This window comes from Granulosicoccus antarcticus IMCC3135 (genome assembly GCF_002215215.1).
Taxonomy (GTDB): domain Bacteria; phylum Pseudomonadota; class Gammaproteobacteria; order Granulosicoccales; family Granulosicoccaceae; genus Granulosicoccus; species Granulosicoccus antarcticus.
On sequence record NZ_CP018632.1, the window covers coordinates 3,209,477 to 3,440,162 of the forward strand.

Sequence of the window (230,686 nt, forward strand, 5' to 3'; positions counted from 1 at the left end):
TCATTGAGTGAAGGCTTGTTGTTTGAGCGCCGGATTTTCCAGTCTCTGTTTGGCACGGATGACCAGAAAGAAGGGATGAGTGCATTCATTGAAAAACGCAAGGCAGACTTCAAACGCTGATAGTCACGGTTGATGGGCTGTTTGTTTGAACAGCCCATTGCAGTTATTCAAGAAAGGAGTTTCAGGTTTGGGGGATACACTTTTTGATTTGACCGGGAAAAGCGTCCTGGTCACTGGCGCATCCAGTGGTCTGGGGGCGCATTTCGCGCAGTTGTTTGCGCAGCGAGGTGCGAACGTGACGCTGGCGGCCAGGAGCTGCGAACGGCTGGCTGAGGTTTGTGAGCCTCTGGCTCGGGAAGGCGCCCAGGTCCAGGCTGTGACGATGGATGTCACCGATCAGGCAAGCATTGAGGCATTGTTTGAGCAACGTTGTTTTGATGTCGTCGTCAACAACGCAGGCATCTCGGTACCTGGACGGGCAATGGACTATGGCATCAGCGATTGGGAGAGAACAATCGCAACCAATTTACAGGGCAGTTTCATGGTTGCCCAAGCGGCTGCACGTGCGCTGGCTCGAGAGAAAAAAGGCGGCTCTATTGTCAATATCGCCTCAATTCTGGGTTTGCGGGTTGCAGGTCAAGTGAGCGCTTATGCAACTTCCAAAGCGGCTGTTGTGCAGATGAGCAAAAGCCTGGCATTAGAGTGGGCGCGATTCGGTATTCGTGTCAATGTGCTGTGTCCCGGTTATTTTGAAACGGCACTGAACAAGGAATTTTTCGCAACCGAGGCCGGATTGGCCTTGATACAGCGTATTCCGCAGCGGCGTTTGGGGCAGCCCGAGGAACTCGATGGCGCCATGTTGCTACTCGCCTCGGATGCCGGACGTTTTATGACAGGAACCGAGATCGTCGTTGATGGCGGGCATCTGGTATCAGGGCTTTGAAGGAGTAGATTATGGATTTTACAATTACCCCCGAACTGGAAGCGCTGCGTCAACGTGTGGCAAGCTTTGTTGATGAGCGACTGATCCCTTTGGAGGCGGACCCGCAGGCCTACGATGCCCATGAAAATATTGCGGATGCCGTATTGCAAGAGCAGCGTGCAGCGGCGAGGGAGCAAGGTTTGTGGTGTCTGCAACTGTCAAAAGAGATCGGCGGTGGTGGGCTCAACAAGGCGGGTATGGCGGTTGTCTATGAGGAAATGAATCGCTCTATATTTGGCCCTGTGGTGTTCAATTCTGCCGCGCCGGATGATGGCAACATGATGGTATTGGAGACGCTGGGCACCGCCGCCCAGAAAGAGCGCTGGTTGATGCCTTTGGTGCGTGGCGAGGTGCGTTCAGCCTTTGCAATGACCGAGCCGCACCCTGGTGGTGGCTCTGATCCGGGCATGATGCAAACGAGGGCTGAGAAGCACGGTGAGCGATATGTCGTGAACGGGCACAAGTGGTTTATCACCGGAGCCGAAGCGGCTGAACATTTCATTTTGCTGGCTCGCACCTCGGATGATGAACGGCGTGGCCATACCGCCTTCCTGTTCCATCGTGACGATCCGGGTTGGGAGATTACACGGCGTATTCCCATCATGGGGCCAGAGGAGCACGGCGGTCATTGTGAGATTGCGTTCAATGGATTGGAAATACCCGCAGAAAACGTTCTGCTGGGAGAAGGTTATGGGATGAGGGTGACGCAAACCCGTCTGGGCACCGCGCGCCTGACCCATTGCATGCGATGGCTTGGTCTGGCGAAACGCTGTGTCGAGATTGCGACCGACTATGCCGAGAAACGCCAGGGTTTTGGTCAGCTCCTGATCGAACGGGAATCTGTGCAGCAAATGCTCGGTGATATTGCCATGCGGATCGAGGTTGGACGGTTGTTGGTGATGAAGGCTGCCTTGGCGATTGATCGTGGGGAGTTTGCCAAGAAAGAGATTTCAATGGCAAAGATTCAGGTGGCCAATGTGCTGCATGACGCCGCAGATGTGGGCATTCAGATCAACGGGGCCAGGGGCTATTCCAAGGACACGGTGCTTGAGTGGGTGTATCGCTATGCACGTCAGGCGCGCCTGGTGGATGGTGCCGACGAAGTTCACCGCATGGTGCTGAGCCGCGAGTTGCGTGCCGCCGGACGGGATTTTTGGTCCTGGAACTCGGAGTAAGGCAAGCATGAGTGCATTTGATTTTGAACCGGATGCCTTGAAGTCCATTCTGGACGAGCATCTTGGCGTCGAAGATATGACTCAGCTTGAGCGGATTTCTGGCGGTCAGTCCAATCCCACTTATTATCTGACTCATGGCAGCAGGCGGCTGGTGCTACGCAAACAGCCGAATGGCCCGATTTTACGGGGGGCACATGCCGTTGATCGAGAGTTTCGCGTAATGACTGCATTGGGCCAACAGGCTGTGCCAGTACCCGATACCGTCTTCTTTCATGAAAACCCTGCGGATCTGGGCACGCCGTTCTATCTGATGGATCGGGTCGAAGGTCGGGTGTTTGAGGATTGCGCCTTGCCGGGAATGAGCCCTGAAGAACGGCGAGCGATCTACTTCGGCATGGCGGATGCGATGGCGCAGATGCACAGCATTGATCCGCAAGTGGCTGGTCTGGCTGACTATGGTAAGCCCGGTGATTATTTTCAGCGTCAGATAAAGCGCTGGACCCGCCAGTTACACGCCAGCACAGGGGATCCGATCGCGGAACTTGATCGCCTGGCCGAATGGCTGCCTTCACAGGTGCCGCCTGAAGATGGAAGAGTGGCGGTTGCGCATGGCGACTTTCGTTTGGGCAATATGATGTTTCATCCGACAGAGCCCAGAGTGGTCGCTATTCTTGACTGGGAGTTATCTACCCTTGGCCATCCTTTGGCCGATTTGGGATTCTGCTGCATGACGTGGCACAGCACGCCTGAGGAATACGGAGGTATTCGAGGCCTTGATTGGCAGGCACTGGGTATTCCGTCAAAGCAGGAGTTTGTCGATCGTTACTATGCCTCGGCAAACCCGACCAAAGCATTGCAGGATTTTCATATCGCGTTTTCGCTATTCCGATTTGCAGTGATCTTTGTTGGTATCGCAGATCGGGCTCGTGCGGGTAATGCATCGGCTGTCAATGCTGCAGAAACAGCTCCCCTGGCGCGCGCTTTTGCCATTCGTGGTTTGGAAATTGTTGATGCCTGACTGACCCATGGTCTGGTTGGTAAGGGCCATGATGGGCGGCCTCTTTGCTGTAAGCAGTTTTTTGTTCAAGGGCCTCGATTAATCAGGCCCTTGAACAAAACAAGGCAAAATTACTTTGCCTTGTAGAAGCGGACATAATCAATCACGAGAGCCGGATTGTTGAATTCAACGAGATCGTTGGGACTTGGAAAACGATTGTTGGACCGACGTCCCAGACCACCGGCGTTGTTGGGGAAGTTAGTCCAGTTTCCACCCATGGCCAGATTGAGAATGACGTACAGCTCTTCGAAATTGGCTTCGTTGTTGGCAACTTCACTAACCTGCTCGCCGTCGATGAACCAGGTTATACGGCCCGGAGCCCACTTCACGGCATAGACATGAAAGTCTTCGCTATAGTCTAAACCCGTGTAGACCTGACCACTTGGCTGGGGCTTGATGAAGTTTGCATCACCGAAGTGAGAGGAGGTCACGTTCTTGAAGTAATGGAAGGAGTTATAGATATACCAGGGAGCGTGACCCAGGTTTTCCATGATATCGATTTCAGTGCGTTGCGTACCTTCAGCGACTCGTTTTTCGTGGAGCAACCAGAAAGCCGGGAAAGTACCGTTTGCACTGGGAATCTTGATTCGTGCTTCAAAATAGCCGAATTTCTGACTGAATTTTTCATGCGTCGAGATGGCGCCAGAGAGGAAAGTCTGCTGGGACGAGATTTGTTTCAGTGAGCCGTAGGTAAGCTTTTTGGTTGATGTTTGCAACGGGTTCTTGACAGCGCGAATGGAGAGTGTGGAGCCATCAAACTGGAACGGGTTGTAAACAGGTACGATCGACTCCTGATGTTCCTGATCCTCGCTGAGGACGTTGACATAGAACTGATCCTCCCCGTTGATGACGCGATACTCGTAGCGCTCACCATTGAATTCACCGTCCCAGCGCAGCTGCGAGCTCCAGCGAAAAGGGTTCAGAGCGGTACCGTTGAACTCATCACTGAAAACCAGTTCATAACCGCTGTGTTGGTAGACTTCAGGATAGTCGTAGGAGGTCGGATCGATCTGACTCTCCACACTGGCTGCATTCTCATCACCTTGAGAAGGTGGTGGCGCTCCAGCGTAGGTGTTTCTGTCAGAGGAGGCTTGGGTGACGTTGACCTTGATCGTTGCAGACTGTACGGATGAGTTGCCATTGGCATCGATAGCATCAACCGTCATCGAGTGCTCGCCAACCCAGAGATTGCCGCTGGTGAAACTCAGATCATTGGTTTCTCCGGCGTAGATTCCATCGACTGTCACCTGGTAACTGGTCGCACCGTCCACAGCACTCCAGCTCCAGGTGATTTCACCATCATTGGCATAAGACTGTGCCACTTCGCTACCACTGGTATTCAGAGGAGTGTCGATGGCGTAAGCCATGGGCGATATCAGCCCTGAAAGGGCAATTAGAAGGCAGGACTTTTTTACAAGGTTCTTACTGATCATCGTGTTTCGTCTAAGCGCTCATATTGCGATGTCGTTTTCAAGGGGTACCCTACCTTGGCCCTTTGAACTCAAACATCGCCTTTTGTGTAGTTAGCAGAAACCGCTCGCGTAAAAAAATCCTCTCGCAACGAGTGGCTTACAACATGTGAAGTGCTGTGATCTGGAAATGCTTCAGAAAGGTGCATTGCAAAATATACAATTGCAAACAACTGTTGCAGCTTCGATCACCGCGGAATAACATCCAAGGATCCAGCCAATCCAGTGGGGTACTTTGTGAGAATTTGGATATGTTTACTAGACGGAAAGGTTTGGGAAATCGACTAAAGACCCTTGCTTCATCATCCGATTGCCGCAGGGTGACTCTCGAAACCAAGGTCGTAGTCGGGCAGTGACTTGATCACCGCAGATTGCCTATCCGTGTGTCACCTTTGTCATATGGCAGGCTGACCTTCTCTGGTCTTATTTGTAGCGGCGAAGTCTTCTTGCATCTGTAATTTCCGCATTTTTTCCACATTTTCAGGCTCATCAGCCATCGGTTCTGATGTCCAATAAGCGTCAATAAAAAAATTGGCATCGACATCAAGTGCACATAGTCAGAAATAGCAACAGGCAGTACGCAGTGAACCGCGCAAGGGCGATGTTCGCTATCAGCCTGTTGCTGAGTGTTTCAGCTTGTGCCGGCGTGGGGCGTGAACAGGATGAGGCGGCAATAAACGCCAAGAGCGACCGACTATGGGTGCCGCAAGGCAACAACGCAGCGATTGAGCAAAGCACTGTTTCTGGTGCTGCGCAGGCCAGTGCTGCAAAGGCGCAAGGGCCGGTATCCAGCTACATCGTGCAGGCAGGCGATGGACTGGCTGACATTGCGCGTCGAGTGACAGGCTCGCAAAACAACTGGCAAGCTATCGCGCAATACAATGATCTTGCAAACCCGAACGCGCTACGTGTTGGTGATACGTTGAACATACCACCCAGATTTCTGGCCGGTAGGCAGACGGCGACAAGCGCTGATGGTGAGCTTGACTCGAGGATAGGTGAGTCAGGTGGTGTGGTTGATTTGCTGGGTGTGTTGAGCAAAGCCCAGGATTATGATGCCGACTTTCAGGCAGCGATAACGAACCGTTCGATTTCACAAAGATCATTGCCCATCGCACGTAGTGTTCAGTTGCCTCAGATCGCTCTCGGCTATGCCGGTGGCTACTATGATTTCGAAAGTGATTCATCAGATGCCTATACCGGTCAGCAGTTGACTCTGACACTTACCCAATCAATCTACGACAAGGCCGATGCGATAGCCGTAAAGCAGGCAAAGCTCACAGGTTCGGTGGCTGACACGCAGCTTCAGGCCGAGCATGAAGATCTGGTCATTCGTGTAGCAACCAGCTACTTCAATGTGCTCAAGGCGATGGCGGAGCTTGAATACCGGCAAGCAGATGTTGATGCAACCCGACAACAATTGCGGCAGACAGAAAATCGCTACGAGGTTGGCAATATTGCCTTCACCGATGTTGCAGAGGCTCGGGCACAGTCTGATCTGGCGGCAGCATCGCAAATTACCGCAAGAGCCGAGCTTGATGGCGCGTTGGAGGCTTTGGCAGTCAGCACCGGTACCTCTGTGACAGGTGATCTTGCACCGTTGATGCAGACCATACCCTTAGTGTCTCCTGACCCTGCTGATGTCGATGCCTGGGTGCAAACGGCGATGGCGAATAACAAGTCATTGCTTGTTGCCAGAAATCAGATTGAGATAGCGCAACAACAGGTAGATCAAACGCGGGCAGGACGTTTGCCTGTGGTGAGCTTGACGGGGTATCTGTCAGGTGTCGACAGTGACTACGATGCCAGTGACGATGTATCAGCCGGAGGCTATACAGGGCAATCGGTGGAGTTGGGAGTCACGTTGCCGGTGTTCTCAGGTGGTTTGGTTTCAGCACAAATTGCTCAGGAACAAGACAGGATGCAGTTGGCCAACGATCAGATGCAAGCAGTAGAACGCCAAACCGTTCAGGCAACGCGCGATACTTATCGGGCGGTTGTGTCTGCAGTGAGTCGGGTGGAAGCTTTGAGTCAGGCACGCCAGTCAACTCGACAGGCCACCCAGGCGACTCGATCCGGGTTTGAGCAAGGTACGCGTACCTCGCTTGATGTTCTGGGGTCTCAACGCGATACGCTCCGGGCACAGACGGAGCTGAGCGCAGCCAGGTATGACTATGTGCTGCAGGTGCTGGAATTGAAGCGTATCAGCGGTACCTTGGAGCTTGCTGACATCAAACGAATCAATGGGTGGTTAGACTAAGTTCAAGCACCGAACACGGACCACAGCATTTTCAAGCTGCTCAGGCCTAGAAATGCTGCAAAAGCGAGCCGCAACCTTTCCGGATTGAGTCGCGCTGCCAGTGATGCTCCATGAGGTGCAGTAAACACGCTTGCAGAAAAAATCAGCACGGCTGCAGGAACATTGACATAGCCAAGTGAGTAGGGCGGGCGTAGATCTGTGGACCATCCTGACCAGATGAAGCCTGCGACTGCCGGTACTGCAATCAATAAACCAAAAGTCGCCGCTGTCCCAACAGCCCGATGGATTGGGAAGCAGTATGCTGTCAGTACTGGAACCGAAAGCGTGCCACCACCAATACCCATGAGGGCGGAAAAGACGCCGATGAATCCGGCTATAGGTTGACTGACTGAGGGTAGTTTTTCCGCCAGGATGATCTTTTTAGGCAGGGCCATGTTGATCGAGACCGCAAAGGCAATGCAACCAAAAATCAGGGTCAGACTTTCGGATGCAAGGTATTTGGATGCAACTCCGCCTATCGCCGAGCCCAGAATAATCCAGGGTGCCCACGATTTAAGAAGGTCCCAATCAATGGTCCCGCGTTTATTGTGTGCTCGTGCTGATGATATAGAGGTGGGGATAATGGTAGCCAGGGACGTTGCCACTGCCAGATGCATAGCTACCTGCGAAGGTACGTCAAGGTAGTCAAACAGTAGAAACAAGACGGGCACAATGACGATGCCACCTCCAACACCCAACAAGCCTGCAAGAACACCTGCGATGGCGCCGGTAAATATCAGACCACCCGCAAGAAGTATGAGAAAAATGGGTGAATACAGGTCTGTCATGTGGTTTTTCCTGATTTGTGTGGGTGGAGCCGGTAATGGCCCCACTCGCAAGCGCCTGTCTCAGGCGTGCTTTCCGATTTTCCAGCCACGATGTCCGAGCTGTTCTTCGGCAGTTTTGGCAGATGCCTCTTCGAGCTGGGTTGCCATTGTATCGTTCCATGTGTTCAGAAACGAGCCGATGGAAAGGACGGCAACCAGTTCTACAATCTGATCTTCACTGTAGTGCAGTTTTAGCGCATCGAAATCTGCATCGGTCGCAGCATTGGGATGTTGGGAAGCTTGCAAGGCAAATTGCAATGCGACACGTTCTGCTTCTGAGAAAACCGGGCTGGTATCAAACAGCCAGAGATCTTTGATCTTTTCTTCAGATACGTTGTTGTCGCGTGCCAGGGCAGATACTGAATGTGCCTGACAGTAGAGGCATCCGTTGCTTTGGCTTTGTAGCAAGAACATCATTGACCTTAGCTCAGCAGGGATAGTCAAAGAGGCGGCAAGTGCCTTCTGAAAGTCTCCATAGGCTTTTGCGATCAAAGGCTTGCGGGCCATTGTCCTGAACGAGTTGGGAACCTTTCCCATCTTTGTCTGATACGTTTGCACAGCGGGTGCAAGTTCTTCGGGAATATCGTCGATATCGAGGGGTGTAATTCTAGCCATTGGAAACCTTTTTGTTCGCTGGTTTTTTGTTCCGACATGCACAATGTATTCGATGACTTGATTGCATGATATCGAACGTATGGCAGGCGGGTTTATCGCGTATGGGAAGTTCAGTATTCACAATTACGATCTCTCTGAACTAGAGCCCCCTTTTCTGGGAACACGCGGATCCCGGCAAGTATAACGCAGTCGGCCGTTGTTCTTCGCTGGTGAGCGCCTTGAAGCGCCCTATTGAATCACAAGCCTTTTAAGCGCTCCCAGATTGGTGCGATGGCATTGTTAGCCTGAACTCTCTTTTCAATAAGCTATTAAACGGATTTACTAGTCGAGTGCTGCCTGTTCGATACAAACGACTAGTCTGTTGGTTGCGGATATTGAAGATGCAGGCTTGCAATAAACAGGATGGTTATCCTAAAGCACTGAATATACATCGAAAAAGTATTTTTATAAGGGAATGAGTAAACGCCTTGTCTCAGTAACTGAGACATACGTTTAGTAGTCGCGCTGTTCCAGCGAGGCGTATGTTTTGAATCAAGTCTGCGATGCTTGCAACCTTTGTTGGTCATGAAGCAATCTGGAAACTGCTCTATTCACTCTGTTGATTGCTTGATCATATAGTTGGTAAGCCCTCGCGATAAATGCCGAAGTCCTGAAGCGCTGAGTTCGCACGGAGGATATACATGACCAATGCCAGACGTCGTTTTTTGAAAGGCGGGGCCACGCTCGCTGCAGGTGCTGCCTTACCGATTGCCAGTGGCGCACAGGCACAACGCTCGGTTGCCGATGAAATGGGCAAACGATTGAAGCACTTGATGGCGCCATCAGGAACACCACCGGACTTGTTGGCGATGCCCAGCCCGCCGTTAACACCGTTTAACGAATACTCACTGGAGGAGCTGAAGCCGCCGGTTGGCAAACCGTTGTTCACACTGAGTGCGCAAGACACTGAAGGTCTTGACGATGAACAATGGTGGGCGCTGTTTCGCAGCCGATTTCTTGATGCTGCCAAGGTGCTGCGCAGTGACGGATTCGTTGTGCCAGGAGATTGGTCTGTTCGGGGCGAGCAGATTGTCGGAGGTGGCAGTAATGAGCGTGTACGTATCGACATTGGTGATCCACCCAGTCCGGATTCACATCAACGCTTCTACGAGTTTCGTCCACAGAAATTCTATATAAATCGTGAAGTTGAATTTCGCTGGAATTATCATGAACAATATAGTGGCGAGTGCCTTAGCTGGGGCTACCACAACATCTATTGGGATGAAGACACCGGTGTGTATAGAACCACCCGTGCGAGTTCTCCGGGTACCACGTTCCATGCGCGCTACGGTGAACCCATACTGATACGCCGTATCAACGATCTACCGGAGATCGGACATGCTGAGGGCCACTCGCAGTTGCGCTTTGCGTTGCCATCCACAACCTCGCATCTGCATAACGCCCACACGGCTTCAGAAAGCGATGGCTATCCCGGTGACTGGATAAACCCGGGTGAGTACTGGGATCATCATTATTGCAATTTCCCATCAGGAAACGATGATAGGGAAAAGCTTTCTACCTTGTGGTATCACGATCACCGAATGGATTTCACGGCTTCCAACGTGTACGCCGGACTGGATGGGTTTTATCTGCTGTTTGACGACGAGGATGCAAACGACGAAACCACTGGATGGCATTTGCCCAGTGGGGACTACGATATACCGTTGATTTTTCATGATCTGCTGTTTGCCCAGCAGGTTGATGGCGAACCTGTAAAGTTCCCTCGTGATGAAACGACACGTTGGACCTTCGAGAGCAGCCAGGATTGGAGCGACTATGCGGGTAGTGACCGTGGCACGGTATTGGCCGATGGAACACGCAAGGCCATTGAATTTCGTGAGTCTACTGCTGTTTACGAGCCATCGCCGCAAATCATATTCGATGGCTTCAATACCGATGGCATCATTGGGGATCGTTGGACCGTCAACAGACGAGTGCAGCCCAAGTTACCGGTAGAGGCGCGCAAGTATCGCTTACGCTTGCTCAATGGCGGACCCTCACGATTCTATGAGTTTTTCCTGCACGCAACTGATGTACAGCCAGCGTTCTATCGCAGCTACTCCGAAGGAGAGAGCGAAGTGGCAGGTCCGACCAGCGAGCTGGATCATCCGTTCATCGTGATCTGCGGAGATGGTAACTTTCAGCCCAATCCTGTCCTTGCGCACAGTATCTACCTGGGTGTTGCGCAACGTGTGGATGTGATCATCGATTTTTCAAAATTCGCAGGCTCTACGGTGTACCTGGTCAATCGGCTTGAGCAAGAGCATGGTCGTGGACCCAGTGAGCGCAAGATTGACCCTGCTGACTATGCCAGTGACGAGGACTTCTACAAGGCTAATGCTTTCATGGCATTCGCTGTGGCAGGCAACGGGGCACGCTCTGTAGAAAAGTCCGACTACGGTTTTACCAGCATGGCGGCACTGGAGAATGACCCCGATCCAAGTGCATTTCCGTTGTTGTTTCGTGAGTTTCCCAAGGTGGATTTCTCCGAGGTCAAGCGCGAACGACTTTGGGAGTTCGACTACGACGGAGGGCTCTGGACCATCAATGGTGATGTATTCGATCCGAATCGAGTGGACGCTGGTATCGAACAGGACTCAGCCGAGATCTGGACTTTTCGCAATGGAGGTAATGGCTGGCATCATCCGATTCACAGTCATTTCACGGAGTTCATTATCCTTGAAAGGGATAGCCAGCCGTTCTTGCATGGCACTATCCAAACCCAGCTCTTCACGCAGGACAGTGAGCTGGTTCAGGCAGCTGCCAGTTTTGTTACACCGCGCAATATGGCGGACCTGTTCCGGCTTGAAGGCTATGAGGGGCAGGAGGCTTATAGTGAAAGCGAACCGGACGCCATGAAGTCGGATTTTCTCGATAACCTCAGTAGGTCTCTGAACGAAGGAGCCGCAGAAAACACCCTGGGTGCGCGCGGTGTGCCAGGTGCCACTACCGTGGAAAGAGTGGATGAACTGATTTCCATGCTGGCGCCGCAGCAGCAGTTGCGTTTGCTGGATGCGCTGCTTCGAGGTGCTTTCGAAGAAACCGAATTCCGCAGCTATGACTACTTCGCACTGTGGGTTGAACTGTTTCCATTATTGGGGCTGGGGAGCCCAAAAGTGGATCGGTTCCTGGGTGGGCCGCGACGCGATGTGGCTCTGTTGCTGCCGAACACCGAAGTCACCGTTTTTGCCCGCTGGAAGGATTTCATGGGCAAGCATGTGATGCACTGTCATAACGTGGTGCATGAGGATCACGCCATGATGATCCGCTGGGACATCGTGCCACAAGGGCACGGTTTTGATATCCCGCAGATGTCTGATGAGGTTGCGCATGCCCTGGGTGATGACATCGAAGTCCTGCGACGCAATCACTACGAGACCCACCCGGAAGGTGGTGCACATCAACCTGACGACAGTTGAGGGAAGACCGACATGCAAACATCCCAAACTTCAAAAGTTCGAGGCGCGACTGTGCGACTCAACCGACGAGCCATCCCCAATGTCTCTGTATTGGCACACGATGGCAGTGTTCACCGTTTCTACGAAGACCTGGTTCGCGATCAGCTTGTGTTGATTGCATTCATGTCCATCGAGCATGACGCCCATTATCCATGCACGCCACGATTACGGCGAATTCGCGATCTGCTGGATCTTGACCCTGACAATCGCGTGCAACTGCTGTCCGTAACAGTGGATCCGGAGCATGACACACCACGCAGATTGTCCGAGTACGCAGCGCTCAATGGTGCGAATGCAGGGCGCACACCCTGGCGTTTCCTTACGGCAGCACCGGAGGACATTGATCTGGTGCGGGCCTCGTTGTACGTACACCGAAGCCTTGCACCTGAAGATGGAACTCGCAAGCTATACGAGCGTGAAAATATTCTGGCGCTACCCCATCACAAGGCTGTCATGGATTGTTCCATGGGGTTGATGCGTTACGGCAACGAGTCTCTGGATATCTGGGGTGGTGCGCCGGTGAAGGCTTCCGCCGAGGATGTTGTGGCAAGGCTAAGCTGGCTACGAGGAGACGTCCGGCAAGCGTCATCGAGCACGAAACGCCGCCGCGGTGGCCCTTTTCGAGTATCCGGATAGGAGATAACCATGAGAACTTTCAGGTCATCGAATACCTTGCGATTGGCAACCTCATTACCGCTGGTGTTCCTTTTGTTCAGCTCAGCAAGTCATGCAGTATGTAATGACGATCAGCCTGATCCACCGCTTTTTCATGCTCAGGACAAGATCCTTGATTTCACCTTGATGAGCGAAATTCAACAGGGGCAGGTGCGTGAATTTGACTCATTCCAGGGCATCGATCTACAGCCACCTGGAGTTGCACCTACCGCTTTGGAGGCTGACGACAACTATCTGAATCCGATACATCCGGGTGCTCAGCCGGGCGTACCTCAGTCGGCGTGGAAGAGAGTCAATTGCGTGGATGGTATCGAACCGTTCAGCTTCAAGCGCCCGATGCAGGAAAGCCAGGGAATTCGTTATACGACGCTGCCGGATATCGAGAAACCAAAGCGGACTCGTACCACTTATGTAAAGACGGCACACTCTCTGTTTCCGTCCGAAGTGGACATGGGCGGAGAGCTTACGGTTGTCGACTCCTTTGCCAATCCCCCGGGTACGAACATGTTGCCGGGAGCTACCCGAAACCTTGAAGACAGTCAGGGTGGGGAGATGGTGAATACCTTGCCCTCGTCAAAGAAGCGTCCGTACAATTTGCATGAATCAGATCCCAGCGCCATACGCATCAACCCTGAATCGCCGATCGATGATCTGCGCTACATCATGGAAACACTCTATGAGGTGATAGCGGATAAGCCGTATCGTGAGTTGCTGACTCGTCCCGATAACGTCACCGTCTCACGGCTTATTGATGATGCTGCGGATGCCACGGATAACATCAAGACAGCACGCAACCTGGTTATGCATGAGTTGCAATGGGCTGTCGATCTGATCGAGGGAAATGACAAACCGGGTTCTCATGTGCCGGGTGATCGTGCCTATCGAGGCTATTCGCTGCTTAACCATTCTGGTTTCAACCGGGTAAAACGAGTGTTACCGGTATTTGATGCAGATGGTCAGGTCGTCGGTGGGGAGGTGACAGTGGGCCAGTTGTGGTATGGCGGAAACATCAAGTCCGACACCATGTTCTTCGATTTTGGCTGGGACAAGATAGGTTCACCAGTAACCAATTATGCCAATTGTGGTGGTCCGGGCCAACCCAGTCAGGCAGCGTGCGAAAACGCGGCACCGATACCGCCCAACAAACCCTGGACTATTCACTATGAAGTGAATGTACTGAACCGGGGAAATGATGATTTCTCACCCATGACCATGCAGTTTGACTGCCCGTCAACACTACTCATCGGAGGGGTGAAGCAGGAATGCACGGGCCCCGAAACAAGTCTGCCAACAGGGCCTGTCGATTGGGTCAATGGCGCCCTCTATGCATCTCTTGACCAGAGCTTTTTTCCGATGAGCGATGGAACAAAGATGTCCGTGAGCGTCAAGATGGCCCCGCCTCAGTATTTCAATCTCACTTACACATGGGGCTGGCGTGTACATCCGCCTCGTGCACAGGCGACAGAGAATGGCCAGAAACTTGTGCCTCCCGGCTTGCCTACTGAGGCTATGTTCTGTCATCCAATGCGTGCTGGAATCATTGATCATGAGCGATTTGCTTTCCTGGGGTTTCCAGGGCCTGCCAGAGTTGATTCAGCACCCGATGCAGAAATGATCCATGCTCTTGGTCTTGCCTCATTGAATCCCACGCAATTTGAAGCCTGTCTGAAAGGCTTTCGCAAGGTCCAGGGGCAAGCTAAAACACCACTGGATATGATCAATGCGCGCCTGGGACTTCTCTCCAGGTTATTCCCCAAGCCGGTGCCAGCCTTGGAGACCGAGCGAGAAAAGATGGACTACGCCATCTCCAGGATCAGTGATCTGGCGCCTGCCAAACGACTGTGGCGTGCATTCAAATTGATGCAGGAAGAAGCTCAGACCGATTACGCGGGTGTGAGCGGGGCAGCTGCACGCGAGCAAAGAGCCGAACGCTGGATCAGTTTGCTACTCGACGCACGGGATGCCTACCTGGATTGGCTCGATCGTACCCAGTTGCCTAGCGGCCTGCTGCCAGACCAGGAAACCGATCTCACCATGCTGTATGTGAACAACACCATATACGGGCAATTGCGCAAGGGTGGAACCGTTGAATTTCCTGAATGGCGACGCCGTGGTGATGTTGGCAAGATCACGTTGCTCAACGGCGACTACTTTCCACATGGCTATCTGAGCGTGGATTTCGGTGGTGCACGCGGCTGGGAGAACCTGTGGCAGTCCACCGTCAAGAATGCGGGTTCCGGTCCCTGGTTCAGCTTTGGCCGTTTCCATGCGCGATTCAATACGGTTCCAGGTTCCATCGCTGTCGATGCAGCCAAGCGTAAGGGGGGCGATGGGTATCTGCAAGCTCCCGATGTCGTGAAGCCTGGGGCGCACCGTTTGATGATTCAGTTCAATTTCGAGCCATCACCTCGATTGCGCTTCTATCAGTTCGATCCCTTGCATCACGATTCTGCAATCTATTCGATGCATTGATTGCATCCATTGACAGAGGATCTCAGCGTGAGTATTTCACTTCAACGACGCAACGTCATAAAAACACTGGGTGCGAGTTTGATCGTGTGCAGCTGTAGCCGGGCTGCTGCACACTCGCAGCATCAGCACAATGATGAACAGATGAGCGACGATGCGGAGTCAATCCTACAGCCCGATACCGGTAATACCGTAGCCGGGCATTCGCAAATTCAAGCCCGGTATTCGATGCCTCCAGTGTACTTGTTGGATCAGAATGGCTCATCAGTGGATCTGGCTCGGCAGTTGAATACACCCGGACCGGTGCTGTTGAACTTCATTTTCACCAGTTGCCCGGGGATCTGTCCTATTCTGAGTGCTGTACTGGCACAAGCCTCACAATTACTGGGCGAGGATCGGCAGCGCGTTAGAATGTGGTCTCTTTCGATAGACCCCGACAACGACCGCCCCGAACAGTTACGACAGTATGCCAACGCGTTCAATGCACATGAGCAATGGAGATTCCTGACTGGCAGTGCTGCGGCTGTTATGCAGATCCGTCAGGCCTTTGGTGCTGAGAGCGACAACAAGATGGCTCACCTGCCGCTTTTTCTGATTCGACAGCAGCACGATGAATGGCTGCGGATGGAAGGTGATGTCACGCCAATGATGCTGGCTACCGAGGTGCAGGGCGTCCTGCTGGCATCGCAACAATGAGTGTCACGATGCACCGCTCACTGCTCGGCTCGTTGTTGCTGGCGTTATGCTCCGTTGCTGCAGCCGCGTCTTTACGTGATGGCGAGCGTCTGTATAACGAAGGTGTTCTGCCAGACAACACAGAAGTGATAGCCAGCGTTATGGGGGGAGCTTCGTTAAGCGGTCAGTTTGCCGCGTGTGTACGCTGTCATCGGCCCAGTGGTTATGGCAGTAGCGAGGGGAATCTGCAGATACCTGCTATTGCCGGCAGCGTACTGTTCAGCCCGCTGGAGCCGCGTCGTGACAGATTGTTTCGCCAGCTCTATCAGGAGCGTCAGGATGACTTGGCGCGAATGCGCGCAAAAATACCACAGATTCGGCAAGCTTACGCAAGTGCGGCTGACTTGGGGCTGGCAGTGAATCATGGTCTGGATTCCGAGGCTGAGCCACTGGCGGCCAGTATGCCGCGCTACTCGCTTTCGCCGGACGCACTGCAGTCTCTGACTTTGTACTTGCAGCAACTGGGTGCTTCGGCGGATCCAGGAGTTGATCAGAATGAGCTACACCTGGCTACTGTGCTAGGCCCGGGTGTACCGCCTGACAAGGCGAAGGCCATGCTTGAGGTCATGGAGGCATTTGTCACATTGCATAATCGCGAGATAGAACGAGAGTTGACGCATCCCGGTTTTTCTCCCAATTACAAAGTGCTTTATGCACCGTCTCGACGATTTTGGCATTTGCATGTCTGGAGACTTGAAGGGACTGCAGAAGAATGGCCACAACAATTGAACACCTATTATCAGCAGCAACCTGTGTTTGCAATGCTCGGGGGACAGGTTGAGGGAGCATGGTTGCCCATTGATCAGTTCTGTGAATCCATGAAATTGCCCTGTTTGTTTCCGTTGACACAAAGGCCAGCAAGTTCTGATGGGCATTTCACCCGGTATCTATCGACAGGACGATCAGGGGAAGTGGAAATGGCCGTTCGTTACCTTGCTGAGGCAGGTGTACAGGAGCTCAGTATCGTTCGCGATAATCAAGCAGACAGCAAGCAGTTGGCTGATCTGTTTCAAGCGCTCGCACCCTCAACCCAGCTGCGGCTACAGACATTTGACTGGGCCGCAGCCTTCGAGCCTGTCCTGTCATCCAGTAACGATCGCAGTGACGGTGACTCTGTCTGCCAACTTTCAGGTGTTGCAAATCGGTTGTCGGCAGAAAATCAGGCTCTGGTCTTGTTGCTGTCACCTGCACACGCAAGACAGGCTTTGCAGTGTCTTGAGGCTAGTAGGTATGCAGGCACGCTCCTGCTGATTGGAAGCCAGCTTGCCGATGGTCGTGGTCATCCTGTGCTGAACACAGCGCGGCCGGTGCTGGTCACTTGGCAAACCGCGGTGCCAGGTCACGAACCGCGTCGGCTCTACCGACTACGCCGCTGGCTGCAGGCAAGGCGTGTCGCAGATATCAATCACGAGCAGCTGCAACTGAATACCTACCTGGCATTAGACGCCACACGTCACGCGCTGACACATCTGCTTGACCGGTATTCACGAGAGTACTATCTGGAAACCATTGAGCACGAGATCGAGAACGGCTTGAATCCGGGTACATTCATCCGGCTAAGTCTCGGTCCGGAGCAACGTTATGCCGCCAAGGGCGGGCAGGTGATGCAGTTGCAAACCGATGGTGCGCTTACAGCAATCGGTGCCAGATCAGATGGACTCCAAGGTCATCGCCGAGAATAGCCTTGGCGATAGTGTTCTTCATGGACAGGGGTTAACTAAAACCCGCTTTCTTCTGCCATTTTTACTACGCCAACAGTCAGGATCAAATTGGCGAAGCGACGTTGTTCACCGGTTTGAATAATCAACGTGGTGGCAGGTTCTCTGATCTTGTCATAGAAGGCCCAGCGTTCCATGCTGTCCCAGGTGACATCGCCTAGCAATTTTTTATACGCGTCGTGTATTTCGGCATTTGCATCCGCAGGCTTTGCCATGACGATTGCGCCTTGAACAGGGCAGACTTCCAGTATGCCTTCCAGCACCGTCAGAGCATCTAACAAGCCCGGACGAAAGTTGAGGTGTACGGTAGTGGAGTTGGGGCCGGTCATGGCACCGACGGGTAGGTTGCCATCTGCAATGACAACTTGTGCAAAATGGCCTGAACGCGCAAGCGCTTCCATAATGGTTGGGTGTATTACCGGAGTCTTTAACACAAATAATTTCCTGAAAATCCAAATGGAGACGTAAAACACCAGGAGCTAACAGCACCTGGTGTTCTATTATCTTGCGATCAATTGCCCAGGGTTGATGTTCAACCACAGGCAACTCAACGACTGACTACATATTGTAAACGCCGCCATTGATGTCGAGCGTTGCGCCAGTAATAAAGCCATCGTATTCGGATGCCAGATATAAAACCGCTCGCGCGACATCAGCTGCGTTGCCTGCCCGTTGGATAGGAATGCCGGCCGTCGTTGCATCCGCTGACTCTTTTGAAGTATGCGTGTTGTGAAACGAGGTGCCCAGGATAAGACCGGGAGCTACGGCGTTCACTCGAGTGCCTTGAGGTCCTAGCTCTGCAGAGAGCGCTCTTGTCAGAGTCAGGATGGCACCTTTACTGGTTGAGTAGGCGAGTGAGCCAGGGTGGCCGCCTTTACGCCCAGCCAGTGATGCCAGGTTGACAATACTGCTGTCCGCATTCTTGGCAAGATAAGGCGAGGCAGCACGCGTCACAAACATCATGGAAGTGAGGTTGATATCCATGACCTTGTGCCAGAATTCAGCTTCCATCTCATTCAGCATTCTACGCGCGACGAGTGAGCCGGCATTGTTGATCAGGATGTCCAGGCCACCGAGTGCTGCGACTGTTTTTTCGACCAGTGCATTGGCATCGTCTTCCTTGGTCAAGTCGCCGCTTATCGCAACCGCTTTTTGACCTTTGCTGTTGGCGTACTCAACCAGTTGGTCGGCGGTATCAGCGCTGGAAAAATAATGGATGGCAACATTGGCACCGCTATCAATGAAATGTCGGGTGATTGATTCACCAATTCCTTGAGCGCCAGCGGTGATGAGAACGTTTTTGCCGTTCAATTTATTGGTGTTCATTTTTTTCCTGAATGAGTAGAGATGGATAATCTTACGATGAAAATGGGAGCTTTCAGCATTTTTCCGCGTATTGCCGTCAGCAATGGCTCAGGTTCAGGTTGAGTGAGCCCTCACCCAGGACGCCAGTGCCTGGATAGGTTGGCCGGACGTATTCCTGAGTCCTGCCAGCACCAAGCCTGCAAACAGCATCAACCAGCCCACTGAGCCGCCACCTTTGCTCGAACTGCCCGAGGTAGCATTGCCGACCTTCCAGTCAAATGAGCTCGTCACCTGATAATGATCGTCTCGCACGTCAACAGTGACGGTGTAGTTGCCGGCTGTTGATGTCTCACCCTGCAGATGCCCGCGAGTATTCATTCTGACACCGGTTGGCAATCCGCTTGCAGTAAAGGTCAAAATGTCGTTGTCAGGATCCTCGGCGCTCAGATGTCCATGCACGGCATCTCCGGGGTTGTTCTGTTTGGCAATCAAATCGAGTAACACCGGTGGGCTGTTGCTGCTTGAGGCAGGTAGTGAGCTGGTTGAAGGCAGCACATTCTGTGGCTGGATCACGAAGCCGTCCCAATGGGTATGCATGTTGCGCTGATCCTCACTGCGCGGTACATGGTGGAAACCGACGCGATGCCAAAGAACGATATCCTGATCTTCAATGGACTGATCATCGACATACTGCAAGACATGATTCAGGCAATCTGGGTTGAAGCGTGCATTCTGACTGGCAAAGCGTTCGCATTCATTAGCCACTGTCACGAACATATCGTAGTCCGAGTAAGGTTCGATATCCGTTCGTTCAAAGCGGTGACCCAGACGTACAGGCTCTATGCGGTAGGCAGGGCTATTCTCGTTGCTGGTGGCACTGATCTGCCAGCTTTGCTGGGTCTCCGGGCTGATCTGCCGTGCTTGCTCGGTAGTGAAAACCTGTGACTCGCGAACGCGTGTGCCATCCGGCTGCAATACATAACGGGTTTCTGAGAACTGATCATCTGTGGCAGATTCGCCAAGATCAAAATCCAGCCGCCAGTAGTAGTTATGCGTGTGTGAGAGCCACAATGAGTCAGAGTCGTTTTGTAAAACACGGCCGTAGGGCTGCGTAATATCGCTTGAGCTTCTTTGCAGGGCTCCCGTGGCACCTATACCCGGTTCAATGGCCCCGTCATCGTAGAACGTCCAGCTGATGATATAGGCGTAGGCGCCTACTTGAGATACCGAAAACAGATTCAGGCTTTCGGCCTTGTTGGTGCGCGACGCGGTGCGATAACCGGCATCGCCCTGGCTACGCCATCGACAGATGGCAGGGCGCGTTTGTACGTCCAGAAGCTCGCCGTTGGGGCAATCGGCATCGGTCAGGCTCAGCAGGTAGCCGCCGCCCAATCCATACTGAGTGACATCATTGTAAGTGACGTTGCTGTCGTCATAAGCCACATGTAGCTGACTAAGCCTGGCAGAGCTCAGTACTCGTAAGGGTTCACCACCGGCGGGGGTGTAGTGCACGTCGCTGAGTACCAGATTTTCGCGAATGCGCGACTCCCAGCAAAGCTCCCAGCTGGCACCGTTGGAGAAGGTCTCTGTGATACGAGAGTCGGCCTCGCAGTTGAGCTCGGCTGCGATGACTGATGAGGCGGGCCAGAATAGCGCAAGGCTGGCGATGGCAAACAGAGCCTGTAATAGCCGCCATACTCGCGTTGAGGCGCGTGCGCTGCCCTTGTCGGTAGTTGATTGATACACGTGGTTGTCAGTGGGTTTGGACACGCGGCTCATCCGTTCGTCTCAAACGGTGAGGCGGCTGTCCAGTCGAAAGGTAGCAGATCAAAACCCAGAATCAGATCGCGGATGACAGGCCAGTCCTCGGCGCGTGGGTCCAGCGTGCGTGACTGGCTGTACCACAGGACAGGTTGGACCCCTTGCAGGCTCTGGGCGTTGACGAAGTTGTCCAGAGAGCTGCCACAGTTAGTGGTAGAAGAGCTTGATGAAGATTCGCCAAGGTTGTTTGATGCATGGCGTTCGCATGCATCGTAGGCTGTGATGGCAGCGTCAGCTGCGGCCCAGGGCATTGTCTTGTTGCTGTAGTTGAAACCGTTGTTGGCGGGGTCCAGATAATAGCCGGCACCCGTTGTATCGACAATTCGCCAGCCACGAAAATTTCCACGATCCACTGTCAGAAACTGCTCGGTATCCAATGCCGTGACTTGCATGGGGCGACGATTCCCCTCAAGACTTCGCAATGGAAAATCGAACTGTTCGATCCGGTCGATGCCAGGGGTGTCCAGGTTGAACAGGAGCCGCCAGGTCGTAAACAGGGTGGCGCGTGTCAGTGCCTGGGTGTCCGCAGGAATGCTCTGCCCGAAGCGCGGGTCAGGTTGTGTGTGCGATGCGCGCCCAGAGAGGCTGATCGCCGGTCGAACCTGACCATCTTCAGCGAATGTAAAGCTGCTGGTCCAGGTGAGGGTGTCGCGTTGAAAGGCACTGCTCAGTTCCAGGCTGTCGCTTTGTATGCTGGGGCGTTGGGCGTATTTGGCGAGGATGCCGTTGTCTTTGATCCGGCTGCAGATGACGGCTATGCGCCCAGGCACATCCAGAACCTGCCCCTCGCAGTTACTGGTGTTCATGCTGAGCAGGTCCGAGGAGTCGTCATCGTTGTTCTGGTAGAGGGATGGATCTATCTGTACCTCGGGTTGAGTACTATCATGATAGTGCAGCAGCAGTTGCCCCAGATGAGCCTCCTGAATCACTGAACGCAAGGTGTCACCGGGAGCCCGGTAGCTGGCTGAACTGATGGTCAGGCCATGGGCCTCTTCTACGTTTGCGCACAGTGACCAGGTGGCACCCGATTGGAAGGCATGTTCAATGCGTCTGCCCGAGTCGCATTCACCTTCCTGGGCTTGCACCGGCGTTGTCAGAAAAGCGCCCGCCAGCGACAATACGCCCAGCAGTAGCCAATGTTCTCGCACTCGTTCTCGCATTCGTCCAGTGCTCATCGTTGTTGCAACAGGCCGATTTGTTGACTGTTCAGAAAGGCGATGGGTTCAATGGAGAAAACCGTACTGCTTGCATCAAATAGCGATAACAAAGCGCAACGTGCAATCGCACAAGGATGGTTTGAATCCAGAGGCTCAAAGATGCTGGCTTTGACATCCAGCTCTGATAGAAAATCGAAGGGATGCACGCCGCGATTGGACTGCTCGGCACGCAATTGTTCGATGATGAGGGCATTGTCCGCCAGCATGGCTATGGCAAAATCGATTTCAGTCTGGTTCAGCGGCAGGTGTACCGAATCAATCGCTGAAGTGCGAGTCACCGTCTGCTTGTCAAGCTCGATGACCAGCAGGCGTGCAGCCTGGCGGTTGTAATCGTACTGGTAGACTCTTGCCTTGCGCTCTTGATCCCTTTTTTTGCTCTCTTGACTTTCGATGAAGAGCGTCTGAGTGCCCAAAGGGTGTGAGACTAGCTTTTGTTCGGATTCTGTCGGCCACAACACCTGGTTTGACAAGGTCTCAGCCAGCTGCTGCTCAGCAGCGTCTAATCCGCCAGCGTAGCTGGCAACAGGCGAGCACAGGGCCATTGCAAAATGGAAAAAAAGTACCACTTTGCAGGGAGAATTTGCGCACCGATGGCGTTCTGGCGGCTCTGTAGAGCGACCGGGGTTACTGCGGCAAGTCTTCAGCACGTAGCCTGCGGTTCCGTGTAAGCGTATTTTCGTCATACTTTCCATCATGATACGGTGCTTGCGAGCTTCGCGCCCGTGATCTCAACCGCAACTTTCAGACTCTTTTGATGAATACTGACTGGATTCTCTATTTTGGCTACGGTTCACTGGTAAACCGGAACACCCGACCCGCAGGGGAGGTGGCTCACTCTGCTCGGCTCAGGGGGTGGCAGCGAGTCTGGGATCATCGTGTGACTGATCCGAATCGTGATAAACAGTGCACCTCTCTGAGTATCGAGCCTGCGCCAGGCATGGCCATCGAGGGTGTCGTGGTCAGACTGGAGGCTGACGGCCTTCCCCAGCTTGACGAGCGGGAGTCTGGTTACGATCGACTCTGTCTGTCAGTCTCGGATTTCGATCTGCCTGTTGAACTGATGGAACAGATGGCGAGTGAAGGTGTGGCCGATTCCATCATGGTTTATCGCAGTCAGCCCCAGAATCGATTCCTGGCCGATACCCATTACTCGATTTTGCAGAGCTATATCGACTGCGTGATGGCAGGCTATCTATACCGTTTTGGCGAAGAGGGCGTTCAGGATCTGGTCAGAAGCACCCGGGGCTGGGAACGTTCTGTTTGCAACGATCGGATCGAGCCGTTCTACCCGCGCTGGGTTCAGGTCAGTCAGGCCGACCAGCATTATTTTGACGATAGCGTCAATGCTCATTTGAAGCAGCAAGGGCAGCAACGTCTGGCTTGATACTGGCGGGTACGCTCAGGCACAAGACTGTTGCAGAGCGGATTGTCATCAAAACCTTGCTAGGTGAAGTCGCGTTTGCGATCATGCCGGGCTGGACTTCGAGGTCATGTATGGATATTGCACAATATTTCTCTGAAAGCGATGGCGCTGTCTCCTTCTCGGAGGAGCAGGCGAGCGCGTTCGCCAAGGGCATTGCGGGCGATTTCAACCCCATACATGACCCACAAAGCAAGCGGTTCTGTGTCCCCGGTGATCTGCTGTTTTCTGTTCTGCTGAACCGCTATGGCGTGGCGCAAAAAACTCGGGTACGGTTTTCCGGCATGCTGGATGGCAGCACACGGATGTTGATGCCGGCCAGTATCGAAAGTGATGCAGATATCACCGATGCCAAGGATCGCGCCTTGCTGAGTCTGTCACTGGAGGGCCCTCGTTTTACTGATCCGACGTTTATTGCGCAATTGAGTAATGAGTACGTGCACTTTTCCGGACAGACCTTTCCTGACATTCTCGTGCGGCTGATGCGCGAGGCGGACGTCATGATCAACCCTGACCGCCCCCTGGTTATCTACAGGGATATGGCGATCGAGCTGAATGACTCGGCCGTGGAGATGTTCCTTCCTGCTGCGGACGGTCAGTCAAGCATCTCGTCCGATACCTCCACTTCCCAGCTGTCGCTCAAGCTTGCAAACACTGATCTGACTGCGAATGGTCGAAAGGGCCTGGTTCGTCTGAATTTCTCCATTGCGGTAGGTGAGACCATCATCGGCACTGGTGAGAAGAATATGGTTCTGAGTGGCTTGCGAGAGTACGAGGAGTCAGCCATGCAGCAAATCGTGGATCAATACAATTTACGGCGTGAGTCGTATACGGAGAACAAAAATGCGTTGTGATTCTGAAACGTCGGTCGTTGTAACGGGTGGAGCCTCTGGTCTGGGACGCGGTACGGTCCAGCATTTAAAAGCCATGGGTTGTCCGGTTGCTGTACTGGATCTGCCTAACGATAAAGCCGCCGAAGAACTGGCTGCTGATGGTGTGCTTTTTATCGCATGTGACATCACCAATGCTGACGCCATTGACAGTGCTATCAAGCAGGTTATTGCAGCTCACGGTATTCCAGGCGTTATCGTCAATTGTGCAGGCATTGCCCCGGCAGCTCGTTCTGTCAATCGAGAGGGTGCCCATGATGCCGCTCTGTTTGCAAAGGTTGTCAGTGTCAATCTGACGGGCTCCTTTCTGGTGGCATCGCGCTTCGCAGCCGAAATGGTCAAGGCTGAGCCGGGTCTGGATAACGAGCGTGGTGTCATCATCAATACAGCCTCGGTTGCCGCTTATGATGGGCAGGTCGGGCAGTGTGCCTATGCCGCCTCCAAGGCCGGTATCGTTGGCTTGACACTCCCTATGGCACGCGATCTGTCCTCTATGGGTATTCGTGTATGTGCCATCGCCCCCGGTATTTTCGAAACACCGATGGTGACCGGAATGCCTGATGATGTGCAGGAAAGTCTGGCCGCTCAGGTGCCTTTCCCCAAGCGATTGGGCAAGCCATCCGATTATGCGACACTGGTGCAGCAGATCATTGAGAATCGGATGTTGAACGGCGAAGTTATCCGACTCGATGGCGCTATTCGTATGGGCGCCAAATAGGTCTCTCTTTTTATCACGCACGATATTTCGCACGGAGGCGAAATGCAGACACATGAAATGACGTCCACAGACGCGCTCGAAATTCTTCAGACAATCTACGGCTTCGATGGTTTTCGAGGCCAGCAACAAGAGATTGTCGATACGATCATTCGGGGCGAAGACGCCCTGGTATTGATGCCCACAGGCGGCGGTAAGTCCCTGTGCTACCAGATACCCTCCCTGGCCCGTCCGGGTACTGGCATCATCGTCTCACCGCTGATTGCCCTGATGCAGGATCAGGTTGATGCGCTGAGGGCGTTGAATCTGAATGCTGCCTTCATCAACTCATCCATGAATGCGCAGGATGTGGCCAGAACGGAGCAGGCATTGCTGGACGGGCAGATCGACATGCTCTATGTGGCCCCTGAACGATTGTTGATGTCTGGCATGCTGAGTCTGCTGGATCGGTGTGAAATCGCGTTGTTTGCGATTGACGAGGCGCACTGTGTATCGCAGTGGGGGCATGATTTCCGCAAGGAATACATGGGCCTGTCCTTGCTTTCCGAGCGCTATCCGACGGTTCCACGTATTGCACTGACAGCGACTGCCGATGAGCGCACCCGTAAAGAGATTGCCAGTAATCTGCAGCTGACCACGGCGGCCAGTTTTGTCAGTAGTTTTGATCGCCCCAATATTCGCTACGCGATTGGCGAGCCGGTCAATCCACGTGATGCCATGCTGCATTTTCTCGATACCCATCATGAGGGTGAGGCCGGTATTGTCTATTGCCTGTCTCGCAAGAAAGTCGAGCAGACGGCGGAATGGCTGAACAAGCAGGGGCGGACAGCGTTGCCCTATCACGCCGGTCTGCCAGCCGAGGAGCGCCAGCATAACCAGACACGTTTTCTGCGTGAAGATGGTCTGATTGTTGTTGCCACCATTGCCTTTGGCATGGGCATAGACAAGCCTGATGTACGCTTTGTCGTCCACCTTAACCTGCCCAAGAGTGTCGAGGCCTACTACCAGGAAACAGGGCGAGCGGGTCGTGATGGACAGCCCTCCAATGCCTGGATGGCGTATGGCCTGCAGGATGTCATTAACCTACGTTCCATGATGGCGCAGTCCGATGCAGACGAGCAGCACAAACGGCTCGAGAATCACAAGCTGGAAACCATGCTGGGACTGGCTGAGCTGACAACCTGCCGACGTCAGTCATTGCTCAGCTACTTTGGCGATACGCTGGTAGAGCCGTGTGGCAACTGCGACAACTGTCTGTACCCACCGCATACCTGGGATGCCACGGAGGCTGCCAGAAAGGCGCTCTCTTGTGTCTACCGGACCGGCCAGCGTTTTGGCGTGACTTACGTGGTCGATGTGCTGATGGGCAAGGTGTCCGAGCGGGTTACCCGATTCGGACACGACCGGCAATCCACCTTTGGCATCGGCAAGGAATACTCAGCGAACGAATGGCGAAACCTGTTCCGACAGCTTATCGCCAGAGGCCTGCTGGCCGTCGATGTCGAAGGCCACGGCTCGGTCCTGCTGACCGAATCTGCTCGACCTGTGCTCAAAGGGGAGCAGACTCTGCACCTGCGTGAGCTGGTGGTGGGCGAGGGTAAGAAATCCCGCAGCGTCACTCGCAAGAAAAAAGCCCTGGAAGATATCGCCGATAACGATCAGCCACTGTGGAACGCGCTAAGAAGCCTGCGCAAGCAGCTCAGTGATGTAGCAGGGGTGCCCGCCTATATCGTGTTCAACGACAGCACACTGGTTGACATGATCTCCATCAAGCCTCGCGACAAGAGTGAAATGGCGAGTGTCTCAGGTGTGGGTCAGCACAAGCTAGAGCAGTATGGTGATGACTTTCTGGATGTGATTCGGGAACATAGTTGAGTTTGATGGGGTGGTTGTGGGTTTCAGTTGCTGCTCTGGGTGAGGGCTCGGCAACCTGCTTTGCGCCGATTCGCATGGCTGCGGGACAGGCAGTCACGTTAACAAGCATCGGGGAAAGGGGAAGGCAAGTACCCTAAGGTAGCATTGACGCCGCTGGCTCAGTACGTTCAAATTCACTGTGGAAGTGTGCAGTGGGCATGGTTCCCATCACGATCCCCAACCGATGGCGAACAAGTACTCATGACCCGTTCTGGACAGTTTGGAAGTGTAAGCAGGCAACTCGGATTCCTTCCTTGCGTCTGAGAGCATTACTTCAATACGCCTTATGTGTCTTGGTCTTGTTTGCCACAGCCTCACTGAGTGCCGCAGAAGAACCTCTGAGCCGAGATGTGCTCGAATCCTATATCGTGGCACCCATGAGCCTTGGCGAGGCTGTCAATGACAAAGGGGTGTGGCAACTGCTCAACAGCGGTGGCGGGGAGGCCGGGTTTGTTTTCGAGACGGAACCTCTGGCCCCTTTACCCGGCTTTTCCGGTGCGGCGATAAATCTGCTTGTCGTACTCGATCTGGATGGTCGCTTTATCGACGTTCAACTGATTTCGCATAACGAACCCATATTCGTCTCGGGATTACCTGAACATCTGTTTTTCGACTTTTTCAAGCAATACCGTGGCCATTCCATTTCGGACTCGTTGGTTGTGGGTACGCCGTATGGGGCTGGCATCGAGGGTTCAGCGCTTGTCTATCTCGATGGGGTCACGAAGGGCACCGCTTCAGTGCGTATCGCACATGAGAGCATTCTGGCTGCGGCGCTTCAGGTTGCGCGCGAAAAAATGAGTGGCATCACCACTGGCTCGCCCGGGCTCCCCAAAGCGGACTATGTCGAAGAATTATCATGGGAGGAGCTGGTCGAGCAAGGCATAGTCGTGCGCAAGACTGTGACCAATGCCGAGATTGATGCAGCCTTTGCTGGCACGCTGTGGGAGGATGATGACCCGGAGGCCAAGGACGATCCAGAGGGGCTTTACCTTGATTTGTGGATCGTGGATGTTGGTGCACCATCGATTGCTAAAGCTGTATTGAGTGATGAGAGCTTTGAAGGTCTGCAGAGTTTCATGGAGATCAGGGATACGAGCGAGCCAGTTCTGTTGGTTGATGCGGCACGGCACGGTTTGGTGACTGAGGAATTCGTACGCAATACCGCTCCCGACTTGATCAGTGCCGAGCAAGGTGGTTTTCCCATTGCCTTTCGTGACAGCGACATATTTGTCGAGCTTGATGATGCGGTGCCAGAAGCACTGCATAGCGGGTCCAAGTTGGTCATTCGCACCGATCGCCGACTTGGCTTTGATCCCATTTCAGAATGGAAACTTCAGATCAAGGCACTGCGTTCTCATGGATCGTTCAAACCAGAGATCGGCTCCCGGACATTCGACATTGATTATGTTGCGCCCGAGCGTTTCTTTACGCGTCCTGAAGTGTTCAAGCCAGCACCACCGTGGGTCGATGCATTGCGCAATCGACAAACCGATCTGATCATTCTGGGCGTGTTTCTCGTCGGTCTTGCAGGCTTGTTGACTTTTTCAATGAATGCCCTGGCAGGCCAGCGCTTCTTTACACCGGTACGCTTGAGTATTCTGGCTTTTGTCGTTGTATTTGTGGGTTGGTGGGGGCAGGGACAGCTATCCATTGCAACCCCGATTGCTATCGCTCGAACCGCAGTCGAAGGCGGTAGCTTTGGATTTCTTCTCTACGATCCTTTTTCGCTTGTAATCTGGTTGGCGAGCCTTGTCGGGTTCGTTTTGTGGGGACGTGGGCTCTTCTGCGGTTGGCTGTGTCCGTTCGGTGCCTTGCAGGAATTTGCGCATCATCTCGGCAGGTTGATTGGCCTGCCACAGATAAAGCCGAACGCTGTCTGGGATGCTCGATTGAAATACCTCAAGTATGTTGTACTGGCGGGTTTGGTGGCACTGATCTTCACGTTCCCATCAGCGCTGGACAAGGCGATTGAAGTGGAGCCATTCAAGACAGCCATCACCACGTTCTTTGTCCGCGAGTGGTACTACGTTGCGTATGCCGTGTCTTTGCTGGTCCTGTCGATGGTCCTGTTCAAGGGTTTTTGCCGTTACTTGTGCCCGCTGGGTGCGGTGATGGCACTAGGGGGGCTTCTGCGTGCACGTGACTGGATCGAACGGCGTGTTGAATGCGGATCACCGTGTCAATTGTGTCGTGTCAAATGCAACTACGGTGCAATCAAGAAGACCGGGGAGATCGAATATTCGGAATGCTTCCAATGTCTCGATTGCGTAACGATCCACGACGATGCCACCCAGTGCGTGCCCCTGATTCTCGAAGCCAAAGGACGTCGATCCAGATTAAGCCAGATCAGAGTAGCGGTAGATTGAACATCAACCGTCGACGATTTCTTGCGATTACCGCCTCATTCACCGCAACGGTCGCTTGCGCGGCAGAGACACACCGTTGGCAAGGGCGTGCTTTTGGCAGCGATGTCAGTCTGATTATTCGTGGGCCTGAAAAAGCTGCGAATGAGGCAATCAGCGAAGCGCGATCGCTGATCACGCAAACCGAAAAACTGTTCAGCCTTTACGATCCTGAGTCGGCGTTGGTGTGTCTGAACCAGAACGGCGTGCTCCGCCCACAGGCGCATTTCCTCAAACTTCTGGAGTCAGTCGATCTGGCCTACCACCTTACTCACGGTTTGTTTGATCCCAGTGTTCAACCCATGTGGCGAAATGCAGTAGAGGGACGTGATCCGGCTGAAGCCTTGCACTTGGTCGGATGGGAAAAGGTTGAATTCAATGATGCCCGTGTCACCTTGGCACCAGGGCAGGCACTAACGTTCAACGGTATCGCTCAAGGTTTCGCGACAGACCTTGTATCAGAACGGCTCAAGGCGCTCGGCTTTAACCAAACGCTTGTCAACATTGGCGAGTACAGAGGAGCAGGCGGTCCGTGGGAATTGGGATTGGCAGATCCGAGATACGGGCTGGTCGACACGCACACCATCCAAAATGCAGCCGTTGCCACCTCGAGCCCGATGGCAACACCGATCGGGCCTGACGGTCATATATTCCTGCCTGCTGTACATGAAAGGAACGTGAGTCGACCTTGGTCTACCGTGTCTGTTGAAGCAGATACAGCGACGCTTGCCGATGCACTTTCCACGGGCCTGGTTTGGGCGAATATGACCTTGATTGAAAAGATCAGAAAATCGCCGGGTGTGCACCGCGTGACGTTGGTTGATGAGCACGGCGACCTGCTCAATCTATAACGTCATCGGAAGGTATTGCATATTGATGGCAAGGAGGGTCTGGACAGAAGAACAGACTGGCATGTGCCATGACAAGGCTGGCAGGAGGATAGTGAAAGTCTGAGAAACACGCCTGCGTTGCATGAAAGTTACCATTGCTTTCAAATCGTTTCTGGCAAAACTCTACGGCTTCAAGTTCTTTGTCGAAAGCATGAACCGTAAAGCCCTTGCCAAGCAAAAACGCGGTGTCTCGTCCAGCACCACAGCCGCAATCAATGGCCACTGCCGGTAGCTTGCCAGCTGCCCATGCCGGTGTCCTCGTTCAGCTCTACGTGGGTATCAAGTCCAATGCGAGTGTGCGGCACACATCAAGCAACTCTTGCGCTAGTGGTTCATCGGTCAAATTGCGAGAGATCGCAATACCTCCGATCAGTAGAACCGCTTGTTGCATTGCTTGTTTACGATCATCCGAATTTGAATCAGTGCTTTGGCAATGGCTGACAAAGCCGGCAAAAAGGCGCGTGTACGTATCGCGAACGCTCTGATCTTGCTGAGCAACATCGCTGACCAGGCAGGCCAGCGGACAATTGATAGTTTCACTGTTCCGATGCGCATCACTCAGATAATCGAATACGCGATCGCTTGGACACGCCCCCTTCAAGCGCGCCACATTTTCCTGAGCAGCCCAGCTTAGCGCTTCTGCGTAGAGCTCGCTCTTGGAGGCGAAGTGCGTATAAAAGGCACCTCGCGTCAGACCCGCATGTTCCATCACCTGGTCGATGCTGGCGCCGTTGAAACCCTGCTGGCTGAACAACACGGCAGCAGACTCCAGGATGCGGTAGCGAGTATGGGATTTGTGGTCTTCATTCCAGGGCATCTTTGGTTCTCCAATGGACAATCAGATCAGGGTGTCACGAATACACTATATGTTCTTGAACATAGGGTGGGATGAATTATCCTGACAGTAGGTCCCATACAACAGGAGATTTCAGATGACCAACCAGGCCGTCCATATCGTTGGAATGCAATTCAGTACTTTCGTGCGTAGTGTGCAGCTGTGCTGTGAGGAGAAGGGCATTCCCTACACAGTAGGAGCTGAGGTAATTGGTCAGTCCATCAAGCCAGGGTCATCTGAGCGTTTTACTTTGCATCCTTTCGGCAAGATTCCGGTGCTGGTGCACGAAGGTCGGCATCTGATCGAGACCCCGAGCATCTGCCGTTATCTGGATGCCGCCTTTGCAGGGCCGGCGCTACAGCCGGAAGAGCCTTGGTTGCGAGCCCAGGTTGATCAGTGGACTGCCATGCTTGCGCTGTATGTTGATCAAGCGATCGTGCGCAGTTATTTGCTGGAATTCGTGTTTCCCAAAGGTCGCGATGGCACAGTACGTCAAGAGCTTGTCGATGCTGCCACGCCTGAGTTGATGCGCATACTGGCGCTTCTGGAAGATCAGCTTGCCGAAGGCACTTATCTTGTGGGAGACAGTTTCACCATCGCCGATGCGATTGCTGCACCGATGCTGGACTATCTATCAGGATTGCCGGCTGCAGAGAATTTCTTTGTCGAACTACCGCGCCTGGTTGCTTATGTAGGCAGACTTCGAAAGCGCCCGTCTGCGGCGAAGGTGCTTGTGGCGCCGACGTTTGGATGAAGTTCATCGGTAAGGGTTTCCGAGTAGGGGGCGATCGGAAAGTCGCCGACCTGCAAGGTCGAGCTGCGGGCTGGCGCTGTGACCTTCCGGAGTGTGCCCAATTGAGTACGGCGATCTGCTCAATCCAAACCGGTACTGATCGCAGTTGGGGCGACCTTACCAATCAACCTTTGCCCAGTAGCTTGTTGTATTTTGAGAGAAACAGGTCTTTGCCCTTTAATAGGCTTGTCAGAAAGTCGCCTGCGACGAAAAGCGAGAGAAAGGAGTTGCCTTTCACAGGCCCAAGCGGGACGAGGATGGGGGCCTTCTGGAAAGGTGTGTAAGGCTTGAGGTCTTCAATTTTCTGACCGTTTACCAAGGCGGTTAACGTCTTTTTCAACCAGGTAAGCTGGCGCGAGGTAGCAACGATTGTCATGGCATCCCCCATCTCGGCGACATCGCCTGCGGCGAATACGTTGTCATAGGTGGATGGCCGCATCCAGACATCTGTTTTGATACGCTGGTTTCTACCAAGCTTAGCCTCCGGCAAAGCTTCCAACAGAGTCGATGTTGCCTTTGAGCCGATGACAGGAAAGATCAGGTCAGCGGCAAGACTTTGTCCCGTGGACAGGATCAGGGTGCCACTATAGGGTTCGGTCAGGCTCTGCAGGTTTTCGGCGCGTGCCCCGAGAACAAGCACAACTCCGGCATGCTCCAGCTTTGCTGCAAGTTTGCGCCCGAGTTTCTCAGGAAAGTTCGCAAAGAGTTGCGGCTCACTTGAGATCAAATGCACTTTCTTGTCGGGGTAGCCATGTGCGATTTCACCGGCAAGTTCGGTACCCACTGCACCAGCACCGACAATAGCAACAGTGCTCGCTGTACTCAGTAGGGCATGAACTCTCGCATTGGCGGCGCGCAATGTTTCAATATCAGCCCCGTTGGATTTGAACGGCACAGCGTTGCTGGATCCTGTGGCAACAACGATGAAATCCGCCTCAAGCTGTTCGCCTGAAGCCAGTGTGACGCCAGTTTCACTGACGCTCTGTGCCCGGTCTTGAATAAGACGACCGTGCTTGAGCAAACCATCGTAGGGAATGAGTGCGCGATCCAGTATGTCAGGATCGACAACGGCTCGAATCATGGCTGGGGCGTGCACGAAATGGCTATTCTGCTCAATCAGCGTCACTTCGGCCGCATCGTCTAGCGACTTGGCTAATTCAGCGCCTATGTAGCCACCACCGATGATGATGATTCGTTTTTTCATGGAATGTCATGCTTCAATTGTAGGACGAGGTCGCTCTGGAATTCTTGATAAGAAGCGAATCTTGAAATTATGGAACATGTGTTCCATAATTTCAAGGGCTATTAGATTATTTACAAGGTAGGGAACGTAGAAATGACCGACGCGCGTCAAATACGAACAAAGCAGGCCATTCTGGATACCTTGGACAGCATGTTGTCTGAAATGCCGTATGGCGATGTCCAGGTGAAAGAGCTTGCAGGCCGTGCCGGAATTGGACGGCAGACGTTTTATCGCCATTTTGACAGTGTTGATGCCGTGATATATGAGCGTCTCAGAGCTGATCTTGCCGATCAGATGGCATTCGCTCTTGAACATGTCCAAGCGCATAATCCCGAAGAGTGGCTACTGGAGGTCACAAGGTTTGCCTTTGAGAAAGTAGCGACCCAACCGCATCTTGCCCGCATCTTGTTGAGCGGTGAAGCCGGTCCTGATGTTCTGCGGCTTTTCCGTGAGCAGATTCTGGAGCTATGGAGAGTAGGAAAGGCTGACAGTCTGATGGCCTCTGTTGAGCTGGAGCTCAGACCTTTTGCAGCAAGCTTCAAAGCGGGTGCGCTCTGCGGCATTCTGCTGCACTGGATAGAAGCCGGATGCTCGCCAGATGCGCGAACGATGAGCCGCTTGTTCCACGATCTGGCCATGCCTGCAACCCAAGGCAGTTGATGCGATAACACATCTCTCGCTATATCGACTGCTCGATAACCAGGTAGCTGTAGTCGTTGACTGATTTCGATTTAATAATGCAACTGTGGCTGACGTGGAAGTTTCTTATGGACATCGTATAGGGGAAATTATGCGATGAGAGCAAAACTCCCGCCTTGAAAAGTAATTAGCAATATTGGTATACATTTGTTTGGCAACTCTCAATCAAACATGTATATTGATTTGAAAATGTATACCAACCCAAGTGACCCTCTAGTGGTTTCAGTGGTTGAGTAGCAATTTCATGGAGAGAGGAGATCATCACTATCATGCTCAACAGAGAAGCACTCGCGTGCGCGGTCGGAATGTTTATTGTCAGTGGAAATACAGTGGCAGGTGGAATTGACTTAAGTGGTATGAGCGTGGTCAGGTTGTTTGATCCAGGAACGTTCATTGAAGCGACATATACCGATATCTCGCTGGATATGACGGGTGAAGATGTTGGTGGATTTGAAACAGGGGATGTCAAGGATGATTTTTCTGATTTATCTCTGGTGTTCAAACACGATATCAATGAGAAGTATTCGCTTGCGGTGCTGAAAGACACGCCGTTCTATGCTCAAACAACGCATAAAACGGGTGTGTTTGCCGGGCTCGCTAATAAGGTGGAAACAGAAGGTATTACGGGGCTGCTGCGATACAAGTTTGACAAGAATGTTGCAGTTCATGGTGGTGTCAGTGCCCATAAGATGGACGCACTGACTGTTGTCCCTGCTGCCTATATTCCACCAGATGGCTATAGGCTTGAATCTGAAGGTGAAGCAAGTTATGGATATGTTATTGGTGTTACCTATGAAGTGCCTGATTTTCATGCACTTGTCGGACTTACCTATTTTTCAGAAGTTGATAACACACTAAAAGCCAATGAAAACGGTGTGGATACAGGTGACCTTGAATTGACTACACCTGAGTCTGTGAACCTGGATTTTCGAGTTCCGGTAAGTCCAGGCAATATTATTTTCGGAGGAATAAGGTGGACTGGCTGGGATGGCTACAAGGTTACTGCACCTTCAGGGTTTGAAGTTGCCAGCGTGACTGAGGATACGGTGACGTATCAGTTGGGTGCAGCCCACGTGTTTTCACCTGAATTCATAGTGTTTGCCAGAGGTAGCTATGAGGCAGGTCCGAAAGCAGATCAAGATCCTGATAATTTTTACGGCGCAATAAAACAAGTTGGTGTTGGCTTTGCTTTTACAAAAAGCAAGACTACGGTGACAGGCTTGATAAATCGGGTTACCACCGATGCTAAAACGGGAGCTATTGGCGAATTTGATGATGGTACCGCCTTGGCGCTGTCACTATCGCTCAAACAAAATTTCTGATGGTCTGTTATTTAGCTGATCAAGGTACGCCACTGGCGTAGAAATATTTTGAACATGTAAGTGCTTGTGCACGGGTTCAGAGCTCAAGCCTCTTATGACATGTATTGGAACTATATTTAGAGAGAGTTGTTAATGAAGTTACTTACTGAAAAAAATCTGGAAGCAGAAATTGCGATAGATAAAAAAATGTTGACCTTGGCTGAGGGTAGAACAACTCCTCCCGAAGATATGACCATTGCGCCTTTTGATGGTAATCCGAATAAGGAACAAGCGGCTTCCATTATCAAGCTTTTGTTCGGTGTTGTTCCCAAGTATGACCCTGAGCTTTCAAAGAGGCTTTGTATGTCGAATTGGACAGGCGATCCATTGTCAGATGTCGCAATCCTCAAGATTCGTCGCAGGGGAGACGAGCCGCACCAGATCATCGAGCAATTTCTGGAGGGCGGAATTGATGCCGTTGAGAACCCACCGCCAGAGCTGGAAGCGATTTGGAAAGATGTGTCAGAAGATCCCGAGTGGTTGGATTGGGACAAGTTAGAGTTGGGAGCAAAAGCCTATCGGGGCTACGGTGTTTATGGATTTCAATTCCAGGGCATCGCTACTTTGGACGGTTATCGTAGTCGTAATATTGCACGCACTCTGATGTCTACGGGGCAGTATTCAGATGAGACTGCTTTCAAACGCTTCTTGTTGACTTGTAACTTCTGGACTGAAGTCTCCGAGACAGGTGGTATGCGCACCTTCGGCGATGGTTGGAAGGTAGCGCTGCGTGTGCGTCTGCTTCATACGTTGATTCGTCGAGCGGTTTTTAGTAGTGAGCGTTGGGAGCCTGACGTCTTTGGCATGCCAATAAATCAGTTAGGGTTGTTAGGTGCGCCCGTCATTAGCTCACTGGTGATGGGCGTCTCTTCTCGTAAGCTCGGTTGGAAGCTAAGCGACGAAGAGATAGAAGGGATAATGCACCTGTGGCGCTATGTTTCACATGTCATGGGCTATGACAATAGTGTCGTGCCATTTCCTGAAACGATTGAAGAAGGCCGCCATCTTTTCTACCAATTATTGCTTCAGACCAAGTTGTCAGATGACCCGGATGGTATTCGTTTGTGTAAATCATTCATGGATTGTTTTGAGCCACCCAAGGAGTTCAAGGGGCTTGAAAAATTCAAGCGTTGGTGGGAGTACAAGGCGAACCTTGCCATGACTCTGCTATTTGTAAGCCCGGAGACGCGCAAGGTTGCCGAGATTCGAGCAGGAAAATTCTGGGGTATTGTTTATTTCATCATAACAGTACCCATGAATATCATTCGTTCCAAGCGAAGGCTGAAAAATCCTGCGTATGCAGAAAAGCTGGATAAGAAGATCAGCAAGGAAAGGCGAGAGTGGGTTGAAAAGCAGCTTGGTGAAGCAGATCTTGTCTACCGTCCAAAGTCGAAATACTAAAAAACAGCGATAAAAATGGTCTAAGGGTTCATGAAATAGTTAATTGTTTCACGAGCTACTAGTAGTCCAACCGGAAAATATCTTCCGGTTGGACTGCTAGGTACAATCATCTATTGATATCGCAGTATCGGCACATTTAGAGAAAGCCCTTCTGGAGGAAGTTCAAGGTCGCGCAGGTTGCGACCTTTTTTGGATAAAATACAAAGGGGTAAAACGAAGCCGTTGATTATTGAATACATCAACAGCTGATGATGCCACTAGTGGGTGAGGGTCGGTCGGCCTGCTAGTGAGGGTTGATTCTCGTTACTACCGATTTTGTTTCCAGATATCCACCCAGGCCTTCTGCTCCAAGGTCCCGACCAATACCCGACTGTCGGAATCCGCCCAGTGTCATCGCTGCAGGTGGAACAGGGCCTGTATTGACAAACACAGTGCCTGTGCGCAAGTCACGAATAGCCGATTGGATTTTACCGTGATCAGAGCCGAACAGGAAAGAGCACAGACCAAAGTCAGCTGCGTTGGTTTCTTCAATCACTTCATTGATATCTTCATAGGTTTCAATGGTTATCACAGGGCCAAATATTTCTTCTTTCAGCAAAGGACTATCTTTGGGAAGGTCTGTGATCACAGTAGGCTGGATGTAATATCCATTGCTTTTCAATGCTTCACCACCGGCGATGACGCGGCCCTGAGCGGCGCCTTTTTGAATGTAGTTCATGACACGGTCGAATTGTGCTTTCGAGCAGACTGGGCCAATTACGCTGCCTTCTACAAGTGCAGGGCCAACCGGTAGTGCTTCTGCAAATGTCTTTAATGATTGAGCAAGACGTTCTGCCACAGAAACATGGGCAACTACCTTCGAACCGGACACGCATATTTGCCCCGCGTTAGGGAACGTCGACATTGCGATCGCTGGAGTGATTGCTTCTATATCGGCATCTTCCATCACGATCATCGGGTTTTTGCCGCCAAGCTCAAGACTTAAGCGAACCAGGCGCTCTGCACCTGCTCTATAGATATGCTTGCCAACTTCGCATGAGCCAGTGAAAGCGAATTTGTCAACATCCTTATTGTTCAGTAAAGACTGGCCAGCGCTTTCTCCACGACCCGTGACAATGTTCAGGACACCGGCTGGGAAGCCCACTTGACGTGCAAGCTCGATGACGCGAAGTGTGGCCAGGCAGGCATCTTCTGCTGGTTTTAGGACCATTGTGCAGCCAGCGGCCAGTGCTGGTGCTATTTTCCAGCTGGTTACCATGACAGGGGCATTCCAGGGTGTGATGGCGCCTACAACGCCAACAGGTTCTTTGCTTGTGTAGGCAAAGAATTCACCGCCAGTTTTATAATCAGGGCTCAGGTCAATGGTTTCGCCTTTTATTTTTGTGGCAAAACCGGCGTAATAGCGGAACGTTTCAATGGCCTTGGGTATTTCGAATCCGCTGGCGATAGCCTTGGTGGTGCCCAGATCTGCAGCAATCAGATCGCTAAGAACATCCGTGTCAGCTTCGATGGCGTCTGCGAGTTTCAAGATCAGATTCTGACGTTTATCCGGACCGCATCGACGCCATTCGCTGCCTGTTGCAAAAGCGGCTTTTGCCGCGGCTACTGCGCGGTCAACATCGCTTTTGGTCGAGTCTATGATTTGCCCGATGATCGTGCCGCTTGATGGGTCTACAACGTCGAGGAAGTCGTTGCCGTCTGATCCTTGCCAGGTTCCATTGATAAACAGACCAGGCTTGCTCTGGATAAAGTCGCGCGCCTCTTTTGAGCACAGCTCGAGTGAAGATGGTGCAGTAAGAATATTCATTATTTTCTCAAAAAATGGATGACTGATTTCTTTGCCGCAGATTTTTCCTAGTGCTTCCTCCTGAAAAACACTTGGAAATCTGTAGTGGTATACAATTAATCAGTTTCTATGTTCCAAGTCAATAGTCAAGACGAAAAATGTATACATTGTTGGTTGCATGTTACAACTAGATTCCGAATATCCAGACTCAGTCATTCAGGCAATACGAATACATCGATACACCAGTATTAATACAAGTAGTAGCAGAAGCGCGTAGAAAACCCGAGACCTGGCAAGTCTCAAAGCAAAGGTAGTTTGCCCCTCGGTACCGTTCGCAGATGTCCTCCCATACTCGTGCCGGGAAGCTCTGCGATGCGATCAGCAACTTCAAGCAACGCTGCCAGGTCGACGGCACACCCTGCATTGGAACCCCGTGCGGCAAACACCAGGTCCTCGGTCGCGGTGTTTCCGGTTGCGCCCGGGGCAAAGGGACACCCGCCCAGACCACCGGCGCTGGTGTCGATCACAGCCACGCCCGCGCGGTTGGCTGCCATGGCATTGGCAATGCCCATTCCATAAGTGTCATGCCCATGAAACGCCCAGGTGTTGTTACTCAGAGCCTCCATGGTCATGACTTTTTGAAAACGCTCGGCGACTTCAAAGGGGTTGGCTCGACCGGTGGTATCGCAAAGTGCAATTTCGGAGGTGGGTGCAAGCTGGGCTATGTGCTCGAGAGCATGCAGCACAGCATCCATCGGAACAGTTCCATCGAAGGGGCAATCAAAAGCTGTCGCAAGATCGACACGCAGAGCGATGTCTGCACCTGAGATGGCTTGGCAGACATCCGCAAGGCCCTGGATCGACTGAGAGATCGGGGCGCCTACATTCGACAGGTTATGCGCTTCTGAGGCTGAAAACACATAGACAATCTCTTGGACACCGTTTTTCAAGGCCAGCTCTGCACCCCTGACATTGGGTACCAGCGCTGCAAGACGCGCTCGAGTGTCAGTACGGAAATGCTGCGCGATTTCGATCATATCGACCATCTGCGGTATGGCTCGCGGACTGACAAACGAGCCGAATTCGATACGTGTGAGGCCTGCTGCAATCAGAGCCTCAATGATCTGAATCTTGATGCCGGTGGCGATAGGTTCGTTGATGGATTGAAAGCCATCTCGCGGTGCGACCTCAACAATCTCGATGGGTGTTGTCTGTATCACTAGATAGTGCCACTTTCACGTAGTAAGTCCACCTGTTGGTCCGATAAGCCAAGTAGGTTGGTCAGGGTCTCGACTGTATGCTCTCCCAGTGTTGGTCCGGTGTGGCGGATTTGTCCTGTGGTGTCGTTCAGGCGAGGGAAAACGTTTTGCATCGCAATCTTGTCGCCCTGTGCGTCGGCGACATGGATGATGCTCTCGCGTTCCTGGTAATGCGGATCGGCCAGCATTTCCACGGCGGTAAATTCCAATCCAACAGGAACGCCGGCATCGCTCAGTATCTTTACGACCTCTTCAGCTGTGTGGGTCTGTGTCCATTGGCCGATGATGTCATCGAGTTCTTCGGCATTGGCACCGCGTGAGCGGTGACTGTCGAATCTTGGATCTGTGGCCAGTTCGGGTTGGTCCATGGCAGTACACATGCGTTTGTATACGGTGTCCTGGTTGGCCCCGATGATCACATCGCGTTCATTACTACAGGGGTAGGCATTGGAAGGGGCGATGCCGGGCAGGGAGGGTCCTGTGCGCGATCGGATATGTCCGCCGCGATCATATTCGGCAACGATGGCTTCGGTCATGGCAAGTGAGGACTCGTAGATCGAACTGTCGACGATTTGTCCCCTGCCGGTCACATGACGGGCCTGAAGGGCCAGAAGCGCCCCCATGGCGCCGAAGACACCAGCTAGTGAGTCGCCGATGGAAATGCCCGAACGTACCGATGGTCTGTCGGGGTAGCCAGCGATGTGCCGCAACCCTCCCATGGCTTCGCAAACCGAGGCAAAGCCGGCTCGTTCTGCATAGGGGCCTGTTTGACCAAAGCCAGAGATGCGCACCATGATCAGTCTGGGGTTGATTCTCGACAGTTCTTCATAGCTCAATCCCCAGCGCTCCATGGTGCCGGGGCGGAAATTTTCGATCAGTACATCGGCGTCTGCGACGAGCTGTTTCAGGATGTCCTGTCCTGCAGCCAGTCTCAGGTTCAGGGTCACAGACTTTTTATTGCGCGCAATGACTGACCACCAGATAGGTTTGCCATTGTCATCTGAGCGGCCCCATTCGCGCATCGCGTCACCGGTTTTCGGAGGCTCGATCTTCAGAACTTCTGCACCATTGTCAGCCAGTAGCTGACCGCAAAAAGGCCCGGCAATCAGTTGGCCGAGTTCGAGAACGCGAATGCCATCAAGAGCTCCGTTCATGTCATGTGACCTTTTGTTGTGTCCAATGGGTGATTAGCGCAACCACCTGGTTTTGTTGTTCGGGCTGTTCTCGGTAGTAATGCGTAGCCTTGTCGATCCGGCAATATTGCTTGTCTGTCGAGCCGGCCGCGTTGAACACTCGTTCCAGGTGTGCCACAGGAACGCAGTCATCAGCGGTATTTTCGATCACCAGGAGCGGGCAGCTGATATTCACGACGCATGCTTCGGCATCGGCGCGCGAGTGATCAAGCGACCACTGCGACATCCAGGCCCGCAGAGTCGAGAATCGTGCCAGGCCAACGGGCCCGGTATTGACGGTTTCAGGTAGGCCCAGGTAGCACCAGTCCGCTTGTCGATCATTCGGCTCTAGTGAGGCGTCCAGAAAGCGCGGATCGGCCATGGTTCGATGAACGATAAAGGGGCGTTCCTGGCCGTTGCCTTTAGAGCTTTTCAACCGTTCCAGATGCGCTTGCACGGTCGCTGTAATCTTATTGCTACGGGCTTGTTGGCGTGCGCGGAACTGTGCGATGAATTCGTCGCTGAACGGAGGTTTGGGCCCATTCACGGCATATAGGTCAAATGCCGTGTCGCGATTCTCTGGCTCATCTTCATCAATGACGGATGGGTCGATCCATTCACTGAGAATGTGTGCGCGGCCAATGTGTGCCGCAACAAACAAAGCGGCATTCGCCACCGGCAAATCAGCGCGGGCAAGATCATAAGGATCGCCCGCGGGCGTATGTGTGATGGTTGGATTTTCCGCCTGGCTCTGGTAGAACATCGCCAGCGAACCACCGCCGCTCCAGCCGCACAGTACAACCTTGGAATAGCCCAGAACATCTCGAGCGTGGCGGATATAGGCCCCAAGGTCCACAGCAACCTTCTCCATGATCAGAGCAGTGTCATTCTTGGCATAGCGAGAGCCGCAGCAAAGCACGTGGTGGCCTGCCTCTGCCAGTGCCACAGGCAGAGGCATGAGGTTCAACGTGGAGGCCGGGTGCATGAATACAAAAACCGTGTCCGATGGTAGATTTTCTGGAAGGATCTGCTGGCCTTCCAGAAATACCCGGCCCTGGCTTCCCGTGAACCCATAGGTCTCGGTGAAGGCGGCGGTTTCAACAAAGGACACGATGACCGGTATGCGTACAATCTGGTGAAGCTCGGGCGTATGGGGGCTCATGTCAGGCATGCCTTCAGGCTTTCTCTGTCTTGAAGGCGGCGACATCTGGCGCACGTTTGGTCTTGTCCCACTCTTCAAGCAGTGGTTGTGCCTGGATGAGAAGTGCTTCAGCCATTTCCGGGATGATGGTATCAACTGTCAATTCCATGCGGTGACCGTTCGGATCGAAGAAGTAGATCGACTGGCAAACCTTGTGATCCGTAGGGCCAACAACATCGACGCCTCCGGCGATCAGACGTTTTTTTGCTGTAACAAGCGATTCCATATCAGGTACTTTCAGCGCAAGATGTTGCACCCAGTCGGGTGTGTTCTGATCGAGCTCCATCTCTGGCGATTCGGGTAGCTCGAAAAAGGCAAGGTAGGAGCCGTCCTGCATTTTAAGAAAGATGTGGACATGCGGTGACCATTCCCCGGTTGAGGGGACCTTGTTCTCAGCAATGGCGATGGTCAGATCGAGATTCAGGTACTGCTTGTAGAACTCGGCGGTGAGTTTGGCATTCCGGCAGCGGTATGCAACGTGATGAAGTCCCTGGACGTTCATGACTTTCTTCCTCTCAACGATGGGTGGGTATGGTTCTTGGTATACATTCTAACCTGTTTTTTTCAATAATTGGTTCGTTGAGGTTCATTTTAGGGGTATATGGTGAGTCCATTATATTAAATGTATACTTTAATTCTCGGACAAGGTGGTACAGCCCGGAATTCGATGCCGGTTGTTTAGTTCGAAACCTTGATTGGTGGTTTACAATATTTGTCATAAGTGCCCCATAAGTGAAATTGATGGACATTCATGGGGTTGAGGTGTTTACGGATATAATATTATGTATACATTCAATATCAGATCATGACGTTAGCAGAGCAAGCAACAGATCGCCTCAAGCATGCCCTTTTGTCCGGGGAGATATCTGGCGGTAAAGCCATGACAGAGCGCAACGTTTGCGAGTATCTGGGCATGTCGCGCACCCCGGTAAGAGCAGCCTTACAGGCCCTTGCTGCGGAAGGCGTGTTGACGTATCAGGCGCAGCGTGGCTACCAGATGCGTGAGTTCGATAAACAAGCTGTGCTGGATGCTTATCAGGTGCGTGCCGTGCTGGAAGGGCAGGCATGTCGGGAGATTGCCATGTGTGGGCTCTCGGAGAGCACTCAGGAGACCTTGTTGGCCTGCGTGGTAAAGGGTAAAAAGCTCCTGGCAGAGGACCGGAAATCGTTTGTGCATGAGCACTGGCGTGAAATGAACAGTTGCTTCCATCATGCATTGCTTGATGCTTTGAGCAACGAGACGTTGAAAGAGATGCTTTTGCATATCGAGAAACGCCCGATGCTCTCTTTTCAGGTGATTGCAAAGCTGGGGGTAAAACCGGATTTCAGCCTACTGAGTGTTGCCCAGACCGACCATGAGCGTGTCCTGAAATATCTGCAAGCGGGTGATGCCGAGCGCGCCTCAAACGCCATGGTCGAGCATGTGAGGGTGGCGGGCGATCTTTTACTCGAAGGTTGGTAATCGATCTACAGATCGCCAATCCATCACGCCGCCTTCTTCACCTCAACACCAGCCACCATCTTCTGCGCATCATCACGCGTCCGCCATAGCGAATACACCACTCCCCCAACAAGAATGAAAGCGGTCACTGAGAGCGACAACGCCGCGGGTACCTTGTCGATACCAAGCAGATGGGCAATGACAACTTTACCGCCGATGAAAACGAGTACCAGTGACAGGGCAGTTTGCAAATAGGCAAATCGGTGCAGCATGGCGGACAAGGCAAAAAAGAGGGCTCGCAAACCGAGGATGGCAAATATATTGGAGGTAAAGATTATGTAGGGATCGGTGGTGAGCGCGAAGATAGCAGGGATGGAGTCCACTGCGAAAATCACATCGGCCAGCTCCACCATGACCAGAGCCAGAAGTAGGGGTGTTATGAACAAAGCCATCTGGCCGGTTACAGGATCCGGCTGGCGTACAAAGAAGTGATCGCTTTCAATGCTATCGGTTACCCGAAACCGGCGGCGCATGAATCGCAGCACAGGATTCGTCGAGACGTCGTATTCACTATCGTCGCTCATCAGCATCTTCACGCCGGTGAATATCAGAAAGGCTGCGAACAGAAGCAGTACCCATTCGAATCGGGCAACCACAGCAGCGCCCGCGCCGATCATGATGCCGCGCAGCAGAATGACGCCAATAATGCCGAACACCAGTACGCGGTGCTGATAAATTCTTGGGACACCAAAGTAGGTGAAGATCAGCGCCATGACGAAGATGTTGTCCAGAGACAGACTCTTCTCGACGACGAAGCCGGTCAGGTACAGCATCGCTGCTGACTGACCCATGAAGTACCAGATCCAGACTGAGAATGACACACCGATCGTGATGTAGAACGCGGAGAGCATAAGGCTTTCGCGTACACCGATCTCATGTGTCTTACGGTTCAAGATACCCAGATCAAAGGCCAACAGGCCAGCGACCAACAATAGAAATCCCAACCAGCTCCATAGCGGTTTGCCGAGAAAGTCCGAGAACAGAATGTCCAACGTTTGTACCATCCAAAAGAAGCGCTCACGGCGCAAAGCCTTCGGTAACACACGCGGTGTTTGCCGAAGGGTCAGACTGTTAGTCGGGGCAATATGCTCCCAATCCAAGCACTTTAATAGTTACTTCTCAGAGAGCTGATTGGCTGATTTTTCTTTGTCTACTATGTAACTTTCGAGGGATTGCGCAGGCGTACAATTCGCGCGTTCGCCTGCGCTCCTGTGGGCGTTGATACCCGCCTCTGCGCGAAGACCAGGACAAAAATGTACAAGGTTCAACCTCCTCGATTGTTGATGACATTTCGCCAGAATTGGAAGTGGAAAAAAGGCTGCGATCCTGATCGTAGTGTCAAAATGCACAGTCTGTTTGAGGGCACGAATTTTGATTTCATGGGCCGGCAGAAACTGGCCACATGGTTTTCTGGCATCACGATGGTGCTGTCGTTTGTCGCCATCTTTGGCATGGGTCTGAACCTGGGTGTCGATTTCACCGGCGGCTATACCATGGAGCTGGCCTATCAGGAATCCCCCGATCTGCCCACCATCCGGACTGCACTTGAAACTGCTGAACTGGGCGATACTCTGGTGCAGAATTTTGGAACTGCAAAATCCGTTCTGGTTCGGATCGCACCCCAGGAGGGGCTTGCCGCCAATACCATTTCCCAGACGGTATTAACGGCCCTGAAAACCACCAGCGATTCATCCATCAGTGTGCGCAGTGTCGATTTTGTAGGGCCTCAGGTTGGCGAGGAGCTGCGGGAGAAGGGCGGACTGTCTATCCTGATCGCGTTGGGCGCTATCGCTGTCTATGTGTGGATGCGTTATGAGAAGAAGTTTGCGGTAGGGGCCATCCTTGCAACCGTGCACGACATCATCGTGACCATTGGCTTTTTCGCCTTGTTCGGCATCGAGTTCAACCTGACGGTTCTGGCAGCCTTGCTGGCGGTCATTGGCTACTCGCTGAACGATACCATCGTGGTGTATGACCGTATTCGCGAGAATTTTCGCAAAATAAGAGATGCCAGCCCCGAGCAAGTCATGAACGATGCGATCAACCAGACGCTGTCTCGTACCCTGATCACGTCAGGCACCACGTTGATGGTGGTAGTGTCCATGTTGCTGCTTGGTGGACCGACCATTCATGGTTTCGCCCTTGCACTGCTGATAGGGATTGGTTATGGAACCTATTCGTCCATCTTTGTTGCCAGTATGACGGTCAAGGCCATGGGCATCTCACGTGAGGATCTGTTGCCGGTAGAAAAAGAAGGTACCGAATTGGATAGTTTGCCTTAGACATCGGCATTTATCCCTGCACGCTGACCCCGTGATTTGCGAGTCGGATGACCTTCCTCTTAATGAAGATAATCCTCTGTCTTGCGCCTCGAATACCGCACTTCACGATCCAGCATTTCACCGGAGAGGGAGAACCTCTCCCAGCCAACTTGCTTGCGATAGGGCGGCTTGAGTAGCTGGTTGGTCCAGGTCCGAAAACGGCCTACCAGCCGATCATTCGGATCGTATTCATCCAGCCAGCGGACCTCGTAACTCGTACCGTTGCGAGTGGTCTTGCGGCTCCCGGATTCTGCCAGACGATTGCCGGCTGCAAGCGCAAACAGCTTGGCGTAGTCGGGCATGGTTTTGCTGGTATTCATATCTGGCAGTGTAGCGCCAGTGGTGAGCTCAGCACGGCGATCACCATCACGCTTTACTGGTAGCAGGCGTCTCTTTGTGCGCCCAGCTGAGCCTTTCGTGTCGCAATAGCCAGTTGTCGACGTATTTGTGAATGACAACGCTGACCAGGGTGCAGACAATCAGTGAGATGAGCACGAAAAGGTAGGCCGCCATTTCTCCGGTTCCCAGGTGCGGTGCTACAAATTTGCGCAATACGCCGAGCGTGAAAATATGACTCAGATACAGAGCGTAGGAGGCATCGCCGAGTAGCACCGCCCAACGGTGCTCACCAATCTTGACGTAAAGACAGGCCATGACCACCAGAAAGGAGGGGATGCCGTATTCGAAAATACGTGGCAGCGGCAGTTTTATCAGCAATACGCAACTGGCGAGCAGTAGCAACCAGGCCGCGGTTGCAGGAGGGAGTCGAAAGCCGCGTTTAAAGGCGACCGCCAGTAGCATGCCCAGTATGAATTCGAATACCAGAGACTTGCTGAAAAACTCCGCTATGGCTGACTGGCCATCATTGAGTACGGTTGCAATCAGAAAGACAGCCGTGATAACCAATGTGATGAAAGCTATACGGAATCGCTGTGCACAGAAAAGCGACACGGCGAAAATCAGATAGAAATACATCTCGAAGTTCAGGGACCAGCCGGGAGCCACGATAGGCCAGGCTTCCGTTGTATGGGCCAGGCTCCAGTGTGGAATGAAAGCCAGGCTCAGGAACATTGCCTTCACATCGAAAACGGTGTTTTTGAAGACGCTGGGCATCGCCAGTAATATGGCTGCCATCAACAGAGTGAAAAACCAGTACATCGGCGCTACGCGACGGATCCGGTGGATAAAGAAATTTACAGGAGTATCGCTCGGCTTTGCAATATAGATCATGATGAAGCCGGAAATGACGAAGAAAATATCAACTCCGAAACTTCCGGCATCAGTCAGATATTGCTGATAGTCCGCTACCTGGATAACCGTATGGCTATACACCACGGCTAACGCCGCTACAGCTCGCAGGTACTGGAGTGCATGCAGTCTCATGAAAGGATTATCGGCAATGTACGGCTATGGTGAAGTTATAGCAGCTGAAAGAAGTCACTCGGGAAAACTTGTGTCACAACTTTCAGGTGCTTGAGCAAGCGCTACGAGCAGAGCTGCTCAGGGAGCGGTTCTGAGTAATGCATCGTAGTAGCGATTGCCCATCTCACGCAAAGCTGCGGCACCAAAGTGTACGCAGGTGGTATTGCCACAAGGATAACCGTTTGCCGGTGTCAGGTCATCATGGTTAGACAGTTCGGTGAAGGGGATGTTGGCAGGCAAGTTCTGCAGAGCCAGGCTGACCAGCTCCTTGTCCGGTGGAAAGACTGACAGATCGCCGCGCTCATCGCTGCCACGTGACATGGTTCCAACGATGAAAGGTATGTTGCTGTCGGCTTGGCGCAAGCTGGCACCACGTCGGTCCGGATCGATACTGACACGAAGTTGTGTGACCAGTTTTTCGAGATTATCTGAGTAGAATTGTGCACAGCGCTCATTGGAATCCGACTCTCCCTGATGCCACAGGATGCCGCGCAGAATGCCGCCGGTTTCAGCCAGTGCCAGGTTGGCGCGAGTAACCGCACGATCAAACAGCCAGGTGTTTCCCAGTTCCGGGTTATCGGTGGGTTCGGCATTCCACTGTCCATTGGGGCCGTCGTCATTGGTGCAAAAGGCCGAGCCGGACCAGGCCGCAGGAACCAGAACGATTTCCTTGGTGGTATCGAGCAGCGCACGTTTGGCAAAACTCAGTCCCAGACCGATGTATTCCAGGTCTTTGCCGGAGTCATTGGATGGATCCAGTGGCACATGTAGCGGATCTTCGGCCGTTGTTATGCTGGGTGGAACCACGTTGAGTGTCGGTGAGGTGAAATCCGCTTCCGACAGGAACAAGGTTTCCCGATCGTTCTTGCTGACATTCAGTTGTCGGATTCGTGGATTGGTCTCATCGAGACCACCAGGCAAAGCTTCGCGAGTTCCATCGCCACTGAAGCCAACCATGTTGCTCTGGCCTACGAGCAAGTAGACATCGGGCGCATCGACAGGTTCGACATTGATCTCTAGCAGCAATTCGTCGCTATTCGTACCATCGCTTGCCGTGATGATAAAGCTGCGTTGCTGGGGCATGAGAGGCTGATCAGCGATGGCAAGGTTCAACACCATTTCGCTGTTGTCTTCGCTGGGCGTCAGTGTCAGGCGTGTGAAGCTGCTGCTGATAAAGGCTGCATCGGCGGTTGAGACGCCCATGATGCTCAGATCGACAGCGTCGTCGTGCTCGTCGTTGCGGTCCAGTTCCAGCGGTATTCGCAGTCCGGCCTCGTCACCTTCAACCAGTGTCAGCTGTGTTGCCAGGGAGCGTAATTCGAAGTTATCGTTGGATAGTAGACCGCTATCGTCTGTATCGACATCGTCGTCGGTGCAGCCAGCCAGCAGAAACAGACTGGCTAGCAGTACGGCTATTCGCGATTTATTGGAAAATTGGGTAAAGGTAGTAATCACACTATTCATCAGATCAGTTAAGCAAGCAGCACGCCGGTTGCTTGCGGGTGAGGACGTAACTGGCGTGCAGGGTGCATTCGTTTGGCACAGTTAGCGGCCAAGCCATCGTGAGCTTTCATTACGCTCTCAATAAGCCTGCGGCGAGCTTTCAGCGGAGCCTATTGCCGACTTGCGCTGACAGTGGTAATCCACGTCAGCTTGTGGGGAAAAGATCAGACTCGCGCTCAGATGATAGAAGTTTTTGTGACGTCTGCCACAAGAACTTACTGCATTAATTCGAATAACTGTTGATAGTAACGGTTACCCATTTCCCGGTAGGCCGCTGCCCCAAAGTGGATGCAAGAGCCTTCGCCGCAAGGATAGGCGTCAGGTATCAGGTCGTCATTATTCACAACATCAGACAGTGGGATCAGGTTGGCGATATTGCGGTGAGTATCGTCGACGAGTTGTTTGAGGTCTGAAAACGGTGTCTGGTCACTGAAGGCATCAGAGCCCATCGACATGGTGCCGACGATGAAGGGCAGTTCAGCATTGGGGCCGCGTGCGACGGCACCGCGTGCATCCTGGTCAATGTTGGTGCGTAATGCTGTGACAAGCTCCATCAGGTTGTCTGCATAGGTCTCTGCACAACCTGCATCATCGGAATCCGCTTCACCCTGGTGCCATAGAATGGCTCGTAAAACACCATCGGTTTCAGCCAGTGCAACATTGGCGCGCAGGACAGCGCGCTCATAGAGTAGTGTGCCGGCAAGTGCTGCATTGTTTTTGGCTGTAGCGTTCCAGCCAACGCCTGGCAGGCGATTGGTATCGCGCTTGCAAAATCCGGTATCTGACCAGGCAGCTGGTACCAGTACGATTTCAGCGGTTGTATCAAGCAGTGCCCGTTTGGCGAATGACAATGCAGGCCCGATGCGCTGGCCGCTCTTGCCTTCGATGTTCGTATCATAGCCATCGTGCAGCGGATCGACAGCAGGCGACACGGGCATACCTTCGTTGAACACGCTGGCAGCCGTGGTGAAGTCTGCAGCGGTGGCGAAATTCTCGCCATCGTTACCAGTTACATTCAACTGTTTGATGCGTGCGTTTGGAGCATCCAGACCGCCAGTACTTGCCAGCTTGGAGGCATCTTCGCTGAAGCCGACCATGTTGCTTTGGCCAACCAGCAAATAGACATCAGGTCGATTAGTCGGAGTCACTGCAATATCGACGTCAGTGCTGAGTACTGGCGAGCCGTCAATGGAGGCTGTTACGGTCAAGCTGCGTGTCTGTGCCTGAATCGGAAGTGCATCGATTGCCAGTTGCAGGGACAGGCTGGTTGAGGATTCGTCAGCGGCCAGTTGGGCCTGCGAAAATGTGGCGGTCATCTGATTCTCATCAGAAGCACTGGCGCCTGTAACACTAAGCTCTACGACCCCTGTGGAGGCGGCGCTGCGGGTAACGCTGACCGGGACGCTGATGGCATCTTCACCCTCTGTCAGTGTTATCTGGCCGTCACCGACCTGCAGGCTCAGGCTACTATTGCTGGTACCACCGCCGGCGCCGGTTGAGGGTACAACAACCGGCGTACCCGTGGTTGGAGTGCTGCTGGTCTGCAGGTCGCTGTCGCAGCTGACCAGGGCCAGGCTGACGCCTGCAAGCAGCAAAAGTTGCTGAGATAGTCGAGTGGGTGTGCGAACAAATTCAGAAATAGGCATTGGCTTTATTTTTAAAACGAATTGAGTGTTGGCCAAAGGACGTTGCCTGTGAACCTGCAAAAGATGGGTCAGGTGAGACTGAATCTCGATAAGAATCGGCTTACGTACTAGACTAGTGGGTGGCGCTTAAGTTCATGAAAAGGCATGGGTTGCCGACAACTAGTTTATCGCCGTCGAGTAACCATTGATGGCGGCGAGTCTAGCAGAGAGCGATGCTTTTTCTGGGGGTCAAACTACCCAACTATCTACACTGCAACAGATTATTACGTTCTTCTGACACTATGGCCGCCGATTTGTGGTGGACACCGACATGCAGCTTTGCCACGGTGTCATGATAGAGTTGGAACCATGCAGTGCTTCACACTATTTTTTATCAACCATTAGCTTAGCTTCATGACACAAACATTAAGGCTGACTGCGACGATGGCGTGCCTCTGGCTATTACTGTCAGGCATGTTCAAGCCGATGCTGTTGATTCTCGGAGTTCTCTCTGTCGCTGTGGTGGTCTGGTTGGCCGTCCGGATGCGAGTGCTGGAACATCGCGGACAACCCATCTATTTCCGTTTCTTGCACATCCTGGAGTATTGGGCCTGGCTGGTCTGGCAGATCTTCCTCAGTAATGTGGATGTCACGCGCCGTGTCTGGTCGCGCAAACTGGATATCAAACCTACCTTGCGTCGCGTAGCGGCCACACCAGATACCGAGCTGGGGCGAGTCATCTACGCAAACTCCATCACTCTGACGCCCGGAACCACCACCATCAACTTTACTCCCAATGACGAAATTCTGGTGCATGCCCTGCACGAGGACAGTCTGGCGGAGCTCGAAAAAGGTGATATGGCTGCGCACATCCGGGACGTGGAACCTCACCTGCATTTCAGGAACCGCTGATATGTTCATTGCTGTAACGATAGCGCTGCTGATTACCATGGCGCTGACACTGACCCGTGCGCTGCTGGGACCTACGTTGTTCGATCGTCTGTTGGCGGTCAACTCGTTCGGAACCAAGACTGTTTTGCTGATATCCGTGCACGGATTCATGACTGGGAGGCCGGAGTTTCTGGATATTGCGCTGGTCTACTCCCTGATCAATTTCGTCGGAACCATCGCCGTGCTCAAGTTTTTCGAGTACGACGACCTGGGAAGTGGCGCTTATCAGGAGGATGATTTCTGATGATTGACTGGATTGTTTGGAGCGTAAGCTGGGTACTTCTACTCATCGGTTGTGTGTTTGTCGTAACCGGTGCGGTTGGCATGATTCGCATGCCGGATCTGTACACCCGACTGCATGCGGGCAGTGTTACTGATACAGGTGGGGCGATCTTCATATCGCTAGCACTAATATTGCAATCAGTTTTCGTGTTTGGCAGTGCCATGGCAGCTATCAAGGTGTTGCTGATCATGTTCTTCACGCTATTCACTGCACCGACAGCGTCGCACGCGTTGGCAAAGACCGCTTTGTTGAGTGGACTGGTACCGGTAGACATAGATGGCAAGCCCATCCTCGATTCACCCGAAGAGGCAACCTTGATGGCCCGTTCGCGAACAGCAGACTACCAATCGGGTCAGGATGCTGAAGTCATACTCGAAGAGACGCGCAAACACAGAAAGACGCGCTCGTCTCATTCAGATGGAGGTAACAGCTGATGGATACCTTCATCATTATTGTCCTGCTGACGTTTCTGGCTATTATCGCCATTGGCATCATCGTTTTGCGTGATCTGCTCGGGGCCGTTATCTTGCTCGGTGCATATAGTCTGACGGCTGCGAGTGCCTTCGTTGTCATGGATGCCGTGGATGTGGCCTTTACCGAGGCGGCGGTCGGTTCGGGGGTCTCCACGATCCTGTTCCTGGGCGCCTTGTCGTTTACCAAACATGAGCAGAAGCCACGCGGTCACGATAGTTGGCTGGCGCTGGTTTTTGTCGTGGTCACTGGTGGACTTTTGATATACGGCACCCTGGATATGCCGCACTTTGGTAGTGCAATCTCGGCGGCGCAGACTCATCCGGATCTGGCTGTGCGTTTTCTTGAGCAATCAGGTGCCGAAGTGGGTCCACCAAACATTGTCACCTCCGTACTGGCCAGCTACCGGGGTTACGACACCCTGGGTGAAACCCTGGTGGTCTTCGCTGCCGGAGTTGCGGTGCTCAGTCTGCTGGGTCTCAAGCGCCGACGCCCTGAAGATGACGCCCCCGAACATGCTCCCGGCGACACGCCAGCCCCTGACTCTGACGATTTTCTCGCAGAAAGGGCTGAGTAACTCTAACAAGGTTAATACAGAGCAACACTCGTGAAACTTTATCCTCGACAGCGCCATCGTGTACTGCAGGTAGTGACCAAACTGGTCATACCGTTCGTGCTCATGTTTGGCCTCTATGTTCAATTCCACGGGGACTATGGTCCTGGTGGTGGTTTTCAGGCAGGCGTGATTTTCGCCAGTGCCTTTATTCTGCATGGGTTGATTTTCGGCCTGCAGAGAACCCGCGCCGTACTTTCGCCGACTGTCCTGCGCTTCATGATGGCATCCGGTGTCCTGTTGTATGCCGGAACGGGGTTGGTCACCATGTTGTTCGGCGGCACCTTGCTCGACTACGACGTGCTGGCTCACGATCCCTTGCACGGACAGCACTGGGGAATTTTTGCTGTTGAGCTGGGTGTGGGTATTACCGTGACGGCTGTCATGGTGACCCTGTTTTACGGATTCGCCAGCAAACGATGAGTAATCTTATCGGACTCTACAGCTACTGGATTGTCATTGTGCTGATGATGGCAGGCCTGTACATCATGATTGCACGCTACAACCTGGTTAAGAAAATCATCGGTCTGGGTTTGTTTCAGACATCCATCTTCTACTTGTACATCACGATGGGCAAGGTTGATGGCGGCACGGCTCCCATACTGATGGACGAGCCAGGAGTCGTGTACAGCAACCCGCTGCCACATGTACTTATTCTGACGGCAATTGTGGTGGGAGTAGCCACCACGGCTGTTGCGTTGGCACTGATCGTACGTATTTACGAAGCGTACGGAACCATTGAGGAAGATGAGATTAAAGTCATCGAAGCCGCGGAGCCAGACGCTTGACTATCGAACAGTTACCCGCGCTGCAGATCATGGTCACCCTGGTCGCAGCCCCGATTTGCGTCATGGTCCGCAATCCCAGGGGAGCCTGGGCTATTGCCATGGTTGCCAATGCGTTTGTCTTCATCAACGCCATTCTGTTATTGAATCAGGTGCTCGACACCGGTGTCATCCGCTATGCGCTGGGTGGCTGGGCAGCCCCTACAGGTATTGAATACTATATAGATGCCATGAACGCGGCCATGCTGGTGCTGATATCCGGCATCAGTGCGCTGGTACTGAGCTATGCCTACCGCAGCGTGGGCAAGGTCGTACCGCTGGGCAAGCAGTACCTGTTTTATTCCGCCTGGATGATGTGTGTCACCGGACTGATGGGTATCGTGATAACCGGTGATGCATTCAATGTGTTTGTCTTCCTGGAAATCAGCTCTCTGGCCATGTATACGCTGATCTCCTTCGGGCAGGACAAGCGGGCGCTGACGGCCAGCTTTCGCTATCTGGTGCTGGGCAGTGTCGGAGCATCCTTCATTCTTATCGGGATCGGCTTTTTGTACGCCGCCACCGGCACGCTGAACATGATTGATCTTGCTGCACGCATTCCCGAGAGCGAATCGCAGCGAGCCGTGCTGGTTGCCTTCAGCTTCATTACTCTGGGTGTGCTCATCAAGTCGGCGGTGTTTCCTCTGCATGCCTGGCTGCCAAACTCCTATACTTACGCACCCATTGCTGCGACAGCTTTTCTGGCGGGTACCGCCACGAAGGTCTCTCTCTATATTTTACTGAGGTTCTTTTTCAGTATCTTTGGCACGCAGTACAGCTTCGGTCAGCATCTGCTCAACGGTGTGTTACTGCCAGCAGCAGTGGCAGGTTTTGTCCTGATGTCGCTGGTCGCGATGTTCCAGACAGATCTGCGACGCATGCTTGCCTATTCAAGTGTCGCCCAGATCGGGTACATGGTGGCAGGCTTCTCTCTGGCAACCCAGGCAGGCCTGACAGCTGGGATCGTGCACGTCATCAATCATGCAATGGTCAAGACGAGCCTGTTCATGGCGGTGGGTTGCATCCTTTATCAAGTCGGACACACGCATACACCGTCGCTGGACAATCTGATGAAGAAAATGCCCTTTACGTGCGTGGCTTTCATCATCTCTGGCCTGGGGTTGATCGGTGTGCCTCTGACCGTCGGCTTCGTCAGCAAGTTCACGCTGATTGAGGCTTCCATGGAGAAGGGCTGGTGGGGCATTGCTGCCCTGATTCTGATCAGTTCTCTGATGGCGGTGATCTATATCGGTCGCGTCATCGAGGTCATGCTGTTTCGCAAGTCACGGGAAGGCGCGCCAGAGTCGACGACCGGCATGAGTGAGGCACCGTTAAGTATGCTGGTGCCCATGTATGTGCTGGTAATAGTCGGTCTCTATTTCGGTATCAACGGCGGTGCCACTCTTGAGGTGGCTGGACAGGCTGCCTCTCAGCTACTCGGTGGTTTTCGATGAATCCGCTCTGGACACTGTTGCCGCCTCTGGCGGTTATCCCTTTCATCATCTATTTCGGTGAAGGGCGCAAGAACCTGCGTGAAGCCTCGATCATCATTGCCGGTCTGGTTTTGCTACTGCTGAATAGTCGTATCTACAGCGATGTGACTGCCGGTATTCCGGTGGAGAGTGGCGAGTTGGCCATGCTGGCCGATTTTTCACTGAAACTGTCGGCCGAACCCATGGGCGTCATTTTCGGTCTGCTGGCCAGCTTCCTGTGGGTGGTCACAACCGTCTACAGCATTGGCTATATGCGCGGGCATCACGAGATCAACCAGACACGCTTCTATGTCTGCTTTGCTCTGGCTCTGGCAGCGGTCATGGGAGCGGCTTATGCCGATAACCTGCTGACTCTTTTCGTCGCCTACGAGGTGATCACCATATCAACCTTCCCACTGGTGACCCATGCCGGTGGGGATGACGCACGCAAGGCCGGACGACTTTATCTGGGCATCCTGATGTCAACTTCGATCGGTTTTCTGCTGCCGGCCATCATCTGGGTCGCAGCGGCGGCAGGCACTCTGGACTTTGTTCCCGGTGGTGTGCTGGCGGACTCAGGGCTGAGTAAAGGCGCATTGGCTGTGATGATGGCGTTGTTCGTCTTTGGTATTGCCAAGGCCGGCATCATGCCTTTTCATCGCTGGCTGCCAGCGGCCATGGTCGCACCGACTCCCGTCAGTGCCTTGTTGCACGCGGTGGCTGTCGTCAAGACCGGTGTATTCAGTGTCCTGAAAATCGTCACTTATACCTTTGGTATCGATACGGTGAGCATCAGTGGTGCCGCTTACTGGTTATTGCCAGTGGCCGGGTTCACCGTGCTGGCAGCGTCCATCGTCGCCTTCACCAAGGACAACCTGAAAGCACGACTGGCCTATTCGACCATCAGTCAGCTGTCCTACATCATCATGGCAGCCTTACTGGCGACCGTCATGTCGGTCAGCGGTGGGGTCCTGCATATAGTCATGCATGCCTTTGGCAAGATCACGCTGTTCTTCTGTGCCGGGGCCATCATGGTCGCTCTGCACAAGACCGAGATATCCAAGATGGATGGTATCGGGCGTCGCATGCCATTGACGATGGGAGCCTTCTTTATCGGTGCTCTCAGCATTATCGGTTTGCCACCTGCAGGCGGGGCCTGGAGTAAATTGATGATTGCCGGAGGCTCTCTGGATAGCGGTACGCTTATCTGGATAGGCGTGCTGATGCTCAGTACCTTGCTTAATATCGCCTATCTGCTGCCCATTCCTCTACGGGCATTCTTCAAGCCTGATCCGGATCTTGCACCCGGTGAAACAGCGACCTGGCAGGAAGCTCCCTATGCCTGTCTCTGGGCAATCGCTCTGACTGCAACCACCTGTGTTGTGCTCTTCCTCTTCCCACGGCCGCTGACCGAACTGATCGGACTGATTCAATGGCGATGACAACAGACAAACACACTGACTCCGGTGCGGATACGCCGGAGTCGGTGGCGCCGCTAGCCCGCTACTTTCTCTGGGCCGATTCAGCCTCCGGTGTAGACCGGTTCATCAAGTACCTGGTGTGGTTGGGCGTGTTCCTGTTCCTGATGGATTTCGTCTGGCACCGGCACGTCAAGGTGCCGGGTGAGGGCTTTTACGGCTTTCATGCCATTGCCGGTTTTCTATCTTTTACTGTCATCGTGATTGGTGCGCGTGCATTGCGACTGCTCATTCGACGGGATGAAAATTTTTACGCACCTGATGGTGTCGATTCGGAAGAATACCCTGAGGCGGGTACCGAACGATTGTCGCATGCCGATAGGACACAGGAATCCCTGATGACTTTGCGTGATGAAATGCTGGGGCGCAAGCCAAAGAGTGAAAGTCAGGATAACGGCCAGGGAGGTGCGTCATCATGAGTACCATAATGGCTCCGCCGTTCATCTATCTGCTGGCGGCTCTGATCTGTCCGTTCTTGCCGTCTCGATTGCGAGCGCTGTTGTTGCTGGGTGTGCCGATTTTTGGCCTGATGGTCATTCTTGCCTACCCGATGGGCGATCACGCTGTGTTGTCAGTCGTCGGCTTCGATCTGACCTTCATGCGAATAGACAAACTATCGCTGATATTCAGCATTATTTTCTCGATAGCCGCTTTTCTGGGCGGTCTGTATGCCTGGCATGTGCGCGACACTATCCAGCAAGTAGCCACACTGGCTTATGCCGGTTCGGCCATCGGTGGTGTGTTTGCCGGTGATCTGATCAGTCTGTTTCTATGGTGGGAGGGCACAGCTGTTGCCTCCGTATTTCTGATCTGGGCTAGACGTACACCTGCGGCCTATTCAACGGGTATGCGCTATCTCATTATCCAGGTGCTTTCTGGCGTCTTGCTACTGGCAGGATTGCTGGTGCATTACAACGACACCGGTTCAATAGCATTTGAGCACTTGGGTCTGGTCAGTACGGGCACCTTCCTTATTTTCCTCTCTTTTGGAATCAAGTGTGCGTTCCCGCTCATGCACAACTGGTTGCAGGATGCGTATCCGGCTGCCACCGTTACCGGCACGGTCATACTGTCCTCGTTTACAACCAAGATGGCGATCTATGCGCTCGCTCGTGGCTATGCCGGCACTGAAATCCTGATCTACATCGGTGCCATCATGACGTTGTTCCCGATATTCTTTGCAGAAATCGAGAACGATCTGCGGCGCGTTCTGGCTTACAGCCTTAACAACCAGCTTGGATTCATGGTGGTGGGTATCGGTATCGGAACCGAGCTTGCCATTAATGGTACGGCGGCGCATGCCTTTGCCCACATACTCTATAAATCACTGTTGTTCATGACTGTGGGGGCTGTCTTGTATCGAACAGGCACCTCCAAGGCCTCGGAACTAGGGGGGCTGTACAAGACGATGCCTGTCACCATGGTGTGTTGTCTGGTCGGAGCCGCATCGATATCGGCGTTCCCACTGTTCAGTGGCTTCGTCTCCAAATCGCTGATTCTTGATGCTTCTGCTTCCAATGGTTATTACGTGGTGTGGCTAGCCTTGCTGGTAGCCTCTGCAGGTGTCATGAGTCACTCGGGTATCAAGATTCCGTACTTCACTTTCTTTGCTCACGACAGTGGCAAGCGACCGGCTGAAGCACCGATTCATATGCGAATTGCCATGATCGTGACAGCCGCGCTGTGCATCATCATCGGTGTCTTTCCAGGGCTGCTGTATGCACTGTTGCCATACGAAATTGAATATCAGCCGTACACGGTTGATCATGTGCTGGTGCAAATGCAATTGCTGATATTTGCGTTACTGGCCTTTGTGTTCCTCATGAAGAAGCGAATTCATCCACCTGAGGTTCGGGCGACGAATATCGATTCGGATGTGGTCTATCGCAAATGGATACCGTCCTTGCTGCCAGCGGTGGTCGAGAGTGTGGTGAGCTTGAACTTGCGAGCTCGTCAGGTACTGCTGTCGATCGTGGGAGCAAGCTGTGGTGCCATCGAGCGCCTGGCTCGGCCGGGTGCACCGTTGGCTCGTGGCTGGAGTGTTGCCAGCATGATGTTTGTTGTCATCATCTTCATGTGTGCGGTGCTGGTGCTCAATCTGTTATAGATTTACATGACCTGAATTGAGTTCAACCGTCATGTTGCACAGAAAGCTGTTTGGTCACCCTGACTCCGGTCATGCGTTCAAAGTGCGTCTATGCCTGTGTGTTGCAGGCATAGAGCACGACTATGAATACGTGGATATTTTCAAACCACGTGATCAGCGCTCTGAGCAATTTCGCAAGCACTCACGCTTTGGTGAAGTACCTGTGCTTGTGGAGCAGGGCAAAGCCTATGTGCAATCAAATGCCATATTGCTGCACCTTGCCCGGCAGACGGGTTTGCTGGGTGGTGAAGACAGCGAGACGCTCAATGCCTGTGCCGAGTGGCTGGTGTGGGAGGCCAATCGGATTGGCATGTGCTTGCCGCAGCTGCGTGTCCTGCAGAAGTTCGACGCTGATGCGTCACTGGAAGGTGCTGCAGCCTGGTTGATGTCACGCTATGAGCAGGACGTCAACATGCTGGAAACGAGCTTGCAGGATGGGCGAGACTGGATGCTGGGCGGGGATGCCCCTACCATTGCTGACTTTTGCCTGTGCGGCTACCTTGTTTTTGCCGATGAGGCCAAGGTTACTGTGCCACCGGCAGTGCAGGCCTGGCTGCAGAGAATTGCTTCTCTGGATGGGTGGCAGCACCCTTATCAGCTACTGGCGGCGCCAGAGTGATCAAGGTATCAGGACTTTTTTCTGAGTTGCCCTCCGTATAGAGGGCAAAGCGCTTGGCGTCTTACATGAAGTCCTGACGCATCGGTGTAAAGGTATCAATCAGAGTGCCGGCTTTCAGGCAGCGGCAACCGTGCATGATATTGGGTTCCTTGTACATGGTGTCGCCGGCCGTGACCACTTGGGTTTCATCACCAATCGTGAACTCGAACTCACCGGACAGTACATACGTTAGCTGTTCGTGCGGGTGGTTGTGCATTGCGCCAACAGCACCTTCTTCAAAATAGACTTCTACAGACATCATGTTGTCTGTATGGGCCAGAACTTTACGGCTGACACCATCGCCCAGGTCATCCAGTGCTACATCTTTATTATGTACAAACATTGTTTCTCTCCGAGTGATTCAGCCATTTACAGCAGATTTTGGATCCCGCGCTTCAGCCCCTGAATGGGAGCGCGGGATCACTAAGTCATTGTATGACTTATTTCTTGAGCTTGAGAAAGTAGTCGAATATTTCCGGTACGTTGCCATTGCCCATGCCAGCTTCAACAGCAGCTTTCAGGTTGGATGAAGTACCTTCAGCGATCTCGGTACGTGTGTCCAGGTCCTTGGCCATCTCGAGGAAATAACCGATATCCTTGTTAGCGTTGGCAATGGAGAAACCCAGATCACTCACGCCGTCTACTGCGTAGTTTTTGCAGAATTGCATGAACGGGGAGTTGGACGGACCCGTAGACATGATTTCGAAGAGTTGTTGACGGTCAACACCGGCGCGATCAGCAACGGCGAATGCCTGTGACATGGTGCAGACGGTGGTCATGCCCATGAAGTTGTTGATCAGCTTGGTTGTGTGACCGGCACCGAGTGCGCCCAGATAGAAGATGTTCTCGCCCTGGACGTCAAGAACCGGCTTCACTTTGTCGAAAGTTGTCTTGTCGCCAGCTGCCATGATGTTGAGCAGTCCATCTTTTGCATGGGCAGGTGTACGACCCAGTGGAGCATCGATCATGCCTGCGCCTTTCTTGGCAAGGTCTGCGCCGATCTTGCGAGTAGAGGCAGGGATGGATGTACCGAAGTCGATCAGCACGCTGCCTTCTTTAATGCCAGCCAGAATGCCATCATCGGCATAGATCAGCTTTTCAACGACTTCAGAGGTAGTGAGGCAAAGCATGACGATGTCACTGGCTGCAGCCAGTTCGGCAGGCGAGGTGACTTCAGTGGCGCCACCGCGGGCGACAACGGCTGCAACGGCATCCTTGTTGAGGTCCATTACATTCAGTTCGAAGCCGTTCTTTTGCAGGCATTCGACCATGTTGCTGCCCATGAGGCCGAGGCCGATAAAACCGATAACTGGTTTGGACATAACTGACTCCTGAAGGTGTGGTGTAAACTAGTATGGTAGATTAGAGTGCAGAGTATACACATGTTTGCGCTCAGGCAATCACTGTGAGCCTTTTGATTGAAGGTTACTATGAGTACAGCATCGATTAGCCAGATTAGATGGTTTCTTCAACCTGGCTCGCGCGGCGTGTTTGAGCTGATAGGGCTTGAATCAAATCGCTTTGGTCGCGAATTTCAAGGTCGATACTCGAAAGCGCCAATATCATACTCCGCGGTCCCATCTCCATTGCCGTCAACCGGCTGAATAACCGCCTCCGGTCCGGGTTGTGGGTAGTCCGTTTCCGAGAATTCAGGTTCGTCGTAAAATCCTGCACAATTGATGGGTCTTGAGCTTATGCAGAATATGGCCTCTTTCAGCCAACGGTATTCACCAGGGAACGTACCTGCATCGAGAGCGGGGGAGAAGGCAGCCAATCGGTAATCGCTATTTGCCGGATCAATGAAATGAGGGTCGGCATGCAAGTCAGGTAACTCGACGAAAACTCGAGGCAGGGTGGCCTGTCTTGCATTGAGCATTGTTTCAGCGCCATTTTTCCACAGCAGGTTATTTGAAGTCAAAAGCCAAGGTCGCTGCTCCTCATCATCAAGCAGTTCATCACTGATATCCAGCAGTACATCAGTGCCGGTCACAATGTTGTTCCGAAACACCAGTGTACGCCATGTTTCGGGGTCGCCAGCCAGGCGGATTAGCTTCGGGTTATCAACGAAGGTGTTGTTGGTGGCGTACAACCACACATTGTCCCTATCATTGGAAAAATCGCCTGGAAGCAACGTGGATTCGATCAATATGTCGCAAACGTTGTTTTCGAACAGGTTGTGTTGCAGGTATAAGGCTGCACGATGCATCGTGACTTCAAGCAGTCGGTGACAGGTGCCTGATTCTGTCGAACCCCAGTGATGTATCGTATTGTTCAACAGTCGCAACGATGTTGGGTTGTGGGGAGCCACCAGTCCATCTGGCAGGGAGTGTATATCGGGCAGCGCCGGTTCTATCACGCTATTGGCCAATGTGAAGTTTGCACCTACCAAACCAATTATCGGTGCGCCGAACGAGCGCATCTCTAGCCCGGACCAGGTGGTCCGCGGACCTGCTCCGACGAGTAGGGGTGCCTCGATGCCTGCCAGCAGAACCGTCGGCTCGTCTCCCGCAGCACCGTTCACATTGAGACGCTTCCCATGTCCATCCAGCGCACCGCCGAAAACACCTGGCGGTAACACGACCGTGCTGCCGGCTTCGGCATTGTCCAGAATAGCCTGGATAACGAGCATCGAGCGAACGTGTTCGACGTGAATATCCCGTCTTGCAACAGGGTCGCCAGCATCAGGATTGACGTTTGCGAAGCTGAGGCGAATCGGATCTGTGCTCTGTGCGCTGGCGAGCAAGTGTAGCTCTACCTGATAGTTGATATCGGGCTTGATGTTGGACACATCGCAGATAACTGCAACGCCAAAGTTGCAGTCAATCGGTGCGTATGTTTCTTCGGAGACATTCGTTTCTCTTGCCACCTGCGCTGATGTCGCTGCCATTTGATCTGGCAAGTCGATGATCAGCTGTGCATCGCGTGGATACGCGTTGGCTGGTTGTGTCAGAAGGATGGATAGCATCACTGACTCGTCGGGATGGCTGAGTATGGCTATGGGTGCGTCGATGCCGAATGCAGCGGTCGGATTCTCAACGTGCGAGATACTGACGCTGGCAAAGTTGTCGGATGGCGTGCGATCGGTCTCGGTGGCACCATAGGCAATATCCACAAGGATCTCGGCATCAATAGGTGTATCGATGAAGAGCGGGTGGAAGAAGATCTGATCAGAGCCTTCAACGGAGAGCCCCGAATACGTGTTGTCGAAGGGGTTCATGCAACGCAGGGTGTTACCTGTGGGGTCATCTTCGAGAATTTCACATCCATTGGGGCGTGCATGTGTCGACCAGCTTGCATTGCCGCTCAGGACAGCGTCATACCAGTCCTGAATCGGCGCTTGGTCATATTGATAACGTCTGCCTCTAACTACAACGGCTGTGGCTACCACGTCGTCACGTGCCTCTATTTCGAGAGACTGATTTATATTTGCGGCACTTTCGGCGTTACCCGGGTTGGATGATTGATTCTGATTTTCGGGGGCATTGTTGTCACTGGTCTGGCCAGTTGTGTGAGTGTTGTCCGGGCCATTCGAACTGCCTGATCCACAGGCTGTCAGTGTCAGGCTGAGCAGTGTGATGATGCTGAGGTGTTTCAATATGTGAATTTGCTCTGATCGCTCGTCACTTTTTCCACGCTTTTTGCGACATGCAAGATCACCCTGAGGGTGTTCTGCTCATGCGGTAGATATCGGCAACCTCAGTAATGGCTTGAGCGCTTGTCTGTTCTGGAGTGGGCAGTGGATGGTCACGCTCCTGCGGAATCAGCACTCAGTGCCGGGCAAGACCGCTAAACATTGAAAGCCGTCATGTCGCTTCTGTGTTCGCCCACTGTTTGCCGACTCGCAACTGTTCACTCACTTTCTGCTGGTTCGCGGGTTCGTTTCCAAAAGCCTCTGGTCAATACATAGATCCAAAGAAACCAGTTTTGTGTATTGCGTCGACAAATTTTTATTTCATCATCTTGACATCGTCCAGAATTGGCCTTATGATTGAATCATGAACAAATCTGAAATTAGCCAAGATCAATACACAGTTGACGTGCCAAAAGCGCTCAAGGCTGTGGGTCTCCAGGTCACGGCACAGCGATTGGCTGTCTATCAGGCCGTTTGTTCATCGCCTCACGCGATTGCAGATGATATTTGCAAGGCGGTCAGGATGGAGTTAGGAGTCATCTCCCGTCAGGCTGTTTACGATGCGCTGAAGGTGATGTCCGAGCATGGAATCATCCGACGAATTCAACCGGCGGGTTCTGCTGCCCGCTACGAACATCGTGTAGATAACCATCACCATCTGGCATGCCGTCAATGCGGAAGTCTGATTGACGTCAACTGTGCGGTGGGGAAGGCTCCCTGTCTGATAGCAGAGCACGATCACGGTTACAAAATAGACGAGGCAGAAGTGACGTACTGGGGATTTTGTCCGGCTTGCCAGAACAAAACGACCAACGACACGTAAATCTCAACAGCATCACAACCATCAAAATCAACACAAAACTCAATACCCGGAGATACTTATGAATAAAGAAGTTACAGGCGGCTGTCCCTTTGCGCACGGCGGTAACACATCAACAGAAAACTCGGTTACCAAATGGTGGCCAAAAGCTCTGAATCTGGACATTCTGAACCAGCACGGCGCACGTACTAATCCGATGGACCTGGACTATGACCATCGGGCCGCGGTAAAAGCTCTGGATCATGAAGCGGTCAAGGCAGACGTCAAGGCGCTGTTGGTTGATAGTCAGGAATGGTGGCCAGCAGATTGGGGTCACTATGGTGGTCTGATGATTCGTCTTGCATGGCACTCTGCAGGTTCATACCGTATGGGTGACGGACGTGGCGGTGCAGGTTCAGGCAATATCCGGTTTGCCCCACTGAACTCCTGGCCTGATAATGCAAGTCTGGACAAAGCGCGCCGTCTGTTGTGGCCTGCCAAGAAGAAATACGGTAATGCACTGTCATGGGCCGATCTGATTGTACTGGCCGGAACCCTGTCTTATGAATCCATGGGTCTCAAGACTTTCGGTTATGGTTTTGGCCGTGCAGACATCTGGGGTCCAGAGACTGACATCAACTGGGGTTTTGAAAACGAGTGGCTAGCCGACAGTGCTAATCGATACGGCGATCTGGATGAGCCATCGACTATGTATAACCCGCTGGCATCGGTTCATATGGGCCTGATCTACGTCAACCCAGAAGGTGTTAACGGGGTTCCTGATCCTGCACGCACAGCTCTGCATGTACGTGAAACCTTTGCCCGTATGGCAATGAACGATGAAGAAACTGCAGCGCTCACTTGCGGTGGTCATACAGTAGGTAAGGCGCATGGTGGTGGCGATCACGCCAACATCGGATCAGAGCCAGAAGCTACTGGTGTTGATGCGCAAGGTTTAGGCTGGGCTAACCCGGGCCAGGATGCGAAGGCGGCTGATGCGTTTACCTCAGGCATTGAAGGTGCGTGGACCTACGATCCTACCAAGTGGGATATGGGTTATTTCGACTACCTGTTCAACTATGAGTGGGAACTGACAAAATCTCCAGCAGGCGCACATCAGTGGAAGCCTGTCGATATGCCAGAAAGTGCAAAGCCGGTAGATGCATCTGATCCGTCGATTCGTCGCGATCCCATGATGACTGATGCCGACATGGCGATGAAAGTTGACCCTGTCTACAATGAAATCTGCCAGAAGTTCATGGCTGATCCTGCCTATTTTGCCGACACGTTTGCTCGCGCCTGGTTCAAGCTCACACACCGTGACATGGGACCAAAATCCAACTATCTCGGGCCTGATGTGCCTGCTGAAGTACTGATCTGGCAGGACCCTATCCCTGCAGGTTCAACGTCATACGATGTTGATGCTGTGAAAGCAAAAATTGCTGCTAGTGATTTGTCAGCTGTAGAGCTGATTGCAACAGCTTGGGACAGTGCTCGAACCTATCGCGGCTCTGACAAGCGTGGTGGTGCAAACGGTGCAAGAATTCGTCTGGCTCCACAGAAAGACTGGATGGGTAACGAGCCACAACGACTTGCTAAAGTGCTGGCAGTACTGGAGCAGATAGCTTCTGATACTGGTGCCTCTGTTGCTGATGTGATTGTGCTTGCTGGTAACGTTGGTCTTGAGCAGTCCATCAAAGCTGCCGGTCAAGGCACTGCTGTGCCATTCGCACCGGGACGTGGGGATGCGACCGATGAGATGACTGATGCTGATAGTTTCTCGGTTCTGGAGCCACTGGCTGATGGTTTTCGTAACTTCCAGAAGGAGCAGTACGCTGTTGGACCTGAGGAATTGATGCTGGATCGGGCGCAGTTGCTGGGTCTGACTGGTGCTGAGATGACCGTGTTGTTGGGTGGTCTGCGAGTACTGGGTGTCAACTACGGTGATTCAAAGCACGGTGTCTTTACTGATCGTGAAGGTCAGTTGACGAATGACTTTTTCGTTAATCTGACTGATATGGGCAATAGCTGGCATCCGGTTGCTGGCGAAAGCACTTTCGAGATTCGTGACCGTAGCAGTGGTGCTGTTAAATGGACGGCTACCAGTGCAGATCTGGTTTTCGGTTCTAACTCAATCCTGCGCGCTTATGCGGAAGTCTATGCTCAGGACGACAATGCCGAGAAGTTTGTACGCGATTTCGTCGCCGCCTGGACCAAGGTGATGAACGCAGATCGATTTGATCTGCAAGCTTAAGTCGTAACGAAAGAGCCGCTCCTACCGGGGCGGCTCTTGTATCGAGTAGTGAGTCAGGAGACGGCGCCCGTGCCGGTTTCAATACGAGCTTTAGTTCGCTGCGGATAGTGCTGAGAGTTCATCTTGAATCAACTGGCTATCTGCCAGTGCCAGCATCACGACAAGATCGCCCGGTTCGGCGCACTGAAGCGCAAAATGCAGGGCATCGAGCTCTTCATCAAAGTGGCTCACCTGCTCCTTTTGTGCGCCACAGCGCAACAGCTCATCCTGAATGATGGCAAACACTTCACCGTGATTTCTGCCGCGATGGTAGTGAGCCAATTCCGACACAATCACCTTGTCAGGTTGCATTTTCCAGGCAGCTCGGGTGAGTTCTCTGATGAGTGAGTCAGGTCGATCACCGGGTTGGCTGAACGCGAGGAGTGTACGCGCCGCTTTTTGAGCCTGGGCAAACTGAGCCATGGCTTGCATGCCTGCAGGGTTATGGGCATAGTCCACCACAACAGTCACGCCTTCCACCGTGTAAAGATTGAGTCTGCCAGGGTTGTTCTTGAGGGACATCGACTGCAGTCCCTGCTTGATGGCTGAATCGGTGATACCCAGTTGTGATGCCATGGCAACCGCTGCAAGTGCATTGGCGACATTGTGCCTGGCCTTGCCGCCGAGAGTCAGTGGGATGGTCTCAACAGCGCAGATGATGTCAGTGCCCGAGCTTTGCATGCGCACAAGGTTTTGCTCGTCTTGTACATAGGCGATGCCACCGTTTTTGATGTGTTGACGCACCTGTAAATTGTCAGCAAAAAGACTGAACCACACAATAGTTCCGTTAAACCCGGATGCCTTGTTGACTAGTAGCGGGTCATCGGCATTGAGTATCAGCACTCCGCTGTCTGCAACTGTCTGGCTGATCATCCATTTTATGGTCAGCAGTTCCTGCAGGTTCTCGGAACCAAAATCGCCAAGATGATCTTCGCTGATATTGGTGATGAGTGCGACGTTGGCGTGATCAACACCGAGTCCACGTCTGAGCAAGCCGCCACGCGCTGCCTCGAGTATGGCGATGTCGAGCTCAGTCTGGCGAAGCAGCAAGCGCGCACCGCCGGGACCAGACCAGTCGCCTGAATCGATTTTATTCTCATTCACCATAATGCCATCGGTAGATGAGAAACCTGCGCTGTGCCCTGCGCCTTTGAGGATGTGGCTGATGAGCCTGACAGTCGTGGTCTTGCCATTGGTTCCCGTCACAATGCCGACAGGAATATCATCATATGTTGACCAAGGCAGCGATTGTGGATCTGGCAAAGCATTGACTGGCCAGACGCTGGCGTTTTTCCCCAGGCCCAACGATACTTCATCGTCGTCCCACAACATTGATACCTGTTCTTCGCTTGCCATCGCTGCTAGCTGGATCAAACGAGGATTGGCTTCCAGTGCCAAGGCCTGATGAATGACTTTGAGTTGTTCTTCAAGATCCAGCACGACAGAGTTGCCTTCAGCGTTGGCATACGGTACGCCAAGCTCGATGGCGCAACGGGCATAGCACCATTCGTTGATTTCAGCGGCGGTGTACAAGGCGTCAAGCGGCGCAGTAAAGGCCAGGCTGATACCACTGAAGCGTTTTGTGCAGGCGACTGTCTCGCCTGTCCAATCCAGACGCGTCAGTATCTGTCTAACCTTTTTCTCCCAGAGAGGGAGAAGGGTGCGAGCTTGTTCGTCGGTGCAGCGCACGTCAAGTACAGTGCCTGCGCCGTTCAAGACAAGGTTGGGGCCCGTCAAACGACGGGTGTCTAGCAGTTCCATATTGTCGCTACCCTGTGTCAGTCGCCTGTCTCTCGTGCTATCCGAACGCCCCGTTCGTCGCTGATGATTTCAAGATCATCATCCAGATCGAATTCCATTGCCGGGATGTCGGCGCGCACAGGTGCCGCTGAGGGTTTGGCTTCCATGGAGGCGTCAGCGTTGAAATAGATGATCTGTTTCCAGGTTCGTTTGACTGAATCGGCGAGTACGAGTAGTAAATCGCCAGGTGTTGCCATATTGAGTGCGGCGCTGGTGGCGAGTTGTTCGTCTGCAATCACCGTGATCTGTTCGGCTGTGATGCCATCTTTCAGCAGCTGATCTTTGAGCATATTCGCAACTTCATCTTCGCCACGACCGCGACGATTATCATCACATCGGCAAATAAAATGATCAAAGTGTGAGGCAGCGATATGTGCAATCTCGAAAATATCCTCATCGCGACGATCACCCGGAGCTGACAGCACAACGAGTTTTCGGTTGTCAGCGCCCAAGCGCTCAACCAGCTCGCACATGGCCTTTACCGCCGCAGGGTTGTGGGCGTAGTCCATAACTACCTTGAACGGATGTTCGTTGTAGATGTTCATACGTCCCGGTGTTTGAAAGAAAGACGTATCGAATGTGCGCAAGCCCTGGCGGATATGATCCAGGCTTGTATTCTGGTTGTAGGCTAGGGCTGCTGCAAACATGGCGTTTTGAACGTTGTGCAATGCACGGCCTTCAAGGGTTGCTGGAATCAGATGGGCCCAGAGTAGTGGTACATGCACTTCATTGTCATAAAGCGTAATCATTTGCCCGTTCATGCCCTGTTCCAGCACCACGGCCTGGCCGCCTGCCTGAATATGGCGTTTGACGAGTGGGTGTGCAGGATTCATCGTGACATAACACAGTGTTTTTGCCTCTGTGTAGTCAGCCATTTGCAAGCACAGAACGTCGTCTGCGTTTAGCACGGCCGCATCGGTGGCAACCTCAATCGGTACTCTTTTCAGTTCGGCCAGTTGTTCCAGGGTATCGATTCCCTTTAGCCCTAAATGATCTGAAGAGATATTGAGGCACACCGCCACATTGCATGTCTGGAAGCCCAATCCGCTGCGCAGCATACCGCCACGCGCGGTCTCCATCACGGCCGCATCAATCGATGGGTCGCGCAGGATTATTTTTGCCGAGATAGGTCCGGTCATATCGCCCGACACACTGAGTTGTCCATCAATGTAGACACCGTCGGTAGAGGTGAGACCTACGGTGTACCCTCGCATTTTGAGAATATGCGCAAGCATGCGTGAGGTCGTGGTCTTTCCATTTGTGCCGGTAATGGCGGCGATGGGAATGCTGCTGGGCGCGCCTTCGGGGAAGAGCATATCCAGCACAGGTCCGGCAACATCGCGTGGTGTGCCTTCGCTTGGGGCTACGTGCATTCGGAACCCGGGGCCGGCATTGACTTCGCAGATGCCGCCGCCGGCTTCCCGATAGGATTGCGTGATGTCCTTGGTCAGAAAGTCCACGCCACCAATATCCAGACCAATAGCCTTGATCGTGCGTTCGGCCATGGCGATATTGTCGGGATGAATACTGTCGGTGACATCGATCGCTATGCCGCCGGTTGACAGATTGGCGGTTGCGCGCAGGAAGACAATTTCGTCGACGGGCGGCACGGTGTGCAGGTCGTAACCGGACAGGCTCAACAATTTCTCGGCCTGTTCGTCCAGCTCGAGTCGAGTCAGTACTTTCTCGTGACCAATGCCACGGCGTGGGTCTTGATTCACGATCGCGACCAATTCTTCGACGGTGTGTTTTCCATCACCGATGACATGGCCTGGCATGCGTTTGGCTGCGGCAACCAGTTTTCCATCCACGACCAGCAAACGATGGTCAAAACCTTCGATAAAACTCTCAACCACGATATTGCGACCGTGTTGTGACGCCTTCTCGAAAGCCGCTTCGATTTCCTCATCCGTTTTCAGGTTGACTGAAACACCGCGACCATGGTTGCCGGACAGTGGCTTCATGACAACCGGTACTCCTATTCGCCGGGCTGCACGTTTTGCATCGCTCGATGAGCGGACGATACGTTGATCAGGAACAGGTAATCCCAGATCGCGCAAGATGGCATTGGTCTCTTCCTTGTCGGAAGCCAGCTCTACCGCAATATTGCTGGTCTTCGATGTCGTGGTTGCCTGTATGCGTTGCTGGTGACGTCCATGTCCGAACTGGACGAGGCTTTGGCTGTTTAACCGAATCCAGGGTATGCCACGCTCTTCGGCGGCTCGCACCAAAGAGGCGGTGCTGGGGCCAAATGCGCGCCGTTGGGCGCGATGCACGAAGGCTTCGAGTTCGTCGGTGAAGTTCCACTGCGAATCGGGCTTGTTGTCGGTTTGCAGCTCCGCTGGTAACAGGCTGTGCAGAAACCTTAGTGAGAGTTGGCTGGCCTCTCGAGCCACATCGACGTCCAGATACTGAAACACCATATTGTAGTGGCCGGGTTTGCCGTCGATTGAACGGGTCCGACCGAAGCTGACATCTGCTCCGGCTACGTTCTGGAGTTCGATAGCGACGTGCTCCATGACATGACCCAGCCAGGTGCCTTCGTCTTCACGCAGGCGACGTTCAAATCCACCCGCTGTCCGGTAGGAGCAACCGTGCTCCTTGAGGCCCGGAAGATGGCTCAGGAGCGCGTCGATATAGGTTGTGCCAAGCCGGGCTGTGGGCCATTGCTCCAGCTCGCCCAGATCCAGCACGTGGCGCATGACGGGAAAATGCGCGTAAATATTCGGTCCGGTGTAAGCATTGGTACTGATGATCTTCATAAGAGAATTCTCAACGGTAATCAGCTGGCGAAGGCTTGGCGGGCAGCGATATCAAATCGGCCCCCGGAAATCAGGATGTGCAATTTAACGCCAATAAGACTCACCGGCTGGCCACGGCGTGCTTTGTCCATTGATGAGTATTCAAGGTCTCGCGGATCCACAATGGTGATGCCGCCACTGCCGACCACTTCCAGGCTATCGCCAGGTTTGATGAAGGCTGCGGTATCTTCATCCAGACCAATACCCACTGCGAAGGGGTTGTAAGCTAGTGCGGTCAGCAATCGACCGAGTCGATCGCGCTGGCGAAAATGCTGATCGATAATGAAATTGTTGGTCAAGCCTAACCCGGGAGCCAAGGTGACCATATCGGGTCTGGGGGTGCTGCCTTCTGAACCGCCAGCAATCATATGTTCTGGCATGAAGGCTGCCCCTGCCGATGTGCCGGCAACATGCATGCCTGCTGCATTGCGTCGTCGAATGAGTTGAGCCACTGGTGTGCCGCCCAGGGTTGTCGACAGACGCAATTGGTTTCCACCGGTCATGAATACGCCATCAGCTGCTTCAATGACGTCGAGGTACTGGTCAGACTGGCAGTCTTCGCGAGTAATGAACGGTAATACCTGCGCATGCGGAATGCCCAATTTGCGAAAGAGTGTTTCGTAGCGGCTACCCGTGTCTTCAAGCTTGGATGCTGTCGGTATGATGGCGATTCGGGCGCTGCCGCCACCACAGACTTCGACAAACCGATCCAGAATGGCGGGATTGTTGAGCTTTTCTTCAGCGCCACCAATCGGAATTATATAACCACGTTCACTATGGTCTGTATCGGCTGAGGGGCTCATGATTTGTTTGTCGCTGTTGTGTTTTCGAAGGTGCCATGGATGCACTGTTTTTGATTGGAGACATGCCAGTTGCCTCCTGCCATGACATCGCTAATGGCGTTTTGATCATTGATAACGATGAGGTCGGCATCGTTGTTAGGCGCAATTCTGCCTTTGTGAGGCAAGCGCAGAATATCGGCGACATTGCTGGTAAAGGCGGGCAGGGCACGCTCAAGCGGTACGCTCTGGGCAAGCAATGCCTGTAATGTCTCAAACAGGCTCGATGGGTGTCCGACATCCATATGCACCATCTCTCCCTGTTCATTCCACGTTGGCAGGCATCCACCACCATCAGAGCTGATAGTGACGTTAGTGTCCGGGTGGCCGGATTCCAGATACTTGATCAATGCTGTGTCAGCCCGCCAGGCATCCTCATCATCGGCCACCGGGAAAGCGGTGATGTCGATTGTGCAGCCACGCCCGGCCAGCTCCAGAGCTTCGTCAAACAAAGCCTTGCGACGATTGACATGTGTCGGGTTGAATACCCGTGCCGGTAGTTCGCTGGTATCCAGTGCCTGACGAACCAGCTCCAGGCCGCGCATACCATCACCCAGGTGCAGGTGAATAATGCCGGCTTTGCCGCTGATCAGTCCTGCCACATGGGCATCACTTGCGAGGCGTAGCAGGTCAGGCAGAGTTGGTTGGCTGGATCGGTGATCACTGAGTGCAATCTCGCCGACACCAATGATCGGATCTATGAAGACTATGTCATCACGAACCTTTCCGGTGATGGTCACGGGTGGTAGGTGATAACCGCCAGTATGGCACCAGGCGCTGAGTCCTTCCTCTCGCAGGGCGTAGGCGTGAGCGACTAGCGATCGAGTGTCGCGAGTGGTGTCATCGGTGCCCAGTACCCCCACCACGCTGGTCACACCAGCTGATGTAAAGTGAGAAAGCGGCACGCTCGGTACCCGGCTTTTAAAACCTGATTCGCCGCCACCGCCTGTCAGATGGGCATGGCCGTCAATGAAGCCGGGCAAGACACGTTGTCCCTGTAAATCAACCTGTTCAACGGGTACGCCGTTGAATGAAGGTAGAGAGGCGCCCATCCAGAGAATTTTACCCGCTGCCACGAGAATATGTTGTATGCCGATGTCATCTGGTGCGTAGACATGGGCGTTTGTGATGAGTTTCAACGGGGCAGGAGGGGTTGGGGCTGGTTTCCATTGTAAGGCCTTAGCATCAGCAATGGTTAACAAAACTACAACCCCTGAAAAACGGCTTGTCTTTATATTCTACGAGTCTTGAAAGCGTCCGTGATCATCCTCGAATTTCCGGGGTGGCAGTCGCATTTTGTACCCAGGCCGCGCCCTTGGATTGTTGCCAAGGGCACGGACTTAATGTATAGCTTCCTGGTCTGTTGGCGAGCCGAGGCCCGCCATCAACTCAGCGCAGTGAGTCGCAGGCCTTGGCAAGCTTGGTAATGCCTTCCCAGTCGCCAGCGTTAACCATGGCCGCAGGGGCGACCCATGAGCCACCGACACACAGAACATTGGGTATGGACAGGTAATCCTTGGCCGTGTCGGCAGTGATGCCTCCGGTAGGGCAGAACTTGACTTCACCGAAAGGTCCGGTCAGAGCTTTTAGAAAAGGCGCTCCTCCGGCATGTGATGCAGGGAAGAATTTCAGCGCATCGAATCCGCCATCAAGCGCACGCATGATGTCAGCTGGCGTCATGATGCCTGGCAGTAAAGGCATGTTCATGGCGTTAGCAGCCGCTCCCAGCTCGATGGTGAAGCCCGGACTGACAGCAAAAGTGGCGCCGTGGTCTTGCGCGCGTTTCAAGTCATCGCCATTCAGCGCCGTTCCCACACCAACGATAGCGCCAGGTACATCGGCCATGGCTTTCATGGCTTCCAGAGCAACGGGTGTGCGCAGCGTTACTTCCAGTACTCGCAATCCACCAGCGACCAGAGCTTCGGCCAGAGGCTTTGCTTTGCTGACGTCGTCGATAACCAAAACCGGAATGACCGGTGCAACCTGCATGAGTTCACGAACTTTCATGATGCCTGGGTGGCTCCTTTTGTTGTTGTAACTGAGTGGACTGCTGTTGATGATGCCACGATTCAATCGTCAAACAAACTGACGGCACCTAGCTCGGCGCTGCAGACATTGTGTCGGAAGCCGGAGAAAAGTTCTCGTCCCATGTTGACGGTCTTGCGACTGAGATCAGGCAGGGTGATCGTACGTGCATCCCATTCAGCTGCATCAACCTGTGCGTTCAAGATGCCTGATTCTGCATCAAGAAGTATCATGTCGCCGGTTTTGACCTTGGCCAGAGGTCCGTCCAGGAAGCATTCGGGTGAAACGTGAATGGCGGCTGGTACCTTGCCTGAAGCGCCTGACATCCGGCCATCAGTCACAAGGCCTACCTTGAAGCCACGATCGAGCAGCACGCCCAGGATGGGGGTCATCTTATGCAGTTCAGGCATGCCATTGGCACGAGGGCCCTGGTAGGCGACTACGGCGATGAAGTCACGTTCCAGTTCGCCATTGTCAAAAGCGATGCGCAGAGCATCCTGAGAGGTGAAGACAATGGCTGGTGCTTCAATGATGCGGTGTTCGAGCTTGACCGCAGAGGTCTTGATTACAGCGCGGCCAAGATTGCCCGCCATCAGGCGCAGTCCGCCATCTGCCGAAAAGGGGGTTTTGACGGTGCCGATAATGGAATCGTCTACCGATTTTTTCAGGCCATCGCGCCATGCCAGGACGCCCTCGTCGAGCCAAGGCTCCTGCGTATACTGATAAAGCCCGGTGTTGCCAGCGATGGTTTGCACATCGTCGTGCAGCAAGCCTGCATCGAGCAATTCGCGGATGACCAGTGCCATGCCGCCAGCGGCGTGGAACTGGTTAACGTCAGCCTGACCGCTAGGGTAGACATGCGTCAGCAGTGGGATGGCGTGGCTGAGCTGGTCGAAATCATCCCAGTTGATGATGATTCCGGCAGTTCTGGCGATGGCAACCAGATGCAGAGTGTGATTGGTTGAGCCGCCAGTAGCCAGCAAGCCGATAATGGCGTTGACGATAGCTTTTTCATCAATCATGCGGCCCAGGGGCGTGTATTCCTTGCCACGAGCCGTGATGGCCAGAGCGCGTTGTGCAGCGGCAACCGTCAGTGAGGATCGCAGTTCAGTGCCGGGGTTGATAAAGGCTGAGCCTGGCATGTGCAGACCCATGATTTCCATCATCATCTGGTTGCTGTTGGCTGTGCCGTAGAAAGTACAGGTACCCGGGCCGTGATAGGAGGCGCTTTCAGAGGCGAGCAGGTCTTCACGAGTGGCCTTGCCTTCTGCAAAAAGCTGACGTGTCCGTGCCTTGTCCTTGTTGGGTATGCCGGTTGTCATGGGGCCGGCCGGGATGAATACGGCGGGCAGATGACCGAACGACAAGGCGCCCATCAGCAGGCCGGGGACAATCTTGTCGCAGATGCCGAGGAATACACCCGCATCGAACACATTGTGAGACAGGGCGATAGCCGTCGACATGGCGATGACATCACGGCTGAACAGGGACAGTTCCATGCCCAGCTGGCCTTGTGTAACACCGTCACACATGGCAGGGGTGCCGCCGGCTACCTGAGCCGTTGCGCCAACAGCACGAGCTGCTTCGCGAATTTTCTCTGGCGCATGCTCATAAGGCTGGTGTGCCGAAAGCATGTCGTTGTAGGAAGTAACGATCGCCAGGTTGGGCGCACGCTCGGCGTGTAAGACGATTTTGTCACGTTCTGGGGCTGCCGCAAAGGCGTGGGCCAGGTTGGTGCAGCCCATCAGGCCGCGGTTGGGCGGGGCATCGCCAAGTGCATTGATACGTGCAAGATAGGCTTTACGCGTATCGCGGCTTCTTTCAATGATGCGTTGAGTGACGTCATCAACGGCTGCGCTGATCGAGGGCATAGGCTCTTTAACCTGAGTTGTAGGTAAGTTACACAATTATGTCACATGAAAGTTGTCACACCATGACAAATTGCCGCTAAGATGATTGAAAATTACTGATTACCCACCATTCACCTGTCTGTAACCGTTTGGTAGTAAAATTACAAAATGAATCTGATATCCAACGAAACACTGCAGCCGTTTGATTTTATTCTGTTCGGCGGCACCGGCGATCTTTCCATTCGAAAGCTCATTCCTTCTCTGTATTTCAGGCATTGCGAAGGTCAGTTGCCTGAAGATAGCCGCATTATTGCCACGGCCCGTTCAGATATGGACACTGCCGGCTTCCGCAGCATGCTCAACACGGATGTTCGAGAGCATATAGACGATAACGACTTCAACGCTGACTCCTGGAAGGAATTCCTGGATCTAGTCTACTATCACCCCTTGGATGTTACCGATCCTGAGAGTTACCGGCCATTGGTCGATACGCTGGCAGGGCGCGAAGAATATGTACGGGTCTTCTATCTTTCCGTAGCTCCCAGCCTGTTCACTCAGATTACCAATGGGGTGCATGCAGCCGGGCTCATCACGGAAAAAAGCCGCGTTGCTCTGGAAAAGCCACTGGGACGTGACCGGGCCTCAGCCGAAGAAATCAACGATCGTTTGTCGGCCGTGTTCAACGAAGATCAGATCTACCGAATTGATCACTACCTGGGCAAAGAGACCGTTCAGAATCTGCTGGCGTTGCGATTTGGTAATGCCTTCTTTGAGCCATTGTGGCGAAGTGAGCGCATCAATGATGTGCAGATCACCATCGCTGAAGATCTGGGAGTAGAGGGTCGTGGTGCGTTCTACGATCAGACCGGTGCATTGCGCGATATGGTGCAGAACCATTTGCTGCAACTGCTGGTTATTCTGGCTATGGAGCCGCCTGTCAGTATTGATCCGGATGCGGTACGTGACGAGAAAATCAAGGTGTTGCGTGCGCTGAAGCCATTGGCTGGAATCGATGCAATAGAAAACTCTGTTCGCGGGCAATACAAGGCGGGTGCTTACGGTACAGGTCCGGTGCCAGGCTATCTGGACAATGACGATATTCCCAATGACAGTTCGACCGAAACCTTCGTTGCAATACGTGCCGAAATCGGTTCCTGGCGCTGGGAAGGCGTGCCATTCTTTTTGCGTACCGGCAAGCGCATGGAAAGCAAAACGACTGAAATCGTCATTAATTTCAAGAAAGTGCCACATTCCATCTTTCCAACGGCAGATGGCTTCAGTACGCCTAACCAGCTCATCATTCGCCTGCAGCCAGAAGAGAGCATCCGTATGCGCATCTACGTCAAGGCGTGGGGGGATGACATCCAGTTGCAGCCGGTCTACTTGAATCTTGATTTCAATGATGTCTTCCAGAAACGCAAGATGATCGCGTATGAGCGCTTGCTGATGGACGTCATTCGCGGCAACCAGACTCTGTTCATGCGTCGTGACGAAGTGGCTGCTGCCTGGGCCTGGATCGATCCGATACGAGCTGCCTGGGAGCAATATCAATATTTGCCCAAAAGCTATACAGCAGGCACCTGGGGCCCGGGTGCCTCCAACGCGCTGATCAGTAAGGATGGTCTGCGCTGGAATGAAGATTGATATGACACAGACCGTGATTGAGAGCTCAGGCCTGCATTGGCATGAAGAGCCGTCGGGAGCCGAGTTGGCCATTAGTCTGGGCAAGGCTGTTGCAGAGCGCTTGCAACGCACTTTGTCGCAAGCAGATTCTGCCTCTCTGGTGGTTTCTGGTGGTAGCACGCCGGCGCCGGTATTCAGCTATCTTGCTGATGCGGACATCGACTGGGCGCGCGTTTGTGTGACCTTGGCTGATGAGCGTTGGGTGCCGCCCGGACACTCGGATAGCAACGAGACACTGGTACGTGACACCTTGCTGCAGAACAAGGCGGCGGCTGCGAGCTTTATCGCCCTGTATCGCGAAGGCGTGTCCGATGAGCAGGCTTTGCAGCAGATCGCAAGCGATGTTCTGGGCATGCAGCAACCATTCAGTGTGGTGATGCTGGGTATGGGAGGGGATGGTCACACAGCCTCTTTGTTCCCGGATGCGCCAGTATTGGAACTCAGTACGGCCATGTCTCTGGATAATGACAAGACGGTGGCTTTCATGAATCCCCCGTCGGTCTCTCAGCGACGAATAACGCTGACGCGAGCTTGCTTGTTGAATTCAGAACATCGCTTCCTGCACATCACCGGTGCGGGTAAGCGCTCTGTTTTGAACGCGGCGCTTGAGACCTGTAAAGGCAAAACCTATCAGTCAGGTTTTGCCCCTGTGACAGGCTTGCTGACGGAGCAACCTGAAAATGCATCAATTTACTGGAGTCCTTGATGCTGGCCAGAATCAAGGCTGCTCGGGATACGCTCAGAAAATCTGAACAGAAGGTTGCTGATGTCGTTCTGGCAGACCCTGATGAAAGTGTTCAGTCATCCATTCAGGCTATTGCTACCCGGGCTGGCGTCAGCGAGCCTACGGTTATCCGTTTCTGCAGGGCTCTGGATTGTGTCGGCTTTCAGCAATTCAAGCTGAAGCTGGCACAGGATCTGGCACGTCGCGGCACCTTCTTCTATCAGGATGTGACGGTCGATGATTCGAGCAAGGAGCTGGCGAACAAGCTGCTTGATGGGGCTATTGCCTCATTGGTGCAGATACGTAACCAGATCAATGAGAAGGCACTCGATCAGGCCATCGCCCTGTACGAAGGCTGTAATCGCGTCGAGTTATACGGTTCAGGTGGTTCTGCTGTTGTGGCAGAAGATGCGCAGCTGAAGTTCTTTCGTCTGGGCAAGCCTGCCATTGCCTATTCGGATCCGCATATACAAGCTGCCGCCGCAGCCTTGCTCGACAAGGACGCCCTGGTCATTGCCATTTCGCACTCCGGGCGCAGCAGTGACATTCTGAAGACGGTCGAAATTGCCAGAGCGGCACAAGCCAAGGTCATCTCCGTGACCGCGACACGGTCGCCGCTGGCGCAATGCAGTGATGTCACGCTGACCGTGGATGTTAATGAGGACAGTGACATTTTCTCGCCAGTCAAGTCACGCCTGGGTCAGATGGTCGTGCTGGATGTACTGGCGGTGGGTGTGGCGGTGCGCGGTGGCACTCACATGCTGGAACAGCTGGCACGTGCAAGAAGGGCAATCGACTTCAAGTTTGTCTAAAGACAAAGAGCTGTCCGAGAATAGGCTGATCTGCTGGAGACGCGCTATTCTCGGAGTCGTCTCCTAGTCGTCGCTGCTGGAGATATCACCAAAAGCTGACACGATCTGTGGGGTGATCAGAATCCGTGCACGGCTGAAAACCCGATCACTGTTCAGGCGAAAGACCGCTGAACCGGTTTCGTTCACGTCGACACTGAGCGGATCTTCGAAGGATTCGTTATCGGCTATCTGGATCTCGAATCCGGTTGCTTCGACAGGTGGATTCTGGACTTGCACAAGAAACTCGCTGCCTTGCCGGGTTATGGCGGTCACAACAGGTGTCAGTGTGCTGTCAATATCGGCGATGGTGATGGGCGTATTGGAGCGGAAGCCTTTCAGGCCGTTCTGGTCTATGCCTCGCATCTGCAGGTAGTAGTCGCCAGCATCCAGCGTATCAAAGGCGATCTGCGTGCTGTCGGTCTGAAAGCTTGCGAGTGTTTCATTACCAGCCTCGTCGGTGGCAACCTGTGCGTTATAGGTTTGTGCATCGGAAAATGGCCACCAGGTGACAATATCTTCCGGGGCGATCCGCACCGGTACACGCTTCAAGACCGGTGCCGGCAGCAGGGCGATAGGTGGGCTGGGAGGCTCTCCTTCGGCCACGACAGAGCCGTATCCGGTCGGCAGGCCAACGCTTACATCCTCGGTTTCGATGTCTACGGAGCCTTCAGTAACGCCGACGAGTAGTTCGTCAGATGCGTCGATATCGAAAACAGTCCCTCTGACTGCCGCTGAAGCGTAGGGGGTGCTGATACGAAAATCGACTGGCTGGTCTTCACGCCTTTCAACATTCGAGGTGACTTTTCCCTTGAATGTCTCGATCTCGATAACACAGCTGTCATCGCCTGGCAGGCAGTTCAGGCGTGAGAGTATCGCCTCGGTGCCCGGTTGCATGTTCACAACAGAGCCGGAGGAGAACTCGATGCTGACATAGCCATCAGTACCCGTGAAAATCCTGTCTCCGGAATGCACTTCAGAGTCTCGGTTCAGTTCGAACGTGGAGTCCTGAGTATTGTTTGCCTGTGTCAGGGCGGCGCCGGAGCGGCTGGCTGTCACATGGCCCTTCGCGAACACGACCTGAGCGAATTCTCCGCGTGGAGGGACGTGAATGGGAATGCGTATGATATTGCCCGGGATCAGCGGAGCGGTCGTTACCAGAGAGTTGAACTCTGCCAGTTGTGGTGCGTAGCCTGCCTTGCCAAGCTCTCTTGCCGCTATGGAGCTCAGGGTGTCACCTGCAATAACAACCGCATCACGAGAGATGATGACTGATGCGGTCGCAGATGCGGTCGCAGATGCGGTCGCAGATGCAGGCGTGCTCACCGAGTTGCCGGAGTCCGGGCCGGATGTCGCCAGGCTGGCCTCGCTGTCTGGCGAATTCTCTACAGTTTGCTGTGAGTAGGCCGCTGAGGAGGCCAGGCACAACGCCAGCGTCAGGCTGGCGGGAATTTCTGAAATCCGGATATTCACAAAATCATACTCGGCTTTTAAGTTCATTCACCGAGTATCGGATATATGTGTTCAATAGTGAAGCTCATGAATCAGCAATTGCGCCCTGCAAGGGCTGAAAGCCTTACAGGGCGCGGCGTTGATGTCTTTTCAGACACTAATGTTTACACTACATCCTTCGGATCAACAAAGTCTGGAAGCTCTTTGAGCCGTGTCAGACGCAGCATATTGGTCGTTCCGGTACGACCGAATGGCATGCCGGCTGTGATGGCAATGATCTCGCCCATCTCACCAAAGCCTTCTTCCAGCGTGATGTTGATGGCGTGCGAGACCATGTCGTCAATGCTGTTCATGACCTGGTGAATGACTGGGTGTACACCCCATACCATGGTCAGTCGACGAGCAGTCTCTACATTAGGAGTGCAGCCGATAACCGGTGCTTCAGGGCGTTCACGTGCCGCACGAAAACTGGAAAATCCTGATTCTGTGTACGTGAAGGTTGCTGCCAGCGGCATCACTGTGGCGATGTGGTGCAAGGAGGAGCTGATAGCGTCGGCAACCGTGTCTCCGGGAGTCGGCATGGAGGCATCAATGGATTTGCGATAGTAGGGGTCGCGCTCTACTTCTATGATGATGCGATTCATGGCAGTGGCGGCTTCGACGGGGAAGCTGCCGGCTGCGGTTTCAGCTGAAAGCATTACCGCGTCGGCTCCGTCATAGACGGCAGTGGCGACATCGGAGGTTTCGGCGCGAGTGGGGACGGGCGAGGTGATCATGGATTCCAGCATCTGGGTTGCCACAACAACGGGCTTGCCTTCCTGCCGGGCCCGGCGCAGAATTTTCTTCTGAACAACCGGTACTGTTTCCTGTGGCATCTCAACGCCCAGATCGCCACGTGCAACCATGACGCCGTCACTGAGTTGTACGATTTCGGACAGAAACTCGATAGCGCTGGGCTTCTCAAGCTTGGCCATGATGGCTGCCTTGTTGCCAACCAGAGAGCGCAATTCAACCATGTCTTCAGGACGCTGAACAAAGGACATGGCGATCCAGTCAACACCCAGAGAAAGTGCGTAGGTCAGATCAGCGCGATCCTTTTCAGTCAGTGGTGAGATAGGGAGTACCAGATCGGGAACATTGACACCCTTGTTGCCACTGATTTCACCACCAACCGTGACTTCGGTAAGAGCGCTGTCTGCTGTGAATTCAAGCACCTTGAGGCAAATCTTGCCGTCATTGACCAGCAGGTTTGCACCGACTGTCAGGGCTGCAAAGATCTCCGGGTGCATGAGGGGGGCGCGCGTGGCGTCACCGGGTGTCGGGTCTTGGTCAAGAGTGAATTGCTGACCAACTACCAGCATTTCCTTGCCGTTGGCAAACTTGCCTACTCGTAGTTTGGGTCCCTGCAGATCGGCCATGATGCCGATAGGGCGACCACGTTGCTTTTCTACATCACGGATGATGGCGTGTGTTCTGGCGTGATCAGCGTGCGTGCCGTGACTGAAATTGAGTCTGAATACGTCAATTCCTGCGTCAAACAATTTCAATATCGTTTCGCGATCATTGCTTGCCGGCCCCAGAGTGCCTATGATCTTAGCGTCGCGTTTGCGTCTCATCGATTTCTGCCTTCAGTTCGATAAATAGTTTGTAGTTTATCTACAAACTTTTTGTTTACGGCAGTTACTGCATTTGCCGCTCCATACTGCGAGTTTAACGCACCCAGTGTCGGTATTCTCATTCGAATGGTAATAGTCTCGTCAATGAGAAGGCGCCGATTCGGTTTCATCATGTAGTCAAACTACTCTGAGTGTCATGTGTTCTGGCTGCTGGTGCCACATGCCGGCGCATGATCTGCCTGGGAGAATATCTGTTCTTCGGAAAGCTCTGGAGTCTGAACAGCGTGCTCTGCGTGATGTATTCTTGTTCATTATCGAAAGCTTCCGGAGTGTCTGAATGTCTGCCAATCCTGCTGCACCGCCAGGCGAACCTGATCCTGCAATTGCACCTGCCGCTTTATCCGAGATGACATCGGGTCAGAGTCCGCAAGATAATGACGCCGACCAGACTCGGTTGCGTGCTGACAGACTGGTCAGACGCAAGCGCTTTGCCCTAGAGTTGCAACAGCTACTGCCTGCTGGTTCGATTCTGTCTGATCAGGAGCAGTTGCGTCCTTACGAATCGGATGGATTGACGGCCCTGAAGGCGACACCCTTGCTGGTCGTGTTACCTGAAACCATCGAGCAGGTGCAGGCAGTTATCTGCTGGGCACGCGATAACAGTGTGCCGGTAGTGGCACGAGGCGCGGGTACCGGACTATCGGGTGGTGCGCTGCCACATGAAGATGGCTTGTTGCTGGGGCTCGCCAAATTCAATCGCATACTGGAAACGAATCAGGAGCTGGGCTTTGCCCGTGTGCAGCCCGGAGTTCGTAATCTGTCCATATCAGACGCTGCCCGGCCACTGGGCCTTTATTACGCCCCCGATCCTTCTTCACAGATTGCCTGCACGATTGGCGGCAATGTGGCTGAAAACTCCGGAGGGGTGCATTGTCTGAAATATGGACTTACGGTCCACAACGTTCTGTCAGTCACCATGGTGACCATTGATGGCGAGCTTGTGGTGCTCGGTAGTGATGGTCATGACAGTGCCGGGTACGATTTGTTAGCGCTGTTCACAGGCTCTGAAGGTATGTTGGGCGTCGTGGTCGAGGTGAGGGTCAAGCTGCTGCCGGTACCCCCTGTGGCCAAGCTGGTCATGGCAGCCTTCGCCAGCGTCGAGTCTGCCGGTGATGCGGTGGGACGCGTCATCGCCGAAGGCATCATTCCTGCCGGACTGGAGCTGATGGATAACCCTGCCATCGTGGCCTCTGAGGCCTTTGCCAAATGTGGCTATCCGACGGATGCGGCGGCTCTGTTGTTGTGTGAGCTGGACGGCATGGCAGAGGAGGTGGAGTCGCAGATTGAGCGTGTGTCCCAGGTTTTCACGGAATGTTCGGCATCCAGCCTGCATATTGCTGCCAGCGAAGCTGAACGCCTGCAGTTATGGAAGGGCCGTAAGGCGGCGTTTCCGGCTGTGGGGCGACTGGCACCGGACTACTACTGTATTGATGGCACCATACCGCGCAAGCAACTGTCCCATGTACTGCAGCGTATGGAGGAGATGTCAGCTGAGTATGGTTTGCCGATTGCCAATGTATTTCATGCGGGCGATGGCAATCTGCATCCGCTCATCATGTTTGATGCCGGCATACCGGGCGAGCTGCACAAGACCGAAGAGCTGGGTAGCAAAATATTGCAGCTGTGTGTCGAGGTCGGAGGCTCGATAACGGGCGAGCACGGTGTTGGTATGGAGAAGATCAACGAGATGTGCGTGCAGTTCGATGCCGATACGTTAACGCAATTTCATTCTGTCAAGGCCGCTTTTGATCCGGAAGGTTTGCTGAATCCGGGCAAGGCGGTACCAACGCTGCAGCGATGCGCAGAATTTGGCGCCATGCACATTCATCATGGCGAACTGCCATTTCCCGAACTTGAGCGATTCTGAAGGTATCATCATCCAGTGACTCCCAATGACGATAGTAGCGCGCTGCTTCAGCGTGTCAAACAGGCGGTGGACACAGCCTCTCATCTTGTTATCAAGGCCGGTAACAGCAAGTCCAGTCTGGGAAATGCCGGATCGGATGCCAATACAGCTGAACCGCTGTCGGTGTTATCACATACCGGTGTCATCAGCTACGAACCCACTGAACTGGTGGTAACTGTACGCAGTGGTACCACCATGCAGGAGCTCAATGCGGTGCTTGATGAGGCGGGCCAGATGCTGCCCTTTGAGCCGCCGTGTCTGCCGGGTAGCACCATCGGTGGGGTGCTGGCATGTGGTCTGTCCGGACCTCGACGCCCTTTCAGTGGTTCAGCTCGTGACTATGTGCTGGGCACCCGGATCATCAATGGACAGGCGCAGGATCTCTCCTTTGGTGGTCAGGTCATGAAGAATGTAGCCGGTTACGATGTGTCGCGGCTGCAGATAGGCACCTGGGGCACGCTGGGTGTACTACTGGATGTATCCATGAAAGTGTTGCCCAAGCCTGAGCTTGAATTAACCCTGGTGCAAGCTGCAACGGAGCACGATACCCGGGGTTTTTCACCACTGATGCGACAACCGCTGCCCTTGTCCGCAGCCATGCTGATTGGTGAGCACCGCTATCTTCGCCTCAGTGGCAGTGAGGCTGCGGTAATGGCTGCCGCCACGGAACTGGGGGGTGATCGTCTGAGTGAGGAGGATGCGCAGATCTGGCAATCGGTACGCGATCATGAGCATGAGTTTTTCACCAGCCTGGCGCAAGATGCAAGCTTGTGGAGAATCTCTGTTGCCGATCATGCCCCTGCCTTGACGCTGCCCGGAGAATACCTCTACGAGTGGGCAGGTGCACAACGCTGGTTGAAGACAACGGCACCAGCGGCCGAGGTGTTCGCCGCTGCCCGTGCTGTGGGTGGTCATGCGAGTCGCTATAGTGCAAGCCTGGATGATTCAGCCGCGTTTCAGCCGCTGGATGGGGTCATGAAAAAATTACAGTCACGGGTGCGCGACAGTTTTGACCCGTTGCGTCTGTTCAATCGCGGCCGATTTCATCCTGAGCTGGATGCCCCTGAAAACAGTCAATTGACCTCGAGCGTCTGAGTCATGCAAACAACCATCTCCGAGTCCCTGGCCAGTGATCCGCGGGCTATTGCTGCTGAAGTCGTGCTTCGCAAGTGTGTTCATTGTGGTTTTTGCCTGGCTACCTGTCCTACCTATAATTTGCTGGGCGATGAGTTGGATAGCCCGAGAGGCCGTATCTACCTGATCAAACAGGTGGTTGAGGGTCATACGCCGACGGCAAGCACCCGTACACATCTGGATCGGTGTCTGACGTGTAGAAGCTGTGAGACAACCTGTCCCTCAGGCGTGGAATACGGTCATCTGGTTGATCTGGGTCGTAGTCTGGTCGAGGAAATGGTACCTCGCAGCGGCAGTGATTACTGGAAGCGCAAGGCCATACTCAGTGTGCTGCCTTACTCGATTCGGGTGAAGCCGCTGGTGAAGCTGGGTCAGGCGCTGCGTCCGGTATTGCCGCAAAGTCTGGCCAGCAGTGTACCTCCCCGACAGCAGATCAAAGCCCTACCCAGTCGCACTCAGGCGCGACAAATGCTGGTACTGGATGGGTGTGTGCAACCCTCTATGGCGCCTGCCACCAACATCAGTGCCGCTCGTGTGCTGGACGCGTTTGGCATCACCTTGAAAAACGCTGAAAAATCCGGTTGCTGCGGTGCGGTGCATTATCATCTGAACGAGCAGGAGAAAGCCAAACAGCTGATACGGCAGAATATCGATGCCTGGTGGCCTTCGGTAACGGCTGGTTGCGAGGCGATCATCACCACCGCCAGCGGCTGTGGTGTGATGGTCAAGGATTATGGTCATATACTGGCCGATGACCCCGATTATGCGCAAAAAGCGCAAACCATCAGCGAGCTGAGCAAGGACATTGTCGAAGTCATGGTAGAGGTGCTGGAGAAGGAGGATCTCTCCGGTTTTCGCGAACGTGCGGCGGCAATGGGCAAAGTCGCCTTCCATTCACCTTGTACCCTGCAACATGGCCAGAAGCTGCCCTTGGTGACCGAAAGCCTGTTAGGCCGATTCGGATTTAATCTGAGCTTTGTCAACGATGCGCATATTTGCTGTGGTTCTGCCGGAACCTATTCCATTTTTCAACCCGAACTCAGCCATCAGCTACGTGATAACAAGCTGAAGTCTCTACTGGCCGATGAGCCAGACATTATTGCAACCGCTAACATCGGTTGTCAGTTGCACTTGCAAGGTGGCAGTGGCCGCTCGGTGGTGCACTGGGTAGAGCTGATCGACCAGCTGGTGAACGAGGAGACTGTGTAAGGTTTTCCAAGCGCGTGCAGGGTGTTTCCTGCCGCGCAAGAAAGGGCTTACTATTCTCCAGCTGCAGACTCGGAACTCGCCAGGCCCATGACTCATCATCAGAACGCACAGTTTTGCCTGTGTCCAGTAAGTCGCGCAAGCCTGATTTTTTGGCGAATAGGTCGTGTGGATTGTGTTGTCGTGGCGGATGAGTACACTGATGGACATTGATTCCGTTGCGGATAACACTCGACTTCTGCGATCGATCAAGCGGATTCTGTTCATCCATCTGATTTTTGCCATCGCCGTCATTTGCTACTTTGGCAAGGATCTGTTGTTGCCGCTGGCGTTAGGTTTGTTGATTACGCTGACCCTGGCGCCAGCCGTACGCTGGTTATCCCGCTACCGGGTGCCGGCGCCGGTGTCAGCTGTCATGCTGGTATTGATCGTTGGCGGGTTTATCACATCCCTTGGCTATATGCTGGCCACACCGATGACAGAGTTGTTTGATTCCATTCCGCATATCGGGGAAACACTGGAAAAGAAGCTGTCACCCTATCAGACCTCGGTTGATGCCATCAGTAAGGCTGGCAAGCAGGTCGAAGACATCGCCTCTGCAGGTGGCGAGCAGCCAGCGCGTGTCGTACTGGAGCAACCGGGCATCATTACTTCGGCCGCATCAACGGTTGCCAATGGCCTGACCACCATCATGCTGGCCTTTGTGCTCTCGTTGTTCATGCTTGCCTCAGGCACGTTGTTTCAGGAGAAGCTGATTTCCGTCATGCCCAGGTTGCAGGACAAGAAGCGTGCTTTAAGTGTGGCCTATTCTGTGGAGAGCAGCGTGTCTCGTTATCTGCTGACGGTGTCGCTGATCAATATTGGGCTGGGTGTTGCAATCACCATTGCATTGTCAGTGCTGGGTGTTACCAATGCTGTTTTGTGGGGCGTGGTCGCCGCAGTTCTTAATTTTCTGCCGTTTGCCGGCGCTCTGATCGGGGCAGGCTTGCTGGCCATTGTCTCGCTGGGCACTTACGATACGCTGGCAGCGGCTCTGATTCCACCTATCGTGTATTTCTCATGCACCACCATCGAGGGTAACTTCATTACGCCTGCGATCGTGGGTCGTCGACTGCAGCTCAATATCGTCGCTGTGTTTCTGGCCGTGGTGATCTGGGGGTGGTTGTGGGGCATCGGTGGTGCGCTGATGGCCGTGCCCATTCTGCTGGTGATCAAGGTGTTGTGTGATCACATCGAAACCTGGAAAGACTTCGGCGAGTTTCTGTCAGGTCGCGAGGCGGCTATTGTCGCTGATGAGCCAATGGCATAGGCGGGGGGGTACTGACTGCGTTGAAAGTGCTGCTGCTCGGCAATCAGGCAGCCTTGTGCTTGAGTGCATCGGGAGTGCAGTAACTTATCAGATAGTCGGTTATGCCAGCCACGGGCAGGGGCTGTGAATAGTAGAAACCCTGCATCTGGTCGCAACCGTTTTCAACCAGCCAGTTGACCTGGGCTTTGGTTTCCACGCCTTCTGCGACTACCTTGAGACCCAGTACCCGGCCCATGTCCAGAATGGTGCCCATCAGCATGGAGCGTGTCTGGTCACCGAGAAAGGCGCGATCGATCTTGAGTATATCCAGTGGGTATTTTTGCAGGTACGCCAGGTTGGAATAGCCCGTACCAAAATCATCCAGTGCCAGTTTGATGCCCATGGCACTGAGCTGATGGAGTGTCTGGTTAACCTTGTCTGCGTTACCTAATAGCATGGATTCGGTGATTTCCAGTTCGATCATGGCAGGGTCGCAACCATGCTTGACCAGCATTTCTGACACATTCATCATCAAATCATCGGCATTGAACTGGTGTGCAGATATGTTGATGGAGACTGGAATTGTCAGTCCCGCCTTATGCCATTCACGTTGCTGGCGCATGGATTCATCCAGCACCCAGTTGCCCAGTTGTAAAATCTGGCCAGTATCCTCGGCAATCGAAATAAAGTCGTCCGGTGGTACCAGACCACGCGTTGGATGATGCCATCGAATCAAGGCTTCCACGCCGGTCACAGCCTGGGTAATGCATGAGATCTTGGGTTGGTAGTAGAGCTCGAATTCGTTGTTTTTCACGGCCGTGACAAGGTCATTCTCGAGACCAAGACGATCCTTGATGTTCTCGCTCATGTTGATCGACATCTGCTTGTCAAAAAAGCAGTATCCGCATTGCCGGGATTTTGCCAGATACATGGCAGCATCCGCATTTTCCATCAGCTCGGTGATATTCGCACCATCCATTGGTAGTCGGCAGATACCGATGCTGGGCTTGATATGCAATTTTTGCTTGTTCAATATGACCGGCTCGGCCATGGACTGGAGAATATTATCTGCCGTCTCGGTCAGCTTTCTTATGTCCGTCATCTTGTTGGTGATGACTACAAACTCATCACCACCGAGTCTGCTCACCAGGCTATTGGTGCCAATGGACTGTTTGAGCCGGTGTGCGGTTTCTATCAGTAGCTGATCTCCAACCGCGTGTCCCAGTGAATCGTTGATGATCTTGAAGCGATCCAGGTCCAGAAAGAAGAGACTGAACTCCGGCGTATAGCCTGCTTCATCGCTTAACAGCTCATCGAGATAAATGTTCAGTGCTGCGCGATTGGGCAAGCCTGTCAAAGAGTCTGTATAGGCAAGCTTGTAGGCGGACTGTTGGGCAATTCTACGCTCGGTGGCATCGCTGGCGCTGACCAGAATTGCCCCCGGCTTGCCGGTCAGGGCATTGTCCGTTATCTGAAAGGTCATCTGATGCCAACGAGGCCCGATCAAGGTGTTGACCTCCAGCTCGACGTTACATGTCTCGCACACTTCCAGCTCTTCCATGATGATCAGCAGATCCATCTCGTTGAGCAGCCGTTGAGGCAGAGTGGTGCAGGTATGGCTGAGTGTGTCGCGAGCGGCAGGGTTGCAGTAGATCAGATCGTATTCGGCATCATAGACGCTGATCATCGCTGGCGTGTGCAGCAGCGCGGTTGCACCGTGCAGGAGTTCGGCTTCAACACCGGCGGGCTTGTCGAGGGCCTGTATCAGTAGAGCCTTGTGCGTATCCTGAGTGGCAAAGGCGGAAAAGCGAAGCTCTACGGGCGCAAGTTGCGTCGCAAAAAACTGTGACGACTGTCCGGTATGGGTATTGCCATCTTCATGACAACTGGAATGTATCTGTCGTATCTGAGTCTTGGCGAGGCCTGCCATGTCCTGCTTGAATTCACGTGTGCGCAGCTCATCCAGTGAGTCTGCCTGCCAGTACTTCAGGCCTTCCTCATTAGCCCAGAGAATGCGCAGACTGTCGACATCGAACAGGCAAAGCGGTGCCTGGACATGGGCAAGCGCATGTATTCGAAGGTCTGTTGAGGGATTGAAATCAGGCAAGGTGTCTAGGCATTGTTTGCTGTTTGACAGGAATTTCTGTCTTCCACGAATTGTGCAAACTATCGGCTCATCCCCGGCTTAGGTAACCATTAGTTGGTGGTCCATGTTTTGAACTGTGCGGGTGTTCACATTCACAGAATCGAATGACTGTGACATTACAAGGCGAGGGATTTTTCCCTGCATTAACTGACAAGCATGGCCCCTTGCATGTCGGCTAATTACCGCATGTAACCTTAAAAAAAAGGGTGTGTGGGGGTTACTTCTGGCGTACAGCTACCGAAGTTCCGGTACTGTCAGGGTAGTGTTAGATGGTAGTTAAACGTTAGCTGGCGCACAGTCAAAACGCGTCAACGATCCGACTTTGGAGTTTGTTTTAGTCGGTAGCTTATTCAATAGTGGCCTTCTGAGAACCAGTAGAAATAGGAGGCTTTGATGAAATGCTAACTTCTGTTGCAAATCCGGGGTTACCCGGTTGTCATCTCAGTCTGGAGTTCTATTCACATGAAGCGTACGTTTGATTTTGTTGGTCTGAACACGGTTATTTCCGAAGCGTTCAAGCCCCTACATCAGGTTACACCTGCCCTGGCGCACAAGGCAGGAACAGATGCCGGTACCAAAGGCACTACACCTTCCAATTGCCATCACTCTTATTTTGCTGAAGAGGCATTGGAAACCGAATGGTATCGAGGATATCGTTCAGCCAAACAGCGTGTAGCCGAAGAGAGCTGAGCGTTAAGGATATTGGAAATATTCTGTTTATCCGTTCAACTTCATGCCAATTCTGAATAATCACGTGTAGTATTCGGACGCATGAGTTGCCTGGAACTGACCGACGCCGAGATAGTCAAGATAGCGGAGCCCATGATGGATGACATCATGCTTGGCGTATCTCGGCGTGACTATAAACATCACAGCACAAATTTTTCAGTTGTTCTGAAAAGCCGGTTGACCCCTGAGGTTTTTCTGGCAGCCTGTGACCAGCGGGAAACTGACTGGGGTTTGCCTGGCGATCGAGAACTAAGGTGTCTCTTTCGCAAGCACAAGTCCTTTACTCTGGTCTGGGTGCAGCACTACACCCGTACTGATGAGCAGGTCGTGGCCATGACGACCATCGCTCTGAAGGGTGGTCGCTATTTTGTAGATGATTTTCTTCTGCACTGATTCTGATCAGCTTCGAGCAAGCAGTCGACTTGCTGTAGATCGAATGTGCAATGCCCCGCAGGGCCGAAATCGAGCCGCGGGAACGATAACTGGAACCATCGAATCATTGAGGCTCTGGGGAATCGAGTTTCTGACACAGGTATTCCAGAACATCCTGGTCTTTACCTGCAACAAGATCGCTCAATCGTGCGCCGCTCAGAGCGCCTGTATTCAGTGATGGCAGGTCGTAGGGGGACTGCTGCATGCCGTAGGACGCTGAAATGGCACCGCAGCCAGCTATGAGCACCCAGAACAGTAATTTGAGGCTGCTGCGAACAATTTGCAGTGCCGCGATGAAGACCAGCAATGCGCCGAGCATTATCAGGACCTCATTGGCATATTCAAATTTTTGGAACTCTTGCCAATATTGCATGTCGTCATCTTCTGTAACGGATTAAGCTTTGAGTGTAACCCTAGGCCCGAAATAAACGAGTAGAGAAATAATACTTGTTGGCTAGCGGCTGACTACGGTTCTGCTTTTGCTACTCTAATGCCAATTTGATGCACGACAGGTTATTCCACGCTTTACGGGACTCCTGTGTGTCTTTTTCCCATGTTTGTCCTGCAGAGATCCAAATGAATCTGTCATCCGTGTATTCGCGCCGCCTGATGTGGCTGGGTTGCCTGTTCTCAGTCATCGGGCTGATGAGCTACGCCATTTACGCAGAGCGTGTGCTGTATCTGGATCCTTGTCCCTTGTGCATCACACAACGCATGTTCTACGTCCTGGTAGGGATTTTCTCGCTGATTGGTCTGATTTTCATCCGTCAGAGTACGGTGCAGCGAATTGCCGCCAGCCTGGTGGCACTGAGTGCGGTGGGCGGCATACTGACCGCCGGGCGTCAGGTATGGCTGCAGCATCTGCCACCAGAGCTGGTGCCTGAGTGTGGTCCTGGTCTGTCCTACTGGATGGAGAACGAACCCTGGTTGCGCACCCTGTCGTTGCTGTTCAAAGGCGATGGCAACTGCGCTGAGGTCCATTGGACCTTCATGAGCTTCAGTATGGGAGAGTGGTCGCTGGCCTGGTTCGTTGGCCTGCTGCTGGTTGCCCTGGTCCTGCTGTTCTCACGACGTGAAGAACAGCAGGTTGTCTGAGCGGGCTTTTTCCTAGTTTTCCGACAGCCTGCGTTGCAGCGCAGCGTAGGCTGGTTTGGTCTGATATCGACGGTCGAATATCAAGGGGTTGAACTCATCACGCCATGAGTACATGTCGGTGAAACCCCAGATCTGATAAGCCTTGCAACGCGCTTGCTCCAGGCACAGCGACAGGACTTCCTCATAGACAACCGCCTGTTGGGCTTCTGTCATGCCGTTGCGGATAGAGACATCCAGTTCGGTAATATAGATGTCCAGATCCAGATCGGCCATCTTCTGGAAGGTGGCAGCCACCTCATCAAACCGGTCAAAATCGGCATCCAGGTGCATCTGAAAACCGACACCGTCCACCGGCGTACCAGCATCCTTGAGCGAGGTCATCAAGGCGATCAGACCATCCGATTTCGGGCCGGCAAAGCTGACATCGTAGTCGTTGTACAGCAATGTCGCATCGGGGGCAGAAAGCCGCGCCTGACGAAAGGCAATATCGATGAAGTCGCCCCCCATGGCCTCATACCAGGTGGAGTGACGCAATGTACCATCGGCTTCCAGTGCCTCGTTGACAACGTCCCAGATAGGCACATCGTCGGCATAGCGAGTCAGGACACGATCGATGAATTCTCGCATATGTGTTTCGCGATCTGCCAGCTCTGAGCGCTTGATCCAGCCTGGCAATTGTGTGTACCAAACCAGGGTATGACCATGAACTGCCTGTCTGCTGACCTTGGCAAGCTGGATCAGGTTGTCCGCCTGTGCCCAGCGATACTTGCCAGGCAGAGGGTTCAGCAGATCCCATTTCAATGAGTTTTCAGTCGTCACGAAATTGAATTCTTCAGCGGCAATGTCCGCGTACAAGGCACCGTCAGGGCGTTCGTAGAACCCTTGCAAGGCGGCGTAGCCGAACAGCAGGTCGCGACTTGCAGCCAGATCGCGCAAGCGGCTGCCAGGGCGGATGAAATCGTCCTCTTCCAGCACTTCCAGTGTCACGGTGCGCGAATAGGTCAGGCTGGCATCGTCAGAATCAATGGCCGTCAGTTCCAGCACCAGGGTTTCGGCGGTTCGCGGAGTGAAGCGCAGGATGGTGAAATCCGGCTCGCTGTAATGCGGCACGATGGTCGCGCCCGCTGGTGGGTTGGCAATCTCCAGGGTGGGGATAGTGCCATTCGGGTCGGTGACCTTGATGTAGAGCGTTACCGGATCGTTGACACGCAGGGTGTGAGGTTTGATTTCGTTGATGGAAGGTGATCGGTTGACGATACTTTGCGGGTCTGACGGCATCTTCACCCTGATACGAACGGTACGCTCGGTGCGATAGTAGGGCTCCACCGGGTCGGTGGCCGTGATGGTGAACTCGCGAATGCCGACATCGGGCTGCAGTGGCTGCCAGATCAGTGAACGCGTACCGTTGAGATTGTCCACATAGCGGGCTCCTGGAGGAATGGCATAAGGAAACAACCCCGGTATGCCTCCGTCAGCATCCAGTGGGCGAAGCACCAGATTGAGCTCTTCGCCGGCAAAGACTTCGACATCATTCAGATTTTCAAAGTAGGGCAAGGAATTGGTGCTGGTGTCGACGTCATCGGGTATATAGGTGACTGCGGGTAATGGACCTGCTTCAAAATCCGCATCGGTCAGAACGCCGAAGTCATCATCCAGATCACGGTCAGGATTCCGAACGACGAAGAACTCACTGACGGTTGTCACAGGACCTGTGGATCTGACCGGTTCGCTGTCAGCTCCGGGGGCAGGCGTCAATGGTTGGCTCGGCAGAGGCTCCAGAACCCGATCAGGGGTGATCTCTGGTGAGACGACGACTGTCGGCGTGTCCGTATTGTCAGTGTCGGGCTCGCCGCCAGTGGTCGTGTCCGGGTTGTCGCCAGTGTCGTTATCGGTATCCGGCGTGGCATCGTCCGGCACGTTTCCTGTGTCCGTGCCGCTTGGCGGCGCGTCATTGGATGGATTCGAGTTACTGGAAGAGCTGCAGCCACTGACAAGCGCCAGTGCGAACAATAGTGCTAGGGGAGGCAGTCGTTTGTATCCTACTGTAATCACAGAGGGTATGTGTTTATCGAACATCAAGGATTAGCTATATCAGTGAGATGATGGAGGTAGGATAGTTCGCCATTGCAGAAGTGTTTGTTACCGCTATTGCAGAAGCAGGCGAGAACGGAGTAATCAGGGGCTATTTTTTCAGAAATGTGATGTTCCTGCAGATCAGGCTTCATTAATCGTTCAGGATTACTGGCAGAACGGTCAAATAATTCCGAAAACGAACGAGACAAGCCATGGGAAGTCTTCATCATCTGCCAACAGCGGCGGATGCTCACGCACGGTTGCTTGAACAGCTGGTCACTCAGGCTATTGCTGCTCACCCGGACCCTGAGGTGGCGCAAGCCTGGGCGGCGATGGCCCGTGAGTCCATTGCTCGCTATCCGAGTCCGCCCATGCCAAGTCAGCCGGTACTCGATCTGGAACAGGTAGGGGGTCTGGATCCAAAACAGAGCCTGCGACTACAAACCATCACTCAGGATTGGCTCGAAGGCTATCTGCATGATGTCCGCAATCAGTTGATGTGCATTCATCGAGATTTTCTGGTCTTGCAGAAACGCGTTGCCGAGCTGGAAGCGGCTCAGGGAGCCGGTAGTCCTCCGGCTTGATAATGAGAGCTGCCTGAACCCGTAACGATAAAGATGGAGGACTACTCGTCAACTTCAAGGCTCACGAATCGGGCAATGTCAGTCTTCTTGCCTCTGGAAATCCCAGTCGGCCGATACCGGGTAGCTTTATTGCAGGTGGGTACAGATCGATACCGGCCGTCAAGCCCAGTAAATTGAATTCAATACCTTCTTCGATACCGGCAAGAATACCGGCGTAACCTTGAAAGGATATTTGCGCACCGGTGCCGCTGGGAGTCAGGGCTAGCAGAGCGCCTCCGGGCAGGTAGTCCTTGCCGATGGCATTACTGGGTAGCTCCAGTCTCAGCTGAGGGACCTGTCGTGCCAGGTAGGCGGTGAAGGTATTGCTGTTGGGACCGGGCCATACCTTGTACGTTTTATCGTAAGGGTAATCCCGGGCGGCCTGATGCAGGCGGGTAATCAACTCATCTACCTGCTCACCACCGCGCATATCGCGCAGCAGCAGCGGATAATTACCAAACCACATGCCGTCAGGTGTGCCCCTGCGCACCTGTACTGCCGATCCTCCCCAATAAACCCGATAGCCGATGACTTCCAGGCGCGTGTAGTGTTTTTCATCACGACGTTTGGTTGCAATCCAGGTGTGGACTCCGAATGCACCGCGCCAGCGAGCTGCCCGGGCAGCATAGACCTGGATGACGGCTTCATCTGATTCAGCTGAGGGGGCCTGCTGGGTGCTGCCATGGCGACTCTGGCTGCGCGATGCGCCTGGATCTTCGGTGTAATGGGCGGCCACCATGCAGCCAACGGGCATGAAGAACAGCAAAATGATGATGGACAGGATTCGCCACATTCTCGTTTTCATTTATCGATCAGCTTGTTTACGGGGCGTTGGAGTCCTTGAAAGACAGTTAGTTCGACTATCTGACTTGGCAAATGGGTACACAATCCGGTAGGCTTCGTCACATGAAAAAACGACTCGAAGGAAAACGCGCACTGGTTACGGCCGCTGCGCAAGGGATTGGTGAAGCAACGGCTCGCGCCTTTGCGGAGGCTGGCGCCACTGTGGTGGCAACAGATATCAATGCGGAAAAACTGGCCGAGCTTGATTCAGTGCCGGGGATCACGACACAAGTGCTGAACGTGATGGATCGCGCTGCGATCGAAGCATTTTTCAAAGACGAAGCGGCGTTCGACATTTTGTTCAACTGCGCCGGTACTGTCCATAATGGCTCAATACTCGATTGCACTGACGATGATTGGGATATGGCGTTTAATTTGAACGTTAAAAGCATGTTTCACATGAGCCAGGCTGTGCTGCCGGGCATGATTGCGGCCGGAACGGGTTCCATCATCAATATTTCATCCATTGCTGCCCATAAAGGGTTGCCGAACCGCTTCGCTTATGGCGCATCAAAGGCCGCTGTACTGGGCTTGACCAAGGCTATCGCGGCTGATTTCGTCACAAATGGCATTCGCTGTAATTCCATCTGTCCTGGAACCGTACAGTCTCCATCATTGAACGATCGTATTGCAGCCTTTGAAGATCCGGTAGCAGCGCGCAAGCAATTCGTAGCCAGACAGCCTATGGGGCGCCTTGGTAGTGTTGATGAAATTGCAGCGGCTGCCATGTATCTGGCCAGTGATGATTCCGTATTCACCACCGGCACTCAAATGAACGTCGACGGTGGTATGTCCATATGATCAGCAAATCTGAAAGAGTAGGTTTTATTGGTCTTGGCGCCATGGGTGTGGGTATGGCTGCCAATGTGATCGCCAAGGGATATCCCTTGACTATCATGGGTCACACTCGCCGTGAGCCGGTTGAGCGCCTGGTCGCTCTGGGTGCGACTGAGGTCAAGACTCCTGCCGAAATGCGCGCACAGTGCGACGTCATTATCTTGTGTGTGACCACATCCGATGCCGTTGAGGCCATCGTTCTGGGTGACGATGGCTTGCTTGCTGGCGGCGATAACCCCTTTATGCTGATCGATTGCGGCACCTCTAAGCCGGATTCGACACTGATGCTGGGTGCCAAACTGGCTGAATCCGGTTGTTCCATGATGGATGTGCCTCTGGGACGTTCTGCCGCTGCCGCCGAAGCGGGTACGCTGAACATGATGGCTGGTGGTAGTGAGGCTGATTTCAATCGCGCCAAGCCGCTGCTGGAAACCATGTCTGAAAACCTGTTCCATGTAGGTGAGCTGAGTGCAGGGCATCGCATCAAGCTGATCAACAATGGTTATTCCATGGCCGTGGCCTGTCTGGCTGCCGAGGCGGTAGCAACGGCACGAGCTGGCAACGTTGATGTGAAAGTACTGCATCAGGTGATGGGAGCAGGTCCGAATCGCAGTGACTTCTTTGACTGGATGATGGAAGCTGCAGTTTCCGGTGATGAGAGCAAGCTGGAGTTTGCGCTGAAGAACGGCTACAAGGACATGGGCTATTTTGGGGCGATGGCGGATGAGGTCGGTGTTGATGCAACGCTGCCTAAAGCGGCTACTGCACGTCTGAAGGCTTTGGTTGAAGCGGGTCATGGTGATGATTTCGTACCAGCCGTGATGCGTCTGATCCAGAAGTAGGCGCGATTTTTCGCCTATTCCAAGAGCACCGCAGTGCAGCCTGAAGGCGATGCTGCGGTGTTTTCACTACAAACTGATGTTGTGACTAAAAATGGTTGAATCCACGCCCGTTGTCTGGCTTGATGGCAAAGAATCTGCCGGTCAGCCATTTCTCAGACTGTCCGCCATCGATAATGTGGCGGTGGCTCTGAGGACTCTGAAACCCGGTGAGGAGCTATCCTTGCCAGCTGCGACGCCAGATCAGGAGGCAACGACGGTGGTGGTGGCCGCCCGCATCATGAAAGGCCACAAGGTTGCGCTGTCTGATCTGAACAAAGGCGCACGGGTGGTGAAATATGCACAGTTGATCGGCGTGGCAGCCGAGGACATCAAGTCGGGGGAGCATGTGCATTCCCATAATCTGTCCTTCATCAATAACGATACAGCCTATGCTCGCAATGCTGAGCTGAAGCCTGAAACCATCGAATCAAGCGATACGTTTCAGGGCTACAAGCGAGCCGATGGTCGCGTCGGCACTCGAAATTACATCGCTGTCATCAGCAGTGTCAATTGCTCTGCCACCGTTGCCAACCGAATTTCCGAAGCATTCAATCATGGCAAGCTGGACGACTACGCCAATGTTGATGGTGTCGTCGCTTTTACGCATGGTACGGGCTGTGGCATGGACTCGGCCGGTGAAGGATTCCAGAACCTGCAACGGGTGCTGGCAGGATATGCGCGTCATCCCAATGTTGGCGGTGTTCTGCTGGTAGGACTTGGCTGTGAGAACAGTCAGATAGCAGGCACCATCGAGTCGCACAAGCTTGCCACTGGTCCCTTGCTGCGTGTCATGAATATCCAGACGACAGGTGGCCATGTCAAAACCATTGCTCGTGGTGTCGAAATCATCGAGAGCATGCTTGACGAGGTAGGTAGCATACAACGTGAAACTTGTCCGGCATCCGCGTTGACAGTGGCATTGCAATGCGGCGGGTCTGATGCGTGGTCAGGCATCACGGCTAACCCGGCGTTGGGTTACGCCTCTGATTTGCTGGTCAGGCAGGGCGGTACTGCGGTACTGGCGGAAACTCCGGAAATCTATGGTGCCGAGCATTTGTTGACGCAGCGCGCCGCCTCTGACGAGGTCGCGGCTGAGCTCATGAACCGGATCTCCTGGTGGCAAGACTACGTGGCTCGCAACAATGGCTCGCTTGATAACAACCCGTCGCCGGGCAACAAACTGGGTGGTCTGACGACCATCCTGGAAAAGTCATTAGGCGCGGTTGCCAAGGGTGGCACGACCATGCTCAATGGCGTCTTTCGCTATGCAGAGCAGGTCGACAAGCCGGGATTTGTTTTCATGGATTCACCCGGTTACGATCCGGCCTCTGTTACAGGTCAGATCGCATCGGGCTGCAACCTTGTCGTGTTCACGACTGGACGGGGTTCCACGTTTGGCAGCAAGCCTGCGCCTTGCATGAAAGTGGCCACCAACACCGATATGTACCGGCAGTTGTCAGATGATATGGACATCAATGCAGGCACCATTGTCAGTGACGGCGACTCGGTGGCAGAGGTGGGTGAACGTATCTATCGTCGTCTGCTCGAAGTCGCCTCTGGTTCTGTCACGCTGAGTGAGGGACATGGACTGGGTGATCACGAATTTGTGCCATGGCAAATCGGTGCGACCATGTGAGCTTGCTGGTGAAAGTCTGGGCACAGGGCTGACTGCCATGCACACTCTTGTATTGGGAGCAGGCTTCAGTGGACAATCTATTGCGATAAAGGCCGCCGAGTTCGGTTCGGTCTGTGGCACGCGCCGAAGCCCGGAAGGTCTGGATGAGCTGGGCGCTATGGGAGTTCCGGGCTGTCTTGTGGATAGCAGTGCCAGTGATATGTTGCTGGAGCAGCTTGCCCGCGTTACGCATTTGGTGGTCTGTGTAGCCCCCGCACGACAGCAACCATTGCAGGATCCCATGCTGGATTTGCTGCGCCCATGGGTAGATGCATTATCCCAAGGCGGCAAGCAGACGCCTCTGCGATCACTGGAATGGATTGGTTATCTGTCGACTATCGGTGTCTACGGGGATCATGGCGGTCACTGGGTCACCGAGGATACGCCCTGTACCTCGATGCAGCCTCGTTCACTGGCAAGGCGTGATGCAGAACAGGCGTGGCAAGCCCTGGGTGGTGAGCTCTCTGTGCCTGTCAGTGTGCTGCGGCTGTCGGGTATTTATGGACCAGGTCGTAATGCGGTAAAAGATGCCATGGCGGGCAGGGCACGCATGTTGATCAAGCCTGATCAGGTGTTCAATCGCATCCATGTACAGGACCTGGCAACGGCGACCATGAAGGCTGCCAGCACAGGCTTTGATGGCATTCTCAACATTACCGATGACGAACCGGCGCCACCGCAGGACGTTATCCGATATGCTCATCGTCTCATTGGCAAGTCTGATTCTGAGCCTGAAGCACAGGATTTTGCGACTGCCGACATTACGCCCATGGCCCGCTCTTTCTACAGCGAAAACAAGCGAGTCAGTAATGAGCGAAGCAAAAAGGTGTTGGACATGGAATACCGTTATCCCACCTACAAACAGGGCCTGGATTCAATTGTGGAACTTTAAAGGCAAGAGGTCTGTGCATTTTGTTTGATTCTCTGATGCAAGCCCTCTCGGCTGAAACGTTGTTGACACCGTTGATGCTCAGTGCTGTCGCTATCTACTTCGTTGCCGGTGTCATCAAGGGCATGCTGGGTATCGGATTTCCGACGGCGGCGGTCAGTCTGCTGGCGCAGGTGACTGATGCCCGCACCGCGATATCTCTGGTCGTCATACCCATGGTGGTCACCAATGCCTGGCAAGTCTGGCGTAGCCGGCGAGTGAGCTGGGTATTGAAGAGCTTCTGGTTGCTCCTGGTCGTTATGCTGGTGCTGACTGCATTATTCTCACAGGTGTCCGTGCTGGTGCCGGTGGCACTGCTGACGGGAGTGCTGGGCCTGATAGTGACCGTGTATTCAGCATCCAGTCTGTATCGGCCGATATTCTTCATTCCCGACAGACTTGATCGGATAGCGCAAGTCACAGCCGGAGTCAGTGCTGGCATCATGGCAGGGCTGGTCGGTGTCTGGGCTCCGCCGATCCTGATCTATCTGAATGCCAGACGCATCAGCAAGGAGGCGTTCGTTGCTACAACCGGAGTCCTGATGTGCCTGGGCAGCATTGTTCTATTCACCGGCTATGTGAAAGCAGGCCTGATTGGCGGTTCAATCATGGTGATGTCCAGCCTCTTGCTGGTGCCATCACTGCTCGGGTTCAGCAGTGGTGAATGGATAAGGCACCGCATGTCAGCCAAGCGTTTCGAACGCGTGTTGCTGTGGTTTTTCCTGATCATGGGGCTTAATCTGATCAGGCGCGCGTTTATCTAGTTGATTGATAGGATGGTGTGGAGTGAGACAAGGCGAATTCCTCGTCAGTCATGCCTTCCGCTATATCCTCGAACAACGGTGTGGAGAGGTAACGCTCTCCGGTGTCGGGCAACATGCACAGAATGATTGAATCCGCTGGTGCGGTCTCGGCTATCTTCATGGCAACGGCAAAGGTCGAGCCCCCCGAAATACCCGTAAAAATGCCTTCTTCACTGGCCAGTCGCTTAGACCAGGCAATGCCTTCGGGACCTGTCACAGGAATCAGTTCGTCATAGTTTTTTGCATCGAGGGCTTCTTGCAGCACCAGTGGAATGAAGTCTGGCGTCCAGCCCTGAATGGGGTGCGGTTCAAAACTCGGATGACTGCTGGCAGGCTCACCGTCACTACTGCGGGCCTGCTCAATGCCGGAGCCCAGCAATGCAGCGTTGGCAGGTTCGGTCAGCACAATTCGGGTATCAGGCCTTTCCCGACGCAGGACTCGAGATACACCGGTCAGCGTCCCACCGGTGCCATACCCTGTGACAAAGTAGTCCAGCGACTGACCTTCAAAGTCAGCGATGATTTCACGGCCGGTAGTCGCCTCATGAATATCGGCATTGGCAGTGGTTTCAAATTGTCGTGCCAGAAACCAGCCATTGGCCTCGGCCAGTTCCTTGGCCTTTCGGTACATGCCAAGGCCTTTTTCTGCCTTCGGTGTCAGCACTACTCTGGCCCCCAGGAATCGCATCAACTTTCGCCGTTCGATGGAAAAGCTGTCTGCCATGGTCACCACCAGCGGATATCCCTTGGCGGCACATACCATGGCCAGGCCAATGCCGGTATTGCCTGAGGTTGCCTCAACGACGGTCTGTCCGGGGCTCAATTCGCCACTGCGCTCGGCAGCCTCGATGATATTGAGTGCCAGGCGGTCCTTGACTGATCCTGCCGGATTGAACGCTTCGAACTTGACGTACACCGTGACACCAGCAGGTGCGATTCGGTTGATTCGGACGACGGGGGTATTGCCTACCGTGTCAAGAATGGATTCGAACAGCTTGCCGTGGCCCTGAGTCGTTCTGATGGATGACATGACAGATTCTCTTTGAGCAGCGGCAGTGTCAAATATCCTAGCACGGAACAAGTTGCACACCCTAGTGTGGCGGTCGGTAAACAAGGTAATACTCAGCGAGTTTGTCAGTTGTGCTGCAGGTTCCAGGCAAGGGATCTGGTCAGCCTGTTTTTGGGCAGGTAATGCTATCGCTGCTTGCCGAAAAATCCATTTGTAAGCCTTTGGTCATCGATGAGCGATGTTTCAGCTCTTCAAAAAGTATCAAGTTGTCAGAATAATTCCTTGCAAATAGCCACATGGCATCCATATACCATCCATGTGGATGTTTAATGGCATATTTGCCATGTGAACCTACTGTAAAGGGCTGTACTGAATCGAACCTGAGTCTTTGCAGGTTTGCGCAAGCATCTAGCCACCACTTTCTGACCGCATCAGTCTCAAGATGCACCATTTTTGAACAAGGATTGAACCCATGTATAACTTCAAAGTTGACTCATTACGTTCGGCAACCGACGGCACGCACAATGCTCGTGTCATGGCCGCCAATGATCTGGTACAGCGTACCCTTGCTCAACATGGGCTCGTCTCCCCCTTGAGCGGCGCGGTTGACGGGCAAGCCGGTGCTGTGCCCTCATCGGTGCCACCTGTGGTGGTTAATCCAATGGCAGGATTCAAGACACCGTTTACCGGTGCGGCTGCTCAGCATGTTGTCATTCCCGAAGGGGCTGAGTTTCGCCAGGAGCAGTTTTCATGCGAAGCAGGAAGTCGTTCCTACCGAACCTACATACCTTCAAGCGCCACGATCGGTGTGACAGGCATTGTCGTTATGCTGCACGGATGCACGCAGAATCCTGAAGACTTTGCACTGGGCACAGGTATGAACCAATTGGCAGAGAAACACCGGTTTGTCGTGATCTATCCGCAGCAATCGCGTGGTGACAATGCGCAGTCGTGCTGGAACTGGTTCAGTCGCGGTGATCAGCACAGAGATCGGGGTGAGCCTGCCATTCTGGCTGGAATGACTCGCAAGGTAATGGCGGAGCAGGGGGTGCCTAAAGAGAAAACCTGTGTGGCCGGACTTTCTGCGGGTGCTGCAATGGCGGTGATACTGGGCGAGACTTATCCTGATGTGTTTTGCGCGGTTGGCGCGCACTCTGGTCTTCCATTGGGTGTTGCCAGAGATGTGCCTTCGGCCTTTGCGGCCATGGCTGGCAATGCCAATATGCCTGAAGCTGCAAACAGGGTTTCAGAAGCGCCTGCCGTTCGTACCATCGTCTTCCATGGGTCTGCAGATGCAACGGTACATCCTTCAAACGGCGATGGTATTGCAAGGCATATACGGGCGCGAGGAGCGCAGTTGACGATCGAGACTGACGAACAAGGTCGTACCTCTGGAAGAAGCTTTAGTCGCAAGATTATAGCCACCGCGCAGGGTACGACTGAGTTGGAACACTGGGTTGTTGATGGCTTGGGTCATGCCTGGTCAGGTGGTCAACCCGAAGGCTCTTATACCGATACGCAAGGCCCTGATGCCAGCGCCGAGATGGTTCGCTTTTTCTTCGAATCCGGCAATCACAAAGGATAAGTCGAGGTTCATGAGATTGAGGTTGCCAGAGTAGGTGGTAGGGCGGCTTGTGTTAATAATGCAAGTCTGCTCTATTGGCATGTCATGCTTTAGTTCTGCCCAGTCGCCAGGTATCAACGACGGCTACAACCCAGATGATGCCCATCCATGCAGTAGCCGTAGTGATGCTATTTGATTGGTCGGGGTTGTTTTGCGCTGTCATCAGGTCCAACACGGCACCAACCTCAAACTGTACTTCACCGCTGACAATCTGCTCGGCAAGCAGGTTCGTCTGCGTCCACATACCCGACATCAACACGTAGAACGCAGCGATGGAGGCTGCGATGAGGAGTATCGCAGGCAGTTTTTTCTCCAGATACCAATGCCCTGCACCCGGGTATGCGAATGCTGAAAGCAGGAGCGCTTTCGTAGATCGTTTCATGCTGTCAGCGCGCCATATTACCGGTGGGACAAAAGGGACCAGGTAGCCATCTTGCTTGACTCAAGGCCGGCAATCATAAGTGCCGTCGGTAGCGCACTCTTTCAAGAGTCACCAGCTCATACCTTGCCATTACTAGCGGCATCGCAGAGTCTGTCTGTGTTAGTTCATCGGATTTCATCCAGTAACCGGCAAACGTACCCATAAGCGCCTAACCTTCAACCTGGATAGGGTTCGTGTAACAATAAGCCAGCGTTCGAGGAATAGCTATGGAAGATCAAGACGACAATGTCACTGAAGATGCGCAACCGGCACAGCCGCCACAACTAACGGTCATCGAGTTGAGAGTGCTGGGTGTGTTGATGGAAAAGCAGCTGACCACACCTGATCAATACCCACTGACCGTCAACAGCATCATCACTGGCTGTAACCAGAAATCCAGTCGTGAGCCGATAACAAATTATCAGCAAGGCGAGCTTGTTCGCACGCTCCAGGGCCTTGAAGATAAACGCTTTGTACGCAAGGAGTTTGGCTCTCGCGCTGACAAATACACTCAATCGTTCATCCAGCAATTGGACTTGGGTAAAAAACATCAAGCCCTGCTTTGTCTGATGATGCTGCGTGGCCCGCAAACACTCAGCGAGCTGAATACACGTACACAGCGCATGGAGCTATTCAGCGACAAGGACGAATTAACCCACTGTCTTGAACGCTTGTGTGAACGCGAATTACCTTACGCCATTCGACTTGGCCATCAGCCGGGTCAGCGTGGTGAGCGTTTTGGGCATTTGTTCAATGGTGTGCCCGAGGTCGGGCAGTTCACATCCAGTGCCGGTGCCAGCAGTAAATCATCTCGAATGAGTGAGGATGATCAGGACATGCTCTCCTTGCTTGAGTCTGAAGTGAGTGAGCTGGGCAAATATGTACAGGAACTCAAAAGCGAGAATGTGCAGCTCAGGCAGCAAATTGAGAGTTTGTATTTGCTGACAGGTCATTCGCTACCGTCGAGCAACGAGTCTGATTGAGGAATAGTTTGCAAGGCCTGAACAACAATCGACAACGGGAGCCACTGGGCTCCCGTTCAGATCAGGCTGCTTGATATCTGACGATATCGATGTTGAAAGCCTTCGTCGTATAGCGCGGTTCTTATCTGCGTGCGCTTATACGCTTGCGTAGAAACAAGCCCAATAGCACTGGCAGCCATAGAGCCGCTCCGCCACCGCCGGTAGTCACAACGCTGTCGGTGCCGTTATCCGTACTGCCAGCATCTTGCGTCCCGGTGTCGCCGCCCGTGTCATCGTCTCCATCTGTACCACCTTCTCCTGATGTTTCCTCGCCGTCGCTTGTGCCGCTATCTGTGGAACCATCCGTAGAGCCATCTGAACCACCTGTCTCATCATCACCGGGTCTTGCAACAGGGGCGGTGTTCAAGGGGTAGGGGGCGGTATAGCCCGGTGTCAGAGGGTCCGTTGGATCGGTCGGTGTGCCGGGTGGCAGTGGGTTCGGACCGGTTGGATCACGTCGTTCATTAAACGCCAGAGGTGCTGCGTCAGTACCAAGGCTCAGCAGCGCCGCTGGGAAACTGGTGGATTCTGATCCCGCCGCAGCACTGGGTGCTGCAGCGAGGCGAACACTGCCGGTATCACGACCATAGAATACATAGGTCTCGCCCTGACCAGAGGCTCCCATCATCACGTCGTCACGACCATCGGCATTGAAATCACCGGCTCCTGCGACCGATACGGCGTAATAGTCCACGGTGCCAGTGCCATTGATTCGAAAGCCATTGCTACCATCAAGATCGGACAGCTGCAGGCGGGCAGGAAACGCACTGGTTGATCCAAAGACGAAATAGGCCTGGCCAACGCCCTTGCGCTGTGGGGTGATGACAGTATGCGGAGCACCGATCATCAAATCATCAATGCCATCGCCATTGATATCCCCGGCAGCATCGAGATCAGCACCGGCCATATCTCCCCAGATTGTCTGTTCTTCTTCAATGGGAATCACGCCACCGCGTATGCCGCGCAACACCAGACCGTTGAGGCCGTTCAGATCATCTTCGACCACCGTCTCAATGCCATCGAAGTTGCCGCCAAACAGTACGTAAACCTCGCCCGGATAGTCACTGGGTACGCCAAAAGGACCCTTGCTCGGTGCGCCAATGCCTATGTCGTCAATGCCATCGTGATTCAGATCACCAATAGCGCCCACCGATGCTCCAGCTACGTCCTGGATATTACTGCCATTGAACACCAGGCCATTGTCACCGTCCAGGTCGGCCAGGCTTAAAGCGGCGGGGAAAGAACTGCCGCCCAGTACCAGATAGGCGGCACCGGCTTCGGCCTTGCCATTGGTTGTCTTGTAGGGGGCGCCAATCAGGATGTCATCAAAACCATCATTATTGAAGTCACCAGCTCCCGCTACGAAGCGGCCTGTGCGATCTTCAGCGCTGATGCCAATCACGGCAAAGCCATTGTTGCCGGTGAGTTCGGCAGGCGACAGGCTGGCTGGAAATGCGGTGCTTCTGCCAAAAATGACGTAGCTCACACCTGCGCCGCTGAGGCCATTGGGCGACGCATTGGCATTGCCAATGATGAAATCGGCAATACCATCGCCGTTTACATCACCGGCGCGTTTCAGGTCTGTGGTGCCGGAGGCGAATTGGAATCCATTGCTGCCATCCAGCTCTGAGACATCCAGCGTGCGCTCAAAGTCAGCATCAGAACCGTAAACGATATGTGTTCCGGTAATCGAACCCGCTGCGATGTCATCCAGCCCATCCCCATTGATGTCACCAATGCCTGCGAACACGGAGTCATTCTCTGTATCGTTGAGAATGACAAACCCGCTGTTGCCGTCGAGCTGTTGGCCATTGAGGACGCCATTGTTGCCCTTTGTCGGGCCAAAAATCACCCGTATACCGCCAACTCCGGCGCCTACCAGTAAATCTTGCAGGTTGTCGCCGTTGATGTCGCCAGCCTGATCAACCGGGCCGCCCCGATCAATAGTGAGCTGGTCGTCCTGACCAAGTCGAAAGTTTTCGATGATCGGGTCGTAGCTCTGGGCGAGAGCAGTACCGCTGGCAGCTAACAGGGTCGTCAGGCCAAGAGCCTTGATGATAGGTTGCAAATGCATTGCTGAGTTTTCCTCGCAGAATCGTAATGCCCGCTTGGGCGCGCAACGATTCGACTCGTTTCCACTAAAACCGAGATTGTAGCGCTCACTGAGTTCCTGTTGTGGAGATCCTGTTTGAAAGGCGCTCTGGTCTACAAGAAACAGGGTGTGCAGACAGGCCGTATCGCAGGCTTCAAGCTGTTGAATACAAGCGTTTTTCAGATCCATTACCAGAGCGATACCATGACCTGTGACACATTGTCGGTGTGGTGATCTGTCAACTCCTGTTTGAGAGGGTGGCCACAGTTGCTAACACCGCATTTTCAAGTGCACAAGCACTGGGCCGATAGCGCCGATAGATACTTTGTTCTTCATGCTCTCTCCTGACTTCGAGTAGATATAGCGCCAATGAAATTCTTGCTCAAGACCTTGCATAGTCAGATCGTCCTGCTAAAGCTGGTTGTCTGCATGCTCCTATGGTCGGTTTCGATGACGTCGGTGTCAGCAGCGGATCTGCCTCAGCCCAAAGGCGATGTGATACTTGTTATCAAGGGTGCCATTAGTCATACCAACGCGCCCGGGGTGGCTAGTTTTGACTACGCCATGCTGGCAGATCTGGGGTTAGTGTCCGAACAGATAGATACGTCGTGGACGCCAGCAGGAGCGGTTTTTGAAGGCATAAGAGCGCGCAGGCTGCTGGAATTTGTAGGGGCCAGGGGGAGCCGGATCACCGCGACTGCGATGAACGACTACTCTGTCAGTATTCCCTTCAAGGATCTGGCCGATTACGATACATTGCTGGCTACCAGCCGCGATGGGCAAAGATTGCGCCTGAGAGATCAGGGGCCTTTGTGGTTGTTGTATGTGCCGGATGACAAGCCCGATGTGATGCCGACGATATTGAATCACCGTATGGTCTGGCAGCTCAAGACGCTGGAGATAGAGTAAGCCCCTTGTTTTCCGGTTGGCGCCTTCGAGGCTTTACACTCAGTTGCCTGGTAGGGCTGGTACTCATTGTTCTGGCTTATCAGAATACTCAGGTGCTGGTGAAGAACTGGTTGACTGTCTTATCCGTGTCTCAGCAGGAATGGAATTGGCAGGCAACAGCTCTGGTGCGCGAGCACTTGCGTTTTGTGGTTCAGCTGGAGAACTACATCAATCAGGAGGCAACATCCCCTGTTGAGCTGGAGCAGGTGGTGGAGCGGTTTGATCTCTACTGGAGTCGGTATTCAGCGATGAATACGTTTTTTACGACATCAGATGCCCAAGCAATGGCATTGCTGTCCGAGATCACCAGTGCCCCGGGTGATATTGAAGATCGTTTGACGCAAATTGTTGGCGTGCTCAACGAGAGTGGCATTGCGACGCTTCGGCGTTTAGAGCCGATACTGATGAAGCTGCAGCCCGGTGATATAGCTGCATTCAAGGAAATGATGCAGGGTCTCAGGTTGTTAAGTGATAATGCAGTGGATCTTGAAACTGCACTCTTCGCTCGAACCCGAACGCTGCAGTTTGCACAAAACCATTTAACCGAGACGCTTAATTCACGTCTGCGTATTGCCTATATTGGCTTGTGCCTGGTTATATTTACCTTGGTTGTGGCTATCTATGCCTATGTGATGATCAAGAATCGCACTGCTCGTTCCCTGGAATCGGTGAACAGTAAGCTGGTATCGAAAATATCCGAATCAGAAGAACTCACCAATGAGCTCAAGAGAGCGGCAAGCCATGATTCCTTGACTGGACTTCTGAACAGGCATGGATTCGAACTGTTGCTGGGCAAATTATTTCAGAACACAGGTCAGATGCATGGTTTGTGTTTTGTGGATCTTGACATGTTCAAGGTCGTGAATGACACCTGCGGCCATGCTGCCGGTGATCGATTGATACAGGAAGTAGCCGACCTGTTTACCAGCGAATTTGAAGGCCGTGGATATGTCGCACGATTTGGGGGCGATGAGTTTGTGCTTGTTCTATCCAGCTGTGAAATTGAAGAATTCAATGATCTGATCATGGAGGTCAGCAAGCAGTTATCCCCTTATCGATTTAATTCTGATCAGCAGATTTTCGAGGTCACCGCAAGCTTTGGCGCCTTGCATTTTGATGCCGGCAAGCACTCGAAGCAATCTGTCATGGCTATTGCTGATGCAGCTTGCTACGAGGCCAAGAACAGTGGTGGTGGGCGAGTATATTTTCATGATGGAGATGACAGTATCATTGCCTCCAGGCAGTCAGATCTTTTCTGGATCAATGCCGTGCAGCAAGCGCTCAAGGAGGACAGATACTTACTGTATTATCAGCCTATCGTCGGTATATGCGAACAGGGCGTATGCCAGCATAGCTGGGAGATTCTGGTAAGAATGTGCGACGAGAAAGGCGGTGTGATTCCTCCGGGGCAGTTCCTCGAGGTGGCGGAACGCTACGGTATGGCGCCGAGGATTGATCGCTGGGTAGTGCAGCATGCGTTTGATTGGCTGGACAGGAATTGCCTGGAAGACTACGAGCTGGATTGTCTTAATATCAATCTCTCCGGATTATCCGTGAGTGATCTGGAATTTCTGAGTTTCATTGAAGAGCTCACACGGCAAGCCAGTTTCGATCCTGGGAAAGTCTGTTTTGAATTGACCGAAACAGCGGTGGCAGGGCACAAGTCGCGAGAGTTTTTGCTTCGCTTGAAAGAAATGGGATACCAGCTGGCGCTTGATGATTTTGGCAGCGGATTTGCCTCGTTCGGATACCTGGAAACACTCCCTGTAGACTACATAAAGATTGACGGGCAGTTCGTCAAGGATGTGGATACCAACTCAATGCATCGGGAGTTTGTCAAAGCGATTGGCGCGATAGGTAAGTCCATGGGCAAGAAGGTGGTGGCTGAATTTGTCGAGAACGAAGCTTCGTTGGATATTTTGAGAGATCTGAAAATTGATTATGCTCAGGGCTATCACATCGCCAGACCTATGCAAATCCCTGATGAGCCAGGCAAGGAAATGAGTTATCAGGCTGTTGCGTGATAGTTGCAGGTGATCGGGTGCGCACGGTCATGTGCTATTGAAAATACTGAGTTGTCAATTAAACAAACGTGTCACAGGGTATCAGTGAGTGACGGCTCACAGAAACAGATTCTGCCATTGATGTAATGCTGACCATGACAATAGGTTGACGATATAGTTCGCGACTCCTGACTGTTATGAGCGCAATGCATGAATCTCACACCAACTCTGGTCCGCCGAACGATACTCGGACTTGTCTTGACGAATTTATGGGCCGGTGCAGCTTCTGCTGAAACTTTCAGACCAGGCGATGAAGCGTCCCTGAGAGATGTACTGGCTACCGCCCTTGATAATGATGAGGCGGATATTATAGATCTGAGTGGGCAGACAATCATGCTCGAGCAGTCTTTGGTGATTGTGCCAGAGAGTCAGACACTGGAAATTACCAACGGAACGCTGGAACGTGCGGCAGGCTCTGAGTCGACGCGCCTGGTTGAAGTGAGACGCTTTGATGGATTAGCGAGTGAAATTATCAGGAGCGAATTCGGCACACGAGTCCATTTCAACGATATGACATTTCGTAATGGACGTGTCGATGTTGGTGATGCTGCGACAAATTCGACGGGTGGCGGGGCTATTCTCGCAAGCTGGTGGGTCGAGGTCACGAACTCCCGTTTTGAAAATAACTCTGTCGTGGGTAACGGATCTGGTGGCGCCATTCTGTCGACCGACTATTTGGCCGTTGAGGACAGCGTCTTCATAAACAATACTGCACTTAGTACTGGCGCTCAGAATACTGCAGCCTTCGGTGGTGCAATCATGATGAAGGACAAAGGCACCAGTTTGCGTGGTAATAGTTATACCGGTAACCAGGCAAACGCCGGTGGTGCACTGTACTTTTCCGTATCGGCTGAAGATTCTACGACCGTCGGAGAAAGTTTTTTCCAGGGTAATACGGCTACCACATTGGGTGGTGCTATTTTCACCGCCCAGGACAGCCTTATTGTAGAGAACAGTACGTTCTACCAGAACACTGCTGATACCGGAGGCGCGGCTATCTATTCACAAGGGAAGGGTGATGCTGATGGCTTCGGGCTGGAGTTGAGATTCAGTGCCTTGATTGGTAATAGTGCGAGTGGTGGCAGCGGTGGTGGTGGTCTATTGGCCTTTTTCTCTGAGGGTAAAGGCGTCGCTATGCGTAGCAATATCCTGGGAGGTAATGCCGGGGGCAACTGTGAAGGTATAGGTAACTCGTCAGTATTTACCGGTTTGTTCAAGAGCAATATCTCGGATGATGCAAGCTGTGGTGGCAATGAGGTCACGCAAGTTGGTGATGTTTATACGGTCGTGGCTGGAGCGCTTGCTCAAAATGGTGGTTTGACCCCTACGTTCGCTCTTATTTCCGACAGTATTGCCATTAATGCGTCCACTGACGATTTATGTCTGACTATTGATCAACGCGGAGCCTCTCGTCCCGGCAATTCCGAGCTTTGCGATATTGGCCCTTATGAGTTGGATCTGCAAGAATTTGACGGCGATGAGGATGGGGTAATCGATTCGGAGGACAATTGCCCGGTCGATGCCAATGAAGGCCAGGAAAATCTGGACGGTGATGCTTTTGGTGATGCCTGTGACGATATTGATAATCGCGATGGTGATTCAGACACGGTTGAAAACTTCGAAGATAACTGCCCCATGGTTGCCAATCCAGATCAGAAAGACTCTGACAGTGATGGTGTGGGTGATGCCTGTGACATTACGCCAACAGGTGATGTCGACGGGGACGGTGTGGATGATGAAATCGACAATTGCCGTAGCATCGAAAACTCTGACCAGCTGGATACAGACAAGGATGGATTCGGTGATCTTTGCGATGAAACGCCAACCGGTGATGACGACAACGACGGCGTGGACAATGCCACTGACAATTGCCCAACTGATGCCAATGCAAATCAAACAGACTCTGATGGTGATGGAATCGGTGATGCTTGCGATTTAATCGACAATGGTGATACGGATGGTGATGGAGTAGAAGATCGTCTTGACAATTGCCCAACTGATGCCAATGCAAATCAAACAGACTCTGATGGTGATGGAGTCGGTGATGCTTGCGATTTAATCGACAATGGTGATACGGATGGTGATGGAGTACAGGACCATGCTGATAACTGCCCTGCAGTCTCTAACGCTGATCAAACAGACACCGACGGTAATGGTATCGGTGATGCCTGTGACGAGCCGGTAGACAATGGTGGTAGCGATGTTAATGATCAGGTAGTACAGGCTGCTGACACACTGGATGGCATTGTTGCCGGTACTAATGGCCAGACACGTCGAATTCTATCCAGTGCCGCGAAGTTGCTGGATCGGGCTCTGCGTAGCAATCAATGGACATCGGAGAATCAATTGTCCAGCAGACGCGGAGACCGTGTATTCAGCTACGTGGCTTCTGCTCTCAATGAGATAGAGAGAATTGCCGATTATCGCCGTACTGATGCAACGTTACGAGCAGAGTTGAATGCAGTCAGTAGTGCGTTGCTGGACAATCTGCGTACTCTGGCTGATAACAAGATCGAAGAGGCGGTTGCTGCCAACGGTGCTCAATGGAAGATATCTCGGGCAAGAATTGCGCTGCGACTGGCAGAGCGTGATCGTGGTCGGGACTGGCTCAAAGGCGCTGCCAACAATTACGGTTATGCCTGGAGATGGGCCAACTCAGCTCTCTAGTTGAAGTGCTGAATGGACGCCGTAGACGGACTTCAGTGTCTGTTTACGGCGATCATTGTTCTGATTGTCAGCAGTTGCTAAAACCAAAGCCAACTGTTGATGTCGGGCTTGCCCTTTGGGACTTGCGCGGCTTAGTAGATGAGGTATGTATAGGGTTCTTGCAATGCGCAGTAGTCAGTGAGCGCATCACGATACCGGGCGTAGATCAGGTCTTCTATCGGATTCGTATACAGCATGCTGGCAAGCGCGGCATCACAGTCCAGCTGTTCAGCAATCACGCCTGCAAGAGTGCTGACCAAGGCGGCAGCTCTGATCGAATTCTCCCCCTGACTGAAGAGTTGAGCCAGGGTCATGCTTGTTGAAACCTGGGCAGCCTCTCCTTGTGCGTCGGTGTATTCGATATCCAGCGTTATATTCTGATCCGAGTTGATATCTTCTGGTCCAGTGAATATTTCCAGAAAAAACTGATCACTATTATAGGAGAAGTTGACTGGCTGGATATCGTCGGCATTGGTCGAAATTTCCTCGGCAGCGGACTGCAATTGATCTAGCTGCTGTGGATAGCTGAGGCGAAACCTGACATCAGTGAATGCAGGTTCGATGAAGCGCATGAAGCCCTCTGTGAACAGGCGTTCAGCATCGTCTGGAGTGATCATGCCGCTATAGCTTCCCTTGCCTGTATCGGTGAGTGTGTCCAGCACGGCGTCGTTGAAGTTGCTGCCTACGCCGATCCCTGAGAAGTAGATTCCCTCAAGTCCGTTGATCACTGTTTGCTGAGCGATGATATCGGCATCAACCTCGCCCGTATTAACGTAGGCATCCGTCACCAACAAGACTCGGTTGGCTTTTTGTGGGTCGTAGGTTCGATTGGCGACCTCGTAGGCAAGCTTCAGACCTTCGTTGATATCCGTAGAGTTTTCGGTTGCCAGGCTGTTTACCGTGTTCGTGTAGGCGCTGCTCTGACCGCTGTCTGCTTCAAGCAGAACCTGAGCTTGAGTGGAGAATTTCACAAGGTTGACGACATCTCCCTCTTTCAGGCTTTCGGGCAAGCCCGACAAGCCATGCCTGGCGACATCGAGCAAGCTTCTTATATCGGTACGCGTCTCTGAGGCATAGGCAGACTCCATGGAGCCGGACACATCTACCAGGACGGTGAGCACGACGTTACGCCGTTGTTCGAGCGTTTGCTCAGGTCCGCTGAGGTTGACACCGAGGGCGTATAGCGATTCAGTTGTGTCGATTCTGGTGGGTAGATCAGAATTAGTCGTGGCGAGCATGCCCATGGAAACGCTGAAGGGGCCCACGGCCTGGGAGCTGAAAGGTTGGAAACTCTCGGCATTGAGAAATTCAAAGGCTCTACCCAGTGAGGGTCCCGGGCGAAAGCCGTTATCGATTGCGAACAGCGATAGATCGCGTGCCGCCGTGCTGGTCGACTCGTCGTAGGAGAAATAGAACGAGGTTTGCTCGCCATCAATGGGTGGCTCTTCCCCCGATTCGGGTGGTAATGCCACATCGTCGGGGAGGGAGACAGGCGAGTAGGGGTCGTTGAGGGGGCTGTCACCGATTACACCTTCCGATGAGCCGTCGGTATTGTAGGAATCGTCCGAGGAGCTACCTGAGCAACCTGCCAGTGCAGCAGCAATTGCAAGTGCAGGCAGGCAGAGTCGAGGAGTGTGGCGAAATATCATGGGATGCTTCCGTTGCAGGTGAGAACGAACTATGCCATGAATATATTGCAATGATTGGGAAAATATACCCAAAATAATTAACAAAAGTAGAGCCTATGTCAATTATTCGACTGATTTGAGCGCGTCGGCTTTGCTGGTCTCACTGCTCTGGTTGGAATCCTCTGACCAGTGGGGCAAGATGCGGCCGCAAACCGCACCTTACCCGTGGGTGTTCAGGCTGACTGCATGAGAAACGACTGGCCGCTCCAGTCGTGATTGTTCACAGCGGTTGCCAATACGGCGGCGACATCACCTCTGGCCGCCTCACCGTTGACATCAACATCATCGCCAAAGCGCAGATCACGTTTACCGTCATCATCGGTGAGTCTGACTGGGCGCACGATGACATAACTCAGACCAGAGGACTTCAGATGCTCGTCGGCATCGTGTTTGGCCTGCAAGTAGTGGGCAAGCTCACTGTTGCTATCGGGTTTGTCTGCACCGACTGTACTAAGCATGACGAAACGACCAACGTTGGCTTTTGCGGCAAGATCAATCAGGCGCATGGCTCCGTCGCGATCTACTTTATCGGTCATTTCGGCACTGGTGTCGCCGCCTGAACCTGCCGCAAATATCACCGCATCGCAGCCACTGCAGGTGCCCTCATGCAAGTCTGTCAGATCGCCCTGACGCAAGCTGACATCTGCTGGCAGAGTGCTGGTGTCAGAGCTGGCACGAACCAGTGCTATAGGTGTATGACCAAGGGCGGAGAGCTCATTGATCAGTCGCAGGCCTGTCTTACCGGTTGCTCCGGCAACGAGGATTTTCACTATAGGCTCCTGTACAGTAGTCGTATGGCGGGTGAGTAGGCGAGACCATGAATAGTATTCATGGCAGGTAGATACTTTTGACGTTGATAAACTCCTTCATGCCGAAGCCACCGTGCTCGCGGCCAAAACCGGAGTCCTTCACACCACCAAAAGGCATGTTCGGATCTGCAGCTCCAAAGGAATTGATACGGATCATGCCGGTGTCGAAGTGATCGCGGGCGAGTCTGAGGGCTTTGTCTTCATCGCGGCTGAAAATCCCGCCTCCCAGTCCATAGCGGCTGTCATTGGCAATCCGCATGGCGTCTTCATTATCACGGGCTTTGATGATCGAGGCGACAGGGCCGAACAGCTCATCGTCATAGGCTGGTGTGCCAGGTTGGCAGTTGGCAAGCACCGTTGCGGGGAAGTATTGACCTACGGATTCTGCAGGATCGCCACCACAAAGCAACTGTGCACCGCCAGCGATGCTCTTCTCCACCTGCTCGACTAAAGTGTCGAACTGCTCCTGGCTGGATACGGGGCCCAGCTGGGTATCCTCACTGGTTGGATCACCCATGGTAATTGCTTTCATTTGATCCACGAAGCCGCTGACAAATTCGTCATAAACGGCCTCTGTCACTACAAAGCGTTTAGCCGACACACAGGTCTCGCCATTGTTATAGATACGGCCCTGCACACAGGTTTTTATGGCAAGTTCGACATCAGCATCATCCAACACCAGATAGGCATCATTTGAGCCTAGCTCGAGCACGGATTTTTTCAGGTTCTGAGTCGCTTTCTGCCCTATATGACGACCCGCTTTATCGCTGCCGGTCATCGTGACGCCGCGTATTCGATCATGTTCTATTATTTCGTCAGAAACATCATGATCTATGAGCAGAACGTCAAACAGTCCCTCAGGCAGTCCTGCCTTGCTACAGATATCGAGCAGCTTCAGGCCACTACCCGTGCACAGGGCTGCGTGTTTGAGAATGACTGCATTGCCGGCCATCAGGTTGGCGGCAAGAACACGCACAGGCTGATAGATCGGAAAATTCCAGGGCTGGATGCTGTAGATGACACCGACTGGAGAGTAGGCGACAATACTTCGTTTTTTACCACCGCTGTGAGTGCGCTCTTCGTCGGCCAGCTCGGTAGGCCCCTTGTCGGCGGTATATTCAAAAATTTGGGCGCAGAGTTCAACTTCAGTCAAGCCATCCCGCAGCAGCTTGCCGGTCTCGGCCGTCATGAGTTGTGCCAGCTCCTCAGCGTTGTCGCGCAAGCCTGACGCAATGTCACGCAGATAAGGCGCTCGCGCTTCATGTGTTTTTTCTCGCCATCCCAGAAAAGCTGTATGGGCTGCATCAATCTTTTCAAAGGCTGCCTCTTTGCTCATCAATTCATAGGAGGCTATGGTTTCCTCTGTAGCAGGGTTAATGGTCGTGATCTTTGTCATAAGCATTGTTCCGGTTGCAAGAGCGAGCTGACGGCTTGGGTAACGATCCAAGGCTAACGATGCAGTTGTTCGCAAAGAGTGAAGTCTATCGATGGTGCTTCTCGATATTCAGGTTTTGCGTTTTCTACACGGTTTTTCCAGCTGCAACCGGTTTTTGTCGTGACAAGCTGTCAGGACGTGTCGGGCTAATTTGTATGCAGGTTCACATTGATGCATTAATGATGACGAGCGAAACAATGCAGGCCATTTCAGTCTTTCGCAATTCTACGATGTAGATCTGTCGTGAGCGATTCGATCTTGATGCTCAGTTCTTTTGTCGCTTCAGTCAGTGCCGTGTTCTGTTTCATCAATTCGATCAATTGCACGCTCTGTTGCTGAATCAACTGAAGTTGTGCAGAATTCTCCTGCGCCAGAGACTCTCGGTGCTGAGCATCTGCGGCAGTCGATGCCGAGTCTCTGTCTGCCTGTCGCGTCTGTGCAAGCAGAATCAACGGTGCGGCGTAGGCTGCCTGAAGACTGAATGCCAGGTTCAGAAGAATAAACGGATAGACATCGAATTTCAGCAAACCGATTGCGTTTGCTGCTATCCACACCATGACGATCAGTGTCTGGCCAATGAGAAAGGTCGGTGTACCAAAAAAGCGGGCAAAGGATTCCGCTTTCAGGGCAAACCAGTCATCGCCAAACACCGAACGAAGGTGCTGGTAGGAGCTCTGGAAACGCAAGTGCTTGAGCGAGTTCGGTATGGAAGCTGTACCTTGCTGATGTCTGGATTCGTCCATTGTGTGGTTTCCGATGGCCTGTTGGTGTTCTGTGGATATTGAACCACGAAAAGCCCCAACCGGACAAAAGAACCGATCACCTTACGCCCTGTGTATTACCACGTGCCAGTTCCAGCTATCGTGCGAATGACGGCATCAACTGCAACAGCACCGTGAGTGCGCAGTATCAACGGGTTGATCTCGATATCGATCAGATCTTCATGTTCCAGTGCAAGCTGCTGCAATTGCATCACGGTCGTGACAGCGGAGGTGACGTCAGCACAGGGGCGTCCACGGAATCCATCAAGTAATGGCCAGAGTTGCAATTTTCGTAGTGAAGTCTGAACTTCAGCTGCAGTGACAGGGGCGATCAGCGTGACGGTGTCAGACAGCAGTTCGGCTGCTGTACCACCGGAGCCTAGTACGATGACCAGGCCATAAGGTTTTACTCGGCGAAGCCCGACAAGCAATTCTGCAACACCGTCAGTCACCATCTCTTCAGCCAGGTAGCCGTTGGCTCCCGCCATTTCTGTCTGTTCGTTCAGGCTGGCAAGGTTGAGTCGGACTGCACCGGCTTCGCTCTTATGCAGGAATCCCAGACCCTTCATGGCAAGCGGAGGGGTCAGAGCGTGAGCGTTTCCTGCCAGGGTCTCGACAGTGGAGCCAACAACAAATTCGGGAACGCTTACCCCGGCATTGCGCAGAAGAGCCTTCGACAGATGGCCGGCTTGAAGAGGCACAGCGTGCTGATGCTCTGATTGTCATCAGCGGTTATGGCTTCCGCAAGCATGCCAATTCGGAGAACAACCGCCACATACGCAAAGCCGCTCGGCTCAGCGATACAGTTATCGGAGTCGACGCTGGTGCCTGGCTGCTCGCATCGGCCGGTCTTTTACGCAATCGAGAGGCAACCATTCACTGGCAGACAGAGGCAATATTTGCAGAGACTTTTCCATCGGTGCAATTGAAGCCGGATCGTTCTGTTCGCGACGGTCGCATCTGGACAGCCGGTGGGGCCTCGACTGTACTGGATCTGATGACGCTGATGATCGAAGAAAGATTCGGTGCTGCCATTGCATTTGACGTGTCGACCTTGTTTGTCCAGGATGGTGCTCGCCAAATCAGTAATGGACGTGGACCGGCGCACCTCAATAGCCCTGAGACTCCGGAATTACACAAGATCATCAATCGCATGGTGGAAACCATCGAGAAACCCGAGACACTGGAGAGTATCGCTAAAATCGCTGGACTGTCGTTGCGCTCGATGCACCGCCAGTTCATGACCAGGCTTGGCATGCCGCCTGGGCGATATTATCAATCACTACGGCTGGCCCGGGCGAAGGACCTTGCAGAAACAACGGACCTATCCGTGCATCAGCTTGCTATCCAGACAGGCTTTTCCATGCCGGCGACCCTGAGCCGGGCCTACAAGGCACATTTCGGTACCTCGATCAGACGCATGCGGTCTGCCCGGCGAGTTTAGATGTGAATGTGGGAAGAGGGGACGGGCAGGAGGAATGGCTTGAGCCAAAAACTCACTGATTCAGCGGTTCATCTGAGGGGATGGTGCCAACCGTTCGCTTGATGATCACCCAGACCATGGCGGCGACTGGAAGTGCCAATAATATGCCTGTGAACCCGAACAGTTGCCCACCCGCAAGTACCACGAATATCACAACGACCGGGTGCAGATCGATCTTGTCTCCGACCAGCTTGGGGGTGAGGATGTTTCCCTCGATGAACTGGCCAACGCCAAACACGAGTCCCACCATCCATAGCGGCTGCCACTCTCCGGTTTGTACAACCATGGCGATGGCCGCCAGAACCAGGCCGGTGAGGGTGCCCAGGTAGGGAACAACACTCAGCAGACCGGCAATGACACCAATGAGTAATCCGAATTCCAGTCCGATCAGCCACAAGCCGGTGGAGTACATGAAAGCCAGGCTTGCCATGACCAGTAACTGTCCGCGCAAGAATCCTTGCAGCACCTCATCGACATCTTTGGCAATGACTCCCGTCTTGCTGCGGTAGTGCTCAGGCACCAGGCGTAGCGTCTGACGACTCAGTTTATCCCAGTCACGCAGGAGATAAAAAGCGAGTACGGGGATCAGGAAAATATTCATGAGTGTTTTTGCAACAGCCATTCCTGATCGAGCAACCGCATCGAATGCAGAGCTGACGGCTCCGCCAGCCTGTGGTGCCGCATCTTTTGCAAGGCTGACAACAGAGCCTGCAGTGCTGCCATCGCCTTTGTCACCGCTACCTTGCACCGAGCCGTTGTAGGAATGCCAGAGATCCACCACGGGTTGCATATAGCCCATGATCGCAGACTTGTAGCTTGGGGCTTTCTTTATCAGCTCTTCGAGTTGTTCCTGCGCCAGTGGGAGTACCAGCAGGACTAGTGAGCCCATGACGATGAGTATCAGCAGGTAGCCGACCAGGATGGCGGCCCAACGTGGCAACTTCCAGTTCTCAAGGGTACGCACTATCGGTTCACCCAGGTAGGCTAGAACAAAAGCCATCAGAAAGGGGGCAAGGATGGGTGAAAGCAAATAGATTATGGCGCCGACAATAACGGCACCGATGAGCCATACCACGGGGTTTTGACGAAAGGGGGTGTCAGGATTCATGTTTTAGAACCAGTCGTTTCGCATGATTTGAGTATCGTAGCGGGCGGTGAGTATTTCCTTGAAGCTCTTCAGAGTCTTCACACTTGCCAGTACGGTCAGCAAGGCGTCCTGTTTGGCACCAATCTTTTCCAGATGTGCGTCGATGCGGCGCGTCACTGTCGCCGGCGTCTTGTGATAGAACTGTGAGAATGCCATTTGGTGCAGAGGTGATTGACTGACGATCTCGTCGATGCGTTCTCTTTGCTGGTTGAGGTATTCGACCAGCACCTCTTCGAGCGCTTGCTCATCATCTGAATTCAGATCCGAGTCTGCATTGACGTACTGCTCATGCAATTTCAGGATGGTGATGAGATCATGCTCTTTGCGTGCCGTGAGCAGCTCAGACATCAGCGCATGCTTCTCCTCTCGACGACTCTGGTCAGTCTCCTTGTCCGGATGCAATGCCGCTGCTGTTTGTTGAAAAAGCCGTCTGAAGACTTTGTCACTGATTGGTTTTTTCTTCGGTGGTGTCGGGGTGTCCATACTTTCCTGAGCACCTTCAAACTCAGCGTGCAATTTGCGCAACAGTTCGGCGAGCTCATCTTCATCGTCCTCGAAGGTGTCGTCCAGATCTTCGTCTTCGCCGAACAGATCGTCCGATCTGTTGCCTTGTTCCTCATCGCCAGGTTCACCGGCCTCTGAGCCGAAATAGTCATCGAGCTGTTCTACGGCTGAGCGTTCACTGTCCGGATCCAGATCGATATCCATTTCTGCCGCTCGAAGTATGGCCAGCTGCTCTTGTAATGGCTCATCCAGCAGCCCCATGGCCAACAGCTCTGACAGATTCTCGTTAATCCAGTCGTTCAATTCATTACGTTGCCATTTGGCCAGGGATTTCTTGTGTGCAAATTCCAGTTGGCGGTAGACAAACAGACGAATAGTTTCGCCAAGCTGACGCTCAGCCGTGAATATATCCTCGTTGATCCGGCTGACCACTGCATCCAGCCCTTTTTCGAGTTCCGCATTGTCTCGGGCCAGCGTTTCAGCTTCCGCCCACAGGCGTTGGAATCGTGATGTGGGCTTCTGCTTGTCGCGCTTGTCGGTCGTGATCTGTTTGGTGGGCATAGCGATCGTATATCTCCGGTTACTGCAGGAAATTCACGGAGTGTGAGCAAGTTGTGCAGTGGAATTTGATGAGCAGCACGTCCAGGGTGGCTCAGGATTGACTCTGCCGGTTCTTGCATGGCTAGAGACTTTGTCAGGTTAGCGCGATGATAACGGATTAACGTTGCCATTTCCTGATTGCGCTTTGTCGATGACTGGCCGGTTGGTGGTAGAGTGAGAGGCACTTGTGCGGCTATTACCCGAATTACGATGCTGAACCCGTCAGGCGGCCCATTTGGGCAAGATGGCAGTTGTTGTCTGATCAAGACCAGATGGAAGTTATATCAAGCAACATCTCGATTGGGACAGTTTGTAGTTTTTTCACGATGTTGCCTGACTGCCTGCGCAACACGGGGTGGGGGTAGGGTGTGCCAGAGGATACCTATTCACGTATTGCGCATATTGCTGCCCGGCATGGGGCGAGACTGATACTGGACTCATCAGATCAGCAAGCCGACTTGTAGTCGAAGATACATCAGCGCATGAAAAATCCTGATCAGCATCCCGTCTGAGGCGGTATGTCGCCTCGCCCAGGTGGGGTGGGCAAGGCTTGACTAAATTACCGTTGAGACGGGAGCCTGTCAGGCCTGTTGCAACATCGTCAGCAACTCATCTTTCATTTTTACCCGCTTCATTTTCATTCCGTCCAGCTCCAGATCTGCAACATGCTCCACGCCTTGCTCAGCTCTGACTATTTCCTTGTCCAGTACTTCGTATTCTTCCATGGTCTTCGAAAAATGAGTGTCATTCATTTTCAGGTTATGAATGGTGTCTTTATGCTCAGGCAAGTCTCGAGCGAGTGGATGGTTGTCAACAAGCTGTGACATGAAGGTAATCCTCGATGTAAGTAGTTGTTTGATGATGGCTGGAAAGTCATCGACATGTCTTGATATAAGTCATTGCAGCGACTGTTTATGCAGTAATGCCAACTTATTTTGTCGAAGTATGGCCTCATGTGCGTCAGTGCAAGCCCGACAGGTGCGATCGCTTGGTTCAGCGCTGTGCCTATAACAAGCAGGTACCGCACTTGGTTTCCACGCAACGCAATATCGTATGATGGCAACAGCCCTTCATCACGATAAATCTCTTCACCAGTTTGACGGTACGCCCGGGAGATTGATCACAAGAAAATCATTGGCATCTGAATGCTGACGATGGATATTTTATGCTCAGTGTTCTGGTCCTGGTAATCGTTGTTATAACGGCCGGCTTGTTGTTTCGGCCCCGGCTTGCCAATGCGCCGCTGTGGCGAGCTACGATTACGCCCCTGGCATCCATCATTGGCAGTGGATTTCTGGTTCTTGGGCCGATACTGCAAGTCTCCTACGGTGGTTATGCACCGTTAATCATGGCGTTACTGTGTGCGGTTGCCTATGGCTTCGGATCTGCCATTCGCTACAACATAGCCACTCTGGACTTGCGCCCTGACGTTGGCATGGAGCAACGTCTGGAAACGATGGCGTCATGGACGCTGGCCGTTGCCTATACCATTTCGGTTGCCTACTACCTGAACCTGTTTGGTGCATTTGGTGTCAGCCTGACGCCCATGGACGATGGCTACCATGCAAAGCTGCTGACAAGTGCTGTTTTCCTGGTGATTCTGTTTGTCGGATGGACACGCGGGTTTAGCGCACTTGAACGAATGGAGCAGGTTGCCGTGGGTATCAAATTGGCGATCATTGCCGGACTTCTGGTGGGTCTGGCTGTGTATTTTTATACCCGTGCCGCTGCTGGTGATCTGGTCTTCGAGCAGGAAACACTCACGGGCTGGCCTGCGCTGACGCTGGCTTTTGGTCTGATTGTCACAGTGCAAGGCTTTGAAACATCGAGATACCTGGGTGTTAGCTACGATAGTGCCACGCGCATCCGCTCCATGCGCCTGGCTCAGTTGCTCGCTGCTGTCATCTATATGATCTATATCTGTCTGCTGGCCTACGTGTTTGTTCCTGACGAACAGCACCTGAATGAAACAGCCATCATAGACATGATGCTGATAGTTGCACCGATTCTGCCTGTGCTGCTCGTGGCAGCCGCACTTAGTGCGCAGTTCAGTGCGGCTGTGGCAGACACCAGTGGTTCTGGCGGTCTGATCGTCGAACTGACTCAGCGACGAATAACACAGAGACAGGCATACGCGGTACTGGTGCTGTCGGGCCTGGTGCTGACATGGACAGCGAACGTATTCGAAATCATCAGTTACGCATCTCGAGCCTTTGCTGTCTATTACGCGATGCAGGCCCTGATCGCCGCTCTGGCATCATGGCGAAGCAAGCGGCAATCGCCGCAATTAGTCGGCTTTTTGGCTCTTGCCGTGCTGGGTATCAGCATTGCTGTTTTGGGTGTGCCTGTTGAATAGAAAATGCGGACAAAGTAATGAGGTAATTTGATTGGACAAGGTAGCCATTCAGCCCTGATAGTGTCGAACGCATATCTGTTCAACTATTGACGCAAGTGCTCGGAGGTCCTGTATCCAGGTCTTCTTTCGTTGTGCCGGGTGTGAGATCAAGATTGCCGCTATTGCTGAATTTGAGTGGTGTGGGTATCGGTACCACGACGCCACATTCACGGCTTGCTGCCGCGGCTGCGAGTTGTAGCAATTGAGAATCGCCCACGAACTGTTCGAAGCTGGAGCGATGCGAGACGACGAGTCGCGGTTTTGAAAATGGTAAGGGCTGCCCGCTGTGTGTGGAGGGCTGAACCTCGTTTTCAATATTGGGTACGACCGTATGAGAAAGGTAGGTGCGATACAAATCCATCAGGTTCACCAGATCCATCAAGGTCAGATCAGGTTCGTGTTCGCAGGCCGTGCCGACAATATCAATCAGGACGCTGGCAACGGTCCGTTCGCAGCGATCGGAGATAGATACTGTATTGGTTCTCTCGAAAACGTTGTCAGGCATTATTACTCAGTGTCCTTCTGGTATGAGTGGGAGTTGCAGAAATTCTGCCCATCTCCTCACATCAGGCGGATCTCTGGGCAACAAGCTAATAGCAACTACAATGCCATTGCGTTGTAACGTTTTGAAACCTTTGCTCCGTAGTTTGCTGGCCAGAGCGCGGTGAGTTGTCAGGCGCCCAGTTCCCGGGATATCTGTTCAGCCGCACGCTGTACCTTCGGTCCAATTTCTGCCACATGGTTCTCTGGGAAGCGCGTGCTTGGCCCAGACACCGATATACCTGCCAGTGACTCGCCTTGCGCATCGGTGATGGCCGCAGCAACACAGCGCATGCCTTCGAAGTGTTCCTCGTTGTCGAATGACCAGCCACGCTGGCGTGTCAGTTCCAGGTTCTCAAACAAGGCCGAAGGTGAGCTCAGGGTGTGGGGCGTGAAAGCCGGTAGGCCGCGTTTTTGAAGAATCTTCTCGACCTCGCTTTTTGAACGGCATGCCAGTAAAGCCTTGCCAATGCCGGATACGTGCAGATGGCTGCGGGAACCGGGTCGGTGATAAGCACGAATGGGGTGGTTGGATTCCACCTGGGAAAGGAAGACAACATAGCCGCCTTCGGTAACTGCCAGATTAGCCGTTTCACCCGTCTCCTCCATGAGGGTGCGCATGACAGGTTTAGCCAGTTCCACCAGGCTGGTACGGGCCAGGTAGCTGGAGCCGACACTGTAGGCCTGTACACCTACTGTCCACATCTGGGTGGATTCGTTGTAAGCCGCAAACTGTTGCCGCATCAAGGTTGTCAGCAGGCGATGAGCTGTGGGTGCCGGCATGCCGGCCTGAAGCGATAGATCAGTGAGGTTGACAGCGCCTTCGCGTGCCAGTATCTGCAGCAGGGTCAAACCACGGTCCAGCGCCTGGACAACGGACACTTCCGTATCGCTGTGCTGAAGCCTGGGACGACCTCGGCCTCGTTTGGGTGGTTCGGCTGCAATGACAGGACGTTTCATGGCGATTGCTTCTACAGATTGTTGGGTGAGTATATTTTATTTAAATAAAATTGTGAAAAAATACCAAAAATAATAAATTAAAACTATTAAAATCAATGAGATAAATATTTATATAATAAAATAAAAAATAATTACAAAAACAGCTTGAAAATACTTTTTGACGTGATGATACTGCAGTGAAGAGCCACCACTGGAGTTCGCAAATGAACGGACAGAACCCTATCTTTATCCCCGGACCGACCAATATTCCGGACCGCCTCCGAGCTGCCATGAATGTGCAGAGCAGCGATCATCGTGCACCGGACTTCAAGGAAATATTCTTGCCGGTACTCGCTGATGTCAAAAAGATATTCAAGATGAGTGGCGGAGAGGTCATCATTTTTCCCGCTAGCGGCACCGGTGGTTGGGAGGCTTCAGTCACCAATACGCTGTCGCCCGGTGACAAGGTGCTGGTGGCACGCTATGGCATGTTTTCTCATCGCTGGATCGACCTGTGTCAACGGCAGGGTCTGGACGTCGAGATCATTGAATGTGCCTGGGGCAGCGCAGCACCCGCCGATCTGTTTGCACAAAGGCTTGCGGCAGACCCTGAGGGGCGCATCAAGGCGGTTCTGGTCACGCACAACGAAACCGCTACCGGGGTGAGAAGTGACATTGCCGGGGTACGCAAGGCCATGAATGCATCGGATCATGCGGCGCTGTTGTTTGTCGATTGCGTCAGTTCACTAGGCTGCATGGATTTTCGCATGGATGAGTGGGGTGTTGATCTGGCTGTTGCAGGCTCTCAGAAAGGCTTCATGCTCAATACCGGTATGGCCATTGTCGGGGTAAGCGACAAGGCGCTGGCCGCGATGGATTCGGCCAGGTGTCCGCGATGCTTCTTCGATTTCCGCGACATGCTGGCTGCGAACCAGAAAGGCGGTTACCCCTATACACCGCCTTTGCAATTGATTCATGGCTTGCGGGCAAGTGTCGACATGTTGCTCGAAGAAGGACTGGACGCGGTCTTTGCCCGGCATTTTCGTCTGGCTGAAGGGGTGCGTCAGGCGGTTGCGGCTTGGGGGCTCACTCTTTGTGCGCAGTCGGCAGACCTGTATTCAGATACTGTCAGTGCTATCTACGTGCCCGAGGGGCTGAATAGCGATGCACTGACTGATCATGCCTATCACACCTACGATGTCTCGTTTGGTGTCGGTCTGGGGGAGATGGCAGGCAAGGCGTTTCGCATTGGGCATCTGGGTTCTTTAAGCGATCTGATGGTGCTCTCGGGTCTTGCCGGTATCGAGATGGCCATGAAGGATCTGGACTATCCGATTGAACTGGGCAGTGGCGTTGCGGCCGCTCAGGCCTATTATCGAAAGACAGCTGCTGGCAATACGCAATGAGCCCGCGTGAGCCAGGTCATCATGAATGTGTAATCCGTTTGCACTGTCATACAAGCCGAGGGAGGCATCATGTCTGAGTCAAATACACTGGAAAAGCTGATTATTCCGACATTCGCCGATGTCGAAGTGGCCCATGAACGCATACGTACACATATTCATCTGACTCCTGTCCTGACATCGGATTACTTGAACAAACTAACGGGAGCACAGTTGTATTTCAAGTGCGAGAACTTCCAGAAGGCGGGCGCCTTCAAGGTTCGCGGTGCCAGCAATGCGGTGTTCGGCCTGGATGAATCAATGGCCAGCAAGGGGGTGGCCACCCATTCGTCTGGCAATCATGCTCTGTCTCTGTCCTACGCTGCTGGTCGGCGTGGCATTCCGGTTACGGTCGTCATGCCACGAACGGCACCCGAGGCCAAGAAGGCCGCAGTGCGAGGCTATGGTGGCACCATTGTCGAGTGTGAGCCATCAACCCGATCACGCGAGAAAACCTTTGCCAGGGTGGTTGCGCAAAGTGGGGCCGATTTTGTACACCCCTATAACGATCCGCGAGTGATTGCGGGTCAGGCTACCTGTTCCCGGGAGTTGCTGGAGCAGGTATCAGGTCTTGACGCCCTGATTGCGCCCATTGGCGGGGGAGGTATGGTGTCGGGTACTTGTCTGACGGTGTCCAGTCAAGCCCCGGATATCAGGGTTTATGCGGCAGAGCCTGTGAATGCTGATGATGCGGCGCGCTCCTTCAAGGCCGGACACATCATTGCTGATGATGCACCTTCAACGGTTGCCGATGGTTTGAAGGTGCCGTTGAAAGATCTGACCTGGCACTTTGTCTCGAACTACGTCACCGATATCCTGACCGCTACTGAGGAGGAAATCATCGACGCCATGCAGCTGATCTGGCAGCGCATGAAAATCGTTATAGAACCCAGTTCAGCCGTGCCGCTGGCCACCATTATCAAGAATCGTGAGCTCTTCGCTGGCAAGAGGGTGGGAGTCATTCTGACCGGAGGCAACGTCGATATGGATCGACTGCCCTGGAATAATTGAACAACAAATAGAGAAAATTATCATGTCAAATACAACTCTGACACAACCATCGTCTCATGATTATGAAGTGGGCTTTGATATCCCCGCCGCTATCGGCATGGATGAGAAGGATATCCAGACACCTGCTCTGGTACTGGACCTGGATGCTCTGGAGCGGAATATCAAGAAAATGGGCGATATCGCCAGAACGGCGAATATGCGCCATCGTGTGCACGGAAAAATGCACAAATCGGTGGATGTCGCCTTGCTGCAAGAAGAGCTGGGCGGTAGCTGTGGTGTTTGCTGTCAGAAAGTCAGTGAGGCCGAAGTATTTGTTCGAGGCGGTATCAAGGATGTGTTGGTGTCGAACCAGGTGCGTGATCCTGCCAAGATAGATCGTCTTGCCCGTTTGCCGTTGCTGGGTGCGCGTACACTGTGTTGTGTCGATGATATCGACAATGTGGCAGAACTGTCCGAGGCGGCCAGTCGTCACGATACGCAGATTGAATGCCTGGTGGAAATCGATTGTGGTGCGGGTCGCTGCGGTGTGACCAGCACCGCAGCGGTGCTTGATATTGCAAAGGCCATTGATGCTGCCAAGGGTCTGAAGTTCGCCGGTATCCAGGCTTATCAGGGAGCCATGCAGCATCTGGATCTGTATGAAGAGCGTAAGGCGAAGACCGCTATTGCCATCGATATGGTGCGCGATGCGGTGGCGGCACTGAAAGCTATCGGTCTGGAGTGCGATATCGTCGGTGGAGGCGGAACAGGGTCCTACTACTTTGAGGGAGAGTCAGGTATCTATAACGAACTGCAGTGCGGCTCCTACGCCTTCATGGATGCTGACTATGGTCGTGTTCTGGATGCACAAGGCCAGCGTCTTGATCGGGGCGAATGGGAAAACGCCTTGTTCATTCTGACCTCCGTCATGAGTCATGCCAAAGCGGACAAGGCCATCTGTGATGCGGGACTGAAGGCTCAGTCTGTTGATAGCGGCTTGCCATTGATTTTTGGCCGCGATGACGTGGAGTATGTGAAATGCACGGATGAGCATGGTGTCATCGCCGATCCGCAGGGTGTTCTGAAGGTCAATGAGAAGCTGCGTCTGGTGCCTGGTCATTGTGACCCGACCTGTAATGTTCATGATTGGTACGTGGGTGTACGCAATGGCAAGGTAGAAACACTTTGGCCAGTGAGTGCCCGTGGCCGATCGTACTGAAACCAAGAGTAATAGATCCATGTTTGTAGTCTCAGAAGAAGTCTGTCGTAAGGTCGTTTCACGTGCCGATGCGTTTGATGCTGTGCAAGCGGTATTTGCGGCCATGGCGCGCGGTGATGCTCGCAACTTCCCGGTGGTCCGGGAGGCCCTTGGTCATGCCGATGCGCTGTATGGATTCAAGTCAGGTTTTGACAGGGCAGGCTTGGCACTGGGTGTAAAGTCGGGTGGCTATTGGCCCGGCAATGCCCAGAAGGGCTTGACCAATCACCAGTCAACGGTATTTCTGTTCGATCCCGATACGGGTCAGCTGCAGGCGCTGGTTGGTGGTAATTATCTGACAGCCATACGCACGGCAGCAGCCAGTGCTGTATCCATCGCGCATCTTGCACGCAAGGATGCCAGGGTTCTGGGTATGATCGGTGCGGGGCATCAGGCGCAATTCCAGTTGCGAGCCGCAGCTGAGCAGCGACAGTTCGAGAAGGTGATCGCCTGGAATCTGCACCCTGAGAAGTTGTCAATACTTGAGGCGGTGGCCACCGAACTCGGATTACCTTTTGAGGCAGTGGGGCGGCAGCAACTGGCGGAACAGGCGGACACCATCATTACCATTACATCCGCACACGAAGCATTGCTGGATAGCGGTTGGATCAGGCCGGGTACCCATATCGCTTGCATGGGAACCGATACCGCCGGTAAGCAGGAGCTGGATCCACAGTTGTTTTCTGACGCATCGGTATTTACCGACGAGCTGGCACAGTCGATCACGATTGGTGAGGCGCAGCATGCCTTCAAGGCGGGGCAGTTGCAGGAGGCGGATATCACGGCGCTGGGGGCAGTGATCAACGGTGATCATCCTGGACGAGTGACTGATGATGAAATTACCGTTTTTGATGGAACGGGTGTCGGACTACAGGATCTGGCGGTGGCGGCTGTCGCTTTGAGGGTGGCTTGTGAAGAAGGTGATGCCAAAGAAATCGCTCTATAAGGGGGATGCATTCTTGAAGCTGTGATCCTGTCGATGTCATGGTGTCAATGAGCTGTATCATTGGCAGCCTCTGCCTTGATGTGATTTGCTCGGAACTCTTTGTGTCAGAACTGAATTCAAGCATCCCCGGATTGCCGGTCATCTTCGAAGACGATTCGGTGATTGTCGTCGACAAGCCCTCAGGCATGTTGTCGCAGCCGGGCAAGACGGTCTCGGATTCTGTAGTGACCAGGGTCATGCAGTTCCGGCCAGAGGCGGACGGGCCCGTATTGGTTCACCGGCTGGACATGGATACGTCCGGTCTTCTGGTTATGGCGAAAAATCGGGTTGCCCATCGCCTGTTACAGCAGCAGTTTGAACATCGACGCATCGGCAAGCGTTACATCGCTCGGCTGTGTATGGCACCGCAGGCATTGGGTGGGCGTGTGCACTTGCCCTTGCGTGGTGATATGGATGATCGCCCTCGTCAGATTGTTTGCCAGGCTCACGGCAAGCAATCCACTACGATATGGCACCGCTTTTCTGCCAGTGACCCTTTGTGTGTCTGGCTCTATCCTCTGACCGGCAGGACGCACCAACTGCGCGTACATATGGCTCACCCCGACGGGCTTGGGGTCGCCATTCAGGGGGATCGCCTGTACCAGGCCCATTACCCGTCGTCAAATAACCACAATGCGAGCGCCCCGAGTGAGTCTGCAGAGCCGCCGCAGGAGCCTGCTTGTGGAAGGCTCATGCTGCATGCTCAATACCTGGCCTTCGATCATCCTGAAACCGGAGTCAGGTTGAATTTTCAAACTCCGGCAAGATTCTTCGAAAATGAGCAAAAATAGGCCATGAAAATTTACCTCATCGCCTATCTGGCGGCTGTATTGGCTTTTGTTGTCATCGATGGAATCTGGCTGGGACTGGTTGCCAAAAATCTGTATGCCACGCAGATGGGCGAGCTGCTTCGCAAGGATATTCTGGTCGCTCCGGCGGTGGGCTTCTACCTTGCCTATACGGCGGGAATCGTGTTTCTGGCGGTGCGTCCCATGCAGCCCGAGCTATCACTGTTCAACGTTGCAGCCTACGGCGCCATTGTCGGCTTTCTGGCTTACGGTACCTACGACATGACCAATCTATCGACGGTGAAGGATTGGCCAATGCTGATCAGTTTCGTGGATCTGGTCTGGGGTACAGCATTGTCAGCCAGTGTCGCTACGATCTCGGCGATCAGTGTCCGGCACTTTGCGTAAGGATTGTGGTGGGGGAAAATGAGTGCGTCATCGTAGCGAGTTGAAATGCGAACACCATGCGCCAGCGAATGCTGGGGATGGCAAGGCATAAATGATCACCCTCCTGCCTCTGTATATCTAAAATATACCACCATTGCATTTCCAGGCCACTAGTCTGCGAACCCGACACCCCACATTATCCCGCGATCAATCAAATCCCGGAAGGGTAGCCATGCGGAAGGAAGTTTGTGCCCGCGCCCACCCAGGCCGAGTACGATAGGGCCGCGCTTGGTCGGTCGGGCCGCGGTCGGTTACGTTAATTTTCTGGTAACGTGAAACATACAGCTGGAGCCGCGCACTGCAACCTTCCTGAAATCGACATCAGCCCCCATTTCTGGCAGCCATTGAGCGCCATCGATTCATGTGCAGCTTGATCTTATGGATACGTTGGGTTGTGGTTACGTGAATACGACAAAAACCAAGAACAAATAATGATAATTGAATATTGCCGTACAAAGAACTACAACTTTGGGGATGACCTGAACCCATGGATATGGCCCAGGTTGTTGGGCGATGAATTACTGTCGAGAGATGACGGTATCTATCTGGTGGGTATCGGTACATTGCTGACCTCTAAAAGGTTAGAAGTGCAATTGAAGGATGCGAAAGAGGTTGTTATCTTCTCGTCGGGAACCTGGGGTGACAATGCGCCTGCTTTGCCTGAAAACTGCAAGGTGTACGGTGTTCGAGGGCCACGAACGGCAAAACGATTAGGTTTGTCTGAAGACAAGGCTATTGGTGATGGGGCCTATTTGTTGAGAAAGGTTGATCTGCCTGCTGTGAAGCAGACGAACGACATCGGCTTCATGCCTCACCATCGAAGTGAGCAATACATTGATTGGCAAACAATATGCGATCAGCTGGGTATAAAGTTCATTACAGCGCAACAGCCTGTTGATGATTGCCTAGCCCAGTTAAGAAGCTGTAAACGAGTCATTACAGAAGCCATGCACGGTGCCATTGTCGCTGATGCCATGCGAATTCCATGGACCCCTGTCAAGTTTTCACCTCTTTTTCGTGAAGATAAATGGTATGACTTTGCTGAAAGTATGCAGTTGAAGTTGTCTTTCTATCCATTGCCTTTTATCAACCATCAATCGATGCCCTTTTTGAAAATGGTCGAAGTAGGGAGCAAGAAATTCATTAGCCAGACTTTCAACATCAAGCCTAAGTGGCAAGAGTTGATTTTTAACGGGTTTGGAAAAAATTCTGAAAGCACGTTGGAATTGATTGAATCATTGAAAGAGGTGATTTCATTGAACAAGACGTGCATGAGTAGTGATGAGGTTGTTGAGTCTGTTACTGACAAGCAGTATGAGCTTGTGTCAAAACTCAAGGAAGACTACAAGGCGAGTTAGGCATACATAGTCTTGAATGCGTAAAGGCGGTTGTTCAATGCAATAAGTTTTAAACTTAAACTATTTATACTTGAAATGTATGTCGTTTGAGGTATAAGCTGAGTACCTACGGGGAAATCCTCAGCCGCATGGACTGCATTGAAATGCGTATTGCTTGTCTGGGAGGCGGTCCGGCGGGACTGTACTTCGCTATTTCTTTGAAACTTCGACAGCCTGACGCTGAGGTTGTCGTTCTTGAGCGCAATAAGGCTGACGACACATTCGGTTGGGGTGTGGTTCTGTCGGATGAAACGCTGGAGAATCTCAAGCGCAATGATTCTGTCAGTGCTGCGGCTATCAAAGAGCATTTTGCATACTGGGATGATATTGCAGTGCATCATCAAGGTCAGAAAATGCTCTCCACCGGGCATGGGTTTTGTGGCATTGGCCGCCGCCAACTTCTCGTGTTACTGCAGGCGCGCGCACTGGAGCTAGGTGTGGAATTGCGTTTCGAAACCGAGGTGCGCAGCGCAAGCAGTTACGCTGATGATTACGATGTGGTGGTTGCCAGTGATGGCTTGAATTCCAGTACCCGCAACGAATTCAACGAGATTTTCAAACCCGATATTGAAAAACTTCAGTGCCAGTTTGTCTGGCTAGGTACAAAGCAGAAATTCGATGATGCCTTTACCTTCATTTTTGAGCAAACTGATAAGGGCTGGGTTTGGGCACATGCTTATCAATTCGATGATGATACCGCGACCTTCATTGTTGAATGCTCTCAGGCCACCTACGATGCTTTCAGGTTTGCCGAACTAGACCAGCAACAGAGCATCGCGATCTGCGAAGGGATATTCAAAGATTACCTTGGCGGCCATCCATTGATGACTAATGCCAATCATATCCGAGGCTCTGCGTGGATTCAGTTTCCGCGAGTGTTGTGTGAGAAATGGAGTCACAAGAACATGGTCCTGTTGGGCGATGCTTCTGCCACTGCACACTTTTCGATTGGTTCGGGGACCAAGCTGGCTTTGGAGAGTGCCGCGGCGCTGGCTCAACACCTGAGCGATGAGCCTGATCTGGCAAAAGCCTTCTCTGCGTATGAAGACGCACGACGATTTGAGGTTCTGAGATTGCAGTCAGCTGCACGAAATTCTGTTGAATGGTTCGAGGACGTTGAGCGGTATTTGCATCTTGATCCCGTGCAGCTTAACTACTCGCTTCTGACTCGCTCTCAACGAATCAGTCATGAAAACTTGCGGTTGCGAGATCCGAAGTGGTTGGAAAGTGCGGAAAAGTGGTTTCAGGAGCAGGCGGGTGTCACACCCGGCAGTCCGGTTAGAGCTCCCATGTTTGCACCCTTCAAGCTACGTGGCATGGAGCTGAAGAATAGAATTGTCGTCTCACCCATGGCGCAGTACAAGGCGATCGATGGTTGTCCGACGGACTGGCACCTGATTCACTATGGCGAGCGTGCCAAGGGCGGCTGCGCGTTGGTTTACACAGAAATGACCTGTGTTTCTCCAACTGGTCGCATAACGCCTGGATGTCCAGGCTTGTATCACCCTGAGCATCAATTGGCCTGGAAGCGACTGTGTGATTTTGTTCACCTGGAAACTCAGGCAAAAATTTGCTGCCAGATAGGGCATTCTGGCCGAAAAGGCTCTACTCGGGTAGGTTGGGAAGGAATGGATCAACCGCTTGTCGATCAGAACTGGGAACTGATTTCTGCATCGGCCATTGCATGGTCAGATGGCAACGCTACACCTCGAGCGATGAGTCGGAATGATATGGATAGCGTGAAACAGCAGTTTGTTGATGCTGTGAATATGGCAGAGCAATCAGGCTTTGACATGATCGAGCTTCATGCTGCACATGGATACCTGATTTCCTCCTTTATTTCACCCTTGTCCAATGCACGTGTCGATGACTATGGCGGGTCACTGGAGAATCGAATGCGTTTCCCGCTTGAAGTATTCAAAGCCATGCGTGAAGCATGGCCTGAGGACAAGCCAATGTCCGTCCGCATATCAGCCAATGATTGGGCAGATAACGGCATCGAGCCTGAGGATGCCGTCGAAATCGCCAAAATGTTTTATGCCGCCGGCAGCGACATCATTGATGTTTCATCGGGGCAGACATCAACAAGTGCAAAGCCTGTTTATGGCCGCATGTTCCAGACACCTTTCTCTGACCGTATTCGCAACGAGGCGGGTATCGCTACCATGGCCGTTGGCAATATTTATGAGGCTGATCATGTGAACTCCATACTCATGGCAGGACGCGCTGACCTGGTCTGCCTGGCTCGTCCACATCTGGCCGACCCTTACTGGACTTTGCATGCTGCAACTCAGCTTGGCGACAGACTGGAGGCATGGCCACAGCCCTATGATGCCGGTAGAGACCAGGCTTGGCGGCTCGCTGATCGTGATGCACAGATGGCTGCAAAAACATGACAGAGTTCGCTGACAAACACGTGGTTATCTCGGGCGGTGGTAGTGGTGTCGGCGCTGTAATCGCCGCACAGTTTTCAGCCGTCGGAGCAAGAGTAACGATTCTTGGGCGCAGGCAGAGCAAGCTGCAAGAGGTGGCGTCTGCAACCGGTGCACTGCCGGTTGTGTGTGATGTCACCGATGCGGAAGAGGTTGAATCGGCCTTGTCTGCAGCACGTAGTCATCATGGTGCTATCACGATAGCCGTGGCTAATGCCGGTAGCGCCATCAGCAAACCATTTGCAGACATGACAGCTCAGGATTTCTCGTCGACCATGGACGTTAACGCATTGGGTGTATTCAACCTGTGGCAATCATCTCTTGCAGACATGATCGAGTCGAAGTGGGGTCGTATGCTGGCGATCGCTTCCAGTGCCGGGCTGAAAGGCTATCCCTACGTATCCGGCTATTGTGCGGCCAAGCATGCGGTTGTCGGGCTAACCCGTGCCCTGGCTCAGGAACTTCCCAGAACCGGGATCACGGTCAACGCCATATGCCCGGGTTTTGTCGACACGCCCATGTTGGCAAGTTCAATACAGAATATCGTTGCCAAAACCGGCATGAGTGCTGAAGAGGCGGCCAAGGTTCTGAAATCCAGTAATCCCATGAGACGTTTCATCACGTCCGAGGAGGTGGCTGCTACCGTCTTGTGGCTGGCTGGCAATAGCAGTGCTTCGATCAGCGGTCAGGCTGTATCCGTCAATGGAGGCGAGGTATGAGCCAGCCGCAGAATAAATCAGCGGTTGAGCCTGCTGCTAAAACTCGATTACGTCTGTGGTTGAAGTTGCTGAAATTATCACGGCAGATTGAAGGCGAGCTGCGTGAGAACTTTCGAGTGGAATTCAAAACGACACTGCCGCGCTTTGACGTGATGGCAGCCTTGTATCGATTTCCGGAGGGGCTGCGCATGAATGAGTTGTCCGAGGCCCTCAGAGTCTCCAATGGCAATGTCACAGGCATTGTTGACAGGCTGGTCAACGATTCTCTGGTCACCAGAGTTGCAGTGCCGGGAGATCGGCGCGTACTGCGGGTAAAGCTTACTGCCTCAGGCAAGAAAGAATTCCTGCAACAAGCACTCCAGCATGAAGGTTGGGTTGACAGCCTGTTGGGCAACGTGTCTGGCGATGATGCGGAGCTGATGATGGAACTTGTCGATAAAGTATTCTCAAATAACTCCACTGAGCAATCAGACACATGAGTAGCTGTCGAACAGATGTTCAACATTTCCACTGTCGTGTGGATAATCGTATCGCTCAGATATCACTCAATCGGCCAGAGCGAAAAAACCCACTGACATTCGACAGCTACGCAGAACTGCGTGACTGGTTCAATGATTTGCCCTATTGCGATGATGTCGATGTTGTGGTGTTTGGATCCAATGGGGGCAACTTCTCGTCGGGTGGTGATGTTCACGAGATCATTGGTCCGCTGACCGAGATGTCAATGAAGGAGCTGCTGCAATTTACCCGCATGACGGGCGATCTTGTCAAGGCCATGGTGAATTGCGGCAAGCCTGTCATAGCCGCAGTTGATGGCATCTGTGTGGGAGCCGGCGCCATCATCGCCATGGCATCAGATTTGCGAATGGCCACTCCCGAGGCAAAAACCGCCTTTCTGTTTGCACGTGTCGGATTGGCAGGTTGCGACATGGGAGCTTGCGCCATTTTGCCGCGCATCATTGGTCAGGGACGGGCTGCCGATTTGTTCTATACGGGTCGTTCGATGAGTGCAGACGAAGGCGAGCGCTGGGGCTTCTACAATCGGATTGTTGAGTCAGCAGATCTTGAAGGTGAATCGATGGCATTGGCAAGCCGTATTGCTCAGGGGCCAAATTTTGCTCACATGATGACAAAAACCATGCTGAAGCAAGAATGGTCCATGTCGATCGATCAGGCCATTGAGGCTGAAGCACAAGCGCAGGCCTTGTGCATGCAAACAGATGACTTCAAGCGTGCGTTTCTAGCGTTTACGCAAAAGGAAAAACCCGTTTTCGAGGGCAATTAGATGTCAGATAAAACCTATCTGCAGTGGCCTTTTTTTGAGGACAGGCATCGGCAGTTGGCAGAGGAGCTGGAAAGCTGGTCTGCAGAGCACCTGATAAACATAGACCATGGCGACACGGATAATGCGTGCAAGTCACTGGTGAAGGCACTTGGCAAGGCAGGCTGGTGCTTGCATAGCGCAGTTGACCCTGCCGGATCGGCGACAACGCTTGATGTCCGTAGCTTGTGTCTGATACGTGAGACGCTGGCAAGGCATGATGGGCTGGCTGATTTTGCTTTCGCCATGCAAGGTCTGGGGACCGGTGCTGTTTCTCTATTCGGTACTAAAGATCAACAGAACGAATGGTTGACGGCCACCCGAGTCGGCGAGGCCATAGCGGCATTTGCCTTGACTGAACCCCAGTCTGGTTCTGATGTTGCCAACTCGACGATGAGCGCAACACGTGATGGCAATGACTACGTCCTGAATGGTGAGAAAACGTGGATATCCAATGGCGGAATTGCCGATCTCTATACGCTATTTGCACGTACTGGAGATGCACCCGGAGCCAAAGGGCTGTCAGCTTTCATCGTGCCTGCAGGTATACCGGGTTTTGAAGTTGTCGAACGACTGCAGACAATCGCCCCTCATCCATTGGCCAGGCTTCAATTCACCGATTGTCGCATTCCAGCATCAGCACTGTTGGGGCAGCAAGGGGAGGGCTTCAAGATTGCGATGTCGGTACTGGATGTTTTCAGGCCCACAGTTGCAGCAGCGGCGCTTGGCTTTGCGCGGCGTGCACTGGATGCCGCGCTGGATAGAGTCAATCTACGAGAAGTGCAAGGCACTCTGCTGGCAGAGTTTCAAATGGTACAAGGGCATATCGCAGATATGTCCATGAATATTGATGCCAGTGCCTTGCTTGTTTATCGGGCAGCCTGGCTCAAGGATAGCGGTGCTTCACGTATCACGCGAGAGGCGGCCATGGCGAAATTGTTTTCAACTGAGCAGGCTCAGAAAGTGATTGACCAGTCGGTTCAGTTGCATGGCGGCGACGGGGTTCGAACGGGCTGTGTCGTGGAGAAGTTATATCGCGAGATCAGAGCGCTGAGGATATACGAAGGGGCCTCGGATGTTCAGAAGATCATTATCGCGCGCCAGACTCTGGCAGCACATCGGGATGGAAAATAATGCTTGGACCAACCGCACACACTGATACTTTTTCAAGGGACAATCTGCCACCTGAAACGCTTTGGCCGGACATCGTGTTGGATGGCTTTGATTACCCGGATTATCTGAACGTGGCTGTTGAGCTCACCGACAGGATGGTTGAAAAGGGTTTCGGTGATCACACGGCACTTATTGGCAATGGCCGGCACCGCACCTACAAGGAGCTGACAGACTGGACGAATCGTCTGGCACATGTCCTGGTTGAGGATATGAATGTGCAGCCGGGAAATCGGGTTTTGATTCGATCAGCGAATACACCTGCCATGGTTGCCTGCTGGCTTGCAGCCACTAAAGCAGGTGCGGTCGTTGTGAACACGATGCCGATGTTGCGAGCGGTTGAGCTGGCTCAGATCGTTGACATTGCCGAGATCACTCATGCCTTGTGCGACAACCGGATGCTGGATGAAATCCAGGCGGTAGCGCAAGACAGTAAAACCTTGCATCAGATCATCAGCTTTGATGGAAGCCAGAATCATGACTCAGACCTGGACCGTCTGGCCCTTGAAAAACCGGTACGTTTTGATGCGGTGCAAACCGGACGTGACGATGTTGCGCTGCTGGGCTTTACCTCCGGTACGACGGGAGTGCCTAAAGCGACAATGCACTTTCATCGTGATCTGTTGATTATCGCCGACGGCTATGCAAAGGAAATACTGGGGGTCACGCCAGATGATGTTTTCGTTGGTTCACCACCACTGGCATTTACATTTGGATTAGGGGGTCTGGCCATCTTTCCATTGAGGTTTGGGGCTACGGCAACGCTGTTGGAAACAGCCAGCCCGCCCAGCATGATCGAGATCATCGAGAAGTACAAGGCAACGGTGTGTTTTACCGCGCCAACAGCCTATCGATATATGCTTTCAGCCATGGACGAGGGAGCCGATTTATCCAGTCTGCGAGCCGCTGTTTCTGCCGGTGAAACCCTGCCGGCACCTGTCTATAAAGACTGGATTGAAAAGACGGGTAAGCCCATACTTGATGGTATCGGGGCAACTGAAATGCTGCATATATTCATCTCTAACCGCTTTGATGATCATTCACCTGCCTGCACGGGCCGGCCGGTTACTGGCTATCAGGTAAAAATCATTGACGATGACAACAATGAGGTACCCCATGGAACTGTGGGCAGGTTGATCGTAAAGGGACCGACTGGATGTCGCTATCTGGCTGACGATCGTCAAGCCAACTATGTGCTTGATGGCTGGAACATCACAGGGGACAGCTTTTCAATGGACGAGAAAGGCTATTTGCATTTCGTTGCAAGAAATGACGATATGATCATTTCTGGTGGCTATAACATTGCCGGTCCTGAGGTGGAAGCTGCATTGTTGTCACACCCCTTAGTGGCTGAATGCGCTGTGGTGGCTGCCAGCGATGAAGAACGAGGTTCCATTGTCCAGGCACACGTAGTGCTCAGAGATGGCGCTGCGGCTGTCGACAGTACCGCTTTGCTGCTCAAGGATTATGTCAAGGCGACCATTGCACCGTACAAATATCCCCGATCGATTGTTTTTTGCGAAAGTCTGCCAAAGACAGCCAGTGGGAAAATTCAGAGATATACATTGAGGACGTAGCCTCGAGAAACGCTCTAATAAATGACTCTGTTCAACCATTGATTCAGTGAAGTAGAAAGAACGCCAACAATCACAATGCAGTAAGGAGAAAACGTTGATTATACGTCGAAAAGCAAGCAGTCTTGGACTGGCCTTGCTGGCTAGCTGTACTTTGTTAACCCCTGCTATTTCTGTGGCCGACAATAAAGTGAAAGTCGGCATGATTACTACGCTGTCCGGGGGCGGGGCTGGACTAGGAATCGATGTTCATGATGGGTTCATGCTGGCAATCGCTCAGTCGGGCAACAAGAACATTGAAGTGGTGGTTGAAGATGATCAACGCAAACCGGATGTGGCTGTACAGTTAGCCGATCAGATGATTCAATCTGAAAAAGTAGATGTGTTGACGGGCATCATCTGGTCGAACCTTGCGATGGCCGTGATACCTTCTGCCACCGCACAAGGGAAAATCTATCTATCACCTAACGCAGGTCCGTCAGTTTTAGCCGGAAAAGGTTGTCATCCTAACTATTTCAATGTTGCCTGGCAAAATGATGAGCTGCATGAGGCCGCTGGTGCTTACGCAACCGACGAGGGTTATGGAAAGTCGTTCATTCTTGCCCCTAACTACCCAGCCGGCAAAGATGCATTGACGGGCTACAAACGCTATTTCAAAGGTGAGATAGCAGGTGAACTCTACACCAAGCTGGGGCAGACAGACTACGCGGCAGAGCTGGCACAGATTCGAGCATCAGATGCAGATAGTGTTTTCTTCTTTCTTCCGGGTGGCATGGGTATTTCTTTTCTGAAGCAGTATTCTGGCAGCGGCATCGAGTTACCCGTCGTGGGTCCTGCTTTCAGTTTTGATCAAGGTATCTTGCAGGCAGTCGGTGATGCGGCTCTGGGAATCAAGAATACCTCTCAATGGAACAAGGACATTGATAACCCGACCAATGCCGCCTTTGTAGAATCGTTTCAAGCTGAGTATGGACGATTGCCTTCGCTATACGCCTCTCAGGGGTTTGACACCGCAAACCTGCTACTTAGTGCAATGGACAAGGCTGAAGTGGATGATACAGAAGCTTTTCGTGCAGCCCTGAAGCTAGCTGATTTCAAGTCAGTACGCGGTGACTTCAAGTTTGGTAACAACCAGCATCCTGTTCAGGATATTTATGTGCGAGAAGTGATCAAGGAAGGTGACGTCTATACCAACAAGATAATTGCAACTGCATTATCAGATCATGCAGACTCCTACGCTGCTGATTGCAGCCTGTAATTTTTCCTGATGAGAGTCTGATGCCGCTGGTGTCAGACTCTAAAATTGCATAAAGCCAACATATGTCGACAATACTTCTCATCGAACAACTCCTGAATGGTATTCAGTTTGGGGTCATGTTGTTTTTAATGGCGGCTGGCCTGACATTGATATTTGGTGTCATGGGGCTGATCAATCTGGCTCATGGCTCGCTCTATATGATAGGTGCATTTGCCGCAGCCTCTGTGGCTACCTTGACTGGCTCGTTCGTACTCGCCATTCTGGCCAGTGTAGTTGCTGCGGCCTTGTTTGGTGCCATTGTCGAGTTCAGCATCATGCGGCGGCTCTACGAGCGTGATCACCTTGACCAGGTTCTGGCCACCTTCGCACTTATTCTGATTTTCTCTGAGGGAACGCGATGGATGTTTGGTTCCTTCCCGCTCTACCTTGATGTCCCCGAGATGCTCAGCGGTACCGTACTGCTGCCCGGCGGCATTCATTACTCGCGCTACCGTCTGGCGATCATTGTCATAGGGTTGCTGGTCGGGGTAGGACTGTATCTGTTGATATCAAAAACCCGTATCGGCATGCGTATTCGAGCGGGTGAGAATGACCGGGAAATGATCGGTGCGCTGGGTATTGATATTTCGAAGCTATATACCTCTGTATTTGCACTGGGTGCGGGCCTGGCCGGTTTGGCGGGAGCTTTGGTTGGTGCGATTCAATCGGTGCAGGTAGGCATGGGGGAGCCTGTGTTGATTCTGGCATTTGTTGTCATTGTCATTGGTGGCATTGGGTCAATCAAAGGTGCGTTTATTGGCGCTCTGCTAGTGGGTGTGACCGATACTCTGGGCAGAGTATTGCTGCCCATTGCATTTGGTAGCTTCATGGAGACCTCGCAGGCTGCATCCGTCGGCTCCTCTTTGTCTTCCATGCTCATCTATTTGTTGATGGCCGTTGTACTTTTATTCAAGCCATCAGGATTATTTGGGCGTACGCAATCATGATCAATGAAAAAACATTGAATGCCCTCATTGCGCTTTTGCTTTTAGCGGTGCCGTTGATTGCCTGGTTTCTGGATGAGCCCTTTATCATCACGCTGGCAACCAAGGTCGCCATTCTTGCACTGGCAGCGGTGGGGCTGAACCTTGCGCTTGGCTATGGTGGGCTCGTCAGTCTGGGTCACGCTACATTCTTCGGCTTGGGCGGATACTCGATGGGTATTCTGGCCAGCCATGCTCAGACTTACACGCCTTTGCTGGAAAGCCCATTTGTGCTTGAAGGTACGAATTCAATGCCGGTCATCTGGTTGACTGCCATAGTGATCAGTGGCTTGGTAGCGTTCATCGTGGGTCTGCTGAGTCTGAGGACCGCTGGCGTCTACTTTATTATGGTGACCTTGGCGTTCGGACAGATGTTCTACTATTTTGCGATCAGCTGGCCAGCCTATGGCGGAGAGGATGGACTGTCCATTTATGTGCGAAATGGATTTCCCGGATTGAACACACTTGATCCGATCCAGTTTTTCGCGATCTGTTATGTCTTGCTGATGCTGGTCATTTTCTTCATGGCCAGGCTGAACTCTGCCTCATTCGGTCTGGCACTGAATGCCGCTCGACAGAACAGCGAGCGTGTTCAAACGGTCGGCATCAGTCCTTTCAAGCTTCAATTGGTCGCGTTTACGATATCGGGTGCGGTAACCGGATTGTCTGGCGCCTTGTATGCAGACTTGAATCGATTTATCAGCCCGACGATGTTCAGTTGGCAAACCAGTGGTGAGATCATGGTGTTTATCATTCTGGGAGGTGTGGCGCGATTGTTTGGCCCAGTGGCAGGGGCTGCCATTTTTATCTCTCTCGAGCATGTACTCGGTGGCCTGTCGGAATACTGGCATATCTATCTGGGTGCGGTTCTGCTGTTGGTGGTGCTGTTTGCAAAAGGCGGCTTGATTGGCTCGGTATTCAGGAAGTCTGTTAGTCATGGTTGATCCTGTTCTCGACATACGCGACATACGCAAGCAATTTGGTGCCTTGAAGGCAAGCGATGGGATTTCTCTGGACCTGAAACAAGGCGAAATACATGCGTTGATCGGCCCGAACGGTGCGGGTAAATCCACCTTGATAGGGCAGATAGCCGGCAGGTTGAAACCCGATAGCGGTAGCGTGCATTTTCTGGGTCAGGACATCAGTACCCAATCGACCGTACAACGAGCCCGATTGGGCCTGGGCCGTACCTTTCAGGTGTCAGCATTGGCAATGGAAAATACGGTATTGGAGAATGTGGTCCTTGGGGCACTGGGCAATCGCGGTAAGGCATTTGGTTTTTTCAAGCCGGTCATGCACGATAAAGAACTGCTTTTACAGGCAAGGGCTGCGCTTGAACGAGTTGAGTTGATCGATGACGAGGCGTGCATTACTGCCGAACTATCGCATGGGCAGCGTCGCCAACTAGAGGTTGCAGTCGCCTTGACCATGCAGCCAAAAGCCTTCTTGATGGATGAGCCGATGGCGGGGATGGGGGCCGATGGGTCAAAGAAGCTGACGAAGTTGCTCAGAGAGTTAAGCAATGATGCGCCCATTCTGTTGGTAGAACACGATATGGATGCGGTGTTTGCACTGGCAGATCGTATCAGTGTGCTGGTTTATGGAAAAATCATTGCAACAGGTTCAGTTGATGAAATACGTGCCAATCCGGATGTACGTACCGCCTATCTAGGTGATGAGGGTGGCGTATGAGCCTTTTGACGCTGGAAAATATCACGGCATCCTACGGTGCATCTCAAGCACTTTTCGGTGTTGATCTGACATTGGATGAAGGTGAAGTTGTGGCGTTGATGGGCCGCAATGGGATGGGTAAAACAACCACCATCAAGGTCATTTGTCGGTTATTGAAAAATCAATCCGGAACGGTCTGTTTTGCGGGACAGGATATTTCCTCTTATCCTTCACACCGTGCCGCTCGCCTCGGGCTGGGGCTTGTGCCTGAAGGTCGGCGTTGCTTTTCAAACCTGACAGTTTGGGAAAACCTCATGGCATCTGCCAGACAAGGTCATTGGGATTTTGACCGGGTTGCAAATCTGTTTCCAAGACTGCAGGAAAGATCATCTCAATATGCGGCTTCACTCTCGGGCGGGGAGCAGCAGATGCTGGCTATTGGTCGGGCCTTGATGACTAACCCGCGAACCCTGATTCTGGATGAAGCAACCGAAGGCCTGGCCCCTGTTATTCGGCAGGAAATATGGAAGGCTATCGCTCAGTTGAAAGGTGAAACCGGTCTTTCGATTCTTGTCGTCGATAAAACCCTCAAGGAACTGGCGCTCGTTGCAGACAGGGCGGTCATCCTGGAGCGAGGCAAGTCTGTCTGGCGGGGGCAGTTTCAAGCCTTGAGTGCCGACGTTGCTGACCAATACCTGGGTGTTTGATTCAGATGTTTCAATACAATCAGAAAGTACTGTTCAAACATTGTGATCCTGCCGGTATTGTTTTCTACCCTCGATACTTTGAGATGCTGAACGATACGGTAGAAGAGTTCTTTGACAGTGAGCTGGGTCAGTCGTTTTCGCAGATCCATCAAACTGCCAGCATTCCTACGGTACAGATGAATGCCACATTCTCAGCGCCGAGCAGGTTGGGGGATAAGTTGGTGATAAATCTTGAAGTTTGCCGAATAGGTCGTTCGAGCGCTGATTTGGATTTCAAGACTTACTGCGAAGAACAGCTGCGATTCTCAGCGAATTCAACATTGGTTTACGTGGATACGAACGGTAAACCAAACTCATGGCCTGATTCATTGCGTCGGGCATTACAAACAAGATTACAAGGAGAAGATTAGTGTCCAGTGAAATTATTCAGCCTGAAGGTTGGACCAAAGCGAGGGGATATGCAAACGGCATACTGAGCGAACAGGGAATGCTTTTTGTCGGCGGTCAAATTGGCTGGAATGCTGAGCAAGTGTTCGAGAGTCACGATTTTATAGGGCAGATGGAGCAAGCACTGAAGAACATAGTGGCCGTTGTTGTTCAGGCCGGTGGTTCGACTACGGATATCGTTCGGCTGACCTGGTTCGTGATAGACAAAAAGGAATACGTTGCTCGCCAAAAAGAAGTAGGTGAAGTTTATCGTCGTGTGTTGGGCAAGCACTTTCCTGCAATGACGATGGTTGTGGTAGCAGGACTTGTTGAAGATGACGCACTGATCGAGATTGAAGCGACTGCAGTAATAAGGGCGCTCACTATTGATGGTTGAGGCGTGGAGCCTGGCAGCAGTGCACTACAATCACTCGTGGATATAGCCAGACTACGAATAGCACTATGGATCTACAACGCACCGTACCCTGGGGTCGTGACTTTGACGAATATTCAGAGATGTTCTCTCTGTCGTCACTCAAAGCCGGTGATACCGTCATTGGTTGCGGTGATGGCCCAGCCTCGTTCAATGCTGAGGCCACTTCCAGAGGTATCTGTGTAACCTCGGTTGACCCCCTGTACACCTTCAGCAGAGCTGAGTTGGAACAGCGGATAGAACAGGCCCGAAACGAGGTCATGCCGCAAGTTCGCGCGAAAGTCGATGACTACATCTGGCAAACGATCGAAAGTCCGGAGGAGCTGGAGCGCCGCCGAATGCAGGCTATGCGGGTGTTCCTCAAGGATTACGAAGAGGGGTGCCGGGCGGGGCGTTATATTGCGGCGAGTCTGCCGAAGCTGCCTTATCAGGACAATGCCTTTGACTACGGACTGTGCTCCCACCTTCTGTTCCTCTATTCGCCCCAGTTAGACGAGGAGCTACACATCCAGAGCGTTCTGGAGCTTTGTCGCGTGGCTCGGGAAGTGCGTATCTACCCACTGGTATCAATTGAGAACAATCAACGATCCGGACATCTTCCTGCGGTGCTTTCAGCGTTGGCTGAGGTTGGCTACCATTCTGAAGAAGTGCCTGTTAGCTATGAGTTTCAGCGGGGAGCCAGAGCGATGCTCAGAATAAGTACCTGAAGATGTTGTTAGTCATATAACCCCTCGAGAGAGCTAAGGGGTCGTGAAACAATAAACTATACTTTTCAGTCGCCCCTGCATCCTGCCCTTCTGCGTTGTTTGTCGGTTGAATAGCCCGCTATTCGCCCTCCTCACGCCTTGCCGGGCAGGCGCAGGACCAACCGAAAAGTATAGTTAATTATTTCACGACCCCTAAGTCACATTGTCTGCACAATGTCTGCACATTACAGGACTACCTTATTCAAACGGCAGAGGGGGCGATTTGAGTTAATCCGGAATCTGTATTCCTCTGTAAACCTGTAACCTGCCGACCAGTTGCTGACTCGATTTGCTGATTGTTTATAGCTAGAGTAGCGATTAGTAGCTAAGGGATCGTGAAACAATTACCTATCATTTTCAGTCGCCCCTGCATCCTGCCCTGCTGCGTTGTTCGGCGGTTGAATAGCCAGCTATTCGCCCTTCTCACGCCTTGCCGGACAGGCGCAGGACCAACTGAAAATTGATAGGTAATTATTTCACGATCCCTAATCGGAATTTGCCAGTTCAAGAGGAGATACCAGACTTTGATTAAATTCCATAAGAAGAGGCGTTTAAGCCTTATCAGCATGACGGCGTTGAGCTTTGCCGCCATCATCGCCAGTGGTTGTTCGTCGGATGACGATAGCGATACCATTGACACAACAGATAGCACTGATACGACCGACACAACAGATACCACTGACACCACCGATACGACAGACAACAGCAGTACATCTGCCACGCTTGATCCGTCACTGTTTGTTGAAGATGCCCTGGCATCAGAACCCACTCTCGTCGATTGCACATTGAGTGATGGTACAGAAACTCAGTGCTATCAGATCGAGATCGCAGGTGTACCGGCAGACTCGGCTGTCGGCCCGTTCTGCCCTCAAAGCATCAGCAGCACCGATGCTGACAGTGGTATCTGGCTCGATGGCTCTGGAACGGTCTATCAGGCGAATGGGGATTTCATACTCGACCTGCCGAACATCTATAATGATAGCAACTGGCAGTTGTATGACGAAGCTACCGGCGACGTGTATATCACGGACACTCAGGAAGGTTGCGAAGCGGCAGCCCGGCCGGATGTGGATCCTGCCTATCAAAACTACTGCGTAGAGTGTTCGCTGGACTACGTTGATGGTGGTGTGACAGAGACTTATCTCATACCGGCCACACCCATACCTGCAGATACGATCGGAGCAATAGGTACGCAAACAGGCCTTAGTCTGAATGGCGTGCAGCTTGCTGCAGCCGCCCCTGTTGCGGATATCCTGAGTAACTACACCATTGCGGCATTCGATGACTGTGGTGGCCATGTCAACCCGTTCGAGGGTTACCATTATCATGCGGCGACTGGCTGTTCTGAGCTGTCCGATACGCAAGTAGATGGTCATGCATCGCTGCTGGGTTATGCAATGGATGGATATGGAATTTACGGAATGCTGGATAGCGAAGGCCTGGAAACGGAAGGATTGGATCAGTGCCGTGGAATCAGTGATGAATCACGCGGTTATCACTATCACGCAGCCAGCGCCGGTGAGAACATGTTCATCGGCTGCTTTACTGGCAAGACCGTTGAATCAGCAGACGCTGGTCCTGGTGGTGGTGGTCCTGGTGGAGAGCCACCTGAGTGAGTCGACGATTAGTTTCAGTAAAAAAGTCACTCCGTTTTATGCTCTTCTGCGGCCTGCCTTTCTGGGTGCCGCAGATGGTTTTCGCACATTCATCCATCATCAATAACAAAGCGTGGGAAGTGTGTGAGAAGCAGGTAAGGTCAGATTCGTGTGAATACACGGATAACCATGAAGATATTTATCGTGGTACGTGCCAGCTGATGTCTGAAAAATTGCTGTGTGTCAGAAACCAGCCTATTGTCAAAGGCAATCCTGACGCTGCGGATCATTGATATTGTTGTAGGCAGTTAGAGCTAACCGATCGGGTGACTCGAATTAACGGGGTCACCTCGATCGGACTGCGCGTCCCGGACTGCGCGTCCCGGACTACGCGTCCCGGACTACGCGTCTCGGAAATGTTCACAGACAATTAGTCGTTCGCTCTGGACGAGGACCCATCCTGTGAAGTCTCTCTAGGTAGGGGAGCAAACAAGCTGCGTTGCCAGCCAGAGTGGTATCCAGCACCGAACTCATCCAGTCTGGCAATTTGTCGTGAAGGCGATAGAAGCTCCAGAGCCCTTGTTTGCGATCCAGCACCAGGCCGCAGCTACGAAGCTGCGCCAGATGACGTGACACCTTCGGTTGGCTTAATCCGAGCGACTCGGTGAGCTCACACACGCAAAGCTCACCCTCTTTCATGATGAGTAACAGGCATAGTAAGCGTGTTTCATCAGACAGGCACTTGAACAGCATCACCGGAGTCATTTCAGGTTCTCATGTTCAAGGTTGGGATCAATGGCATTTGTTTTGAATATAAGTGTATCCAGTTACAGCCCTGATGTTGCACATTTTGATCTGGAATGCAGCTTTGTCACACAATCTTCATATAATCTATATATGATTTGGCGTATGTAGTTTCTGTACGTGCATCCAGGAGAATGCTCATGACAATACGATTAGGCATTAACGGGTTTGGCAGAATCGGTCGACTTGCCTTTAGAGTCGCCAGTGCTTCTCGCGATTTTGAGATCGTGCGTATCAATGATCCGGCTGCTGATGCTCACACGCTAGCGCACTTGCTGAGTTTTGATTCGGTACACGGGCAGTGGGGCCAGCAGGTGGCGGGTGAGGGCGAACAACTGATTCTCAACGGCAAGAGTATTATCTGTACGCGTCATACGGCTCTGTCAGAAACCGACTGGTCGGACTGTGATGTCGTAATAGAGGCGTCGGGCACGCTGCGCACCACAGAAAAATTACAAGGCTTTCTGGATCAGGGCGTCAAACGAGTGGTGGTCACCGCGCCCGTGAAAGAGGAGTCGGTGTTGAATGTTGTCATGGGGGTCAATCATCAGGCCTACAATCCATTAGTGCACCGTATCGTGACGGCAGCTTCTTGCACTACCAACAGTCTGGCCCCTGTGGTCAAAGTCATGCATGAACATATCGGCATCAAGCATGGTTCGATTACAACTATTCATAATCTGACTAATACGCAGACTATTCTGGATGCTCCGCATCAGGACTTAAGGCGTGCACGTGCCTGTGGGATAAGCCTGATACCAACAACAACAGGTTCGGCTACGGCGATTACACAGATATTTCCGGAATTGAAAGGGCGATTGAACGGCCATGCTGTCCGTGTGCCCTTGGCCAATGCCTCATTGACTGACTTCGTGTTCGAGGCCAGTAGCCCGACCAGTGTGGAGGAGGTGAATGGTCTGCTGAAACGGGCCGCGGATAATGAACTAGCGGGCATTCTCGGTTTTGAAGAGCGCCCGTTGGTGTCTGTTGATTATAAAAGTGACCCTCGCTCCAGTATTATCGATGCGCTTTCGACAATGGTTGTTAACCAGACACAGGTGAAAATATATGCCTGGTATGACAACGAATTCGGATACGCCAATCGTACTGTAGAGCTTGCACGACTCGTTGGGCAGATAGATCAGGACTGATTCACTTGAATACCGTTATGCAGCGCTGGTCGCAACTGCCGGAAGCCATCAGGCAATACACGATCATTACCGGCAATTACTGGGCATTTACTCTCACCGACGGTGCGCTGCGCATGTTGGTGGTGCTGCATTTTCATGCACTGGGCTATGCACCACTGCAGATCGCCATGCTGTTCCTGTTTTATGAAATATTCGGGGTTATCACTAATCTGGTAGGCGGCTGGTTAGGCGCCAGGTTCGGCCTCAATCGAACCATGAATATCGGCTTGGCACTGCAGGTTGTGGCGCTGTCGATGCTGCTGGTGCCGTCCGGTTTCTTGAGTGTAGCGTGGGTGATGGCGGCCCAGGCACTATCGGGAGTTGCCAAGGATCTGAACAAGATGAGCGCCAAAAGCTCCATCAAGTTATTGCTGTCCGATGCACAGCAGAGTCGGCTGTACACATGGGTGGCCTTGCTGACAGGTTCGAAAAATACGCTCAAGGGTGTTGGTTTTTTCATGGGAGGTGCGCTGCTTACGCTAGTGGGGTTTCGCGGAGCGATGTTGCTGATGGCTGTGATGCTGTGTCTGGTATGGCTGTTCAGCCTGTTTGCTCTGGGTAAGGATCTGGGCAAAGCCAAACGCAAGGCACCGTTCACGGCCATCTTTTCCAAGAGCCAGGCAATCAATATACTGTCAGCTGCCCGATTGTTTCTGTTCGGGGCAAGGGATGTCTGGTTTGTTGTCGCCTTGCCGGTCTACCTGTCTGTGACACTTGAATGGGATGATTGGAGTGTTGGTGGTTTTCTGGCTCTCTGGGTCATTGGTTACGGGTTTGTGCAGGCGCTGGCGCCACGCTTGACTGGCAACTCTGAAACGAAGCAGCCCGGTGGCAGAACGGCCTTTATCTGGGCTGCTGTGCTGGCAGTGATTCCTGCTGGCATTGCGCTGGCCGTCATGGGTGAATTCCACACAGAGACTTCGCTGGTCGTTGGACTGTTGATGTTTGGTGTGCTGTTTGCCATCAACTCATCGTTGCACAGCTTCTTGATTCTGAGCCATGCCAGCCGTGATGGTGTGTCACTGGATGTCGGGTTCTACTACATGGCCAATGCGCTGGGCCGTTTGCTGGGCACCGTTCTGTCAGGTTGGTTGTTCCAGCGTTATGGCCTTGAGATGTGTCTATGGGTCTCGGCGCTGCTGGTGACACTGTCAGCACTGATCATCATCAGATTACCTGCTGGAATTGGGCAAGAATCTGGTCACACGTTGTAATCAGGCCGCATTAGAGCGCTGCGCCTCCGTCAATTGCTCAATGGCATTGAACGCATCAATCCATGTTTTCATAATATCCGGTGATAGAAACTCTCCCAGATATTGCTCGCACGCCTGTCGTTGTTTCTCGTCAGTGGTATCGGTCAGGTTTGTCTGCAGATAACGAATGCTGTGCAGTACCATCAGAGGTGTAATGACATCCAGATCGCGAGGCGGGCTTTCAAACTGCAGTGCGACAGCCTCGACAACCGCATCTGACATATGCCAGCCGCGCAACACGTTTGCACCGATTATCTCTGGTGACAGCGTGCTACTGCTGCCATTGTCGTTATTAAGTTCTGCGTTGGTTGTCGCCACGAGTTGTCCGACGTTGGCCATCATGCCGGATATCTGGCAATGGTCCACTGCGCCTCTGGGCAGCTTAGCGTAGCGGGCAAACTGGTTGCACAATGCGCCGATACGGATAGCCTCATTATTGAGTTGCATCAGGCGTGTTGTACTCAACTGGCTGCCATCGAAGCGTGAAAAGACTTTGGTGGTAAGTGTGATGTTCTTGATCATATGTGCGCCGAGCAAGGTCACTGCCTGAGCGACAGACTCGACATGCTTGTTGATGCCATAGAAGGCGGAATTGACCACCTTGAGCACGGTCAGAGTCAGACCGGTGTCGCTTTCGACGATTTCGCCGACTCTCATCAATGAACTGTGCTGTGATGCCAGTTCTTGCACCATCTTGTCATAGACAATCGGTAATGCCGGTATTGAGGTGACCGATAACATGAGCCGTTTCAGTGCTTCATTGTTCATCGATTCACGCAAGCGCAGCGAGCGTTCGATGCTGGTGGCCAGCGAGCCTGAGTCAAAGGGTTTGAGCAAGAATCGCTGATTGACTCGCAAATTGCCCAATGCGGATTCAAAACCCGCATCGGCGGTGAGGGTAAACCGGACAGGAGGAACCGTGGCTGAACGTGCCAGATCCAGTAACTGGAATCCTGACATATCTTCCAGCTGGGCTTCAGTGACAATCACATCAACAGGAGCATCCCCTGATTCATTGAAAATGATATCCAGTGCCTGTTTGCCACTACTGGTTGAATTGATTGACCAGTCAGCACGCATCTGTCCAAGAGTACGTGCAAGCTCACGGCAGGCGCTGATGTCACTGTCTACTAGTAAGATCTTGGTCATGCGTCAAATCAGGCCTCCGGTAGAGAAAAACCACGCGTATATTTTTTCCAGAAGCTCGGGCAGCAGCAGGTACCGTGAGTTCTCTCAATGCGCAATGTCTCGGGCTTTGGGTCTGGACGCATACAAATTGCCTGCCAATTTGGTCAGGCAACTAACATCAGATCGTGTAAACCTAGCCTCTGTGTTGCTGTAGTAAGGACTGATACCACAATGCGCTTTGTTTGAATGTTCTTTCCTGTGTCGCGTAATCCACGTGAATCAGTCCAAAGCGCATGTCATAGCCTTCTGCCCATTCGAAGTTGTCCATCAGGCTCCAGGCGAAGTAGCCACGCACGTCAACTCCATCGCGCATCGCGGCCAGTAGCCCTTCCAGGTGCTGGTGCAGATAGTCAATGCGAGGCTGATCTGCGATAACACCTTTGACGATATCGTGATTGTAGGCAGCGCCGTTCTCGGTGATATAGCAAGGCGGCAAGGTGTAGCGAGCGTTGATATCAACCAGCAGATCGTAGAATGTGCTGCCATCGACTTCCCAGCCGATATCGGTGCGCGGCACATCGGGTTTATCGATCTGCACGGTAGCCGGATAGTCGGCCTGCGGGCTGCTTGCATCAGCGATATGGAAGGGGGTGTAATAGTTCAATCCCCAATAGTCCAGCGGCTGGGCAATCGTTGCCAGATCATCGTGCCAGCCATCCGGCATTCTGTCTCCCAGATGGCGCATGGCATCCTCCGGATATTCGCCCTTGAAGAGCGGATCCAGAAACATGCCGTTATGAAAGGTTTCGTGTCGCTGAGTGGCTTCCTGGTCACGGTCGGTGTCTGTCGCCGGGTACAGGGATTGCAGATTGAGCACGATACCCAGTGGTACAGAGCTGCGTGAGGCACGCATGGCCTGGACCGCCAGACCGTGGGCGCGATGCTGGCCGTGCAGGACCGCCAGTGCCGCATCAAGGTTCTTTTCACCGGGTGCGTGAATGCCGAGGAGATGACTCAGGATGGAGGAGCACCAGGGTTCATTGAAGGTGGACACAGCGCTGATTCGATCACCGAATTTGTCCATGATCTTTTCTGCATAGCGGGCAAAGGCATCGGCTGTCGAACGGTTGCTCCAGCCACCTTTGTCGGCAAGCGCCTGGGGCAGATCCCAGTGGTACAAAGTGGGGTAGGCCTGCAAGCCGCGCTCAAGGCAGCCATCGATCAGGCGATCGTAGAATGACAGGCCGCGTTGATTGAGCTGGCCACCTCCCTGAGGGTACAGTCTGGGCCAGGAAATAGAGAAGCGGTAGGCATCGACGCCCAATTCGACCATCAGATCCAGATCTGACTTCCAGCGATGGTAGTGATCGCATGCCACATCACCGGTATCACCGTTAAGCACCCGGCCAGGAGTATGGGAGAACGTGTCCCAGATGGATGTGCCTCGACCATCTTCCAGCACGGCCCCTTCTATCTGGTAGGCCGCCGTGGCCACACCAAAGATGAACTCCTCGGGAAATCGCAGATCTTCAAGGGTTTGTTCGTTTTCGATTGTCATGCGCAAAACAGTGATTGTCTGGTCAGGACCTGACCCTGTTGAATTTTGACACATTCTTGATTTTATGGTGAACCATCAAGCTCTGATATGTACCCGGAGTCCAGTTGCTGTTGGTGCAGATGTCGTTGTTGGCGTGCAGAAGCTAGTAGAATAGGGGGCTCCATGAAGTGTGGCTGACAGGTTTGACAGGATCTTCTAGATGCAAGACATGAAAAACAGCACGGTAGAGGTGCTGGAAGGCGCTGCACAGTGGCTGGAGGCGGGTCATGGTGTTGAACTTGTCACGGTGGTCCGCACCTGGGGCTCTTCGCCACGGCCAGTAGGCTCGATTGCAGCTGTGCGTGATGATGGCGTATTGGTGGGATCGGTGTCCGGAGGCTGCGTCGAGAAGCAGTTATCGGAAAGTTTTCGTGGTCAGGGAGCATCCCGAATTCACACCCATAAAGTGGATGACGAGCAAGCCAAGCGTTTTGGTCTTGCCTGCGGCGGTGAGTTGGAACTGGTCTTTGAAACGTTAGCCGATGCAAAGCCTCTGCGCGAACTGTTACAACGTCTGTCGCGCCGGGAACGGGTACGCCGAAACGTGAGTATTGGTGATAGTGAAGCCACATTGCACAGCGCTGCTCGCGATGACCAGTTCATGTGGGATGGTGAGAATCTTAATCAGGTTTTTGGACCTGCCTGGCGATTGCTGCTGGTGGGTGCCGGTCAATTGTCGCGTTTTACGGCCGAATTTGCCCTGGCCATCGACTTTGATGTGCTGGTGGTGGATCCGCGTGAGCAATTCAGAGAAGCATGGAACAATCCGCTGGTGCCGGTCCTGGCCGACAGCCCGGACGATGCCGTTCTGGCCCACGCAAACGATGCGAACAGTGCAGTTCTGGCACTGACTCACGACCCGAACATCGATGATCTGGCCCTGATGGAGGCGTTGCCGGGAGAGTGCTTCTATGTCGGGGCTCTGGGCTCAGTTCGCAACTATGAAAAGCGGGTGAAACGCCTGGCTGGTCTGGATGTGCCGGCGGCAGCCATTGCTCGTCTGCGTGGTCCTATTGGTTTGTCCATCGGCAGTCGCACATCGGCAGAAATTGCCATTTCAATCATGGCAGAGCTTATTCAGGTCCGGCACTCTCTGGCCTGATAACCATTGGGTCATGGCCAGTTAGGCGTGTACTTATCCATGAGTAGCTATACTTCCCTTCTTTTTGTTCCACCTGCTGGTCGCTCGGCGCGCCAGGCATAACAACAACAGACTCACGAAATACACATGAGCGACATTGCAAGCAAGGCGAGTCATCGCATTACCTCACTGATCGCCGAGGCGATTGAGGCCACCGAGCGACAGGTGGTCGCGGCTATCGAGCTGCTTGATGGCGGGGCAACTGTACCGTTCATCTCCCGTTATCGTAAAGAGGTGACCGGTGGGCTGACCGATAATCAGCTGCGCACACTGGAAGAGCGTCTTGGATATCTGCGTGAGCTGGATGATCGGCGCGAATCGATCATGTCTTCCATCGATGAGCAGGGCAAGCTGGACGACGCTCTACGTACCCGAATTCATAACGCGGCGACCAAGGCGGAGCTGGAAGATCTTTATCTGCCTTTCAAGAAAAAGCGTCGCACCAAAGGTCAGATTGCCATTGAGGCGGGGCTTTTGCCTCTGGCGGAACTGCTTTGGCAAAATCCGGAAAACGACCCGCAGCAAGCGGCTGTACCCTACATTACGGCAACGGCTGCCAGTGGTGATGAAAAGGAAGCTGTTGCCGACGCAAAGGCTGCACTGGACGGTGCTCGCTACATTCTCATGGAACGTTTTGCCGAAGACGCCAGCCTGATAGCCAGGCTGCGGGAGCTGATGCAGAACCAAGCCTACTTCTGTGCAAGCCTGGTCAAGGGGCAGGAGCAGGAAGGTGCCAAGTTCCGGGATTACTTTGACCATCAGGAGCCTCTGGCTCGAGTCCCCGGTCATCGTGCTCTGGCAATGTTTCGAGGACGTACCGAAGGTGCCTTGTCGCTGAACCTGCTGCTTCAAAAAGGGGATGAGTTCTCCGATGAGGGTTGTGTCAATCTGGTGGCCTCGCATGTGGGGTTTCAGCACACGGCACAGCCTGCAGACGACTGGCGTCAGCAGGTTGTCAGCTGGACCTGGAAGATCAAACTCTCCCTGCATCTGGAAACCGAATTGCTGGGTGCCTTGCGATCGCGCGCCGATGCTGAAGCCATCAGTGTGTTTGCCGCCAATTTGCAGGATCTTCTGCTGGCAGCTCCTGCAGGTCCACGTCCGACACTGGGTCTGGATCCCGGCTACCGTTCAGGTGTGAAAGTGACGGTGATTGATGCCACGGGCAAGGTGGTGGGCCACACCGCCATTTTCCCGCATAAGCCGCAACAGCAATGGCAGCAGTCTCTGGGAACATTGGCACAACTGTGCAAGAAGCACGCGGTCGAGCTGGTGGCCATTGGTAATGGTACGGCAAGCCGTGAAACAGAGAAGCTGGCTGATGAGCTTATCGATGGCTTGCGCAAGGCCGGCACAGAGGGGCAGCGCCAGCTCATGACAAAAGTGGTGGTCTCCGAGGCAGGTGCTTCCGTTTACTCGGCCTCACAACAGGCAGAAGACGAATTCCCGGATCTGGACGTCACCATCCGTGGTGCCATCTCCATCGCCAGGCGTTTGCAGGATCCGTTGGCGGAGCTGGTGAAAATTGATCCCAAAGCCATAGGCGTCGGGCAATATCAGCACGATGTATCCCAGACGGCGTTGGCCAAGAGCCTGGATGCCACAGTTGAGGATTGCGTAAACTCTGTGGGTGTTGATCTGGATACAGCCTCGGCGGCTCTGCTTTCCCGGGTTGCCGGACTAACCCCGACACTGGCCAATAACATCGTTGCCTATCGTGACGAGCAGGGTGCCTTCAAGAGCCGCAAGGAACTGAAAAAGGTACCACGCCTGGGACCCAAGGCATTTGAGCAGGCCGCAGGCTTCTTGCGAATTCCCAATGGCAAGGATCCTCTGGATGCTTCTGGTGTGCACCCTGAAGCCTATCCTGTGGTGCAACGGATTATTGAATACTCAGGCAAGTCGCTGGAGCAACTGATCGGTGATGCCAGTGTGCTGCGTGCTCTGGATGCCAGTCAATTCACCGACGAACAGTTCGGTCTGCCCACGGTCATGGATATTCTGAAGGAGCTGGAGAAGCCGGGTCGTGATCCACGCCCGGAATTTCGTGCGGTACAGTTTGCCGATGGTGTCGAGAAAGTCAGTGATCTGGTGCCCAACCAGGTACTGGAGGGCAAGGTGACCAACGTCACCGCATTTGGCGCCTTCGTCGATGTCGGGGTTCACCAGGATGGTCTGGTGCATATCTCGGCCTTGAGCGATACCTACGTCAAGGATCCACGAGATGTGGTCAAGGCGGGCGATATCGTCAAGGTCAAGGTCATGGCTGTGGATATCGAACGCCAGCGTATCGGTCTTTCCATGCGCCTGACTGATGATGCGGAAGATGCGGCCGAAAGAGGGCGTGGTGGCTCCCGTGAGCAGGGCCAGCGTGCGAGTGGCAATGGTGGTGGGCGTGCAGGCTCGAGCCCCGGGCAACGTCCTGGTCAGGGTTCTGGACAGCGCTCCAACTCCAATCAGCGGGATAAACGCACTAATGGCTCTTCAGGCCGGCAGAAGCAGGCGACCTCACATCGGGAGACCAGTGATCAGCCATCCGCATTGGCACTGTCGTTGAAGGCAGCTCTGGAAGGAAAGTAGATCGGTTTACGAAAAAGTCGCACAGCGGTCTGAAGTCATCCCCGGGATGGCTTCAAACCACTGCTTGCCAGAATTGTCGTGTTCGATCACTGACGTGTCAGTTCTGTGACCCAGATTCAGATCTGAGCGTGGAGTCCGGCATGATTTCCGGTTCGCCGCTCAACCTGTTACAAAAACAGCCGCTCATCAGTTTCAGATACTTACTGTGATTGAATAAATCTGATGACGGACTATTTTCGACTCGTAACCCGTAGCGATTTTGATGGATTGGTTTGTGCGGTATTGCTCAAGCATATTGACCTGATCGATGACATAGAGTTTGTGCACCCAAAGGATATGCAGGATGGCAAGATCGATATCGGAGCGCGCGATATCACAACCAACCTGCCTTTCGTGGCAGGTGCTCATCTGGTGTTTGATCATCATGAATCGGAGACCCAGCGCAACGATACGAGCGTAGCCAACTACGTCATTGATGCCGATGCGCCTTCGGCGGCCCGCGTTGTGTGGAAGCACTATGGTGGGCATGACACTTTTCCTGCGCGTTGGGATGAGATGATGGAGGCGGTGGACAAGGCTGATTCTGCTCAGTTCAGCATGCAGGAAGTGCTGGAACCCACGGGTTGGGAGATGCTGAATATGCTGATGGACTCGCGTACCGGTCTTGGCAGGTTCAGGGAGTTCACTATTTCCAACTACGCTCTGATGATGTCTCTGATCGATCACTGCAAGGAATCAACCATCGAACAGATTCTGCAACTGCCTGATGTCCGGGAAAGGGTTGAGCTGTATGAGGAGCATAAGCAAGCCTTCAAGGACCAGGTATATCGTTGCAGTACCGTGCATGAGAACCTGGTTGTACTGGATCTGCGTGATGAGGAAGTGATCTATCCGGGCAGTCGGTTCAGCATCTACGCCTTGTTCCCGCAGTGCAATATCTCGATTCACAGATTGTGGGGGTTTCGTCAGCAAAATACCGTGTTTGCCACAGGTAAGTCCATCTTCGATCGCAGCTGCAAAACGCATGTGGGTGAATTGATGCTCAAATATGGTGGGGGCGGGCACGCAGCTGCCGGAACATGCCAGATTGATAATGACAATGCCGACACGGTTGTTGCTGAACTGATTGCTCAGATCAATGCCAATGAGGTGGTTTTCGCCAAAGCCAGCTGAGCCCGCCTGCGGTTTAGGTTTCAGACTGAAAAACGTCATCAAATCAGGAGGATGGCGTTCTGTCGCAAGCTCCATTGGCGCGCTCGTCGGACCGTGTCAGGTGCATGTTCTGGCCGTGCCCTTCAGGCAGGCATATAACCTGTAAGATACGATGATTTACATTAGAACTGTATATAAGTCTAGGTCGTTGGTTTCGCAGGATAGTGGACAGGGTGTATTGTGAGTACTGACACTCATCAAATACTCTATCCTTCGCATGTCCGAACAAACAGCTTCGCAATCCGCCTTACCGGCTGACACAAACCAGATTCAGGTCGTCCTGCGTAGCCAGCCTGTTGAGCTCTACAAGATCCTCAAGTTCGAGGGCCTGGCCAGTAGCGGTGCGGAAGCCAAACAACTGATTGATGAGGGGTTGGTGCTGGTCAACGGCGAGGCTGAATACCGTCGTCGAAGAAAGATCATGGACAATGACTGGATTCAGTTCGAAGGCCAGCAGTATCGGATGATTGCCGATGGCGATATCTGAGAGTCCCACAGCCCTGCCAGAATCACACGGCGATAAACTCTGGCAAAGGGATCAGGAAATTCAAGTAGCCAAGTTCATGTTGCTGTGCGGCAATCTGGGCTGGGTTATTGTCGGTACTCTCGTAACCGGACTGGCACTCTTCGTCGCTGCAAAGGATCAGATGCCTTTGAGTCAGCGTCTGCCCTGGATCACCATGTTGCTATTGCTGATCGCCGTCAGAGTTGTAATGTTGCGGTATTGGCTGCGTGTTCCGACAACGTCTGGCAATGTGAATGCCCGCATTGTACTGGCCACCTCGCTCTCTACCTGTCTGGCCATCCTGTTTGGCCTGTTTGGTTATCTGGCTGTCTCGGAAAACAGCCCATTGACCAATCTGCTCGTGATCATGGTCTCCACGGGCATGGTGGCATCAGCCTCGGCGGCAATCTCGCATATGCTGCCCATGTTCATGCTTTACATATTTCCTCTGATGCTGCCCGTGGCTTATCGCATGACGCAATTCGAGCAGGCGGGCTATCACTGGATTGCCGGTCTGATTATTTTGTACCTGGTTGTGTGCGTGGGCACCTCGCGCAATATTCGTGCATCGATCATGCAATCTATCAACATCCGCTTCGATAATCAGAATCTGCTCGGCAGCTTGCGTGATGAAAAGCAGCGTGCTGAGGTCGCTTTGAAGAGCGAAGAGCAGGCCAACCTGGCCAAGTCAAAATTTCTGGCAGCAGCCAGTCACGATCTGCGACAACCGCTGCACTCATTGCGATTGTTTACTGCAACGCTGGAATTGCAGACTCGAAATACTCAGCACAAGACCCTGGTCTCTCAGATCGATTCTTCTGTCAAGTCACTGGAAGATCTGTTCAACGCCTTGCTTGATATATCCAAGCTGGATGCCGGTACGCTATCCGTTGAAAAGAATCACGTGTTTCTGGATTCACTGTTGTCACAGATTGAAGGTGAATTCAAGCCACTGGCACATGAGAAGCAATTGCACTTCAATGTGGAGTTGGCAGATCATGTGATTTTTACGGATGCCTTGTTGCTGGAAAGATTGATCCGCAATTTGTGCAGTAATGCTATTCGTTACACCGATGCTGGTGGTGTGGATGTGCAAACTCGTGTTGAGGACGACCGGGTTTTCATTACCATCTCAGATACAGGGGTTGGTATTCCGGAGGCTGATCACGTTCGCGTCTTTGATGAGTTTGTGCAGCTGGGTAATGTAGAGCGAGACCGTAATCAGGGCATTGGTCTGGGCTTGTCCATTGTCAGGCGGTTGTCGAATCTGTTGGGCCTGGACGTCAAGGTGCAATCAGAGCCAGGCAAGGGCTCGACATTTACCGTGGGAGTGTCCCTGGGCGATCGGGCGCAGTGCGAGCATATGGCACGTTTTCCAGCTGACAGTGGTGAGGCGGTAGATTCGCTTTTCGTGCTGGTCATCGATGATGAAGAGGAGGTTTGTCTGGCCATCGAGGGTTTGCTGGAGACCTGGGGTTGCATTGTCATGACAGCAACATCGGGCGATACCGCTTTGCAGCAACTTGATGAGATCGGTGAAGTGCCCGATGTGCTGGTCAGTGACTACCGCCTGCGACAGGGAGAAACCGGTGGTGATGTGATACGTCGCATACGTACTCACCTACAGTGTGAAATACCGGCAGTGATACTGACAGGCGATATTGCACCCGACAGGTTGCAGGATATCAAGTCGCTCGGTTTTCCGATGTTGCACAAGCCCTGTGAGCCTGAAGAGTTGCGACAATTGCTGGCCAGTGCTGCCAAGACAGCGCCGACCAGCGGTTTCATGAAGTCGTTAAAGGACGGCGCAGTGGCAAAAGTGCCTGGCGCCGCCGTACCTACTCTGAGAGTCGTTGAAGGCTAAGGGCCGCTGTTTACAAGTTGCGAATATCAACCGGGACGGTCTCGCCATCGGGTGTAAATCCGAATACACGACCGTAGAAGCTCAGTTCGGAACGAATGGCTGTGGTAATGGTTGCAGCCTGTCGGAACCCGTGTTGCTCGCCAGCAAATTCCAGATACGCTACCGGCAATTTGCGCGCATCCAGAGCATCCACAATCATGCGTGACTGATTGGGAGGCACAATCTTGTCATCAGAGCCCTGCATGACGATCATGGGGGCAGTGAATCCGTCCAGATGATTGATAGGTGAGCGCTGTGCATAGATATCAGCATCCTCTGGCCAGCTTCCGATCAGATTATCGAGGTAGCGTGATTCGAACTTGTGTGTGTCATTGGCCAGGGCTTCCAGGTCGGCTACCCCGTAAAGACTGGTGCCGGCTGTAAACAGATCGTGAAAGGCCAAGGCCGATAGCACGGTAAAGCCACCAGCGCTGCCGCCACGAATGATCAGCCGTTGTACATCCACATCGCCGCGATCCACCAGGAAGCGAGCTACTGCGACGCAATCCTCGACATCAGCTATTCCCCATTCGCCATTGAGTTTTTGCCGGTAACGTCGTCCGAAGCCACTGCTGCCACGGTAGTTGACATCTACCACCGCAAATCCGCGACTGGTCCAGAAACGTTGTGCCAGTGAAATCTGCGAGCGCGCCGCTGATGTGGGGCCACCATGGGCCAGAACAATCAGTGGTGGTTTTTCATTATCGGGGGCCGAGTATTCAGGGTTGGCAGGTGCATAATACAAGGCGTGCGCCTCATCACTACCATCACTGCCGGTCGGAAAGCTGATAACTTCCGGTGCCTGCAGATAGCCATCCGATAGTGGTAGGGGCTTGGGATCACTGACGATTTTACCGTCAAAATGCACCGCCAGTTCCCGGCTCCACGAAGCACTGGCAAAGGCCAGCTTGTTGCCACTAAAGCGTATGGAATAGAACGAAGTATCTTCAGGGAATCCGGGAAGGTGATCGATGCCGCCCTTGAAGCTGGCAGCCAGCACCTGTCCTGTTTCATCAAAGCCGTAACGGGACAAGCCATGTACCCAGGGTGGATAGCCAATCTCGCCGTCTGCCGTAAATACGGGTGTGCTCTGGCCTAGTGCATACAGTTGCCACAGGTCCGAACGATCTGACAAGTAGTGCAGGGTGCCATCAGGCGACCAGGCAGGTTCGACAATGGATTCATCCTGTCCTCCTGCGACGTGTTGTACCTGGCTGATGGCAATAGAACCCTTTGAGCTTTGCAGCGTTGCAAGCTTCAAGGAACTATCATCCCAGGGCATGTTCGGGTGTTCCCACTGCACCCACGCCAGCGCCTTGCCCTCGGGGGACAGGCAGGGCGAGCCGTAGAAGTCACTGCCGCTGGCCAGATCGACGCTGCATCCCGAACCATCGCTGGCGATAGCGATGATGAGGTTCTCAGGTTGGCAGGGTACATCCGAGTCTGCCCCAATAGCATGACGTTCAGCCACACCGATGAGCCAATGACCGTCCGGTGTCGGCCGAAAGTCGGCATAGCGCCAGGCACGTGGTTCGGGTGGCTCGGCACTGAGTATGAGTGGTTCGCAACCAGGGGTAAGTGCACGCAGCCTTTGGTCGCTGTGATCCACGTACCACAAGGTACCGTTCTGTGCCCACCAGGAGCCGCCGCCGTATTCGTGTACGGTTGTGCGCACATTAGCCTCTGGCGGCGTTATCTCTTGAGCGGTGCCGTCAAACCAGCGCATGATGGCAACCCGGCCACCTTCACCCGGACGTGACTCTGCCCACCAGACAGTGTCACCATCGGGCACCACTTCGGTTATGACTGCGCCACCGGTCACCAGCATGTCTGCGGTTATCGGTGACGCCCACGTGCCGTAGGGCGCTTGTTTGACGGCTGTCACTTTAAACGACGGTACCGCGAGTAGGACGGTTGTTGGTGATGTTGAATTTCATTCCATCGAGCAATTCTGCAAGATCAGGGCGCGCTGCAGGTCCGTTGGAAATGGTGACGATCTGAATTTCTGCATCCGGGCGCAGGCAGAAGATACCAGGCTCTGAAAAACGTGCTGGAGCTTCATCAGGGCTTAAAGGTTCTGTGATGTAGACACCCAGACGGCGCATGTCGGCCTCGCTCAGGCCATAACCAACCGGGAAGGTCCAGCCAAATTCACCGACATCCATCGTGGCTCTTTCTTGTGTATCTGCCGAAAGTGCGACAACCTTGATACCCGCTTCCGTAAATTGTGCCTGCATCGTCTCCAGCGTATTGAGGTATCGCTTGCAGCGTGGGCAATGCTTGCCGCGGTAGATAACCAGAAGCATCCAGTCATCAATGGGCTTGCCAACGGTCATGCTGCCACCACCGACAAGATCGAAAGTGAATTCGGGAATGGGCTGGCCGACAACGGGCTTGGGAGTCAATGCTGACATGATGGGTAGTCCGGTGAATTGAAAAAGGAAGGATAGTCTACTGGTGTTACTTGTGCTTTCTACTTGAATCTGGCCACGGTAAAGCTGTGCCTTAGTTACTGCTTGTATTGAAAGGTTCAATGAGCCTGAGTACGTGGTCCGACCAGAGCAAACAGGGCACCTTGAGGGTCAAAGGCCTGGATGATCCAATCACCGGTAGGTACTTGTATGGGCCCTTGCAACGTTGTGCCGCCGTGGGCTTTGACAAGTTCGTTAGCCTCGTCGATGTTCTGGACATTGAAATAATAAAGCCAATAGGCTCGAGGTGCCATCGGATTATTGAACATGCCGCCCATTCTGACATTGCTGCCATCATCGAACAACAGGTAGGTGCCCATCGGCCCCATGTCCATTTCCTCAGCCTTTTGCCAATCAAGCTGCGCACTGTAAAAAGCCCACGCTTCCTGCCAGTTACTGGTATGCAGTTCATGCCAGCCGCCATGACCCGGCTTGCCTGGAGCATAGGAGTTTGACGTTGCAGTGCCAGATCCGGACATCAGATACAGGGCTGCGCCCTGCGGGTCGCCGATCAGGGCGATGCGTCCGACATCCGGGATATCGACCGCTGGCATGAATTCAGTACCGCCTGTCGCCAGAGCACCGGCAACGCACACATCAACGTCTTTGACACCCACGTACCCTAGCCAGCCAGGCGGCATGCCGGCCTCGGCAGCGCCAGCGGGCAGGGCCATCAAGCCTCCGATGGCAACGTCATCCTTGTTGAATATGCGGTAATCTCTGTCCGCTTGTCCGGAGTCCGTCGTTTTCCAGCCCAGCACCTTGCTATAGAAGGCTGTTGCAGCGTCAGGGTCACTTGTCAACAATTCGTACCAGATAATGCTGTTCATGATGTTTGAGTCCCTTTGGATCAGCGTTGGTATGGGTTGTAGAATTGAGCCGCAACATTGTCACCAACTGCTCGCTTGCTTGTCAATGTTACCGAGCGGCAGGCACACCGGTGGAATTGAGCCGCATGTCATACTCTGCCACTCTCAGGTTCAGATCAGCCTGAATCTGCATTGAAGTCGAAGTCATCTATGGTCGCAACGAAAGACACAGAAGCGGCGCTGCAGCGCGCTTTCCGGATACTGGAACTGCAAGTGCAGTCCGGTCGCATTCCTGGTGCCGTGCTGGGGGTCACAGACCGTAGCGGTCAACATGCAATCAAGGCCTGCGGTCTGGCTGAAGTGAAGCCACAGCGGCGCTTGCTGCACGAGGGGACCTGGTTTGACCTGGCCTCGCTGACCAAGGTGATCTACACCGCGCCTCGTATACTGCAACTTCTGGAGCAACAGGGTATCTCCGTGGATGAGCCTCTGATTCGTTTGCTGCCCGATCTTCGACAGTATGATGCCAATGCCTGGGAGCGCGCAGTCACTTTTGGTGAGTGCCTGTCGCATCAAACGCAATTTCCGGCTGTCGAGCCTATCTATACGTATGGGCGTGACGCTGAACTGCTGCGCGCATTCGTGCTGCAGCGACAATGGACACCAACAGCCACACCTGTCTATTCCGATATCAATTACATCTTGCTGGGGCTTGCCCTGGAGCGTTTCCATGATGCCAGGCTGTGGTCCATGCCGGCAGGAGGCGGGTTCGCCTTCAGTGCGCCAGCCGACGAGTGTGCAGCAACCGAGTTCTGTACCTGGCGTAAACGCCTGATCTGTGGCGAGGTGCATGATGATAATTGCAGCGCCCTGCAAGGTGCCGGTCACGCCGGTTTGTTCGGCACCGTAGCTAGCGTGCTGGACCATGCGCAGGCTCTTTTACAAGGAACAGGCGCATCGACCTCCGTTATAAAATCAATGCGAACATCGATATCGGCAACTCGCACCCTGGGTTGGGAGCGGCCGCATCCGGGCTGGTCAGGCGGGGATCAGTGTACTGACCAGACGATCGGACATACCGGTTTTACAGGCACCGGACTGTGGGTGGATTTCGGATCGGATATAGCCTGGACGCTGCTGACCAACCGTATTCATCCAACGCGCCATGCTGACAGTGGCATTGTGCAATTGCGCCGCGATATCTCCAATGCCATCAATGCCGAGGAGCACTAGACCTATGCAAGCTACCTGGGCCGTCGGCCTCATGACCGGCACTGTGCTGGACGGCAATATCGATGTCGCCCTGATCCGTACCGATGGTAGGACTGTCGAGGCTTTTGGTGACTATGCGCTGAAGCCCTATGATGAGCAAACCAACCAGTTATTGCAGCAAGCCACGATGGCTGCCCAGAGCTGGCAGTTTGCCGAGCAGGATCCGGAAGTTTTCGCATTGGCCGAGCGTCAGCTGACGTTGGCACAGGCCCATGCTGTTCAACAAGTGGTAGAGGATGCCGGTCTGTCGATGTGCGATATTGGTGTGGTTGGATTCCATGGTCAAACGGTTTTGCACAGGGCGCCAACACCCACGCAGGTGGGCGCGACCCGTCAGCTTGGGGATGGCGCACTGATGGCTCGCACACTGGATTGCACGGTGGTGCACGATTTTCGCTCGGCGGATGTGGCAGCAGGCGGCCAGGGGGCGCCTCTGTCAGCGATCTATCATCAAGGCTTGCTGGAGAGCCTCAATGCGGGAACCGATACTGCCGTTCTTAATCTGGGAGGTGTCGCCAATCTGAGCTGGACCGATCATGCTGGCAATCTGGTTGCATTTGATACCGGTCCTGCCAATGCGCCGCTGAACGACTTCATTGCCAGTCATGGACTGGGGAGAATGGACAGAGATGGCCAGCTTGCGGCAACCGGCAAGGTTGATGAGGACAAGCTGCAGGTATTGCTGCAACATCCTTATCTGCAGCAGACTTACCCGAAATCACTGGATCGGTTTGACTTCTCGGCCGCTATGGCACAAGGACTTGATGTTGCTGATGGGGCGGCGCTGCTGACAGCCTTTACCGCGGCGGCCGTCGGCAAGGCGCTGGATCTGTTGCCAGTTCGTCCGAGCCGGCTGATCGTTTGTGGCGGCGGGCGTCACAACCCGGTACTGATGAAAGAATTATGCAAAAGGGCGGCACCTCATTGCGAATTGGCAGAGGCGTTTGGTTGGCGAGGAGATGCCATCGAAGCTGAATGTTTCGGTTATCTGGCCATGCGGGTACTGGGGCGTTTGCCATTGAGTTTTCCTTCAACCACCGGCGTGCCTGCTGCCATGACAGGCGGCGTGATATCACAACCCTGATGGTCACTGCAATGCAGGAACGAGTCATTGAGTTTGTCAAAGAGTCACTGAATGCCTCGCAGGTGGCTGTGGATGAACAGTTGCAAGCGCTGTGGGGCGCTCAGGGCTTCTTGCTCCGTCTCAGCACGGATGTGCCGGGGCATGAGACGGTCATCGTCAAGTGCATTGCCCCGCGTTCTGACTCGTCTCATCCACGTGGTTGGAATACCTCACGCTCGTTTCAGCGCAAGACACACTCCTACGAGGTGGAATGCCATTGGTATGAACACTTTGCGCAACGTTGTACTCCAGGCTGCAAAGTACCGCAATTGCTGGGAATACAGCGTGAGGAGCATGGCAGTCTGATCCTGTTGGAAGATCTTGCCACCGAGTATCCCGTGTTGCGCAATCGCCTGATGGTGTCAGAGGTCGCTGTCTGCCTGCGCTGGCTTGCCGAGTTTCATGCCTTGTTTCTGGACGATGCCGGAGAGGGCCTTTGGTCGCAGGGCTGTTACTGGCATCTGGAGACTCGTCCCGATGAATGGCAGGCCATGGCTGAAGGTCCACTCAAGCAGGCGGCCAGCTGGTTGGACGAGCGTTTGCAAAAGGCTCGCTTCAGGACGCTGGTGCATGGTGATGCCAAGGTTGCCAATTTTTGCTTCAGTGATGACATGGCCTCGGTGTCGGCCGTTGACTTTCAGTACGTTGGCAAGGGCTGTGGTATGAGCGATGTCGTTTATCTGCTGGGAAGTTGTTTGTCCGAAGCAGATTGTCGGCAACATGAACAAGCGCTGCTGGATAGCTATTTTCTCCATCTGTCGGTGTGCCTGCCGACCAGTGCAAGCGCGGTGGAGGCCGAGTGGCGCTCTTTGTTTGCTATCGCATGGGCAGACTTTCACCGCTTCCTGATGGGCTGGATGCCCGAGCACGACAAGATCAATCCGTATACGGAAACTCTGGTTGGGCAGGCTCTGGCTCTGAGCTCATCGTCAAGCAATGATTGACTCTGCCATGGTTCAGCAGCTGGAAGCGCCTCTAAGAGATTGATAAAAGGGTGGTTTGACCCGTGAGGCGGGGCATCGGCAATCATGCGTCGCTACTCGGTTTTTGCGGCCTTTTTCACATTTTTTTAAAACTGCCATACAAGTTGCTTGCATCCTGTCCACGGATCGTCATACCATTGCTCCAGATTCACAGAAGCTATGATGTTCGCCTTAGTTCAGTACGCAGTTCTGTTGTTCCAGCCTTAGTGAAACTTACCTTTTATACCTACTTGGGTGGAGCAGGTGTCCCTGCTGCTCGTCGTACTTGTTGGATTTCAAAGCGTCTTTACAGGCGTGTGTTGGAAGCCAATCGGTTGGACAATCAACCACACCAAACGGTCGTGACGTTACGGCCTGATAAACTACTGGAGAAGCTATACCAATGAATTTTACAACGAACCAGACGGTCAAGAAAGTGGCCGGTGCGCTGCCAGTCCTGGCGCTGACAGCCGCAGCTCTTGTTGCCGGAACGGCACAAGCTGCTGACATGCGCGCCTGGAACATCCATCCAGCGGGCTACCCGAACTCAGATGCGATCGATCAGTTCGCCGCTGAAGTCGAAGAAAAAACAGATGGTGAGATCACTGTAAAGGCCTATCACGGTGGTGTACTTGGCTCACAGCCAGATGCGATTGAACAGATCCGCCTGGGCGCGATCGATTTTGGCCAGTTCAGCCTCGGGCCTATGGGTCAGTCAATTCCAGAAACCAACGTGGTATCACTTCCGTTTATCTTCAAAAGCATTCCGCAGATGTATGAGCTGATGGATGGTGAAGTCGGAGAAGCCATTGGTGCCGGTATGGAGAAGAAGGGTATTGTTCCATTGGGTTGGTACGATGCGGGCGCTCGTTCGTTCTACAACTCTCAAAAGCCGATCAATACACCAGCCGATGTTGAAGGTCTGAAAATTCGGGTCATGAACAATGATCTGTTCGTGGGCATGGTTGAATCAATGGGCGGAAACGCAACACCAATGGCGTTTGCTGAGGTTTACCAATCTCTGAAAACTGGCGTTGTAGATGGTGCTGAGAACAATCCTCCTTCGTATGAGTCAGTCAACCACTTTGAAGTTGCTCAGTTCTATTCACTGACAGAGCACCTGATCATTCCTGAGTGCCTGTGCATGAGTAAGGTTTCCTGGGACAAGCTCTCCGAAGAGCAACAGGCAATCCTGAAGACTGCTGGCAAGCACAGCGCTGAAACACAGCGTGAGCTGTGGAAAGCACGTGAGACTTCAAGTCTGGAAAATGTACAGGCAGCTGGTGTTGTCGTTAATACGATTGCTGACAAGGGACCGTTCCAGGAAGCCATGGAACCTGTCTACGAGCAATTTCTGGAAGCGAACCCAGACTTGGTTGAGCTGGTTGACATGATGCGTTCAGCCGACTAAATCGGTTTGTACTAACCGCGCGACTCCTGAGTGCTTTCGCGCCAGGAGTCGCGTTCTCCGATCCACTTTCTAGCAACGCAGGTAGTTCAGTATGGTTGAAAGCAAATCATTAACGGTGAAGGTATTGCAGAAGCTGCGCGATGTGTGCGTGCTCATCAGCAGCATTTCGCTGGTTGTACTTATTCTTACCTTTGCATGGTTAGTGTTTGGTCGGTATGTTTTGAATCAGACCCCAACCTGGGTTGAGCAACTGGCCTTGGTTCTGGTTGTGTGGATCACCTTTCTGGGTGCCGGTGCCGGCGTCCATGACGATACTCACCTGGGCGTGAGTTTTATTCGTGAAGCGATGCCTCCCAAGATTCGTCATGTACTACGAATCACCTGTGAGGTGACCATGGCAGTGTTCGGGCTGGTCATGCTCGTTGCCTGTACTGAACTCGTGCAGTTTGGTTGGTCAACCAAACTACCAATGCTGAATATTCCCGAGGGTATACGTACCCTGCCGGCGGCTATTGCTGGCGGCCTGATTTTTCTTTTTGCCACCGAACGTGCCGTTCGGATGATTGCAGGCGGTGTGTCACCCGATAAGCCTGTCGTACCAATTTCTGACGATAGGAGCGCTTGACTTATGGGACTCGCAATACTGCTTGGCCTTTTCTTTGGTGGTGTGCTGATCGGCATTCCAGTTGCTTTTGCCATGGCCATATCGGCCATAGCCGCCTTCATGTACGAAGGCTTTCCGTTGTTGATTGCGTTTCAACGAATCACATCGGGAGTAGGTGTCTTTTCTCTGCTTGCAATACCATTTTTCATCTTCGCCGGTGAGCTGATGCTGCACGGCGGTATAGCAAAGCGCCTGGTACGCTTTGCATCAACGCTTGTCGGGCATGTCAGAGGCGGTCTGGCTTCTGTCAATATCTTTTCTAGTATGCTGTTTGGCGGTATATCGGGTTCGGCCGTTGCAGACATCTCTGCTCTAGGCTCGCTGATGATCCCTGTCATGAAGGAAAAGGGCTATCGCGGCGACTACGCTGTCAACGTGACAGTGACCTCTTCGATTGCGGGTGTTGTCATTCCGCCCAGTCACAACATGATCATCTACTCGGTCGCAGCAGGTGGTGGCTTGTCCATCTCTTCACTGTTTCTGGCTGGCGTCGTACCGGGCTTTTTGATGTGCCTGTGTCTGGCTATTGCTGCCTACATCATCGCGATCAAGCATGGCTACGCCTCCGAGCCGTTCCCGGGCATAAAGGAAGTTGCGCTTTCGGCTGCAGCAGCACTGCCAGGATTCATCACTGCCGTCATTATTGTGGGTGGTGTGTTATCCGGCGTATTTACAGTTACAGAATCCGGTGCGTTTGGCGCCATCTACGCACTGGTGCTGACCGGTCTGGTCTATCGATCATTAAGCTGGGAGAGCTTCAGAATCGCGGTTGTTACTTCGGTTCGCACAACAGCGATGGTCATGATTCTGATCGGCTGTGCCAACGCGTTTGGCTATCTGCTGGCGCTGTATAACGTGCCTGAATTGCTGGCGACCGCTCTGACATCGATTTCTGACAATCCGTTGGTCATTATCCTGATGATCAATCTCATATTGCTGGCTCTGGGTATGATCATGGATATGGCGGCTCTGATCCTGATCTGTACCCCGATCTTCCTGCCGATTGCCGTTGGACTGGGCATGGATCCCATTCAGTTTGGCATCATGCTTCTGATGAACCTTGGGCTGGGTCTGTGTACTCCACCTGTAGGCGTATGCCTGTTCGTCGGCTGCGCTGTCGGACAGGTACCCATTGAAGAGGCAATACGCACTATCTGGCCTTTCTATCTGGCCATGCTCGCCGCTTTGCTGCTGGTGGCTTATATACCAGCGGTCTCACTCTGGTTGCCAGGTGTCATGGTTGGGTAGTCATCAGGAAAGTTGGCTGCTGTCGAAAGGCTCGTCACTGCTTGTGACGGGCCTTTTTTGTTTGTACTGCGGTTAGTTGAAACCCAACCTTGCTGTGCAGCAGGATAGATACAATTAATGATGGTTCGGTTTGTGCGTGACAGTACAGGGATCCGATAGCTATGAGTATGGAATCGGGTTCATGTTGTAGCTACAATCGAGTCTGGAATACATGTCGGGGCTGTTGTACATGAATATTCAAGAAGAAGATCCAGGTACGGATGATGTTCATGCCTTGTTGCTTGAACATCTGGCTGACATGCGCATACATTCACCACTGGAAAGTATTCATGCCCTTGATATAGCCGCGTTGAGGATGCCAGCGATTACCTTCTGGACCGTCAGGGATGAGGGCGTGTTACAGGGTTGTGGTGCTTTAAAGCAGCTGGATACCGAATTGGCAGAAATCAAATCGATGAGGACGGCGCCAGAGCACCAGCGAAAAGGAGTCGCCAATCTATTGATGCATCACATACTGAGCGTAGCCGCTGAGCGAGAGCTGAAGTACCTGTTGCTGGAAACCGGTACACCCGATGCCTACAAACCTGCAAGATTGCTGTATGCCAGCCACGGCTTTGTTGAATGTCCGCCATTTGCTGACTATAAGCTTGATCCTTACAGCGTTTTCATGCGACGTGCAATGCAGGTTTGATGCTTTTTCCTGCGTTGCAGGTTGCCTCTGACATCCATTCGTGATCCTTAATCTGTTAACGGACGTATCGATCATCACTGTCTTCAGTTCGCACAGCGATGTCTTGTACAGCCTATGGATGAACACGAATCAACACTTGATAAGCCGGCTGGCGCTGCGCTAAAGCGTCAGCGTGCGAAAGCAGCCCTGGCCAACCTGTTCGTCGGTGACGCCTTGTCCATGCCGGTGCACTGGTTCTACAATCCGGGCGATATTCTGCGTCAGTTCCCGCCACATGGTATTCAGGGTATGCAGGCAGCGCCGGCATCGCATCCCAGTTCCATCATGGCCCTGCATTCAACCTCGCGGGGTGGTCGAGGGCGGCAGGGCGCAGAGTCACAGCTGAACATCGTCGGCGACGTCATTCTCAAAGGCAAGCAGCATCTCTGGGGTCGCCCCAACGGTCATTATCACCATGGCATGCAAGCCGGTGAAAACACGCTTAATGCCTGGTGGGCCAGATGGGTAATGCAAAGCATGACTCATCACGGTGACTACGATGCACAGCGCTGGGTGGCCGAGTATATCCAGAAAATGACAGCAGAGCCTGCAGAACACCCGGACACCTATGCAGAGAGTTGTCATCGAGGGTTCTTTGCGAACCTGCAAAATGGTCATGAACCTACACGCTGTGGCGCCGTGACCCACGACACTCCATCGATGGGCGCGCTTGTCAGTGTCGCGCCACTGGCATTGGCATTGCTTGCAACCCATCCATTGAGCAGCGTCCAGCAACAATGCCGTGCCCATGTCTGGCTGACACATCCTGATGACTTGCTGATGCAGGTTATCGATAGCTACGTTGCTCTCATGGCCCATCTGCTTGAGCGACAAGAAGGCACGTCCTGCCGACAGGCCCTGATAGATGCTGCGGCCATCATTCCCGGGACGCGTCTTCAGACACTGATTGATCAACCACGGGGCGACGCCTATGTGGTGGGGCGTACGTATTCTCTGGCCTGCTATATCACTGATTCCTGGCCCAGCGTCTGTTATCTGGCTGCCAAATATCATGATGATCCAAGAAAAGCCTTACTGATCAATACGAATCTGGGCGGTGAGAATGCACATCGCGGATCAGTTCTGGGCACCGTGACAGGGCTTGTAGCTGGCAGTGTTGACAGCGAGCTGTACGAGTCTCTTGCCGAGCACGATGAGCTGGACCGGCAATTGAATCAATGGCTGGATCGTTTCTATGCTTGAGGCTTATAAAGCACTGCGCCGATGGCCGTGTAACCTGAGCACAGAATATTGAGTGAGTGCTGAAGCTGGTGACTATACACGTGTAGGTTGTGGCGAGCCTGTCCCGAATTATTGCCACGGCAGTAACAGGGAGAAGTCTGCGTTCACATGCACCTTCGAGTCATTTGCTTGCTACACAGTGAATGCTCAATGTACAACAAATAGTCTGCTTCACTAACGATTCTGCAGAGTAGAGAGGTTTTCACTACCCTGCAGTTTTGTTATCCGTTGCAAATGCTTTATTGCGGAATCAGCAGAGCCCCATCTTCATAGGTGATCGCCTGGCTGGCGGTGACATTGGCCGCAATGCTCCCCAGGTTCTCTTGCGTGACAACACCATCGACAGGGGCTGACGTTGCCAGAACCTGGCTGGCTGGCAGGTCTGTACCTTCCATCAGATGCGCATACATCAGATCCAGAGATTGCTTGAAGTAGTAGTCAATGGGCAGGAAGTTCATGCCCGATGCGGCATAGGCTCCCAACAGTGAATCCAGATGCTGTGCATGAGGCACCTCATAATATTTGAGGGCGCTGTTTTCTCCTTCGACCTGCTGGTTCAACACATAGTAGGGACGCGAGGAGTGATTGACGGGTATCAGTGCATCCGCACGACCATGCACGATGATAGTGGGTACGCCGTGTAGATCGCCGCTGGCTTTGATTTCATCGATTCCCTGGACCAGTCTTGCATTAAGAGGGTTTTCTGCATTGTCGCGCAGATCTTTCCAGCACAGTGCGCCTTCCAGGTTGTAGTCCAGCTCACCGTTGCTGGAGGGTGCCGCTATCTGGATGGTAGCGCCGGCAGGGGAGTCATCCTTGATCAGGAACATGCCCGCTGTGCGGGGAATGCCGTTGCTGTCGGCGGCAAGGGTTGTGAGCAGTGGGTAGGGGGCAGGTGTCAGCGTCGCTGTGATCACATGAGCCATGCTGACGCTACACAGTGCATCCACGACAGAGCTGCGGGTGTAGGCATTACCATAGGTGGTGATCAGGGACTGGAACAGATCTACGCCTGCGTAGCCTGCGAGCAGTTTCGTGGATTCGCTCAGGTAGCCGGCTTCCAGTAATTTCTGGTTGGCCTGTTCGCCTACTAATTCTATATCGCCTTCATCTAGCAGGCCGGCTGCTACCAGAGAGTTACAGCGAGCAGTGGTGTCACCGCGCAGCTCTGCAAAGGTGGCGCCTGTATTGACTGACGCTTTGCTGGCGCAGGCGGCATACAGTTCGGCAGCCACTATATAGTCATAGAACGGTGCCGAGTGTGCATCGAAGGGGTCGCGCCCGGCCATATTGATCGTGAACGGGCTGGCGGCCGCAACAGGATTGACATTCGGTTCGCCGACCACGATGCCATCAAAGACGCTTCCATCGCTCGCTTCTGCGGCTCTGAGAATGGCTGAGCCACCGTTGGATACACTGGCTCCCATGATCAGGGTATTCGCTGTCGTCAGCGATGTCTCGTATTCTTCGCTGAGTATATTCAGCGCAAACTGTATCGATTCGAGTGTATGCAAACCCCAATCCTTCTCGATGTTCTTTTGCGAATGAGCATGTTTGAAGGCATAGCGGTTCGGATTGGCATCAGCATAAGCCTGTACTTCGTCATTACCGGGAAGCGTGATGCCGGCATAGTCCGCACCCGGTGTTGGCACATTCTCGCTGGTCGGTACCACGAAGCTCGCCTCATCGCTACTGCTGGCCAGTTCAATGCTTTCCAGTGAAAGGTCAAACCCGGTTTTCTGTGTCAGCTCTACCGCTCCTGTACCTTTGTTGGCATCGGTATAGGCCACGGCACAGCCCTTAGACACACCCCAGTCACCACTGGTGCCGACAGCGCCATAGGCATTGCGTGAGCCGGATGAGGGTGCGACTACCAGGCAGGCGGCATCTGGATCAAAACTGTCGGGCAGTTGCAACATCAATGTTGCGCGATTGATACCCTCACCGACGAATGCACGAAATTCACGGCCTGGATAGGATGTGTCATCTGTGGGTCCGTAGAGTGTGCCGAACCCGCCTTCTGCGCGTAGATCAACCAATGCTGCATAGTTGGCATGCAAGGTCGCACGACGTAGTTCGGCGGCAGTCGGCGCTGCGGGGTCGGCGTAGAAAACGGGAGGTGTGCGTAATCCGCTCAAGCCCAGGCCACCCAGTAATCCATCGTTTTCACCATCATGGCGTGTGTCCAGCACAGGTCCGAGGGTGTCGATTGCAGCGACCTGGCCGGATGGCTGCGTAGTGTTCTCGTCATCGTCCGAACAGGACGAGAGCAGGGCCGCTATCGTGACAACGGCGGTAACGGTGTAATACTGTTTGAACGAAGGGCGTTTATTGAGTCCGTGCTTCATGTAGTGCTCCTGTCGTGACGCCATACAGCCAGTCGCTGGCTTTGCGGGAGGTCGGAAAAAGTCGACCCCCACATCATGGTAGCGAATATGTTTGCATGATTAAACCCTTGTAAGCGTCTTAAACGATAAAACCCTATCCAGCTTCTGTGTCGAAATGATGTCACTGTCATGCAAGCTACCGATGCTTGTGCCGATACCTGATGTATGAAAATGCGTCGATCATTGCTGGTACTGTCAATTGTTGCACTATCAAATGGAGGTGTGGCTGCAGCCTGGGTAAACGATGCCGATCAGATCACCATCGAGTCCGCGGAAACTCTGGCTGCTGTTGCCCGGCGTACAGGTGTGCCTCTTGACGGACTTGTCTCAGCCAACGAGCATCTGGATATCCGGGCTACATTGGAGAAAGGGCGCCTGCTGAGAATCCCCAATGCGCCTCTGGAACCTTCAGGTCCGCGTGATGGACTGGTGGTGAATCTTGCTGAGCTGCGCGTTTATTACTTTGTGAATGATGCGCTTGCCAACGTTTTTCCCATTGGTATAGGCAGAACAGGGAACGATACGCCGCTGGCTGACACACGGATTACCCGCGTAGACGCCGAGCCCAGCTGGCGTCCACCGGCATCGATCCATGCCGAGTATCGTGCCCACGGACTCTCATTGCCGGCTGTTGTGCTTCCCGGGCCCGACAATCCGCTTGGCGGGCATGCCTTGCGTCTGAACTTGCCGGGTTATCTTTTACATGGAACCAATGCACCCGAAGGCGTGGGGCTGCGGGTCAGTCATGGTTGTATCCGACTGTATAATGAACATATTGCCATTCTGGCAGAAACGGTTCCTGTGGGCACGCGTGTACGAATCGTAAACGAGCCTGTCAAGTGGCGTCTTGACGAGGCCGGGCTTCTCATTGAAGCCTACCGTCCGTTGACTGGCAAGCGTTACGAGGGGGCCGCAGCAGTGAGCGATGCTCTTGATGGAATACGAGCAGCTATCGCAGCAAAAGGCTTATCGGTTGCACGCTTTGATACCTGGCTGGAAGAGCGTCACGTTGCCCGTGATCTGTTCACCGGACTTGTATTGACGTTATCTGTCGAAGCCCTCTCCTGACTACACTCGGAAAGTGTAGTCAGGATGTCTGGACATCAGATCAGGCAGCCTTTTGATCCGGATTTTCTGACTCTTTGTTCTGTTCGTCCGGTTGTGGCTGGCTATCGTTGGCACCTTGTACATCGTCCATATCCCTCATCCAGTCGACGATTGCAGGTTCCGACGTACCGTGAAGCTGTTGAAATTCGCGTTGCAGGCTTTCATGAAATGCACCATTGGTCGATGATGATTGGTCTGGCACTTTCTGGGCATCAGTACCGGGCACTTCTGGCGGCACGCTGTCGAGCTGCTGCTTGTCATCAAGTCCCAGCTCTTTCAGGTTCGGCTCATAACGTGTCCAGTCAATGCCTGCAGCCTCGCAGGTCACGACATCGTTTCTGAAGATGTCCAGCAGGTCGCCGCCGTTTATCGGATCATCCTCTGCCAATCTGTTTTCAGAATCCTGGAAAAGGTTGTTTTTCTCGTCTCCATCGAGCATTTGCAGCGCAGACATATGCCGATCTTCGTTTTGTGAATCACCAGAGAGCACTTCGGTGAGCATGAGACGAGATATCAGCTGACCCCGTGATCCATCCAATTGCAGTTGGTTATCTCTTATCTCTTGACTGCTGATCGCTGTACCTGCGTCAATGGCCACGGGGGGCAGCAATGGGGATGGATCACCGGGGCTTGCCAGTAGCATTTCCTGCTGCTCATCCTGGTTGTTTTGCGGTGTGGGGTCGCTGCCGTTAAGGCCGTCGTCGTTGACCGATACCGTTCCGGTGAACAGCTGATCTGCAGTACTGAGGGTGGCGGTTGGGAGAAGCTGGGAATTGATGTTGAAAATGACAGTTTCTCCGACGGCCAATTCGTCCAGAATCCACGTTACCGTACCTGCCTGCTCATCAACGGTACCGCCATCAGCATCCACAATCGTAATCAGAGCGGGATCGAATCCATGCACAATCGTGACGCCAGTGCCTGTCTGGGTCCCTTGATTATTCACCGTAACGGTGTAGGGCACAGCCTGTGTCGGGGAGGCCTGTTCAATATCATTGTCAATTGTGGCCACGTAATCAGGCGATGCATCGATCTCACCACTGACCTGGTCGCTGTTGTTGGCAAGTTCCGGGTCTTGTCCACGACTGCCATCATCACTAACAACTGGTATCAGCTCAAAGCGATCATTTCGAGTATCCGGATTGGCATCCGTATCTGCAGCTTGCATCATGGCCACCGTGCCGTTTGCGATAAAGCTGAGTTGCTCTCCCACATCAAGCACGTCGACGATCCAGACAACGGTTTGTGTTTCCGGGTTGTACTGTCCGCCAGCGGATAAGGAGCCTGGCTCGCCAAATGTCTCTACAGGCCATGGTGCGCTGACGGTAACGTTGTTTCCGGCATGCGTACCAATGTTCTCAAGACTCAACGTATAAGTGATCGGATCGCCGACTGACAGAGGTGCATCAGCATCGCTTTTTACAGAGATTGCATAATCAGGGACGACAGGCGTCAGCTCGGTACTGGTGCTGGCAGCATATCCGCCAGTCTGGTCTCGTTCACTCGACTCATCACCGTCATTGACATCGATCTGCTGCAGGCTGGACCAGATGAGTGCCGACTCGGTGTTCAGTGCGATGTTGGCAAGTGAGTTATCACTAGTGACAATCGCATCGAAAGTGATGACATGTTGTTCGCCTAATGCAACTCTGTTAAGTACCAGGTCAAGAGTATTGCCGTTGGTGGAGTCTGTTGCATTCACGTCGTTGGCGCTGGAGATGCCATTGATGCGTACCGAGGTAGGCTCAAGGCTAAGCTCTGATGGCAAGAGATTGACCAAAGCAACATCAAAAGCGTCAGTGCCCAGCCCGGTCCCATCATCGGGATTGTGGAGGGTGACGGTAAACGTGACTCGTTGCCCCAGATGTGGGTCGGTGTCGTTGACATCCGATGCCAGCGTCAGTGATGGTTCCAGGATAGTCAGCGATGCTGAGCTGTCTTCAGACAAGCCGTCCAAGGGCCCAAGATTGTTACCATCGCCATCAATATCCCAGGCAAGTCGGGTTGAGGAATCAAGAATGACACCTGCCGTGTTTGAGGCGGTGTCCAGAACTATAGCCCGATAGACAAGAGTGATGGTTTCTGTACTGTTGCTGCTTGAGTCTTGATTGATCAGGTCTCCAAGTTCAAAGACAAGTTCACCGGTATCACCTTTTGCAGGTAGTGTGGTGCCTGATAGATCTGCGGGGCCGGTGGTGCTGATAAGGTTGGTTGAACTGGCACGAATTTCCAGCAATGCGTCGAAAGCGACACCTGTTGGTAGCGTATCGATCAAGGCCAGTTTGTCCATTTCTCCTTCTGGCAGTGAGGCCGTGATTTCCCAGACTACATACTCCCCTGGGACTGCGTCCGCCAGCGTGTTGGCTGTGGAGTCGATACCGGTACTGAGCAGGTGTTTGTCAACATCTGCGATCGAGAAGGTAGATGTAGCCTGGGCGCTGTCCGTGCGCTCATTGGCAGGACTGAGCACGTCGGCGCCGTCATCAAGGTTGTCAGCATCGAGAGAGGACCAGTTGATGGTAGATACGTTGCTGATGGTGTCGCCCACGGGTGTGCCGGTGGATACGGTGCCCGATACGACTATTGTGACTGATTCGTTAATGGCAAGGTCGAAGCTTGAGTGCGAGAGAGACTGCCCATTGAGAGCAAAGCCCTCAACCGGGTTACCTTCTGCATCCAGTGCCGAGATGATGGTCAGCTCGCTGACGCCAGCAGGAAAGGTATCACTGAATGCAACGTCGTAAGCGCTTGAACTAGAGGTATCGCTGTGAGCAATCTGGAAGGTGTAGTGAATCTGGTCGCCATGATCAGAAGGTATTCGCGTGACTGTGTTTTTGACTTCCAGTACTGGCTCGGCAATAGTCAGTGCCGGTGCAAAAGCGTCGGTTACACCATCCTTGGGGCCATTGTTAATACCATCCCCATCGATATCCCATTGGATGTGGACCACATTGTCCGCCAGCTGCTCTCCATTCGATGATGCGGTTTCGTCGTTGTTGGCAAAGGCTCTGTAAGACAGGGTGAGTGTCTGTACGGATGAAAACATTGCATTGTTGGTGACATCGCCCAAAGCAATTGACAGCTGGTTGCTATCGTCGTGTGTCACTGTGATATCGCTGAAGTCACCAAGCCCCAGTGTTGTCCATACACTGCTGCTTGATGGAGTGACAGTGATTGCCTGACTGGTATCCAGTGTGGTACCCGGATCCAGTTGATCAATGATCTCTACCAGATGGGTCGTGCCCTGAGGAATCTCGATGATGACTTCGTACTCGATCCACTCACCGGCAACAACGTCATCTAGTGTGTTGTCAGCATCCTGGATACCTGTGGCAACGATACGTTTAGAGACATCGCCGATGGAAAATCCGGCTGTAGCATCCTTACTGTAACTGCGTTCGGCAGCATCCAGATTGTCGGCATCACCATCTTGCGCTAGGGCACCCGTGCCGGCCTCGGCATCCAGCGATGACCAGGTGATGTGGGCATCGTGTGTGATGGCGGTGCCTTCGACGATGGCTTCGCCCATGGTGCCTTCTATCACCAGAAAGAGTGTATCGCCCAGTCGAATGTCATGGCTGGGGTGTGTGATTGTCCAGCCATTGGCGTCACTGCCGGTGACATTAAAGCCTGTCACGGTGTCGCCATTGGCATCGAGTGCGCTGATGATTCGGACAGCCTCAATCCCTACGGGCAAGGTATTGCTCAGATTGACATCAAAGGCATCACTGCTGGAAGTCGCTGTGTGTTCGATGGTCACTTCGTAGCCAATGGCGTCACCGGTCTCTGAGGGAACCTGTGAGACAAGGTGTGTGATGGCCAATTGTGGCTCAACGATCGTGAGCGTGTCGCTGCCGGTTAATGCAGTGGTATCGGTATTGTCGCCATCGGCGTTGTCATCCCAGACGAAGGCGGAGTGCGAGCCAATGGTGGCTTGATCGACGATCGTGTCTGCTGGTGCATCGGCTGCCTCAAGAGTGGCACGATAGATAATGGTGATGGTGTCATCGATGCTGTCTGCTGTACTGTCGGTACCGTTCTCGGTATTGTTGTTGGTGATGGTGCCCAGATCAAAGCGCACGGTGTCACCGGAGACGGTCGGTGTGGCAGCGGTGGCGTTGGAGAAGATCACGCCGGCAGAGCTTGTGATGGAGACCGGGAAGTCGGCATCGAAGACAAGGCCAGGATCCAGCGTTTCGGTAATGGCAGCCAGTGCTGTGGTGCCTTCGTGAACGGTAATGACCAGAGTGTGTTCGACGAATTCGCCAGCAGCCAATTCTCCATCGACGCCATCAATGCCGGTATCGGTGATTGATCGCGAGAAAGAGGGGCCGTCAACCAGAAAGCTGGCGGTGTCAGAATCTGCACCGGTGGACTGCACGCTCTGGTTACCCTGGGTATCGTCGCCCAGAGACTCCCAGCTCAGGGAGGCGGTATCGGTAATCGTGATGTTGGCAGAAGCTTGTGTGTTGACGGTGGCATCCAGCAGCAAGGTGACGGTATCACCCAGTGCCAGATCAAAATCGGGCAGAGTGACGGTCTGACCATTCGGGGACACCACTGCATTGATGAGATTGCCGTTGTTATCAATGGTCGAGACAATCACCGCATTCTGTAGTTCTGTCGGCAGAGTGGTGGTGACGGCGGCATCAAACGCACCGACCTCGGAGTTGGTGGTGTGCTCGACGACAATTTCATAGCGCAGAACATCACCGGCATCCACCGCTGTTGTCGGGTTGGCTGGATTGATGAGTGTTTCAGTGAGTACAAGTTCGGTCGAACGCACGGTCACAGGCTCGGCTGTGATGCTTGTAGCGCCGTCCACGGGATCATTGCGATCATTGTTGCCGTCGATATCCCAACGCACGTTGACGGTGCTGGAAAGCATATCTCCTGAGTTGGCAGTGCTGACAACGGTCGCGGAGTCTGCGACAAAGGCGCGATAAGCAATGGTCAGTGTTTCATTGGTGCTACCGCTGGCAGCATTGCTGACGTTGCCCAGATCGACACTCAGCGTGCGGGTGCTGTCATCCCAGGCCGGGGTGACATCTGTAAAGTTGCCCAGATCGGTGGACAGTAGTGAAGCGTTGGAAGCGGTGACACTGAATGGCCCTGTCGGATCGAAGACCAGTCCGGCGTCCAATTGATCAGTCACCAGAGCCAGATCCATATCGCCCTGAGGGATGTCGACCATGATCTGGTAATCGATCCATTCACCGGCAACCACTTCATCGATGGCATTGCTGATGCCGGTGGCGACGATCTGCTTGACGACATCACCCAGAGAGAAACTGGCTTCATTGTCTGCAGTGTAAATTCGTTCGGCGGCGTCCAGATTATCGGCGTCGCCGTCTTGCGCTATGGCGCCCGTGCCGGCCTCGGCATCCAGGGATGACCAGGTGATATGGGCATCATGGGTGATGGCCGTGCCTTCGACGATGGCCTCGCCCATAGTACCTTCAATGAGCAGAGTCAGAGTGTCACCCTGGAGAATATCGTGGCTGGGGTGTGTGACGGTCCAGCCCGTGGTATCACTGCCGGTGATGGTAAAGCCTGTGACGGTGTCGCCATTGGCATCGAGGGCGCTGATGATGTTGACGGCCTCGATTCCCACGGGCAAGGCATCGATCAGGTTGACATCAAAAGCATCGCTGGTGGAGGATGGTGTGTGCGCGACGTTGATGTTATAGCGAATGGTGTCGCCAGTATCCGAAGGAACCTGCGAGACGACATGGGTGATGGCCAGCCGTGGCTCAACGATGGTGAGCGTGTCGTTGCCGGTTAATGCCGTGGTATCGGTATTGTCGCCATCAGCGTTATCATCCCAGACAAAGGTGGAGATCGAGCCAATGGTGGCTTGATCAACGAGCGTGCCTGCTGGTGCATCGTTTGCATCCAGAATGGCACGATAGATAATCGTGACGGTGTCATCGGTGCTGTCAGGTGTGCCGTTGGTGCCGTTCTCGGTATTGCTATTGGTGATGGTGCCCAGATCAAAGCGGATGGTGTCACCGGAGACGATCGGTGTGGCAGCTGTCGCGTTGGAAAAGGTGACGCCGCTAGAGCTTGTGATGGAGACCGGGAAGTCGGCATCGAAGACAAGGCCGGGATCCAGAGTTTCGGTAATGGCGGCTAGCGGTGTAGTGCCTTCGTGAACGGTAATGACCAGAGTGTGTTCAACGAACTCACCAGGGGCGAGTTCGCCATCGGTTCCATCAATGCCGGTATCGGTGATTGAACGTGAGAAGGCAGGGCCATCGACCAGAAAGCTAGCGGTGTCAGAATCTGCACCGGTGGACTGAACGCTCTGCTTGCCCTGGGTATCGTCGCCGAGAGATTCCCAGGTCAAAGAGGCGGTATCAGTAATCGTCAGGTTGGCCGAGGCTTGTGTGTTGACGGTGGCATCCAGCAGCAGGGTCACGGTATCACCTAGTGCCAGATCAAAATCGGGCAGTGTGACGGTCTGACCATCCGGGGACACCACTGCATTTATGGGGTTGCCGTTGTTGTCGGTGGCCGAGACAACCACCGCATTCTGCAGCTCTGTCGGCAGTGTGGTGGTGACGGCGGCATCAAAGGCACCGACCTCGGAGTTGGTGGTGTGTTCAACGACAATCTCATAGCGCAGGATATCGCCGGCATCCACCGCGGTTGTCGGGCTGGTTGGATTGATCAGTGTTTCACTGATTTCAAGCTCAGTTGATCGCACGGCCACGGGTTCGGCTGTGATGCTTGTAGCACCGTCTACCGAGTCATTGCGATCATTATTACCGTCGATATCCCAACGGACATTGACGGTGCTGGAAAGAGCATCACCTGAATTCGCGGTACTGACAACGGTCGCTGAGTCGGCGACAAAGGCGCGATAGGCGATGGTCAGTGTTTCAATGGTGCTACCGGTGGCAGTATTACTGACGTTGCCCAGATCCACACTCAGCGTGCGAGTGCTGTCATCCCAGGTCGGGGTGACATTCGTAAAATCGCCCAGATCGGTTGAGAGCAGTGAGGCGTTGGAGGCGGTGACACTGAATGGCCCTGTCGGATCGAAGACCAGTCCAGCATCCAGTTGATCAGTGACCAGTGCCAGATCCATATCGCCCTGAGGGATATCGATAATGATCTGGTAGTCGATCCATTCACCGGAAACCACGTCATCGAGGGTGTTGCTGGCATCGTTGATGCCGGTGGCGACGATCTGCTTGACGACATCGCCCAGAGAGAATGAGGCTTCATTATCAGCGCTATAGCTGCGTTCGGCGGCGTCCAGATTGTCGGCATCGCCGTCTTCAGCTATCGGACCAATACCGGCCTCAGCATCCAGGGATGACCAGGTGATATTGGCGTCATGTGTGATGGCACTGCCTTCGACGATGGCCTCCCCCATGATGCCTTCGATGACCAGGTCCAGAGTGTCGCCCTGGAGGATATCGTGGCTGGGGTGTGTGACGGTCCAGCCCGTGGTATCACTGCCGGTGATGGTAAAACCTGTCACGGTGTCACCATTGGCATCGAGGGCGCTGATGATGTTGACGGCCTCGATTCCCACGGGCAAGGCATCGATCAGGTTGACATCAAAGGCATCGCTGGTAGAGGAGGGTGTGTGCGCGACGCTGATGTCATAGCGAATGGTATCGCCGGTATCCGAAGGAACCTGCGAGACGGTATGGGTGATGGCCAGTTGTGGCTCAACGATGGTGAGTGTGTCGTTGCCGGTTAATGCCGTGGTATCGGTATTGTCGCCATCGGCGTTGTCATCCCAGACAAAGGCGGAGTTTGAGCCAATGGTGGCTTGATCAACGAGCGTGCCTGTTGGGGCATCAGCTGCATCCAGAATGGCGCGATAGATAATCGTGACAGTATCATTGGTGCTGTCAGCTGTGCCGTCGGTGCCGTTCTCAACATTGCTGTTGGTGATGGTGCCCAGATCAAAGCGCACGGTGTCACCGGAGAGTGTTGGGGTTGTGGCGGTAGCATTGGAGAAGGTGACACCGGCAGAGCCTGTGATGGAGACAGGAAAATCGGTATCGAAGACGAGGCCGGAATCCAGAGTTTCGGTAATGGCGGCTAGTGGTGTGGTGCCTTCGTGCACGGTGATGACCAGGGTGTGTTCCACAAATTCACCGACTGCCAGTTCGCCATCGATCCCATCAATGCCGGTATCGGTGATTGAACGTGAGAAGGCAGGGCCATCGACCAGAAAGCTGGCGGTGTCAGAATCGGTGCCGGTGAACTGCACGCTCTGGTTGCCCTGGGTATCGTCGCCCAGAGACTCCCAGGTGAGGGATGCGGTATCAAGAACGGTCGCATTGGCTGAAGCCTGTGTCGTCACGGTTGCCTCAACAAGCAGCACGATGTGTTCGCCAAGAGCCAGATCGAAATCCGGATTGAGTACTGTCAGTCCGTCAGGCGAAACTGTAAACCCTGTAACGTTTGTACCGCTGCTGTCAAGAGCAGAGAGAATGATCGCATTGTTGAGTTCGTCTGGAAGTGTATTGACAAATGCGACATCAAAAGCGCCCACTTCAGAGTCAGGTGTGTGGTTGATATCGACCTGGAACTGCATGACATCGCCAGCGTCGACAGCCTGGGTTGATATCGGTGAAATCAGCGTGTCGGTGACTGTCAGCTCGCTGGCCTGAAACGTCACAGGTGCAACGACGGTCGTTGTCAGACCATCAACCGTATCAGTACGATCACCATCATCATTGATATCCCACTGTACTGTGACAGTGCTGGCCAGAGTATCTGCTGAGGCGGTAGTACTGACAACGGTCGCGGAGTCTGCGACAAAGGCGCGATAGGCAATGGTCAGTGTTTCATTGGTGCTACCGGTGGCCGTGTTGCTGACGTTGCCCAGATCGACACTCAGCGTGCGAGTGCTGTCATCCCAGTTCGGGGTGACATCTGTAAAGTTGCCCAGATCTGTTGAGAGCAGTGAGGTGTTGGAGGCGGTGACACTGAATGGCCCTGTCGGGTCAAACACCAGTCCGGCATCCAGCTGGTCAGTGATCAGAGCCAGGTCCATATCGCCTTGAGGGATATCGATAATGATCTGATAGTCGATCCATTCACCGGCAACCACTTCATCGATGGCATTGCTGGCATCGTTGATACCAGTGGCAACGATCTGCTTGACGACATCGCCCAGAGAGAAGCTGGCTTCATTGTCTGCAGTGTAAATTCGTTCGGCGGCGTCCAGATTATCGCCATCACCGTCTTCTGTGGTTGCGCCCGGGCCTGTCTGCGCATCCAGGGATGACCAGGTGATGCTGGCATCATGCGTGATGGCGGTGCCTTCGACGATGGCTTCCCCCATGGTGCCTTCGATGAGCAGAGTCAGAGTGTCACCCTGGAGAATATCGTGACTGGGGTGTGTGACGGTCCAGCCGGCGGCGTCACTGCCGGTGAGAGTAAAGCCTGTGACGGTGTCGCCATTGGCATCAAGGGCGCTGATGATATTGACGGCCTCAATGCCGGCCGGTAGGGCATCGATCAGGTTGACATCAAAAGCATCGCTGGTTGAGGATGGTGTGTGCGCGACGTTGATGTTATAGCGAATGGTGTCGCCAGTATCCGAAGGAACCTGCGAGACGACATGGGTGATGGCCAGCCGTGGCTCAACGATGGTGAGTGTGTCGTTGCCGGTCAGGGCTGTAGTATCGGTATTGTCGCCATCAGCGTTGTCATCCCAGACAAAGGCGGAGTTTGAACCAATGGTGGCTTGATCAACGAGCGTACCTGCCGGGGCATCAGCTGCATCCAGAATGGCGCGATAGATAATCGTGACGGTGTCATTGGTGCTGTCAGGTGTACTGTCGGTGCCATTCTCAACATTGCTGTTGGTGATGGTGCCCAGATCAAAGCGCAGGGTGTCACCGGAGACGGTCGGTGTAGTGGCTGTCGCGTTGGAAAAGGTGACGCCGCTAGAGCTTGTGATAGAGACCGGGAAGTCGGCATCGAAGACCAGGCCGGCATCGAGTGTTTCAGTAATGGCGGCTAGCGGTGTAGTGCCTTCGTGAACGGTAATGACCAGAGTGTGTTCAACGAACTCACCAGGGGCCAGTTCGCCATCGGTTCCATCAATGCCGGTATCGGTGATTGAACGTGAGAAGGCAGGGCCATCGACCAGAAAGCTGGCGGTGTCAGAATCTGCACCGGTGGACTGCACGCTCTGGTTACCCTGGGTATCGTCGCCCAGAGACTCCCAGGTCAGGGAGGCGGTATCGGTGATGGTGACATTGGCAGAGGCTTGTGTGTTGACGGTGGCATCCAGCAGCAGGGTCACGGTATCACCTAGTGCCAGATCAAAATCGGGCAGAGTGACGGTCTGGCCATCAGGGGACACCACTGCATTGATGGGGTTGCCGTTGTTGTCGGTGGCCGAGACAACCACCGCATTCTGCAGCTCTGTCGGCAGTGTGGTGGTGACGGCGGCATCAAAGGCACCGACCTCGGAGTTGGTGGTGTGTTCAACGACAATCTCATAGCGCAGGATATCGCCGGCATCCACCGCGGTTGTCGGGCTGGTTGGATTGATCAGTGTTTCACTGATTTCAAGCTCAGTTGATCGCACGGCCACGGGTTCGGCTGTGATGCTTGTAGCACCGTCTACCGAGTCATTGCGATCATTATTACCGTCGATATCCCAACGGACATTGACGGTGCTGGAAAGAGCATCACCTGAATTCGCGGTACTGACAACGGTCGCTGAGTCGGCGACAAAGGCGCGATAGGCGATGGTCAGTGTTTCAATGGTGCTACCGGTGGCAGTATTACTGACGTTGCCCAGATCCACACTCAGCGTGCGAGTGCTGTCATCCCAGGTCGGGGTGACATTCGTAAAATCGCCCAGATCGGTTGAGAGCAGTGAGGCGTTGGAGGCGGTGACACTGAATGGCCCTGTCGGATCGAAGACCAGTCCAGCATCCAGTTGATCAGTGACCAGTGCCAGATCCATATCGCCCTGAGGGATATCGATAATGATCTGGTAGTCGATCCATTCACCGGAAACCACGTCATCGAGGGTGTTGCTGGCATCGTTGATGCCGGTGGCGACGATCTGCTTGACGACATCGCCCAGAGAGAATGAGGCTTCATTATCAGCGCTATAGCTGCGTTCGGCGGCGTCCAGATTGTCGGCATCGCCGTCTTCAGCTATCGGACCAATACCGGCCTCAGCATCCAGGGATGACCAGGTGATATTGGCGTCATGTGTGATGGCACTGCCTTCGACGATGGCCTCCCCCATGATGCCTTCGATGACCAGGTCCAGAGTGTCGCCCTGGAGGATATCGTGGCTGGGGTGTGTGACGGTCCAGCCCGTGGTATCACTGCCGGTGATGGTAAAACCTGTCACGGTGTCACCATTGGCATCGAGGGCGCTGATGATGTTGACGGCCTCGATTCCCACGGGCAAGGCATCGATCAGGTTGACATCAAAGGCATCGCTGGTAGAGGAGGGTGTGTGCGCGACGCTGATGTCATAGCGAATGGTATCGCCGGTATCCGAAGGAACCTGCGAGACGGTATGGGTGATGGCCAGTTGTGGCTCAACGATGGTGAGTGTGTCGTTGCCGGTTAATGCCGTGGTATCGGTATTGTCGCCATCGGCGTTGTCATCCCAGACAAAGGCGGAGTTTGAGCCAATGGTGGCTTGATCAACGAGCGTGCCTGTTGGGGCATCAGCTGCATCCAGAATGGCGCGATAGATAATCGTGACAGTATCATTGGTGCTGTCAGCTGTGCCGTCGGTGCCGTTCTCAACATTGCTGTTGGTGATGGTGCCCAGATCAAAGCGCACGGTGTCACCGGAGAGTGTTGGAGTTGTGGCGGTGGCGTTGGAGAAGGTCACGCCGGCAGAGCTTGTGATGGAGACAGGGAAGTCGGCATCGAAGACCAGACCGGGATCCAGAGTTTCGGTAATGGCGGCTAGTGGTGTGGTGCCTTCGTGAACGGTGATGACCAGGGTGTGTTCAACAAATTCACCGACTGCCAGTTCGCCATCGATTCCATCAATGCCGGTATCAGTGATTGAACGTGAGAAGGCAGGGCCATCGACCAGAAAGCTGGCGGTGTCAGAATCGGTGCCGGTGAACTGCACGCTCTGGTTGCCCTGGGTATCGTCGCCCAGAGACTCCCAGGTGAGGGATGCGGTATCAGTAATCGTCAGATTGGCCGAGGCTTGTGTGTTGACGGTAGCATCCAGCAGCAGAGTGACGCTATCACCCAGTGCCAGATCAAAATCAGGCAGAGTGACGGTCTGACCATTCGGGGACACCACTGCATTGATTGGATTGCCGTTGTTGTCGATGGCCGATACAATCACCGCATTCTGGAGTTCGGTTGGCAGTGTGGTGGTCACGGCAGCATCAAAGGCACCAACCTCGGAGTTGGCCGTGTGTTCAACGACAATCTCATAGTGCAGGACATCACCGGCATCCACTGCGGTTGTCGGGCTGGCTGGATTAACCAGCGTTTCAGTTATATCAAGCTCGGTCGATCGTACGGTCACGGACTCGGCTGTGATGGTTGTAGAGCCGTCCACGGGATCATTGCGATCATTATTGCCGTCGATATCCCAACGTACATTGACGGTGCTGGAAAGAGTATCCCCTGAGTTGGCAGTACTGACAGCGGCTGCCGAGTCAGCGACAAAGGCACGATAGGCAATGGTCAGTGTTTCAACGGTGTTACCCGTGGCAGCGTTGTTGACGTTGCCAAGATCCACACTCAGCGTACGGGTGCTGTCATTCCAGTTCGGGGTGATATCCGCAAAGTTGCCCAGATCAGTGGACAGTAGTGAAGCGTTGGAAGCGGTGACACTGAAAGGCCCGGTCGGGTCAAACACCAGTCCGGCATCCAGCTGATCAGTCACCAGAGCCAGGTCCATATCGCCCTGAGGGATATCGATAATGATCTGATAGTCGATCCATTCACCAGCAACGACTTCATCCAGGGCATTGCTGGCATCGTTGATGCCAGTGGCGACGATCTGCTTGACGACATCACCCAGAGAGAAACTGGCTTCATTGTCAGCGCTATAGCTGCGTTCGACGGCATCCAGGTTGTCGGCATCACCATCTTCTGTGGTTACGCCCGGGCCTGCCTGGGCATCCAGGGATGACCAGCTGATACTGGCATCATGGGTGATAGCGGTGCCTTCGACGATGGAGCCGCCCATGGTGCCTTCGATCACCAGATCCAGGGTATCGCCCTGGAGAATATCGTGACTGGGGTGTGTGATGGTCCAGCCAGCAGCATCACTGCCGGTGACGGTAAAGCCTGTGACGGTGTCGCCATTGGCATCAAGGGCGCTGACAATACTGACAGCCTCTATGCCGACAGGCAGGGCATCGATCAGATTGACATCAAAGGCATCGCTGGTGGAGGACGGTATGTGAGTGACGTTGATGTCATAGCGAATAGTGTCACCGGTCTCCGAGGGAACTTGTGAGACGACATGGGTGATGGCCAGTTGTGGCTCAACGATGGTGAGTGTGTCGCTACCGGTTAATGCCGTGGTATCGGTATTGTCGCCATCAGCGTTGTCATCCCAGACAAAGGCGGAGTTTGAGCCAATAGTGGCTTGATCTACGAGCGTGCCTGTTGGGGCATCGTTTGCATCCAGAATGGCGCGATAGATAATCGTGACGGTGTCATCGGTGCTGTCAGGTGTGCCGTTGGTGCCGTTCTCGGTATTGCTATTGGTGATGGTGCCCAGATCAAAGCGGATGGTGTCACCGGAGACGATCGGTGTGGCAGCTGTCGCGTTGGAAAAGGTGACGCCGCTAGAGCTTGTGATGGAGACCGGAAAGTCGGCGTCGAAGACCAGACCGGGATCCAGAGTTTCGGTAATGGCGGCTAGTGGCGTGGTGCCTTCGTGGACGGTAATGACCAGGGTGTGTTCAACGAACTCCCCAGGAGCCACTTCGCCATCGGTGCCATCAATACCGGTATCGGTGATTGAACGTGAAAAGGCAGGACCATCGACCAGAAAGCTTGCGGTGTCAGAATCTGCGCCGGTGGATTGCACGCTCTGGTTACCCTGGGTATCGTCGCCCAGAGACTCCCAGGTGAGGTTGGCGGTATCGGTGATGGTGATGTTGGCAGAAGCTTGTGTGTTGACGGTGGCATCCAGCAGCAGAGTGACGGTATCACCCAGTGCCAGATCAAAATCGGGCAAAGTGACAGTCTGACCATCCGGGGACACCACTGCATTGATGGGGTTGCCGTTGTTGTCGGTGGCCGAGACAACCACCGCATTCTGCAGCTCTGTCGGCAGTGTGGTGGTGACGGCGGCATCAAAGGCACCAACCTCGGAGTTGGCCGTGTGTTCAACGACAATCTCATAGTGCAGGACATCACCGGCATCCACAGGGGTGGTAGGCGTTGGTGAAATCAGAGTCTCGGAAATGCTCAGCTCAGTTGCCTGGAAAGTCACAGGGGCAACGGTGGTGCCGGTGCTCCCATCAAGGGTATCAGTACGATCACCATCACCATTGATATCCCACTGTACCGTGACGGTGCTGGCCAGGGTATCTGCCGAGGCGGCAGTACTGACAGCGGCTGCCGAGTCGGCGACAAAGGCGCGATAGGCAATGGTCAGTGTTTCATTGGTGGTACCGGTGGCAGAGTTTGTGACGTTGCCCAGATCCACACTCAACGTGCGAGTGCTGTCATCCCAGTTGGGGGTAATATCTGTAAAGTTGCCCAGATCGGTGGACAGCAGTGAGGCGTTGGAAGCGGTAACGCTGAATGGGCCCATCGGATCGAAGACCAGGCCGGCATCCAGTTGGTCGGTCACCAGAGCCAGATCCATATCGCCCTGAGGGATATCGACAATGATCTGATAGTCGACCCACTCGCCAGCGACGACTTCATCGAAGGCATTGCTGGCATCGTTGATACCGGTGGCGACGATCTGCTTGACGACATCACCCAGAGAGAAAGAGGCTTCATTGTCTGCAGTGTAAATTCGTTCGGCGGCGTCCAGGTTGTCGGCATCACCGTCTTCTGTGGTTGCGCCCGGGCCTGCCTCGGCATCCAGGGATGACCAGCTGATACTGGCATCATGGGTAATAGCGGTGCCTTCGGCGATGGCCTCACCCATAGTACCCTCGATCACCAGAGTCAAAGTATCGCCCTGAAGAATATCGTGACTGGGGTGTGTGATCGTCCAGCCAGCGGCGTCACTGCCGGTGAGGGTAAAGCCTGTGACGGTGTCGCCATTGGCATCCAGGGCGCTGACTATACTGACAGCCTCGATGCCAACTGGTAGAGCATCGATCAGGTTGACATCAAAGGCATCGCTAGTGGAGGAAGGGGTGTGAGCGATGTTGATGTTATAGCGAATGGTGTCACCGGTATCCGAAGGAACCTGTGAGACGACATGGGTGATGGCCAGTTGTGGTTCGACGATGGTGAGCGTATCGCTGCCGGTTAATGCGGTGGTGTCGGTATTATCACCATCGGCGTTGTCATCCCAGATAAAGGCGGAGTTCGAATCAATAGTGGCTTGATCAACGAGCGTGCCTGTTGGTGCATCATCTGCCTCTAGAGTGGCACGATAGATAATGGTGATGGTGTCATCGATGCTGTCAGGTGTACCGTCGGTGCCGTTCTCGGTATTGGTATTGGTGATGGTGCCCAGATCAAAGCGCACGGTGTCACCCGAAAGGGTCGGCGTGGCAGCGGTTGTGTTGGAGAAGCTGACACCGGCGGAGCTTGTGATTGAGATCGGGAAATCAGCGTCGAAGACCAGACCTGGGTCCAGTGTTTCGGTAATGGCGGCTAGTGGTGTTATGCCTTCGTGGACGGTAATGACCAAGGTGTGTTCAAGGAACTCACCGAGAGTCAGTTCCCCATCGCTGCCATCAATACCGGTATCGGTGATTGAACGTGAGAAGGCAGGCCCGTCGACCAGGAAGCTGGCGGTGTCAGAATCTGCGCCGGTGGACTGAACACCCTGCTTACCCTGGGCATCGTCGCCCAGAGACTCCCAGCTCAAAGAGGCAGAATCAGTAATCGTCAGATTGGCAGAGACTTGAGTGTTGACGGTGGCATCCAGCAGCAGGGTCACTGTGTCACCCAGTGCCAGATCAAAATCGGGTAGGGTGACAGTCTGACCATCAGGGGACATCACTGCATTGATGAGATTACCGTTGTTGTCGGTGGCCGAGACAATCACGGTATCCTGCAGTTCGGGTGGCAGAGTGGTAGTCACTGATGCATCAAAGGCACTGACATCAGAGCTGGCGGTGTGTTCGACAACTATCTGATAGCGCAGGACATCACCCGCATCTACGGGTGTTGTCGGACTGGCCGGATTAATCAGCGTTTCAGTGATTTCAAGCACAGGCGCACGCACAGTCACGGACTCAGATGTGGCTGTCGCAGAGCCATCTAGCGCATCCGTACGGTCACCATCAGCATTGATATCCCATTGCACCGTGACGGTGCTGGCCAGGGTATCTGCCGGGGTGGCCGTGCTGACAACGGTTGCCGAGTCAGCGACAAAGGCACGATAGGTAATGGTGAGTGTTTCGACGGCGTTGCCGGTAGCAGCGTTGTTGACGTTGCCCAGATCCACACTCAGCGTGCGGGTGCTGTCATCCCAGATCGGTGTGGCATCAGAAAAAAAGCCCAGATCGGTGGATAGCAGTGAACTGTTGGAAGCGGTAACACTGAACGGGCTAGTCGGATCGAAGACCAGGCCGGCATCCAGCTGGTCGGTCACCAGAGCCAGATCCATATCGCCCTGAGGGATATCGATAATGATCTGATAGTCGATCCACTCGCCAGCGACGACTTCATCGAGGGCATTGCTGGCATCGTTGATGCCGGTGGCGACAATCTGTTTGACGACATCAGCCAGCGTAAAGCTGGCTTCATTGTCAGTGCTATAGCTGCGTTCGACGGCATCCAGATTGTCGGCATCACCGTCTTGTGTTACGCCCGGACCTGCCTGAGCATCCAGGGATGACCAGGTAATGCTGGCATCGTGAGTGATGGTTGTGCCTTCGATAAGGGCCTCACCCATGGTGCCTTCGACGATCAGATCCAGGGTGTCTCCCTGGAGAATGTCGTGACCGGGGTGTGTGACCGTCCAGCCAGCGGCATCGCTGCCGGTAATCGTAAAGCCTGTGACGGTGTCACCATTGGTATCAAGGGCGCTGACAATACTGACAGCCTCGATTCCGACAGGTAGAACATCGATCAAATTGACATCAAAAGCATCGCTGGTAGAGGAAGGCGTGTGAGCGACGCTGATGTCATAACGAATGGTGTCACCGGTTTCCGAGGGGATTTGCGAGACCGCATGCGTGATGGCCAGTTGTGGTTCAACGATGGTGAGCGTGTCGTTGCCGGTCAGGGCCGTGGTATCGGCATTGTCGCCATCGGCGTTGTCATCCCAGACAAAGGCGGAGTTCGAGCCAATGGTGGCTTGATCTACGAGCGTACCTGCTGGCGCATCGGCTTCGTCCAGAATGGCGCGATAGATAATGGTGACGGTGTCATTGGTGCTGTCAGGTGTCCCGTCGGTGCCGTTCTCGGTATTGCTATTGGTGATGGTGCCCAGCTCAAAGCGGACGGTATCACCCGAGACGGTTGGTGTGGTCGCCGCTGCATTGGAGAAGCTTACACCGGCAGAGCCTGTGATGGAGACAGGAAAATCGGCATCGAAGACCAGGCCGGCATCGAGTGTTTCAGTAATGGCGGCTAGTGGTGTGGTGCCTTCGTGGACGGTGATGACCAGAGTGTGTTCAACGAATTCGCCAGGAGCCAATTCTCCATCGGTGCCATCAATGCCGGTATCGCTGATCGAGCGTGAGAAGGCGGGGCCATCAACCAGAAAGCTGGCAGTGTCAGAATCTGCCCCAGAGGACTGCACACTCTGCTTGCCCTGCGTATTGTCGCCCAGAGACTCCCAGGTCAAGGAGGCGGTATCGGTGATCGTCAGGTTGGCAGAGGCTTGCGTGCTAACGGCGGCATCCAATAGCAGGGTGACGGTATCGCCCAGTGCCAAGTCAAAATCGGGCAGGGTGACGGTCTGGCCATCCGGAGACACCACGGCGGTTATGAGGTTAGCGTTGTTGTCGGTGGCCGAGATAATCACCGCGTTCTGCAGTTCAGGCGGCAGTGTGGTGGTGACGGAGGCATCGAAGGCACCGAGCTCAGAATTGGCGGTGTGCTCGACGACTATCTCAAAGCGCAGGGCATCACCGGCATCCACAGCAGTGGCAGGCGTTGGTGAAATCAGAGTCTCGGAAATACTCAGCTCAGTCGCCTGGAAAGTCACGGGGGCGACGATGGCGCCGGTACTGCCATCGGCTGGATCAGAACGATCACCATCGCCATTGATATCCCAGACAAATTTGACAGCCGTGGCGAAGGTATCCAGTGAGTTTGCCGTGCTGATAGTCGTGGCATCAACGGCTACAAATACGCGATAACTGAGTGTCAGCGTCTCGATCGAACCAGGCGGCGCGTTATTGACCATATCGCCAAGTTCGAAAGTAACGCGGTTGTTGACAGTGTCATAAGCACCGTTAACGGCTGTGAATCCGCCCGTCAGGTTGGTTGACACATTTGATCCTGCCGTCACCGTGACAGGACCGGATGTATCAAAAACAAGGCCCGCATCCAGCGTGTCCATGATCGCTGCAGCATCAACATCACCGTGTGGCACTTCGATGCTCACTTCATAGTTGACCCACTCACCTGCAACCACTTCATTGCGTGAATTGCTGGTATCTTCGATGCCCGTGGATGTAATCACCTTGGTCATGCTGACCAGGGAAAAATCTGCATTGGCGACATCTGAACCGGATGCCTCCAGAGCATCATTGCCATCGCTGGCAGTGTCTGCATCCAGTGTTGTCCAGTTGATAGTCGCTTCGCTACGCAGTGTGTCTCCAGTGGCAAGCGAGGCACCAGCAGTACCTGACAGAACGAGAGTGTAGGACTCACCGGGTGCAAGATCAAAACCTGTGGGATGTGACAGCGTGTTGGTGCCACCATCAACGACAAATCCAGAAGCACTGACCGGATCACCGTTCTCATCGACAACGCTTGTCAGGACAAGTCCGTCAACACCTGATGGAATCGTATCGGTAAAGCTGACGTCATAGGCAATCGTGTCCGAATCGGTACGTCCGATATCCGAACTGGTGTGGCGAATGACGACCGTATACTCGACCGCATCGCCAGCCTCACCCGGAATGTACGTGACTTCATTGGTGACAATCAGTTCCGGTGCGATAATATCGGTTGATGTGGTTGCAGTGCTTGTGCCGTTGTCGGTACCGGTATCCGATCCGTCGCCATCGACATCCCAGCGTAGTTGTGCACTGGTCTCAAGTGGAGCTGTCGCGACAACATCGGTATCTGCCCAGGCGCGATAGCGAATGGTAATGATTTCAGCATCACCGTTATCCGTTTCGGTATTGCTGATTTCCCCCAACGTGAACGTCAGTGCATTGCTTCCTGTATCAAGACTCGGGCTGGAAGGATCGCCACTGATACTGGTGCCGCTGGCCAGCGTCACCACAGGGGTAAATCCGCTGTCGAGGACCAGGTCTTCGCCAAGGCTGTCGACAATCACGGCATCACGGGTTACGCCTTCAGGCACGGTTACCCTGAGTTCGTATTCGATCCACTCGCCAGCAACAACCTGGCCGGCACTGTTGGTCGTATCATCGATACCGGTAGATACGATGACTTTTTCAAGTTCAGGGGAGGCAATAGTGAGTGTGGCTGATGCATTGGTGCTACCGGTGCCTTCAGCAGACTCATTCCCATCATCGGCGTCACTGTTTGACAGCGTGTCCCAGTCCAGTGTCGCCACATTGGATATGCTGGATCCTGCAACCGTTGATGAATCGAGTGTCCCGCTCACTACCAGAGTGATCGAATCGCCATGGGCGAGTGTGAATTCGCTGTTGCTGACCTCGTTGCCTGTGACGATGAAATCACCGGTAAGATCCCCGGCTGTATCAAGTGTTGCCGAGACGACTGTTACGCCTGACAGATTGTCTGGTAACAGATCAAGGAATGAGGCGTCCCGCGCATCGGCTGTAGAGCTCGCGGTATGCTCGATAACATACGTGTACTCCACGGTGTCACCACTGTCCGCCGGTGTCGTCGTCACATTCTGACTAAGGCTGAGAAGCGGATGGATAACCGTCAGTGATTCGCTTTTCTGTAGCTTGCCATCAATCAAGTCAGTATTAGCCGAATCATCATTGGTATCCCATACCAGTGCTGCATTGGCCGTGAGCGTATCGCCGTCTGCAACGCCATTACTGGCATAGGCACGGTAGATGATCGTTACGGTGTCGCTGCCGCTGTCGGTTGAGTTGCTATTGTCTATTGTACCCAGATCGAAAGCGACGTTCTGACCTGATAATGCAGCTGTGGCTGCAGAGGCATTGCCTACAGACACACCAGAAGAGCCTGTCACAGTGACAGGGAATGTCGAATCAAATACCAGGTTGGCGGGCAGAGTGTCAGTGATAGCTGTGAGTACCGTGTTGCCTTCGGGAACAGTCACGGTCAGGGCAAACGTGACGTATTCTCCGGCTACAAGCTCACTGTCATCATTGATCGTACTGGTGATGCCAGTATCGACAACGGATCGATCAAAAGTGGGAGACGCCAGTATTGTACTTTGGGTGTCTGAGTCACTACCTGACGTCTCTGTGCTCTCCTCGCCTTGTGCTGCACCGTTGTCAAGACTGGACCAGTTGATGTTGGCGGTATTGGTGATGGTCTTGGTTGCCGCCGTATCGCCGCCAACCGTGGCGTCAACGATTAGCGTTATACTCTCACCCAGCGCAAGGTTCAGATCGGAGGCAGACAGAAGATTGCCAGAATTGCTGAAGTCCGCAGAGCGATCAACTGTATTGTTGTCACTGGCTGACACCAGCACGATACTGTCCAGATCTGCCGGAAAGGTGTTGTCAAATCCGACATCCCAGGCATCGGCTGTAGAGCCTGATTCGTGCTTGATGATGAACTGATAGCGCACTGTATCGTTGGCATCGACTGGGGCGCTCACAATGCTTTGCAGCACCTCCAGGCGAGGTTCGGCAAACACAACGGTGGCGCTATCGCTTGTGCTGCCGTCTCCGGTATCTTCCGAACTGCCGTTAGCTGTAAGGTCCCATGACAGAGTTGCGGTGTTGGTCAGAGTGCTGGGAATACTGCCGCTGGTCACATACGCGCGGTAGTCGATAGTCAGCGTCTCAACGACACCGTCATCGCGATTGCTGTTGGTCAGATTGCCCAGATCAAAGCGCACATCCTGAGCACTTGTCGTTGGCAAGGTCGGTGTGCCTGTAAATGTCACGTCGGCACTACTGGCGGTGATCGTGACTGGAGTTGTGTTATCAAAGGTGATGCCAGCGGGCAGACTGTCTACCAACAATGCTGATGGAACACTGCCTTGCGGAACCGTGATCGTGACTCGATAGTCGATCCACTCGCCGTCAACGACAGTATTCGTGCCGTTGGCGGTGGTCATGATTCCGCTTGCCTGAACCGTTTTTACAATATCAGGCTCGTTGACTGTAAAGGTTGCAGTGCTGCTGTCACTGAACACGGCCTCATCGGCATCGCGTCCGTCATCAGCATCATCACTATCCAGCGTGCTCCAGTTCAGATCGGCGGTATTGTCAACCGGTGTCCCCACGATGACGTTGCCCACCGTGCCTGTGACTGTTACAACAATGACCTCACCTTTAGCCAGATCAAAGTCTGTATTTCTCAGCTCATTGCCAACAATGACGAAACCCGCCGTAGCCGCTGCCGGACCGGTAACCGAGTCAATGGTGGGCGATTCTACCTCGGTAGGCAGTATGTCACTGAGACTGGCATTGAACGCGGTGGTATCCGAGCCTGCGGTGTGCGTGATACGTATCTGATACGTTATATCGTCACCCGCGGCACCTGTTGCGCTGCTTACGATCGTCTTTTCAATCTCAAGCTCTGGTGCAATCACCTGTACCGTTACGGCCGAGTCGCTCTCCTGTGCGGTGGTGTTATCGATTCGCGACCAGCGTATATCTGCGCGGTTGGCCAGAGTGCTGCCGACTGTTGCGGTGGCCAGTACGTAGGCATTGTATCGTACCGTGATGGTTTCGACCGTGCCGTCATCGGTATTGGCATTGAGCACGTCACCCAGATTGAAAGTCACTTCCTGACCACTGGTGCTTGTTGTCACGTTGCTTGTCAGAGCGCCAATCGAACTGCTTATATCAGCCGAGGACGGGGTGACAGATTTGATGGAATGAAAACCAAGGCCGGTATCCAGCGTATCAACAATTCTGGCGTTATCGAGTGTGCCTTCAGGCAGAGTCAGAACGATCTGATACTCGACGTATTCGCCTGCAACTGCCTCGTCAAGCGGATTGTCTCCCAGGTTGTCAATGCCAGTTGATACTAGTGTCTTGACTATACCTGTTGTACTCAGAGTGGCTGTTGCCGTATCGCTCCATTTTGCATTCGATGCGCCGGCGGTATAGTCGGTGCCGCCGTCAAAGGCTGCAAAGGCCAGAATAGCGGCATTGTTTTCCAGTTTGGAATCGGCAGAGGCACTGGAGGCGACGACCAGATCGTATGTGACGATAATGATATTCGAACCATCAGTTACCGCTGTTTCGTTGGCATGACCCGGACCAAGTTCCAGCTCGCTGGATGACAGTGTGAACCCAAGACCTGTGGGATCCGCAGCCCCTGCGGCATCAAACAGCTGACCGGTGACACTCAGCACTGTTCCATCTCCAAGCACGGCACGCAGGTTCAGGCCGCCTGCAGGTATCTCAAAACCTGTCGGACGGTCGTCGTTGATGCGTATGTCGGTGGCTTCAAAACCGCCTGTATTGTGAATGACCAGGGCAAAGCGTACTGTATCGTCGGCATCCACGGTGTCGACGTCCGCATCAACAGGGGTGCTCTCAAGGGCGGCGGAATTGATCGTGCCTGTGAAAGCGGCGCCAGTTGTGCCGGCATCACTGAAGCTGGCGGGCAGAGCGGTTTCGGACAAAATGCCGTTGCTATCCGCATCCAGTGCAACCACACCCTTGCTGATAGACAGAGCAGGTGCCAGAGTTTCAATACTGGCAATCTGTATGTCCGGAGCAATAGGGTTGTTGGTATTGACGTAACTGATCTGCGCCTGGTTGGTCAGAGACAGCCCGTCCTCGAACTTCACATCCTGCGTTGCCGTGGTGAATAGCAGATCGATCGTGCCGCCCGAAGAACCTGGTTCATCAAAACTGTCGAAGTGCCAAGTGACGCTGTTTGAATCGGCGTCGGTGGTTGGGTCAACGATGACCAGCTCTCCGGTGCTGCCATTGACATCAAAGAAGGTGGCTGGAAAGTCGGCCGCGTTCGTGCTCGGCCCAAAACCGTAGCTACCGGCCGCAGGCACGTTGTCAATACCGGTAAAGAATCCGGCGTAACTATAGTCTGCCGGTACGGCAAAGATGGGCAGGGGCAGGTAGTCGGTGACAGTCAGGTTCTCGACATCATTGGTGGGAAGATCAATCGTGATGCGGTAGGTAATTTCCTGGCCGGGTGATAACTCCGGGTCGTTGCTATCAAAATCGTTTGTATCCCCGTCAATGGCATAGATACTCTTGCTTGACTCCGGAGTACTGATAAAGACCGTCGCGGTGCTGTTATCACTGACGGCATTGCCACTGGAGACAAGCGTTGCAGTGACGATCTCGGTATTGGTCAGTTCATCGCCGACATCAACCGATGAGTTTCCGCCAAAATTGGTCGGGTACTGAAAGTTATCCTGGACCTCGGTGCGAAACGTGATTACAACAGTCGTTTTGCCTGACTGCACAGTGTCAGTCGACAGGTCACCGTCCAGTTCACCGGCCATATCAAAGCCACGGGAGATGAGTTCTGCGGATATGTCAAAGTCGACCTGCGTCAGACCCGTGCCTGAATCAATCGATCCCAGCGATACGTTACTGTTGTCCATGGCAGCCTCGCTACTGACTGCGTTATTGTCAAATACACTGAATTTTGCGCTATTGGCAACGAACAGATGACCATCCCCGAAGGTATCAGCGATAGCCAGGTTGTCCAGTGACAGGTAGTCCGATACCTGCACCGCCAGTCGCCATTCCAGCAAGTCCCCGGGAACGGTGCTGGTACGCCCGGCAGCGTTGCCGTCCGAGGTGAGTATGCTGACCGATTTTTGCGTGGCTATGGCATGCGGCTCGATATCATGCTCAGCAAAGTCGCTCAGTGCATTGCCATCGTACTGTGCATCGATGTCGACGCGATTGCTCACTACCCCTGAGGCCAGACCAGTGACAGGGTCAAGGATGGGATTGTTGCTGGCATCAAGTTCGGGCAGATAGCCGTCGTAGCGAATAACGATGTCATCACCGGCAGCGGTGCCCGTTACCGATGAGAAACGCACCTCCAGGGGGTTGGAAGTCGATGTGCCTGTGCTGGCATCGGTCGAACTCAATCCGGCCTGAGTGCCTGAGCCGGTGACGACCAGATTGCCCAGATAGTGTACATCCTCGCCAATAATGTCTTCTATGACGATGTCATTGACGGTCTCGCCGTCGGCGATGTCGACAGTGATCTCCCAGGTAATGGGGTTGTTCGGACCTGTTGCCTGTTCATTTTCAGTACCCACGGCATTGGGCCCTGACGAGTAGGCATCTTTTGTGATGTCCAGTACTGATGGGGTGATCGTTGAGCTGGTCAGTGTGCCAACAATCGCCGGGTCATTATCTGGTGCACCGGCATTGTCGAAAGCATCGGTACCATAGGCAAAGCCTGACTGAGCACGAATGTTCAGTGGTGTCCCCGCCGTCGCACCATCACTTTTGACAAGCGTGGCCGCGAAGGAGATGGTCGCGGCGGGTTGATCTGCAACAAAACTGCCGAATGGGTACTCGACACTGATCCAGTTCATACCATCGATTCCAGGATCTGCCGGCAGAGGTATGGAGTCCGTCAGTGGATGTTCGGTAACGGTGCTGCCAGAACTGTCCTGCCACTCAGCATCGGTTGCATTCCAGGTCAGTTGCGCGCCTGTATCGACTGCTGAGCCCAGATAGGAGGCGCTACCGAGTTCAACGCCCGGTTCTGTAAATATATCCAGATAGGGGGCATAGCCCGTCTCGGTTCCTGAGTTGTCCAGTGAGACTGTGAAGGTGAAAGGCTCGTTGATAGCTGCGTCGGCTGGCAAGCTCAGCGTGGCAGAGGGAGTCGCTGCCAGTAAACCATCGAAGCTGGCGTCTGCTTGTTCCTGAGTAATCACCTCGCTGTTGACCTGACCTGCATGAACTTCCAGGTCAAAATCTCCACCAGAACGGCTGCTGCCTGTTGCATCATCGGAGGCGGCAACATCGGCGCCGGTGTGCAGAGCAATGGCATCGACAAAAGCCAGGCCAGCTTCGCTGTCGGCGGTTTCGCAACCATACAGAAGCAGGTCACCATCACTGCTCAGGCTGTTTCCCCAGGCTTGCAATGTGGACGTCCAGCTATCCAGTGACTCGGCATCGATACGTTCGCTGCCGATACGAATGGCCGCCTCTTCACCATGCGTGAGCAAGTGCAAAGCATCGATATCAGTCTCATTCGCCAAGGCACGAGTGACACCATTGATGGCATCGTTTGCACCGTCCAGAGCATAGACAGTCAATGATGTTGAGCCGTTTTGTGTATCCAGGCGCATCAGCCCCGAGTCGGAATCCTGTTGCCAGTTGGAAGAATCTTGCGCCCCGTCAATATCTGCCAGCAAGTCTTGCCAATCCTTGATAGTGGTATCAACGATGACTACTTCACGCCGAGCTGAGGTGTCATTGAAAAGATCGACGACATCCTGATCCTGTCCATCATTGCCACTTGAGTACAATGTTTGATCAACAGCGTCTGGTGCATCGCTGGACAGTGCGTCAGTCGAGTCGTCAACGGCCAGTACTGCAGCCTCCGCTGCACCGTCCAGCATGATACGAGCTTCCAGTCTGTATCTGGCTCGCGCAGCATGCAAGCCATGTTTCCAGCGGTATGAAGATTCTTCTGTGTTGCGCAGAGCAGGATCGTTTACAGCCATGGGTTTGTGTTGATTGATTGGCATAGTCAGAATCCACTTTCTCTGATAAAGGCACCGTAGAGTCGATTGACGCTTCGGGTGGCAAGGCTTTCGGGAGTGGCTGAAAGTCGAACAAAGCCGCTCATGGTGCGTGTGAGTGTGATGGGTTCAGCAGGGATGAACGTCATGCGGTATAAATCCTGCACCGGTGCCAGAGCAGGCTTATCGTCGAAAGTAGTGCTGTTTTGCGTCGATGCTCTTGTTGCAATGGGCCCACCGTCTGATACAGCCAGTGCTTCATCGGTGAGCTGGCTGACGCTGTGGGTATCCACGTCTTGCACCGTCAGATTTACCGTGGTGTCAGTGTTGACTGACATGAAACGGGCAGGTTTGGCATTGTCGATTCGTGACGCTGCATAGCTTGGAATATAGGCCTGAATGCGGGCATCAGCGGGTGTTCCCAGATACGCAAGGGCTGCATTGGCCTGTAGCCATCGACCTGGAATCACACTTCTCTCCAGATGCAGTACTTGCGCATTGATTGGAGATCGCAGCAACAGAGCCTCCCGTCTGGTCTGAATTTCCTGCAACCTGGCATCCACTTCCGCCACCGCTTCATCCGAAGCTGACATGGCCCAGGCAGTGTCGCCGCCTTCGTTCGAGGATCTGCTAGCAGCTGATGTGTTGATCAATCGTCCGCCGGCACGACTGCGTCGACGTTCAAGCAAGGCGGTACGTTCAAGTTCGAGGCGTTGCTTGTCGTGATCCAGTTGCGGGTCGCTCAGACTGATCAGCAGGTCACCGGTACGTACCTGCTGACCTTCTGTCACATGTACTTGAGCAATTCGAGATGCTGCCGGTGCAAATACCTGAGCTTGACTGGCTGGTATCAGCATGGCGGGAACGGTCACAGCTCGCGGCAGTGGCAGGCAGAACAGCAACAAAGCCAGCGTGCAAAGTGTCAGTGTCCAGCGTGAGTGCCTGTTGATGCCGTGCTCACGGTAGTGCACGACAAATACCTTGAGCTCACGATAAACGGGTCTGATCAGCAGTGTCCATACAACGCCTGCAGCCAGCAGTACACCCAATGCCTTGAACCAGAAGGTATAGACCGCCCAGACGATGGCAAGGTACAGAAACAGACGGTAGATCCAGGTGGCTGCCGCGTAGGTGTACAGTCCTCGTTCCGAAATTCTTGCCGGCGGATGACGATCAGTGCCAGTTTCCCTGGCACGGTAGAGCAGGCGACGAAGACGTTTTTGCAAAGCCGAAAAAGCACGCTCTTGCAGATTGTCCACGCCCAGAGCATCAGCCAGCAGGAAATACCCGTCGAACTTCATGAATGGGTTGAGGTTGATCAGGCAGGTGGTGGCCAGCGATGTGGCCGCAACGAAGAAGGCGATGGATCGAGGTAGACCATCAGGCAGAGTCAACCAGACCAGTGTGGCTATCAGTGCCAGTAGCCCTTCAAGAGCAAGTCCACCGGCGTCGATGATCAGTCGTTCTCGTGATGAGCGCAGTCGCCATGCATCACTGGTATCGCACCAGGCAACCGGGATCATGAATATCAGCGCAACGCCCATGGCATGTACACGACAGCCCAGACGGGTCGCGGCGATACCGTGGCCGAATTCATGAGCGATGTTGAGCACCACAAGCGTTATGAAAAACCAGGTAACGCCTGTTGAATTCAGATTTTCAGCCAGGTTGTCACGAAATTCGAAGGCATGGGTGACGAGCCCGAAAATCGATATCAATGCCATCACCATGATCACAGCCAGTGACACTCGAGGGTGATCAAATATAGGGCTGCACAGGCGTGTCAGTTTTTGCAGCGCCGGGTAGGGATCGAACAAGGTAAAGCGGGCGTGCATGGAGAATCGGAACAGACGTGTGAACAATGCAGGTGCAGGGCGTGCTGCGTGTTGGGCCAGACGTTGCCTGGCAGTGGCATTATCGATCTTGAGCAGTTCTTCCTCTTCCAGAAACTGTAGCAGGGTGTCTAGATCATCCGTACTGGCATGCAGAGCCGTGTCGCGGTTGACCGATTCGATGATATGTTGCGAGTTGCCCAGTGAGAGTCTGACCAGTAGCTCGAATTCCAGCCAGCCGATTCGGTAGTAGCGGGCACGGACCGGATCGTGAAGCGTCCATTCGGGAGTGCTCTGGCCGTCAACGGCCGTCAGTTCCAGATCGCACCGTGGGGTCGGTATCGACGGTGGGCTTGTTTGCGGAACCGACTCGCCTTTTAGCTGCACCGGCTTGTGCGTCACAGACCAATAGCCCGGCGTGTGGCGGCAAGTGGTTTTCTGAGAAAAGCATAACCCAGTGGTACGCGCTGGCCATAAAGACGCATGGCACCCTTCATCCCGAGCCGCAGGTTGTTTTGCTGATCGATGGATGCGACAACGCGATAGGCCAGCTGCGCGTCCTGATCACGAGTGGCAAAAAAACTGACGCTTTGCACCGCACCGGCAGTTGCATCCAGTGGAAAGGCATCAGGAAAGAATGTTGTTCTCGAACCATCAGGCAAACGAATGGCATCGTTCACGGCAACCCAGGCTTCAAATTCGCGTTGCGCATCCACGGCAATCTCCATGATGCGATCGCCGGTTCGTACGGCACGGCCCAGCCAGTCAGCCTCACGGGAGTAAACGGCTATGCCGTCAGCCTCGGCGCGAATTGACAGCTCTTCGATACGGGTCTCGACAAAGTCAAGATCAAGGTTTTGTATAGCGATGCGACTGTCAAGCTCGGCCAGGCGTGTACCGCGTGTATCACGTTCCAGCGTGGACTGCGCCGCCTCGCGTCGCTGTTCCTTTGACAGAGCAAGCTCTGCGACAAGGCGAGCTTTGCGCTGTTGCAGATCGCTGTCGTCAAGTTCAACCAGAAGCTGACCCTTGGTTACACGCTCATTGGGCCTGACGGCAAGCGAGCGCACCACACCTTCCATGCTGGCCGCCACCACAGCAGGGCGTGCGGCCACCACTTCGGCGTTCGCCATGACGCTCTGGCGTACAGGGATGGCCGCTATTGCGAGCAAGGCCAGTACCCATGCCGCTCGAACTAACCAGAGCGTGCGGGCCGGACGATTGGCTCGATTGATTTTCTGGTTCTTTGTCGATGGGCACAGCGTACGTTCTGCATGACTGATGGCGGCGGCGGCCTCTGTACCGATATGACGCTCGTGATCGCGAAAGGCGTGGGTACGCAACAGCAATAGCGAACCGAAAGGGGCCAGTGATAAAACGAGCACCTCACCAGGTGCCTGCCCGGACTCTGTTCCTGGCGACTCTGATTCATTTGATGAGTAGGCTTCTGCCCATCGGATCAGCGGGGCATCTGCATCGAAGCTTGAAACCCCTGATACGCTTCGAACCCGCATTGATTGATGAGACAGAAGTTTGCTCTGGTAGGCAGGCACCAGCCGAATCGCTGTGTCACAGGCAATGATTTTGTGCAATTCGTTGCACACAGCCCGATCCAGTTCTTCTATCGTGGATGACTGACGAAGCAGGCGTTCAAAGTTGATGAAATCGCCCAGACGGCGAACCAGTGCAGCCTCACTCATCGAGCCGGACCCAGCCGCTCATGCCAGGCCATAAAGATGATTCTATGTTTGTCGATATCGGGTTTGCTGCTGCCAGTTCAGGTTGGCTCAAGTCATTGAGCTGGCCTACCAGTTTGACCGTGCGGCTTACCGGATCGACATCCGGGACGATGCGTTCTATCTTGCCGGCGTGAGAATGGCCTGTTTCACCGATAGAAAAGCTGAATGTCTGGCCTATACGCAAATGGCTGGCCTGACTGGAAGGCACTAGAAATTCCACCGTGTGCGCATCCGTAGATGCCACCTCCAGCAGCTCCTGTCCGGTTTGTACCCGTTCGTGTTTTCGGATATCAGTCCGCAGGACCACACCATCAAAAGGGGCCAGTACACGGCAGCGATTCTGACGATGTGAGGCTGCTATGACTTCATGCGAGGCCTCGGCCAACCGTGTTGTGCTCTCGGCAAGCTCCAGATCGCTGACAGAATCAAGTGCCTTCAATTGCTGGTTTGAGGCATGATCCTGAGTCGCTACATCGAAACGGGCGCTGGCCTGTCCGAGGGCGGCCTCTGCCAGTGTGCAATCAAGTGCTATCAGCACATCATCCTGTTTGAACTCCTGGCCTTCCCGAAACGGCATGGAGAGTACAACAGCGTCCAGTTCAGCACTCAATACGGCCCGTTCGCCCGCTCGAACCACACCACTGAAAGGCTCATGCTCTATTGCCGGACTGAGGGCTTCCTCAAGCGATCTTTCGTTGGCAACAGTACTGATGGATGTTGAGAGCAGAGTGATGAAAGTGGCTGCAAGCCTGTACCGGTGTTGTCGTCTCTGGCAGGCCTTCATCGAGCATCTCCTGGCGTGGACAGAGCGTCTGTGTCTCCGATATGAGCGTCATAGTCGGAGGCCTGCCGTGAGCGACGACGACTCTCCTCAGGTTCATAGAGGCCGCGAGGACCCTGGTATGTCGAATTTTCCAGATGATCTTCAACAGCCGCAATGATTTGTTCCAGCGGTGCATCGTGGTCGAAAATGACGGCAGGCTCGTAACCGATGCTGGAGTACACGCTGGCGGTTGCGCTTTGCCATTCACCATAGGCGATGGTATATCGCAATCGGGAAACTACATCTCTGGCACGTGCCTGCAGCACGGTCTGTCTGTCGATGCGTGAAGCCGATGCACGGCGCTCGTACTGCTCGATGGTGCTGCGATCCACCTGGGTCATCTGTGAGGCCAGGCGGTAGTCCTCCTTGGACTGCTGCAGGCGCTGCAATGCAACATCTACCTGGGTAAGTACAGCCATGGACAGTGCCAGTCGGCGCAGCTCACCCAGTTCCTGTTTGGACTTTGCCAGACGCGTGGCCGCGGGGGCGGAGAATACACTGAGAAGATTCCAGGTCAGGCGAACACCGGACGCGGCCCAGGCGCTGTGCAGCAGGTAGCTGTTATCGCTGTAATGCGTGCCAGTGAACAGTTCGATGCCAGGGATCCAGCGAATCCTGGCCTTGTTGACCTCGTCCGCAGCAATTCGGCTTTGATAATCCTCTTCGATCAGCTCCGGGCGATGGCGCAGGGCAATCTGCTGCAAGGCATTGCGATCAAGGGCGGCGTCAGCGTTGTAGCTTGTAAACAGTTCGCCCTCCACATCCACGGTAAACCAGCTGCCGGGGGGCAGGCCAATAAGGCTTGCCAGAACACTGCGTGACTCGGCAATGCCGCGTTGTAGTTGCAGCACCTGTCGTTGCAAATCCAGCAGAGTGCGCTGTTCCTCAAGGCACTCTTCCAGCGGCTTCAGTTTGGCTCGTTGTGCGGCGTAGGAATCATTCAGTCCTTGCTGGATGTCTTTTTTCAGCACAGCCAGTTGCGGGGCAAGGCGTTCTGCGCTTACCAGACGCCAGTACGCATCACGTACATCTCTGACGATGTTGGCGGTTATTCGTCGTTGTTGCTCGACCGCAATCAGAGCGGCATTCCCGGCCTGTCTGGATTCGATCCAGGCAATGCCAAAATCCAGCGTATTCCACGACAGCTCCAGATCAGCGTTGACGATGCTTTTGTCCTGCGAAGTCGAGGCACCGAAGTTGGGAACGCCTGTTGCCAGGTTGAAACTGGATGAGGCGTGGACCTTGTCGCGAGCTGTATAGCCGGCGCTGGCAGCCAGGCGGGGCAGTTTGTTGTAGTCGCTCAGATCCAGATGTCGCTGTGCAACAACAGAGTTCATCATGGCCACCCGGTGGTCAAGATTGTATTTGATGGCTCGAGCCACGGCCTCTGCAAGGCTCATGATTTCACCCGGTGCCGGGACATTGGCAAACAGTTGCTCAAAATCAACGCTTGCTCGTGAGTCGATCGTCTCACTGTCCATGATATGCAGCGTCGTATTGCAGCCGCTCAAAGCCAGGGCTGCGGCGATAACGCTCGCCTTGAGTGGTAGCTTTAGACGGGTCGCCCGATGTTCCGGGTTTGAGAGACTCATGGCGTTTCGTCTGCATGCGGCTGAATTCATTATCCTGCTTCAGCAACATCCTCGCCAAACTCTACTAACCGGGTTTCATTCTTGCCGCCTTATCGTGAGGTAGTCGCGGTTTTGGGATAATGAAGCCTGCGGGATATATCATCCGAGGTTAGGGCCCACGATCCTGTTAATGCCCAGCTTCAAGCATTTTGGCCAGGGCGGTAATGTCATATTTTCAATCGGTAAATCTCCCGATCGCAATTGTAGAATATGCATCTTTGCAGTCGGTTGTCTGACGCTTGAAGCAGTGCTTGCACTCAAGTGGCTTACACAGATAGAGTGGCATGTTACGCAATCAGAGGAGACTCTTCATATGCAACTGCTAAGTATTCGAAAATGGGTGTGTCTTTGCCTGCTGGCCTTTGCCACGGGCGCCGCATCTGCCGCTACCATCAATATCCATAATGGTGGTGATCCAACATCCCTGGATCCGCACAAGCTTTCCGGCGACTGGGAAAATCGCATTGCCGGGGATATCTTCGAGGGCTTGCTGACAGAGAATGCCAAGGCCGAAGCGATTCCGGGTCAGGCTTCACAATGGAGTGTCTCCGATGATGCGCTGGTCTATACCTTCAGCCTGCGTGAAGGTATTCAGTGGAGTGATGGAACACCAGTGACAGCCGATGATTTTGTCTTCGCCTTTCAGCGTTTGATGAATCCTGAAACCGCGGCCGTTTATGCCTACCTGCAATACAGTATCAAGAATGCCGAGGCTATCAACACCGGTGCCATCACCGACTTGAATGAGCTGGGCGTCAAGGCGCTCGACGACAAGACTCTGGAGATCACACTGGAGCGGCCTACGCCGTATTTTCTGGGTGCTCTGACGCACTACACCGCCTATCCCTTGCCACAGCATCTGCTTGAAACCGCTGGTGATGATTGGGTCAAGATCGACAACATCGTGACGAACGGTCCTTACACGCCAGTAGACTGGGTGCCAGGCTCACATGTGACAACAGAAAAGCAGGCGAAGTACTACGATGCTGAGAATGTGAAGATCGATGGTGCCAAGTTCTTTGTGCTGGATGACGAATCAGCGGCATTGAAACGCTACCGCGCAGGCGAGTTCGATATCCTCACCGAGTTTCCAACCGATCAGTTCGAGTGGATGCAGGAAAACTTGCCGGGGCAGGCACGGGTCGCACCGTTCGCTGGTCTCTACTATTACGTGATCAACAACAGCAAGCCGCCGTTCGACAACCCTGATGTTCGCAAGGCCTTGTCCATGTCCATTAACCGTGAAGTGATTGGTCCTCAGGTACTGGGTACCGGTGAGCTGCCTGCCTACTCCTGGGTGCCGCCGGGTATGGCCAACTATGATGAGCCTTACAGTGTCGAATGGAAGGATCTGCCGTACGCCGACAAGCTGGCTGAAGCCAGAGCCTTGCTGGATGAGGCAGGCTTCAACAAGGACAATCCACTCACGTTGCAATTGCGCTACAACACCAACGAGAACCACAAGCGTATAGCGGTGGCTATCGCCTCCATGTGGAAGCCTCTGGGTGTACAGGTCGAGCTGTATAACACCGAAACCAAGGTGCACTACGATGAGCTGCAACGTGGCGTGCTGGATGTGGCGCGTGCCGGATGGCTTGCTGATTACAACGATGCTGATAACTTTCTCAACCTGTTGAAGTCAACGGTTGAGCACAACTACGGTCGCTACAATAATCCGGAATACGATGCGTTGGTCGACAAGGCCAATGCCACGGTTGATACCCAGGTTCGCGCAGAGTTGCTGCACCAGGCCGAAAAACTTGCCATGGATGAAACTGCCGCCATCCCTATCTACTATTATCTGGCACGCAACGTTGTATCGCCCCGAGTCACAGGGTTCGAGGACAACGCCTTTGATGTGCATCGTACGCGCTGGCTCGAATTGAGCGAATAGGTTTGCACCACTAGATCCCCGCCATGTTGAACTATGCGTTCAAGCGCCTGTTATCGACTATCCCTGTGCTCTGGGTAGCGATAACGGCGTGCTTCTTCATCTTGCGTCTGGCACCGGGTGGGCCATTTGACGGGGATCGTCCCTTGCCAGAGGCCATCAAGCAGAACCTGGCGGCTCACTACCATCTGGACAAGCCCCTGTTCGAGCAATACCTGATTTACATCGGCAAGCTGCTGCAGGGGGATCTGGGGCCCTCGTTCATCAATCAGGACTTCACGGTTGCCGAGCAGTTGCTGATCGGTCTTCCCTATACTCTGATCGTTGGTGGCGTGGCGTTTTTTCTGTCCATTGTATTGGGTGTGCTGGCCGGTATTCTGGGTACGCTCTACCGCAATCGGTTTCCGGACTACCTGATCGGTATTGTGGTTTTATCGGGGCTGGTACTGCCCAATTTTCTGTTGGCTCCCATCTTCCAGCTGATCTTTGGTCTGAAGCTGGAATGGTTGCCAGTCGGGGGCTGGGGAGGTGGCACCGTGTCGCATCTGGTATTACCGGTTGTGGTGCTCGCCTTGCCGCATATCGCCCGTATTTCCCGCCTGACGCGTGGCGCGATGATTGAGGTGATGCATAGCAACTTCATTCGAACTGCACGTTCCAAGGGCTTGAGCAGCGCCAGTATCGTCTGGCGTCATGCGCTGAAACCGACCATGACGCCGGTGGTCTCCTATCTGGGGCCAGCGGCCAGCTACTTGCTGACAGGTTCGTTGGTTATCGAAACCATATTCGGTCTGCCGGGCATTGGGCGCTACTTCATCAATGCGGCGCTGAATCGAGACTACGGCATGGTACTGGGTACTGTCGTGCTCTATATGTTGCTGATTGTCGTGCTCAACCTGATCGTTGACATACTCTATGCATGGCTTGATCCGAGGGTGCGATAACGATGATCTTTCGCAAGGCCAAACTGGCTATTATCGAATCGAGCCTTGACGAGGCTCTGCCACTGGCACCAGGTCGTAGTCTGTTTCAGGACGCACTGGCGCGTCTGAAGCGCAACAAGGCTGCAGTTGTCTCTCTCATTGTTCTGGCTCTGCTGGTTATTCTTGCCATCGCCGGACCCTGGTTCATCACCTATAACTACGAAGACCCTGACTGGGCAGCTTTTCGTGCCCCCCCGTCGCTGGCCAACGGTCACTGGTTCGGTACTGATCAGAATGGTCGCGACTTGCTGGCAAGAACCTTGTTCGGTTTGCGAGTCTCGCTGTTGGTGGCCTTGATTGCCACGGTGGTATCGGTGGTTATCGGTGTCGGTTATGGCGCCATTGCAGGCTATGTGGGAGGCCGGGTGGATCAAGCCATGATGCGCTTTGTAGATGTCATGTATGCCTTGCCCTATATCCTGTTCGTGATTCTGCTAATGGTGATATTCGGCCGCAACGTTTTCCTGCTGTTTGCCGCAATCGGGGCTCTGGAATGGTTGACCATGGCGCGCATCGTACGAGGCCAGACGCTGTCTATCAGACAGCGTGAATATATAGAAGCGGCCCGTGCCTCGGGTCTTGGAACCGGCGCCATCATCTTCAGGCATATAGTGCCCAACCTTGTCGGCCCGGTTGTCATCTACGCCACACTGACCATTCCTGAAATTGTCGTTGTGGAGAGTTTTCTGTCCTATCTGGGCTTCGGTATCCAGGAGCCGTTGACCTCATTGGGCACCTTGATCGCTGAAGGGGCGGATGTTCTGGAAGTGCTGCCGTGGCTGCTGTGGTTTCCTGCAGGCTTTCTCATCACACTGCTGCTCAGCCTGCTGTTCATCGGCGATGGTCTGCGTGACGCCTTTGATCCGCGAGACCGATAATGAACACGCCAAACAGCGAAGTGCTGACTATCCGCGATCTGCGTGTGAGTTTTACCACCAATGATGGTGTGATCGAGGCGGTAAAAGGCGTCGATGTGTCAATTCGGCCTGGTGAGTGTCTGGGGGTGGTAGGGGAGTCGGGTTCGGGCAAGAGCCAGACCTTTCTGGCAGCCATGGGCTTGCTTGCCAGTAATGCGCGTGTCAGCGGTGAAGTACGCTTTGCCGGTCAGAACCTGCTGCAGCTTTCGGTGCGCGAGCTTAATCGTATTCGCGGTAGCCGCATCTCGATGATCTTTCAGGATCCACTGACCGCACTGACGCCCCATTTGCGTATTGGCGAACAGATGCGCGAGGTGTTGCAGACACATCAGAGTCTGAGTAATCGAGAGGCACATAAAGAGTGCCTGCGCTGGTTGGAGAATGTGCGCATGCCTGAAGCCGCCCAGCGACTCAGGCAATACCCGCATGAGCTTTCCGGGGGCATGCGGCAGCGAGTCATGATTGCCATGGCCATGCTGTGCGAGCCGGACCTGTTGATTGCCGATGAGCCCACCACGGCACTGGATGTGACAATTCAGGCAGAAATTCTGGATCTGATGGATGAGCTGCGCCGAGACCATGATACCGCTGTTGTGCTTATCACGCATGACATGGGGGTGGTGGCTCGCATGTGTGATCAGATTCAGGTTATGCGTGATGGTGAATACGTGGAGCAGGGCAGCTGTGAGGACGTTTTCTACCGCCCGCAGGATGACTATACGAAAATGCTGTTGGAGGCGGTGCCGCGTATCGCGCTACCTGATAACGAGCCAGTGGGTGAGGCGACTCACCAGTTGGCTGACCAACCGGCTAGCCAGCTGACCGAGGAACCAACCGGCAAGTCAGTTGGCGAAGCAGAAACCTCTGCTGTTGCTGATAGTGTTCTGAAGGTGCGAGACCTGCGCGTCAGCTTTGCGGTGGGTACCAGCTGGTTCGGCAAATCGCGCGAACTGCGGGCCGTGGATGGTATCGGCTTCGATCTGGCGCCGGGTGAAACGCTGGGCATCGTCGGCGAGTCAGGCAGTGGCAAGTCGACACTGGCGCGGGCAATTCTGCAATTGATCAAGCCCACGTCCGGTCAGGTTAGCTGGCTGGGTGATGAGTTGACAACCATGAGCCGCGAGCAGGTCAGGGCGTTCCGACAGGATGCCCAGATCGTATTTCAGGATCCTCTGGCAAGTCTCAACCCATCGATGACCATTGGTGACAGCATTATCGAACCTTTGCGTGTCTGCGAACCGGGCCTTGACCGAGCGGCACGTAGCCGGCGTGCGGCGGATATGATGGAGCGTGTCGGGCTTCCCTATACCTTGATCAATCGATATCCACACGAACTCTCGGGTGGTCAGAACCAGCGGGTCGGCATTGCCCGGGCCATGATCTCGAAGCCCAGGCTTCTGATCTGTGATGAGGCTGTCTCAGCGCTGGATGTCTCCATTCAGGCGCAGATCATGGAACTGTTGAAGGACCTGCAGCGTGAATTCGGATTGTCTCTGATATTCATATCGCATGATTTGTCGGTTGTGTGGGAGGTCTCCCAGCGCGTGCTGGTGATGTATCTGGGCTCGGTGGTCGAGCTGGCCCCGCGTGACCAGCTGTTTGCACGTCCGCAACACCCCTATACCCGTCAGCTGGTATCGGCAGTACCGGTACCTGATCCACGCATCGAACGGTCCAGACAACGTATCAAACTGGTGGGCGAGATGGCCTCTCCGATGGATACAGGGGCGCGACTGCGCTTTCTTCCGTCCAGACGTGGGCAATTACCCGCAGACTATGTTCCGGCTCTCCAGGAACTTTCACCGGGTCATTTTGTCGCTGAGCATGATCCTGTCGAAACCTTGCTGCGTTTGTAAAAGTTCCCCGAAAAACAGCCTGTTTCACATTAATTTACCGTTTATATCGTTCGGATTGTTACCAACCGCAAATGATTGTATTTGTTTGCGAATTAGCAACGGACCCAGCATTGACCTTGACACGTTACCCAAGGACAATTCGGGCTTGCGCAATCGAGCCTGAAAAATATAAACTTATGACGATATCTGTCCGAACCGGCATTACCGGTTTATTTTTAACCAGTCTTCTGGTGATATCTGGGTGTAGCAGCTCATCCTCATCCAATGACACACCCATTGATGACGACAGCTCGTCTCAGACTCCTGGTGTGGACATCCCAACAGTTGAAGACCCTGACACAGGTACCAACACTCCCGTAACAGGTGGTGACACAACAGACGGTACTGATACGACTGATGGTACTGACACAACTGACGGTACCGACACAACTGATGGTACTGACACGACTGACGGTTCCAATACAACCGATGGAAACTCAGCACCGGACAACATCCTGCCGGATGCTTCTGCTGATGGCAGCGATGTCTCAGGTGGTGAGGACGACAGTCCAACAGCCGTCGAGACTGCCTCATTGGAAGGTCCTTTCATCAAGGATGCTGCGCGCGGCGCGGGTCCTCCGTCAACTCCATCAGATCTGACTCTGCTGCTTTCTGCTGAAAACTGGTTGGAATTCAGTTGGGCGCCTTCCACTGACGACCAGGCCGTAACGGCTTACGAAGTCTATCGAGATGGTGCGCTGATAGCAGAAGTTCGTGGTGACACAGGCTATGAGCACGATTACCGCAGCTGGCTCAGCACTTCATTCATCGACTGTAACTACACTCGATATACTGATTGTGTCGGTTCACGTACACCTATCCCAGGCACCAGCTACAGCTATTCGGTATTAGCCATTGATAATGAGGGCATGCGATCAGAGTTGTCAGTACCTGCCACATTCACTTTTGAACAACTGACTTCAGATGTACCTGACCTGACAGACTATGTTCGCGTATTTGATGAAGAGTTCGAAGGCGACAGCCTTGATCGTACCAAGTGGAAAGCCGCACTTCCCTGGGGCGCTGATACCACTATCAATCTTGAAACACAGTACTTTGTGAATATCTTCGCTGCTGATCCTATGGATTACACACCGTTTGAATTTACCGGTACAACCATGAAGATCACCGGTAAAAACACTCCGCCAGAATTGCTGGAACAAGCCAACAACCTGCCATACCTGTCTGGTGTCATTACAACGTCTGATTATTTCAAGATGACGTATGGCTATGTGGAAATGAGTGCCAAGCTGGCTGGTGGTGATGGACTGCTGTCTACGTTCTACCTGTTCAACCAGGATTACCACAAGAACAAGCCGGAAATCGACATTGTTGAATACATCGGTTCACGTCCTGACAAGAGCTATCAGACTTACCACTACTACGACAGCATTCGTGCCCGTAACTTCAGTGGTGAGAAGCATTCTTCTCCGACTATGGAGTCTGTTGTAAGCGAAAATCTGAGTGATGATTTTCACAACTACAGCGTTCTGTGGGAGCCTGGTCTGGTTGTCTGGTACATCGACGGTCAGGAAGTGCGTCGTATGACAGGTGTTCGCGTCTCTGATGAGCCGATGAACATCATTGCTCAACTGGTTGTCGGCAGTAGCTGGATTGGTGATCCTTCAGCAGATGTTATCCCTGCTGAAGTAGAGATCGACTTCATTCGCGCCTGGCAGAAGCCGTAAGTTCCGGTAATAGCTTGAAAAGCATTTACCTGACCACCATTTGGGGTCAGCTGAATGCTTGAAGTATTCGCTCCGGGTTCTCCATTGTTTCAATGAGAGGAGCCGGAGCTTTTTTTTGTCCGGGTTTTCCCCTCTACGCAAAAGATCACAGGCTTCAAGGTCCGGGATGGATCAGGCGGACGTGGCAGGTGTGTTTACCTGAAGTTTTCCAAGCTGCCGTAGCGTATAGCCGTGTGCTATCAGTGAGGAAATCACCACCACCGAGATGATGGTGTAGAAGATCGAGATCATGGGAAAGCCTTGATAGACGATCAGCCAGTAGTTGATGCTGGCCGGTATGACCAATTGACGTGCCACCCCCAGAATCAGCGGAAACATGGGTTGCTTGAGCGCCTGAAGAGTTGCCGTGCTCAGAAACAGAACGACATAGGCGTAAAACGCGATGGCATCGATCTTCAGGTAGATCGCACCAGTGTGCTGAATGTCAGGGTCGTCAGAGAAGAACCCCATTAGTACCGGCGACAGAAAGACCATGATGGGAATGAAGACAGCTGCCATCGCCAAACCTAGCTGTAGCCCGATGGTATAGATTTGCCTGACGCGATCCAGATGGCCGGCCCCCAGATTCTGCCCGGCAATAGCCATGACCGCTGAATTCAAACCCAGGGCCGGTAGCAGTAATACCTGTTCCAGGCGCAGCCCAACCGAGTAGCCAGCTACATGTTGACTGCCAAAGCGACCAATCAACGCTACTGTGATGAAGCCGCCCAGGATAATGGTCAGCATGTTGCCACTCGCGGGTATCGTCTGTCGTAACAGGGCAGCCCATTTGTCACTGCTGAATCTGGGTCGGCAGCGTCTGCCCAGCCTGCGGGTCAGAACCCGGTACAGGTAGAGCGCTGATGCACCCTTGATCAATACCGTTGCCAGCGCCAGGCCGGTAACACCCATGTCAAGCCCGAATGTCAGCAAGGGATTGAGACCCAGATTTGCCACAAAACCGATCGCCAGAGCATTTCGATTGGAATGCGTGTCGCCCAGAGCCATGAGGGCTCCGGCGGCGGCAAAGGTGAGAATGAAGGTGAAAGCACCCCACAGGATGGTGCCTATATATTCCAGTGCCAGAGGCGCCACTGTATTCACCTCTGCACCCAGAAAATGAACCAGTGGAGTAGCTACCAACAAGCCAGCAATCAGCACGACAAGGCTCAAGACCAAAGACAGACCCAGTATCTGATCCACCCAATCTGCAATGCTGCCGCGACGCTCATCATCATCACCTGACTGGCCTGCAATGGGTGCAATCAGTGCGGCGGCTCCGATCTGGATGCCCAGGCCCAAAGCCAGTAGCAGAAAGAAGACACTACCTGCGATGGATACTCCGGCCAGAGCGTCGCTTGATAGTTGGCCTGCGAACCAGAAGTCAGTCAGGTTATAAAGAGTGTTGAACACCATGCCGATGGAGGCAGGGATGGCTAGTCTCAACAGATGACCCAGCAGAGGCCCACTGGTCAGTGTCGGAGAAGAGGTATCGATGGTAAGGCGTGTCGCTGTTGTTATTCCGGGCTGGGATGGCTGGCAAAATCGTTAAGGATGCTGACAGCGGTTTCGATGGACTTGCGCACAGCCAGGATGTCCTCTTCTGACACCGGGTCCCCCTGCGCAGCATCCTCCAACATCAGCTCGGTTGTCAATAGCGCTCCCTGCAAGGGAGTTCGTATCTCATGTTGAAGTGTTTTCTTCTTGCCAGTAGTGGGGGCTATCGGCTCAGGCCTTTCTTTCGACGGTTCATTGCAAGTGTCTTGCTCTATCAGGCTGTTGCGTATCAGCTGATCCAGCGTTGTCATGCATCGAGACAGGGCGTCCACGCCGTTGGTCTCTGGCGGTGAGCCTGTTTGTGCTTCAGCCGCTGCCTTGTTCATGAGTATTTGCATCAGGGACAGTTGGCAATTGCGCAGTTCTGCACAGAACGCAGGAGCTGAAAAGTCACTGTCCAGTGCCAGCTCTGCCAGCTCGGTGGACCAGCGGTTAGGCTGGTTTGCAGAATCGGCAACAGAATCATCGGGCGCGATGACTTCCAGAAACACGGACGTGATTCTCTGGCGGGCCGAGTCTGAAAGGTGTGGCTGCGCAGGGCACGATTCTGTGCGAAGTTGCCAGCTATCCAGTAATTCTTTTTGAAGCTTCATTTGATCCATTGTCTGGCCAATGGTGCAGCCTTGGCGGCCAATTGAACAAGCGAGACGCCGACACTGCTAGCCTTGATGAGCTGCGGTGCCACACTTTTGAAACGAATAAGCAGGACTCCAGCTGCAAATGGCCAGAGCAGCGATAAAGGATGGCTGAAATAGTCGCGGCACTGTGCGTTGCACACATGCGTCAGGCCGCGCAAGTCAGCATCCTTTTTGCAGCGATCCAGCCAAGCCTGAGCCACCGCCTGTTTCTGTTTTTTCAGTAACATCGTCGTGACTCTCCGGGGCTAGCGCTTGCGCAGGAGCAGGGTGGTCAGCACGCCAGCGGCGAAGGCTATGCCGGCTGCCTGTAGGGGCTTTTCCTGAACATAGCGTGTCACTGTGCTTGACAGCTCAGAGACAGACTCACTGATTTCGCTTTCCAGCTCTTGGACCTTGTCAACGACTTTCTCGGCCTTTTCACGGGCGAACTCAATGGTTTCGGCGGTTTTTTCTTCGGCTTTGTCTGCCGCATCTCTGGCTGCCTGTTTGATGGCATCGGGTTTTGTTGCAGTACTGGTCATGGTTTTACAAACTCCTGTCGTCAAGGATTGTGATTAAGAGGATTGTGTTGACGAGCGAATGGCTTGTCGTGTGAGGGGAAAAGACAGATTCTTGCTCAGCTTCAACAGCGTGAAAACCAGAAGTGCACAGATAGCCAGCTGAATGAAAAGCAGAGTGAGTAATGCCATCAGGGCACTCAGGCCCAATGCCTGCAGTGCAGCAAATCCGGTTGCCAGAGCGACCAGCCAGGTCACCAGCACCATGATCAGCAGAATGGCACCCAAGCCTACTAACAGCCCGGCGCTATTGACGGCCAGGCGGGTCTCGGCTACCGCCAGTTTCAGGGTCGCGGTTGTCAGATCCACAGTCGCAACCACTCGAGCCAGCAGGGAGCGGATAACGTCTTCCATCTGCGGGTCTGGCAGTACTTCAGGGGGTTGTTCAGTGTCTGGTGTTGTTTTCAATCTGTGCCTCTGAACCACGTGGCAGCGTTGCCTTGTCAGGTTGGATGGCATCATCGCGCATGCACAATCCGGTATGTGCCGATTGTAACGCCTACATGCTATAGAATTCGGCGCTTACCACGCCATGACACAAGTTACACGTCATGACTCAGACCAAGAGAGATACACGAGTTAACCGACCGATGCAGAACATTACATTGCTTGATGGGGGAATGGGCCAGGAACTGGTTCGACGCTCCGGCAAGTCACCCACGCCATTATGGTCAACCACAGTAATGCTGGAACAGCCGGAGCTGGTGAGCGAGCTGCATGCTGATTTCATTCGTGCAGGCGCTGATGTCATTACCGTTAATGCCTACACCAGTACGCCGACGCGTCTTGCTCGAGATGGCATGGGCGATCAGTTTGAGACTCTGCAGATAACTGCCTGTCAGTTGGCGATGCAGGCTCGGGATCGCTGTGCTGTCGAGCATGTGAAGATCACGGGGTGCTTGCCGCCTCTGGTTGCCAGTTACCGACCTGACCTGGCGCTCAGTACAGATGAGACTCTGGCGCAGTATCGACGAATCTGCGAAGTTCAGGCGCGCTACGTCGATGTTATTCTGTGCGAGACCATGGGCTCGATTGCCGAAGCCTGGGGGGCTGCAACGGCGGGATATGAAACCGGCAAGCCTGTCTGGTTGGCACTGAGCCTTGACGACAACAGGCCTGAGTATCTACGCAGTGGTGAGTTGTTGAGTGAGGCTATTGAGACGCTGCAGGAAATACCGCTACAGGCATTGTTATTGAACTGTTCCAGACCGGAGACCATAACAAGTGCGTGGGAGACGTTCAGGTCCGGCAGCCGGGTGCCCGTGGGGGCCTATGGCAACGGCTTTACCTCGATTGATGCATTGCAGCCCGGGGGCACGGTGAGCACACTGGAGGCGCGTAACGATCTGGGTCCCGATGCCTATGCCGACATGGCCATGGCCTGGGTGGAGCAGGGCGCAACCCTGGTTGGTGGCTGCTGTGAGGTAGGGCCTTCGCATATCGCCTGTTTGCGTGATCGCCTGCAGGCGTACAAGGCTGGGTAATGCTTGAAAAGTCACCGGGTAACAAGCGAGGTGATCCGCTTGTTACCCGGTGTGTCGAGGGCGTGATCAGGCGTTACGCTGAGCTCGCATGTCATCCTTGCTGATGCCGGCAACCTTGTTAGGTGCTGTCATGGCATCACGTCGGAAGGGTTCGCCAAGCTCCTGGTTCAGAACTACTTCGATGAAGGTTGTTACACCATCATTCATCTGTTCCTTGACAGCAGTTGTCAGCGCTTCAGTCAGTGCTTCAGTGGTGAATACCTTGACGCCTTTGAGGCCGCAAGCATCGGCAATCTTGGCGTATTCAACGCCTTGATTGAGTTCGGTGCCAACAAAATTGTCGTCATACCACAATGTCGTGTTGCGCTTCTCGGCACCCCATTGGTAGTTACGGAAGATAACCATGGTGATGGGGGGCCAGTCGTTACGACCACAGGCAGTCATCTCGTTCATGGAAATACCGAAAGCACCGTCACCGGCAAAACCGACAACCGGTACATCAGGACAACCGATCTTGGCGCCCAGAATGGCAGGCAGTCCATAACCACAAGGGCCGAAGAGTCCAGGTGCCAGGTATTTGCGACCTTTTTCGAATGTCGGATAAGCATTGCCGATGGCGCAGTTATTACCGATATCACTGGAAATAATCACATCTTCTGGCAGTGAATCACGAATGGCGAGCCAGGCGTTGCGCGGAGACATACGATCTGGCTCACGATCACGGGCACGCTCGTTCCAGGTGATGCCCGGATCGTTGTCTTCTTCGTGTTCCATGGAAACCAGTTCCTGCGCCCAGCGATCCTTGGTCAGTTTGACCAGTGATTTGCGATCAGCGCGTCCTGCATCACCCGCACTCTTGGCAAGTTTGGACAGCAGCTGTTCGGCAACCATCTTGGCGTCGCCTTGAATGGCAACATCGACGCGCTTGGTCAGACCAATACGATCGGCGTTGATATCAACCTGGATCAACTTGGCCTCAGTTGGCCAGTAGTTGATACCGTAGCCAGGTAGTGTTGAAAACGGATTCAGGCGTGTGCCCAGTGCCAGTACCACGTCAGCCTTGGCAATGATTTCCATGGCAGCTTTAGAACCGTTGTAGCCCAATGGGCCCATAGACAGTTCATGTGAGCCAGGAAACGCATCGTTGTGCTGGTAGTTGCAGCAAACAGGTGAATCCAGCTTTTCAGCCAACAGGCGAGAGGCTTCGATGGCACCACCGATGACAACACCGGCACCATTGAGAATGACCGGGAATTTGGCTTCTGACAACAGGGCTGCTGCTCTTTCAATGGCATCGGAACCACCGCGAGGTCGTTCAAGTTGTACAACCTGTGGCAGATCGATATCGATGACTTTAGTCCAGTAATCACGTGGAATGTTGATCTGAGCCGGACCACACAGACGCCAGGCTTGTTCGATAACCCGGTTGAGTACTTCGGCCACACGGCTGGGGTCACGGACCTCTTCCTGATAGGCGACCATATCCTCGAACAGAGCCATCTGTTTGATTTCCTGAAAACCGCCCTGGCCGATACTCTTGTTGGCAGCCTGTGGCGTGACCAGCAACATGGGCGTGTGATTCCAGTAGGCCGTCTTGACAGGTGTTACAAAGTTTGTGATGCCGGGACCATTCTGAGCAATGGCCATGGACATCTTGCCGGTGGCACGGGTGTAACCGTCAGCACTCATGCCTGCATTACATTCGTGGGCACAATCCCAGAACTTGATGCCGGCGTCCGGAAACAGATCTGAAATTGGCATCATGGCGGAGCCGATAATGCCAAATGCATTGTCGATTCCGTGCATCTGAAGAACCTTGATGAAGGCCTCTTCTGTAGTCATTTTCATGGTGGCTTATCCCCTGAGGTAGTGGTTGGTGCTGAACAGGTGGCAAAACTGCTATGGCTGTTGCGCACAGGTTCAATATATCAAATAATGGAACGTATCATTCCATTTTTTGCATAAATTAATTTTATGAAATTTTCCGCAAGTTCATGACATCGGCATAAGCGTGTCTGGACTGCAGGTTCTTGCGGCGGCTACTGTAACTCAGCCTGATGGCTCTCGATTGCGCCACATGCAGGGCTTCGCATTGGTCCACATGGGCCTCTGGGATGAGTGGAACATTAGTACCAGGTGTCCATTAGAGGTCACGCACTGTGGTGGATCAGCTGCACTAAAACAGGTAATCCGGTGTTACGTTTAGTAACAACCTGCAATTAAAATCCGCCGGTAAATTGTCATTTCCAGGGTTAATTAATTAAGCAATTGATATATAAGGAAAATAATGTCCATTATAAACTTGTGTGTTTTTATTTACAATTTTGCAACAGCGCGAATTTGGAATATTATTCACCGCAGTTGTGTCATCTGACTAGTGAAAGAGTCATGATCTCTTTGCCTTATGTCATAAGACATTTTTTCAAAGACGGTGGTTAGCACAAGGAGCAATTTGAATGACTAACGAACTACGACCCATCCCCTCGGACTTTGCCGCTAAAGCACTCATTGATGATGCTGGCTATCTGAAGATGTATGCCCAATCGGTTGATAACCCCGAGACATTCTGGGGGGAGCAGGGCAAGCGTCTGGACTGGATGAAGCCTTACACCCGAGTCAAGAACACCAGCTTTGAATATCCAGACGTTTCGATCAAATGGTATGAAGATGGTGAGCTGAATGTCAGTGCCAACTGCATTGATCGTCATCTGGCTACTCGCGGTGATCAGGTCGCCATTATCTGGGAAGGTGATGATCCATCCTCTGACAAGAAAATTACCTACAAGGAACTGCACGAGCACGTTTGCCGTCTGGCCAATGTCTACAAGGAGCTGGGTGTAGAAAAAGGTGATCGCGTCATTCTGTATATGCCGATGATTCCCGAAGCGGCCTACGCTATGCTGGCTTGTGCGCGCATCGGCGCCGTTCATTCCATTGTCTTTGGTGGTTTCAGTGCTGATGCACTGGCTGATCGAGTAACCGGTTCGCAGGCAAAACTGCTGGTAACGACCGACGAAGGATTGCGGGGCGGTCGCAGTGTGCCGTTGAAGGCCAATTGCGACAAGGCTCTGGCAAAGGTTGCTCATGATGTGAAGATGGTTGTCGTGCAGCATACCGGCGGCGATATCGCCATGCGCGAGGGGCTGGATTTCTGGTACCACGAACAGACTCAGAAAGTGTCTGCCGATTGTCAGCCTGAAGCCATGAACGCTGAAGACCCACTGTTCATTCTGTATACCTCCGGTTCAACCGGTATGCCCAAAGGTGTTGTGCATACAACGGGTGGTTATCTGGTCTACGCTTCAATGACCCACGAATATGTCTTCGATCATCAAGACGGTGACATCTATTGGTGTACCGCTGATGTGGGATGGGTCACGGGGCATAGTTATATCGTCTATGGGCCACTGGCCAACGGCGCAACCACACTCATGTTTGAAGGTGTTCCAACCTATCCGAGCCCATCACGATTCTGGGATGTGTGTGAAAAGCACAAGGTAACGGTTTTCTATACTGCCCCTACTGCAATCCGTGCCCTGATGGGTGCTGGTGAGGAACATGTGAAGGGTGCAGATCTGTCATCGCTGCGTCTGCTTGGTTCGGTGGGTGAGCCCATCAATCCTGAGGCCTGGAAGTGGTATGACGAAGTCGTGGGTGAAGGCCGTTGCCCGATTGTCGACACTTGGTGGCAGACAGAAACCGGCGGTATTCTGATTACACCTATCCCGGGTGCGACGGAGACCAAGCCAGGTTCGGCAACCCGACCATTCTTCGGTGTTCAGCCGGTTATTCTGGATACAGAGGGTGTTGTGCAGACGAGCGTGGAGGCCGAAGGTGTACTGTGTATCAAGGACAGCTGGCCTGGTCAGATGCGCACCGTTTATGGCGATCATGAGCGCTTCGTGTCCACTTATTTTGAAACATTCAAAGGCTATTACTTCACTGGTGACGGATGTCGTCGTGATGCTGATGGTTACTACTGGATTACAGGTCGTGTCGATGACGTCATCAATGTATCGGGACACCGCATGGGTACCGCAGAAGTTGAATCTGCATTGGTGGCACATGAAAAGGTTTCAGAAGCTGCGGTGGTGGGGTTTCCACATGACATCAAAGGTCAGGGCATCTATGCCTATGTCACGTTGATGGAAGGCGAAGAACCTTCCGAAGAGCTGCGTAAAGAACTGGTTACCTGGGTACGCAAGGAGATTGGTCCGATCGCCTCTCCTGATCTTATCCAATGGGCTCCGGGGCTGCCAAAAACCCGCTCCGGAAAAATCATGCGCCGCATTCTGCGTAAGATTGCCGAGAATGACTATGACGCGCTCGGCGATACATCAACTCTGGCAGATCCCAGTGTTGTCGCAGATTTGATCGAACATCGAGCTAACGCCTGATCGGCTGAAAGCTGGATATTAGTGCAATGCCGGCACTCTGACGGTTCAAAGAAAACCACAGAGTGTCGTTTCAACCCTTACTACAACTAGAATAAGAAGTCTACGCTTCAGGAGATTGCCTCACGTGTCTGAAAATCCTTCCAACAACGAGTACTGGGCTTCCAATATCCGCCTGGTCACCTATTGCCTGGTTCTCTGGGCGGTGGTGTCCTTCGGTTTTGGCATTCTGCTCCGACCGCTTTTAAGCGGCATCATGATTGGCGGAACCGATTTGGGTTTCTGGTTTGCACAACAGGGTTCCATCATTGTCTTCATGGTCATTATTTTCTTCTATGCATGGCGCATGAATGCGCTGGACAAGAAGTTCGGCGTAGACGAGGAATAGGGGAACATTCATGGAACAATATTCACTAAATCTGCTGTTTGTAGGCGCAACGTTCTTGCTCTACATCGGTATCGCTATCTGGGCCCGAGCAGGTTCCACATCGGAATTCTATGCGGCCGGTCGTGGTGTGCATCCTGTACTCAACGGTATGGCAACAGCGGCTGACTGGATGTCAGCGGCTTCTTTCATCTCCATGGCAGGTCTCATCGCCTCTACCGGTTATGACAACTCGACCTACCTGATGGGTTGGACGGGTGGTTATGTGCTGTTGGCCTTGTTGCTGGCGCCTTACCTGCGTAAATTTGGCAAGTTCACTGTGCCAGAATTCATTGGTGATCGTTTCTACAGCCCGACTGCAAGAATGGTCGCAGTAGCCTGTCTGATCATCGCCTCCATCACTTACGTTATCGGTCAGATGACAGGTGTTGGCGTAGCGTTCTCGCGCTTCCTGGAAGTTGACAACGATACGGGTCTGTTCATCGGTGCCGCCATCGTATTCTTCTACGCCGTTCTGGGTGGTATGAAAGGTGTTACCTACACGCAGGTTGCTCAGTATTGCGTACTCATCCTGGCCTATACAATTCCGGCTATCTTCATCTCTCTGCAGTTGACGGGCGTTGCTTTGCCACCTATTGGTCTGTTTTCGGATCATGTCGCATCAGGTGTTCCTTTGCTGACAAAACTGAATCAGGTCGTCACAGAGCTGGGTTTTGCTAACTACACCGAACATCACAGCAACACGCTGAACATGGTGTTGTTCACCTTGTCACTGATGATCGGTACTGCTGGTCTGCCTCACGTCATCATTCGCTTCTTCACGGTTCCTAAAGTCTCAGATGCTCGCTGGTCTGCTGGTTGGGCTCTGGTCTTCATCGCCTTGCTGTATCTGACGGCTCCGGCTGTAGGTGCCATGGCACGTATGAACCTGATGGATACTGTCTATCCGGGTGGCGCACAGTCAGAATCTCTGAAGTATGAAGAGCGTCCAGACTGGATGAAGAACTGGGAAGTCACTGGTCTGCTGAAGTTTGAAGATAAGAACGGCGACGGTCAGATCCAGCTCTATAACGACAAGTCAGAAGCCTTTGCAGCTACTGCAGAAGCCAATGGTTGGAAAGGTTCGGAGCTGACAGTCAACCCTGACATCATCGTACTGGCCAATCCGGAAATTGCGGCTCTGCCAGGTTGGGTTATCGCACTGGTCGCAGCGGGTGGACTTGCAGCGGCGCTTTCAACCGCGGCGGGCCTGCTACTGGCTATCTCCTCTGCGGTGAGTCATGACGTTATCAAGGGTACCCTGGCTCCGAACATCTCGGAAAAAGGTGAGTTGTTGTCGGCACGTATTGCCATGGCGGTTGCTATCGCTGTCGCCACTTGGCTGGGATTGAATCCACCGGGATTTGCTGCTCAGACAGTCGCACTGGCGTTCGGATTGGCAGCAGCGTCAATCTTCCCGGCACTAATGATGGGTATCTTCTCTACTCGTGTTAACAACATCGGTGCTGTACTGGGTATGTTGTCTGGTCTGCTCTTCACCCTCGTGTACATCTTCATGTACAAGGGCTGGTTCTTCGTGCCGGGCACCAATCAGTTGATGGATACACCTGAAGGCTGGATCCTGGGTATTTCTCCACTGTCTATCGGTTCGGTGGGTGCGATGCTCAACTTCTTTGTCGCCATCATGGTGTCTCGGGCGACTGCACCACCTCCGGCTCATATCCGCGAGCTGGTCGAAAGTATCCGAGTCCCTCGTGGATCAGGTGCTGCTACCGACCATTAATTGTCAGCCTCGCTGACGGGCCATCTGTTAAAGGCTCGTCAGCAGAACTGATCGGTAGTTGTATTAAAAAAGGGTCCGCTGTATTGCGGGCCCTTTTGTATTGGGCAGTAGCAACTCATGCTTTGCGCATCCCACTTGTAATAAAACCCAGTAGCCGCAGTCAGAGAGAGCCAGAATCCAATGAACCAGCCTGCGAACTCCCAATCAGATGTGGTCGCCGTTGATAACGCGAATGTTGTGTACAAGCCGCAGGCGGTCTCTGTGTCCGTGCCTGATGTGGCAGGTTCAGACCGACTAACGAGCGTGCTTGTACGTGAAGTCATGAGCGTGGATCCGTTGTCAGTCCACCCATCGGAATCCATTCAGAGGGCGGCCTTACGGATGGGCAAGCACCGGATATCCTGTTTGCCGGTAGTGGAGGATGGGCGCCTCGTCGGTATGGTGACCGAGTCTGACTTTGTCAGTAAAGTGGTGGCTAAAAGCCTTATGGTCACCCAGCCTGTCAGCCGGGTGTCAACGCAGCAGCCACATTTCGTGACTCCTGATCAAAGTGTGCTGGATGTGCTCACTTTGATGACGCGTCACCGGATTGCCCATATGCCTGTCTGTATTGATGGCATGCTGGTCGGCATCGTCACGCAGACCGATGTGATCCGGCATCAGGTCGCCACCTCAGTCTTCATGGTCGGCGATATTGCGCGAATGAAGTCCAGCACCGCCATTGCGGCTGTTGTGCAGGAATTACCCAGATTACTGGTATCAAGAGTCGACAGCGGTAGCAGTGCTTTTGAGACCGGGCGGATCATAAGCTCCATTACAGGTGCTGTGACTCGCCGATTGATTGAACTGGCCCAGGAGAAGCTGGGTCCGGCACCGATTGCCTATGCCTGGCTGGCCTGCGGCTCACAGGGTCGGCAAGAACAAACCGGAGCCACCGATCAGGATAATTGCCTGATACTCAGCGATGATTATGAGGCTGAAGTGCACGGCGAGTATTTCGCGAAGATGGCAGAATTTGTGTGTGACGGACTCAACGAGTCTGGTTATGTCTATTGCCCGGGTGACATGATGGCCAGTAATCCGAAGTGGTGTCAGCCTGTTTCTGTCTGGCGCGACTATTTCAATGACTGGATCAAACGACCAGGCCCGACAGCGCAAATGCTGGCAAGTGTCATGTTTGATCTGCGTTCCATACAAGGCGATATGACGCTCTACGAGCCGCTGCGTGAAGAACTATTAGCCAGTGCGAGTAGCAACAGCATCTTTGTTGCACACATGACCAGCAACTGCCTGACGCATAGGCCCCCGATTGGCTGGTTCGGCCGGATTAAAACTGCCTCTTCAGGTCCACACCGTGGCAAGATAGATCTCAAGCACGGGGGTGTTGTTCCGATCGTCGATATTGCAAGGCTGTACGCTCTTTCGGCAGCACAACCTTTCGTCAATACCGTGCAACGACTCAGTGCCAGTGTCGATTCGGGTGTGTTGAGTCAGTCAGGTGCACGTAGTCTGTGCGATGCCTACGAAGTGATCTCCCTGACAAGACTCAGGCATCAGGTGCGCCAGATAAAGCGTGCCGAACCTGTCGACAATCATGTTGATCTTGCTACCTTGAGCTCGTCAGAACGTGATCGCTTGCGGCACGCCATGAAGACGGTAAAAGACATCCAGGCTGCCATGAGTAACCGAATTGCCATGCTCGGCCGTTAATCCAGGAAATACCCGCTACACATGCTTGTTAATCTCATTTCGGCCATTGCCGTATCGGCCATTGTCTTTCTGCTTGTCTGGGCCTATTTTCGTACGGTGAAAAAGCCCATGCCACGCGCGCTGCTCCCGATTCTGATTGGAGGCACGGCGATCTCATACGGCATCTACAGCGAATACTCGTGGGAATCCCGGACGTTGCAGCAGATGCCCGCGTCAGTGGAGGTGGTCAGTACGTTTGAGGGGCGCTCTGTTTTTTCGCCTTGGGCCTATCTCATTCCTCGAACGGATCGTATGTCGCTGGTTGACACCAATACCATACGGCGTAATCCCGAGCATCCGGACTATCTCATCCTGGATCTTTTGCTGATGCAGCGTTTCAGTCCTGTCATGCAGGTTCGCCAGCTTGTTGATTGCCAGCGCTCCCAGCGGGCCGATCTGACAAACGATCCTGTCTTTGATAGCGAGGGCTTGCCTACGGACCTGCAATGGGAAACATTGCCCGAAGATCATCGGTTGCTGGAAGTGGCCTGCGCCACACCGTAGTTATTGACTTGATTTACCGTCAAGTCTCAGCACCCCTGGAACCAACAGGGGCGCTGCAGCGATGCCTTTAACGCATTTCGTTCACGTAGCAATGTGCTTCAGTCAGGGCCGCATGCTGCATGATGAGCAAAGGCTCATTCATGTTATCGAGCGCCAGGGCGTTTATGTCCAGTAACGCCAGCGCATCGCTGGATTCTACCTCAAGCATTTTTCTTTCAGATTGTGTGGCAATGCGCGCTGTCACTTTTTCAAGCACGGCACCCAGCTGGATGCCGTGTTCGGCCAGTAACCAGTTGAAAATCAGCTCGGGAACCGCCTCTGTCGTTGTTGGAAAATTGCTGACTCGGGTATGCGGGATGATGAAGTTGTCCAGCATGACTGGCTTGTCTCCGGCAATGCGGACCCGCGTAAGTTGTGTGACGCAGGTATCGGGCGGTAGCTTCAATCGTTCGCTCTCGGCTTGACTGGCTTGCCGGTTAGCGATTCCCAGTACTTTGGCAACGGTTGTTATCAGCTGACCATCTGATGTCTGCAGACGAAAATACTTGTAGAAGCGTGACAGGGTGTGGTTAGGCATACGCCCGGTGACCACCGTCCCGGTACGTCGTCGTCGCATGACGATACCCTCGTTGGTCAGATCCCCCATTGCCCGGCGGATGGTCCCGTAGGAGACGCCCAGCATTTTGGCCAGCTCTGTTTCTGTGGGCAGAACGTCACCTGCAGACCAGCTTCCCGAGGTGATTCGCTCGACTATTCGATCCTTGACTTGTTCGTGCAAAGGGGCTGACACAAGACTGCCACCCATCTCTACTGCCTTGTTCATTTTCTAACTCCTTCCAAAAAGCGCTTGCATATTTTTGCAATATGTATTTCTATATAGGTATGAGTTTTCAAATTATATCTGATCCAGACGTTGATCGCATGCTTTCTCAGCTATCAACGTTGGTGGCCTGCGATACCAGTTTCCCGCCAGGCGACAGCTATGCCGATATGGCTGAAATCGTTATCAATTTGTGCCGGGAGCTGAATGCCACGCATGAATTTGTTCGGATTCCAGAGCCGTTGTGGGCCTCCCCGGGCGTGCATGGTCCCCGAATCAACTTGCTGACAACGCCTGCGATTGTGCAGGAAGGTCTACCGGAATTATTGATCTATTTTCATGTCGACACGGCACCGGCAGGTGACGGCTGGCAGCGTCCTCCCTTTGAAGTAACACACGAGAACGGGATTGTTTACGGGCGTGGGACAGCTGATATGAAAGGTACGATCGTGGCCGTGCTGGATGCTTTGTACCGCCTGCAACAATCTGAAGTTGAACTCAAGTATCAGCCCATTCTGGCATTTTGTACCGATGAGGAGGGCGGCAAGTATCCGGGTATTCGCTATCTGGCTGAAACCATGGAGTTGCCTGAATTGCTACTCAATCTCAATGGTTCTGCTGAAAAGCGCATTTGGGCAGGTTGTTTTGGCTCATTGAACTACGAACTGGTCTGCCGCGGTAAATCAGCTCACTCGGGTACGCCGGAACTGGGGGTGAATGCCGTAGAAGAGGGCATGGCCGCGATACAGGCATTGATGAATCTGAAACCTGTCATTGAACAGCGTTGCAGTCAGATGCCGGCAGCGCCTGACGCCAGTGGACCGCTACAGGCACATCTGACTATCACCTCGATATCGGGGGGTGACAAGGGCGCGGCTGTGCCCGGCGAATGTCGCATCGTGTTCAATCGTCGTTACCTGCCTGAGGAAGATGAGCGGCAGGTGTACAACGAACTGCAAGCTGTCATAGAGCAGGCGCTGGCTGGCAGCAAGTTACTGGAGTGGTCGCTGCAGGAGATTGGACATCTGCCTCCTGTCAGGGATCCGGATGGCCCTGGAACTGATCGCTGGACAGCGGCGCGAGCCACCGCTTGCAACGAACCCATTGACAGCTTCGTGCGCTATGGCTCAACAACGTCTTCTGATTTTGGCTGGGTACAGCGAGCGGGTATCCAGCACATGATGCTGGGAGGCCTGTCGCGGCCGGGGCGCAATGTACACGGTGCCGACGAACATACCACCGAGAAGGATCTGGTGGAGTTGTCCCGAGCCATTCAATATTTTCTAGCCGCTGACTTTCAGCCTCAAACAAGTGAAGCCGTTCCGCTGGCTGAACCTACCGACTACACGTCATAAACTTACTCTGCAAGGATAAAAAGCCATGAGCCCTTCATCTTCGGATCGACGTCAGTTTCTGATTGGTAGTACCGCATTGGGCCTGAGTGCCCTGGGTCTGTCTTCCATGCCAGCCTGGTCAGCCACAGCAGGTGGAAGTTTGCGTGTAGGCATGAACATTACGCCCAACAAGCTGAACCCCATGCTGACGCGGCTCAACTCTGAATACATGTTGTCAGAAATGCTGTATTCGGGATTGACAACACTGGGTACTGACATGTCACCGCAACCCGATCTTGCGACTGAGTGGAGTTCCAATGAGGATGCAACACAATGGCGCTTCACTCTTCGTGAGAACGCGGTGTTCTCTAATGGACAGGCGTTGACGTCGGCCGATGTCGTGGCTTCCTTGAACAAGCTGCTTGACCCGGAAACATCCGCACCCGGACGCCGCAATCTGGGCCCCATTGCCAGTGTGGTAGCCGACGGGGACTTTA

178 protein-coding genes (2 of these 178 cut by a window edge) are annotated in these 230,686 nt (G+C 53.5%); 110 read left to right on the forward strand and 68 right to left on the reverse strand.

Annotation, left to right across the window (positions count from 1 at the left end; all coding sequences use genetic code 11):
- From IMCC3135_RS13830 to IMCC3135_RS13845, 4 genes are all read left to right on the forward strand, one after another.
- On the forward strand, positions 1 to 120 hold the 3' end of the coding sequence (locus IMCC3135_RS13830; RefSeq protein WP_088918161.1) for an enoyl-CoA hydratase-related protein. 663 nt of this gene lie to the left of the window's left edge; 120 of the gene's 783 nt are visible here — the last part of the coding sequence; its start codon lies beyond the left edge, outside the window; the stop codon is at positions 118 to 120.
- Positions 121 to 187: 67 nt separating this feature from the next.
- On the forward strand, positions 188 to 943 hold the full coding sequence (locus tag IMCC3135_RS13835) for an SDR family NAD(P)-dependent oxidoreductase (protein ID WP_088921841.1): 756 nt from the start codon (positions 188 to 190) through the stop codon (positions 941 to 943).
- Between the two features lie 11 nt (positions 944 to 954).
- Positions 955 to 2,157, forward strand: a complete 1,203-nt coding sequence (locus tag IMCC3135_RS13840; RefSeq protein WP_088918162.1) for an acyl-CoA dehydrogenase family protein — start codon at positions 955 to 957, stop codon at positions 2,155 to 2,157.
- A gap of 7 nt (positions 2,158 to 2,164) precedes the next feature.
- Complete coding sequence (locus IMCC3135_RS13845; RefSeq protein ID WP_088918163.1) at positions 2,165 to 3,175, forward strand: phosphotransferase family protein; 1,011 nt, start codon at positions 2,165 to 2,167, stop codon at positions 3,173 to 3,175.
- 110 nt (positions 3,176 to 3,285) lie between these two features.
- On the opposite strand, the gene IMCC3135_RS13850 is transcribed toward IMCC3135_RS13845, so the two are convergent.
- On the reverse strand, positions 3,286 to 4,581 hold the full coding sequence (locus IMCC3135_RS13850) for a glycoside hydrolase family 16 protein (RefSeq protein ID WP_157735975.1): 1,296 nt from the start codon (positions 4,579 to 4,581) through the stop codon (positions 3,286 to 3,288).
- A 703-nt stretch (positions 4,582 to 5,284) separates the two neighbouring features.
- Here IMCC3135_RS13850 and IMCC3135_RS13855 point away from each other — a divergent pair.
- Positions 5,285 to 6,943 carry a TolC family outer membrane protein gene (locus tag IMCC3135_RS13855; protein WP_088918165.1) on the forward strand — a complete coding sequence of 553 codons (1,659 nt, stop codon included), beginning with the start codon at positions 5,285 to 5,287 and terminating at the stop codon, positions 6,941 to 6,943.
- A 2-nt stretch (positions 6,944 to 6,945) separates the two neighbouring features.
- Here the strand turns inward: IMCC3135_RS13855 and IMCC3135_RS13860 are convergent, their stop codons facing one another.
- Together IMCC3135_RS13860 and IMCC3135_RS13865 are read right to left on the reverse strand one after the other, a co-directional pair.
- Positions 6,946 to 7,770, reverse strand: coding sequence for a sulfite exporter TauE/SafE family protein (locus IMCC3135_RS13860; RefSeq protein WP_088918166.1), 825 nt, complete (start codon positions 7,768 to 7,770; stop codon positions 6,946 to 6,948).
- Between the two features lie 60 nt (positions 7,771 to 7,830).
- A complete protein-coding gene (locus IMCC3135_RS13865) occupies positions 7,831 to 8,424 on the reverse strand; it encodes a carboxymuconolactone decarboxylase family protein (protein WP_088918167.1) in 594 nt (197 codons plus the stop codon).
- A 680-nt stretch (positions 8,425 to 9,104) separates the two neighbouring features.
- Between IMCC3135_RS13865 and IMCC3135_RS13870 the strand changes: the two genes are divergently transcribed.
- Genes IMCC3135_RS13870 through IMCC3135_RS13890 form a run of 5 tightly spaced genes read left to right on the forward strand, consistent with a single transcriptional unit; the run spans position 9,105 to position 17,482 of the window.
- Positions 9,105 to 11,882: a multicopper oxidase domain-containing protein gene (locus tag IMCC3135_RS13870; RefSeq protein WP_088918168.1), complete on the forward strand. Its 2,778-nt coding sequence runs from the start codon at positions 9,105 to 9,107 to the stop codon at positions 11,880 to 11,882.
- A 12-nt stretch (positions 11,883 to 11,894) separates the two neighbouring features.
- Positions 11,895 to 12,557, forward strand: a complete 663-nt coding sequence (locus tag IMCC3135_RS13875) for an SCO family protein (RefSeq protein WP_088918169.1) — start codon at positions 11,895 to 11,897, stop codon at positions 12,555 to 12,557.
- Between the two features lie 9 nt (positions 12,558 to 12,566).
- Entirely contained in the window at positions 12,567 to 15,068 is a 2,502-nt protein-coding gene (locus tag IMCC3135_RS13880; RefSeq protein WP_157735976.1) for a hypothetical protein, read from the forward strand.
- Between the two features lie 27 nt (positions 15,069 to 15,095).
- Entirely contained in the window at positions 15,096 to 15,761 is a 666-nt protein-coding gene (locus tag IMCC3135_RS13885) for an SCO family protein (RefSeq protein WP_157735977.1), read from the forward strand.
- Positions 15,758 to 17,482, forward strand: a complete 1,725-nt coding sequence (locus tag IMCC3135_RS13890) for a hypothetical protein (RefSeq protein ID WP_088918172.1) — start codon at positions 15,758 to 15,760, stop codon at positions 17,480 to 17,482. Before IMCC3135_RS13885 ends, IMCC3135_RS13890 begins: the two co-directional genes overlap by 4 nt.
- 35 nt (positions 17,483 to 17,517) lie before the next feature.
- On the opposite strand, the gene IMCC3135_RS13895 is transcribed toward IMCC3135_RS13890, so the two are convergent.
- From IMCC3135_RS13895 to IMCC3135_RS13915, 5 genes are all read right to left on the reverse strand, one after another.
- A complete protein-coding gene (locus IMCC3135_RS13895; RefSeq protein ID WP_088918173.1) occupies positions 17,518 to 17,952 on the reverse strand; it encodes an RbsD/FucU domain-containing protein in 435 nt (144 codons plus the stop codon).
- Between the two features lie 124 nt (positions 17,953 to 18,076).
- The gene (locus IMCC3135_RS13900) at positions 18,077 to 18,844 is read right to left on the reverse strand and encodes an SDR family NAD(P)-dependent oxidoreductase (protein WP_088918174.1); all 768 of its coding nucleotides are present in this window, start codon (positions 18,842 to 18,844) and stop codon (positions 18,077 to 18,079) included.
- Positions 18,845 to 18,937: 93 nt separating this feature from the next.
- On the reverse strand, positions 18,938 to 20,593 hold the full coding sequence (locus IMCC3135_RS13905; RefSeq protein WP_157735978.1) for a copper amine oxidase: 1,656 nt from the start codon (positions 20,591 to 20,593) through the stop codon (positions 18,938 to 18,940).
- A 5-nt stretch (positions 20,594 to 20,598) separates the two neighbouring features.
- On the reverse strand, positions 20,599 to 21,819 hold the full coding sequence (locus tag IMCC3135_RS13910) for a copper amine oxidase (RefSeq protein WP_088918176.1): 1,221 nt from the start codon (positions 21,817 to 21,819) through the stop codon (positions 20,599 to 20,601).
- On the reverse strand, positions 21,816 to 22,403 hold the full coding sequence (locus tag IMCC3135_RS13915; protein ID WP_088918177.1) for a hypothetical protein: 588 nt from the start codon (positions 22,401 to 22,403) through the stop codon (positions 21,816 to 21,818). The genes IMCC3135_RS13910 and IMCC3135_RS13915 overlap by 4 nt, the downstream gene beginning before the upstream one ends.
- Before the next feature lie 212 nt (positions 22,404 to 22,615).
- Here IMCC3135_RS13915 and IMCC3135_RS13920 point away from each other — a divergent pair, with 212 nt between their 5' ends.
- The 6 genes from IMCC3135_RS13920 (at position 22,616) to IMCC3135_RS13945 (ending at position 30,053) form a co-directional block, all read left to right on the forward strand.
- Entirely contained in the window at positions 22,616 to 23,245 is a 630-nt protein-coding gene (locus IMCC3135_RS13920; protein WP_088918178.1) for a gamma-glutamylcyclotransferase family protein, read from the forward strand.
- 110 nt (positions 23,246 to 23,355) lie between these two features.
- The gene (locus IMCC3135_RS13925; protein ID WP_157735979.1) at positions 23,356 to 24,135 is read left to right on the forward strand and encodes a DUF3581 family protein; all 780 of its coding nucleotides are present in this window, start codon (positions 23,356 to 23,358) and stop codon (positions 24,133 to 24,135) included.
- Positions 24,125 to 24,889: an SDR family NAD(P)-dependent oxidoreductase gene (locus IMCC3135_RS13930; protein WP_088918180.1), complete on the forward strand. Its 765-nt coding sequence runs from the start codon at positions 24,125 to 24,127 to the stop codon at positions 24,887 to 24,889. Before IMCC3135_RS13925 ends, IMCC3135_RS13930 begins: the two co-directional genes overlap by 11 nt.
- A 57-nt stretch (positions 24,890 to 24,946) precedes the next feature.
- The gene (recQ, locus tag IMCC3135_RS13935; protein WP_088921842.1) at positions 24,947 to 26,761 is read left to right on the forward strand and encodes a DNA helicase RecQ; all 1,815 of its coding nucleotides are present in this window, start codon (positions 24,947 to 24,949) and stop codon (positions 26,759 to 26,761) included.
- Between the two features lie 338 nt (positions 26,762 to 27,099).
- Positions 27,100 to 29,166 (forward strand): 4Fe-4S binding protein, encoded by a 2,067-nt coding sequence (locus IMCC3135_RS13940; protein WP_205738040.1) that lies wholly within the window; start codon positions 27,100 to 27,102, stop codon positions 29,164 to 29,166.
- On the forward strand, positions 29,163 to 30,053 hold the full coding sequence (locus IMCC3135_RS13945; protein ID WP_088918182.1) for an FAD:protein FMN transferase: 891 nt from the start codon (positions 29,163 to 29,165) through the stop codon (positions 30,051 to 30,053). The genes IMCC3135_RS13940 and IMCC3135_RS13945 overlap by 4 nt, the downstream gene beginning before the upstream one ends.
- On the opposite strand, the gene IMCC3135_RS34070 is transcribed toward IMCC3135_RS13945, so the two are convergent.
- Both IMCC3135_RS34070 and IMCC3135_RS13950 read right to left on the reverse strand, forming a co-directional pair.
- A complete protein-coding gene (locus IMCC3135_RS34070; protein WP_157735980.1) occupies positions 30,043 to 30,315 on the reverse strand; it encodes a class I SAM-dependent methyltransferase in 273 nt (90 codons plus the stop codon). The two genes, IMCC3135_RS13945 and IMCC3135_RS34070, sit on opposite strands and share 11 nt — an antisense overlap.
- 45 nt (positions 30,316 to 30,360) lie before the next feature.
- Positions 30,361 to 30,909, reverse strand: coding sequence for a TetR/AcrR family transcriptional regulator (locus IMCC3135_RS13950; protein ID WP_088918183.1), 549 nt, complete (start codon positions 30,907 to 30,909; stop codon positions 30,361 to 30,363).
- A gap of 115 nt (positions 30,910 to 31,024) precedes the next feature.
- On the opposite strand from IMCC3135_RS13950, the gene IMCC3135_RS13955 reads away from it, so the two are divergent.
- Positions 31,025 to 31,681 (forward strand): glutathione S-transferase family protein, encoded by a 657-nt coding sequence (locus tag IMCC3135_RS13955; RefSeq protein ID WP_088918184.1) that lies wholly within the window; start codon positions 31,025 to 31,027, stop codon positions 31,679 to 31,681.
- 163 nt (positions 31,682 to 31,844) lie between these two features.
- On the opposite strand, the gene IMCC3135_RS13960 is transcribed toward IMCC3135_RS13955, so the two are convergent.
- Positions 31,845 to 32,924, reverse strand: a complete 1,080-nt coding sequence (locus tag IMCC3135_RS13960) for an NAD(P)/FAD-dependent oxidoreductase (protein ID WP_088918185.1) — start codon at positions 32,922 to 32,924, stop codon at positions 31,845 to 31,847.
- Positions 32,925 to 33,056: 132 nt separating this feature from the next.
- Here IMCC3135_RS13960 and IMCC3135_RS13965 point away from each other — a divergent pair, with 132 nt between their 5' ends.
- The 3 genes from IMCC3135_RS13965 to IMCC3135_RS13975 all read left to right on the forward strand — a co-directional run bounded on the left by IMCC3135_RS13965 (position 33,057) and on the right by IMCC3135_RS13975 (position 36,424).
- Positions 33,057 to 33,623, forward strand: a complete 567-nt coding sequence (locus IMCC3135_RS13965; RefSeq protein ID WP_088918186.1) for a TetR/AcrR family transcriptional regulator — start codon at positions 33,057 to 33,059, stop codon at positions 33,621 to 33,623.
- Between the two features lie 308 nt (positions 33,624 to 33,931).
- The gene (locus IMCC3135_RS13970) at positions 33,932 to 34,984 is read left to right on the forward strand and encodes a hypothetical protein (RefSeq protein WP_157735981.1); all 1,053 of its coding nucleotides are present in this window, start codon (positions 33,932 to 33,934) and stop codon (positions 34,982 to 34,984) included.
- Positions 34,985 to 35,116: 132 nt separating this feature from the next.
- Entirely contained in the window at positions 35,117 to 36,424 is a 1,308-nt protein-coding gene (locus IMCC3135_RS13975) for an oxygenase MpaB family protein (RefSeq protein ID WP_088918188.1), read from the forward strand.
- Positions 36,425 to 36,707: 283 nt separating this feature from the next.
- On the opposite strand, the gene IMCC3135_RS13980 is transcribed toward IMCC3135_RS13975, so the two are convergent.
- The 5 genes from IMCC3135_RS13980 to IMCC3135_RS14000 all read right to left on the reverse strand — a co-directional run bounded on the left by IMCC3135_RS13980 (position 36,708) and on the right by IMCC3135_RS14000 (position 42,344).
- Positions 36,708 to 38,231, reverse strand: a complete 1,524-nt coding sequence (locus tag IMCC3135_RS13980; RefSeq protein ID WP_088918189.1) for an aldehyde dehydrogenase family protein — start codon at positions 38,229 to 38,231, stop codon at positions 36,708 to 36,710.
- A gap of 278 nt (positions 38,232 to 38,509) precedes the next feature.
- A complete protein-coding gene (locus IMCC3135_RS13985; protein WP_088918190.1) occupies positions 38,510 to 39,430 on the reverse strand; it encodes a hydroxymethylglutaryl-CoA lyase in 921 nt (306 codons plus the stop codon).
- Positions 39,430 to 40,623, reverse strand: a complete 1,194-nt coding sequence (locus IMCC3135_RS13990; protein WP_088918191.1) for a CaiB/BaiF CoA transferase family protein — start codon at positions 40,621 to 40,623, stop codon at positions 39,430 to 39,432. The genes IMCC3135_RS13985 and IMCC3135_RS13990 overlap by 1 nt, the downstream gene beginning before the upstream one ends.
- Position 40,624: 1 nt before the next feature.
- Positions 40,625 to 41,803 (reverse strand): alpha/beta hydrolase family protein, encoded by a 1,179-nt coding sequence (locus tag IMCC3135_RS13995; protein WP_088921843.1) that lies wholly within the window; start codon positions 41,801 to 41,803, stop codon positions 40,625 to 40,627.
- 13 nt (positions 41,804 to 41,816) lie between these two features.
- Complete coding sequence (locus tag IMCC3135_RS14000) at positions 41,817 to 42,344, reverse strand: VOC family protein (RefSeq protein WP_088918192.1); 528 nt, start codon at positions 42,342 to 42,344, stop codon at positions 41,817 to 41,819.
- A gap of 303 nt (positions 42,345 to 42,647) precedes the next feature.
- Here IMCC3135_RS14000 and IMCC3135_RS14005 point away from each other — a divergent pair, with 303 nt between their 5' ends.
- Positions 42,648 to 43,304, forward strand: a complete 657-nt coding sequence (locus IMCC3135_RS14005; protein WP_088918193.1) for a GntR family transcriptional regulator — start codon at positions 42,648 to 42,650, stop codon at positions 43,302 to 43,304.
- A gap of 23 nt (positions 43,305 to 43,327) precedes the next feature.
- Here the strand turns inward: IMCC3135_RS14005 and IMCC3135_RS14010 are convergent, their stop codons facing one another.
- Positions 43,328 to 44,335, reverse strand: a complete 1,008-nt coding sequence (locus tag IMCC3135_RS14010) for a TerC family protein (protein ID WP_088921844.1) — start codon at positions 44,333 to 44,335, stop codon at positions 43,328 to 43,330.
- Positions 44,336 to 44,686: 351 nt separating this feature from the next.
- Between IMCC3135_RS14010 and secF the strand changes: the two genes are divergently transcribed.
- Positions 44,687 to 45,625: a protein translocase subunit SecF gene (gene secF, locus IMCC3135_RS14015; protein ID WP_088921845.1), complete on the forward strand. Its 939-nt coding sequence runs from the start codon at positions 44,687 to 44,689 to the stop codon at positions 45,623 to 45,625.
- A 59-nt stretch (positions 45,626 to 45,684) separates the two neighbouring features.
- On the opposite strand, the gene IMCC3135_RS14020 is transcribed toward secF, so the two are convergent.
- From IMCC3135_RS14020 to IMCC3135_RS14035, 4 genes are all read right to left on the reverse strand, one after another.
- A complete protein-coding gene (locus IMCC3135_RS14020) occupies positions 45,685 to 45,984 on the reverse strand; it encodes a hypothetical protein (RefSeq protein ID WP_088918194.1) in 300 nt (99 codons plus the stop codon).
- 46 nt (positions 45,985 to 46,030) lie between these two features.
- Positions 46,031 to 47,047, reverse strand: a complete 1,017-nt coding sequence (locus IMCC3135_RS14025; RefSeq protein WP_088918195.1) for an acyltransferase family protein — start codon at positions 47,045 to 47,047, stop codon at positions 46,031 to 46,033.
- A gap of 117 nt (positions 47,048 to 47,164) precedes the next feature.
- Positions 47,165 to 48,550: a sialate O-acetylesterase gene (locus tag IMCC3135_RS14030; RefSeq protein ID WP_088918196.1), complete on the reverse strand. Its 1,386-nt coding sequence runs from the start codon at positions 48,548 to 48,550 to the stop codon at positions 47,165 to 47,167.
- A gap of 254 nt (positions 48,551 to 48,804) precedes the next feature.
- Positions 48,805 to 50,235, reverse strand: a complete 1,431-nt coding sequence (locus IMCC3135_RS14035) for a sialate O-acetylesterase (RefSeq protein ID WP_088918197.1) — start codon at positions 50,233 to 50,235, stop codon at positions 48,805 to 48,807.
- A 393-nt stretch (positions 50,236 to 50,628) separates the two neighbouring features.
- On the opposite strand from IMCC3135_RS14035, the gene IMCC3135_RS14040 reads away from it, so the two are divergent.
- Genes IMCC3135_RS14040 through IMCC3135_RS14090 form a run of 11 tightly spaced genes read left to right on the forward strand, consistent with a single transcriptional unit; the run spans position 50,629 to position 59,071 of the window.
- Entirely contained in the window at positions 50,629 to 51,126 is a 498-nt protein-coding gene (locus IMCC3135_RS14040; protein ID WP_088918198.1) for a Na+/H+ antiporter subunit E, read from the forward strand.
- Between the two features lies 1 nt (position 51,127).
- On the forward strand, positions 51,128 to 51,409 hold the full coding sequence (locus IMCC3135_RS14045) for an MrpF/PhaF family protein (RefSeq protein WP_088918199.1): 282 nt from the start codon (positions 51,128 to 51,130) through the stop codon (positions 51,407 to 51,409).
- Positions 51,409 to 51,882, forward strand: a complete 474-nt coding sequence (gene mnhG, locus IMCC3135_RS14050; protein ID WP_088918200.1) for a monovalent cation/H(+) antiporter subunit G — start codon at positions 51,409 to 51,411, stop codon at positions 51,880 to 51,882. The genes IMCC3135_RS14045 and mnhG overlap by 1 nt, the downstream gene beginning before the upstream one ends.
- On the forward strand, positions 51,882 to 52,496 hold the full coding sequence (locus IMCC3135_RS14055; protein ID WP_169727460.1) for a DUF4040 domain-containing protein: 615 nt from the start codon (positions 51,882 to 51,884) through the stop codon (positions 52,494 to 52,496). The genes mnhG and IMCC3135_RS14055 overlap by 1 nt, the downstream gene beginning before the upstream one ends.
- A gap of 30 nt (positions 52,497 to 52,526) precedes the next feature.
- On the forward strand, positions 52,527 to 52,955 hold the full coding sequence (locus tag IMCC3135_RS14060) for a Na(+)/H(+) antiporter subunit B (protein ID WP_088918202.1): 429 nt from the start codon (positions 52,527 to 52,529) through the stop codon (positions 52,953 to 52,955).
- Positions 52,952 to 53,320: a cation:proton antiporter subunit C gene (locus tag IMCC3135_RS14065; protein ID WP_088918203.1), complete on the forward strand. Its 369-nt coding sequence runs from the start codon at positions 52,952 to 52,954 to the stop codon at positions 53,318 to 53,320. Before IMCC3135_RS14060 ends, IMCC3135_RS14065 begins: the two co-directional genes overlap by 4 nt.
- The gene (locus IMCC3135_RS14070; RefSeq protein WP_205738041.1) at positions 53,317 to 54,810 is read left to right on the forward strand and encodes a monovalent cation/H+ antiporter subunit D family protein; all 1,494 of its coding nucleotides are present in this window, start codon (positions 53,317 to 53,319) and stop codon (positions 54,808 to 54,810) included. The genes IMCC3135_RS14065 and IMCC3135_RS14070 overlap by 4 nt, the downstream gene beginning before the upstream one ends.
- A complete protein-coding gene (locus IMCC3135_RS14075) occupies positions 54,807 to 56,270 on the forward strand; it encodes a proton-conducting transporter transmembrane domain-containing protein (protein ID WP_088918204.1) in 1,464 nt (487 codons plus the stop codon). The genes IMCC3135_RS14070 and IMCC3135_RS14075 overlap by 4 nt, the downstream gene beginning before the upstream one ends.
- Complete coding sequence (locus tag IMCC3135_RS14080) at positions 56,261 to 56,725, forward strand: hypothetical protein (RefSeq protein ID WP_157735982.1); 465 nt, start codon at positions 56,261 to 56,263, stop codon at positions 56,723 to 56,725. The genes IMCC3135_RS14075 and IMCC3135_RS14080 overlap by 10 nt, the downstream gene beginning before the upstream one ends.
- A complete protein-coding gene (locus IMCC3135_RS14085) occupies positions 56,722 to 58,413 on the forward strand; it encodes a Na(+)/H(+) antiporter subunit D (protein WP_088918206.1) in 1,692 nt (563 codons plus the stop codon). The genes IMCC3135_RS14080 and IMCC3135_RS14085 overlap by 4 nt, the downstream gene beginning before the upstream one ends.
- 31 nt (positions 58,414 to 58,444) lie before the next feature.
- The gene (locus IMCC3135_RS14090) at positions 58,445 to 59,071 is read left to right on the forward strand and encodes a glutathione S-transferase family protein (RefSeq protein ID WP_088918207.1); all 627 of its coding nucleotides are present in this window, start codon (positions 58,445 to 58,447) and stop codon (positions 59,069 to 59,071) included.
- A gap of 61 nt (positions 59,072 to 59,132) precedes the next feature.
- Here the strand turns inward: IMCC3135_RS14090 and IMCC3135_RS14095 are convergent, their stop codons facing one another.
- The 3 genes from IMCC3135_RS14095 to IMCC3135_RS14105 form a co-directional block, all read right to left on the reverse strand.
- Positions 59,133 to 59,453 (reverse strand): cupin domain-containing protein, encoded by a 321-nt coding sequence (locus IMCC3135_RS14095; RefSeq protein ID WP_088918208.1) that lies wholly within the window; start codon positions 59,451 to 59,453, stop codon positions 59,133 to 59,135.
- Between the two features lie 97 nt (positions 59,454 to 59,550).
- Entirely contained in the window at positions 59,551 to 60,432 is an 882-nt protein-coding gene (locus tag IMCC3135_RS14100) for an NAD(P)-dependent oxidoreductase (RefSeq protein ID WP_088918209.1), read from the reverse strand.
- A 212-nt stretch (positions 60,433 to 60,644) separates the two neighbouring features.
- On the reverse strand, positions 60,645 to 62,705 hold the full coding sequence (locus IMCC3135_RS14105) for a right-handed parallel beta-helix repeat-containing protein (RefSeq protein ID WP_088918210.1): 2,061 nt from the start codon (positions 62,703 to 62,705) through the stop codon (positions 60,645 to 60,647).
- Between the two features lie 400 nt (positions 62,706 to 63,105).
- On the opposite strand from IMCC3135_RS14105, the gene IMCC3135_RS14110 reads away from it, so the two are divergent.
- Both IMCC3135_RS14110 and katG read left to right on the forward strand, forming a co-directional pair.
- The gene (locus IMCC3135_RS14110; protein ID WP_088918211.1) at positions 63,106 to 63,564 is read left to right on the forward strand and encodes a Fur family transcriptional regulator; all 459 of its coding nucleotides are present in this window, start codon (positions 63,106 to 63,108) and stop codon (positions 63,562 to 63,564) included.
- 58 nt (positions 63,565 to 63,622) lie between these two features.
- A complete protein-coding gene (gene katG, locus IMCC3135_RS14115) occupies positions 63,623 to 65,794 on the forward strand; it encodes a catalase/peroxidase HPI (RefSeq protein WP_088918212.1) in 2,172 nt (723 codons plus the stop codon).
- Positions 65,795 to 65,884: 90 nt separating this feature from the next.
- On the opposite strand, the gene IMCC3135_RS14120 is transcribed toward katG, so the two are convergent.
- The 6 genes from IMCC3135_RS14120 to edd all read right to left on the reverse strand — a co-directional run bounded on the left by IMCC3135_RS14120 (position 65,885) and on the right by edd (position 75,169).
- Positions 65,885 to 67,594: a Mur ligase family protein gene (locus tag IMCC3135_RS14120; protein WP_088918213.1), complete on the reverse strand. Its 1,710-nt coding sequence runs from the start codon at positions 67,592 to 67,594 to the stop codon at positions 65,885 to 65,887.
- A gap of 17 nt (positions 67,595 to 67,611) precedes the next feature.
- Positions 67,612 to 70,395 (reverse strand): cyanophycin synthetase, encoded by a 2,784-nt coding sequence (cphA, locus tag IMCC3135_RS14125; protein WP_088918214.1) that lies wholly within the window; start codon positions 70,393 to 70,395, stop codon positions 67,612 to 67,614.
- A 20-nt stretch (positions 70,396 to 70,415) separates the two neighbouring features.
- The gene (locus IMCC3135_RS14130; RefSeq protein ID WP_088918215.1) at positions 70,416 to 71,237 is read right to left on the reverse strand and encodes a cyanophycinase; all 822 of its coding nucleotides are present in this window, start codon (positions 71,235 to 71,237) and stop codon (positions 70,416 to 70,418) included.
- On the reverse strand, positions 71,234 to 72,412 hold the full coding sequence (iadA, locus tag IMCC3135_RS14135; RefSeq protein WP_088918216.1) for a beta-aspartyl-peptidase: 1,179 nt from the start codon (positions 72,410 to 72,412) through the stop codon (positions 71,234 to 71,236). Before iadA ends, IMCC3135_RS14130 begins: the two co-directional genes overlap by 4 nt.
- 250 nt (positions 72,413 to 72,662) lie before the next feature.
- Positions 72,663 to 73,280 (reverse strand): bifunctional 4-hydroxy-2-oxoglutarate aldolase/2-dehydro-3-deoxy-phosphogluconate aldolase, encoded by a 618-nt coding sequence (locus IMCC3135_RS14140; RefSeq protein ID WP_088921847.1) that lies wholly within the window; start codon positions 73,278 to 73,280, stop codon positions 72,663 to 72,665.
- A 62-nt stretch (positions 73,281 to 73,342) separates the two neighbouring features.
- Positions 73,343 to 75,169: a phosphogluconate dehydratase gene (edd, locus tag IMCC3135_RS14145; protein ID WP_088918217.1), complete on the reverse strand. Its 1,827-nt coding sequence runs from the start codon at positions 75,167 to 75,169 to the stop codon at positions 73,343 to 73,345.
- A 147-nt stretch (positions 75,170 to 75,316) separates the two neighbouring features.
- Between edd and zwf the strand changes: the two genes are divergently transcribed.
- From zwf to IMCC3135_RS14160, 3 genes are read left to right on the forward strand one after another with little or no spacing between them, the layout of a single operon-like run.
- Positions 75,317 to 76,792 carry a glucose-6-phosphate dehydrogenase gene (zwf, locus tag IMCC3135_RS14150; protein WP_088918218.1) on the forward strand — a complete coding sequence of 492 codons (1,476 nt, stop codon included), beginning with the start codon at positions 75,317 to 75,319 and terminating at the stop codon, positions 76,790 to 76,792.
- 1 nt (position 76,793) lies between these two features.
- Positions 76,794 to 77,537, forward strand: coding sequence for a 6-phosphogluconolactonase (gene pgl, locus IMCC3135_RS14155; RefSeq protein ID WP_157735983.1), 744 nt, complete (start codon positions 76,794 to 76,796; stop codon positions 77,535 to 77,537).
- The gene (locus IMCC3135_RS14160; protein WP_088918220.1) at positions 77,537 to 78,367 is read left to right on the forward strand and encodes a MurR/RpiR family transcriptional regulator; all 831 of its coding nucleotides are present in this window, start codon (positions 77,537 to 77,539) and stop codon (positions 78,365 to 78,367) included. The genes pgl and IMCC3135_RS14160 overlap by 1 nt, the downstream gene beginning before the upstream one ends.
- 63 nt (positions 78,368 to 78,430) lie before the next feature.
- Here the strand turns inward: IMCC3135_RS14160 and IMCC3135_RS14165 are convergent, their stop codons facing one another.
- Together IMCC3135_RS14165 and pyk are read right to left on the reverse strand one after the other, a co-directional pair.
- Positions 78,431 to 79,903, reverse strand: coding sequence for a FecR family protein (locus tag IMCC3135_RS14165; protein WP_088918221.1), 1,473 nt, complete (start codon positions 79,901 to 79,903; stop codon positions 78,431 to 78,433).
- 116 nt (positions 79,904 to 80,019) lie between these two features.
- Positions 80,020 to 81,471 (reverse strand): pyruvate kinase, encoded by a 1,452-nt coding sequence (pyk, locus tag IMCC3135_RS14170; protein ID WP_088918222.1) that lies wholly within the window; start codon positions 81,469 to 81,471, stop codon positions 80,020 to 80,022.
- 337 nt (positions 81,472 to 81,808) lie between these two features.
- Here pyk and IMCC3135_RS14175 point away from each other — a divergent pair, with 337 nt between their 5' ends.
- The 4 genes from IMCC3135_RS14175 (at position 81,809) to IMCC3135_RS14190 (ending at position 87,086) form a co-directional block, all read left to right on the forward strand.
- Positions 81,809 to 83,398 (forward strand): FAD-linked oxidase C-terminal domain-containing protein, encoded by a 1,590-nt coding sequence (locus IMCC3135_RS14175; protein WP_236994785.1) that lies wholly within the window; start codon positions 81,809 to 81,811, stop codon positions 83,396 to 83,398.
- 15 nt (positions 83,399 to 83,413) lie between these two features.
- A complete protein-coding gene (gene glcE / locus IMCC3135_RS14180; protein WP_088918223.1) occupies positions 83,414 to 84,532 on the forward strand; it encodes a glycolate oxidase subunit GlcE in 1,119 nt (372 codons plus the stop codon).
- Between the two features lie 3 nt (positions 84,533 to 84,535).
- Positions 84,536 to 85,780 carry a glycolate oxidase subunit GlcF gene (gene glcF, locus IMCC3135_RS14185; RefSeq protein WP_088918224.1) on the forward strand — a complete coding sequence of 415 codons (1,245 nt, stop codon included), beginning with the start codon at positions 84,536 to 84,538 and terminating at the stop codon, positions 85,778 to 85,780.
- A gap of 199 nt (positions 85,781 to 85,979) precedes the next feature.
- Positions 85,980 to 87,086 carry an AI-2E family transporter gene (locus IMCC3135_RS14190; RefSeq protein WP_157735984.1) on the forward strand — a complete coding sequence of 369 codons (1,107 nt, stop codon included), beginning with the start codon at positions 85,980 to 85,982 and terminating at the stop codon, positions 87,084 to 87,086.
- Positions 87,087 to 87,129: 43 nt separating this feature from the next.
- On the opposite strand, the gene IMCC3135_RS14195 is transcribed toward IMCC3135_RS14190, so the two are convergent.
- On the reverse strand, positions 87,130 to 89,172 hold the full coding sequence (locus IMCC3135_RS14195) for a putative bifunctional diguanylate cyclase/phosphodiesterase (protein WP_088918226.1): 2,043 nt from the start codon (positions 89,170 to 89,172) through the stop codon (positions 87,130 to 87,132).
- Between the two features lie 501 nt (positions 89,173 to 89,673).
- Here IMCC3135_RS14195 and IMCC3135_RS14200 point away from each other — a divergent pair.
- Together IMCC3135_RS14200 and IMCC3135_RS14205 are read left to right on the forward strand one after the other, a co-directional pair.
- The gene (locus IMCC3135_RS14200) at positions 89,674 to 89,901 is read left to right on the forward strand and encodes a hypothetical protein (protein WP_088918227.1); all 228 of its coding nucleotides are present in this window, start codon (positions 89,674 to 89,676) and stop codon (positions 89,899 to 89,901) included.
- Between the two features lie 81 nt (positions 89,902 to 89,982).
- Entirely contained in the window at positions 89,983 to 90,333 is a 351-nt protein-coding gene (locus tag IMCC3135_RS14205; protein ID WP_088918228.1) for a hypothetical protein, read from the forward strand.
- A 103-nt stretch (positions 90,334 to 90,436) separates the two neighbouring features.
- Here the strand turns inward: IMCC3135_RS14205 and IMCC3135_RS14210 are convergent, their stop codons facing one another.
- Entirely contained in the window at positions 90,437 to 90,745 is a 309-nt protein-coding gene (locus IMCC3135_RS14210; protein ID WP_088918229.1) for a hypothetical protein, read from the reverse strand.
- Between the two features lie 203 nt (positions 90,746 to 90,948).
- Between IMCC3135_RS14210 and IMCC3135_RS14215 the strand changes: the two genes are divergently transcribed.
- Complete coding sequence (locus tag IMCC3135_RS14215) at positions 90,949 to 91,467, forward strand: disulfide bond formation protein B (protein WP_205738042.1); 519 nt, start codon at positions 90,949 to 90,951, stop codon at positions 91,465 to 91,467.
- A 12-nt stretch (positions 91,468 to 91,479) separates the two neighbouring features.
- Here the strand turns inward: IMCC3135_RS14215 and IMCC3135_RS14220 are convergent, their stop codons facing one another.
- Positions 91,480 to 93,519 carry an endo-1,4-beta-xylanase gene (locus tag IMCC3135_RS14220; protein ID WP_157735985.1) on the reverse strand — a complete coding sequence of 680 codons (2,040 nt, stop codon included), beginning with the start codon at positions 93,517 to 93,519 and terminating at the stop codon, positions 91,480 to 91,482.
- Between the two features lie 233 nt (positions 93,520 to 93,752).
- Between IMCC3135_RS14220 and IMCC3135_RS14225 the strand changes: the two genes are divergently transcribed.
- Positions 93,753 to 94,124, forward strand: coding sequence for a hypothetical protein (locus IMCC3135_RS14225; protein ID WP_088918231.1), 372 nt, complete (start codon positions 93,753 to 93,755; stop codon positions 94,122 to 94,124).
- A gap of 61 nt (positions 94,125 to 94,185) precedes the next feature.
- On the opposite strand, the gene IMCC3135_RS14230 is transcribed toward IMCC3135_RS14225, so the two are convergent.
- On the reverse strand, positions 94,186 to 94,968 hold the full coding sequence (locus tag IMCC3135_RS14230) for a DUF3750 domain-containing protein (RefSeq protein WP_205738043.1): 783 nt from the start codon (positions 94,966 to 94,968) through the stop codon (positions 94,186 to 94,188).
- 101 nt (positions 94,969 to 95,069) lie between these two features.
- Between IMCC3135_RS14230 and IMCC3135_RS14235 the strand changes: the two genes are divergently transcribed.
- The 5 genes from IMCC3135_RS14235 (at position 95,070) to IMCC3135_RS14255 (ending at position 100,091) form a co-directional block, all read left to right on the forward strand.
- Positions 95,070 to 95,807, forward strand: a complete 738-nt coding sequence (locus IMCC3135_RS14235) for an SDR family oxidoreductase (protein ID WP_088921850.1) — start codon at positions 95,070 to 95,072, stop codon at positions 95,805 to 95,807.
- Positions 95,804 to 96,685: an NAD(P)-dependent oxidoreductase gene (locus IMCC3135_RS14240; protein WP_088918233.1), complete on the forward strand. Its 882-nt coding sequence runs from the start codon at positions 95,804 to 95,806 to the stop codon at positions 96,683 to 96,685. Before IMCC3135_RS14235 ends, IMCC3135_RS14240 begins: the two co-directional genes overlap by 4 nt.
- 91 nt (positions 96,686 to 96,776) lie before the next feature.
- Positions 96,777 to 98,360: a UxaA family hydrolase gene (locus tag IMCC3135_RS14245; RefSeq protein ID WP_088918234.1), complete on the forward strand. Its 1,584-nt coding sequence runs from the start codon at positions 96,777 to 96,779 to the stop codon at positions 98,358 to 98,360.
- Positions 98,361 to 98,397: 37 nt separating this feature from the next.
- A complete protein-coding gene (locus IMCC3135_RS14250; RefSeq protein ID WP_088921851.1) occupies positions 98,398 to 99,291 on the forward strand; it encodes an SDR family oxidoreductase in 894 nt (297 codons plus the stop codon).
- A gap of 20 nt (positions 99,292 to 99,311) precedes the next feature.
- Positions 99,312 to 100,091 carry a sulfite exporter TauE/SafE family protein gene (locus IMCC3135_RS14255; protein WP_088918235.1) on the forward strand — a complete coding sequence of 260 codons (780 nt, stop codon included), beginning with the start codon at positions 99,312 to 99,314 and terminating at the stop codon, positions 100,089 to 100,091.
- On the opposite strand, the gene cysK is transcribed toward IMCC3135_RS14255, so the two are convergent.
- Positions 100,084 to 101,160 (reverse strand): cysteine synthase A, encoded by a 1,077-nt coding sequence (cysK, locus tag IMCC3135_RS14260; RefSeq protein ID WP_088918236.1) that lies wholly within the window; start codon positions 101,158 to 101,160, stop codon positions 100,084 to 100,086. The genes IMCC3135_RS14255 and cysK overlap by 8 nt on opposite strands.
- A 451-nt stretch (positions 101,161 to 101,611) precedes the next feature.
- On the opposite strand from cysK, the gene IMCC3135_RS14270 reads away from it, so the two are divergent.
- On the forward strand, positions 101,612 to 102,724 hold the full coding sequence (locus IMCC3135_RS14270) for an extracellular catalytic domain type 1 short-chain-length polyhydroxyalkanoate depolymerase (RefSeq protein WP_088918238.1): 1,113 nt from the start codon (positions 101,612 to 101,614) through the stop codon (positions 102,722 to 102,724).
- Positions 102,725 to 102,806: 82 nt separating this feature from the next.
- Here the strand turns inward: IMCC3135_RS14270 and IMCC3135_RS14275 are convergent, their stop codons facing one another.
- On the reverse strand, positions 102,807 to 103,145 hold the full coding sequence (locus IMCC3135_RS14275; RefSeq protein WP_088918239.1) for a hypothetical protein: 339 nt from the start codon (positions 103,143 to 103,145) through the stop codon (positions 102,807 to 102,809).
- A 266-nt stretch (positions 103,146 to 103,411) separates the two neighbouring features.
- Here IMCC3135_RS14275 and IMCC3135_RS14280 point away from each other — a divergent pair, with 266 nt between their 5' ends.
- Positions 103,412 to 104,167 (forward strand): YceH family protein, encoded by a 756-nt coding sequence (locus IMCC3135_RS14280; RefSeq protein WP_088918240.1) that lies wholly within the window; start codon positions 103,412 to 103,414, stop codon positions 104,165 to 104,167.
- Between the two features lie 121 nt (positions 104,168 to 104,288).
- Here IMCC3135_RS14280 and IMCC3135_RS14285 read toward each other — a convergent pair whose 3' ends face one another.
- Complete coding sequence (locus IMCC3135_RS14285) at positions 104,289 to 106,280, reverse strand: integrin alpha (RefSeq protein ID WP_169727461.1); 1,992 nt, start codon at positions 106,278 to 106,280, stop codon at positions 104,289 to 104,291.
- Between the two features lie 114 nt (positions 106,281 to 106,394).
- Here IMCC3135_RS14285 and IMCC3135_RS34515 point away from each other — a divergent pair, with 114 nt between their 5' ends.
- From IMCC3135_RS34515 to IMCC3135_RS34075, 4 genes are all read left to right on the forward strand, one after another.
- Positions 106,395 to 106,532, forward strand: coding sequence for a hypothetical protein (locus IMCC3135_RS34515; protein ID WP_169727462.1), 138 nt, complete (start codon positions 106,395 to 106,397; stop codon positions 106,530 to 106,532).
- A gap of 135 nt (positions 106,533 to 106,667) precedes the next feature.
- Entirely contained in the window at positions 106,668 to 107,207 is a 540-nt protein-coding gene (locus IMCC3135_RS14290) for a putative pterin-binding protein (protein ID WP_088918242.1), read from the forward strand.
- Positions 107,208 to 107,212: 5 nt separating this feature from the next.
- Entirely contained in the window at positions 107,213 to 109,270 is a 2,058-nt protein-coding gene (locus IMCC3135_RS14295) for a putative bifunctional diguanylate cyclase/phosphodiesterase (protein ID WP_088918243.1), read from the forward strand.
- Positions 109,271 to 109,459: 189 nt separating this feature from the next.
- Complete coding sequence (locus IMCC3135_RS34075) at positions 109,460 to 111,976, forward strand: thrombospondin type 3 repeat-containing protein (RefSeq protein WP_157735986.1); 2,517 nt, start codon at positions 109,460 to 109,462, stop codon at positions 111,974 to 111,976.
- Positions 111,977 to 112,107: 131 nt separating this feature from the next.
- Here the strand turns inward: IMCC3135_RS34075 and IMCC3135_RS14305 are convergent, their stop codons facing one another.
- The 5 genes from IMCC3135_RS14305 to IMCC3135_RS14325 all read right to left on the reverse strand — a co-directional run bounded on the left by IMCC3135_RS14305 (position 112,108) and on the right by IMCC3135_RS14325 (position 117,409).
- The gene (locus tag IMCC3135_RS14305) at positions 112,108 to 113,664 is read right to left on the reverse strand and encodes a vWA domain-containing protein (protein ID WP_088918244.1); all 1,557 of its coding nucleotides are present in this window, start codon (positions 113,662 to 113,664) and stop codon (positions 112,108 to 112,110) included.
- Positions 113,665 to 113,876: 212 nt separating this feature from the next.
- The gene (locus IMCC3135_RS14310) at positions 113,877 to 114,473 is read right to left on the reverse strand and encodes an SDR family oxidoreductase (RefSeq protein ID WP_088918245.1); all 597 of its coding nucleotides are present in this window, start codon (positions 114,471 to 114,473) and stop codon (positions 113,877 to 113,879) included.
- A 58-nt stretch (positions 114,474 to 114,531) separates the two neighbouring features.
- The gene (locus IMCC3135_RS14315; RefSeq protein ID WP_088918246.1) at positions 114,532 to 115,908 is read right to left on the reverse strand and encodes an NAD-dependent succinate-semialdehyde dehydrogenase; all 1,377 of its coding nucleotides are present in this window, start codon (positions 115,906 to 115,908) and stop codon (positions 114,532 to 114,534) included.
- A 248-nt stretch (positions 115,909 to 116,156) separates the two neighbouring features.
- Entirely contained in the window at positions 116,157 to 116,690 is a 534-nt protein-coding gene (locus IMCC3135_RS14320; RefSeq protein ID WP_088918247.1) for a DUF1003 domain-containing protein, read from the reverse strand.
- Between the two features lie 95 nt (positions 116,691 to 116,785).
- Positions 116,786 to 117,409: an acetate--CoA ligase family protein gene (locus IMCC3135_RS14325; RefSeq protein WP_088918248.1), complete on the reverse strand. Its 624-nt coding sequence runs from the start codon at positions 117,407 to 117,409 to the stop codon at positions 116,786 to 116,788.
- Positions 117,410 to 117,432: 23 nt separating this feature from the next.
- Here IMCC3135_RS14325 and IMCC3135_RS14330 point away from each other — a divergent pair, with 23 nt between their 5' ends.
- Positions 117,433 to 118,152: a GlxA family transcriptional regulator gene (locus tag IMCC3135_RS14330; protein WP_236994823.1), complete on the forward strand. Its 720-nt coding sequence runs from the start codon at positions 117,433 to 117,435 to the stop codon at positions 118,150 to 118,152.
- A 52-nt stretch (positions 118,153 to 118,204) separates the two neighbouring features.
- Here IMCC3135_RS14330 and IMCC3135_RS14335 read toward each other — a convergent pair whose 3' ends face one another.
- From IMCC3135_RS14335 to IMCC3135_RS14345, 3 genes are all read right to left on the reverse strand, one after another.
- A complete protein-coding gene (locus IMCC3135_RS14335; protein WP_088918250.1) occupies positions 118,205 to 119,299 on the reverse strand; it encodes an AI-2E family transporter in 1,095 nt (364 codons plus the stop codon).
- 3 nt (positions 119,300 to 119,302) lie between these two features.
- On the reverse strand, positions 119,303 to 120,403 hold the full coding sequence (locus tag IMCC3135_RS14340) for a hypothetical protein (protein WP_088918251.1): 1,101 nt from the start codon (positions 120,401 to 120,403) through the stop codon (positions 119,303 to 119,305).
- Between the two features lie 620 nt (positions 120,404 to 121,023).
- Complete coding sequence (locus IMCC3135_RS14345) at positions 121,024 to 121,269, reverse strand: YdcH family protein (RefSeq protein ID WP_088918252.1); 246 nt, start codon at positions 121,267 to 121,269, stop codon at positions 121,024 to 121,026.
- A 338-nt stretch (positions 121,270 to 121,607) separates the two neighbouring features.
- On the opposite strand from IMCC3135_RS14345, the gene IMCC3135_RS14350 reads away from it, so the two are divergent.
- The gene (locus IMCC3135_RS14350) at positions 121,608 to 122,798 is read left to right on the forward strand and encodes an APC family permease (RefSeq protein WP_088918253.1); all 1,191 of its coding nucleotides are present in this window, start codon (positions 121,608 to 121,610) and stop codon (positions 122,796 to 122,798) included.
- Positions 122,799 to 122,877: 79 nt separating this feature from the next.
- Here IMCC3135_RS14350 and IMCC3135_RS14355 read toward each other — a convergent pair whose 3' ends face one another.
- Both IMCC3135_RS14355 and bhcR read right to left on the reverse strand, forming a co-directional pair.
- A complete protein-coding gene (locus tag IMCC3135_RS14355; RefSeq protein ID WP_088918254.1) occupies positions 122,878 to 123,342 on the reverse strand; it encodes a hypothetical protein in 465 nt (154 codons plus the stop codon).
- 167 nt (positions 123,343 to 123,509) lie between these two features.
- A complete protein-coding gene (gene bhcR, locus IMCC3135_RS14360) occupies positions 123,510 to 124,337 on the reverse strand; it encodes an HTH-type transcriptional regulator BhcR (protein ID WP_088918255.1) in 828 nt (275 codons plus the stop codon).
- A 203-nt stretch (positions 124,338 to 124,540) separates the two neighbouring features.
- On the opposite strand from bhcR, the gene bhcA reads away from it, so the two are divergent.
- From bhcA to IMCC3135_RS14475, 22 genes are all read left to right on the forward strand, one after another.
- Complete coding sequence (gene bhcA, locus IMCC3135_RS14365; protein ID WP_088918256.1) at positions 124,541 to 125,722, forward strand: L-aspartate--glyoxylate aminotransferase BhcA; 1,182 nt, start codon at positions 124,541 to 124,543, stop codon at positions 125,720 to 125,722.
- Positions 125,723 to 125,791: 69 nt separating this feature from the next.
- Positions 125,792 to 126,769 carry a beta-hydroxyaspartate dehydratase BhcB gene (bhcB, locus tag IMCC3135_RS14370; protein ID WP_088918257.1) on the forward strand — a complete coding sequence of 326 codons (978 nt, stop codon included), beginning with the start codon at positions 125,792 to 125,794 and terminating at the stop codon, positions 126,767 to 126,769.
- Between the two features lie 22 nt (positions 126,770 to 126,791).
- Positions 126,792 to 127,967, forward strand: a complete 1,176-nt coding sequence (gene bhcC / locus IMCC3135_RS14375; protein ID WP_088918258.1) for a 3-hydroxy-D-aspartate aldolase BhcC — start codon at positions 126,792 to 126,794, stop codon at positions 127,965 to 127,967.
- A 19-nt stretch (positions 127,968 to 127,986) separates the two neighbouring features.
- On the forward strand, positions 127,987 to 128,952 hold the full coding sequence (gene bhcD, locus IMCC3135_RS14380; RefSeq protein ID WP_088918259.1) for an iminosuccinate reductase BhcD: 966 nt from the start codon (positions 127,987 to 127,989) through the stop codon (positions 128,950 to 128,952).
- 101 nt (positions 128,953 to 129,053) lie between these two features.
- On the forward strand, positions 129,054 to 129,782 hold the full coding sequence (locus IMCC3135_RS14385) for an RluA family pseudouridine synthase (protein ID WP_157735987.1): 729 nt from the start codon (positions 129,054 to 129,056) through the stop codon (positions 129,780 to 129,782).
- Between the two features lie 3 nt (positions 129,783 to 129,785).
- On the forward strand, positions 129,786 to 130,187 hold the full coding sequence (locus tag IMCC3135_RS14390) for a DUF2177 family protein (protein WP_088918261.1): 402 nt from the start codon (positions 129,786 to 129,788) through the stop codon (positions 130,185 to 130,187).
- 431 nt (positions 130,188 to 130,618) lie between these two features.
- Entirely contained in the window at positions 130,619 to 131,584 is a 966-nt protein-coding gene (locus tag IMCC3135_RS14395; RefSeq protein ID WP_205738044.1) for a polysaccharide pyruvyl transferase family protein, read from the forward strand.
- 128 nt (positions 131,585 to 131,712) lie between these two features.
- Positions 131,713 to 134,019: a bifunctional salicylyl-CoA 5-hydroxylase/oxidoreductase gene (locus IMCC3135_RS14400; RefSeq protein ID WP_205738045.1), complete on the forward strand. Its 2,307-nt coding sequence runs from the start codon at positions 131,713 to 131,715 to the stop codon at positions 134,017 to 134,019.
- The gene (locus tag IMCC3135_RS14405; RefSeq protein ID WP_088918263.1) at positions 134,016 to 134,774 is read left to right on the forward strand and encodes an SDR family NAD(P)-dependent oxidoreductase; all 759 of its coding nucleotides are present in this window, start codon (positions 134,016 to 134,018) and stop codon (positions 134,772 to 134,774) included. Before IMCC3135_RS14400 ends, IMCC3135_RS14405 begins: the two co-directional genes overlap by 4 nt.
- Positions 134,771 to 135,253 (forward strand): MarR family winged helix-turn-helix transcriptional regulator, encoded by a 483-nt coding sequence (locus IMCC3135_RS14410; protein ID WP_088918264.1) that lies wholly within the window; start codon positions 134,771 to 134,773, stop codon positions 135,251 to 135,253. Before IMCC3135_RS14405 ends, IMCC3135_RS14410 begins: the two co-directional genes overlap by 4 nt.
- The gene (locus IMCC3135_RS14415) at positions 135,250 to 136,059 is read left to right on the forward strand and encodes an enoyl-CoA hydratase family protein (protein ID WP_088918265.1); all 810 of its coding nucleotides are present in this window, start codon (positions 135,250 to 135,252) and stop codon (positions 136,057 to 136,059) included. Before IMCC3135_RS14410 ends, IMCC3135_RS14415 begins: the two co-directional genes overlap by 4 nt.
- Positions 136,060 to 137,229, forward strand: a complete 1,170-nt coding sequence (locus tag IMCC3135_RS14420) for an acyl-CoA dehydrogenase family protein (protein ID WP_088918266.1) — start codon at positions 136,060 to 136,062, stop codon at positions 137,227 to 137,229.
- The gene (locus IMCC3135_RS14425) at positions 137,229 to 138,842 is read left to right on the forward strand and encodes an AMP-binding protein (RefSeq protein WP_088918267.1); all 1,614 of its coding nucleotides are present in this window, start codon (positions 137,229 to 137,231) and stop codon (positions 138,840 to 138,842) included. Before IMCC3135_RS14420 ends, IMCC3135_RS14425 begins: the two co-directional genes overlap by 1 nt.
- A gap of 94 nt (positions 138,843 to 138,936) precedes the next feature.
- A complete protein-coding gene (locus tag IMCC3135_RS14430) occupies positions 138,937 to 140,097 on the forward strand; it encodes an ABC transporter substrate-binding protein (protein WP_205738046.1) in 1,161 nt (386 codons plus the stop codon).
- Between the two features lie 62 nt (positions 140,098 to 140,159).
- Complete coding sequence (locus tag IMCC3135_RS14435) at positions 140,160 to 141,083, forward strand: branched-chain amino acid ABC transporter permease (RefSeq protein WP_088918268.1); 924 nt, start codon at positions 140,160 to 140,162, stop codon at positions 141,081 to 141,083.
- Complete coding sequence (locus tag IMCC3135_RS14440) at positions 141,080 to 142,063, forward strand: branched-chain amino acid ABC transporter permease (protein WP_088918269.1); 984 nt, start codon at positions 141,080 to 141,082, stop codon at positions 142,061 to 142,063. The genes IMCC3135_RS14435 and IMCC3135_RS14440 overlap by 4 nt, the downstream gene beginning before the upstream one ends.
- The gene (locus IMCC3135_RS14445) at positions 142,056 to 142,811 is read left to right on the forward strand and encodes an ABC transporter ATP-binding protein (RefSeq protein WP_088918270.1); all 756 of its coding nucleotides are present in this window, start codon (positions 142,056 to 142,058) and stop codon (positions 142,809 to 142,811) included. Before IMCC3135_RS14440 ends, IMCC3135_RS14445 begins: the two co-directional genes overlap by 8 nt.
- A complete protein-coding gene (locus tag IMCC3135_RS14450) occupies positions 142,808 to 143,497 on the forward strand; it encodes an ABC transporter ATP-binding protein (RefSeq protein ID WP_088918271.1) in 690 nt (229 codons plus the stop codon). The genes IMCC3135_RS14445 and IMCC3135_RS14450 overlap by 4 nt, the downstream gene beginning before the upstream one ends.
- 5 nt (positions 143,498 to 143,502) lie before the next feature.
- Positions 143,503 to 143,907 carry an acyl-CoA thioesterase gene (locus tag IMCC3135_RS35490; RefSeq protein WP_088921855.1) on the forward strand — a complete coding sequence of 135 codons (405 nt, stop codon included), beginning with the start codon at positions 143,503 to 143,505 and terminating at the stop codon, positions 143,905 to 143,907.
- Entirely contained in the window at positions 143,907 to 144,320 is a 414-nt protein-coding gene (locus tag IMCC3135_RS14460) for a RidA family protein (RefSeq protein ID WP_088918272.1), read from the forward strand. The genes IMCC3135_RS35490 and IMCC3135_RS14460 overlap by 1 nt, the downstream gene beginning before the upstream one ends.
- 65 nt (positions 144,321 to 144,385) lie before the next feature.
- The gene (locus IMCC3135_RS14465; RefSeq protein ID WP_205738047.1) at positions 144,386 to 145,063 is read left to right on the forward strand and encodes an SAM-dependent methyltransferase; all 678 of its coding nucleotides are present in this window, start codon (positions 144,386 to 144,388) and stop codon (positions 145,061 to 145,063) included.
- 563 nt (positions 145,064 to 145,626) lie between these two features.
- Complete coding sequence (locus IMCC3135_RS14475) at positions 145,627 to 146,718, forward strand: YHYH protein (RefSeq protein WP_205738048.1); 1,092 nt, start codon at positions 145,627 to 145,629, stop codon at positions 146,716 to 146,718.
- 399 nt (positions 146,719 to 147,117) lie between these two features.
- Here the strand turns inward: IMCC3135_RS14475 and IMCC3135_RS14485 are convergent, their stop codons facing one another.
- Entirely contained in the window at positions 147,118 to 147,462 is a 345-nt protein-coding gene (locus tag IMCC3135_RS14485) for a metalloregulator ArsR/SmtB family transcription factor (RefSeq protein WP_088918276.1), read from the reverse strand.
- Between the two features lie 179 nt (positions 147,463 to 147,641).
- On the opposite strand from IMCC3135_RS14485, the gene IMCC3135_RS14490 reads away from it, so the two are divergent.
- Positions 147,642 to 148,652: an ArsJ-associated glyceraldehyde-3-phosphate dehydrogenase gene (locus tag IMCC3135_RS14490; RefSeq protein ID WP_088921857.1), complete on the forward strand. Its 1,011-nt coding sequence runs from the start codon at positions 147,642 to 147,644 to the stop codon at positions 148,650 to 148,652.
- 17 nt (positions 148,653 to 148,669) lie between these two features.
- Positions 148,670 to 149,905 (forward strand): organoarsenical effux MFS transporter ArsJ, encoded by a 1,236-nt coding sequence (gene arsJ / locus IMCC3135_RS14495; RefSeq protein ID WP_088918277.1) that lies wholly within the window; start codon positions 148,670 to 148,672, stop codon positions 149,903 to 149,905.
- On the opposite strand, the gene IMCC3135_RS14500 is transcribed toward arsJ, so the two are convergent.
- On the reverse strand, positions 149,906 to 151,093 hold the full coding sequence (locus IMCC3135_RS14500) for an HDOD domain-containing protein (RefSeq protein ID WP_088918278.1): 1,188 nt from the start codon (positions 151,091 to 151,093) through the stop codon (positions 149,906 to 149,908).
- A 172-nt stretch (positions 151,094 to 151,265) separates the two neighbouring features.
- Positions 151,266 to 152,630, reverse strand: coding sequence for a GH1 family beta-glucosidase (locus tag IMCC3135_RS14505; RefSeq protein ID WP_088921858.1), 1,365 nt, complete (start codon positions 152,628 to 152,630; stop codon positions 151,266 to 151,268).
- Between the two features lie 208 nt (positions 152,631 to 152,838).
- Between IMCC3135_RS14505 and IMCC3135_RS14510 the strand changes: the two genes are divergently transcribed.
- The 5 genes from IMCC3135_RS14510 to IMCC3135_RS14530 all read left to right on the forward strand — a co-directional run bounded on the left by IMCC3135_RS14510 (position 152,839) and on the right by IMCC3135_RS14530 (position 159,971).
- On the forward strand, positions 152,839 to 153,771 hold the full coding sequence (locus tag IMCC3135_RS14510; protein WP_088921859.1) for an XdhC family protein: 933 nt from the start codon (positions 152,839 to 152,841) through the stop codon (positions 153,769 to 153,771).
- 126 nt (positions 153,772 to 153,897) lie between these two features.
- Positions 153,898 to 156,390 (forward strand): Tex family protein, encoded by a 2,493-nt coding sequence (locus IMCC3135_RS14515; protein WP_088918279.1) that lies wholly within the window; start codon positions 153,898 to 153,900, stop codon positions 156,388 to 156,390.
- A gap of 222 nt (positions 156,391 to 156,612) precedes the next feature.
- Positions 156,613 to 157,563 (forward strand): exopolyphosphatase, encoded by a 951-nt coding sequence (locus IMCC3135_RS14520; protein ID WP_088918280.1) that lies wholly within the window; start codon positions 156,613 to 156,615, stop codon positions 157,561 to 157,563.
- A gap of 256 nt (positions 157,564 to 157,819) precedes the next feature.
- On the forward strand, positions 157,820 to 158,089 hold the full coding sequence (locus tag IMCC3135_RS14525) for an RNA-binding S4 domain-containing protein (RefSeq protein WP_088918281.1): 270 nt from the start codon (positions 157,820 to 157,822) through the stop codon (positions 158,087 to 158,089).
- Positions 158,076 to 159,971: an ATP-binding response regulator gene (locus tag IMCC3135_RS14530; protein WP_088918282.1), complete on the forward strand. Its 1,896-nt coding sequence runs from the start codon at positions 158,076 to 158,078 to the stop codon at positions 159,969 to 159,971. The genes IMCC3135_RS14525 and IMCC3135_RS14530 overlap by 14 nt, the downstream gene beginning before the upstream one ends.
- 10 nt (positions 159,972 to 159,981) lie before the next feature.
- On the opposite strand, the gene IMCC3135_RS14535 is transcribed toward IMCC3135_RS14530, so the two are convergent.
- From IMCC3135_RS14535 to IMCC3135_RS14545, 3 genes are all read right to left on the reverse strand, one after another.
- A complete protein-coding gene (locus IMCC3135_RS14535) occupies positions 159,982 to 161,895 on the reverse strand; it encodes an alpha/beta hydrolase family protein (protein WP_157735988.1) in 1,914 nt (637 codons plus the stop codon).
- 1 nt (position 161,896) lies between these two features.
- The gene (locus IMCC3135_RS14540) at positions 161,897 to 162,424 is read right to left on the reverse strand and encodes a redoxin domain-containing protein (RefSeq protein ID WP_088918284.1); all 528 of its coding nucleotides are present in this window, start codon (positions 162,422 to 162,424) and stop codon (positions 161,897 to 161,899) included.
- Positions 162,425 to 162,540: 116 nt separating this feature from the next.
- On the reverse strand, positions 162,541 to 163,311 hold the full coding sequence (locus IMCC3135_RS14545; RefSeq protein WP_088918285.1) for a VOC family protein: 771 nt from the start codon (positions 163,309 to 163,311) through the stop codon (positions 162,541 to 162,543).
- 189 nt (positions 163,312 to 163,500) lie between these two features.
- On the opposite strand from IMCC3135_RS14545, the gene IMCC3135_RS14550 reads away from it, so the two are divergent.
- The 8 genes from IMCC3135_RS14550 to IMCC3135_RS14585 all read left to right on the forward strand — a co-directional run bounded on the left by IMCC3135_RS14550 (position 163,501) and on the right by IMCC3135_RS14585 (position 171,903).
- Complete coding sequence (locus IMCC3135_RS14550) at positions 163,501 to 164,523, forward strand: serine hydrolase domain-containing protein (protein ID WP_088918286.1); 1,023 nt, start codon at positions 163,501 to 163,503, stop codon at positions 164,521 to 164,523.
- Positions 164,524 to 164,527: 4 nt separating this feature from the next.
- Positions 164,528 to 165,646 (forward strand): anhydro-N-acetylmuramic acid kinase, encoded by a 1,119-nt coding sequence (locus tag IMCC3135_RS14555; protein ID WP_088918287.1) that lies wholly within the window; start codon positions 164,528 to 164,530, stop codon positions 165,644 to 165,646.
- Complete coding sequence (locus IMCC3135_RS14560; protein ID WP_236994786.1) at positions 165,646 to 166,629, forward strand: phosphotransferase; 984 nt, start codon at positions 165,646 to 165,648, stop codon at positions 166,627 to 166,629. The genes IMCC3135_RS14555 and IMCC3135_RS14560 overlap by 1 nt, the downstream gene beginning before the upstream one ends.
- A gap of 421 nt (positions 166,630 to 167,050) precedes the next feature.
- Positions 167,051 to 168,058, forward strand: coding sequence for a TRAP transporter substrate-binding protein (locus tag IMCC3135_RS14565; protein WP_088918288.1), 1,008 nt, complete (start codon positions 167,051 to 167,053; stop codon positions 168,056 to 168,058).
- A gap of 91 nt (positions 168,059 to 168,149) precedes the next feature.
- The gene (locus IMCC3135_RS14570; protein WP_088918289.1) at positions 168,150 to 168,683 is read left to right on the forward strand and encodes a TRAP transporter small permease; all 534 of its coding nucleotides are present in this window, start codon (positions 168,150 to 168,152) and stop codon (positions 168,681 to 168,683) included.
- Positions 168,684 to 168,686: 3 nt separating this feature from the next.
- Positions 168,687 to 169,970, forward strand: a complete 1,284-nt coding sequence (locus tag IMCC3135_RS14575) for a TRAP transporter large permease (protein ID WP_088918290.1) — start codon at positions 168,687 to 168,689, stop codon at positions 169,968 to 169,970.
- A gap of 229 nt (positions 169,971 to 170,199) precedes the next feature.
- Positions 170,200 to 170,661: a GNAT family N-acetyltransferase gene (locus IMCC3135_RS14580; protein ID WP_088921861.1), complete on the forward strand. Its 462-nt coding sequence runs from the start codon at positions 170,200 to 170,202 to the stop codon at positions 170,659 to 170,661.
- Positions 170,662 to 170,775: 114 nt separating this feature from the next.
- Positions 170,776 to 171,903, forward strand: coding sequence for an ADP-ribosylglycohydrolase family protein (locus IMCC3135_RS14585; protein WP_088918291.1), 1,128 nt, complete (start codon positions 170,776 to 170,778; stop codon positions 171,901 to 171,903).
- 278 nt (positions 171,904 to 172,181) lie between these two features.
- Here IMCC3135_RS14585 and IMCC3135_RS14590 read toward each other — a convergent pair whose 3' ends face one another.
- Positions 172,182 to 174,290: a 3-hydroxybutyrate oligomer hydrolase family protein gene (locus tag IMCC3135_RS14590; protein ID WP_157735989.1), complete on the reverse strand. Its 2,109-nt coding sequence runs from the start codon at positions 174,288 to 174,290 to the stop codon at positions 172,182 to 172,184.
- A gap of 204 nt (positions 174,291 to 174,494) precedes the next feature.
- Between IMCC3135_RS14590 and IMCC3135_RS14595 the strand changes: the two genes are divergently transcribed.
- Complete coding sequence (locus IMCC3135_RS14595; RefSeq protein ID WP_088918293.1) at positions 174,495 to 175,397, forward strand: L,D-transpeptidase family protein; 903 nt, start codon at positions 174,495 to 174,497, stop codon at positions 175,395 to 175,397.
- A 40-nt stretch (positions 175,398 to 175,437) separates the two neighbouring features.
- On the opposite strand, the gene IMCC3135_RS14600 is transcribed toward IMCC3135_RS14595, so the two are convergent.
- From IMCC3135_RS14600 to IMCC3135_RS14620, 5 genes are read right to left on the reverse strand one after another with little or no spacing between them, the layout of a single operon-like run.
- Positions 175,438 to 201,552, reverse strand: a complete 26,115-nt coding sequence (locus IMCC3135_RS14600) for an isopeptide-forming domain-containing fimbrial protein (RefSeq protein WP_088918294.1) — start codon at positions 201,550 to 201,552, stop codon at positions 175,438 to 175,440.
- Positions 201,553 to 201,554: 2 nt separating this feature from the next.
- Positions 201,555 to 203,780: a site-2 protease family protein gene (locus tag IMCC3135_RS14605; protein ID WP_088918295.1), complete on the reverse strand. Its 2,226-nt coding sequence runs from the start codon at positions 203,778 to 203,780 to the stop codon at positions 201,555 to 201,557.
- On the reverse strand, positions 203,777 to 205,078 hold the full coding sequence (locus IMCC3135_RS14610; RefSeq protein WP_088918296.1) for an efflux RND transporter periplasmic adaptor subunit: 1,302 nt from the start codon (positions 205,076 to 205,078) through the stop codon (positions 203,777 to 203,779). The genes IMCC3135_RS14605 and IMCC3135_RS14610 overlap by 4 nt, the downstream gene beginning before the upstream one ends.
- A complete protein-coding gene (locus IMCC3135_RS14615) occupies positions 205,071 to 205,901 on the reverse strand; it encodes an efflux RND transporter periplasmic adaptor subunit (protein WP_088918297.1) in 831 nt (276 codons plus the stop codon). Before IMCC3135_RS14615 ends, IMCC3135_RS14610 begins: the two co-directional genes overlap by 8 nt.
- Positions 205,898 to 207,532: a TolC family protein gene (locus IMCC3135_RS14620; protein WP_169727463.1), complete on the reverse strand. Its 1,635-nt coding sequence runs from the start codon at positions 207,530 to 207,532 to the stop codon at positions 205,898 to 205,900. The genes IMCC3135_RS14615 and IMCC3135_RS14620 overlap by 4 nt, the downstream gene beginning before the upstream one ends.
- 352 nt (positions 207,533 to 207,884) lie before the next feature.
- Between IMCC3135_RS14620 and IMCC3135_RS14625 the strand changes: the two genes are divergently transcribed.
- From IMCC3135_RS14625 to IMCC3135_RS14645, 5 genes are all read left to right on the forward strand, one after another.
- Positions 207,885 to 209,465 (forward strand): peptide ABC transporter substrate-binding protein, encoded by a 1,581-nt coding sequence (locus IMCC3135_RS14625; RefSeq protein ID WP_088921862.1) that lies wholly within the window; start codon positions 207,885 to 207,887, stop codon positions 209,463 to 209,465.
- Between the two features lie 23 nt (positions 209,466 to 209,488).
- The gene (locus tag IMCC3135_RS14630) at positions 209,489 to 210,406 is read left to right on the forward strand and encodes an ABC transporter permease subunit (RefSeq protein ID WP_088918299.1); all 918 of its coding nucleotides are present in this window, start codon (positions 209,489 to 209,491) and stop codon (positions 210,404 to 210,406) included.
- Between the two features lie 2 nt (positions 210,407 to 210,408).
- Complete coding sequence (locus tag IMCC3135_RS14635; RefSeq protein WP_088918300.1) at positions 210,409 to 211,323, forward strand: ABC transporter permease; 915 nt, start codon at positions 210,409 to 210,411, stop codon at positions 211,321 to 211,323.
- A complete protein-coding gene (locus tag IMCC3135_RS14640; protein ID WP_088918301.1) occupies positions 211,323 to 213,218 on the forward strand; it encodes an ABC transporter ATP-binding protein in 1,896 nt (631 codons plus the stop codon). Before IMCC3135_RS14635 ends, IMCC3135_RS14640 begins: the two co-directional genes overlap by 1 nt.
- 176 nt (positions 213,219 to 213,394) lie before the next feature.
- The gene (locus tag IMCC3135_RS14645) at positions 213,395 to 214,945 is read left to right on the forward strand and encodes a glycoside hydrolase family 16 protein (RefSeq protein ID WP_157735990.1); all 1,551 of its coding nucleotides are present in this window, start codon (positions 213,395 to 213,397) and stop codon (positions 214,943 to 214,945) included.
- A 171-nt stretch (positions 214,946 to 215,116) separates the two neighbouring features.
- Here IMCC3135_RS14645 and IMCC3135_RS14650 read toward each other — a convergent pair whose 3' ends face one another.
- The 5 genes from IMCC3135_RS14650 to IMCC3135_RS14670 form a co-directional block, all read right to left on the reverse strand.
- Positions 215,117 to 216,430: an MATE family efflux transporter gene (locus IMCC3135_RS14650; RefSeq protein ID WP_205738049.1), complete on the reverse strand. Its 1,314-nt coding sequence runs from the start codon at positions 216,428 to 216,430 to the stop codon at positions 215,117 to 215,119.
- 71 nt (positions 216,431 to 216,501) lie between these two features.
- Positions 216,502 to 217,134, reverse strand: coding sequence for a histidine kinase dimerization/phospho-acceptor domain-containing protein (locus tag IMCC3135_RS14655; protein ID WP_157735991.1), 633 nt, complete (start codon positions 217,132 to 217,134; stop codon positions 216,502 to 216,504).
- Positions 217,131 to 217,406 (reverse strand): hypothetical protein, encoded by a 276-nt coding sequence (locus IMCC3135_RS14660; RefSeq protein WP_088918305.1) that lies wholly within the window; start codon positions 217,404 to 217,406, stop codon positions 217,131 to 217,133. Before IMCC3135_RS14660 ends, IMCC3135_RS14655 begins: the two co-directional genes overlap by 4 nt.
- 18 nt (positions 217,407 to 217,424) lie before the next feature.
- Positions 217,425 to 217,700 (reverse strand): glycine zipper domain-containing protein, encoded by a 276-nt coding sequence (locus IMCC3135_RS14665; protein WP_088918306.1) that lies wholly within the window; start codon positions 217,698 to 217,700, stop codon positions 217,425 to 217,427.
- A 33-nt stretch (positions 217,701 to 217,733) separates the two neighbouring features.
- Complete coding sequence (locus IMCC3135_RS14670) at positions 217,734 to 218,144, reverse strand: hypothetical protein (protein ID WP_157735992.1); 411 nt, start codon at positions 218,142 to 218,144, stop codon at positions 217,734 to 217,736.
- 143 nt (positions 218,145 to 218,287) lie between these two features.
- On the opposite strand from IMCC3135_RS14670, the gene IMCC3135_RS14675 reads away from it, so the two are divergent.
- Positions 218,288 to 219,220, forward strand: a complete 933-nt coding sequence (locus IMCC3135_RS14675; protein ID WP_236994787.1) for a homocysteine S-methyltransferase family protein — start codon at positions 218,288 to 218,290, stop codon at positions 219,218 to 219,220.
- Between the two features lie 66 nt (positions 219,221 to 219,286).
- On the opposite strand, the gene xsc is transcribed toward IMCC3135_RS14675, so the two are convergent.
- On the reverse strand, positions 219,287 to 221,068 hold the full coding sequence (gene xsc / locus IMCC3135_RS14680; protein ID WP_088918309.1) for a sulfoacetaldehyde acetyltransferase: 1,782 nt from the start codon (positions 221,066 to 221,068) through the stop codon (positions 219,287 to 219,289).
- 608 nt (positions 221,069 to 221,676) lie between these two features.
- On the opposite strand from xsc, the gene acs reads away from it, so the two are divergent.
- The 5 genes from acs to IMCC3135_RS14705 all read left to right on the forward strand — a co-directional run bounded on the left by acs (position 221,677) and on the right by IMCC3135_RS14705 (position 228,035).
- Positions 221,677 to 223,617, forward strand: a complete 1,941-nt coding sequence (gene acs / locus IMCC3135_RS14685; protein WP_088918310.1) for an acetate--CoA ligase — start codon at positions 221,677 to 221,679, stop codon at positions 223,615 to 223,617.
- Between the two features lie 124 nt (positions 223,618 to 223,741).
- A complete protein-coding gene (locus tag IMCC3135_RS14690) occupies positions 223,742 to 224,002 on the forward strand; it encodes a DUF4212 domain-containing protein (RefSeq protein WP_088918311.1) in 261 nt (86 codons plus the stop codon).
- A 10-nt stretch (positions 224,003 to 224,012) separates the two neighbouring features.
- Positions 224,013 to 225,782: a sodium:solute symporter family protein gene (locus tag IMCC3135_RS14695; RefSeq protein ID WP_088918312.1), complete on the forward strand. Its 1,770-nt coding sequence runs from the start codon at positions 224,013 to 224,015 to the stop codon at positions 225,780 to 225,782.
- Positions 225,783 to 225,962: 180 nt separating this feature from the next.
- Positions 225,963 to 227,492 carry a DUF294 nucleotidyltransferase-like domain-containing protein gene (locus IMCC3135_RS14700; RefSeq protein ID WP_088918313.1) on the forward strand — a complete coding sequence of 510 codons (1,530 nt, stop codon included), beginning with the start codon at positions 225,963 to 225,965 and terminating at the stop codon, positions 227,490 to 227,492.
- A gap of 21 nt (positions 227,493 to 227,513) precedes the next feature.
- Positions 227,514 to 228,035, forward strand: coding sequence for a hypothetical protein (locus tag IMCC3135_RS14705; RefSeq protein ID WP_088918314.1), 522 nt, complete (start codon positions 227,514 to 227,516; stop codon positions 228,033 to 228,035).
- 67 nt (positions 228,036 to 228,102) lie between these two features.
- Here IMCC3135_RS14705 and IMCC3135_RS14710 read toward each other — a convergent pair whose 3' ends face one another.
- On the reverse strand, positions 228,103 to 228,858 hold the full coding sequence (locus IMCC3135_RS14710) for a GntR family transcriptional regulator (protein ID WP_088918315.1): 756 nt from the start codon (positions 228,856 to 228,858) through the stop codon (positions 228,103 to 228,105).
- Between the two features lie 98 nt (positions 228,859 to 228,956).
- On the opposite strand from IMCC3135_RS14710, the gene IMCC3135_RS14715 reads away from it, so the two are divergent.
- Positions 228,957 to 230,210, forward strand: a complete 1,254-nt coding sequence (locus IMCC3135_RS14715; RefSeq protein WP_157735993.1) for a M20 family metallopeptidase — start codon at positions 228,957 to 228,959, stop codon at positions 230,208 to 230,210.
- Between the two features lie 25 nt (positions 230,211 to 230,235).
- Positions 230,236 to 230,686 carry the start of an ABC transporter substrate-binding protein gene (locus IMCC3135_RS14720; RefSeq protein WP_088918317.1) on the forward strand. 1,106 nt of this gene lie beyond the right edge of the window, so only the first 451 of its 1,557 coding nucleotides appear in the window; it begins with the start codon at positions 230,236 to 230,238; the stop codon falls past the right edge of the window.

Bases quoted from the DNA above. Each gene is read 5' to 3' on its own strand.
- IMCC3135_RS13840 (WP_088918162.1), top strand. From the start codon at position 955: ATGGATTTTACAATTACCCCCGAACTGGAAGCGCTGCGTCAACGTGTG.
- IMCC3135_RS13845 (WP_088918163.1), top strand. From the start codon at position 2,165: ATGAGTGCATTTGATTTTGAACCGGATGCCTTGAAGTCCATTCTGGAC.
- IMCC3135_RS13850 (WP_157735975.1), bottom strand. From the start codon at position 4,581: ATGGCTTACGCCATCGACACTCCTCTGAATACCAGTGGTAGCGAAGTG.
- IMCC3135_RS13855 (WP_088918165.1), top strand. From the start codon at position 5,285: ATGTTCGCTATCAGCCTGTTGCTGAGTGTTTCAGCTTGTGCCGGCGTG.
- IMCC3135_RS13860 (WP_088918166.1), bottom strand. From the start codon at position 7,770: ATGACAGACCTGTATTCACCCATTTTTCTCATACTTCTTGCGGGTGGT.
- IMCC3135_RS13865 (WP_088918167.1), bottom strand. From the start codon at position 8,424: ATGGCTAGAATTACACCCCTCGATATCGACGATATTCCCGAAGAACTT.
- IMCC3135_RS13870 (WP_088918168.1), top strand. From the start codon at position 9,105: ATGACCAATGCCAGACGTCGTTTTTTGAAAGGCGGGGCCACGCTCGCT.
- IMCC3135_RS13875 (WP_088918169.1), top strand. From the start codon at position 11,895: ATGCAAACATCCCAAACTTCAAAAGTTCGAGGCGCGACTGTGCGACTC.
- IMCC3135_RS13880 (WP_157735976.1), top strand. From the start codon at position 12,567: ATGAGAACTTTCAGGTCATCGAATACCTTGCGATTGGCAACCTCATTA.
- IMCC3135_RS13890 (WP_088918172.1), top strand. From the start codon at position 15,758: ATGAGTGTCACGATGCACCGCTCACTGCTCGGCTCGTTGTTGCTGGCG.
- IMCC3135_RS13900 (WP_088918174.1), bottom strand. From the start codon at position 18,844: ATGAACACCAATAAATTGAACGGCAAAAACGTTCTCATCACCGCTGGC.
- IMCC3135_RS13910 (WP_088918176.1), bottom strand. From the start codon at position 21,819: ATGAGCACTGGACGAATGCGAGAACGAGTGCGAGAACATTGGCTACTG.
- IMCC3135_RS13915 (WP_088918177.1), bottom strand. From the start codon at position 22,403: ATGGCCCTGTGCTCGCCTGTTGCCAGCTACGCTGGCGGATTAGACGCT.
- IMCC3135_RS13920 (WP_088918178.1), top strand. From the start codon at position 22,616: ATGAATACTGACTGGATTCTCTATTTTGGCTACGGTTCACTGGTAAAC.
- IMCC3135_RS13925 (WP_157735979.1), top strand. From the start codon at position 23,356: ATGGATATTGCACAATATTTCTCTGAAAGCGATGGCGCTGTCTCCTTC.
- IMCC3135_RS13930 (WP_088918180.1), top strand. From the start codon at position 24,125: ATGCGTTGTGATTCTGAAACGTCGGTCGTTGTAACGGGTGGAGCCTCT.
- recQ (WP_088921842.1), top strand. From the start codon at position 24,947: ATGACGTCCACAGACGCGCTCGAAATTCTTCAGACAATCTACGGCTTC.
- IMCC3135_RS13950 (WP_088918183.1), bottom strand. From the start codon at position 30,909: ATGCCCTGGAATGAAGACCACAAATCCCATACTCGCTACCGCATCCTG.
- IMCC3135_RS13955 (WP_088918184.1), top strand. From the start codon at position 31,025: ATGACCAACCAGGCCGTCCATATCGTTGGAATGCAATTCAGTACTTTC.
- IMCC3135_RS13960 (WP_088918185.1), bottom strand. From the start codon at position 32,924: ATGAAAAAACGAATCATCATCATCGGTGGTGGCTACATAGGCGCTGAA.
- IMCC3135_RS13965 (WP_088918186.1), top strand. From the start codon at position 33,057: ATGACCGACGCGCGTCAAATACGAACAAAGCAGGCCATTCTGGATACC.
- IMCC3135_RS13970 (WP_157735981.1), top strand. From the start codon at position 33,932: ATGCTCAACAGAGAAGCACTCGCGTGCGCGGTCGGAATGTTTATTGTC.
- IMCC3135_RS13975 (WP_088918188.1), top strand. From the start codon at position 35,117: ATGAAGTTACTTACTGAAAAAAATCTGGAAGCAGAAATTGCGATAGAT.
- IMCC3135_RS13980 (WP_088918189.1), bottom strand. From the start codon at position 38,231: ATGAATATTCTTACTGCACCATCTTCACTCGAGCTGTGCTCAAAAGAG.
- IMCC3135_RS13990 (WP_088918191.1), bottom strand. From the start codon at position 40,623: ATGAACGGAGCTCTTGATGGCATTCGCGTTCTCGAACTCGGCCAACTG.
- IMCC3135_RS13995 (WP_088921843.1), bottom strand. From the start codon at position 41,803: ATGAGCCCCCATACGCCCGAGCTTCACCAGATTGTACGCATACCGGTC.
- IMCC3135_RS14000 (WP_088918192.1), bottom strand. From the start codon at position 42,344: ATGAACGTCCAGGGACTTCATCACGTTGCATACCGCTGCCGGAATGCC.
- IMCC3135_RS14005 (WP_088918193.1), top strand. From the start codon at position 42,648: ATGACGTTAGCAGAGCAAGCAACAGATCGCCTCAAGCATGCCCTTTTG.
- secF (WP_088921845.1), top strand. From the start codon at position 44,687: ATGCACAGTCTGTTTGAGGGCACGAATTTTGATTTCATGGGCCGGCAG.
- IMCC3135_RS14020 (WP_088918194.1), bottom strand. From the start codon at position 45,984: ATGAATACCAGCAAAACCATGCCCGACTACGCCAAGCTGTTTGCGCTT.
- IMCC3135_RS14025 (WP_088918195.1), bottom strand. From the start codon at position 47,047: ATGAGACTGCATGCACTCCAGTACCTGCGAGCTGTAGCGGCGTTAGCC.
- IMCC3135_RS14030 (WP_088918196.1), bottom strand. From the start codon at position 48,550: ATGAATAGTGTGATTACTACCTTTACCCAATTTTCCAATAAATCGCGA.
- IMCC3135_RS14035 (WP_088918197.1), bottom strand. From the start codon at position 50,235: ATGCCTATTTCTGAATTTGTTCGCACACCCACTCGACTATCTCAGCAA.
- IMCC3135_RS14040 (WP_088918198.1), top strand. From the start codon at position 50,629: ATGACACAAACATTAAGGCTGACTGCGACGATGGCGTGCCTCTGGCTA.
- IMCC3135_RS14045 (WP_088918199.1), top strand. From the start codon at position 51,128: ATGTTCATTGCTGTAACGATAGCGCTGCTGATTACCATGGCGCTGACA.
- mnhG (WP_088918200.1), top strand. From the start codon at position 51,409: ATGATTGACTGGATTGTTTGGAGCGTAAGCTGGGTACTTCTACTCATC.
- IMCC3135_RS14055 (WP_169727460.1), top strand. From the start codon at position 51,882: ATGGATACCTTCATCATTATTGTCCTGCTGACGTTTCTGGCTATTATC.
- IMCC3135_RS14065 (WP_088918203.1), top strand. From the start codon at position 52,952: ATGAGTAATCTTATCGGACTCTACAGCTACTGGATTGTCATTGTGCTG.
- IMCC3135_RS14075 (WP_088918204.1), top strand. From the start codon at position 54,807: ATGAATCCGCTCTGGACACTGTTGCCGCCTCTGGCGGTTATCCCTTTC.
- IMCC3135_RS14080 (WP_157735982.1), top strand. From the start codon at position 56,261: ATGGCGATGACAACAGACAAACACACTGACTCCGGTGCGGATACGCCG.
- IMCC3135_RS14085 (WP_088918206.1), top strand. From the start codon at position 56,722: ATGAGTACCATAATGGCTCCGCCGTTCATCTATCTGCTGGCGGCTCTG.
- IMCC3135_RS14090 (WP_088918207.1), top strand. From the start codon at position 58,445: ATGTTGCACAGAAAGCTGTTTGGTCACCCTGACTCCGGTCATGCGTTC.
- IMCC3135_RS14095 (WP_088918208.1), bottom strand. From the start codon at position 59,453: ATGTTTGTACATAATAAAGATGTAGCACTGGATGACCTGGGCGATGGT.
- IMCC3135_RS14100 (WP_088918209.1), bottom strand. From the start codon at position 60,432: ATGTCCAAACCAGTTATCGGTTTTATCGGCCTCGGCCTCATGGGCAGC.
- IMCC3135_RS14110 (WP_088918211.1), top strand. From the start codon at position 63,106: ATGAACAAATCTGAAATTAGCCAAGATCAATACACAGTTGACGTGCCA.
- katG (WP_088918212.1), top strand. From the start codon at position 63,623: ATGAATAAAGAAGTTACAGGCGGCTGTCCCTTTGCGCACGGCGGTAAC.
- IMCC3135_RS14120 (WP_088918213.1), bottom strand. From the start codon at position 67,594: ATGGAACTGCTAGACACCCGTCGTTTGACGGGCCCCAACCTTGTCTTG.
- cphA (WP_088918214.1), bottom strand. From the start codon at position 70,395: ATGAAGATCATCAGTACCAATGCTTACACCGGACCGAATATTTACGCG.
- IMCC3135_RS14130 (WP_088918215.1), bottom strand. From the start codon at position 71,237: ATGAGCCCCTCAGCCGATACAGACCATAGTGAACGTGGTTATATAATT.
- IMCC3135_RS14140 (WP_088921847.1), bottom strand. From the start codon at position 73,280: ATGAAAGTTCGTGAACTCATGCAGGTTGCACCGGTCATTCCGGTTTTG.
- edd (WP_088918217.1), bottom strand. From the start codon at position 75,169: ATGCCCTCGATCAGCGCAGCCGTTGATGACGTCACTCAACGCATCATT.
- zwf (WP_088918218.1), top strand. From the start codon at position 75,317: ATGAATCTGATATCCAACGAAACACTGCAGCCGTTTGATTTTATTCTG.
- pgl (WP_157735983.1), top strand. From the start codon at position 76,794: ATGACACAGACCGTGATTGAGAGCTCAGGCCTGCATTGGCATGAAGAG.
- IMCC3135_RS14160 (WP_088918220.1), top strand. From the start codon at position 77,537: ATGCTGGCCAGAATCAAGGCTGCTCGGGATACGCTCAGAAAATCTGAA.
- IMCC3135_RS14165 (WP_088918221.1), bottom strand. From the start codon at position 79,903: ATGAACTTAAAAGCCGAGTATGATTTTGTGAATATCCGGATTTCAGAA.
- pyk (WP_088918222.1), bottom strand. From the start codon at position 81,471: ATGAGACGCAAACGCGACGCTAAGATCATAGGCACTCTGGGGCCGGCA.
- IMCC3135_RS14175 (WP_236994785.1), top strand. From the start codon at position 81,809: ATGTCTGCCAATCCTGCTGCACCGCCAGGCGAACCTGATCCTGCAATT.
- glcF (WP_088918224.1), top strand. From the start codon at position 84,536: ATGCAAACAACCATCTCCGAGTCCCTGGCCAGTGATCCGCGGGCTATT.
- IMCC3135_RS14190 (WP_157735984.1), top strand. From the start codon at position 85,980: ATGGACATTGATTCCGTTGCGGATAACACTCGACTTCTGCGATCGATC.
- IMCC3135_RS14200 (WP_088918227.1), top strand. From the start codon at position 89,674: ATGAAGCGTACGTTTGATTTTGTTGGTCTGAACACGGTTATTTCCGAA.
- IMCC3135_RS14205 (WP_088918228.1), top strand. From the start codon at position 89,983: ATGAGTTGCCTGGAACTGACCGACGCCGAGATAGTCAAGATAGCGGAG.
- IMCC3135_RS14210 (WP_088918229.1), bottom strand. From the start codon at position 90,745: ATGCAATATTGGCAAGAGTTCCAAAAATTTGAATATGCCAATGAGGTC.
- IMCC3135_RS14215 (WP_205738042.1), top strand. From the start codon at position 90,949: ATGAATCTGTCATCCGTGTATTCGCGCCGCCTGATGTGGCTGGGTTGC.
- IMCC3135_RS14225 (WP_088918231.1), top strand. From the start codon at position 93,753: ATGGGAAGTCTTCATCATCTGCCAACAGCGGCGGATGCTCACGCACGG.
- IMCC3135_RS14230 (WP_205738043.1), bottom strand. From the start codon at position 94,968: ATGAAAACGAGAATGTGGCGAATCCTGTCCATCATCATTTTGCTGTTC.
- IMCC3135_RS14235 (WP_088921850.1), top strand. From the start codon at position 95,070: ATGAAAAAACGACTCGAAGGAAAACGCGCACTGGTTACGGCCGCTGCG.
- IMCC3135_RS14240 (WP_088918233.1), top strand. From the start codon at position 95,804: ATGATCAGCAAATCTGAAAGAGTAGGTTTTATTGGTCTTGGCGCCATG.
- IMCC3135_RS14245 (WP_088918234.1), top strand. From the start codon at position 96,777: ATGGTTGAATCCACGCCCGTTGTCTGGCTTGATGGCAAAGAATCTGCC.
- IMCC3135_RS14250 (WP_088921851.1), top strand. From the start codon at position 98,398: ATGCACACTCTTGTATTGGGAGCAGGCTTCAGTGGACAATCTATTGCG.
- cysK (WP_088918236.1), bottom strand. From the start codon at position 101,160: ATGTCATCCATCAGAACGACTCAGGGCCACGGCAAGCTGTTCGAATCC.
- IMCC3135_RS14270 (WP_088918238.1), top strand. From the start codon at position 101,612: ATGTATAACTTCAAAGTTGACTCATTACGTTCGGCAACCGACGGCACG.
- IMCC3135_RS14275 (WP_088918239.1), bottom strand. From the start codon at position 103,145: ATGAAACGATCTACGAAAGCGCTCCTGCTTTCAGCATTCGCATACCCG.
- IMCC3135_RS14280 (WP_088918240.1), top strand. From the start codon at position 103,412: ATGGAAGATCAAGACGACAATGTCACTGAAGATGCGCAACCGGCACAG.
- IMCC3135_RS14285 (WP_169727461.1), bottom strand. From the start codon at position 106,280: ATGCATTTGCAACCTATCATCAAGGCTCTTGGCCTGACGACCCTGTTA.
- IMCC3135_RS14290 (WP_088918242.1), top strand. From the start codon at position 106,668: ATGAAATTCTTGCTCAAGACCTTGCATAGTCAGATCGTCCTGCTAAAG.
- IMCC3135_RS34075 (WP_157735986.1), top strand. From the start codon at position 109,460: ATGAATCTCACACCAACTCTGGTCCGCCGAACGATACTCGGACTTGTC.
- IMCC3135_RS14305 (WP_088918244.1), bottom strand. From the start codon at position 113,664: ATGATATTTCGCCACACTCCTCGACTCTGCCTGCCTGCACTTGCAATT.
- IMCC3135_RS14315 (WP_088918246.1), bottom strand. From the start codon at position 115,908: ATGACAAAGATCACGACCATTAACCCTGCTACAGAGGAAACCATAGCC.
- IMCC3135_RS14320 (WP_088918247.1), bottom strand. From the start codon at position 116,690: ATGGACGAATCCAGACATCAGCAAGGTACAGCTTCCATACCGAACTCG.
- IMCC3135_RS14335 (WP_088918250.1), bottom strand. From the start codon at position 119,299: ATGAATCCTGACACCCCCTTTCGTCAAAACCCCGTGGTATGGCTCATC.
- IMCC3135_RS14340 (WP_088918251.1), bottom strand. From the start codon at position 120,403: ATGCCCACCAAACAGATCACGACCGACAAGCGCGACAAGCAGAAGCCC.
- IMCC3135_RS14345 (WP_088918252.1), bottom strand. From the start codon at position 121,269: ATGTCACAGCTTGTTGACAACCATCCACTCGCTCGAGACTTGCCTGAG.
- IMCC3135_RS14350 (WP_088918253.1), top strand. From the start codon at position 121,608: ATGCTCAGTGTTCTGGTCCTGGTAATCGTTGTTATAACGGCCGGCTTG.
- IMCC3135_RS14355 (WP_088918254.1), bottom strand. From the start codon at position 123,342: ATGCCTGACAACGTTTTCGAGAGAACCAATACAGTATCTATCTCCGAT.
- bhcR (WP_088918255.1), bottom strand. From the start codon at position 124,337: ATGAAACGTCCTGTCATTGCAGCCGAACCACCCAAACGAGGCCGAGGT.
- bhcA (WP_088918256.1), top strand. From the start codon at position 124,541: ATGAACGGACAGAACCCTATCTTTATCCCCGGACCGACCAATATTCCG.
- bhcB (WP_088918257.1), top strand. From the start codon at position 125,792: ATGTCTGAGTCAAATACACTGGAAAAGCTGATTATTCCGACATTCGCC.
- bhcC (WP_088918258.1), top strand. From the start codon at position 126,792: ATGTCAAATACAACTCTGACACAACCATCGTCTCATGATTATGAAGTG.
- bhcD (WP_088918259.1), top strand. From the start codon at position 127,987: ATGTTTGTAGTCTCAGAAGAAGTCTGTCGTAAGGTCGTTTCACGTGCC.
- IMCC3135_RS14390 (WP_088918261.1), top strand. From the start codon at position 129,786: ATGAAAATTTACCTCATCGCCTATCTGGCGGCTGTATTGGCTTTTGTT.
- IMCC3135_RS14400 (WP_205738045.1), top strand. From the start codon at position 131,713: ATGGACTGCATTGAAATGCGTATTGCTTGTCTGGGAGGCGGTCCGGCG.
- IMCC3135_RS14405 (WP_088918263.1), top strand. From the start codon at position 134,016: ATGACAGAGTTCGCTGACAAACACGTGGTTATCTCGGGCGGTGGTAGT.
- IMCC3135_RS14410 (WP_088918264.1), top strand. From the start codon at position 134,771: ATGAGCCAGCCGCAGAATAAATCAGCGGTTGAGCCTGCTGCTAAAACT.
- IMCC3135_RS14415 (WP_088918265.1), top strand. From the start codon at position 135,250: ATGAGTAGCTGTCGAACAGATGTTCAACATTTCCACTGTCGTGTGGAT.
- IMCC3135_RS14420 (WP_088918266.1), top strand. From the start codon at position 136,060: ATGTCAGATAAAACCTATCTGCAGTGGCCTTTTTTTGAGGACAGGCAT.
- IMCC3135_RS14425 (WP_088918267.1), top strand. From the start codon at position 137,229: ATGCTTGGACCAACCGCACACACTGATACTTTTTCAAGGGACAATCTG.
- IMCC3135_RS14435 (WP_088918268.1), top strand. From the start codon at position 140,160: ATGTCGACAATACTTCTCATCGAACAACTCCTGAATGGTATTCAGTTT.
- IMCC3135_RS14440 (WP_088918269.1), top strand. From the start codon at position 141,080: ATGATCAATGAAAAAACATTGAATGCCCTCATTGCGCTTTTGCTTTTA.
- IMCC3135_RS14445 (WP_088918270.1), top strand. From the start codon at position 142,056: ATGGTTGATCCTGTTCTCGACATACGCGACATACGCAAGCAATTTGGT.
- IMCC3135_RS14450 (WP_088918271.1), top strand. From the start codon at position 142,808: ATGAGCCTTTTGACGCTGGAAAATATCACGGCATCCTACGGTGCATCT.
- IMCC3135_RS35490 (WP_088921855.1), top strand. From the start codon at position 143,503: ATGTTTCAATACAATCAGAAAGTACTGTTCAAACATTGTGATCCTGCC.
- IMCC3135_RS14465 (WP_205738047.1), top strand. From the start codon at position 144,386: ATGGATCTACAACGCACCGTACCCTGGGGTCGTGACTTTGACGAATAT.
- IMCC3135_RS14485 (WP_088918276.1), bottom strand. From the start codon at position 147,462: ATGACTCCGGTGATGCTGTTCAAGTGCCTGTCTGATGAAACACGCTTA.
- IMCC3135_RS14490 (WP_088921857.1), top strand. From the start codon at position 147,642: ATGACAATACGATTAGGCATTAACGGGTTTGGCAGAATCGGTCGACTT.
- arsJ (WP_088918277.1), top strand. From the start codon at position 148,670: ATGCAGCGCTGGTCGCAACTGCCGGAAGCCATCAGGCAATACACGATC.
- IMCC3135_RS14500 (WP_088918278.1), bottom strand. From the start codon at position 151,093: ATGACCAAGATCTTACTAGTAGACAGTGACATCAGCGCCTGCCGTGAG.
- IMCC3135_RS14505 (WP_088921858.1), bottom strand. From the start codon at position 152,630: ATGACAATCGAAAACGAACAAACCCTTGAAGATCTGCGATTTCCCGAG.
- IMCC3135_RS14510 (WP_088921859.1), top strand. From the start codon at position 152,839: ATGAAAAACAGCACGGTAGAGGTGCTGGAAGGCGCTGCACAGTGGCTG.
- IMCC3135_RS14515 (WP_088918279.1), top strand. From the start codon at position 153,898: ATGAGCGACATTGCAAGCAAGGCGAGTCATCGCATTACCTCACTGATC.
- IMCC3135_RS14520 (WP_088918280.1), top strand. From the start codon at position 156,613: ATGACGGACTATTTTCGACTCGTAACCCGTAGCGATTTTGATGGATTG.
- IMCC3135_RS14525 (WP_088918281.1), top strand. From the start codon at position 157,820: ATGTCCGAACAAACAGCTTCGCAATCCGCCTTACCGGCTGACACAAAC.
- IMCC3135_RS14530 (WP_088918282.1), top strand. From the start codon at position 158,076: ATGGCGATATCTGAGAGTCCCACAGCCCTGCCAGAATCACACGGCGAT.
- IMCC3135_RS14540 (WP_088918284.1), bottom strand. From the start codon at position 162,424: ATGTCAGCATTGACTCCCAAGCCCGTTGTCGGCCAGCCCATTCCCGAA.
- IMCC3135_RS14545 (WP_088918285.1), bottom strand. From the start codon at position 163,311: ATGAACAGCATTATCTGGTACGAATTGTTGACAAGTGACCCTGACGCT.
- IMCC3135_RS14550 (WP_088918286.1), top strand. From the start codon at position 163,501: ATGGTCGCAACGAAAGACACAGAAGCGGCGCTGCAGCGCGCTTTCCGG.
- IMCC3135_RS14555 (WP_088918287.1), top strand. From the start codon at position 164,528: ATGCAAGCTACCTGGGCCGTCGGCCTCATGACCGGCACTGTGCTGGAC.
- IMCC3135_RS14560 (WP_236994786.1), top strand. From the start codon at position 165,646: ATGGTCACTGCAATGCAGGAACGAGTCATTGAGTTTGTCAAAGAGTCA.
- IMCC3135_RS14565 (WP_088918288.1), top strand. From the start codon at position 167,051: ATGAATTTTACAACGAACCAGACGGTCAAGAAAGTGGCCGGTGCGCTG.
- IMCC3135_RS14570 (WP_088918289.1), top strand. From the start codon at position 168,150: ATGGTTGAAAGCAAATCATTAACGGTGAAGGTATTGCAGAAGCTGCGC.
- IMCC3135_RS14575 (WP_088918290.1), top strand. From the start codon at position 168,687: ATGGGACTCGCAATACTGCTTGGCCTTTTCTTTGGTGGTGTGCTGATC.
- IMCC3135_RS14580 (WP_088921861.1), top strand. From the start codon at position 170,200: ATGAATATTCAAGAAGAAGATCCAGGTACGGATGATGTTCATGCCTTG.
- IMCC3135_RS14585 (WP_088918291.1), top strand. From the start codon at position 170,776: ATGGATGAACACGAATCAACACTTGATAAGCCGGCTGGCGCTGCGCTA.
- IMCC3135_RS14590 (WP_157735989.1), bottom strand. From the start codon at position 174,290: ATGAAGCACGGACTCAATAAACGCCCTTCGTTCAAACAGTATTACACC.
- IMCC3135_RS14595 (WP_088918293.1), top strand. From the start codon at position 174,495: ATGAAAATGCGTCGATCATTGCTGGTACTGTCAATTGTTGCACTATCA.
- IMCC3135_RS14600 (WP_088918294.1), bottom strand. From the start codon at position 201,552: ATGCCAATCAATCAACACAAACCCATGGCTGTAAACGATCCTGCTCTG.
- IMCC3135_RS14610 (WP_088918296.1), bottom strand. From the start codon at position 205,078: ATGAGTGAGGCTGCACTGGTTCGCCGTCTGGGCGATTTCATCAACTTT.
- IMCC3135_RS14615 (WP_088918297.1), bottom strand. From the start codon at position 205,901: ATGAAGGCCTGCCAGAGACGACAACACCGGTACAGGCTTGCAGCCACT.
- IMCC3135_RS14620 (WP_169727463.1), bottom strand. From the start codon at position 207,532: ATGAGTCTCTCAAACCCGGAACATCGGGCGACCCGTCTAAAGCTACCA.
- IMCC3135_RS14625 (WP_088921862.1), top strand. From the start codon at position 207,885: ATGCAACTGCTAAGTATTCGAAAATGGGTGTGTCTTTGCCTGCTGGCC.
- IMCC3135_RS14630 (WP_088918299.1), top strand. From the start codon at position 209,489: ATGTTGAACTATGCGTTCAAGCGCCTGTTATCGACTATCCCTGTGCTC.
- IMCC3135_RS14635 (WP_088918300.1), top strand. From the start codon at position 210,409: ATGATCTTTCGCAAGGCCAAACTGGCTATTATCGAATCGAGCCTTGAC.
- IMCC3135_RS14640 (WP_088918301.1), top strand. From the start codon at position 211,323: ATGAACACGCCAAACAGCGAAGTGCTGACTATCCGCGATCTGCGTGTG.
- IMCC3135_RS14645 (WP_157735990.1), top strand. From the start codon at position 213,395: ATGACGATATCTGTCCGAACCGGCATTACCGGTTTATTTTTAACCAGT.
- IMCC3135_RS14655 (WP_157735991.1), bottom strand. From the start codon at position 217,134: ATGAAGCTTCAAAAAGAATTACTGGATAGCTGGCAACTTCGCACAGAA.
- IMCC3135_RS14660 (WP_088918305.1), bottom strand. From the start codon at position 217,406: ATGTTACTGAAAAAACAGAAACAGGCGGTGGCTCAGGCTTGGCTGGAT.
- IMCC3135_RS14665 (WP_088918306.1), bottom strand. From the start codon at position 217,700: ATGACCAGTACTGCAACAAAACCCGATGCCATCAAACAGGCAGCCAGA.
- IMCC3135_RS14675 (WP_236994787.1), top strand. From the start codon at position 218,288: ATGACTCAGACCAAGAGAGATACACGAGTTAACCGACCGATGCAGAAC.
- xsc (WP_088918309.1), bottom strand. From the start codon at position 221,068: ATGAAAATGACTACAGAAGAGGCCTTCATCAAGGTTCTTCAGATGCAC.
- acs (WP_088918310.1), top strand. From the start codon at position 221,677: ATGACTAACGAACTACGACCCATCCCCTCGGACTTTGCCGCTAAAGCA.
- IMCC3135_RS14695 (WP_088918312.1), top strand. From the start codon at position 224,013: ATGGAACAATATTCACTAAATCTGCTGTTTGTAGGCGCAACGTTCTTG.
- IMCC3135_RS14700 (WP_088918313.1), top strand. From the start codon at position 225,963: ATGAACCAGCCTGCGAACTCCCAATCAGATGTGGTCGCCGTTGATAAC.
- IMCC3135_RS14705 (WP_088918314.1), top strand. From the start codon at position 227,514: ATGCTTGTTAATCTCATTTCGGCCATTGCCGTATCGGCCATTGTCTTT.
- IMCC3135_RS14710 (WP_088918315.1), bottom strand. From the start codon at position 228,858: ATGAACAAGGCAGTAGAGATGGGTGGCAGTCTTGTGTCAGCCCCTTTG.
- IMCC3135_RS14715 (WP_157735993.1), top strand. From the start codon at position 228,957: ATGCTTTCTCAGCTATCAACGTTGGTGGCCTGCGATACCAGTTTCCCG.